This is a genomic window from Limosilactobacillus reuteri, from assembly GCF_034259105.1.
GTDB lineage: Bacteria > Bacillota > Bacilli > Lactobacillales > Lactobacillaceae > Limosilactobacillus > Limosilactobacillus reuteri_G.
In genome coordinates this window covers 1112501-1343186 of the sequence record NZ_CP139478.1, presented here as the reverse complement: position 1 = coordinate 1343186, position 230686 = coordinate 1112501, and the positions used below count along the sequence as shown (strand labels likewise).

The window sequence follows — 230686 nt, the reverse complement described above, 5'->3', positions numbered from 1 at the left end:
GCTCAATACAAGAATGGTGTTTTGACAATTACTCTTCCTAAGATGGATGAGACTGATGACGATGAAAATCATATTGATATTGAATAATTAAATTAAGTTAAATAAGGAGGCTGAGTTTTCCCAGCCTCCTTATTTTTATCTGTTTCTTGAACATATGTTTGATTGAAGATATAATAGTATTTACTAAAAGGATGGAGGTACATTACAATGGGGCGAACATATATGGCAATCGATTTAAAATCATTCTATGCCTCGGTCGAATGTACTGAGTATGGGCTTGATCCTTTAAATGCTAACCTCGTAGTTGCCGACGAATCGCGAACTAGTAAGACTATTTGTCTCGCCGTCTCACCAGCTTTGAAAAAATTTGGCGTTTCTGGTCGCCCGCGATTGTATGAGGTGGAACAACGAGTAGCATACTTGAATAATCGTCGTGCCAAAGAAATGTCTCACCAGCGATTATCACCAGTTGTTTCAATTTACCGGGATGAACTATTAAAATCACCGAAACTTAAAATTGGTTATAGGATTGCGCGCCCACGAATGAATTTTTATCTTGAAAAAAGTGCCGCCATCTATGAAATTTATTTACGCTATTTACCACCAGAAAAGATCCACGTTTATTCTATTGATGAGGTAATGATGGATATTACTGATTATCTTAATGAATATCAGGTTAGCGCCCGTTCTTTAGCTAAGGAAATCATCCAAACGATTAAAGCAGAGACACAAATTACTGCAACTGCAGGAATTGGGACCAATCTTTTCTTAGCAAAAGTAGCGATGGATATAGTAGCTAAACGGATTCCGGGAGATGAAGACGGGGTCCGGATTGCACAGATGAATGAACACACTTTTCGCCGTTACCTTTGGGCACACCAGCCACTAACAGACTTTTGGCGAATTGGTCCTGGGTATGCGCGCCGACTAAAAAAGCTGGGTCTTCATACCATGGGAGATATTGCTCGATGTTCATTGGGAAAATTATCTGATCCGATGAATGAGGAAGTATTATACCGCGAATTTGGAAAAAATGCGGAAATTATTATTGACCATGCATGGGGATACGAGTCCGCCTCCATTAAAGATATCAAAAATTATCATTCATCTGATCATGGGGTGTATTCTGGACAGGTGTTGCCTCGGCCTTATAACTTTACAGAAACCCGGTTAGTGATACAAGAGATGGTTAATTCATTGGCTCTCCAGTTAACCAAGCAAAACTTAGTAACTGATCAAGTAGCTTTAAGGGTCGCCTATGATGTTTCTAATATATCGGAGGATTACCAAGGACCATTAGTAACCGACTTCTATGGACGGCAGGTACCCAAGCCGATGCATGGAAAGGCTGATCTTTCCTTACCGACTTCATCTGGTACAGAATTAATGGAGGCATTTATGAAGCTATATGATTCTGGCCTTGACCGGCGATTGACAGTTCGCAAAATTACGGTAATAGCGAACCACCTTCTTTCACCAACGCTTGCTCGATTGGCGAATTATAATGAGCAGTTAGATTTATTTACTGACTCAACAAAAAAACATAAGAATCGTTCCAAAATTCAAAAAAAGGATCAAAAGTTACAAAGGCTTGTTCTTAATTTGCAAAATGAATATGGTAAAAATGCCATTATTCGAGCGGCTGATTTGAAAAAAGGCGCTACTCTTTTAGAAAGGAACAGTCAGATTGGAGGGCACCAAGCATAATGGGAAATGAGGATTTATTGAAAATAGAAAAAAGCTTGTTTAGTGATACCTCAATGTATCGTGATATCATCAACACTCCTCGGCATATTTCTCAAGCTCATACGCCAATGACCACCGAAGATCGTGCTGCGCAGTTTTCTCCTTTTGCAGCCTTGACCGGCTATCATCAATTATTAGCAAAGGTAGGGGAAAAGTATAGTCATAAAACTTATCCCACGGCTGAGATGAAGCATCGAATACGAGTCCAACTTGCCATGATTGAACGGAACCAATCCCATCCGCTAATAAAAGTTGAATTTTTTAATGGTAACACAGGATTTTATGAAGAATACACTGGTCGATTAAAACGAATTGATCACCATGCTCACTACCTAATATTTGATGATGGAACAAGGCTTATAATTCAAAATATTCGTAAAATTAAAAGAGATCAGCAAAACTGATCTCTTTTAATATAAGGTATACGTTAAAATGCTTGAATAAGTTTCATGATTCCGAAAACAATCAAGAATGTTGAAACTAACCATACCACTGTAATAGCGGAAAGTAATGGGCTAAATAAAAGAATAACTCCTAATACCAAGCTCAAAATTGCCAGAATTACAATGAACCAGTAGTATCCGCGATGGAATTCCTTGAAAAACTTAGCACTGAGCAATTCATTGATAGAGTCAAGAATAAACCAGATAGCGAAGATAATAGCAATGAAGAGTACCCCAAAGCTTGGTTGAAAAAGGAAAATAATCCCTAAAATAATATCTAAAATTGCAGAAAAAATTAACCAACCTGAGGATTCTCCTAAGATCTGACCAATTCGTTGACGGAACCATAATTCATAAATTCCGCGGAAAATAAAAGCAATTCCGGCAACAATGGCTAAGAAGTGAAGGGTTTTATCTGGCCGCATGAATGATGCAATTCCAGCAATAATAAATAAGATTCCAACAATTAAGCTAAACCAGTCAAAGCTCTTTTTAGTTTCTTCAAACATTGAAAAACCTCCCTAAAAATAAAATCATTAATATCATAGTTCAATTGGATTGATAAAACAAGAAGAAAGAGATTATCAATAAAGTAGTTATGATATATAGGATGAAATAGTAAAAGGGGGAATTCAGCCAGCTACCGCGCTACTGTATAAATTATCTTTAAAACAGTAAAGAGACTGAGTTAACTCCCAGCCTCTTTTATCGTAATTTCCCGGGAAATTAAAGGTGCTCTTTAATACCGTTGGGAAAATCCTTATCAATCTCCTTTAAGATTGGTAATAATGAATTGACATATTCATGATATGCTTCAATTGGCTTTAGATCTTTTGCTCGTGATTGTAGTAAGGTAAGAGCAATATCGTGCGCTCTTTGTTCATTTGTAATCATCTTTTACCACCTCAGTTATTCAGTTTATCAGATTTTCCACCCACTAGCATAAATTGTTTAATAACTTGATGAAAAATCGTTTGATCAAGTATGATCATTACCGCAAAACCAATTGTAGTTCCGATAGTATTGCTAATCAAATCATCCACATCGGCAACCCTTCCAATATGGAAAAGAAGGTCGCAAACAAATTGGTTACACTCGATAAATAAGCTGAAGAAAAAGCCATAGAGAATAGCACGACTGAAGGGCATTTGGTGATTAATTAAATAAAGATAAACTCCTAGTGGCAAAGTCATCACAATGTTTAAGAAAAATTCTTGGCTGAGTCCTTGGAGAGGGATGATATTAAATGGTACGCCGTGAAAGTAAAATAAAAGTTTATTAGTAGAACTAAAATTAAACATTGAAGGAGTTAAGCAGAGCCAGTCGATTGCAGTTAAGTAGATAAAAAAGGTTGCAATTGTAATGTGCTGGCCGAAGTTAGGGAATTTTTCCCAAAGGTGATTATGGGTGACAAGGACAGATCCTGCAAAGAAATAAATAAAAAATGGGATCCAGTGAACTAATGCGTGCAATGTGATTTCTCCTTCTACGAAAAATGGTATATAATAAGTTTTCAATGTTATATATCATAGTTGATTTTTTTAGTAATGACTAGTAAACCTAACTAGGATTAATAAAACTTCAATTATTGAGGAAGAGAGAGGATCATGGCAGAAAAACAAGAATTTACACGTAAACTTAAAAGTCGTCATATTCAATTAATGGCACTTGGTGGAACAATTGGGACGGGATTATTTCTCGGATCGGGGAAGGCAATTCACGCTGCTGGTCCAGCAATCCTTTTAGCATATTTAATTACTGGGATTATTTGTTTTGGAATTATGCGGGCCCTGGGAGAGTTGCTTCTTTCCGACTTACATTATCATTCGTTTATGGATGCGATTCGTGATTATCTTGGTAATCGCGTGAGTTTTGTAATGGGCTGGGCTTATTGGGTGTGTTGGCTAGCATTGGCGATGGCCGAAGTTACCGCCATTGGATTATATTTTCAACTATGGTTTCCTCAAGTTCCGCAATGGTTACCTGGATTAGTAACTCTGCTAATTTTACTGGGATTAAATCTAATGACTGTTAGTACGTTTGGTGAGCTCGAATTTTGGTTTGCCCTTATTAAAATTTTGGCAATTGTTATTTTAATTGCTGTTGGTGTCATTTTAGTTTTACTTAATTTTCATTCGGCAAGCGGCTATCTCGCTACTCCTGCTAATTTAGTTAATGATGGGGGCTTTTTTGCTACCGGGACAAAGGGCTTCATGCTTTCTTTTCAAATGGTTGTATTTGCCTTTGTTGGAATTGAAATGGTAGGAGTGACAGCGGCTGAGGCAGAGAATCCTAAAGTTGTTATCCCTAAGGCAATTAATGGCATTCCTGTTCGAATTATGCTTTTTTATATCGGTGCGTTGGCTGTCATTATGTGCATTTATCCGTGGAGTAAACTTTCACCAAGTAATAGTCCGTTTGTCCTTGTTTTCCGTGACATCGGTCTTCCGGGGGCTGCTAGTATCGTTAATTTTGTTGTAATTACTGCTGCGGCTTCTGCTTGTAATAGTTCTCTATATACAACTGGTCGAATGCTGGCTGAGCTAACCTCTACTGCTCACCGGCCTGTTATCCGTAAGATTAGTCGCTTATCTAAACGGTCGGTGCCTGCAACAGCGGTTATTATTTCTGCAATTGTTATTGGAATTGCCGCTATCTTAAACTTAGTAATGCCAGAAGGAGTTTTTACTTTTGTTTCCAGTATTGCTACCACGAGTTTTCTCTTTGTGTGGGCTGCTATCATCTTGGCACATTTAAAATATATTCGTAAACATCCGCAATTGAGGACTTTCAAGATGCCAGGCGCACCTTTTACTGACTATATTATTTTAGTTTTTCTTTTTATTGTGCTAATTGTTTTATGTATGGAGAAACAAACTTTAATTGCTCTTATACTAACTTTAGCTTGGTTTGCAATTCTTGCCGTTGCTTCATTAACACAAAAGAAAGCATAAAAAATTCCCCGAGTTTTCGGGGAATTTTTTACTAACGATTCAAATGTAATTTACGTTGACACTCGGGACAAATGCCATGGACTTCGATGTTATTTCCTGTAACTAGATAGCCAGTCTTTTCATGAGTCATAACCGTTAATTCTTTCGTGATTGCAGTAAAATGTTCATCAAAAACATCAGAAATCTTACCACAATTATCGCAGACGACATGATAATGCGGGTGGCCGAAATAATCAAAGTGGGTACTGCCGTCTCCATTTTTTAGCTCAATTACGAGATTATAATCAACGAAGAGTTTTAGAGTATTGTAAACAGTTGCCATACTGATATTGGCAACTGTGTCTTTAAGGTCATCATAAATCATTTCGACACTTGGATGAGTATGATGATTGATTAAGTAATTTAAGATAGTTTTCCGCTGGGGAGTAAGACGAACCTTGTTTTCACGGAGATGGTCAAGAGCTCGATCAAATTCTGCTTCTGCCATAATGTCGTCCCCTTTCTTAAAATAATTATAATCTATTGACATTATAACATTTACATTCACTAATTCAAAACATATAATAATTAACGGTCAGATAATAATTATTCTAAAGAAGGAGAGAATGATATGGATCAAAGTATCGCACGCAATGGAAAAAGTTATAGTCGCTTTTGGTTTATTTTTACTTTACTAGTTGGTACCTTTACGATGTCGATTAGTCAATCATCGTTGTCAACTGCCTATCCAACTTTAATGAACGCTTTTGGGATTTCAACATCAACCGTTCAATGGCTGACGACTGGTTTTATGCTCGTAATGTGTGTCAGCATGCCAATTAGCCCGTGGATGCTCAATAATATGAGTTTTAAGACAATGTTCATTGGAGCACTGGGACTATTTGATATTGGATCCTTGATGATTGTTTTAACCCCCGCGTCTTGGGGAATTAATGGCTTCTGGTTTATGATGATTGGACGAGCCATGGAAGCATTTGCTGTCGGAGTTTTATTCCCATCATATCAAACTGTTTTGCTTGAGATTACGCCTAAAGAAGAACGGGGATTAACAATGGGAATTGCTGGTTTGGTAATGGGATCCGCCCTTGCCTGTGGACCGATTGTTTCAGGAATTGTTCTAAAGTTTTTTAGCTGGAAGAGCCTTTTTATCCTCTTTATGCTTGTTATTTCGGCAATTATTTTAATGGCTGCTAGCGGACTGATCCAAGATGTAATGGAACGACATGAAACGAACCTTGATTGGCTATCAGTAATCTTACTAATTGGGTTAATTGGGATTATGTACGTTGTTGACCAAACTGGAAAAAAGAATCCTGCATGGGGAATAAATGCAGGGATCTTTATCATTAGTCTTATTGCGGTTACCTGGTTCTGCATTCGGCAGCTTCACCTCAAGCACCCGCTATTGGAATTACGGGTATTGAAGACTTTTAATTATGATTTAGCAATTCTTTTAACGTCGATTTCATATATTGCGTTAATTGTAACGACAATTATTTTCCCCCTTTATTATCAGGGAGTATTAAAAGTTAGTCCATTTGTTTCTGGAATGGCCCTAGTGCCTGGCGCTGCTTTTCTTAGTATCCTGAATCCTTTGTCAGGAAAGTTAGCTGATAAAATTGGGTTTAAACCGACAATGCTGGTAGGAATGTTTATGATTATCATTGGCTGGGTTGCTGGATTAATCGTCCTTAATCACCTCAGCTTGTTGGGAATGATCCTTTGTGCAATGGTGATTGAAGGTGGAAATGCCTTTGTAATGATGCCAGCTGTCACACTGGGAGCAAATGCCTTGCCTGATGAATTAGTCCCCCACGGAACAGCCGTAATAACAACTGTCCGGCAAGTTCTCGGTTCCGCGGGCGTTACTATTTCAACACTGATTTTAACGGTTGCTACTGCAAATGCACTTCAACGGGGAAGTTCAGCTCAAGTCGCTTCCCTTCACGGCTATCATTTAGTATTTATTGGCATGATCGTCACTGAATTGATTGGTCTTGTACTAGCATTTATGTTAAAAAATACTAATAAGGAAAAAAGTACAAAATAACCAAAAATTCGTATATAAATAGGGAGGAGAAAATTTCGGCTCTACAATATCTGGTGTTGATATAGAAATATCACTTTCTATACCAATACTAGATTTTTTGTTTTTAAACTAAAAAAGAGGCATGCCCTCTGATACAATGAAATCGCCAAATCACATAGTAAAGAAGGTAACCTCCATGGATAATGATACAAGGACTCTCCTCAATTTAACAGACCCTCATTTAAATTTTCCTCATCATTGGCTTAAATATAAATCAATTAAAAACGTTCGGGTGGCACAAATATCCTGTACCCTTTCTTATATCCCGCGTGCTTGTCCAAATTGTGGCGTTATTAATCGTGGACAAATCTTAAAATATGGTTTTTATCAAGCTAAATACAAATATGGACAATTTAGGGCTCAACCATTAATGTTGCTTGTTAATACTCAACGTTTTCAATGTCCTGACTGCCATACAACATTTAATGCGACTAGTTATCTTTTTGAAAAGCAACGAACAATTAGTCGTGATTTAAGGCGTGAAATTATTCTTCGGTTAACGCGAATTCAAACAATTAAAGATATTGCCCATGATTTGTTTATCAGTGAAGCTTCGGTCCAGCGGGTCCTTTTGGACCTCGCTGATCAATACAAGCCGAATTTAAACTATCTACCGGAAACACTATGTATTGATGAATTTAAATCAATGCGGAGCGCTAAAGGTAAGATGAGTTTCATCGCTGTTGATGGTGATCGGAGTTGCTTATTTGAACTCCTTGAAGATCGGCGATTACGTAGTTTATTTAAGCATTATCAACAGTTTACACGTGCTGCCCGTTGCCGGGTGAAATATCTGGTAATGGATATGAACGCTGCTTATGATCAACTAGTTAAAACCGTTTTTCCTTGTGCTCAAATCATCTATGATCGCTTTCATATTGCCAAACACCTTAATGATACGATGAATCATGTGCGAATTCATGTCTTCAATCGTTTGCGAAAAGGTGATTCTGCGGAGCAGAAACAAGCTCGGCGCCTTAAACGTTATTGGCGGCTATTTCTTCAAGATCGGGAAAATTTAAGTACAAAAGTTTATTACGAAGGACGTTATTTTAATCGCGTTGTTAATTCCATTATGATCTTAGACTTAATGTTAGCGTATGACCAAGAGTTAAGAGCTACCTATAATTTTATTCAATCCTTGAAGCGTGCTTACAATCAACGTGATTTTACAACTTTCTTTCAATTACTTAAACTCCGGCCAGACAGTGTCAGCCATTATACAATCCACCGTTGTCAAGTTTTAGCGCGCTATAAAGAGGGAATTAAGCGTGGCTTTGAGACGAAGTTCTCAAATGGTCGAACCGAAGGGATTAATAATCGAATTAAAACTATCAAACGAGTTGCCTGTGGTTATCGTTACTTTACGGCATTTAAAACGCGGATTTATTCCTAAATTTCAAGAATAAGTTAGCCACTGGACTCAAATAAATAATACTGACCAATTGATTATTGGTTGATGGAGCTGTGATATCTCTTGGTAGAAGGCCTTACGATAGATATCCATTGACGAATGTCCATTAAACATAGCTCGTGGATAGTGATTCATCCAATCATTAGTCGCTATGATCTGAGCACTACTATAGTTATTTATAGCTTCACCTTTGGTAATCTCCTTGCGGAGAAACCGGTTATTGATCTCATTGGATCCACGTTCCCAAGGGGAATACGGATCAGCATAGAAAACATGATCGTGAACTTGTGTTAACTCACTAAATTCTGAACCGTTGTCAGAGGTTATTGTCTTAAAGATGCGATAGTAAGCATCTGTGCCCATTTTCTGGCGTAAATTTATAAAGAACTGATTTACTGCATGCGCAGTTTTACCAGCAATTTTACTTGTGATATTAACTCGTGAAAGGCGATCAGTCATTACTAGTACAACACTGTCATTACCGTTTTTCTGTCCCTGAACTGTATCTAGTTCCCAATGGCCAATTTCGGACCGTTGGTCCGCAGTTTGAGGTCGTTGAGCAATATTAGGCCCTAAGCACCTTTTAGCTTGCGGATGAGTTCGATGATGCTTACGTTTAGGTTTTTCAAAGAGGTCTAAATTGGACGTACGAAGCACACCCTCATTAATCCATTGATATAAAGTTACAACCGACTTTGGGATCAGGGTGCCATCATTCATTAAATCTCGAGCCTTATAAATAACCGCTTGTGGGGAGTAATGGTGGTCGTCAAACTCACCAAGCATTAGCTGATCAGCTAATCGTAAAAATTGCTTTGAAGAATAATATAAGCGACGACGACCAGAATGGCGGTGATGTTCAAAATATGTGGCCTGACCAGCTTCATAACTATAGATGTAGTAAGAATATTCGTAAATCTTACCATTAGATTTTTGACGACGAAGTTGGCGGACCGTACCACGGTTGAGCTCGTTATTAATTGTTTGATGATTAACTCCTAATTGGCGACCAATTGCGCGATTGGAAAGTCCTTGCGACTTTAAAGTCGCAATCATCACACGTTCTTCTTTAGTAAGATGAGCATTCTTTTTATGAGTAGTCAATAAACTAGTAGACATGGTATCATTTAAGTGCGTCATTTGACGGACATCCTTTCATATAGGTTTGGTTCACTTAATATGATACCTGATGTCACGCCGAATGGCGTTTTTTATTTACCACCAACTGGGTGGCTAACTTCATTCTATAATCCACCATTGTAAAATTTAAGTTGAACATATTAGTGGACATAAAAACCCATAAAGGTCTTTAATGGTGTCACCACAACATTCCATTAGAAAGAAGGACCTTTATGGGCACCACTATTTTATCATTTGAAGACCGTGTTGTCATCGAAACTCTTCGTTATGAAAACCGCTCCCTTAAATACATCGCTGATTACCTTGGCTTCAGTAAAACCACGATCTTTAATGAGGTTCATCGTTTGACTGGTGAATATCACGCAGTTAAAGCTCAAGCTGATCATGAAGCTAAACTTAGTCATCGTGGGCGTAAAACCATCTTAACGACTAACCTCAAGCGATTAATTGAAGAAAAGATTAAGATCCAAAAATGGTCGATTGAACAAGTGGCTCATGTAGTTAGAATCGCCTACAAGACCATCTACAACTGGATTGATCAAGGAGTATTGGATATTGGCGTGGCTGATTTACCTGACCATGGAATTCGCCGCCGACGAGCCATAGAAACCCGTGGGACTTTTAGCCATGGACGTTCCATTGAAGATCGTCCCGCTGAAGTTATTGACCGTCATACCTCAGGTCACTTTGAAGCAGATACAGTTTTATCTGGAAAGCGTAAAGGTCAAGCAATAGCTACGTTTGTCGAGCGTAAGAGTCGTCTTACCATCGTTAAACGGCTTCAGGGACGAGATAGTACCTCAATGACCAAGGCCATTTTAGAATTAGCTAATCAGTTAGAAGATAATCTCAAGACCCTTACTGTTGACCATGGGAAAGAATTCGCTAACTACAAGCTAATTGAAGAGCAGGCCAGAATCCCCCTTTACTTTGCGCATGCTTATTCTCCACATGAACGGGGCAGTAATGAGAATCGCAACCGAGTACTACGACGCTTTATCCCCAAAGGTCAACCGATTGAGGAAATCACTGATGATGAGTTAATTCAAATTAACTGGTATTTGAACTCCAGGCCACTCAAATGTTTAAACTGGCGCACACCAATTGAGATCTTTTTGCGTAATCTGCGTCACTAACTTTGTTCAAGTTATTTCTTGCAATCTGCCAAAAACAAAAAAGAGGTATTGATAATGACACTTAAACGACCACAATGGGCAAATGCGACACCAGAAATGCAAGACTATTATGATCACTACTGGGGATTTCCAGTTCATGATGATCAGCAGTTATTTGCAATGTTATCTTTAGAATTATTTCAGGCTGGGTTAACTTGGCAGACAATCTGGCGGCGACGGGAAGCATTTAATCAGGCATTCAATAACTTTAAGATTGAAAAAGTGGCATCTTTTACCGATGAAGATATTAATCGATTATGTGAGGATGAAACTATTATTCGTAATCGTCTTAAAATATTAGCGGTAATTAATAATGCACAAGTGATTTTAAAATTACGGAAAACGGGAAAGACGTTTGACGATTATGTGTGGCACTTTGTTGATGATCAGCCGCAAGACTTGGGCTTAACTACCGATGTTGAATTAGCTCCTAAAACACCGGCTTCGGAAGAAATAGCCAAGCAAATGCGGAAGGATGGATTTAAATTTGTTGGTCCGACAATTATTTACTCTTTCATGACGGCAGTAGGGATGGTCAATGCCCGTTTGAAATAAGAATGTCTGGATTAACATTGATTGTTGGTTAACAATTATGCTAAGATTATTCTCGTTATAAAGCAATTCCCGATAGGATTCACGTCTGAACGTGAAGATGCCTTGTAACCGCAACTACAAACTATTTGAAAGTTTCAATAGAATATGGGGGAATTAGAAAATGGCAGAACGACATTTATTTACATCTGAATCAGTATCAGAAGGACATCCAGATAAGATTGCTGACCAAATCAGTGACGCGATCTTGGATGAATTGCTTAAGAAGGATCCTGATTCACGGGTTGCAGTTGAGACCTCAGTTACCACTGGACTAGTATTAGTCTTTGGTGAAGTTTCTACTAAGGCCTACGTTAATATCCAACAGATTGTGCGTGACACAATTCGTAAGATCGGTTATACAGATGGTAAGTACGGGTTCGATGCTGATAATTGTGCTGTTATCACTGCAATCGATGAACAATCACCAGACATTGCTCAAGGGGTTGATGATTCCTTAGAAACGCGTGAAGGTGAAGCTGATCCGCTTGATAAGATTGGTGCCGGTGACCAAGGATTGATGTTTGGTTACGCTACTGACGAAACACCTGAATATATGCCATTAACATTGGTTTTAAGCCATAAATTAATGCGTAAGATTGCTCAACTACGTAAGGATGGCGTTATCTCTTACCTTCGTCCAGATGCAAAGGCCGAAGTAACTGTAGAATACGATGAGAATGACAAGCCATTACGTGTTGATACCGTTGTTTTAAGTACCCAGCATGATCCAGAGGTTTCACTTGATCAAATTAAAAAGGATATTAAAGAACAAGTAATTGAAGCAGTCATTCCAGCTGAGTACCTTGATGACCAAACTAAGTACTTCATTAATCCAACAGGTCGCTTTGTAATCGGTGGGCCTCAAGGGGATGCCGGTTTAACAGGACGGAAGATTATTGTTGATACTTATGGTGGGGCTGCCCATCATGGTGGTGGAGCCTTTTCTGGAAAGGATGCTACTAAGGTTGACCGTTCTGCTAGTTATGCTGCTCGTTACATTGCTAAAAACATTGTTGCAGCGGGCTATGCTAAGAAGGCAGAAATTCAAGTTGCTTATGCCATTGGTGTAGCAGAACCAGTATCGATCATGATTAATACTTATGGTACCGGTACCCGTTCAGAAGAAGAATTAATTGCCGCTGTTCGAAAAGTATTTGATTTACGTCCAGCTGGAATTATTGAAATGCTCGACTTGAAGCGGCCAATTTACAAGCAAACTGCTGCTTATGGTCACTTTGGTCGAACTGATGTGGACTTACCATGGGAACACCTTGATAAAGTTGACGAATTAAAAGAAATTTTAGGCTAATAATTTAGTTACACGCTTGCAATCATTAACGGTGATTGTTATAATAGGCGTTAAATATTTGATCGTAATAGAAATAGTAGTTTTTGACGAGGTCAGCAGAGATCCTGTGGTGGTGTGAACAGGAGACTGGTCATTTACGAACTCATCTAGATGTGATTATTACTGAATTTTAGTAGGTAATGACGTTTACCGCGTTAAGGTTCTAAGCGCCATGGATTCCATGGAAAACGGGTGGTACCGCGGAGTTATTTCGTCTCGTAGATTAATTTCTACGGGACTTTTTTATTACGATTATTAAAATCAGAACAAGGAGTAGAAAATATGGCTTACGATCATAAGACGATTGAAAAAAAGTGGCAAAAGTTTTGGAAGAAGAATGAAACTTTTAAAGCAGACCTTAATAAGGACCAAAAGAAGTATTATGCATTAGACATGTTCCCGTATCCATCTGGTCAAGGACTCCACGTTGGTCACCCAGAAGGTTATACCGCTACGGATGTAATGTCACGGATGAAGCGGATGCAAGGCTTTAATGTTTTACATCCAATGGGGTGGGATGCATTCGGTTTGCCAGCTGAACAATATGCGTTAAAGACTGGTCATAACCCTAAGGACTTTACGAACAAAAATATTGATCATTTCCGTGACCAAATCCAATCACTCGGGTTCTCATATGACTGGGACCGTGAAGTAAATACGACTGATCCTAAGTTCTACAAGTGGACTCAATGGATTTTTGAACAGCTCTACAAGAAGGGGCTTGCTTACGAAAGTGAAATTATGGTTAACTGGGCCCCTGATTTTATGGGTGGAACAGTTGTTGCCAACGAAGAGGTTGAAGATGGCAAGACTAAACGTGGTGGCTATCCCGTTTACCGTAAGCCAATGCGTCAATGGGTTTTGAAAATTACTGCTTATGCGGACCGTTTGATTGACGATCTTGATCTTGTTGACTGGCCAGAAAGCGTTAAAGAAATGCAACGTAACTGGATTGGTCGTTCAGAAGGTGCTTCAGTATTTTTCCCAGTTGTGGGGAATGAAGATACTAAGATTGAAGTATTTACGACGCGGGCAGATACGCTTTTTGGTGCTTCTTATGTTGTTCTTGCTCCCGAACAAGAATTAGTTGACCAATTGACAACACCAGAACACAAGGCGGAAGTTGAAAAGTACAAGGAAGAAGCATCACGGCGGTCTGATCTTGAACGGACTGACTTAAACAAGGACAAGACTGGTGTATTTACTGGTTCTTACGTTATTAATCCAGTTAACGGTGAAAAACTACCAATTTGGATTAGTGATTACGTGCTTGCTTCATATGGAACTGGGGCAGTAATGGCTGTTCCTTCCGGAGATCAACGTGATTATGACTTTGCTACTAAGTTTGACTTGCCAATTAAGCCTGTTATTGAAGGAACAGATGTGTCAGAAGGTGCTTTTGATGGTGACGGTAAGCACATTAATTCTGGTTTCCTTGATGGCTTGAACATTGCTGATGCAAAGCAAAAGATGATCGATTGGCTTGAAGAACACGATGCTGGTCATAAGAAAGTTAACTACCGTCTTCGTGATTGGATCTTCAGTCGGCAACGTTACTGGGGTGAACCAATTCCAGTTATCCACTGGGATGATGGGACAACCTCATTAGTTCCAGAAGATGAACTTCCACTTGAATTACCAAAGACTGATAACATCGAACCATCAGGAACTGGTGAAAGTCCATTAGCAAATGTTGAAGATTGGGTTAACGTTTATGACGAAAATGGTCGTCATGGTCTTCGTGAGACTAACACCATGCCACAATGGGCCGGTTCATCATGGTACTGGCTCCGGTACACTGATCCTCATAATGACAAGGAATTTGCCTCAAAAGAAGCTCTTAATTACTGGTCACCAGTTGATCTCTATGTTGGTGGAGCTGAACACGCTGTTCTTCACTTGCTCTATGCTCGATTCTGGCATAAGGTTCTTTATGACCTCGGTCTCGTACCAACTAAAGAACCATTCATGAAGCTTGTTAACCAGGGGATGATTCTTGGTTCAAACCATGAAAAGATGTCGAAGTCCAAAGGTAATGTTGTTAACCCTGATGACATTGTTGACCAATATGGGGCTGATACTTTACGTCTTTACGAAATGTTCATGGGACCACTTGAAGAATCTGTACCTTGGGATGAAAAGGGACTTCATGGTGCTAATAAGTGGGTTCAACGTGTATGGCGGTTGTTGATGGATGATAATAACCACCTCCGTGACCGGGTATCCACTTTCAATGATGGTAAGCTTACCAAGGTTTACAATCAAACTGTTAAGAAAGTTACCGAAGACTACGAACGGATGCACTTCAACACGGCTATTTCTCAATTGATGGTCTTTGTAAACGAAGCTTACAAGGTTGATGATTTACCAGTTGAATACATGAAAGGCTTTGTAAAGATGATTGCACCAATCATGCCTCACATGGCTGAAGAACTCTGGAGTCAATTCGGTGAGAGTGATACAATTACTTACCAACCATGGCCAACTTACGATCCAAAAGCTTTAGTTGAAGATGAAGTTGAAATGATCGTCCAGGTTAACGGTAAGGTACGGGCTAAGATTAAGATGGCCAAGGATACTGACCGCGATGAAGCACAACAACTTGCTTTAGCAAACGAACATGTTAAGAAGTTTACTGACGGCAAGGATATTAAGAAAGTCATTGTTGTCCCTAACAAGATCGTTAACATTGTTGCAAAATAGTAAATTAATAAAGGGCAGGGAATCTATGTTTTCCTGCTTCTTTTTATTTGAGGAGATATAAATTATGGAAATAGTGAGTTATCCAGCAATTTTTACCCCGAAAGATAATGAAATTCAAGTTGATTTTCCAGATTTGCCGGAAGCATTTACCCAGGGGAAAACAATGGATGAGGCGATGGATTTTGCTAAATTGGGTCTAGCAATTACCCTTAATGATAAACTCGGCCACTTTGAGGAAGCCCCTTCTGTAAGCTCATTAGAGGTGTTAAAGCAACAACATCCAGATCAAATCATTAAAATGGTAACTGTCGATTTGGAACAATACTAGGTTAAAGAAATATTAAAAACGATAAATCGAATTGCACCAGCTTTTTATTCACGATAAAATGATTAGGATTGTGTAAACTCGATTAAAATAAAAAAGGTAGGATTGCAACAAATCATGGAAGAAAATAAAGTAAATGATTTGAGCAGCACCGCAGTAAAAAAAGATTCGCGAACAAAAATGATTACAGGTTCAGCTTGGATGACAGCTGGTAGTATTACTTCGCGGATCTTAGGGGCGCTGTACATTATTCCGTGGGTTACATGGTTAGGAGCTTACAGTAACGAAGCGAATGCCTTATATGCTCAGGGGTACAATATTTATAATATGTTTTTAGTGATTGCAACGGCGGGAATTCCTTCTGCAATTTCTAAAATGGTCGCGCATTATAACGGAATAAATCAGTATGGGGTTAGTCGCCGACTGTATCATTCTGGAATGTACGTTGCAATGGCAATGGGTGTAATTTGTACAACGGTGATGATGTTTGGGGCTCGTTTAATGGATAATGGAGATCCAAATATGATTCCGGTTATTCGCTCATTAGCTTGGGCTATTTTGATTATTCCAGGGATGTCGATTACCCGAGGATTTTTACAAGGGTATAACTGGATGGCACCATCAGCAATTTCACAATTTGTTGAACAGCTTTTCCGGGTTATTTATATGCTGGCGGCCACTTATTTCATTATGAAGATTCAAAATGGCAATTGGGTTAGTGCCGTTTCCCAATCAACATTTGCGGCCTTTATCGGAGCAATTGGTGCAGTGATCGTCTTAGGGATTGCCTGGATGCGTCACCGACGCGAAATGAATGACTTAGTGGCACAAGGTGAAGTAAATACTGAAGTTTCAACCCAAACATTAATTTTTAAGATTATTTATCAGTCAATTCCGTTCATCATTATTGAATCAGGGGTAACGATTTTCCAATTAATTGATCAATATACTTTTAAGCGGATGATGCCATTAGTCGGTCACTTTACTAAGTATCAGATGGATGTTACTTATGCATTGTTTGCGTTTAATGCTAATAAGCTTTACATGATTGTTATTTCATTGGCTTCTGCATTAGCCGCAACAGTTATTCCTTTGCTTGCGACAGCCCGGGCTCAGAACGATCAAGAGGATATGCGAAAACAGATTCAAAATGTTCTCTTGTTATTCTATTTCGTGATGATTCCGGCAGCTCTTGGATTATCCGCGGTTGCTCAGCAAATCTACACCGTCTTTTATCGTTATGATGCGGCAGGGGTTGTAGTACTGCAATTTGCGGCTTACATTTCGATTATGTTAGGCTTGTATACTGTAGCCGCAGCAATGATGCAGGGGATTTCTGAGAATAAGAAGATGATGATGTTTTTAGCAATCGGAATCGTAATTAAATTTATCCTCCAGTTCCCATGTATTTGGATCTTTGAAGGATTAGGACCACTGGTTTCAACCGGGATTTCAATGTTTGTAATTAACTATTTAATCTTGCATTCCTTTAATATGGAATTCCACCTACGTTTTGATAAGATGGCCCTGCCAACTAACCAGATTTTAGCTTACTCCTTAGTGATGTTTGCTGGGACAAAGATTGTAATGTTAATCATTGGCCTTTTTGTTAGTCCATATGGGCGCTACACTGCTTTCTTCTCCTTGATTCCGGGAGTAATAGTCGGAGCAGGAATTTATCTCTATCTCTGCTTAAAGTCACGATTAGCCGACCAATTATTGGGACCACGAGTAGCAAGATTACGAACGATTTTACACATTAAATAACAATGTACAAAAAAAGGTTCAGAGTGAGGATTTTGCTCTGAACCTTTTTAATATCCTTAAATTCTTAATTCAAAAATCCAATATGGTGGTCTTCATTCATCCCCTCCATCTTTTTCATGAAGACTGGGAGAGCACGACTAATTTGGTGAGGGAGAACGATATACTGGCTTTCGGCGATCTTTTCCGCAATCGCACTGTGCGCATAAACGGCAGCGAGGACGGCTTTATCTGCCTTCTCGTTAAACTCAGCAGTGAAACCTCCAACCATTCCAGCAAGAGTATCACCCATTCCACCAACTGCTTGGGCGGGGGTACCGATTGGCAATTGATATACTTGGTCATCAGTATAAATTTCTGTGTGGTGCTTCTTTAAGACAACGGTAGCACTAAGTTTTTCTTGGACTTCCTTGTTCTTATCTTCAGTTTGATCGCCAATTTTAATTCCAGAGAGTCGTTGCCATTCCATTTCATGTGGAGTGTAAATGATATTTCCTTGTGGCTGTTCAAGCTTTTCCATTGCCATAAGAGTAATTGCCGACCCGTCAATGATCACATTTTGTTTCTCGGTTGTATGAGCAAAAACATTCTTCAAAATTCGTAAACTTGTTTCATCATTTCCAAGACCCGGCCCAACGACCACACTGGTAGCAGCTTTAGTAAGGTCAGCAACTAGGGCATCATCAGTAAAATCAGCGAACATCGCTTCTGGTAACTGCGCATGGAGGGCACTAGCGTTGATTTCATCAGTTGCAGTTGTTACAAGCCCAGCTCCAGCACAAACAGCTGCGGTTGATGCCATGATAATTGCGCCACCAAAATTACGATTGCCGCCGATAAGGGTTACTTTACCGAAAGTTCCTTTAAAACTGTTTTCAGGACGGGGAGTAATAACATCCTTTAAGATTTGGTCAGTAAGTTTTTTCACAGTTAAGACTCCTTATTATTTTATTTAATAGACAATTTAATGGTATCATTAAAATTAGTCAAAGTAGAATATTTTGGAGGGATTAATCTTGACTGATTGGATGAAAGCCGCAGAGGCACAAAAAGAAAACTATTTAAATGATCTCGTAGCATTAATGAAGATCCCCAGTGTCCGTGATGATTCAGCGGCAACAGATGAATACCCGCTTGGTCCTCGTCCTGCTCAAGCGCTAAAAGCATTTTTAGAGATGGCAGAACAAGACGGTTTTAAAGTAAAGAACATCGATAACCTTGTTGGATATGCTGAATGGGGTGAAGGTGATGAGACACTTGCCATTTTAGCCCATCTTGATGTAATGCCTGCTGGTAAGGGTTGGGATACGGATCCATTTGACCCAGTTATCAAGGATGGCAACTTATATGGTCGTGGTGCTTCTGATGATAAGGGACCTGGAATGGCTGCTTACTATGCCTTGAAGTATTTGAAAGATCAAGGCGTAAAGTTTAACAAGAAAGTTCGTTTTATCGTTGGAACTGATGAAGAAAGTAACTGGACTGGAATGCACCGTTACTTTGAAGTCGAACCAGCCCCCACACTTGGTTTTTCACCAGATGCGGAATTTCCAGTAATTAATGGTGAAAAGGGTCAAGTATCACTCTTACTTGATGTCCCTGCTGGCAATTGGGATGCCTCAACACAACTAGTTAGTTTTGAATCTGGTTTGCGTTTCAACATGGTACCGCGGGAAGCAGTTGCCCTTATTCGGACAGATAATCCTCAAGAAGTTACGAATGATTTTGGTCACTTTATTGAAGAAAATCCGGTTGAAGGTAATATTGAATCAACAGATAAAGGTCTTAAGATTACTGTCATCGGAAAAGCTACCCATGGAATGGAACCAGAAAAGGGAATCAATGCAGCAACATACCTGGCAAAGTTCTTAAATCGATATGACTTTGGTGGGGGCGCAAAGAGTTTCATTGAATTCTTAGCTGACTATCTTCATTTAGATACGCGAATGGATGGTTTTAATGGTGCTTACACTGATCCAGTAATGGGTGAATTAACTATGAATGCCGGAATCTTAAACTTCAATGCGGACAAGGGTGGTCACATTGATATGAACTTCCGCTTCCCTAAAGGCATGACACCAGATAAGTTAGAGGATACTGTAAAGGCGATTGCCGATAAATTACAAATTAAAGTTACGCAAGGCCCATCTCAAGCTCCACATTATGTTGATCCAGATGATCCAATTGTTAAGACATTAATGCAAGCTTATATTGATCAAACTGGAGATACAGACGCAAAACCAGAAGTTGTTGGTGGAGGAACTTATGGTCGTTTGATGAAGCGGGGCGTTGCATTTGGTGCTTTAATGCCACATACGCCAAATACAATGCATCAGGCTAATGAATATCAACCTGTGAATGATTTAATTACATCGATGGCAATTTACATGGAAGCAATTAATAATCTCGTTACTGATTAATTTTGTGCTAAAATAAAGGCAGAAGATGGAGGTGTCAAGAATGAGTTATCAAAATATTCTTGTTGGTGTCGATGGTTCCAAGCAAGCTGATATGGCTTTTGAAAAAGCGGTTGACACTGCTAAGACCAATGATGCCAAGTTGTAGTTACTAAGTATTATCAATGGTGAACGTTATCCAAGTACTGGTCCTGGTGGGTACGGCTTTGTTAGTCATAGTATTTATGATTCAGCAATCGAAACGATGCAAAAGAAGTTAGCTGACTACAAGAAAAAAGCAGAAGCTGCTGGAATAAAAGATGTTAAAACTGATGTAAAGGTTGGTAACGCTAAGGTTGAACTTGCGGAACGTTATCCTAAAGAAAATGATATTGATTTAATCATTATTGGCGCAACCGGATTAAATGTTGTCGGACGGCTACTTGTCGGTTCAACTGCTGCTTATACTATTCGTGAAGCACCATGTGACGTTACCGTTGTTAAGACAAACTTAAAGAATCAAAAATTGGATATCAAGGAAACGACATATCCTGAAATGTAAAGCATCAAGACTAGGGGAATTTTCTTCTAGTCTTTTTTAGTTTTAAAAATGCAAATTCATAATTTTCGCGTATATATACTATAGGACATTATGAAGGAGTGTTTTATTGTGTTAAACCGCCGTGTTATTACTAGTGCATTAATTGTTTTAACAAGCCTTAGCGGGCAACCGATTAAAGCGGACGCTATCCAACAAGCACAATTTGATGCAAATGAAGACGTGAAGCGTGCAAAGCCAATTGATGAAGACGCCTTAGTTAATCATGATGAAGAATATATTGATGCTTATTTAACAGAATATGAAAATGCTGCTCAAGCGAAGGAAAATAATGCTTTGACAGGTGCCGAGGAAGAGCCTGAACATGAAACAATTCAATCTTCAACTGAAAATTCTGCTGAACAAAGACAGTTGCAAGAAGATAAAGAAGATGAGCAGGTTTATCAACCTCAACAACCATCTGCGGTTCAAGCAAAGTTTATTAATCGAATAGCTCCAGCTGCTCAACAAATTGGTCGGGAATATGATTTGTATCCCTCAATCATTATTGCGCAAGCGGCCTTAGAGAGCGACTGGGGATGCAGTACGTTGGGCAAGGCGCCTAATAATAATCTTTTTGGGGTTAAGGGGTATTTTGCCCGGCAAACAGTTGCTCAACCCACGACTGAATATGATAAGCAGGGCCATAAGTTTCAGGTTATTAGTAATTTTCGACAGTATGCAAGTGAATACGAAGCGTTAAGGGATTATGCGCAAACATTAGAAGACCCACTTTATCAAGGAGTTCACCGTCAAAATACCAAAAATTATCGTGAAGCTACACGGGCACTTCACGGACGATATGCAACAGATCCTGAGTATGATCGGAAGCTAAACCAGCTGATTGATACTTACCAACTTACTAAATATGATGATCAAGTTAACACCAGCAATGAACGGGCTAATCCTATTCCAATGACTGACAGGAAAGAGGAGAGTGAGGCGATGCCAATTGTTGCCAAACATCCCGTTCAAGCGAGAAAGAACGATGTTAATATCCCTCAATATGTTCCTTTGCTTGGTGGGGTAGGGACGGCAGGAATGATTGAAATGTTTCGTCGTTTATTGAAGAAAAGGAAAGAGCATGATTGTGAATAGCGGTGTGATTCGACAAGCATGCTTTAAAAATGGGCTAACTATTTAATGTTATTTAAGCAATGGTTTAAATAATGTTTGAATTTTTTAACCTCGTTGGTTGATAAACCAGCGGTAAGTTTTTTTCTATTGTTCTAATATCATTTTCAAATTCTTTTTGATGCTTTTGTGCTTCTTCTTTAGTAGTATCGCTTAAAATCAATTGTTTGGACCGGCGATCATTCGGATTAGGGATCAGCTTTACCGCTCCCTTAGCTATTAGGCGCTTAACAATCCCATTAATTGTTGGTCGACTAAGATTCATTACGTGTTCAAGATCTTTTTGATAGATGACCTTATCTTGATGTTCGAAAAGATAAGCAATTACTTGCACTTGAGCACTAGTAAATCCTGTTTTGTGGCTTTCTAGTTGCTTATCAAGTTGTTTTTCTATGGATGTATTAAGTTGTTTAATTAAGGCGCTTAGATGAATTTGATTGTTCATTGCTATCTCCTTATTTTATTTCTGCAGATGTTTTATTTTTAAGAGTAAATGTTGCCAATAGACAAATAAATGATACCACGGCAATAGTGATAAAAGACCAGCTATAGCCAATTTGTAATGCTGAGATTTTACTAATTTCCTTATTTTGTGCAGTAGTTGAAAAAAGAGCAGCAATAGTTACTAAAAGAGATGTTCCCAGTGAACTAACAATTTGGCGAATTGTTGCTGCTACTGTATTACCGTGCAAGGTATAACGTTCAGGGAGAGCGTTGACACCAGCTGTATTTAACTGCATTATTACAAGACCAATTCCGATCATTCTAACTGTATAAAGAAAAGTGATCCACCATAATGAAGTTGATTGGTCAAACCAGATCATTGGAATTGAGGCTAATGTTAAGATTGTGAATCCGGTTATTGATAATTTCCTAATTCCATAAGGGTCATAAAGGGTTCCAGAAATTGGTGAAACAATTATCATTATTAATGCTCCGGGTAATAGTAAAAGTCCTGATATTAGTGCGGACTCTCCACGAACATTTTGGATGTAAGGGGGAATGATTAATTCTGCACCCAGCATTACAATACTTGTAATCGCAGAAAGTATTGTAGTTTTAGTAAATGAAGGAGATTTGAATACCCGCATTTCAAGAAGGGGACTTTTTAATCTGAGCTGGCGTTTGACGAAAATAATAAGAAATATAATTCCAACTAATAAACCAATAGCTGAAATTAAGTCAATATTTGCTACCGTTCCAATTCGTGAAAATCCATATAGTAATAGTCCTAGTCCAATACTAGATTCTCCAACTGACCACCAATCTAAATCTACAGCAGATTGTTCAGTAACATTCTTCGTGTAAATTATTGAGAATATTAGAATAATGATAGTAAGCGGGATTAGGAATTGAAAAAGCATTCGCCAATTGTAGTGCTCAACAATCCAACCAGATAAAGTAGGACCAATTGCTAGATCAAGAATAATAACAACAGACGACATTCCCATTGCAAAACTACGCTTGTTGGGTGGAAATAAGAGAACCATTAGATTTTGAAACAGTGGCATGATGATTCCGACAGCGATTGCTTGGATTAATCGCCCTAAAAGTAAGATGGTGAAATTAGGGGCGATGGCATCCACAATTGTCCCTAGCAAAAAAATAGCAAGTGTTGTTAGAAATAATTGACGTAAGGAAAAACGTTTTAAAAAATAAAAAGAAGTTAGAAAATCCAACTTCTTTTTATCCATTATTTATCTTAATGACTTCAAGCGCTCATCAATCATTGCTAAGACTGCATCAACATTCTTAGGATCTTCAAGGTCATAACGCTCTAAATCAATTTTCATTTTTGGACTAGCATCGTAATCCTTGTACCATTGCTTGTAGGCACTCCACATCTTGTAATAGTAATCCTTTAACTCTGGATTAGTATCAATTTGCTCGTAATCCCGTCCGCGCTTTTTAATTCGGTATAAGATGGTTTCAAAATCAGTTTCAGAATAAACCATTAAATCTGGTGCGCGCTTAGGTAACTGTTGGAGGTCACTCATCATGTTGTCAAGAAGCTTTAAGTATACTTCTAATTCAGTATCAGTGATGTTTCCCTCGGCGTTATTTTCTCGCGTAAACAAGGCATCTTCGTAAATAGAACGGTCAAGCACATTGTTATCATCAGTAAGTGCTTGTTTAATCATTGAGAAACGCTTGTTTAAAAAATAAATTTGGAGTAAAAAGCCGTACTGTTTTGGATTTTTATAATACAGTGGTAAAACTGGATTTTCTCCGACTGGTTCAAAAAATGCTTTTGTATGTAAGTGTTCGGCAATCTTCCCAGTTAAAGTTGTTTTACCGACACCAATCATCCCTGCTGTAATAATCACCATAATGGCCCCTCTTTACTTTTTTGTCACAAAAAATATCTTACTACAAAATATTGTGGAATGACACACCTAATTTTACAATATTTGGTGGTTCCTAGATTTAACTTATCGTGGTAAAAGTTATCACATCTACATTGTTAGCGATTATAATAAGAATAGAGATGTGATTAAATTTTAAAAATCTAATCATGTGAAAAATTAATAGTAAGGAGGTAAAGATGAGAAAAGAAAGTGAACGTGAGAATCGCATTCAATTAACAATGGCTAAGCAACAGGGAACGTTGATTGAGGTTCATAACTTGCCAAATGATGATTATTTTAATGTCGGATTTGTGGTTGCTCTTGATCCGGTATTTTGCTTAATGATCAGTATTGACTGGGACGGCAAAATCAACGGACTAATTGCTATTCGGATTAAGAGCATTCTTTATACGGAACGTCACAGTGATTACTTAATGACGGTTTCTGAAAAGACTAAAGTTGCCCATGACCACAACTATTTTGATATTTGGCAAGTGCAAAAGTTTATTGATAACCATCCAGAAATTACCCAGGGAAACCTATTATCAAACCTCCTCAATGATTCTTATGAAAACCGCCTTCCAGTTGTGATTGGCACTGAAAAGTATAAGGGGAGTGATGATTTTACAGGAATAATTACTGATCTCACGCCCATTAAAGTAACAATTCATTACTATAATGATCGTGACCTATCTTCATTATGGGAATATGATATTTTGCGAGCTAAGATTGATTATCTCCGCGTTCGTGGGACTCAAATGGCAACCGGGAAACAGATTTTTAATGATATTTTTAATGAAATGTGATTGCAATATGCGTTGAGATAGTTTAAATTAATTAAATATTATTAACTAGATAAAACTGTTTACTAAAGAGGTTGAACAGCCATGAAAAAGAAAATAACAATTCGTGATTTAGCGAAAGAAGCAGGCGTTTCTGTAACCACTGTTTCGCAAATTTTGAATAATAAGGGTGATCGGTTCAGTAAAGCAACCCAGGAACGAGTTTTAGCATTACGGGACAAATATAAGTACGTTCCTGACTTCAATGCCCGAAATTTAATCTTAAAGAGTGCCAAGACAATTGGGATACTAGTTCCCAATATTGCTAACCCATTTTTTGGGACTTTTGTTGAAGGAGTACAGAGTGTTGCTCGTGAAGCAGAATTTATTCCGCTCGTCTTTAGTGCCAACCGTGACCCAAAGCTGGAAAAGTATTATCTTTCCCAGATGATCGAACGTTCTATTAGTGGATTGGTGATTGCTAGTGCAACGATGACTACCGAGACAATTAAAGAGGTTATATCCTTTAATGAGATTCCATATATTTTGTTTGATCAGAATCATACGCAACAGGGTGATCGAGTTCAAACGAATGATTACCTTGGTGGTCAAATTGCAGCTAAACACCTTATTGAGCTTGGGCACAAACATATTGCTGTTCTTACCTCTGACAATCCTACTGAAAACTTGAATCACCGAATGAATGGGTTCAAAAATATTATTAACGAAAATAATCTGAGCTTAGATCCTATTCACGATGTTATTCAGGCACCCTTGACAAAGGATGGTGGATATAAAGCGGCAAAAGATGTTTTAGCAACTGGCGCCTCTGCTGTTTTTGCGGCAAATGATGAAATGGCAATTGGATTGTTGCGGGGGTTACATGAATTAGACGTTAAAATTCCTGAAGATATTTCTGTGATCGGTTATGATAACATCTACTGGGATGATTATGTTTATCCCCGATTAACTACGGTACAACAGCCGATTTTTGATCTTGGTGCTGGAGCTACTAAAATGCTTATTGAACAGATTAGTCATAATAGTGCGGAGGCCCGTGTGCAAAACTTTCCAGTAAAATTAATTAAACGAGATAGTACAAGTTCCTATCGTCCAAAATAATATGGTATGATGATATTATCAATTAGATGCCAATTGTTTAAGGAGGAAATAAACAAATGACAAATCATGTAACAATTGTAGGCAGTTTAAATGTTGATACAACAATGAAAGTTAAGCGGATGCCATTACCTGGGGAAACAATTGCCGCTTTAAGCAAGACTAATGCTGCTGGGGGAAAGGGAGCAAACCAAGCCGTTGCTGCTGCTCGTTCAGGCACTGAAACAGCTTTTGTTGGTCAAGTTGGTGATGACGCTGGTGGTAAGATGATGATCAATGACCTCAAGAACAACAACGTCGACACAACAGGGATCCACGTTGACGATCAAGCAGGTACTGGATCTGCAGCCATCTTGCTTGATGAAAGTGGTCAAAACAGTATCTTAGTGTACGGAGGAGCTAACCAACAATTAAGCGTGAAAGAAGTAGAAGATGCTCGTGATCAAATTGCCGCTGCTGATTTCGTGATTGCTCAATTTGAAACTCCACAAGAAGCTACTCTACGGGCATTCCAAATTGCAAAGGAAAATGGTGTAAAGACAATCTTAAATCCTGCTCCTGCTCATGAAATTAACCCTGATTTATTGAAGTTAACAGACTTAATCATTCCAAATGAAACAGAGAGTGCTGCTTTAACAGGAATTATTGTTACAGACGAAACTTCAATGCTTATGTCAGCTGCAAAGTTTGCTCAAATGGGTGTCCGAAACTTAATTATTACTGTTGGTGCAAAGGGTGCCTTCTACTGTACTCAAGATGGCTACAACTTTATTCCTGCTTTTAAGGTTAATGCTGTTGATACCACTGCCGCTGGTGATACCTTCATCGGTGCGCTTTCATCCCAATTAAAGCCTGATATGAGTAACATTGAAAAGGCAATTGTCTACGCTCAACGTGCAAGTTCATTAGCTGTTCAAAAGCTTGGTGCATTACCATCAATTCCTACTTATGACGAAGTAGTTGCTGTATCAAAGAATAACTAGATTTACTTAAATACAAATTAACAATGGGGAGGCTGAGGAAAGCGAAAACTTTTCTCAGCCTTTCTATCTTTTTCAGTAACCTTGCGCTTAACGTACCAATTTAGTAAACTGTTGAACAAATAATAATGGAGGTTTTCTTTGTGAAAGCAGAATTTATTCTTAAGGTGGTTATTCCGCCATTTATCATCTTTGCAATCCTCGTATGGCTAACTGCCGAACACTATATCTCTGGGTGGGTGATGTACCTTCTTTGGGTAATTGGTTTTGTGGTTGCAAACATCATCGTGACAAAAATTTCTACCCGGTGGAGTATCCAACGAATGCGTGAGGAACGAGCAAAGGAAGAAAAAAATAATGATAAAAGTAATTAAACAGTGGCTATCGAGGGTGTTGTTAATTGCACTGATGCTAATTGCAATTGAGATTCCCCCGTTTGCAGTTAATTTCGCTCTACGTTATTCAAAGACCAACCAGCTTATCGTGGATGGTTTCATGGCCTTATTCATCTGTTTAATGCTAGCGATTATTTGGTGGGCACACCTGACATATGAAGCTTATAACCAATTAGGACAGCCGGCGGGAATAAGGGTTGGTTGGATTATCGGTGGTTACCTAGCAATTGTTTTGGGAATGGATGTCCTTAGCTACCTTAACAAACTTATCTATCATCAAACTGAGACAGCAAATAACGCGGCACTAGGAAGTATGCTTGGCCATAATGAAGTGATCACGATCGTATTTTGTTTCTCGGCAGTTGTTCTAAGTCCAATTGCTGAAGAATTTATTTTTCGTGGTACATTGACAAATATGTTCTTTAAGCGTGGCAACATCTGGCCGAAAGTTATCCTCTCGGGGGTAATCTTTTCTACAGGTCATATGAGTACTAACCCCATTAGCTTTTTGATGTATGCTTATATGGGGATGGTCTTGGCATATGTTTATTTACGAACGGACGACATTCGAAATTCAATTGCGATTCATATGATTAATAATGCGATTGCGATGTATGTTCTATTAGTTCAAGTTATCTAAAGTTAAATGTTGAAATCGCTTACAAGTGGTGGTACATTATAAGTGTGGAAAGATTAGAGTGGTAAGATCCCCTATATCAATCTAGCACCGAAGAAATTATTAGTAGGCTAGAAGCAACGTAAGTGTGACATGAAATCTTAGACTGAATATTTATGTAATAAGGTCACCAGGGTGCACTAGGTTGATGATACAAATGCGACTTTGCGGAAGTTAGAATCAAAATGAATTAATAATTAGTTCCCTAGCAAAGTAGCAAATTCTTTCCGCAATAAACAAAAGAGGCTGGAAATGTTCCGGCCTCTTTGTTATTTTTAAATGGCGCCGTTTGTAAAATTAAGTTAGAAAAATAGAAAAGCCATTTGTGGTAGACTTTTGAATACCCCTAAACAAAAGAAAGGAAACCACAAATGACTTACACCCATCTTACCACAAACGAGCTGACAATCATCGCCCATTCTTTCGTGCAAAAGCTTAAAGCGTACCGAGTGGCCCAAATGATCAAACGTTGCGCCGAAACCGTTTATCGCGTTTATCGTTACCTGGAAACCGGTGCTTCAATTGCTGATTATCAAGATCACTATATGCGCAATAAGCAACGTTGTGGCCGAAAACGTACTCAGTTGTCACTGGCTGAACTCACTTATATCAACGACAAAATTGCCCAGGGGTGGACGCCTGATACCATTATTGGGCGCGCTGAGCGCCCAATTAGTTGTAACCGGCGAACTCTTTACCGGATGTTTGAACGTGGCCAGTTCGGCTTCGATGTCCGTTCCTTGCCGATGCGAGGTAAGCGGCACCCGAATGGCTATGTCGAGCGCCGCGGGAAGGCTGGCCAATTGGGGCGAAGTATTCACGAGCGTGCCAAGGACTTTCCGCACTATGCCACTGAATTTGGGCCCCTTGAAGCTGATACCGTCCAAGGCAAAAAGCACCAAGGGGCGGTAATGACCCTGACCGAACGCCAATCGAAGGTCGAAATTGTACTCAATGTGCACGAAAAGACGGCTAATGCGATTAACCAACACTTAAGTCAGTGGCTTCGGAAATTCCCGCGGCACTTCTTCAAATCGATTACCTTTGACAACGGAAAAGAATTCGCCGGCTGGCGCGAGATTGCCAATCAATTTGACCTTCACACTTACTTTGCCGAGGTTGGTGCTCCCAATCAACGAGGGCTGAACGAAAACAACAACGGTCTTTTACACCGGGATGGCTTAACGAAACAGCTAGATTTCCGCAATCTTCCTGATGAATTGGTAACCCAACTGATGAGTAAGCGAAATAACCTGCCCCGTAAATCACTAGGCTATCGAACTCCATATGAAGTATTCATGTCTTACGTCACTGATGAGCAACTATTTTCTTTCTAACTTAAATTGACATTTCGGGTGGTAAAGAATTTAGGGAGGATAACAGATGTTTTTATCAACTGAGGGGTTTCCTCAAGCCCACCGCATTTTAGGGATTGTTAATGCCACCAGTCATTTGGCGATGCCTACCGAAGCAATTGATTCATTTGAGTCCATGGACCAATTATTTAGTGATGTTCAAGAAAAATTAAAGCGGCGGGCCAGTGAAAAAGGTGCAGATGGTGTTGTTGGGGTTCATTTTACTACGGATGTTGCCAATATGCAGGTTGCACCCAAATTCTTGGTCCTAACCGCATATGGAACAATGATTCAATTTGTTAAATAAGGGCAAATTGAGGATTGCCAATAAAAATACTTGTAATTTTTGATGAGTTCGGTATACTTAATAATGTTACAAAATAGTTAGTGCCTCAGTGGCGGAACTGGCAGACGCGCAACGTTCAGGTCGTTGTATGGTTATCCATGTACAGGTTCGAATCCTGCCTGAGGCATCATCATAGCTCGGTAAACATTGATTTGTCGGGCTTTTTTCTTTATATTGAAATAAAACTGCAAAGGAAGACCAAAATGAAAGTTTTATCAATTCATCCCGAATATGGAATGGAAATCTTAAATGGCACAAAAACAGAGGAATACCGGACATGGACAACTAAATATCGTGGTGACCTCCTAATTTGCAATAGTGCGAAGAAGACACATGGGGCGGTAGCTAGTCATGCGTTATGTGTTGCTAAGATTACTGGAATTGAGGAACGATATGACGGTGAACAAAAATATTATGCATGGGTGATTGCACCCTTTGAGGAAGGTGGTTCTTATTGGATTGAACCATTAAAAGTTAAGGGACAGTTAAAATTGTTTAACGTCGATGACCGCTTGATTAAACCTGCGCCGTTTACTAATCCTTTCTCAAAAGCTGGGGAACAATGGTACCAGGAAAAGATTGTGCCCTTAATCTATTAAGATATTTTCACCAACTAACTTATGCGTTATGATAGAAAATAAAAAATGAAGGGGCAATAGCTTATCGGAAAGATTAGAATTAACAACATGGCATTTAATACTTACAATGGTGTGTTTGCGGAAGAGAAAAAGCTTGGTCAAAAAATTGAAATTGACTGTGAAATGGACTACCCAATTGAAACGATGGTTAAAACCGATGAATTAGAGGAAACTGTCAGTTACGCTGATGTTTATGAAACAATCGCGGAGTTTGTTGCTCATCATAACTACAATTTGATTGAGAGTCTTGCTAATAACTTATTACATGAGCTTTTCAAAACATACCCGATGCTTGATGGAATTCGTCTTCGCATCCGAAAGTATAGTGTGCCGATCGCCGGAATTTTCGATAATGTTGAAATTGAAGTAGCAGGGAGCAAGTAATTATGACTGAAGCCTACCTAAGTATTGGCAGTAATATCGGTGACCGATTAGCGAACCTTCAAAAAGCGATTCAGCTGTTGAATGTGCCACCTAAGATTGATATTGCAGCAATCTCCTCAGTGTATGAAACAGAACCGGTGGGAGGCGTGAAACAAGATTCTTTTTTCAATATTGCTGTTAAGGTTGCGACTGGGTTAACGGCTCAGCAACTCCTCGACCACCTTCACAATATCGAACAGGAGTTACATCGACGCCGGCTTATTCATTGGGGACCACGGACAATTGACCTTGATATTATTGATTTTGGTCATCAACATATCAAAACACCAACGTTAACGATCCCTCATCCAGAAATGGCTAACCGACAGTTTGTTTTATTACCAATGCGCGAAATTACTAATCAAAATGATCCTTATTATCAACAATTGGATCATTTATTAAATAAGACTCCAGACCATAATTGGCTTAAAAAGATATATGGACGAGAGGTATTTTCATGGACCAACAAAAAATAGCAAAGGCTGTTAAAGATTTATTAATTGCAATCGGTGAAGATCCGGAACGAGAAGGATTGGCAGAGACACCCCAGCGCGTTGCCAAAATGTACCAAGAAGTTTTTTCTTCTCTTAACCATCAACCAGAAGAAGTGGCGAACTATAAGGTCTTTCATGTTGATGATGTGCCAGAAATGGTATTAGTGCAGCACATTCCTTTTTATTCAATGTGTGAACACCATTTGCTGCCATTCTTCGGATACGCGAATGTGGCTTATGTTCCTAAAGATAAGAAAGTTATTGGCCTAAGTAAGATCCCCCGGTTGTTAGATTTTGTAACGAAAAAACCGGGGATGCAAGAACGCGTTACAACAGATTTAGTAGCCGAGTTGCAACGAATCCTTGATCCAGCCGGGATTGCAGTAACCATTGCGGCCCGCCACCTTTGTATGGAAATGCGAGGTGTTAATAAGGCCGGTCAATTCACGTATACTGATAAGTTTACAGGTCAATTTAAGACTGACAGTGATTTGAAACAAGAATTTCTAAATCAAACGAGGAATTATCGTGCAGACCTATGAACAAATTAACGCGGGCTTTAACCGCCAAATGTTGGGAGGACAACAGGATCGGGTAAAATTTTTACGACGAATTCTTACTCGTTTAAAAAATCCTGACCAGCGATTTAAGATTATCCATATTGCGGGGACAAACGGAAAAGGCTCGACTGGGACAATGTTAGAACAGGGTTTGCAAAATGCTGGATATCGGGTCGGTTATTTTAGCAGTCCTGCTTTGGTAGATGATCGGGAGCAAATTAAGGTTAATGACCATTTGATTAGTAAAAAAGATTTTGCGATGACTTACCAAAAGATCACCGAACGCTTACCAATTGATCTTTTGCCTGATGATATTACCATTTTTGAGTGGTGGACCTTAATAATGCTGCAATATTTTGCGGATCAAAAAGTGGATTGGGCAGTCATTGAATGCGGTTTAGGCGGTCAAGATGATGCAACCAATATTATCAATGCGCCTTTTATTAGTGTGATAACACATGTTGCCCTTGACCATACGCGGATCTTAGGCCCAACGATTACCCAAATTGCCCAAGCTAAAGCAGGGATTATCAAGAATGGGACTAAGCAAGTGTTTTTAGCGCCGCACCAAGAAAAAGACACTCTCACAATTATTAAGGCAAAAGCTCATCAGCAAAGAGTGGGATTAACGCAAGCAGATGCCCAGTCAATTGTTGATGGAAAGGCAATCCTGAAAGTTAATCATAAAATTTATAAAGTTCCTTTTAATTTATTAGGGACATTTCAAAGTGAAAATTTGGGCACCGTTGTCAGTGTATTTAATTTTCTTTTTCAACGAAGACTTGTTACTTCTTGGCAGCCTTTACTATCAACGCTTGCGACAGTGAAGATTGCTGGTCGAATGCAGAAAATCGCTGATCATCCTTCTATTATTTTGGACGGGGCTCATAATCCAGATGCAGCCAAACAACTTACCGAAACTATCTCTAAGTTTCCCCGTAATAAAGTAATTATGGTTCTTGGTTTTCTTGCTGATAAAAATATTAGTCAGATGGTTAAAATTTATCAGCAAATGGCAGATAAGATAATAATTACTACTCCTGACCATCCAACTCGCGCCCTTGATGTAAGTGAGTTGAAATCAGCTCTGCCTCAAGCGATTATTGCCGATAATCCCCGAAAAGGGTTAGTGGTGGCAAAAAAGATTGCGGAGCCGAATGATTTAATTATTGTAACGGGTTCTTTTTATACGATTAAAGATATCGAGGCCAGTTTAGATGAAAAATAATTTTATTATTGCAACCCATAATATTCATAAAATTAAAGAAATTGAAACCATTCTAAATTTTTACCGCCAACATGGTGAGGGGTATCGAAAAAAGTTGCCGCAACAAGCTTTTCCTCCTGAATCAACAGTGAGCTATGAAGAAAATGCAAAGGCAAAGGCTCTCTTTATCAGTCAAAAGCTACTAGCAGCAAAAATAATCGCTGATGATTCTGGCTTAGAACTCCCGGCTTTTCCTGGAAGGTACGGGGTGGAGACAGCGCGAGAATTGGCGCAAGAAGTTCCTAATGGTGATTTGAATAATTACTTGATCCATTTGGTTGATGGTAAATCCCGACAATTTATAATGAAAACAACAATTGCCATGGCGGTAAATAATCAAGTGGTTAAAATTGGTCATGGTCAATTAGAGGGGACGATTGCTCATGCTGAACGGGGAGCCAATGCGACAGGTTTTGATCGGATCTTTATCCCAGCCGGGGAATCGCAAACACTTGCCGAAATGGATCAGCCAACCCGTATTTCTTATTTACATCGTGCACGGGCTGTTAAAAATTTATTAGATCAATTAGGAGAATGAAATGAAAGTTACTGAAAATTTAGTTACTAAAGACCATTCGAAGTTAGTGTCCGCGATTTTAGCCGACCAAGTTAATCGCCACCAGCAGCTTTTATTGACTTGGGAGTGTCCAGATGTGGAGACGGCTGGAATGGTGGAGCAATTTATCCGTCATTTTGATACCCCCGTCGCTTATGTTGAAAAGCGCGTAGAATTTTCTTTTCCGCTCCTTTCCCTAAAAGAACTAATAGCGCGGGTGAAAGAGTGGTGGGATAACGACGACGAATTAATTGCTTCTCTTGAGCAGGTCTACCGTCGTCACCAAATTATTTGGCGTGCAGGTCGGTTTACCTTTGACCTGACAGAGCAACCAGTGATTTATGGGATTTTAAATGTAACTCCTGACTCGTTTTATGATGGGGGCAAATTTCAATCCCACTCCGCTATCGTCAATCAAATTGCTAAGATGGTAGCAGCCGGTGCAAACGTAATTGAAGTCGGTGGGCAAACTACGAAACCGGGTGGCTTTAAAGAGGTTGATCCGGAAGAAGAAATTGCGCGAATTATGCCGGCTATTCAGCTTCTTCGTGAAAACTATCCCCAGATTGCGATCGCAGTTGATACGTATAAACTCCCGGTAATGGCAGCGGCAATTGAGGCCGGGGTAGATATTATCAATGATGTGCAGGCATTTAATTCAAAACAAAAACTAATTTTGATGGCTAAGGCAAATGTTGGAATGGTAACGATGCATAGTAGCCGAACCCATGACTATGATAACCTCACCGTAGCGATGCAGAAATTCTTTGAACACAATCTTGGGACAATAGCGGCTGCTGGCATTGATCTTGAACGAGTGATTTTAGACCAAGGAATTGGCTATGCAAAGGTTGCTGACGGTTACCAAGATTATGCGATGATGCGCAACATTGACCAGCTTAATTACCTCCATCGCCCAATTATGGTTGCGATCTCCCGAAAAGGTTTTGGTCAAAAATTATTTAATCTAGCAAAAGAAGACCGTCTCGGCGTAACATTGATTGCTGAGACAGCAATGTATTTGCGAGGCGGTCGTGTTTTACGAGTTCATGATGTTGAGGAAACTAGTCAGTTAGTGAAAATGATCGATACCATTGAAACTAGTTACTGGTTTAGATCCACCAACAGCCAATCCCCAAGGCAATAATAAGGGCAATAAAAAGTAAGGCTGTTAGATAGGGATTGCCAAATGTTTCCCGTTTAAGGCGGAAAGCAGTTTCCATTAAGATATAGATTAGAATTAAAAAGATGATCCATACTAGGTTGCTCAGAAGCTGAGTCTTGAAATGAAGAAAGGTATGGACAATCGAAGCGGTCAATAAAAGGAAGAAGAATAAACGGCTTAGTTCAAGCCAGTTAGTCACTTTCCGTTCAATTTTTGCATGCAGACCAGTGGTAGTGGTGAGAATCAAAATAATGATTAAGACCGCCACTATTATTTTTAACATATGGGTAAACTCCTTTCGGCTTTGATTTTAGCATTAATGAGAGAAACTGACTATATGCTTTTGACTTGAAAATATAATAAAAAAGGTGTATGGTACGTATATTGCTTGCGTAAAAATAAATAATATTTGAGGTGAAATCAAGTGGCAGATTTTGAAATTGGCGATATTGTAAAAGGAAAGAAATTCGGTCCCCTCGAACATGAATTTTCTGGTGTTGTTGAAAAGGTTTATACTAATTCAATTATGGTATCTATCCAAGATTTTGATCCGTCTGATAAAAGCGGGGTTAACGAATTAAATGGCCGCGTTGTTATTCGCCAAAAAGAAGCTAAGATGGTAAAGGCTGTTCCTCGTGAAGAAGAAAAGGATGACGAAGAAACAGCAGAAGATGCTAAATCTTCAAAAAAAATCTTAAAAAAAGATGACAAATAATTAGAAGAGGTATATACTAACTAAGTGTTGAACTTAGTTAGTTAATGCGGGTATAGTTTAGTGGTAAAACTCAACCTTCCCAAGGTTGCGTTGCGAGTTCGATTCTCGTTACCCGCTCTTATAAAAAAAACTGAGGCTAGAAGAAAAGTTTCTCCTAGCCTCAGCTTTTTTGGCTCTCAATCTTCGCTAAAACTTGATGCATTGCTTCAGCAGACTGTTGCATCTTTTTAACTTCATCTGATGTTAATGGATATTCAACGACCTGGCCGATTCCTTGACTATTAATGATGGCGGGTGTTCCTAAGTACAGATCATTAATTCCATACTGTCCATCAAGCGGAGCCGAAATTGGCAGGACAAGGTTCCGATTTTCGATGATTGCCCGTGTAATATACGAGAGGCATTTAGCAATCCCGTAGAAAGTAGCCCCTTTATTGGCAATTATTTGACTGCCAGCTTCGTGAACTGCTTTTTCAATTTCGCTTTTATCAGTATTTGAAAGGGCAGTAATTGTATTGAGGGCTTTCCCGCCGATTGTGATTTCATTAAATGCCGCAAAAGAAGTATCACCATGTTCGCCAAGCATTAGGGCATCGATGACATTGACAGATAGGTGTAATTTCTTACTTAAGAGAACTCGAAGCCGCATTGAATCAAGAGAAGTTCCGGTCCCGATAACCCGTTCTTTAGGAAAACCGCTGATTCGCTGCGCAATTGTTGTAAGGATATCAACGGGATTGCTCGAGATAACGAAAACGCCAGTGAATCCACTTTTGACAATTGGTTCAATAATTGACTTAAGAACCGTAGTGTTTTTATTAACTAGGTCTAAACGTGTTTCGCCAGGTTTACGGGGAATCCCCGCCGTGATAACAACTACGTCAGCATCAGCGGCATCTTCATAGGTTCCCGCATAAATCTTTACTGGGTTTGTCAGGGGTGTAATATCAGCAAGATCAGCCGCATCCCCAACTGCTTTTGACTTTGTTCGATCTACCAGTACCAATTCATCCACTTCATTTGTTGACTGCAATAATGAAAAGGCAAATGATGAACCGACAGCCCCATCACCTATTAATACAACTTTATGCCTATACGTATCAAGCATCAAAAATTCCTCCTAATGCAGCTCCTTTTGCGCATCCCAATGGTTGATTGGACCAAATTTATGACCAACCGTTAATGGATTTGCGATTGCTGCGTAAACGGCATCTTTAGCCTTTGTTACTGCTATTTTAACATTATTTCCCTTCGCAAGCTCGGCAGCAATGATCGCGGAGAAGCTATCCCCGGTTCCATTCAATCGATCAGTCTTAACAAAAGTTTTTTTGAGCCAGAAGCTATCACCGTCTTCAAGAAGAACAAAGTCATCAACAGTTGTTTGGCTATCATCATTATGCGCGCCCTTAATCACCACATTTTTTGCCCCTAAATCTTGAAGATAATGGGCTGCTTTAACCCGTTCTTCATCTGTACTCATTTCGATTCCTGTTAACTTTTGAGCTTCATAGAAATTAGGGGTAATAACAGTTGCAAGGGGAATAATTCGTTCACGAAATAGTTCATAGGCGGATTGTTCAAGCAACATTGCTCCGTGCTTAGTAATAATCACAGGGTCAACAACTAACGGGCCAAAATGTTCAGGCGAATAGTTATCAGCAACGACATTAATTACATCGTCATTAGCAAGCATTCCAGTTTTGGCTGCTTTGATGTCAAAATCTTCACTTAATACCTTAAACTGCTCGGCAATAAATTCTTGCGGCATTACTTGAGAAGAAGTGATCCCGTAAGAATTTCCGGAAACAGCAGCAGTTAAAATACCGTGACCATAGACGCCATCTGCAAAAAAAGCATGAAGGTCCGCGGGCATTCCAGCACTCCCGTCCGAATCATGCCCTGCAATTGTGACAGCTTGAATTGTAGGGTTTGTCATAAATAACTCATCAACCTTTCATTATTATTTAATGATAATAATTGTAACATATAATAAGTAAGAGAAAAGCAATAACTCGTTCCCCGTAGATAGGTCCTTGTTTTTAAATCTAAATTTGTTATAATAATTGAGTATGAAAATAGGATTTGAGGAGTAGTAGCATTTTGAAATCTACAGCGACCCTTTGTTGATGAGAGTTAGGGGCTTTTCGATTTGTGAAGGCGTGCCTCAGATATTTCAATTAAATCAATTAATGAGTGGAATTCTAATTCAATTAGAGTGGTACCGCGGGTAAATCTCGTCTCTAGTAAGCATAATGCTTATTAGGGGCGTTTTTTTATAAGTATAAGGAGGAATATATATGAGCGATAAGCAACAAGTTGCAGCTGCATTGGCACAAGCATTGCCAGAGATGGATGTTAAAGAAATTGAAGCTAAGATTGAACGGCCAAAAGATTCTAGTAATGGGGATTATGCCTTCCCAACATTCTTTTTAGCTAAGACCTTACATAAGGCACCGCAAATGATTGCAAGTGAATTAGTTGAAAAGGTTGACCAAGACGGTTTTGAAAAGGTAGTTGTTGCTGGTCCATATATCAACTTCTTCCTCGACAAAGCCCAAGTTGGTGCTAAGATTTTGCAAACTATCTTAGCGGATCCTGAACATTATGGTGAGATTGATCTTGGTCACCAATCAAATGTTACGATTGATTATTCATCACCAAACATTGCTAAGCCTATGGGAATGGGTCACCTTCGTTCAACCATGATTGGTGAAGCTGTTGCCCGGATTCTTGAAAAAGTTAACTACAACTTAATTCGGATTGATTACCTTGGTGATTGGGGTACTCAATTTGGTAAGTTAATGGCTGCTTATGAGATGTGGGGAGACGAAGCGGAAGTTAAGAAGGATCCAATTAATACTTTGCTTAAGTACTATGTGCGGATCAATAATGAAGCTGACGAACATCCAGAATACACTGAAGCAGGTCGTGACTGGTTTGCTAAGCTCGAACATGGTGACGAAGAAGCATGGCGGCTTTGGCACTGGTTCCGTGAAGTTTCTCTTGAACGGTTCCAACGTGTTTACAAGATGCTAGATGTTAACTTCGACTCATTTAATGGGGAAGCTTTCTCTGCTCAAAAGATGGAAGAACCTATCCAATTGTTACGGGATAAGAACTTATTGAAGCCTAGTCGAGGTGCAGAAATTGTTGACCTTGATGAATATAACTTACCACCATTACTCATCATCAAGAGTAATGGAACGACAACTTACATCACTCGTGATTTGGCAACTGCACTTTTCCGGAAGCGGATGTATGGTCATGCTAAGTCCCTTTACGTTGTCGGTGCCGAACAAGAAACTTACTTTAAGCAATTACGTGCGGCCTTAAAGGAAATGGGCTTCAACTGGTGGGATCAAATTGAACACATCTCCTTTGGTTTAATGAACTTAAACGGTAAGAAGATGTCTACGCGGAAGGGTAATGTTGTTTCCCTTGAAGACGTATTGAATGATTCTATTGATTTAGCACGGAAGCAAATTGCCGAAAAGAACCCTGACCTTGAAAACGCTGATGAAGTTGCTAAAGAAGTCGGTGTTGGTGCCGTTATCTTCCACGATTTAAAGAACTACCGTCGGAATGCCGTTAACTTCAAGCTTGATGATGTTGTTAAGTTTGAAGGGGAAACTGGTCCTTACGTTCAATATGCTCGTGCTCGTGCTGAGAGTATCTTACGTAAGGGTGGCATCCGGGACTTTAGCGATGTTGACTTGACAAAGGCCGGTGCTGAAGCTTGGAAATTAATCAGCTTCCTTGGCCAATACAGCGAAGCAATCAAGCGGGCTGCATTAAACTACGATCCATCAGTAATCGCTAAGTATGCCCTTGAATTGGCTAAGAAGTTTAACCAATACTATGCTCACACTCGGATTCTTGATAAGGATGAAGTTCAACCAGCACGGTTAGCTCTTACTCAAGCGGTTAGTGATGTGCTCAAGTCAGCCCTTGACTTACTTGATATCAAGGCACCAGATGAGATGTAATCGTTATAACTACTAAATATTATTGTGAAGAGACTTGAGAGAATAAGTTTTTCTCCAGTCTCTTCATTTTTAATTTCTGGTAAAGCTGGTGGAGAAAATAGCTTACCATTTGCCAAAATGTGATAAAATAATTGTCAGCTTTTTGAAATGAAAATGGAGATTTGTTAATGAATCGTGAACCACAATCTAATTCAGATTTGAAAGAGCGAATCATGAAGTGGTTAAAAAAGGCTTGGGCGTCATTCCGAGTTTGGTTTAAGCACTATTGGCAGCTCTTTGTTGCGATGCTGAAAAAGTTCTGGCATCGTTATCAATTAACGCGATGGATCATTGTTATTTTTCTAGGGATTTTCTTAATTACCAGTATCCATTTGACGTTTGTTGCTAAAACTGCAGATGTTAAAAATCTTAAGAACCGGTTGCAACGGCCAACAATGATTTATGATCGTAGCAATCAATCGGCCGGGAGCCTCTATGCTCAAAAGGGAACTTATGTGGAATTAAAAGATATTTCATCAAATGTTCCTAACGCGGTCCTTTCGACTGAAGACCGGAATTTCTATCATGAACACGGTTTTTCAGTCAAAGGGTTAGGCCGAGCTGGCTTCTTACTAGTGAAAAATAAACTTCTTCACCGTGACTATATCTCTGGTGGGGGTAGTACTTTAACACAACAACTGGTTAAGAATGCCTTTTTGACTCAACAACAGACCTTCTCCCGAAAGGCTCGGGAAATTTTTATTGCGGTTGAGGTAGAAAACCAATACAGCAAAAATGAGATTTTAACAATGTACCTCAATAATGCCTACTTTGGTCATGGGGTATGGGGAGTTCAAGATGCGGCAAAGCGTTACTTTAATGAAAACGTCAGTCAGCTAACAGTACCCCAAGCAGCCACCCTGGCCGGAATGCTGACGTCGCCAGGGATGTACGACCCAGTAGAACATCCAACAGCAACGAAGCAACGACGGAATATGGTTCTTCAGCTGATGGTTGAAAATCATAAGCTGAGTCAAAGTGCGGCGGATCAATATAAGCAAACACCGTTGAATATTACCAACGGCTACGTGCCAAATGACAGCTATAAGTACCCGTACTTCTTTGATGCGGTCATTGCCGAAGCAGAGAGTCGTTATCATATTTCGGAAAAAGATATCATGAATAATGGTTATCGGATTTATACGACGCTGGACCAAGATCAGCAGCGGTCAATGCAGCAAACTTATGACGATGACGATAACTTCCCACAGAACTCGGCTGATGGCACAATGGTTCAATCAGCCTCGATTGCGATGAATCCGAAAAATGGGGGAATTACCGCAGTCGTTGGTGGGCGTGGAAAACATGTCTTCCGTGGATTTAACCGTTCTACGCAGATGCGGCGGCAGCCCGGGTCAACGATTAAGCCGATTGTTGTATATACACCAGCCTTAGAGCATGGGTATTTCTATGATTCAACGCTTCAAGATAAGAAACAATCGTATGGAACTAATAATTACACGCCAAAGAACTATGATGATACCTATAGCGGGACGGTACCGATGTATAAGGCCCTTTATGAGAGTCTTAACGCTCCAGCAGTCTGGTTATTAAATAAGATCGGGGTCAATCGTGGTTATGATATGGCAAAGAAGTTTGGTTTGCCAGTTGAAAAGGGTGATAAGAACCTTGCCTTGGCCCTCGGTGGTATGACCCGCGGAGTATCACCGCAACAAATGGCTCGTGCCTATGCAGTCTTTGCCAATGATGGGTTGATGCCATCACCGCACTACATTACCAAGATTGAAGATGCCTCTGGAAAGGTGATCGCCAAAAATGATGGTAGCAAGAATAAGCGGATCATTTCTGGTAAGACAGCCAAAGAAATGACTAGTATGCTAATTGGCGTATTTGATCACGGAACTGGTGAAACGGCCAAACCAAGTGGCTATACGCTTGCCGGTAAAACGGGGACCACAAACTCAGGGGTAAAAGGCGATGATTCCAATGATCGTGATAAGTGGATCGTAGGTTATACGCCCGATGTAGTGGTTGCAACATGGGAAGGCTATGATGATACAAACCAAAGCCACACCCTAAACGATATTTCTGAACGGAGCATTAACTACCTTTACAAGAATGAAATGAGTGCGATTTTGCCAAATACTGCTGGAACCAAATTCACGGTTGAAGATGCTCAAACACGGGCAAAAGAAAAGACAAAGGGTTCCTCTAAAGGATGGGGATCATTCCTCAAAGATGGGGGCGACTTTGTAAATAACTTCAACCAATCAGTAAATAACTTTGGTAATAAGGCAAGTCAATGGTGGAGCAATGTTCGATCGCTTTTCTAGGATAATATGATACAATTAATCTAAGAACGAGATAAAGGAGACTTTTACATGGTTGTAAATATTTATGATACTGCAAATGAACTTAGTCGCCAATTGCGCGAAACTCAAGAATATCAAGGATTACAAAAGGCTTTTGAAGCATTAAAGGCTGACAGTGACACCTTTGACACTTTCAAGAAATTCCAACAAGCTCAAGCAGATGCTCAACACAAGCAAATGACTGGTCAACAACCAACTGATGATGAAATTAAAAACATCCATAACCTTGCCAAGGAAGTAAGTGGCAAGAAGGTTGTTCAAGACTTGATGAACCAAGAACGGCAAGTTGATAGCATGCTTCAACAATTGAATAAGACAATTACAAGTCCAATTCAAGATCTTTACAGTGAAGTAATGCCAAAGATGCCAGGACAAGAATAATTAATTTATTACGATCCAAGTAAGGGGCTGGGAGAAAGCAAAATTTTTCTCAGCTCCTTTATTGTTAAGAGGAAAAATTATGAGATTTATTCATACAGCCGATTTACACCTTGATAGTCCTTTTTTAGGGTTGACTTCGATGCCCAAGCCGTTATGGGAACGCGTCCACTCATCGACGTTTACTGCTTTTCAAAAGATTGTTGACGATGCGATTGCCTTAAAAGTTGATTTTGTTTTAATTAGCGGGGATATTTATGACCGTGATCAGCAAAGCATTGCCGCTACCGATTTTTTCATCAAGCAATGCGAACGACTTAAGCAGGCACGCATCCCCGTTTATCTACTTTATGGTAACCATGATTATCAAATTGTCCAAGACACGGGAGAACTGCCAGCAAACGTTCATGTTTTTGGCAATCGCGTAACGACTACCACCCTTACTTTGGCAAATCATGACAGTGTTGCTATCTCCGGCTTTAGTTATGATCAACGCTGGATTCAAGAAGATCAAGTGAAAAAATATCCACCAAAACGAAACGAAACCTGGCACATCGGGATGCTTCATGGAGCAGTTCGGCAAAATCAAGATAACCACTATGCTCCGTTTACGACCGATGAATTAATCGCTAAAAATTATGATTATTGGGCACTTGGTCATATTCACAAGCACCAAATCTTGAATGAGAAGCCGCCAATTATTTACAGCGGTAATCCACAGGGACGGCATAAAAATGAAGCCGGACAGCACGGCTATTATTTGGTGGAAAGTCAGGGCAATAAACTTGTGCCGCAATTTAAACCAGTTGCGGAAATTGAATGGACAAGTCTAACCGTTAATGCTTTACCAACTAGTAGTCTTGCTGAAGTAGAGCGATCCCTGTCGCAAGCAATTGATGACAAACTAAAAAATGCACCATTCCAACTGGTAGAGCTTACGATTGCTAACATTGAACAACTTTCACCAACGATTCGGCACCTGCTTGCAAATGGGGATGTCCTTGAACACCTGCAGGACCAAAATGCAGATAATGGTAAATGGTGGATCTATGACCTCTTGCTCCACCAGCAAAATTTGTTGCCATCAATGACTGATCTAGATGAACAGTATTGGCAACAAGCCGCCCAAGAAGTATTTACCCCTGCTAATATTGCAGAATTAACAAAAAGTTTAGCACGGGATGCTGATTTAGCCGCTAAGTTGACAAACCTTGATCTTCAGCAACTGAAGCAAGCGACGACTCAATTATTGCGGCGGGAGGATTAACATATGAAAATAAAGAAAGTTCATATCGATGGCTTTGGCAAATGGCATGATCAAGATTTTGACTTTACAACTAACCCCCAAATAATTTATGGCCCTAATGAAGCCGGAAAGACAACTCTAATGGCCTTTCTTGTTAGTGTTTTATTTGGCTTTGTGGATGGGCGGGGAAAGAATCGGTTTGCTCAGTATATTCCGAAAACTACTTCTAGTTATGGTGGAAGTTTATTAGTTGAGATCAACGGCCATGATTACGTGATTAAACGGCAACGCGGGCGGAATGGCGGTAAGGTTAGTGTGACTGATTCACAAGGACGTCAAGGTGGTGAGCAAGAATTAAAGCAACTGCTTGGCTCAATGGATCGGTCGCTCTATCAAGCCCTTTTTAGTTTTGGTCAACGAGACTTAACAGCTGTGGACGAGCTTAATCGGGATGAATGGCAACAACATCTGCAGCAACTAGGGGCTGTTGGCAGTGCACAGTGGGACCAGTTAATTGATCAGTACCAGAAACAAGCTGACCATCTCTATAAACCGCGCGGACGGAAATGGCCGCTCAATCAAGATCTTCATCAATATGCAAATTTGACAGATAAAATTAACCAAGCGCGTGGTAAATTTCACCGTTATCAGGACCTGCAGGCAGATTTGAAGACAAACAAAGAAAAATTGCGGCAAGCACAGGCAGAATTGCAAAAACAACAGCCACTTTTGCAAAAATTAGCACATTTACAGCAGTTGTGGCCGGTTTACCATGAATGGCAACATAGCCACCAAACTCGACCAATTGCTGACTATTTAACTGATCAGCAAGTTACGACGGCTCAAGAACTACAAGTTAGAGAAAAGGAACTTCGCCGCCAACAACAGGTTTATCAACAGCGCTTGGCAAGGATCGATCATCAGTCTCCACAAGCAACTAAGCATTCGCCACAAAGCATCCCGGAACTTCAACGCCTCAAGGAGCAAGCGGTTGAGTTACAAGCGGAGGAGGCTTTACAGCACCGTCAACAAACGCAAGCTAATCAGTGGCAGCAGGAATTAACTGCAATTAAAACACGCTACCACCAGCCTTTGCCGGCGCCCTTAACTCCTCAAGAAAAAGCAGAACTTGCCCGCCTTCTTAATGTCCAACCGCTTTCTCGGGCAAATACGAACCAGTCAAATGGCGATCCTTCTCGCGCCGCAATGATCGGAATCATCGGCGGCTTTGTCCTTTTTATCATTGGATTATTAGCGAATGCCACTTTTATTACCGCTATCGGAGCAATTGCGGCCTTTGCGACAGTTATGTATCTTTATTATCAACGCCAAGGAAGTCATTCTGCTCCAGTAACAACAGATTCCCAAGCAATCACGGCGTTTGGCCAAAAACATGGCTTACAGGATTTTCCGCCTGATCAATGGCTATTAATCCAGGGAGATTTACAACGAAATGCCGAATTAGCTGCCCAGCTCCAAACTGCCAAACAAGATCAGCAAAGATATGACCACCAACTTGCTATCTTTAACCAACAATTGCCACCAGCTTTGCAAAATCTAACTTTGGCGGCTGTTAGGACTAAATTGGATGATTTGCTGGAACAAGGGCAACAAGCGTGCCAGGATATCCAAGCGAATACCCGGGAAAAAGCAACGATTGCTAACAATTTAGCCCAGCTCAATCAAGACTACAGTAAAATTCATCAGCAAAAACTGGCGATTTATCAGCAAGCAGGGGTGCACGATGATAACCAGTTTACCCAGTACTTAGCAAATCGTTCTGCAGCACAATCACAAGCCTTGGCATCAGATGCCTATGGACAACAATTGACCGCAGAAGACCGCCAAGCCCTTGCTGCATACGCAAATAGAGATGAGCTAATGACGGCTTTAGCGAAGACTCGGTACCAGCTTGATCAGCTCAACCTAACAATCTCTCATACCCACGAAGAGATTCAAAAAGATAAAGTCGAAATTGATAGTTTAGTTAAAGATGGAACCCTCAGCAATCTGGAACAAGAACGGGCTAACCTAGCCGCTAAGATTTGGCATGAAGTACAGGAATGGTTAAGGTACCAATTGGCAATTCAGTGGATTAATAAGGCCCTGGTAGGAGCTTCAGCTGATCGTTACCCTGCAATCATTCGCCAGGCAGAACAATATTTTGCCTTGTTAACCGCTCATCGCTATTCCCGGATCCGTTTAACGGCCGATGGAGTCAAAGTGGTACGAAGGGATCAAGAAGTCTTTTTAGTGGAAGAATTGTCGCAGGGAACGGCTGAACAATTGTATATTGCGCTCCGGCTTGGCTTTGTCACCGTGATGAGTGATCAAGCTAACTTCCCGGTAATTATTGATGATGGGTTTGTTAATTTTGATAACGTTCGGCGGCAACGAATGCTGGCCTTGCTAGAAAAAATTGCTGAGAAGAATCAGGTTATCTATTTTACTGCTGATGATCGGATTAAGGACCTTGACGTTAAAATTCTTGACCTGCAAGCATTAAACCGTGAATAAATTATGAAGATGATATAAACATTTATTTAGGAGACTGGCACGAAAAAATAAGTGTGGTATATTGGATGAGTGAAGTTATCGAAAAAATATTTTGTTTAAGGATGTGTTTCTTACATGAAATCCAAAAAGTTAATTGCTATCATTGCAGGGGCCGCATTGATGATGCCGCTTGCTGCCTGTGGAAATAAAGCAGTCGCTACTACTAGCGGCGGTAAAATCACTGAGAGCGAATACTACAGCAGCATGAAGCAAACCAGTGCTGGTAAGCAAGTGCTTCAACAAATGATCTTAGATAAGGTTTTGGAGAAGCAATACGGTAAAGAAGTCAGTGATAAGCAAGTTAACGCGCAATATAATACCTACAAGAACGAGTACGGTTCAGACTTTAATGCTTATCTTCAAAGTCAAAACTTAACTGAAAAGTCATTGAAGCAACAAATTCGGTCAAACTTACTCTTGACTGCGGCTGCTCGTCATTACTCCCACATTACTAACAAGCAAATCAATAAGCAATGGACCAAGTACCAACCTAAAGTTCAAACTGCGACGATCCTTGTTGGTAGTAAGTCTGATGCTGAAGATATCATTAACCAATTAAATGACTCCAGCAACAAGTACAAGACTTTCAAGAAGCTTGCTAAGTCCAAGTCAACTGATAGTCAAACCAAGAACAACGGTGGTAAGCTTCCAGCCTTTGATAATACTGATAACCAACTTGACTCAGCTTACAAGAAGGCTGCCTTTAAGTTGAAGACGGGTGAATATACTACGACCCCAGTTAAGACTGATGACGGCTACCAAGTAATTTACATGATCGAACACCCAGCTAAGGGTAAGAAGAGTCAACACATCAATGACTTGAAGAACCAAATCGTTCAAGAAAACATGAACAACCAAAACTTCATGCGGAAGGTTGTTTCAAACGTCTTGAAGAAGGGTAACGTTTCAATCAAGGAAAACGATGTTAAGAATATCCTTGATAACTACCTTAACTCAAGCGCCACTACAAGCAGCTCCAGCAATAACAGCAGCAGTACTAGCTCAAATAAGTAAAATAGGGTATAAAAATAAGGCTACGGAAAATTTTCGTAACCTTATTTTTTATTACTTCTGCTGTTCCTTTTGATCAATCTTGAGCACATCCAGAATAATCTGAATGCGGTTCAGCCGGGGTTCAGTCTTGAATTTCCACTTCTTAACATCACGTTCAACATCGTTAATAAATTTTTGCACACCAGGGATGGCAGCTTGTAGTTCATCGATGCTGTTCTTCAACTGTGAAACTTCGTTGCTGAGCCGTTTGAATTCCTCTTGAATTTCTTTTAGCCGTTGCATAACTAGTCTTCTTTCATTTGATCGATGATTGATTGTTGGATTTCTTTGTACTTTTCATCGTTGTAGTTACCAGAATTGTCCTTAAAAATCATCTTAAAATCATCATCGCTAGTGTACCGTGGAATCAAGTGGAAGTGGGAATGGAAGACAGATTGATAAGCGACTTCACCGTTATTGTTAACCACGTTCATTCCCTTGATAGCTGGGTTAGAAGCCTTGACTGCCCGTGCAATCTTGGGGATACGGGAAAATACTTGGGCAGCGAGATCAGCATCGTAGGCAAATAAATTGGGAACGTGCTTCTTAGGAATGACGAGGGTGTGACCAGGAGTTCCTTGTGAAATATCAAGGAAGGCCTTTACAACGTCATCTTCATAGACTGTGTAGCTAGGAATCTCACCGTTAATGATTTTGCAGAAAATACAATTATTGTCCATATTAATCGCTCCTTTTGAAGATTAAACTTATCCTAAGTATACCGAAAAAATCGCGTTCGTGCATGATTTAGTAGAAGAAATAACCTATGATATAATAAAAAGATATGACTAAGCAATAATTAAGAAGGGATGAATAATGGCTTTAGAGATAAATAAACTTGTTGGTGGATATTCCCAGATTCCTGTGTTGAAGGATGTCAGCTTTGATGTCCAACCAGGTGAATTAGTTGGTTTGATTGGACTAAATGGTGCCGGAAAGTCAACAACGCTAAACCACGTTATTGGCTTGCTGCGACCATTTTCAGGATCGATTAAAATTAATGGTCTTACTATTCAGGCTAACCCGGAAGAATATAAAAAGGAGATCGCCTATGTTCCCGAAACGCCAATTCTTTATGATGAATTGACCCTCCGTGAGCATATTGATTTAACGATTATGGCGTACGAGTTGGACCACGATGAAGCATGGCAACGGGCGACAAAACTATTAAAACTTTTTCGGCTGGATAATAAGCTCGATTGGTTCCCCGCTAACTTCTCTAAGGGGATGAAGCAAAAGGTAATGATCTGCTGTGCCTTTATGACGAAGGCCAAGCTGCTGATTATCGATGAACCATTCTATGGGTTGGACCCTTTGGCAGTTCATGACTTGCTAGACCTGATTGAGCAAAAGAAGAAGGAGGGCGTTGCGGTTTTGATGTCGACCCACGTCCTTGATACGGCGCAACGGTATTGTGACCGCTTTGTCCTATTGGCAGATGGAAAAGTCCGGGCACATGGAACCCTCGATGAATTGCGAGCTGCTGGGAATCATGCCGGCGAATCCTTAGATGAGATATACTTGCATCTTGCAAAGGGTGATCGTGATGAATAAGTTATTTAGCAAGCGTCGCAGCCAACACTTTATGCTCCTACTGCGTTACTGGCGGTTAGTCTTCAATGACCACTTTGTTATCGCCTTATTTTTCCTGTTCGGAGCCTTGGCGTATGGCTACTCCCAATGGCTGCCAACCTTGGGACCGCATGAATGGTGGACCCGGTTGATCTTGATCGGCTGGTTTACGGTCATCGCCCAAATCGGTCGCCTTGCTACCCTAATCAAAAAGCCGGACCCAGTCTTTCTCTTGCCACAAGTTGAAGGAATTCATCGTTACCTTAACCAGGCGACCTGGTATAGTCTGATCTTAGCGGAAATAATGACGGTGGTTGGTGCCTTTATCGCCTTGCCGTTCGCGTTGACAACGGAAAAACTCAGCAGTGCCGAGATTATGACCATTTTTTTAGTCGCCATTGTTAATAAGGCCGATTGGATGCACGTAGCTCGTAAATCATTGAGTTTGCGCTGGGGTGATCAACAGTGGCGAACCCGGCTAGAATACTGGGTAAACCCGCTGCTCGCTTCAATCGCAATGTGGTTGGTTAATCCCTACGTCGGTCTTGTAGTAGCGGTGCTTTTGTACTTAGCAGTAATTGTTTACTATCGTGATCTCGCTGTTAATTGGCGGATTGCCGTTAAAGCGGAACAGGATCGGATGTACAGTGTCTACCGTTTCTTTAACCTCTTTACTGATGTGCCAAGTGTTCAAGGAAATACCAAACGGCGGAAGTGGGCAGATGACCTGATCCGCTGGCTGAGCAAGGATGGTCAACCCTGGTCTTACTTATACGCCCGCGCATTTGTCCGGAGTACCGAAGTGAGCGGGATTGTCAGTCGGTTGACCCTGCTAGGAATGGTGATTGTCTTCTTATTGCCAGCAGGTTGGCTGAGTACTCTGGTGGTCGTACTCTTTATTTACTTGATCGCGACCCAACTGATGCCACTCTACGACCAGTATGAATCAAATGTCTTTACTCACATCTATCCAATCCCTGCTAGTCAGCAACAGGCGGACTTTAAGCAGCTGTTGGCCAAGGTAACGGCGCTAGAGGCACTATTGATCGCCCTTGCTAGTATCGGTTGGCAGTTGAATGTCGGCCAGATGGTAATTAATCTTATTATTGCGGCAGTGGAAGTGGTCTTATTAAGCCGTTTCTACTTCAATGTCAGAGTCAAAAAACTAATGAAATGAGGATTTTAATTTATGCGTGTGAAACATAAAAAGTGGGCTGATCCATTAATTGCTGCCCATCCAGAACTAATGATTGATGATGCCACTCAATTTAAGGGTAAGTGGCAATCACGGTTTGCAAAAGAACAACCCCTCCACTTAGAAGTTGGGATGGGGAAAGGTCAATTTATCATTGGCATGGCGAAGGCTCATCCAGAAATCAACTTTATCGGATTAGAGATTCAGCGGACTGTTGCGGCAATTGCCCTCAAAAAAGCACTTGAGGAAGACTTGCCAAACTTGCAATTGATTTGTGGGGATGGAGAAGACTTGCAAGAATACTTTGAAGATGGGGAAGTTGCGAAGATGTACCTTAACTTCTCTGATCCATGGCCGAAGAAACGCCATGCTAAGCGGCGCCTGACCTACAAGACCTTCTTAGCAACCTATCAGCAGATCCTCCAAGATCAAGGGGTAATTGAACTGAAGACTGATAACATGGGTCTCTTTGAATTCTCCTTGGAAAGCATGAATAACTATGGGATGATCTTTGATGGCGTCTGGTTAGACCTGCACCACAGCGAAGAAAATGAACATAATGTTGAGACGGAATATGAACAAAAATTTGCGGCGAAAGGCCAACCAATCTATAAGCTAATTGCTAATTTTAAGTAAAATACTAGTCAGTAAGTAGACGAATGCTTGCTGACTAGTATTTTTTTTACTTTTTTGCTGGGGTGAGAAATCGATTTCTTTATAGCAACACCAAGTGAAAAAGTGTATTTAAAAGTAATCCCACCATTAATGAAATAATAATTTTGTATTTATGGTTCGATAAATATGTGCTAGAATATTTTCGAAATGGCAGATTGCAAGAAATAACTTGAACGAATTTAGTGACGTAGATTAATCAAGAAGATCTCGATTGGTGTGTGCCAGTTAAGACATTTAAGTGGTCGGGAATTCAGATACCAATTGATTTGAACCAGCTGGCGATCGCTCAGCTCTTCAATGGCTTGTCCCTTGGGAATAAACCGTCGCAAAACTCGATTACGGTTCTCATTACTACCGCGTTCGTGCGGTGAATAGGCATGGGCAAAGTAAACCTGAGTACCCGTTAGCTGTTCAATTGCCTGATAGTTAGCGAACTCTTTCCCATGATCCACGGTAAGCGTCTTGAGCTTGTCTTGAAGTTGACTAGCTAGTTCAAGTACGGCTTGAGTCATGGACTGACTGTCGCGACCATGGAGCCGTTTAACAATTGTCAGGCGACTCTTACGCTCCACAAAAGTCGCCACAGCTTGACCTTTACGTTTGCCAGAAAGTACGGTATCAGCTTCAAAGTGGCCGAATTCTTGGCGAGTTTCGACTTTATGAGGACGCTCCTCAATGGAGCGGCCGTGACTGAACGTACCACGCTTTTCTTTAGCACGATGACGACGAATTCCATGATCAGGCAAATCGGGTAACTGTACATCAAGCCATCCTTGATCAATCCAGTTATAGACCGTCTTGTAGGCAATCCCAACTACATGGGCAACTTGTTCAGGGGACCACTTCTGGACTTGAATCTTTTCCTCAATCAAGTGCTTAAGGCTTTTAGTGAGTGAAGACTTCCGCCCCCGTTGACTAACCTTGCGTTCAAAGTCAGTTTGCGCTAGTTCAGCTTGATACCCACTATTTAGCCGGTGAAGTTCGTTAAAGATGGTGGTCTTACTAAAGCCTAAGTAGTTAGCGATGTATCGCAAGGAACGTCCTTCATTATGAAGCGTTTCAATGACAACACGGTTCTGGAATGATAAAATAGTGGTGCTCATCAAGGTCCTTCTTTCTAATGGATTGTGTGGTAACACCATTAAAGACCTTGATGGGTTTTTCTGTCCACTTAAATGTTCAACTTAAATTTTACAATCTGCCAAATATAAATAACAAGTTATGACGTACAGATATATGGGGGGATATTGAATGTCGAAGAACAATGCACAAGAATATGTACGCAAAATGGAGCAACAACGGCAACGATTTGGGTTAAGAAAACTCAGTGTTGGTGTTGCGTCTGTGTTACTAGGAACTACTTTTATGGTCGGAGGTACAGTAGCACACGCTGATAGCACACCTACTATGGAAGAAGCAACAACAGCAAATACCGATATTACGCAGCTGGTTTCTACTTCTGTTGTACAAGCTGATAAACAAACTAATGAGGAACAAAACGCAGCCGAAAATACTAGTAGTAATTCACAAAAGGAACAACAATTAGTAAATAAAACAAGTGATGAGAGCACAGATCAACTGAATAATAAAAAGAATCAAGAACTGGTAAAGGATAACGAGTATGAATCGATTACTAATTTAAACAAAAATAACGTCAATACACAAAATACTCCAGTTGAAGAAAGTAAGGTTTCTCAATCTGCTACCGAACAGAATGCAAGAATTGATTTAACGTTTGTTGATGATGACGATAACGGAAAGATAGTAGATTATTCAGAATATTTGCCAAGCGAAGATAATGGTCATCATTATGCATACGGTAAAGTTGGCGATAAGGTTAGTCCGAAAGCATACAATAAATAACGGTACGATGAGTATTAAAAGGATGCTTGATATCTTAGATATTGGGTATTATGAACCAGCTGGTGCATATCAAGCTCCAAAAGAATTTACTAGCCCTGAAATGAGCTTTCAAATTCATTTAAAACACCAAACACAGCAAAAAAATATGCTCCAATTACTCTTATTCGAAATATTCATTATCGTCTCATGTCACCGGACGTGTCACATCAGTGGAAGTCTCAAGCAGTTGAAACAACGGAATCATTTGATAAATTACTTGATCTTGATCATTGGAATTCATTAGCCAATGGAAGTGCTTTTGATAATCAATCAGTAGTTTATACGGTAGACTATACAAAAATAAAAATTGGCGATTACGTTCCAAATAATCAAGTGTATTTTAATACAGCAGATGCCGAAGTATCAGCTGACGGGACGCACGAGACAGTATATCGTTACTTCTACTACGGGATGACCAATGAAAATGATGAAGGGATTAACACCGATCATGTAACTAAGCAGCATTATGGTGGCCGCCAAGCTCTTGAGTTTACGCGTACAAAGACTATCAATACTGATGGGCAAGTGACATATGGTAAATGGACTCCCGTCACAACAGATACTTTCCCTGAATATATTTATAAGGATAAGTATCAGTTTAAAGGATACGATGGACAGTATGCTCATGCACCAGCTGTAAAGTATGATCCCAATGATCCAATGCATAGTGGCGAAATACATGGTTTTGATCCATATGGTCCTTTATACAAAGTATCAATTATTGATGATGTAACTGGTAAGATATTAACTAGCACCACGGGTTAAATACTTATGAAAAGAATCCGGTACCAGAAGCCGGAGATGATTATCAATACACGCGTGATCGAGCTGAGAAGACTCGTCAAAGTATTTATGATCAAGTTGATGAATACAAGAGTAAAGGATACACGGTTGCAAGCGATGACTTTGGTAGTATTAGTATTAATAATGCTGATAATGCCAAGCATAGTGAAGGGACTGAAGATGACGCTAAGTATGTATATACAATTCACTTAACTACAAATAAGGCTATTGCACATACTGATACGAAGACAGCAACGCGGACAATTCACTATGTAGCAAATGATGAAAATGGTAAGCAGTTACAAGATGATACAACTCAAAATGTAACTTTGACTAGTAGTACTTACTATATTGACGCTGTTACGGGTCAAGGAGTTAATGCTAGACAAAATATAAATGGCGAATGGTTTGTTGATGCATTGAATAATGGTACGCTTCCTGCAATTGCTTGGACTGTAAATGCTGACAAGAGTACTGGCTTGACAACAGATGATAAGAATTTTGCTGCCGTTACAACTCCAGAAACTATAACTTTATCTACTGATGAAGCTGCAAAGCGTGGTACTGATGATGGTGAGTGGTACTTAGTCTCAACTGATAAGAACGGCGAAGTATCGTACGGCGATCCAACTAGCGACACTTGGCAGACTGATACTCCTAACAAGATTGCTGACGGTTACTTAATCTACAAACAAAAAGCCCAATACAACATTCACTACATTGATGTTAACGGCGTTGAAGATAAGACCACTTATGCTCCAACTGACGGTCATGAACTTACCGATTATTTAGTAACTGGGGTCGGTAGTGAAGACAAGACCTATGTTGGCGACACTCCAGATGCGACTAATAAGTTATGGAATCCAGCAGATTACGAAAAGGATGGTTATGTTTTAGTTGGTTTATCTGATAATGCCAAGGGTGATTTACTCGGTAAGCAAACTTTAACCAAGAATGTTCAAGATCAATATGTTTACTTGAAGCACGCAGTTAAGGACATTACACCAAATACTCCAGTCGATGACGTGCCCAAAGATCCAGATGGAAAACGTGCTGTTGATCCTAGCGATTTGCATAAGGAATTTACTCGAAACATTACCTTTGTTGCAAACAATGATGCCAATAGTCCTTTGAAGGATGCGGTTTCTCAAAAGGTTGAGTTTGATGTTCATATTTATGTAGATATGGTAACTGGTCAAACCACCGCTCCAGAAACTGTTAAGGATGCAAATGGTAAGACAACACAAGTTGCAACTACTAAAGCTGGTAATATCGAATGGAACCATGATACTCAAACTATGGATGAAGTAGTTCAGAAGTACATTACCTTAAATAAGGGCGACAAGTACGCAACTTCTGATGATATGGTTGGTACTTGGCATTGGATTAGTGGTACAGCTAACGAAATTACTTTGACACCAACTTCAGATAATCCTCAAGATCTTGTATTAGTTTACGAAAAGAACAAAGGTGAAAGTGGTCCAGAGTCAAGTTATAAATTACCACAGCTTGACTACGGTCAATAGGGTCCATCAACTGAGTATGACTTACCAAAGCTTGACTATGGTCAGTCTGGTCCTGAGTTGAACTACGACTTGCCGAAAGCAGAAATACCAAGTCAACCAACAGAGCAGCTGACAAGTCAACCGACTGCTCAACCAACAGAACAACCAGCAATTGAATCAAACACGCAATTACCTGGTGAACAAAAGAATGAAGAACCACAACCAATGACTACCCAGGTCACTGCCAAGAAAGGCGAAACTTCTATTGTTGAATCTACTAATTCTTCATCAACGCAACCAACTACTAAGCAAGGTACTCACCAATTGCCACAAACTGGTAATCAAAAGTCATCAAGCTTAATTGGTCTTGGTTTTGCTGGTCTTCTCTCAGCACTTGGTTTAACAAAAGTAAATAAGAAACGGAAAGATTAATTTCCTACTAAAAAGGAGTAACCCTCAGCTATTTTGGCTGTGAGGATTACTCCTTTTCTTTATTACTAATTAACTTTTGCCACTTTTTAGCGACATGATCGAAGCGGTATTTTTGTGCTGCTTTTTGTGCATGGTGGGCGTACTTCTTTGCGAGATCGGAATCTGCTAATAGTTTTCGCAGTTGTTGATACAGGACCTCTTGATCATTTGGCAGAATCAGTTTACCGCTCTGCTGGTCATCGATTATATCTGCTGGACCATAGTTGATGTCATAGCTAACAACTGGGCAACCATGACCCTGTGCTTCCAGAACTGCCATTGCAAAGCCTTCATAATAGCTTGTTAAGATTTCGGCTTGAGCATGTTCATAAGCAGCACTAAGGTCATCACAATAGCCGACAAAATTAATGTAGCTTTCAGCATTATTTTCCTTTACCAGTGACTTCAGAGCATTAGCAGTTTGGTTTTTATTCCAACTATCGCTATAACCATAAATATCGAGGGTAACTTGCGGAAAGTCTTGGTGAAGACGAACAATCGCATTGATAATATGATCAAGTTGTTTGATTTTGGAAAGCCGCGCAACCGCAATGAATTTTCCTGTCTGGCGTTGGCTAACGGGGATTTCTTTTGTGAGCTCTGCACTCGTCAAATAAGTCACGGGGATGCCATAGCTCTGGTTAGTTTGAAACCGTTTCGCAGCGTCTTGAGCTTCCCGTTGCGTGGCAGAGATCAGCCCGCTTAGCTGTCCTTTTGCGAGCATTGTTGCGATTGGCTGGTAGATTGCCGAAATTGGTCCATTGCTTTGGCCGTTGTCGGTAAAGGCCGAGTGAAATACTTGGTACCGTCTGGCTGGCTTTTTCATTAGCGTAAACGCCTTTAATGCGATATTAGAACGATCGCTGATAAGGATTGATTGGGGATCATCTCCAACAAGCTCATCTAAAAAGTGCGCCCGAAATTAGATTTCATTATCAAATTGCCATTCATGCCCTTGATCAACTAGCTGGATGAGGGTAAGAATGGGGACATTACCTTCACCACCGCGATAATGATAGATTATCTTTACTTGTCCATCATGATCGTAATACTGGCGGGCAATTAACCGTCCCTTATCTTCAAAATAATCAGTATAGGTCCGGCATCCTTGATCGTAAAAGTCTCGTCGATTGGTAAAGCCGTACTGATCAAGGTAGTCGATATAGTATAACCGTCCGTTGCGGAAGTTCACGCGGACCCGCACTTTGTCATTGCGTAGGGCACAATTGTCCTTAACTTGGCAGCCAGGGACAGTCAATACCTGCTTAATAATGGCTTGATCAACTGTGGGATCATCACGATAAGGAAGCTGTTGATAATACTGGTAGATGTTAAGGACCCGACCTTTAACTTTAAGCTTTTCTTCAACAGTTTGATGGTCGAAGTTATACAGCATCGTGACAATGATCGCAGGGACATTTAGATGATCGAAAATTCGTAGCCGTTTGACTTGGGCAAGTTTGATGGCCGAGGTGTGTAAATCTTGGCGACTAGTGATGAAATAATTCATGATAAATTCCTTTTTAAACGATTTGGTGGTTTTACCCCTTAGTCTGGATCTTTTAATGATTTACCACTCTTAATTTGTTTAAATTGATTGAATGCTTGTTCAATTGTTTGATATTCGTCAGTCGAAAGTTCAATTTTCATTGCTTTTGCATTAGAGAGTACTTGACGGGCATTTTTAGCTCCTGGAATCATCGCAGTAATGAGTGGATTTTGCAGGTACCATGCGAGGATTATTTGAGCAATCGTAGCATGATGGTTATCAGCAATTGGACGGACGAGATCAACAGCATGTAAGATTGTGCTGTAACGCGGTTCTTTAAAGTCTGCAATCTGACTGCGGATATCATCAGCAGGGAATGTTGCATCAGTGGTATACTTTCCAGTCAATAGTCCAGAAGCTAGCGGGAAGTAAGGGACAAAGCTGATCTTATTTTTATTCAGGTAGTCTAGCATTCCTTCCGTTAAATGATCTTGATGAAGAAGGCTGAATTCGTCTTCTACAATGTCAACATAACCATTCGCATTTGCCTCTTTAATTTGATCAAGACTGAAATTGGAAATTCCGATTGCCCGAATCTTTCCTTCTTCCCGTAATTTCTGCAGAGCACCGACTGCCTCTGCTTTCGGCGTATCATGATCAGGAAAGTGCAGATAGTAAATATCAATGTAGTCAGTTTGCAACCGTTTTAAACTGTCATTGACCTGCTTAGTAATAAAATCCGGATCATTATTAATAACTTCTTTACCCGTTGAAAAATCATGAGCGCCCTTTGTTGCAATGATGACTTTATGCCGATCGTAATCTTGAATGGCTTGTCCGATCAGTTCCTCTGAATGACCCAAGCCATAGACATAGGCAGTGTCTAATAAATTAATTCCATTATCTAAAGCAGTCTTAACAAGATCAATGCCGGCTTGATCATCTAAATCCGGGAAGAGATTATAACCGCCAACAGCGTTTGTTCCAAGACCGAGGGGATTTACTTTAACTTTTGAATGACCGATTGTTACTGGATACGTCATGATAAACTTCCTTGTTGGTGAAAGCGTATGCATCAATTACCTTAATTATACTAAAAGTATCCTTGGGATGTGCCTGAATATCTAATTAGAATAGTAAATTAAGGAAACTGAATTGAACGTTAAATTTAATTAAGTCGAGCCTGCTAAGGAAGGGAATATTTGCAACTAGTACCTAAAAATATCAAGCTTTAATTTTTTTCTGATGAGTTCAAGGAGTGCTAGCCCGGCAACACTATTACCAGCATGGTCGAGTGCCGGACTGAAAATTCCGATCCCATAATGATTGGGGGCAGCAGAAACTAAACCACCACAGACACCGCTCTTAGTGGGGACACCGATTTTAACGGAATAAGTTCCTGATTCATTGTAGAGGCCGGTCGTCATCATGACCGATTTTGTATATGTGGCGGCCTCACTTGAAATGATTCGTTCATTATTCCAAGGAGCGATCCCGTCATTGGCAAGGACGGCGCCGAGATTGGCTAAGCTTTGGCAAGTGACCATCATTGAACACTGCTTAAAATAGGTACCAAGGCTAAGAGTTACGTCATTGGTGAGGACTTCTTTGGCTTTGAGATAGTAAGCTAACGACCGATTCATATCCCCGGTTCGCAACTCTGATTGGTAAATCTCTTCATTGAGGGTGATATCGGGATCATTGCAGATTTTACGACTAAATTCAAGGATTTGGTCAAAGGGAGAAAGCCCATCTTGTTCTTCAATTAATGAACTGATGAGGATGGCACCACTATTAATAAAAGCATTGAGAGGATGTGCCTCTTTAGTGATTTCCATGTTAAGGATCGTATCGAACAGGAAGCCGGTTTGGCGTGTTCCCACTTGCTCTTCAACTGCTGACAAGCCTAAACGTTCAATGGCGTAGAGGAGGGTAATTACTTTCGAGACGCTTTCGATGGCAAACCGAACTTGCGATGCTCCTGCTTCTACTTTTTTATCATTTGTGACGTCGAAAAGGTAAACGCCAAGTTAATAAGGATCAACTTTTGCTAAAGCGGGAATATATGTCGCTACCTGTCCTTCGTCAATTTTGCTCCAACATTCTTGAATTGTGTCATTAAGATTCATGATAGTTCTCCTTTAATTAAAAAAGCTGGGAAAATTTGTCCCCAGCCTTTACTTTAGTTATTCTCAATTCGTTTTAATTCCAATAGACTACCAGTATACGCGTCAGCAATAAACTCGTAATCTACTTCTTCGCCATCTTCTAGACGAGAAACGCCGCCTTCATAAGCATGGGTTTTAACCGCAAATCGTTGGAAAGGTACTGCTTTATCATTGATCCAGCTACCGGTTAGAGAACCTTCACTTGCAAAATCGTTCTTGACTAATTTTAAGATCCGCTCAGCAGATATTTGGCGGTTACCAAAAAGTTTACCAGCGATAAAACCGGCGATTCCAGACGCACCTAATGTGACTGGAATCAGCCAGGGGTTGAGGGAGTTATTGTTTGCATTCATATGATTGCTTCCTTCACTATTTAAATTTAATCCGTTCTTAACTTCTCATTTATTCTATCATTTTTAATTATTAAAATCCAAATATCTAGTCCTTACAAGCAGATTACTTACAATAGATAAGAAGCATGGTATAATATTGCTAAAATGATATAAGGATGAGGATTATGGAAAGATTACCACAATTAAAAGAAGATCAATTAATTGAAACTATTGGCAATAGCAAGGTCGTCCTTTTCTTTACAGCTGGTTGGTGCCCAGATTGCCGTTTTATTAAGCCGGCAATGCCTGAGATCGAACAAGACTTCAGTGATTATACTTTCTATGAAGTTGATCGCGATGAAAACATCGACCTCGCTGCTGAATTAAATGTATTTGGAATTCCAAGTTTCATTGTATATGATAATGGTAAAGAAATTGGTCGATTTGTCAATAAAGATCGTAAAACTAAGCAACAAGTTGAAGATTTTTTAAACAATTTGAAGTAAAATAAGAAGGCTGTGAAAATAAAGGGACTGAATTATTCAGCCTTCTTTAGTTTTAAAGGCTCTTCGTCAAGAAGTACTGATGAGAAAATAAAATAATTTTACTAAGCAGCTTGTGCCTGGACTTTGGCATGAGCTGTTTGTTTATTTCTCCAGTTTATTGCAATGTAGGTATTTGGTAATGCAAGGAGGATTCTAATTCGGAAATTAAAGAAATTACGAAAGCCATAAGCAGTTCGTTTAATAACTTTAATTTTATTGTTAGTTCCTTCAACGGGACCATTTGTATAGGTATCATATTTAAAACTATTGTAAATTTCTTGTTTATGTCTGCGAAGAGTACGCTGAACTTTTTGCAGTGCTTGGGGAAGCTGCGTCCATTTAATCGCGAGTAAGTTTTTTAATTCTTTCTTACTACGATGAGCAATCACCAGAATTAAGTTTTGATAGTATTCATAAGCTCTTTTTAGTTCATTATCAAAGCTTAGAAGACGATGAATGACTTCAACATCAGTTAATTGAGCGTAACTAAAGTTACGCCTTGACCAATAATTATCATATTTAAGCTCATTAGCAGGCGTTAGGAGTAATTTCCAAAAGTGCTTAAGTGCACGCCATTTATGAGTGCCAGCACCGGCACGATTCATTACTTGGATCCTAATTTTGTTAAATGCACGATATGCTTGAGCAACAATATGAAAATGATCAGCGATAATTAAAGCGTGGGGGAAAAGCTCATGAATCAAATGGCGGTAAGGAGTGTACAAGTCAACCGTTACTGTTTGAACTGCTAAGCGTGCTGAACGGTCATATCGAAGAAAGTATTTTCGCAGATAGCTATTTTTACGTGACAAGATAATATCAAGCGTCCGCTTATTTTCAATATTCATTAGAATCATACTCATTCCGCTGGGGGCAAAGCGACCAGACTTAAAATCATCAAAGGCAATATGGCGAGGTAACCAATGATAGTTAGGCTTAAAAAACTGATCAAGATTTGTAATGACTCGTCTAATTGTCCAGTCAGAGACATTTAATTCTTTGGCTAAATCACTTTGTGATTCGTTTTTTGTTAGAAGCATCATTGCCCGTTGTTTTATCGCTAAAGAGATATGATTACGATAATGAATATCTTCAACGGCTGCTAATTTAGTAACTACTTCAGGACAAGAAGAAGAAGCTTTACAGATATATTTTTGCTTTTTAATCGACCAGATTGTTGGCTTAAAGTGAAGCTCTGGTCCCAAGCAATTAACTGTTTTATAGCCATTTTTACACATTAAGTGTCCACATTTTGGGCAATGCATGGGGTAAGTTTGAATAAGATGGACAATGATTTGATTAGGTTGATCTTCAATTGGGTTATCAAAATTCTTTTCATCTAGTTTGAGGTAAGGATCTTTAATTCCTAAGATAGTTTTGATAGAATTGTTCATGAAAGATGGTCCTTTCTTAGCGAAGACGGGGTCCAACCATCTTTCGCTTTTTTATTTTAAATTTTAAACAAATAAAGCCCTGATGTTAAATCCATCAGTACTTAAAATTGTAAAGCCGTTTTAAATTAGATTTTCATAGTCTTCTTTTTATGTAATAATATAAAATGGTAGATTATATTAGAGAGAGGAATATTTGATGTTAATTTCAAGTTACAATCCCAATGAATTAGGCGACATTTTAGTCGTTATTACCGCTCCAGATGCGGATAACCAAATTACTAAGATTGCTGATGATGTAGCTCAGATCACCGCTGAAAAAGATGGTGCATTACTTGGCTATAACTTTATGAACGCCAGCAAGGTCTTACCAGAATTAACAAGTGAAAACGGGCAAGTATTTTTGGATGCAGCCCAAGTTGAAAAATTAAATGCAAAGTTACAAGAAGCGGGCTTTGATAAGCTCTTAACGGCTGACGAAGATCCTAAATTTGTGGTCGGTTATGTTGAAAAGATCACTGACCATCCTAAGTCTGACCACTTAAAAGTAACGCAAACACGGATTGCTGATGATAAGACTGTCCAAATCGTATGTGGATCTCCTAATGTTGCAGAAGGTATTAAAGTCGTAGTTGCTCGGCCTGGTGCGATGATGCCAGACGGTAAGATCATTTGGCCTGGTCAATTGATGGGTGTTGATAGTGACGGAATGCTCTGTGGTTTCCGTGAACTACGGATTAAGAATGCTCCCGATGAAAAGGGCCTATTCATTATCCCTGATGACTGGCAAGAAGTCGGTGAACCGGTTGATTTTGCTAAGGCCGATACGTTTTACCCAGAAAACTAACAAAAAACAGCTGATTACTATTGCCAAAATTTTATAATGCTTTATTATTTAGTGAGGGATGGATCATAGTTACTGATCTACCCCTCGCATTTATTTTAAATTGAATTGTTGAAAGGAATTGGATTGATGGAACAAAATACATATTACTTTGTTGGTATTAAAGGGACCGGGATGGCCTCTTTAGCACGTATCCTTCATGACAAAGGACACCAAGTACTAGGTTCAGATATTGAAAAGGAAACATTTACACAAGCGCCATTATTAGCGGCGGGAATTAAAATTTTGCCATTTGATCCAGCCAATTTGAAACCAGGGATGATTGTTATCCAAGGAAACGCTTTTGATGATGATCACCCAGAGATTAAACGAGCACATGAATTAGGCCTTAAAATTTTAAGTTACCCTGAGGCTGTTGAAAATGAGGTTAAGAATCATACTAGTATTGGGATTGCCGGAGCACACGGTAAGACCAGTACGACTGCATTGTTATCACACGTATTAGCGGCAGTTGAACCAACTAGCTACTTGATCGGTGATGGAGTAGGTAAAGGAAATGCGGATGCACGCTTCTTTGTTTTTGAAGCCGATGAATACCGTGATCACTTCCTTGCCTACCATCCAGACTATGCAATTATGACAAACGTTGACTTTGATCACCCTGATTACTTCAATGATTTGGCAGATGTCCGTGATTCATTTGAAACATACGGTAAGCAAGTTCAACGGGCAATTTTTGCTTGGGGAGACGATCCTAGTCTTCGTGACTTAAATGTTGATGTTCCGGTTTACTACTATGGAACTAATCCAGATGATGATTTCCGGGCAGAAAGCATTCAACGGACACCAGAAGGCTCAACATATGATGCTTACTTCCGCGACCAAAAGCTTGGCACATTTACCATTCACTTATACGGTGAACACAGTGTTCTTAATAGCTTGGCGGTACTAGCGGTTGCATACATGGAGCACATGAACATGGATGAGATCCAACAGGAACTAGCCAACTTTAGTGGGGTAAAGCGTCGTTTCAGCGAAACTGACATTGCGGATACGACCATTATTGATGACTATGCTCACCATCCAAGCGAAATTAAAGCAACAATTGATGCGGCACGGCAAAAGTACCCAGATCGTGAAGTTATCGCTGTTTTCCAGCCTCACACATATTCACGATTGGCCGCTTACATTGATGGTTTTGCAGAATCGCTTAGCCGAGCAGATAAGACTTTTGTTACCCCAATCTTTGGCTCAATTCGTGAAAATGCTGGAAATGTTTCTAGTGCTGATTTGGAGCAACGGATTGAAGGTAGTGAAGGTATCGACATGGATACCATGGACAAACTTTTGCAATACCACAATGCGGTAGTTGTTTTCATGGGTGCCGGTGACGTTGAAAAGTACGAAGAAAAGTACAAAGAATTGTTAAAATAATTAAAGATTTACTTGAATGAAATGGTGGCCTCTGCTACCATTTTTATAATTAGTCAAATAAAGTCAAATTAAATAGAAAGAGGGAGTCTTGATGAATAACTTTTCTCAAGAGCCAGGGCGTCGGGTTGTTACTGACGCAGCTGGTTTGAATAGTTTCTTGACCCGAATGTATGGAAATATGACGCTGGCAGTTCTTGTTTCTGCATTTAGTGCTTACTTGACCATGGGGGTATTCCGGAGTGCGGTTTTCGGTTTCTTTAGTGCTCACCCTGGAATGGTTTGGGTTATCTTATTGCTACCGATTGCTTTGTCAATGGGGGTAAGCTTTAGTGCTACCCGGAACCCAGTTGGGGCATTTGTTATGCTGATGCTGACGGCAATAATCTATGGTGTCGAGTTTGCAATTATTGCTGGTGTTTATTCGGGAGCAAGCATTGCCTCAGCTTTCGTATCATCCGCGGCTGTTTTTGTCACGATGGCTTTGTATGGGACCATTACTAAGCGCGACTTAAGCAAGTTTGGTGCTCACGCGATGGCTGCCTTGATTGCTTTAATGATTGCTTACCTTATCAACATGTTCTTACAAAGTCCGGCCATTGCTTACATCTTCTCCTTTATCGCTGTTATTATCTTTACTGTTTTAACAGCTTGGGATGCACAAAAGATGAAGCAGATCTACATCAACTATGGTGGCGAAGTATCAACAAATGGTTTAGCTGTTCTAGGTGCCCTTCAATTGTACTTAGACTTTGTAAATCTCTTTATCTCACTTCTTCAAATTTTTGGAATGAGTGACCGAAATTAATTAAAAGTGAGTGTGAAACAACCTTCTCGACAAGGCGATGGGCTAAGCTAGGACGATGATTAGCACGGCACGGGCTGATTATCGTTCGTACTTAGACTCGAGCCTTGTGATTGTTTTGCACGTTATCTTGTTATTATATTGCAAAATAGTAAGAGGCTGTTGAAAACAAAAATTTTTCTCAGCCTCTTACTATTTTAAAAAACTACTTATTAACGTTTTTTCTTTTAGTTAAGTAATAAGAACTATCAGTTACGAGAATCAAAAAAGTGGCAATCCAGATAGTTTTCATTCGGAAAAAGGGAAGCAACTGCGCAGAAATGATCGCGCCGAGCGTAAAACAGATCACGATCATTAAATAACTAAAGGCAGCTGATCGTTGCGAGCGATCATGATGAAAATAATATTCGCTCCAGGCAACCGCAGCTTTTTTGACACTGCCGCTTGTAAAGACACTGTTATAGCCGAGCCCCTCGATTTTGCTAAAAGCGGCACTTTGCATTGCAAGCCCAAATGAAACAGCTGGTACCATCAAATAGTCAGGGAAGCTATCGGGGAGAAAACCGATAATTGCTCCTACTAATAAAATCGGCAATAGACAAACTACTCGCCAATAATCAGTTCTTAAATGGGCATGCAGGATGCTGACCATTGCTAATCCAAGAATAAATGCAATCAATGAGTCAAGCCGATCAACGACGCCGAGAAAATTATGGTTTGCTAAAGCGGCACTAAGAAAAATAATGTTGCCAGTTTAGGCTGCTGCCATTGTGCGCCCACATTTGATATATGTAAAAGCATCGATGAAGCCACCGCTAAAAGTGAGGAGCAGGGCAAAAAGACGTGCTTCTGCAGGCTTTTGATAGTTAATGAGTTTATCCATGAATTTCATCTCACATCTAATGTTTTTTCATTTTAATTATAGCTTAAATCTTTGGTCAAGAAACTAAACCATTACTATATTCTCTGGTACAATTACTATTAGCGATAGAAGGGCGGGAATTAAATGACAAAACAATTATTGTTAATTGACGGAAATAGTATTGTTTTCCGGGCATTTTTTGCTATGCATAATCAAATGGACAAATTTACAAATAAGGACGGCTTGCATACAGCTGCAATTTATGGCTTTAAGTTGATGCTTGACCATGTGTTGCAAAACTTTAAACCGGATGCGGCTTTAGTAGCCTTTGATGCAGGAAAAGTAACCTTCCGGACGAAGATGTATGATGACTATAAGGGTGGTCGAAACAAGACGCCTAATGAATTGACCGAGCAGATCCCTTATCTGTGCGAATTGATCAAAGACTCTGGATTACATAGTTATGAATTAGCTAACTATGAAGCTGATGATATTATCGGTACTTTGGCTAAGCAAGCGGATGATGCTGGCTACAAGACGTTGATCGTAACTGGAGATCGAGACCTTACCCAGTTAGCAAGTGAGAATACGACCGTTGCTGTTACCCACAAAGGAGTTACTGATACGGAGCACTACACGCCAGCGCATGTCGAAGAAAAATTAGGAATTACGCCGCGCCAAATAATTGATATGAAGGCACTGATGGGTGATTCTTCCGATAATTATCCTGGTGTAACTAAAATCGGGGAAAAGACTGCAATCAAGCTTGTAAAACAGTTTGGTTCAGTTGAAGAGCTTTATGACCATATCGATGACCTCAAAAAGAGTAAGATGAAAGAACATTTGATTGAGGATGAAGAGGTTGCTCGCCAATGTAAGACATTAGCAACAATTCTTCGGGATGCTCCGATCAAGATTGGTTTAGATGATCTGCAATATCAGGGCCCACAAACGGATGACTTGATTAAGTTTTACAAAGAGATGGGCTTTAAATCTTTCTTGAAAAAGATGGATATCGATGGGGCTGGAGAGGAAGACGAAGCTGAGATTGCTCCAATTGACTACACAGTTTTAACTAAAGATAACTTAGATGAACTAGGACAATTAACGGGTGAAGTAAGTTTTTACCTTGAAATGCCAGAAGAAAATTACCACACGTCACCATTCGCTGGTTTTGTGATCGGCAATGAAGGACACTGGTTTACGAGTCGAGATGTGGACCTGCTTAAAGAGGCGCCTCTCAAGGATTTACTCCAGAGTGATAGTGTTAAGAAGAATGTCTTTAATGCCAAGGCACAAATCGTTGGGCTTCATCGCCTCGGTATTCCGCTTGAAAACATTAATTTTGATCTACTTTTGGCATCTTACCTTCTAAATACTAATGATAATAGTAACGACCTGGGACAAGTAGCTCAGGAACACGGTTACGATGATGTCCGAACAGATGAGGAAGTTTATGGTAAAGGTGCTAAGCGCGCTGTGCCTGATGATGATAAGACCTTCTTTAGTCACCTGGCTACGAAGGCGCGGGCAATTGAACAGCTGCGCAAGGATTTTTTTGCCAAATTAGACGAAAATAAGCAAACGCCACTATATACTGATATTGAATTACCGCTAACCCGGGTTCTTGCAAAAATGGAAATTGCGGGTGTCCATGTAGATGCACAAACTTTGAAAGATATGGGTAGTAAATTAACTGAACGGCTATCAGAAATTGAAAGTCAGATCTATCAAGAAGCTGGCGAGGAATTTAACATTAACTCTACTAAGCAACTAGGCCATATTCTGTTTGAAAAATTGAAATTACCAGTGATCAAAAAGACCAAGACCGGCTATTCCACTGCAGTTGATGTGCTGGAGAAGTTAGCTGATAAGTCACCGATTGTTGAGCAAATTTTGGAATATCGTCAAATTGCTAAGCTTCAATCTACCTATATCACTGGTTTGCTGAAAGTTATCCATTCAAATGACCAGAAGATCCATACGCGCTACTTACAGACATTAACGCAAACTGGTCGCTTGTCTTCTGTTGATCCTAACCTGCAAAATATTCCAGTACGGTTGCCGGAAGGGCGCTTAATCAGAAAGGCATTTGTTCCTAGTCATGAAGGTTGGCAAATCTTCTCTTCAGATTATTCGCAAGTTGAATTACGGGTTCTTGCTCACATCACTGGTGACAAGAACCTTCAGGAAGACTTTAAGAATGGTGAAGATATTCATGCTAGTACAGCTCGCCGAATTTTCCATCTAGCCCCTGATGCCGAGATTGACCGTAATATGCGGCGTCGGGCAAAAGCAGTTAATTTTGGAATTGTTTACGGGATTAGTGATTACGGACTGGCACAACGGATTCATGTTAGTCGTGCAGAAGCTCATGAATTTATTCAAAATTATTTCCATGAATTCCCCGGTGTAAAGAAATACATCAATGACACAATTGCGTTTGCTAAAGAAAATGGTTATGTTGAGACGATTACTCACCGTCGTCGTTACTTACCAGATATTCATGCCAAAAGTTTTAGCAAGCGATCATTTGCAGAGCGGACTGCAATGAATACGCCAATTCAGGGGAGCGCTGCTGATATCATTAAGATTGCGATGATCCGGATGCAAGATGAACTTGAGAAACGCCATCTAAAGGCAAAAATGCTCTTGCAGATTCATGATGAATTAGTCTTTGAGGCTCCAAAGGAAGAAATCCCGGTTCTATCGGAATTGGTGCCAAAAGTAATGGATTCGGCCGTTAAGTTGGATGTGCCGCTTAAAGTAGATAGTAAGTATGGGGATACCTGGTATGACCTTAAAAAATAGATCGGAGGAATTAAATGCCTGAATTACCAGAAGTTGAAACTGTTCGCCGCGGTTTGCTGAAGATTGCCGCTAAGCGTAAAATTAACGCGATCGATGTTTATTATGGTAAAACGATTACCAATGACGTTGAAGATTTTCGGCAGGCGTTGATTGGACAGACGATTGAAAATGTTGATCGGCGAGGGAAATATCTTCTTTTTCGTTTTACTAATGATTTGACGATGATTTCACACCTTCGCATGGAAGGAAAATATTACAACCAACCGATTGGCGGACCAATTGATAAACATACCCATGTTGTCTTTGAATTTACGGACGGCACGGAATTATGTTATCAAGATACCCGTAAATTTGGGCGGATGACACTGGTAAAAACCGGTGATGAGATGAATGTCGGCGGATTGAAGACGATTGGCCCTGAACCGACAGAAGACGCCTTTACGTTGCCATACTTTACAGCTGAATTAAAAAAGAGTCGGGGAAAGATTAAGCCATTCTTGCTTAATCAGCGTCATGTCGCCGGTCTGGGTAACATTTACGTTGATGAGGTACTATGGATGACGGGGATAAATCCGGAGCAACCAGCCAATACTTTAACGGCTAGCCAGATTACTGAATTACGGAAAAATATTATCAAAGAATTGGCGACAGCGATTAAGTACAAGGGAACCACTGTGCATAGTTTTACGAATGCATTTGGTGATGCCGGCGCTTTCCAAGATTGCTTAAAAGCTTATGGTCATGCGGGGGATGAATGTCCGCGTTGTGGCACGAAAATGGTTAAAATTAAGGTTGCTGAACGTGGAACGACACTTTGTCCACACTGTCAAGTATTGAAGGAATAAGAAATGACAAAAATAGTTGGATTAACAGGTGGAATCGCAACCGGCAAGACAACGGTAAGCACTATTTTGCGCCAGGCTGGGATTCCGGTGATTAATGCTGACCAAGTAGCGCGGCAAGTCCAGACACCAGACTCGGTTGGGTTAACACGGATTGTCAAAGTATTTGGTCCGAAAGTACTTTTGCCAACTGGGGAGCTCAATCGGCAAGCCTTAGCAAAAATTGTCTTTAATGATAAAGAAGCGTTGAAAAAACTCAATGAGATTCTTCAGCCATTAATTTACGATGCTATCTTTGCGCAGGTTAATACTTTAAAAAAACAGGGTATTCCGCTCGTGGTGTTAGATGTACCATTATTATTCGAGCAACATTATGATGAAGATTGTGATTATGTGGTAGTTGTTTATACTGATCCACAAACGCAGCTTAAGCGGTTAATGGCTCGTGATCATTGTTCTAAAGAGGAAGTGCAAGCGCGAATTGCTGCCCAAATGCCATTATCAGATAAAGAAGCGCGGGCGGATTTTAAAATAAATAATAATGGTGACCAGGCTGCCCTGCAAAAACGAGTCGCATCCCTAATAAATCAGCTAAAAGCAGAGTAAAATGTGGTAAAATAAAGCACTTATACTATAAAGGAGGGGGACACATTGCGCTGTCCACATTGTCACAAAAATGGATCACGGGTTGTCGATAGTCGGCCAAGCGAAGACGGAAGCTTTATTCGTCGTCGTCGTGAGTGCATTCATTGTGGCTTTCGTTTTACAACCTTTGAACGGTACGAGGAAACGCCACTACTAGTAATTAAAAAAGATGGCACGCGCCAAGAATTCAGTCGCCAAAAGATCCTCAATGGGATTGTGCGCTCGGCAGAAAAACGACCGGTTAGTATGGAGCGATTGACCAAGATTGCAGATAAAGTGGAAAAACAAATCCGGAGTATTGGTGAAAGCGAAGTCTCCAGTCAAATTATTGGTAAATTTGTGATGAACGAATTAAAAGGCGTCGATGAGATTGCTTATATTCGGTTTGCAAGTGTTTACCGCCAATTTAAGGACGTTGATGCCTTTATGAGCGAACTTGAAACCATGATGAAGGCAGAACATAAAAAATAACTTAGGAGGGCTGTAAAATGACTGCAGCAGCTTTTGACCCGCAAGCCGGTTATGTTGTTACGGCCAGCACTGCATTTATTAGTTTTAATGACCAGACTTTTGCAACATTTTATCAGCCAATTTTAGGACCAGTTGCGTTTAGCTTTTTTTATGCGTTAAAAGCGCGCTTGCTGCCTAATCCTACGATTGCTAACCGGACCTTGCAAAGTGACCTGTTAGCCCAGGTAAATGCTGGGGGCCGACAAGTACTGGAGGCTCTTCATCGTTTAGAGGCAGTTGGCTTAGTGCAAACTTATTTCCAGCACGATGAGATCGGGGACGTATACGTTTATGAATTGCAGCCGACCCTTACTCCAGAAAAATTTTTAGCTGATAACTTGCTGAGTATTTTACTTTTAGAGGAAGTAGGAGAAGATGCGTTTGAACGTTTGACTAAGCAAAGTCGGCAATACAAGCTTGCTTCTTCTAACACTTCACTAACTAATGTGAGTCACAACTTTTTTGAAGAATTTCATATTAACTCGCAGTCAATTACTGAAACACCACAAGCGATTTTAACGGCGCGAAAACAGGCACCAGTAGAAAAGCAACCCCAGTTAACTGCGGGGATGAGCGATGACTTTGATTGGTCAACCCTCATTCACTTGCTGGCTAATCAGCCGATTGTCAGTGCAGACCTTGAAAATAATCGAGACCTAATATTATTAGAACATCAATTATATGGGATTGATGCGCCAACGATGAAGACATTGGTTTTGCGGTCGATTGATCTGCAAACCAATCATTTCAATCCGAAAAAATTTAAGCAAATTGTTGCGTCTGCCTATAATATTGTCTATTCTTCAACGACAAAAGTAGCGGAAAAAGAAGCGCCGGTGACAAATAGAAATAGTGAACTGACTAGTAAAGATCAGGAGTTATTGGCGACAGCTAAGGATTACTCCCCAGTCGAATTTCTTCAGGTTCTTAAAGGTCAAACGGGTGGCTACGTAACTTCAGGTGAACGTCATATTCTGACAGGTTTAGTAGCGCAAGAAAAACTTACCCAAGATGCCATTAATATCTTAACTTGGTATGTGATTAGTGACCGGGGGAATTCTACTTTGACAGCTAATTTTGTCGATGCAATTGCCAATAACTGGCTCCAACATGGCGTAATTAATGGGGAGCAAGCCATTGTCCAATTAAAGACTTTTAACAAGCAGTCGCAAGAAAAGAAAAAGGAAACAAAGACGCCAAAGAAAAATAAGTGGCGCAAAACGATTAAGGAACCGATGCCAGCATGGAGCAAGAAAGACACGAGTGAGTTGATGAAAAAGGCTTCCTCACAAGAAATTGCCAAACTGCGTGAACGGATCGCTAATCGTAAGAAGAAGTAGCAGCTAAAGGAGGTGGCAGCATGCAGTCACTAAACAAAACTTTACAAGAGTTAATGCGCGGTCAAAATATCGCAAACAATATCCAACAAACGATGAAGCAAGTTTATGCGGATAAAGATGTTCAAGCATTCTTAAACGAAAATCGTGACCGTCTTAGTAAAGAAGCAATTAAACGGGGACAATCAAAGCTTTATGAGTTTTTTCATGAAAAGCAATTAATTGAAAAAGGCGTGCCAACTGTTGCCCCTGGATATTCTCCGCAATTGGTTATCAGTGCAGGCCAAATTGACGTAACCTACGTTCCAACTAAACAGTTATTAGAACGCCAACGACAACGTTATATTCAACGACTAGTTAACTCGATTAATATGCCTAAGTTCATTAAAAATGCGTCATATGATGATTATTATTTAAATGAAGATACCCAAACTGATACACGCACAAAGGCAATTCAAGCAGCCATGGACTTTACAGATAATTACCAAAAAGATAATTTTCAACCAGGACTTTACCTATATGGAAAATTCGGAGTCGGAAAAACATACCTCCTTGGAGCAATCGCTAATGAACTCGCTAAGAGTAAGGGAGTTGCAACAACGATGGTTCATTTCCCTAGTTTTGCTGTTGAAATGCGGAATTCAATTAAGCAAAATAATACTGGCGAAAAATTGGATGCTATTAAACGGGCGCCGATTTTAATGCTTGATGATGTTGGGGCCGGTGCAATGACAACATGGGTAAGAGATGATATTTTAGGAGTAATTTTAGAATATCGGATGCAAGAAGAATTACCAACTTTCTTTAGTTCTAATTTTTCAATGGATGAGTTGCAAAATAACCACCTTGCTATCAATTCGCAAGGCGATAATGAGCCCCTCAAAGCGGCTCGCATTATGGAAAGAATCAAGTACTTATCACGTGAGATTGAAATGGAAGGAAAGAATTTGCGTGATAAGGGATAAAGTTCTTGACATTAAACTTTGAATTTAGTAAGCTAATAAACGTTGAAAGAAAAAGCAGAAGCACCCGCTTCTCGCCTAGGTGATATTGATCGCCGGGCTGACGAGATGAATGATAATCGACCACTATGATAAGGTCGTTGTTATGAAGCGGGGTACTTTTATACCTCGCTTTTTTGCTTGATCTTTCGCTAAAAAAATTGGAGGTGCGTTGCCATAGCACAAGATATGATTGTCAATAACGGTATTCGTGCACGGGAAGTGCGGTTAATCGGTCAAGATGGTGAACAATTGGGCATTAAGTCTAAGCGTGAAGCGCTACAATTAGCTGAAGAAGCTAACTTAGATCTAGTATTAGTTGCACCAAAGGCACGCCCAGCTGTTGCCCGCATTATGGATTACGGGAAGTACCGTTTCGAGATGCAAAAGAAAGAGCGTGAAGCTCGTAAGAAGCAAAAGACGATAACGGTTAAAGAAATTCGCCTTAGTCCATCAATTGATACTAATGACTTTAATGTTAAGTTAAAGCGTGTTCGTAAGTTCATTGAAAAGGGCGATAAGGTACGGATTTCATTACGGTTCCGTGGTCGTGCTATTACCCATAAGGATATCGGTCGTGACATGATTGAACGAATGGCTGAAGAAACTTCAGACATCGCTACTGTTGTTCAACGTCCGAAGATGGAAGGGCGGAGTATTTTCTTAACTCTTGCTCCGGCTGCTGATAAAGCAAAGAATTAATTTAAGAAGGTAGGAATTAGTTATGCCAAAGATGAAGAGTAACCGTGCTGCTGCCAAGCGTTTCAAGCGTACAGCTAATGGTGGATTCAAGAGTGGAAACTCATTCACTAGTCACCGTTTCCACGGTAAGACTAAGAAGCAACGTCGTCAATTACGTGGTTTGAGCATGATGGACAAGACCAACGTAAAGCGTTACAAGAAGTTATTACCATTTAAGTAAACTTCACAAAAATAACTATTTAATATACGTAGGAGGATTTCAACATGCGAGTTAAAGGTGGAACTGTTACGCGTGCACGTCGCAAGCGCATTATGAAGTTAGCAAAGGGTTACCGTGGTTCAAAGCACCGTCTTTTCAAGACTGCTAAAGACCAAGTAATGAAGAGTTACACTTACGCTTTCCGTGATCGTAAGGTCAACAAGCGTAAGTTCCGTGAACTTTGGATTGCTCGGATTAACGCTGCTGCACGTATGAACGACATTAGTTACAGCAAGTTAATGCACGGCTTAAAGGTTGCTAACATTGACATTAACCGTAAGATGTTAGCTGATTTAGCTGTTAACGATGCAGATGCATTTAAGGCACTCGTTGACGAAGCTAAGAAAGCTCTTAACTAAGCCTAAATAATCTTCGGTCGCTTATGATGCGTATGCATGATAAGCGGCTTTTTTTAGTGCGCCCGGCATGGGTATTAGCTAGGTGGTGAAAGTCCGCTATGGGCCGTAGTAGTCGGAACCATGAGCTGAGGACAAGGGTGTCCACCGTGAGGTGGAATCTGAAGGAAGTCTAAGGCAAAGTACTGCATCGATGAACAAGAAGTAGCTATAAGGCTGGAATTAACTGGATAAGGCTGCTAGACAAGTTGAAGTCCAATACTACTCGAAGTTGGTCTCAGTAAAGCTAACGATGACATGGTACGAAAGCTAATATTCTTACCCGGGGAGATCTGGCCTACACGTTTCCGACAAGAGGAATAAGTTTAATTTCCACAGAAACAAGCGGTGCAGTGATGCAGTGTTGAGTAAGCCAGAAGTCAGCCGAGGTCATAGTAGTTTGAATAATCAGATGAAGGACTGAACGACAATAACTTGTAACTTATATCGGAGGTGTAATCAGGTGCGACAATCGCAGAAAACAGAACAACAAGCTGACCGCTTGTCGAGGATAGGTTTGGAAAACCGAAAGTACACAAGGGCGCGTAGTACCGGTTATGGTGAAGGTAAAGGTATGAGTGTCACTATCCAAGACCTGGTCTTGGATCGCAATAACCTTAATCAGGCTTATTTGCGAGTTAAGAGAAATAAAGGAGCAGCAGGCGTTGACGATATGACAGTCAATGACCTTCTGCCATATCTCAGAGAAAATAAGACGGAACTGATCGCTAGTTTGCGTGAGGGCAAGTATAAACCAGCTCCAGTCAAACGGGTAGAAATTCCGAAGCCTAATGGTGGAGTAAGAAGACTTGGAATACCAACGGTGGTGGACCGAATGGTTCAACAAGCTGTAGCCCAAATTCTTACGCCTATCTTTGAGCGTATTTTCTCTGATAATAGCTTTGGCTTCCGTCCCCACCGTGGGGCCCATGACGCTATTTCAAAAGTAGTAGATCTTTATAATCAAGGTTATCGAAGAGTTGTCGACTTAGACCTAAAAGCCTATTTTGATAACGTTAATCATGATTTGATGATTAAGTATCTCCAACAATATATTGATGACCCATGGACACTAAGACTCATTCGTAAGTTTCTAACTAGCGGAGTCTTAGACCATGGGCTTTTCGCTAAGAGTGAAAAAGGAACCCCACAAGGAGGGCCATTGTCACCACTACTGGCGAACATCTATCTAAATGAGTTGGACGAAGAGTTGACTAGACGTGGTCACCACTTTGTGCGCTATGCGGATGATTGTAACATCTATGTTAAAAGTCAACGAGCCGGAGAACGAGTAATGCGAAGCATTACCCAGTTTCTAGAAAAGCGCTTGAAAGTTAAAGTGAACCCAGATAAAACCAAACAAAGTCGGTAGCCCGCTACGGTTGAAGTTTCTTGGCTTTTCGTTGGGTGTAGACCACAATGGGGCCTACGCCCGTCCAGCTAAACAATCGCAACAACGAGTAAAGAAAGCACTGAAGTTATTAACTAAACGTAATCGTGGAATATCTCTGACAAGAATGTTTGAAGAAATTCATCGAAAAATGCGTGGGTGGCTTCAGTACTACTCAATTGGGAAACTAACTAACTTTATTCAACGCCTTGACAAGTGGTTGAGGGTCCGAATAAGGCAGTATATTTGGAAGCAATGGAAAAAGTTTAAAACTAAGGTAACTAACTTACAGAAGTTGGGGATGTCCCAGCGTGATGCATATGTCTTCGCTAGTACCCGAAAGGGCTACTGGCGAACTGCACATAGTAAGACCTTGAGCTATTCTCTAACTAATAGAAAACTGGAACAACTCGGACTTATGAATATGTCCAAGACGCTCCAGTCAATTCAATGTGATTAAGTTGTCGAACCGCCGTATACGGAACCGTACGTACGGTGGTGTGAGAGGTCGATAATTGAACTAATCAATTATCTCCTACTCGATTTAGTTGCTTTCCGAGTAAAGCACACGATATAATTAAATACTAGAACATTTAATCGGGTTAACCGATTGGAATATTAAATTTGATGAGGTGCAACTTTGTTAGAGATATTTAAACCAACATGGATGGTTAATACAATATATTCTGTTTCTCCTGCCCAATTAAAAGAGCAGGGAGTGCGAGCTGTTTTTAGTGACCTGGATAATACCTTGATTGCTTGGAACAATCCAGATGGAACTCCAGAATTAAAGGAATGGATGGATTCTTTACGAGAAGCCCATATTCCGCTAATTGTTATTTCTAATAATAGTAAGGAACGAGTTGGGAAAGCTGTTAATAGTCTTGACCTTCCATTTGTTTCGCGATCATTGAAGCCCTTAAGTTTTGGGATTGATCGTGCACGGAAAAAACTTAATTTAGCAAAAGATGAAGTGGTTATGGTTGGTGACCAGTTATTGACTGATGTTGCTGCGGCTAACCAAGCGGGCATTCGAAGCATTTTAGTACGCCCACTATTAAATACAGATAAGTGGGATACCCGTATTAACCGCTTCTTTGAACGCCGTGTTTGGAAGAGCTTAAACAAAAAATATCCAGATTTAAAATGGCAGGAGGATTTGAATGACTGAACAAGAACAACAAACTGAAGAATTACGTTGTATAGGTTGTGGGAGTATTATCCAAACGGAAGATCCTAATGGCTTGGGTTACACGCCTAAGTCAGCCCTTGAGAAAGGAAAGGAGACAGGAGAATTATACTGTCAGCGTTGTTTCCGTTTGCGGCACTACAATGAAATTGCTCCGGTATCATTAACGGATGATGACTTTTTGCGCCTATTAAATCAGATTCGGGATGCCAATGCTTTAATTGTGTATGTTGTTGATGTTTTTGACTTTAATGGAAGTCTAATTCCGGGCTTACACCGTTTTGTTGGTGATAATCCAGTATTATTAGTTGGAAATAAGGAAGACTTATTGCCACGTTCTCTACGGCGGCCAAAGTTAACTGACTGGATTCGTCAACAGGCAAATATTGCCGGATTGCGTCCAATTGATACGGTTCTTGTTTCAGCTAAAAAGAACCATCAGATTGACCACTTGCTTGATGTGATTGAAAAATACCGGCACAATCGAGACGTTTATGTTGTAGGTGTTACCAATGTTGGAAAATCAACGTTAATAAACCAAATTATCAAGCAACGAACGGGAGTAAAAGAATTGATCACTACTTCACGCTTCCCAGGAACTACTCTTGATAAGATTGAAATTCCGCTTGATGATGGGCATGTTTTAGTTGATACTCCTGGAATTATCCATCAAGAACAAATGGCCCATGTCTTATCGCCAAAAGACTTGAAGATTGTGGCGCCTCAAAAAGAGATTAAACCAAAGACTTACCAATTAAATGATGGTCAAACATTATTTTTAGGCGGCGTTGCGCGATTTGATTATCTTCATGGTGAACGTGCGGGAATGGTTGCTTACTTTGATAATAATTTACCAATTCACCGTACAAAGCTAAGCAATGCTGATAATTTCTATGCTAAACACTTAGGAGATTTGCTTACCCCACCGACTAGCGATGAAAAGGATGGGTTCCCACCATTAGAACGTTATGAGTTCCACATTACCGAAAAGAGCGATATTGTCTTTGAAGGTCTAGGATGGATTACTGTTCCTGCAAAAACGACTGTTGCTGCATGGGTTCCGAAAGGTGTCGGGGCTCTGGTACGGCGCGCAATGATTTAATTAGTATTTGAAAGGAAAGACTTATGCAATTAAGAGGAAAACAAAAACGATTTTTACGAGCACAAGCAAACCATCTTCAACCACTATTTTCTGTGGGTAAAGATGGTCTGACGGACAATTGGCTTGCTCAATTAGACGGCGCACTTGACCGTCGAGAATTAATTAAGGTTAGCATTTTGCAAAACTCAGATGTTACAACTGATGAAGTTCGCGAATTAATTGAAGAAAAAACTTCTATTCAGGTAGTTCAAGTTATTGGTCGGGTATTAGTTTTATTTAAAGTTTCAGCAAATAAGGATGCCCGTGAATTATCATCACGAGTAGCTGAAATCTAAGTAAAAGTAGGAGTGACGGTTTTGCAAAGCTGTAGTGTAGTAGACAAGGTGCAAACCCAGGCACAACCGGAGACTAAAGTTAGTGGACACCGTAAGCGAATCGGCCTCTATGGGGGAACATTTAATCCTATTCACAATGCTCACCTATTTATGGCGGATCAGGTTGGTCGTGCCCTTTGTCTTGATCGAGTTGATTTTTTACCAGATGCTAAACCTCCCCATGTTGATCATAAAGATTCGCTTGATCCGCAATTGCGGTTACAGATGCTCGAATTAGCAGTTGCTGATAACCCCTTTTTAGGGATTGAGTATGCCGAGTTAGAGCGGGGAGGAGTCAGCTATACTTACGATACTATTAAGTATTTGTTAGATAAGCACCCTGATGTGGATTATTACTTTGTTATTGGTGGGGATATGGTCGATTACCTTGACAAGTGGTATCGAATCAATGATTTAATCCGCTTACCCCATTTCCATTTTGTTGGTGTTCACCGTCAAGGAGCGAAGAATGAGACACGATATCCAGTGATTTGGGTAGATGTCCCAACAGTTGATTTTAGTTCAACCGATATTCGACAACGGGTGCAACGTGGCCAATCAATCAAGTATATGGTTCCAGATACCGTAAGCAAGTTTATTGAGGAGCATCAATTATATCGTGAATGAAGAATTAGTTTATAATAAAAGTTATATCCCAATGACACGGTCTGAACTTATCGACCGTCTCAAAAAGGCGTTAAAGAATAAACGATTTCAGCATGTATTACGTGTTGAAAAAACAGCGATTGAGTTAGCTGCTCAATACGGTGTTGATATTGAAAAAGCAAGTATCGCTGGCCTGTGTCATGATTATGCTAAACAGCGTCCTGACGAAGATTTTATTGCCGAAATTAAGAAAAAAGGGCTTAATCCGCTGCTCTTAGATTATGGTAATGCAATTTGGCATGGAGTGGTTGGCGCAGAGCTAATTAAGGATGAATTAGGGATTTGGGATGAAGATATCCTAAATGCAGTTCGCCACCATACTACTGGAGCGCCAGTAATGACGAAGCTCGAGCAGGTTATTTACATGGCTGACTATATTGAGCCGGGTCGTGACTTTGCCGGTGTAAAAAAGGCACGAGTAATTACAGTAGCAAACCTTCAAGCAGGAGTTGCTTACCAAACAAAACATACGCTGGCTTATTTGATTGAAAATGGAAAGCCGGTATATCCAAAGACAATAGATACCTATAATGCATGGGTTCCACAATATGAAGGAGAGATAGATTAATGGATAGTAAACAATTATTAGAAATGGTTGTCAAGGCTGCCGATGGTCGGCGCGCAGAAGATATCGTCGCTCTTAAAGTTGATGAGATTAGTCCAATGGCTGATTATTTCGTTATTATGACGGGAGGCTCAGACCGTCAAGTACAGGCGATCACCAATGCCATTGTTGAAAAAGCGCATGAAGAAAATGTCAAGATAGGTAGCGTTGAAGGTAAAAATCATGCTCAATGGGTATTGGTTGACCTTGGTGACGTGGTTGTCCATGTTTTCCGTGAAGAAACTCGTCAATTCTATAACCTTGAAAAATTATGGGCCGACGCACCCCTTGTCAATATTAACGACTGGATTAATGATTAATGATTTATCAAAGTTTTGCCCAGTTATATGACCAGCTTTTTGATCCTGAAATGTACCAGAAGTGGGAAAAATTCACAATTAAAAACCTTCCTGCTAATACTAAGAGCATTTTAGATTTAGCTGGCGGTAGTGGACGGTTAGGAGTAATGCTGGCTGCTCGTGGATTTGATGTAACAGTTGCTGACTTTTCTGCTGAGATGCTCAGTATTGCCGATCAACATGCCACGGAAGCAGGAGTTAGTATGAATCTCTTGCAAGCTGATATGCGGGACCTCAGTGCTTTACCGCAGTATGATGCGATCACTTGTTATGCGGACTCTTTTTGTTATTTAGACGATGCAGCGGCCGTGCAAAAGACCTTCAATGAAATTGCTGATCATTTGAAAGATAATGGTGTCTTTTTATTTGATGTCATTTCTCCTTATCAAACTGATGTCATTTATCCGGGGTATATGTTCAACTATGAGGATGAGGATCATCAGCGAGCGTTCATGTGGCAGTCTTTCAAAGATGATGATGTTGAGCATGGCGTAATTCACGAATTAGCTTTTTTCACTCGAGATAATGATGGACGTTATGATCGTGTTGGAGAAACCCATTATGAACGTGCTTATGAATTGCCTTTATTAAAGCAGATGTTATCTCAAGCTGGTTTTAATTCTGTTGAAGTGGGATCAAATTTTTCGACTTCTATCAAAGAAGAAAAACCAACACGATGGTTCTTTAAGTGTCATAAATAAGGAGAGTTCACATGAAAGCAGTAGGGATGGTTGTTGAATATAATCCATTTCACAATGGGCATCGCTACCACCTTCAGCAAGCAAAAAAGATTTCCGGAGCAGATGTAACGGTAGCGGTAATGAGTGGTAATTTTACCCAGCGTGGTGAACCGACAATCGTTGATAAGTGGTCACGAGCCAGGACAGCAGTGATGAATGGCGTTGACCTTGTGATTGAACTACCGGTTTTTTACGCCGTCCAACCAGCACACCGGTTTGCAGGAGGAGCTCTGAGCCTCTTAAATGCTCTTGGGGTTGATTCGATTGTCTTTGGGAGCGAGCATCCAGAATGGGATTTCGCGCATTTAGTGAAGGCTGAAGAAGCCTTTAACCAGGAAAGTTTTAATAAGTATAATGCAACCTATGCCACCCAATTTAACCAACAATTGAAGGAACAAACTGGTGTCACCTTGATTGATCCCAATGATATTTTAGCTTTTGCTTATACCAAAGCTAAAATTAACCAGGGGTATCATTTTGAATTGCTGCCTATCAAGCGACAGGGGAGTAACTATCACGACCAGCAAATCAAAGGCAAAATTGCGAGTGCGAGTGCAATCCGTCAGGCAATCAGTGAAAAGGGCGATTACCGGCAAGCTGTCCCCCAGGTGATGGGAGATATATTGGCGACAATAAATAATATTCCTTCATGGACAGAACTTTATCCTTTATTACGTAATCAGCTTATTCAAGCACCTATTTCAACCCTTCAGTCAACTTACTTAATGGCAGAGGGACTAGAGTATCGAATGAAGGAAGCTGCCCAGCGGAGTCTTGACTTTAATTCATTTATGAAATTTACCAAGACAAAACGGTATACGTATGCCCACTTATTGCGGGTTTGTTTATACACTATCTTACAAATTACCCAAGAAGAAGTAGATGAACATAGTAAACATCCTTATCTTCATGTCTTGGCCTTTAATAAACAAGGACGTGAATACCTTCATCAGGTGAAAAAACAGCTTGATCTTCCGCTGATTACAAAAGTAGATCAGGAAATGCGTGATCAGTTGCTTAACCTTGATTATCGTGCCGGGAAGCTATATCAACTATTTACGCCAATTGAGCAGGATTTGAAGCACCCACCGATAATTATTAATTAACGTCTTTGATAAAGTTTGGTAAAATATTCTAAGTAGATTTGGTTCTCTAAAAGGTTGTCAAGGAAAAAACATTGACAACGTATAAGGGGACTAGTATAATTGCACATGTTGCATTAGGAGGTTAGTACGTTGAAATGGTCGTTAGCTGAATTACATCGTTACCAAGATGAACCACTTCATATTCAAAGTACTTTTGATCTGAACGCATCATTAACGAAGCTGTTTCCAGATATTATTTTAGCTGTTCAACCAGTTAAAGTTGATGGTTACGTTACTTATGACGATGGTGATGCAACGATTAGCGCTCACGTTACGACGATGTTAACCGTTCCATCTAGTCGCTCGTTAACACCCGTTCAATTACCACTCGATTTTACGTTCTCAGAGACGTATATCGATGATCGTTCACACTTTGCCCGCTATGAGGATGAAGATGAGGTTGTTTTCCTTATTAAAAAGGGTGATTCAATTGATTTTGATACTGCATTAGCGGAAAATATCGTTGAACAGGTACCACTACGGGTTCTTTCTGCCGAAGAAAAATCTGGCAAACCAATGCCAAATGGAAAAGGTTGGAGTGTTATCTCTGAAGATGACTACAAGGCCCAGCAGCAGAAAGATGACAAAGTTGATCCACGTCTCGCTAAGTTGCAAAACCTTTTTCCTGATCAGGATAACAAAAAATAGCGGACGGTTAAAAACCATTTGTGGATAATTCTAATTTCTTAGGAGGTGTCAAACATGGCTGTTCCAGCACGGAAGACTTCAAAGACTAAGAAGCGTATGCGTCGGGGTCACATCAAGTTAAATGTACCTGGCCTTACTCCTTGCCCAAACTGTGGTGAACTTCGCAAGTCCCACATGGTATGCCCAAGTTGTGGTTACTACGACGGCAAGCAAGTTGTTAACACTAACAACTAATTAATATAAAAGCTATCCTTTAGGCGCCGGACCTAGGATAGTTTTTTTATTTTAAAATTTTCTAAGAATCTATAAGTAAAAAATGATATAATCTAATTCCTTGATAAATCGAGATTTTTAGTATAGAGAATACTGGGGTTTATTAAAAAATTGTGATAAAATTATTGTGTTTTATTAATACGTATAACAAGTAAAAAAAGATTATTATAGTAGGTGAGTTATTAATGAGTCGAATTTTAATTATTGAGGATGAGGAAAATTTAGCAAACTTTGTAGAACTTGAATTAAAGCATGAAGGCTACGATACAGATGTTGAACTTGATGGTCGTGCCGGACTAGAAGCAGCTTTAAATCAAGACTTTGACGTGATTTTGCTAGACCTGATGCTCCCAGAGTTAAATGGGATTGAAGTGGCACGGCGGGTTCGTGAATTAAAAGATACACCGATTATTATTATGACTGCTCGTGATTCTGTTATTGACCGTGTCTCTGGATTAGATCACGGGGCAGATGATTATATTGTTAAGCCGTTTGCGATTGAAGAACTCCTTGCACGGGTCCGGGCGTTGTTGCGGCGAATCAGTATTGAAGATGGTAATAATAAGGAACATCAAACAACGGTCAATTACAAGGATCTTACCATTGAAAAAGAGAACCGGGTTGTTCGTCGCGGCGATGAAGTAATTAACCTTACCAAGCGGGAATACGAATTACTGTTGATCTTAATGGAAAATATCAATGTTGTTATGTCACGAAAAGACCTTTTGAGTAAGGTATGGGGCTATGATTCCAAGGTTGAAACCAATGTTGTTGATGTTTATATTCGGTACTTGCGGAATAAGATCGACCGTCCTGGTGAAAAGAGCTACATCCAAACGGTTCGTGGTACTGGATATGTGATTCGCTCCTAGGAATGATCAATTATGAAGCAAAAAGATGAAAGACGGTTTGTTTCACTAAAAATTAAGTGGGCAGCTGGAACGGCATTAGGGTCATTAATCATCTTTTGTATCGTTGCGATGGCATTGTTTAGCGCGTTTACGCAAAATTTATTTCATCAAGAAAGACAATTATTGAATCAAGGGATGACCAATATTAGTACACAATTAAGTACTGTTGATAAGCCCTTAACTAAAAAGAATGTTAGTCACCTTATTGATCCAGACAGAAACCGGTCGAATATTATTTCTGGAGAGGAATATAAACGACCGGTAATTAAAGAATTAAGTGATGGACACTTGGTTATTAACATTTATAATCCTGATGGAAAGAATATTTTGAGTACTGGTCGTTATATTAAAAAGCCACAGTTTACGACTAATCGCAATATTCATATTGCTGCTGGGCCTGACCATGATGTGTTGGTCGGGCAGATGCCAATTTATGGTCAGAATAATCGGCAGTTGATTGGGTACTTACAAGTTGAAAATAACCTTGACGCTTATATGCAAAGTTATCACCAGTTGGCATTAGTATGTATCTTGGCTCTCTGCCTGGTTGTGATTGCGAGTGGGATATTGGGATACTTTCTTTCCCTCTTTCTCCTTCGCCCATTGGATGGAATTCATGACACAGTTAAGGAGATTAGTGCAGATCCTACTAAAGATGTCCGGGTACCGACTACCAATCGTAACGATGAACTAGCAGAATTGATAACAATGTTTAATGAAATGCTTGATCGAATGCAGCGGTATATCGACCAGCAGTCACAATTTGTTAGTGATGTTAGTCATGAACTCCGAACCCCTGTTGCGATTATTCAAGGACACTTAGAGATGCTTCAACGATGGGGCAAGGATGATCCAAAAGTGCTGGATGACTCAATTGAAGCAACGTTAATTGAGACCCGCCGGATGAAAAACCTGGTTCAAGAAATGCTTGATTTGAGCCGCGCAGAGCAAGTGGAGATTAACTTCCGCAATCAGCATACGATTGTTAATGATGTGGTTCACCAGGTCTACAATAACTTTAAGATGTTGTATCCGGATTTTACTTTCCGTTTGGACGACGATCTGAAAGAGCCAATCATGGTTGATATTTATCGCGATCATCTTGAACAGGTGCTTGTAATTTTATGTGATAATGCCGTCAAATATTCCACCGATGACCATAAAGAGATCCATATTATTCTTTCACGAGGGATGAATACTGTTGAAATTGGTATTCAGGACTTTGGTGAAGGGATCTCACCGGAAAATGTAAAACGGGTCTTTGATCGCTTCTATCGAGTAGATAAGGCTCGTAGTCGTAAGAAAGGCGGTAATGGATTAGGTCTTTCAATTGCCAAACGACTAATTGAAGGTTATCATGGTTCAATTACCCTAGAAAGTTCAGTCGGTGCTGGATCATTATTTAGAATCATTTTACCGATTATTGAAGATCCAGAGACAAAAAAATAAATATTTAAGATGTGAGAATAGAAGCAGGGTGCGAAACTTTTGCTCCTATCCTCACTTTTTTTATTACAAAACATTTTTATTCAATTGTTTTCTCAATGGCCGACAAAATAAGCGATGTTTTCAACTAAGGGCGGTATAATGAAAACGGATACTAAAATATGAGGATTTTTATTGAGGAGTTGAATAGGAGTGGCTGCGAAAGAGCAGAAAAAATTAATCACAACGCCAACATTGGTGTTAATGATTATTTCGACAATATATGGGTTTGGTAATGTTTCAATAGCTTATGATCAAATGGCATATGCGGGGATGTTTTGGTACATCCTTGCTGGAGTTTGTTTCTTTTTCCCCTGTTGTTTGATGATGGTTGAATATGGTTCGGCATTTAAGGACGCCAAAGGGGGAATCTATTCCTGGTTAGCTGGTTCGATAGGGGAACGGCTGGCCTTTATCGGAACCTTTATTTGGTTAGCGAGTTGGGTTCTGTGGCTAGTATCAAGTGCTTCTCGACTTTGGATAACATTGTCGGCACTATTATTTGGCCATGATACTACCCAACAATGGCATTTTTGGATCTTTAATTCTAATCAGTTAATTGGTATCTTGGCAATTCTTTTTGTCTTACTTGTAACCTTACTGAGTTCCCAGGGAATTAATGGGATTACGAAAATCAGCTCGTTTGGTGGAGCGTTTATGATTGGAATGAATGCAATTTTTATTATTGCAAGTTTAGTAACGATTATTGCTAACAAGGGGGTTACTGCCCAGCCTATTCATGGTATTAGCAGTTTTATTGAGTCGCCTAATCCTGCTTTTAAGACGCCAATTGCGATTATTTCATTCGTTGTTTACGCAATCTTTGCATATGGTGGAATGGAAAATCTTGGTGGAGTTACTGATAGTATGAAGAATCCAGCGAAGACATTTCCAAGAGGCTTAGTTATTGGTTCGCTCTTAACGATTGGCAGTTATGTGCTAATGATTTTAATGACTGGCTTTAGTGTTAATTACAATCATGTTATTGCAAAATCAAGCGTTAACTTAGGGAATGTTACTTATGTTGTCTTTAATCAATTAGGATATCAACTAGGTGTGTCACTAGGGTTAAGTCATGCTACTAATATTTTTCTTGGTGTTCTCTTTACGCGAATGATTGCGTTAGCTGGCCTGATGGGGATGTTAGGAGCAATGTTCCTGTTAGTTTACTCCCCGATTAAGTCCTTTATCATGGGAGCTAATCCTGAGTTATGGCCTAAAAAAATTGTGACACTGAACAAACACGGGATGCCAGCATATGCAATGTGGATTCAGGCAATTTTTGTTTCGTGTATTATTTTCTTAGTTGCATTTGGGGGTTCAGCAGCTGCTAGTTTTTACCAAATCTTGACAGATACGGTTAATGTTTCAACCTGTGCCCCTTATATCTTCCTTGTTGGTGCATTCCCATTCTTTCAAAAGAAGGATATCCCACATGATTTTGTGGTATTTAAGAATCATTTTTGGACAAATGTATTAGTTGTCTTTGTTGAGATAATTGTTTGCCTAGGAATCATCTTTACATGCATCCAACCAATTATTGAGCATGATTTTCAAACTGCATTTTGGACGGCATTTGGGCCGGTCTTCTTTGGGATTGTTGCTTGGATTTTCTACAATCACGCATCAAAGAAGATTACAAAGTAGATAAAAGAGACTATTAAAAAATCAAAAATTTTTTTAATAGTCTCTTTATTCATGTGAACCTTAACGAGAAGATTTTCCACTTACCCTTTATTCAATTTTTTAAGTCGCTGGTAGATGATAATTCCACCGATGCAAGTAATAACAAATTCAGTAAAGGGAACTGCTGCCCAGACTCCGTTAATTCCGGCAACTTTTGCCAGAATAAAGATCGTGGGGAGAAGGATAATATAACCACGAAGAATCGATAAAGAGAATGATGCCCGCGCTGATCCAATTGCTGTTAAGAAAAGGATGAACAATAGATTTAACGCGCTGAAGAATACACTTGTAAAGTAAATCGGGAGGCCAACACTAGCATAGGCGAGGAGTTGATCAGAATGAGAAGTGTTAAAAACTTCAATAATTGGATGCTTAAAGGTAATTAGGATAATAAAGCTGATTGTTGCTAGAAAGAGGGTAATGATAATCCCATTTTTTAATGTCATCGATACATTCTTGTATTCGTGTTTACCAAATTCCCGACTAGCAAGCGGTTGAACACCGAGCGCTACTCCATTAGCAATTGCTAGCACAACGATGGCAATGTTGGAAATAACGCCATATGCGGCAACGGCATAGTTATTAGCTAGTTGCAATAAAACATGGTTAAAGAAATAGATACTAACACCAGTACTTAATTCGTTTAATGCTGAAGCAACCCCTAAACGTGCTGAGCGCCAAATGTTTCTTAGGTGAGGGACAACCCAGTGCCATTCTAATTGTCGGCCGGCAAACTTCCGATGAAAACTTAAAACCACCAAGCTAATTGCTGGCGAAAATAATACTGCCAATGCTGCTCCTTCTAATTTAAGACCCATTCCGAAAATAAAGAACCAGTCGATGAGGATAACAGATAATGTTTCGGTTAAGGTGGCCTTCATGGTTAACGTGGGATTGCCATCGTTACGAATGAAATTAATGGCAATGTAATTAACCATATAGAGAGGTCCGCTCCATGAAATTATTCGTAAATAAACGATTGCCATCTGACGAGTTGCATCATCTGCCCCAAGAAAATCAACTACTGGAGTCGCAAAAATGTTTAACAGGATTGCTAGGATAAACCCAAAAGTAAAAGCAAAAATCATCAGTTGACTAAATAATGATTTTATTCTCTCAGGATGCATAACCTTATTTAACGAAAAGATTGTGGCACCACCGACTCCCAGTAATAGCCCAGTTCCATTAAAAATGTTGAATAGGGGGAGCGCCAGGTTAAGCGTAGTTAAGCCTAAAGCCCCTGCCGCGATTGAAATAAAAAGGGTGTCAATAATAACATACATTGACATCCCGAGGGTGGCGACAACATTACGAATAACATAATGCCGTACTTCTTTGGTAATTGACATTGGTGAATCCATATTAAAACCTCCACAAAACTTGCTCCCATCCTCCCTGTTGGACGCCTGTTTGAGAAGCATAGATTAATTTGTTGCAGAACCCGGCGATTCTACTTTCCTTATTTCATTTATTGATATTTTAGCAAATATTCTCATTGCTTATATTATAATTCCATTACAATGGTCAATTTCATGTTGAACAATCTCAGCAGCAAAATCTCTAAGTTCTAATGTTTGCACTTGCCAGCTCTGATTGCGAAATTTAACGGTAATTTGCTTATACCGTTTAGTAGGACGCGTTCCGCTTAATGAAAGGCATCCTTCTGCAGTTTGATAAGGGTGACTTTTAGCGACGATTTGTGGATTGAACATTACGACATTAAAGGGCCCGATTCGTGCAATAATTGCATTCTTATTTACGCCAATCATATTGGCAGCCATTCCAACACATTCAGCTTGGTGAGCATTAAGCGTATCGCTAAGATCGGTTGCAAGGGGCAAATCAGCTTTAGTTGTGGGGGTTGCTTTTTTGGCGAGTAATTGTTGGTCTTTAATAATTGGTTTAATCATGTGTCTTCCTCCGAAAAAACAAAGCTGAGAAAAAACTTTTGCTTTCTCCCAGCTTCTTGATAATTATTTTTTATGATGTTGCTGTTTGCCAGCATTACGTTGACGATTATGGTTTGCTTGATCGCTTGGCTTGGCATCGCCTTTACGTAATTGGTCAATTGCATCAGTCGGTTTAGTTGAAGAACTAGGGGTGTTAATTACTGGTGCTTCTGGCATTTTAATTGGGTTCTTCTTGCTCTCTTCCTCAATTTGGCGACGAATCCGCGGACGGTAAGCATTGACCATCAAGGTTTGTAAGATGGCAAATAATCCACCAATGAAGAAGTAAAGACCTAATCCGGCAGAAGAAGTGATAGAAATGAAGAAGGTCATGAAAGGACTCATCCAAATAGCAGCCTTCATTTGCTTCTTCTGGGCTTCAGGAACACCGACAAGCCCAAGATAACTCTGGGCAGCATAGGCAATAAAAGATAAGACCGCTAAGATAATACTTGGCTTACCAAGTGGAATCCCAAAGAAAGTTGCATGGTAAAGGTCTGGCGAATAACGGATAGCAGCATATAAGGCGGCAAAAATTGGCAGCTGAATTAACAATGGGAGACAGCCAATACCGCCAGTTAAGCTAATGTTGTTATCCCGATAAAGAGCCATCATTTGTTGACTAACGGCAGCCTGTTCTTCAGGAGTCTTGGCTGCTTTTTGTTTTTCTGTTAGTTCTTTAATCAATGGTTGGACCTTGGACATCTTTTCTTGCATAATGGTTGATTTTTTCATTTGTGAGAACATCACTGGTAAAAGAATTGTTCGCACAACTACCACAATGACAATAATTGCCCAACCGTAGTTATTGCCCATGTGGCTGGCTAACCATTCCATCAAGTGCTGCATTGGTTTAGCCATATAGTCATAGACAAACCCGTATGGTCGACCGCTCTTAGTAGTCCGTACACATCCGCTAAGAAGCAGCAGGAGGGTAAAGAGACCCCCAGCGATCGTTATTCGTTTTCGTTTCATATTAATGAATCAAACTCCCTTATTTCTTTGTATATTAATTACGTTAATAGTACGTATTTTACTCTATTCAGGAATTGAATTCTACCGCTAATCGCGAACTAATGCGTGATTTGAAATGAATGATGGTAGTTTTGCAGGCTTCCTTCGATGATTTTAACCTTAGTAATTCGAGCATAAGGAGTGGGTCCAGCTTTAATTTTAGAGATTAATTGTTTAACAATCTCAATGGGACCCTGCAATTCACAATAAACGCTCCCATCATGCTTATTCATAACGATCCCTTCTATTTCTGCTTGTTGTGCCAACTGATAGACGCTCCAGCGGAATCCAACTCCTTGAACGCGTCCAGTAATGGTAAGATGATAATTAACCATAATTAAAACTCCTTAATGAAAACTTATTATTAGTTAATAACAATTGTACAACAGGAACATGGTATAATTTAATTAACAAGAAGGAGCATGCAAAATATATGGAACAATTAACATCAATTCATAATCAGCACGTTAAAGATTGGAAGAAGCTGCAAACCAAAAAAGCACGGCGTCAGACTGGTACTTACCTGTTAGACGGCTGGCACTTAGTTCAAGAGGCATCCAAAGCTGGAATCGAGCTCTTAGAAGTAGTCGGAACAGCTGAACAATTAGCTGCCCATCCAGAGCTTGAAGGAATGGCTAATGCAACCTATGAAGTTACTGAAGAGATCATGAAGCATATTACTGATACGGTAACGCCTCAAGGGATTGCCGCGGTTGTTGCTTTACCAGATTCTCATCGTTTACCAGCAGGGCCATTGCATGGGGCATGGCTTTTCCTCGACCGGGTTCAAGATCCAGGAAACGTGGGGACAATGGTGCGGACAGCAGATGCCGCTGGGTTTACTGGAGTAGTAGTTGGACAACGCTCAGCAGACTTATTTGGTCCCAAAGTTGTTCGCTCAATGCAAGGAAGTCAATTTCACCTTCAAATGTTTGAGGGTGACTTAAGAAAGTGGATTGATGATTTTAAATCAATCAATGCTCCGGTGTATGGAACGCAACTGAATCCCCAAGCCAAAAACTTCCGGACTGTTGATCCTGGTGATACTTTTGCCTTAATTATGGGCAATGAAGGGCAGGGGATGAGCGACGATCTTCTTTCACAAACAACTGATAATCTCTATATTCCAATGCATGGTGAAGCCGAATCGCTTAACGTCGCTATTTCTGCAGGAATTTTAATGTTTCAGCTTAATCAAAATCTAGATTAAATTAATTTATTTTCTCGTTAAAATCGTGTATGATAATTGCAATAATATAGAAAAGGGGTATTACATGAAATCAAAAAATGAATGGCGCACCGATAAAGAGTATGTTTCAATCGTTGCCGATCTTTTAGCCCAGCCAGCTGTCCAAAAGCTAGCGAACTATACTCAGCATCATCACTCTACCCGCCTGCAACATTCTATTGCGGTTTCGTATGATAGCTACAAAATTGCTAAAAAAATGCATCTTGATTATCGCAGTACTGCGCGGGCAGGTCTCTTGCATGATCTCTTTTATTATGATTGGCGGACGACTAAGTTTAATTTAGGAACCCATGCATTTATTCATCCCCGAGTTGCATTACGCAATGCTGAAAAGCTAACCCCGTTAAATAAAAAAGAAAAGGATATTATCCTTAAGCATATGTTTGGCGCAACGTTGGCAGTGCCACGCTATCCGGAGAGTTTAATTGTATCGCTAGTTGATGATTTCGAAGCAGAGCATGAATTCTTTGGCCCGCTACGTGCAAAGATGCGTCGAAAGATTAAGAAACGTCGAATGCAAACAACTTGGTAGAGGAGAAGGAGAGTTAAATTATGGAACAATTAGTAGCAGAAAAGGCACTTGATGAAGACTGTAAACTTTGTCCAAAATTTACACGTACGTTTATGATCTTGGGAAAGAAATGGAACGGATTAATCATTGAAGTACTACTTAAAAATGGCAACATGCGATTTAAGGATATTGCCAGTAGCATTGCAAAGTGCAGCGATCGAGTTTTATGTGAACGATTAAAAGAACTCGAAGACGAACAAATTGTTATTCGTAACACTTACGAAGGTTCTAGTCGGGTAGATTATTCTTTGACTGAACGTGGTCAAGAATTGCGCCCAGTCATGGAAGCTGTTCATGCATGGAGTGACAAGTGGATTTAAAATAACGCTTGACGCCTTACAGATGATTGTCTAGAATATGTAATTGAATTAAAAGCGATGATGAGAGCTAGTAGCTAGACGATCCTGTTAGAGAGTTGCAACCATGAGCTGAGAATTGCAATCAGTGATCTAAGGCGAATTTCACTTTCGGAGCTGATACGTAATGGTATTCCGGCCAATCACCGTTATTGATTATTTGAGTGTGTAGGATTTGTTCCTACAAACTAGGGTGGTACCGCGAAGCCTCGTCCCTATATTGGGATGAGGCTTTTTTGAATTAAGGAGTGAAAATATGGGACTAAGAGAGAAATTAGCCGAACTTCGTGAAGAAGGATTGCAAGATATTAAACAATCAGAGGATTTAAAGCGAATTAATGAAATCCGCGTCAAGATGCTGGGAAAGAAGGGACCGATTACTTCAGTTCTTCGGGGCATGCGTGATCTTAGTGCTGAAGAACGTCCTAAAGTAGGGCAATTTGCTAACAAGGTGCGGGATGAATTATCAGCTGCGATTGAAGAAAAGCGTGCTGAGCTAGAACAGGCCGCCATGAATGCTAAGTTAGCAGCCCAAACAATTGATGTTACTCTTCCTGGAACACCAGTAGCACAAGGGCAACCCCATGTTATTCAACAAATCATTGACCAAGTTGTGGACTTGTTTGTATCAATGGGGTATGAAGTAGCAGTTGGGGATGAAGTTGAACAAGAAGTTTATAACTTTGAAAAGTTAAACTTGCCAAAGGATCACCCAGCTCGTGACATGCAAGATACATTTTATGTTACGCCATCTGTTTTGATGCGGACCCAAACGTCACCAATGCAAGCACGGATGCTCGAAAAACATGATTTTAGTCAAGGCCCACTAAAGATGATTTCACCAGGTAAGGTTTACCGGCGTGATACTGATGATGCAACTCACAGTCACCAATTCCACCAAATTGAAGGGATGGTTGTTGGTAAAAATATTACCATGGCTGATTTGAAGGGAACTCTTGAGGCCGTTGCTCAAAAACTTTTCGGTGACAAGTTAAAGGTTCGCTTGCGACCAAGTTACTTCCCATTTACTGAACCATCAGTTGAGGCAGATATTACTTGTTTCAACTGCCTTGGCAAGGGTTGTGCAATTTGTAAACAAACTGGTTGGATTGAAGTTCTTGGTGCCGGAATGGTTCATCCAAATGTGCTTAAGATGTCAGGCGTTGATCCAGAAGAATACGGCGGTTTTGCCTTTGGACTTGGACCAGATCGTTTTGCCATGCTGAAGTACGGTGTTGATGATATCCGTAACTTCTACCAAAATGATGTCCGCTTCCTTAACCAATTTGACCAGAAAGGATAATGTGAAATGAAAGTATCATATCAATGGCTTCAAGAATACCTTGATTTAGACGTTGCCCCTCAAGATTTAGCTGAAAAGATTGCTCGTACCTCTGTGGACATTAATGACGTTTACTCACTGAGCGACGGATTAAAAAAGATTGTTGTTGGGGAAGTAGTAAAATGTGAAAATCACCCTGACTCAGACCACCTTCATGTTTGTCAAGTTGATGTTGGCGAAGAAGAACCGATTCAAATTGTTTGTGGTGCCCCGAACGTCCAAGAAGGTAAAAAGGTAATCGTAGCCCTTCACGGTGCGCGAATTGCTGATAACCAAAAGATTAAGCGTGGCAAGATTCGCGGTGTTGAGTCAAATGGAATGCTTTGTGCTCTTCAAGAAATTGGCTTTAGCGACAAGATTGCGCCTAAAGATTACGAAGATGGTATCTACTTCTTACCAGATGATGCTAAAAATGGTGATCCCGTATTTAAGTACTTAGGAATGGACGATACGATCATCGATACAGACGTAACTCCTAACCGTGGAGATATGCTTAGTATTTATGGAAATGTTAATGATATCGCTGCCTTTTACGGGTTAAAGCCACATTTTAAGGAAATTACGATTAAAGAAGAAGGTACTGAAAAGACCACGGATTTTCTTCAAGCAGAAATTAATGATACTAAGATTGCACCAACTTATAAATTACGGGTAATCAAAGGCGTTAAAATTGCCGAAAGTCCATTATGGCTTCAAATTCGCTTATGGAATAGTGGTATTCGTCCTGTAAATAATGTTGTGGATGTGACTAACTATGTCCTTCTTAAATATGGTCAACCACTCCACAGTTATGATTATGATCAATTATCTGGTAAAAACTTTGGGGTTCGCCACGCTAATGAAGGTGAAAAGTTTATTACATTAGACGGGGATGAACAAACCTTAAAAGCAAATGATATTGTTGTAACTGTCGATGATCATCCAGTTGCGCTTGCGGGAACGATGGGTGGAGAAGGAACTGCAGTAAGTGATGATACGACAACTGTTGCCATTGAAGCAGCCATTTTTGATCCAGTAATGGTCCGGAAGCAAGCCCGGCGCTTAGATCTTCATAGTGAATCCTCAATGCGGTTTGAACGTGGAATCAATCCAGCAACCGTTGAAACCGCATTGAATGAAGCAGCCGAAATGATTAAGGAGCTTGCTGGGGGAACGATTACTGCTGGAATTGTTACTGGTAGTGAAGCGCCAGCAGTTGATACCCCAATCAAACTATCCCTTGCGAAGATTAATCATGTTCTGGGAACTTCATTAACCATGGAACAAGTTACTGACATTTTTGATCGCTTGGCATTTGCTTACACTGTTGATGATGACGATCAATTAACAGTGATTGCTCCAGCACGGCGGTGGGATATTAGCCTGGCAGCTGATCTTTATGAAGAAATTGCGCGGATTTATGGTTATGATAACTTACCGTCTACTTTACCAACGATGACGCGTAACCGGGGAGGACTTACTCCACGTCAACGGTTTATTCGGGCAAGTCGTCATGATCTCGAAGGAATGGGCTTAACTCAAGCAATTAGTTATTCCTTAACAACTGTTGAGAAGGCTAAGCAGTTCCAAATTAAGCCACTTGCTGAACCAATGAAACTTGACTTCCCAATGAGTTCGGACCATGTAGCTACCCGGATGAATATTGTTAGCGGCTTGCTTAATGATATTGCTTACAACGTGGCGCGGAATGTTGATAACGTAGCACTATATGAAGAAGGCCGGGTATTCTTGCCGATGGGGGATGAACGTCCAGTAGAACAAGAACACCTTGCAGCAGCGGTCACTGGTCAAATGGTAGCTAATAGCTGGAATAAGAAGGATCAACCGGTTGATTTCTTCCAACTAAAGGGGATCGTTGAACGTTACCTTAAGAATATGGGAATTGCTGGTAAGGTTGCTTATGTTTCAACTAGTGATCGGCCAGAAATGCATCCAGGACGAACAGCCGATATTACGGTTGATGACCAATTAGTTGGCTTCATTGGTCAAGTTCACCCACAAACTGCTAAGGAATACAAGATTCCAGAAACATACGTATTTGAATTAAATCTAGAATCATTACTAGCTGCATCAAAGATTGAAAATGAATATACACCTATTAGTAAGTATCCTTCAATCACTCGCGATATTGCTCTCTTGGTTGATGATGATGTTGAAAATGCAACAATTGTAGAGGCAATTAAGCAAAAGGGTGGTGCTTACCTTAAGGACATTCACCTATTTGATGTTTATGCTGGTTCTCACCTTCCTGCTGGCAAGAAGTCATTAGCTTACACCTTAACTTATCAAGATGATAAAGGAACGTTAACTGAAGACCAAGTAAACACGGCCTTTGATAAGGTTACTGCTTATTTGCAAGATAAGGTTGATGCAGAAATTCGTTAAAAATTAAAAGGGCCGAAACTTTTCGGCCTTTTTTAGTGCAAATAATTATTTTTTACGTATTTATATTATAGGGCTAATCACTAAACTAATAATTAGTGGTTGAAGCGCTGAAAATTTTCTGCTATTTTATTAATAGTTTGATAATAAAATAATGATATTTAATATAAAGAGGGATAAACGAAATAATGAAATCAACAACAAAGAAAATTCTTGCATCGTCGTTAGGGGTAGCTGGCGCAATGGCAATGGGCACTGTAACTGCAAAGGCTGATACGACTATTACGGTCAATGCTGGCGATAGTTTGAATGGGATTGCTCAAAAGTATAATGTTAATGCGGATGATATTGCAACCGCTAATCACTTGCAAAATAAAGAGTTGATTTTTGTGGGACAAAAGTTGACAATTCCAACCAAAGATAAAAATGAAACACCTGCTAATAATGCTGAGAAAAAAGATCAAGCTAGCAAGAACAGTCAAAGTCTGCAAGATTCTGTTAACAAGGCAATGTCTTATTTAGGAACCCCTTATGTATGGGGTGGTAATAAGCCAGGCGGATTTGATTGTTCTGGGTTGGTTCAATATTGTTACGGTATTCCACAACGGACGACGTATGAACAACAAGCTTTAGGACCACATATTCACGATAATGTTTTAAACGCGCCATATGGAGCCCTTATTTTTTATGGTTCTGATGATGCGCCATATCACGTTGCCATTTCACTTGGGGATGGTCGGATTATTCAAGCGCCAAATGAAAATGAAACAGTTAAAATTACTGACCAACAATACTTCCCTGGAAATTACTATGTTGTGATGCATTAATATTCCCTTTCACCTCACCTTTAATAATTTAAATTAGTAATTATCTTGCGCATCACAAAAGAGTGCTATATACTATTTCAGATTAGAAAGTTTTATGAGGGAGACAAATTGATGAGTATTCAACAGAATAAGCGTCCAGTAGTTATTGGTGTTACAGGTGGTTCCGGTAGTGGAAAGACAACGGTAAGTAATAAAATCTATGACCAATTGCATGGGCAAGCGATCCAGATTATTAACCAAGATACTTACTATAATGATCAGTCAGATATGACAATGGATGAACGTAAAGCAGTAAATTATGATCATCCACTTGCATTTGATACCAATTTTTTAATTAAGCAACTAACGGATTTGCGAAGTAATAAGGCTATTGAGATGCCGGTATATGACTATGCACAATATACACGTTCAGACAAAACCGTTCATGTAGAACCAACCGATGTTATTATTTTGGAAGGAATCTTAATTCTTGATGATGAGCGTTTACGTGATTTAATGGATATTAAGGTTTACGTTGATACAGATGATGACATTCGGATTATTCGCCGGATTCAACGTGATATGGTAGAGCGTGGACGGTCTCTTGATTCAATTATTACGCAATATTTAGCTACGGTTAAGCCAATGTACCATCAATTTGTTGAACCAACTAAACGCTACGCTGACATTATTGTGCCAGAAGGTGGCGAAAACCAAGTTGCAATTGACCTATTGTCTACAAAGATCCGTGATATTTTGGTAAAACGTGGACATACGGAATTACAATAGGTATTTACAAGCTGAAGTAGAAATGGTAATGTTGCACTGGATAAATTATGAGGAGTGTTTATAATGGCTGAAGAAAAAACTTTTCCAATGACCCTTGAAGGGAAGAAAAAGCTTGAAGATGAACTTGAAGAATATCGCTTGAAGCGTCGACCAGAAGTTATTAAGCGGATAAAGATTGCTCGTAGTTATGGTGATTTATCTGAAAACTCAGAATATGAATCAGCAAAAGACGAACAAGCAATGGTTGAAAGCCGGATTGCTCAAATTGAAAACATGCTTCAATATGCTGAAATTATCGATAATGAAGATGTCGATAAGGATGAAGTATCCATGGGACGGACAATTACTATTCAAGAATTGCCAGATGAAGAACCAGAAGAATACCAAATTGTTGGTGAATCAGAATCTGATCCATTCAATGGTAAGATTTCTAATGAATCTCCAATGGCAAAGGGTCTCTTAGGACACAAAGTCGGTGAAGTTGTCGATGTTGACGTTCCAAATGGGACAATCAAGTTAAAGATTATCAAGGTTGATTAATTAAAATAATTTAAGCGAGATCGAGGAATGTAGTGAATTTCTCAATCTCGCTTTTCTTATTGGTATTATTTTTCTACTATGCTATAGTAAGGTGTATGAAAGCGATATCACTGAACGTTGGAGGGAATAAAAATGAAATTGATTATTACTGATGCTGCAAGTCAATGGTTTCGTGACGAAATGGGATTAGAATCGGGAAATGGAATAAAGTTTTACGGTAAAACTTATGGTCAAACTGAAGTCCATCATGGTTTTTCACAAGGATTCACTCGTGAAGATAAACCAGTTGATCCAATTTTAGAGGTTAAAAAGGATGGTATTAACTATCACATTGATTCGCTAGATGAGTGGTTCTTTAAGGATCTTATAACTACTGTTGACTATGATCCGCAAGCCGACGGACCGGTTTTTCATTTTCAACATGAAGATGGCGATACACCTGACGTAGCTGGATTTGTTAATGACGCTGATGACCATTCCGATAATAAGGCTGATGCCTCTACTGGAGCATCTCAGCATTAATTTTTTATATAGCGAAAAAGCTCTTTAGCATAAACTATTCTAATGATAGTATGCTAAAGAGCTTTATTGTTAATCAAACATTGTCCTTGTTTGATGTTCTTTCTTAACCCACCAACCAGTTAAACCGAGACTTATAACTGTAATTATAAGCCCGAGAATGAGAAACGGTGGCCGATAATAAAATTCAACCCGATGCTTTCCGGGACTCATTGGAATAGCCATAAACGTATTAAGCACGGTTTGTGGAGTAGTAGACTTACCATCTACTTTAACGTGCCAACCCTTGGCAGCAGGAATAGTAGTCATCAATACTCGCTGATTACGCTGGAGATTGACTGTACCAACGATCCGATTACTACGGTATGAACTAATCTTTAAGGGAGATTCTTGGAGAGTCTTTAAGCTGGCCATAAATGGTCGTTGCTTTAGTTGATAGATACTAACGTTTTGCATCCAAAGTGTAGCTTTCTTTAGTTGCAAATTGACAAGGACTTTTTGCCCTTTTTGATCATGAGCAACGTTGATTACTACCGTATTACGAAAGGTGTCATATTGGGTGAATTTTTTGTTATTCATCGTAATTGTGGCATTATCCTCAACGTTTGGTCCGAGTGTTAAGTAGTAAGAATCGTTGGTTGGCGGAATAAATTCTAGCTGAACTAATGCTGGTTTAAGCAGGTTTTGCTTTCTAAAGATCGTGCCAGTAATTTGCTTAGCACTTTGAACATTATTGAATTTAACGGAATTAAAGTTTTGAACGGCAAATAATGAATGAAGTGTTGGACGACCGGCAAGCGTTTGGAAAATCTGTGACTGATAGTTTAACGGATCCATTGTTGTCCGTTGAAGGTGAAGGATGGCGGCATTAGCTCCAAATGCGATCGGAAGAACATTTGGATTCTCACGGAGATTGACTGCCGAAGTTGATCCTACTAATGGGTAACTGTACCAATCAGGACGGAAACCTGATAGGGGTAATGCCTGTCCGGCTGACGTATTCCGAGCATTCATAGTGTATTTGTAACCAAGAAGCGCATCACTCACTTGAGTTCCATTAGTATACGTAACAAAACCATCCCCATCTGGCTGCCCAATTGCACCCATGAAGGCTGGAATTGGCGGTTCTAGAGTCGAACCAAAGTGGTCACCAGAATTAAAGTCTGCTTGAAAGGGATCATCTTTCGTGCGCATAAAAGTTTTGGCAACGCGGTAGAAACCTGGATCATGTTTCTTTAGTTTTTCTATACTTTTATCAAGAGCGATAGTGTAGTTGCCAAATTCAGGTTGTGAAACGTAAGAGATCTTATTAAGCGCCGTGTACCCACTCATAGAAATATCACAGACAGCAAGGAGAACAAGAAGCGCATCGTATAAGCGCGGTGAATTTGTTTGGGGAATACAAAGACAGCTAACAGCGATCAGCGCAAAGCATAAGCCGATATTCCGTTGATTGTTATTAATATACGATAAGTTAAGCGTACCAACATACCAGTAAATTGCGATAATAAGCAACGTCAGGATAAGTGCACTGCGCTTTTTTATTTTGAAATCAGGTTGAAGCACTTTAGCTGCAAGATAGATGCACCAGAAAGAGAAAAGGTAGGAAAAACGATAAGGGTACCAAACTGGAAACTGTCCGGCATGCCATAAAAGATCTAATGGTTCGTAACAGAATGAGAAAATAAAGAAAATAGAAATGGCTGCCCCAATTAAACGACGACGAAGGTCAAAGCGATTATTGAAGAAGTAGAGACAAGCGCCGAGCATTAATAGCATTCCGATATAAATGTTAGGCTGACCACTTGGCATTTGATTAAAATTAAATGATCCGGGGACAAGTTTCCCAAGCATTTTAGGAGCAAAGTACTCAAAACGGCTGTGAATCTTGGTCTCAGTATACGTCCCTTTACTCTGCATTAAGGCGTAGAAAGTGGGCAATAAAATGACTGCTGAAATACCTGCCGCCAGCAATGAGCTGCCGAGATAGCGGAGAAAAATTACTCCCCGTTGTCGCCATGAGGCTAACGCTGGTGTTTGCCAGAGGAAAAATAGAATAGTAAAGATGGCAATCATCCAGCCCATATAATAATTATCAACCAGCATTACGGCTAGCCAAGAGATATAAGTTCCAACTCGATTTTGGTAAATAAGTTTGAGAAGGCCCCAAATAATTAACGGCAAAAGTATTAAAGCATCTTGCCAAATCATATTTAATTGGTTGGCAATCATCCAGCCATTCATTGAGTAGACTGTACTGAATGCTAAAATTCGCCACCCCTGTTGTAGCTCAGTTTTTTGCATTAACCAGGCAAAACTCAATCCCGCTAGACCGTATCGAACGAGTGTAACGATGGTTATCCCAGTTGCAAGGTGTTGAGCAGGGAAGAATAACAAAATTAAGTTTAATGGACTTAGCAAGTAATACGCATTAGTTCCAAACATTTCGCCACCCAGCCCTTTGCTAAACGAATAAAAGAAACTGCTAGGATGGTGGAGAATAGTATTTCGAAGGTAACTGAAAAAATCGACATATTGTTGACCAAGATCAACGGTTAATAAACTGCTTTTGCCAAAGGGAGTCATTTGACGATATGCAAAATAGCAGGCCATCAAAATAACTGGTAGCAGGAAGCTTGCAATCAAAATTTTGCGTCGATATAAACGATGATGTTGATATAAAAACACAGCAAAATTCTCCTTCTCTCAATTAAATAGACACATCCACATTATCATATCCTTTTTTAAAATGATATTCATTACTATTGTTCATTAAATTTCATTAAATCATTGGAATAAATTCTTCATTTCTTATAAAATAAAGAGTATTATTTTCACGTTAGTAGTGGTAACTATCTGTTAAAGCAGGTAATTTTTGTTAAAATAGATTCACTACGATGAAGGAGAATTATAAAACTGTGAAATTCTTTGATCGAATAATGAACTTATTTGGTTCACGTACCAAAAAGCGTCAAAATGCGCAGTCAATTATTCCATTCCGGCTGAACATGCTATTATGGATTGTTGGTATTTTGTTATTAGCGTTAACTATTCGACTGTTTTATCTTCAAGTTCTGCAAGGAACATCATTTAAAGCGGAAGTAAAGCGATCAGATACAACAACGCAGACGAATAATGTACAACGGGGGATGATTTATGATTCACAAGGGAATGTTCTTGTTGGTAATCAAACTCATCAAGCCATTACCTATACTAAAGGGGCCAATGTAACTACTGATCAGCTCTATCAGATTGCTAATCGTTTAGGAAAATATGTGTCTGTTTCTAATAAAAATTCGCGCTTAACTGATCGAAATGAAGAGGATTATTACCTTGCTGATAAAGAGCGGCTTAAGAGTGTTTTGAAACATGTTAAGACTTCAGATGCCGATTCTGAAGATACTAAATATAATAAAGCTCTCGAATATTTGAGCAAGCATCCTGATTCATGGGAACTTACAGATCAGCAAAAGAATAATGCTCGAATTTATGCGGCAATGAGTGGAGCATATTCCCTTTCGACAACTTATATTAAAGAAACGGGTGTTAGTGCTAAAGAGCTTGCAGCAGTTGGAGAACACTTGAATGAAATGCCAGGGGTAAAGATTGGAACGTCTTGGACTCGTAATTACCCCCAAGGTACAGATATTCAATCGTTAACAGGAACTGTCTCAACTACTGGTTTACCAAGTGATGAAGTTAACTCATTGCTTGCTCAAGGATATTCTCGAAATGATAGCGTTGGACAAAGTTATCTGGAAAAACAGTTCCAATCAACTTTAGCTGGTTCGAAGTCACAAACTGAAGTTACTACTAACGGAAATGATGTAACTAAAGAAAAGACTAAGTACCCTGGTAAGAAGGGTGATAACCTTGTATTAACGATTAATTCAAAGTTCCAAAAGCAAGTTCAATCGATTTTGAAAAACAATTACTCAGCTGCCGGAAACCAGTATTCCACTGGGGTATATGCAGTAGTAATGAATCCAAATACCGGTGCAATTTATGCGATGGCAGGAATTGACCGTGACCCAGCAACAGGTAAAGAAACCCCTGATGAAATTGGTGCTATCAACCACCCAATTACGATGGGTTCAGTTGTAAAGCCGGCGATGGTCATGGGGGCATTAATGGATGGTGTAATTACGCCAACCAATAATACCTTAACTGATATGCCGATTAAGCTTGCCGGCACTTCATCTAAGGGATCATGGTTTAACCATGGTGGATCAGCAAATATGGCAATTAATGCAGCAACGGCCCTTGAAGTTTCTTCCAACTCCTACATGATGCAACTGCTCATGAAAGAAGCGGGGATGAAATATACACCAAACGCGCAAATTACGATGAAGCCAAGTATTTTTGCTAAAGCGCGGGGTTACTTCAACATGTTTGGACTAGGGGTTAAAACTGGAATCGACTTGCCTGGTGAAACAAGCGGTTATACAGGACCTGCTGACCAAAAGCATATCGGTTCAGCACTTGACTTGTCATATGGTAACTATGATGGTTATACTTTGATTCAACTTGCCCAATATATGTCTACTATTGCTAACGGTGGTAACCGGATGCGTCCATACATTGTTAAAGAAATCCGTGGTACGAAAGCCAATGGTCAACTTGGTGCCGTTGAATATACAACAAAGCCCCAAGTTCAATTAACCATTCCTGCTTCTAAAGCTGACTTTGATGTCGTTAAACAAGGGCTTTATCAAGTGGTTCATGGTTCTAACCGTTATGTTACTGGTAAAGCGTTGGCATCTGTTAAACCATCAGTATCTGGTAAGACAGGGACTGCCGAAACCTACTACAAGTCACACTCAACAACTACGCTAAGTTTTGCTGGATTTGCGCCATCTGATAATCCACAAGTTGTAGTCGCTTTGGCTATTCCAGGAGCTTCAAATTCCGATGGTGGTGCCAACCTGACAATGGCAAAACAAATTTTTGAAGCCTACTGGAAGACTGTTCAGAGTCCTAAGGGTTTTGGTGACTAACGAAACTGTCAAGGAAATTTCCTTAACAAACTTTGATAAATTACTAGCCAAATAGAAGAATAAATGATATAGTTGTACGAGTTAGGGTTACGATAAATAACCACGTTAAATAAAAGAAATAGTTTGGAGGTCAAAATAATGCGTGTCAACATTACACTTGAATGTACTTCATGCCACGAGCGGACTTACTTAACTAGCAAGAACCGTCGTCATAACCCAGATCGTCTTGAATTAAACAAGTACTGTCCACGGGAACAAAAGGTTACATTACATCGGGAAACTAAGTAATGACCATATAAAGGAGCTGGGAGACCGGCTCTTTTTATTTATTTTTATAAAAAAACGCTTGCATAAATTCACTCAAGCGGTGATAATAAAATCTGATACCGTTTGTTACTTCACTATAAAGGAGCGGTCATAACATAATGGCTTATTCAAAGAAAGAGTTACGACAAGCATATATTGCGCGCCTTCAACAATTAGATTTAAACACCCGTCTTTACGAAGAGCGAAAATTAGCATCTTTGCTATATGATCAACCTGAATGGACAGGGGCTAAGACAATTGCTGTTACTTTAAGTCAATCTTTTGAAATTGATACTGCACCTATTATCCTTCATGCGCGTCATAAGGGCCAACAGATTGTTGTTCCACGGACGCTGCCACATCGTCAAATGGAATTTGTTGAATTAAATGAAGATACCGATTTCGATGAGACGTCTTTTGGTATTTTAGAGCCACATGATGGCAAAGTTTATTCTCCAGATGAGATTGATTTGATGGTTGTTCCTGGAGTAGCCTTTACCGCATCTGGTAACAGGTTGGGCTTTGGTGGCGGTTATTATGATCGTTACCTAAAAAACTATAAGGGTCCTAAAGTTTCAATGGCATTGACAACGCAACTGGCTGAAGAAAACGAATGGGAACCAGAAGAATTCGATCAGCGGATAGATAAAGTGTTGTATTTACCGGAGATATAGAAGATGCGGACGCAGGGACTAAGATTAGCGCCCGTGACGCTTACCTTAATAATTTTTCAGATATTAGTTTATTGCTGGTTAGTTTATGCAGGTGGCTCAACTAATACAGTAACCCTCCTTAACATGGGTGCTCGTAGTACGCTCTTGATCAAGGGAGGTGAATGGTGGCGCTTAGTATCACCTGTGTTCCTTCATGTTGGTTTATCACACTTAGTAGTCAACAGCGTTACGCTTTTATATATCGGCCGTTATATTGAAGAATTTTTCGGTCATTGGCGAATGGTAGTCATCTACTTTGTCAGCGCGTTTTTTGGTAATCTTACTAGCGCGGTCTTCATGCCATCGACAGTTTCAGCTGGTGCTAGTACTGCTATTTTTGGATTATTTGGCGCATTTTTAATGTTGGGTGTTTGCTTTCACCATAATGTTATTGTTCGCGTCTTAAGTCGTACTTTTTTGTTATTTGTTATTATTAATATTGTGATGGATTTTTTCCTGTCAGGAGTTGACTTGGTAGGACACATTGGCGGCCTATTTGGTGGCTTTTTCATTGCATTTATTGTTGGTGCTCCCATGTTAGGAACTGTTGATTACCTAAAACGGTTGTTAAGTGGAGCTGTATTAACGGTAAGTTTGGTAATTTTGACTCTAGAATTGAAGTGATAATTTATGGCAATCGCCTCAAGAAACTACCGCACACTATACGATGTTCAGCAACTATTAAAAGAATTCAACGTGTTTGTATATGTGGGTAAACGACTGTATGATATTGAGTTAATGGCTATTGAGCTCGATAACCTCTATCAATCAGGAGTTGTAGATAACTCAACTTATACAAAAGCAAAGATTGTCTTGCGTAAAGAACATCGTGAAGAACAAACGAGAATTAAAAGGGGTAAACTGTATTAAACCTTACCCAGGAAAGGAATCATTATGGCTAAGAAATTAATTGGTGTTGACCTTGGTGGTACTACTATCAAGTTTGCAATTTTAACGGAGAACGGTGAGATTCAACAAAAGTGGTCTTTGCGGACTAACATTTTGGATGATGGTTCACACATTGTGCCAGACATCATTAACTCAATTAATCACCACCTTGATTTATACAAAATGTCTCGCGACCAATTTATTGGAATCGGAATGGGAACTCCCGGAACAATTGACCGTGAAAAGGGAACTGTTATTGGTGCCTACAACTTAAACTGGAAGACAACGCAAAACGTTAAAGAAGAGATTGAACAAGGCACTGGGATGCAATTTGCTCTTGATAACGATGCTAACGTTGCCGCACTTGGTGAACGTTGGAAGGGTGCTGGTAATGAAGGTGACGATGTTGCATTTATTACTTTAGGTACCGGTGTTGGTGGTGGACTTATCTCTAATGGTAAGCTTATCCACGGTGTTGTTGGTGCCGGTGGGGAAGTTGGTCACATGATTGTTAAGTCAGATGGATACCTTTGTACTTGTGGAAACCATGGATGTCTTGAACAATATGCATCTGCTACTGGAATTGTTCATATCGCTCAAGATAAGGCGGAAGAATATGAAGGTAACAGTCGTTTGAAGGCAATGATTGATAACGGTGATGAAATTACAGCCAAGATTGTCTTTGACCTTGCTAAGGAAAATGATTACCTTGCTAACACTGTTGTTGATGAAGTTTGCTTCTACCTTGGTTTGGCAACTGCCAACTTAAGTAACGCATTAAACCCTGAATACCTTGTTATCGGTGGTGGAGTTTCCGCAGCTGGTGAATTCCTTTTGAAGCGGGTAAAGCAAAACTTTGAAAAATTTGCCTTCCCAACAGTTCGGACTTCAACTCAATTGAAGTTAGCTGAATTAGGTAATGATGCTGGTGTTATCGGTGCTGCTTCATTAGCTCGTCAGTTTGTAAATGAAGATTAATTTGTAAGGGGAAATGATCGTGGTACTTGGAGTTAGCTCTGGCTTGATGATTCTTAATGCAGTCATTATAATCATCTTGTTAGTATGGATTTTTAGCTGGGCATTTCAGACTTACCGTCGAAAGAGATATGCAACTGTCCTTAGTCAAGATGACTTTAAGCAAGGAATGCGAAAAGCACAGGTTATCGACTTGCGACAAGAAAATGACTTTAAACAAGGACATATTCTTGGTGCACGTAACTTGCCTTATCCGTATCTTCGTCAACAATATGGCGAGTTGCGGAAGGACTTGCCAGTTTACTTATATGATGAAGGAATGACATTAAGTACCCAGGCCGCTGCATTTTTAGGTAAGCATGGGTATAACCACCTTTATATCTTAAAAGATGGTTATCGTGCATGGGACGGTAAGACTAAAAAGTCCAAGTATTAAGAAAAGTATCTTATATGCTTTTTGTCAGGATGGTTGATGATTCTAACCAATTATTTGCTAATGCTTAGAATCTAGCCTCTTGTGAATTTTAACCAATAAAAAAGAGGCTGGGAGAAAATTTTGTTTTCTCCCAGCCTCTCTGCTTTTTGAATCTTAAATGAAATTAAAGTTGGTGTGCTGAGCGGCCCTTACGGATAGCAGCTCGACGGTTTTGATCAAACTTCTCTTCTTCTTCTTCAGCTGGCTTAATGACAGTTTTATGGAAAGTAAGAACCCCGCTAGCAATGGCAGCAACTGTTGCTAAACTACCAACTAAAATACCTTTTGCTAATTGTTTCATAACATAAAACCTCCTCGAATTTATAGGCTACCTCCATTATGCAAGAATTAATGGCGTTTTACCAGTGAGAAGGACAAGTTTTAGCATAAAATTTATAAAAATTGGAGAGTTAAGATGAATAAAGTAATTGCAATTGTTGGCCCAACCGCTGTAGGAAAAACTGCGCTATCAATAAAATTGGCACATGAATTTGATGGGGAAGTAATTTCCGGTGATTCGATGCAAGTTTATCGCCACCTTGATATTGGGACGGCAAAAGTTACTCCCGAAGAAATGGGGGATGTGTCGCACCACCTCATTGATATCTGCAATATTGAGGAGCGCTTTTCTGCTGCCCGTTTTAAGAAACTTGCTGACCAAAAAATAGACGAAATAGCTCAACGTAATCATTTGCCGATCATTGCAGGCGGAACTGGATTTTATCTTCAAACATTAACGGATAACCTAGCATTGGGAAGTGATCAGTTTGATCAACAAACGCTCGAAATTCGTAACCATTGGAAAAAGGTTGCTGAAGAAAAGGGAGCCGAGTATGTTTGGGAACAATTAAACAAGTTAGATCCAGTGGCCAGCGCTCGGATTCCAAAGTCTAATACTCGTCGGGTTATCCGGGCTTTAGAGGTGATCAAGAAAACGGGTCAGTTATTTTCCAACCAGCCCCAGTTCAAAGCAACAAATGATTTTCTCTTAATTGGCCTGACTACTGAGCGCCCTGTTTTATATGACCGGATCAATAAACGAGTTGATTTAATGATTCAAAACGGCCTGTTAGAAGAAGCAAAATGGTTATTTGATCAAGGAGGAGAAGATCTGCCGGCAGGTAAGGGGATTGGTTACCATGAACTATTTCCTTATTTTCGTGGCGAGATTAGCCTTGACGAAGCAGTTGAGAAAATTAAGCAGGATTCTCGCCATTATGCCAAACGACAGTTAACGTGGTTTAGAAATAAGGCTGATACTCACTGGTTTGATATTTTGCGTCATCCTGATGATATTAATCAAATTAAGCAATTTATAAATGATTGGTTAAAAAAATAAAGTACGGGAGGAAAGATTTTTTTAATTAAAATAAAGCTCTTAAATAGAATTGACTTATGGCCTGTCTATTGTTATTCTAAGTCACAGTGTTAAGGAGAGAAGCAGATGTTAGATGGATTGGTATAGTCATCTATTTCTGTGGAGATTGTATGAAAGGGAATGAAATTTTATGGGTAAACACGTATTTACAAAAGATGAAGTTCGCCAAATGGTAAAGGATGAAGATATCCATTTCTTACGAGTTATGTTTACTGACCTATTAGGAACGATTAAGAGCGTTGACTTACCAGTTAGTCAGTTAGATAAATTGATGGATAACAAAATTATGTTTGATGGTTCTTCAATTGATGGATTTGTTCGGATTGAAGAAAGTGACATGTATCTTTACCCAGATATGTCCACTTGGCTTGCATTCCCTTGGGGTGCTGAACACGGAAAGGTTGCGCGGGTAATCTGCAGTGTTTACAAGACTGACGGCACGCCATTTGAAGGTGACCCACGTAACAACTTGAAGCGGGTGCTTGAAGATATGCGGAAGATGGGCTTCAAAGACTTTAACATTGGACCTGAACCAGAATTCTTCCTCTTCAAGACTGATGAAAAGGGTAACCCAACTACCAATCTTAACGATAAAGAAAATTACTTTGACATGGAACCGGCAGATCCTGGTGAAGATTGCCGCCGTGATATCGTTTTAGCTCTTGAAAAGATGGGCTTTGATGTTGAAGCAGCGCACCATGAAGTTGCTCCTGGTCAGCATGAAGTTGACTTCAAGTACTCAGATGCTTTAGAAGCCGCTGATAACATTCAAACATTTAAGTTCGTGGTTAAAACAATTGCTAAGAAGTATGGTTTCCATGCTACCTTTATGCCTAAGCCGCTTTCTGGTATTAACGGTTCAGGAATGCACCTCAATATGTCATTGTTTAGTCAAGATGGCACTAACGCCTTCTTTGATGAAAATGATAAAGATAAGCTTTCCGCAACTGCTTACCATTTCTTGGGCGGTTTGATGAAGCATGCACGGAGCTACACTGCAATTTGCAACCCAATCGTCAACTCCTATAAGCGATTGGTTCCAGGCTATGAAGCACCGGTTTATGTTGCATGGTCAACTTCTAACCGGTCACCACTTGTACGAATTCCAAGTGATCGTGGAATGGAAACACGGCTTGAGTTACGGTCAGCGGATCCATCAGCTAACCCTTACCTTGCAATCGCTGCTGTTCTTGAAGCTGGTTTAGATGGTTTACGCAACAACTTACCACCAATTCATAATGTTGATGAAAACATCTATACGATGACGAAGGCCGAACGAGCTGAAAAAGATATTCGCGATTTACCAGATACTTTACACAACGCATTAAAGTCTTTGGCTAACGATGAGGTTATCAAGAGTTCAATGGGTGAACACCTCTACAACAGCTTTATGGAAGCCAAGACTCGTGAATATGCCTCATATCGTCAACACGTTTCTGAATGGGAACGTCAACATTACATGGAACAATACTAAGCAATAACAATAAGTTAATAAACAACGAAAAAACACTTATGCAGGATTACTTGCTAAGTGTTTTTCATGCGAAATCGACTAGTTAATTGACAAATATGCTGTTTCATATACAATTATATTTGTTGCAATAAAAGCGTGTTATTATAATATGTGTAGTACGTTTTTAAGGACTGCTAGTTGATCTAGCAACCAATTTTAAATCGGAATTATATTTCGATTAGTTACTAAAGGAGAGTCTTAGATCATGGATCAAAAGGTCAGAGTTCGGTATGCACCTAGCCCAACAGGTTTCTTACATATCGGAAATGCTCAATCAGCATTATTTAATTATTTATTTGCACGTCACTTCGATGGAACGATGGTATTACGGATTGAAGATACCGATACCAAGCGGAACGTTGAAGATGGTGAAGCTAGCCAACGTGAAAATCTTCACTGGTTAGGAATTGACTGGGATGAAGGTCCAAATAAGCCAAATCCAAAGTATGCTCCTTACCGTCAAAGTGAACGGAATAAGGAAGGTATTTACCACAAATACATTCAAGAATTATTAGACAAGGGAATTGCGTACAAGGATTACTCAACAGAGGAAGAATTAGCTGAGATGCGCGAACGGCAAAAGGCTAACAATGAACCACCTCATTATGATGGTCGTTGGTATGGTAAGAGTGAAGAAGAACAAAAGGCGGCTGAAGCAAAGGGCTTAAAGCCAACTATTCGTTTCCACTTCCCTAAAGACCATGATTACGAATGGGACGATATTGCACGTGGTCATGTTTCATTTAACTCTGACAACCTTGGTGGTGACTTCATCATTGAAAAGAGTGATGGGATGCCAACGTATAACTTTGCCGTTGTAGTTGATGACCATACCATGGACATTACCCATGTTTTGCGTGGTGCTGATCACATCTCAAATACGCCAAAGCAAATTGCTATTTATGAAGCATTAGGATGGGATCACCCAACCTTCTGTCACATTCCATTGATCTTTAATCCAAAGACTCGTAAGAAGTTAAGTAAGCGTGATAAAGATACTCTTCAATTCATTAGTGAATACAAGAAGCACGGTTACCTTCATGAAGCAATCTTTAACTTTATTGCATTCCTAGGCTGGTCTCCAGTTGGCGAACGTGAAATCTACTCTAAAGAAGAGTTAATTAAGGTGTACGATCCAAAGCGGATGTCAAAGGCACCAGCATACTTCGATCAAAAGAAACTTGATTGGATGAATGCTCAATACATTAAGAGTATGTCGATTGATGAATTAACTGAGCGGACAATGGAACTAATTAAGGAAGGCGAAACTGAAGAAGCCAAGCGCCTTCAAAGTATCCCAGAAGATCAATTGACTGAATTACTTAAGAAGACAATTAAAGTTCACCAACGGGATGTTAATAAACTTCTTGAAGTTATTCAATATGCATGGTCATACTACACAGTTCTTGACCAATCATTCAATTATGATTTGCTTAAGGACAATGAAGACTTCGCTAATGAAGACGTTTTAGCTGTCCTCAAGGGCTTAAAGGCTAAACTTGAGAATGGCAGCGATGATCTTGATTATAGTCAAGCCATTAAGGAAGTAGGTAAGGACACTGGCATTAAGGGTCGTGGTTTATACTTCCCATTAAACCTTGCCTTTACTGGTTCAACTTCCGCACCACAAATCTATGAGATCATGGATATTTATTCTCGTGATACAGATATTGAATTGCTTGACCGGATGATCAAAGCATTTGAAAACTAACTTTATAAAACTGAGCATGAGGCTGAGAAAAAACGGCTCTACGTCAAGTAGTGTTGATACGCAAATATGAATTTTCGCCAATTAAATTGGTCTAGTTAGAATCGTCATTCGTGGCGGTTCTTTTTAGTTAGTTTGAATTTGGTGGCCAATAATTAAATAAATCCGCGTTTTAAATGCCGTAAAGTAACGATAACCACAGGCAACTCGTTTGATAGTTTTAATTCGATTATTAATCCCTTCGGTTCGACCATTTGAGAACTTCGTCTCAAAGCCACGCTTAATTCCCTCTTTATAGCGCGCTAAAACTTGACAACGGTGGATTGTATAATGGCTGACACTGTCTGGCCGGAGTTTAAGTAATTGAAAGAAAGTTGTAAAATCACGTTGATTGTAAGCACGCTTCAAGGATTGAATAAAATTATAGGTGGCTCTTAACTCTTGGTCATACGCTAACATTAAGTCTAAGATCATAATGGAATTAACAACGCGATTAAAATAACGTCCTTCGTAATAAACTTTTGTACTTAAATTTTCCCGATCTTGAAGAAATAGCCGCCAATAACGTTTAAGGCGCCGAGCTTGTTTCTGCTCCGCAGAATCACCTTTTCGCAAACGATTGAAGACATGAATTCGCACATGATTCATCGTATCATTAAGGTGTTTGGCAATATGAAAGCGATCATAGATGATTTGAGCACAAGGAAAAACGGTTTTAACTAGTTGATCATAAGCAGCGTTCATATCCATTACCAGATATTTCACCCGGCAACGGGCAGCACGTGTAAACTGTTGATAATGCTTAAATAAACTACGTAATCGCCGATCTTCAAGGAGTTCAAATAAGCAACTCCGATCACCATCAACAGCGATGAAACTCATCTTACCTTTAGCGCTCCGCATTGATTTAAATTCATCAATACATAGTGTTTCCGGTAGATAGTTTAAATTCGGCTTGTATTGATCAGCGAGGTCCAAAAGGACCCGCTGGACCGAAGCTTCACTGATAAACAAATCATGGGCAATATCTTTAATTGTTTGAATTCGCGTTAACCGAAGAATAATTTCACGCCTTAAATCACGACTAATTGTTCGTTGCTTTTCAAAAAGATAACTAGTCGCATTAAATGTTGTATGGCAGTCAGGACATTGAAAACGTTGAGTATTAACAAGCAACATTAATGGTTGAGCCCTAAATTGTCCATATTTGTATTTAGCTTGATAAAAACCATATTTTAAGATTTGTCCACGATTAATAACGCCACAATTTGGACAAGCACGCGGGATATAAGAAAGGGTACAGGATATTTGTGCCACCCGAACGTTTTTAATTGATTTATATTTAAGCCAATGATGAGGAAAATTTAAATGAGGGTCTGTTAAATTGAGGAGAGTCCTTGTATCATTATCCATGGAGGTTACCTTCTTTACTATGTGATTTGGCGATTTCATTGTATCAGAGGGCATGCCTCTTTTTTAGTTTAAAAACAAAAAATCTAGTATTGGTATAGAAAGTGATATTTCTATATCAACACCAGATATTGTAGAGCCGAAAAAACTTTTGTTTTTTTAACAGCCTCGTTTTTTATACGAGTATTGTTACGATATCGTGGAAATTAACTACGAGGCTCGAGGCTAAGTCCGAACGATAATCAGCTCGTGCCGTGCTAATCACCGTTCTATCCTTAGCCCACCGCCTTGTCTAGAAAGTTAATTCCCACTCACAATGCTTTTTCTTTTAAATTGTCATATAATTAAGGTATGTAGTTAGTAAAAAAGGGGATCTTAAGTAAAATGGTTGAAATGAGTGAACATATGCGGAAGATCTTAAATGATGTTCCAACGTTAAAAGTATTTGATTTTTCCCAATACGTTTCAAAAATTCCAGGAATTATTAAGTTTACAATTGGTGAACCTGATTTTGATACACCAGAATATATCAAAAAGGCCGGAATTGAGAGTATTGAAAACAATCGCACTCACTATGCTCCCCAACGTGGAACAATGGGATTGCGTCAAGCGATTGCCGATACGTTAGCTAATAAATATGGTCTTCAGTATGATCCTGCAACAGAGATTCTTGTTACAAATGGTGTAACGGAAGGAATTTTTGCTGCGATTACTGCAATTACTAATCCTGGAGATATAATTTTAGTTCCAACGCCTACCTTTTCAATCTACACGCCTGATGTAATGATTGCTGGAGGGACGCCAGTGGAAGTAGATACATCCAAGACTGGTTTTAAACTAACACCAGCTCTTCTTAAACAGTATCTTGATAAATATGGTGATCGAGTAAAAGGAGTTATTTTCGTCAATCCGTCTAATCCGACCGGCATTGCCTATACTCAAGCAGAAATGAATGAACTAGCTGCCTTAATTAAGGGCAAGCCAATCTTTGCAATCTGTGATGAAATTTATAGTGAATTAAACTATGATGGCGAATACTCAAGCATGGCGAAGGTTATTCCAGACCAGACAATTTTGGCTAATGGCTTTTCTAAGTCCTATGCAATGACTGGTTGGCGAATTGGCTACCTTTGCGCACCAGCTAAAGTGACCGATCTGCTGTTCAAGGTTCATGCATTTGCGGTAACGGATATTGCAACATTTGTCCAGGACGCTGCAGAAGCCGCTTTAAAGGCTGGAGACGAGGCAAAAAAGGAAATGGACGCCCAATATATCAAACGGCGTGACTATATGTATAAGCGGCTTACAGAAATGGGCTTTGAATGCAGTCAACCAATGGGTGCATTTTATATTTTTGCCAAGATTCCGTCATTCCTTGATCAGGATGACAATAAGCTAATTTACCAACTTGCCAATGAAGCCAAGGTTGCTGTAACAGCTGGATCAAACTTTGGCAAGGGTGGAGAAGGCTATCTCCGCTTCAGTTACGCAACTGAGATAGACCAAATTAAAGAGGGGATGGATCGCCTCGCGGAATTTTGTGAAAAAGAACAAAATAATGCTTAAAAGAAAAGAGACAGCAGTGTTAACACATCTCTGTCTCTTTAATATATAAGTGAATTGCTTCAAAAGAGTTATTCGCTCAGTTTCTTGGCGTCAGCATCAATCTTTGCAAAACCAGAACCATCTGGCTTCTTGCTGCCACGCTTTTCCATAGCTTTACGAGCCATTTCTTTACGTTCTTGCTTACTAAGTGCCATAATAACTTCGCCTCTTTTTCTGAAACGCTTCAACAATAACAGTTATTAACAAAAGTAAAATAACTGTTACTAATATTATAGTTCAGTCTATAAAAAATGCAATTATCATAGTTGTGTGCAAGAAAACTTCTAGAAATATGTTGACTTATGTAATATCTGTTGTTAGTATGATTAAAATTGAGTTAGAAAAGATGAGTAATTATTTTACGTCCAATACAGAGAGCCATAGGTGCTGAGAAATGGTAGGAAACGAAATAATGAAGATGGTCTTTGGTTAATTGAGAGGATGAACTTAGTTTAAAAGCAAATTCTCTACGGGGTAGCAGCCGTTATCTATGCTTCTAATTTCAAACTGAGATTAGAATTGAGGGTACTTTTGTACTGAAGACAGGGTGGTAACACGTTATTAACGTCCCTAGGAGCACGATTGAGTTGTTCTTAGGGACGTTTTTTCTTTTCTGGCAAAGGAGGAAGAAAATGAAACGAAAGAGAAGAACGGGATTAATTATTTTTAGTATTTTAGTAATTATTGTAGTTGTTGGGATTGGTGGAATTATTCACCAACGGTTTGAGAAAACATCAACTAAAACTGTTCGTTTAGGATTAGTAGGGACAGATTCGGAACCAGTCTGGGATAATGTTCGTAAAAGATTGAAGAAACAAGGAATCAATATTGAGTACGTGGTTTTTAATGATTATGTTCAACCAGACGTTGCGTTAAAGGAAGGTAAAATTGATATGCATTCATGCTTAACGCGTTATTATTTTGAATCATATAACAAAGAGCAAAATGCACATTTAACATCAATTGGAAATACTGTGATTTCACCATTAGGAGTTTATTCCCACAAGTATCAAAAAATTCAAGATCTTCCAGAAGGAGCAACAATCGCAATTCCTAATGAACCAACAACGCTTGGACGAGGGTTAAATGTCTTGCAGTCGGCTGGCTTGATTAAAGTAAAGAAAGGAAGTGGAATTAAGCCATCCTTAAAAGATATTGTAAGTAATCCTAAGCATTTACAATTTAAAGAAGTTGATCCTGCAACAACTGCGCGAGCATTAAATTCGGTTGATGCCTCAATTATAAATGGAAATTATGCAGTAGCAGCAAAGTTAAATCCGAAGAAGGATTCAATCTATCTTGAACCAGTTAATAAAGCTGCAAAACCATATGTTAATATTATTGCGGTTCAAGAAAAGAATAAGGATAATAAAGTATATAAGGAGATTGTAAAAGCATATCAGACAGAGCAAACTGAAAAAGCTATTAACAAGACATATAAGGGTGCACAAGAAGCAGCATGGCCAATCTATGGTCGTAATTAAGAAAGGACTGATATATATGAGTTTAGATACAGCGATATTTGCCGGCGGGTGCTTTTGGTGCATGGTCCAGCCGTTTGATACTTATCCGGGAATTGAGAAAGTTGAATCAGGTTACACTGGTGGCCATGTTGCCAATCCAACCTACGAGCAGGTATGTTCTGGAACAACAGGCCATACAGAAGCAGTAAAGATTACTTTTGACCCTGATAAAATTTCATACAAAGACTTAGTAGAGATTTATTGGTACCAAACTGATCCGACTGATGCAAGTGGCCAATTCCAAGATCGGGGAGACAATTATCGTCCTGTAATTTTCGTTAAAAATGATGAACAACGTAAAACTGCAGAAGAGTCAAAAAAGGCTTTACAGGAAAGCGGCCGTTTTGGTGATGCAAAGATTGTAACAACAATTGAGGATGCGCAGCCATTCTATCCCGCAGAAGACTATCATCAGGGCTTTTATAAGAAAGATCCGCAACGTTTTGCCTTAGAAGAAGCTGGTGGCCGGCAACAATTTATTGAGAAGTATTGGAAAAATAATTAATTATGAGAGACAAACAATCAATTAAGGACGATATTGTCCAACAATTAGCAACAGTTATTGATCCTGAACTTCATATTGATATTGTTAATTTGGGCCTCGTTTATACAATTGATCTCGATAACGATGGAATATGTTTAATTGAAATGACGCTAACGACAATGGGATGTCCGTTGACAAATGTGCTGGCTGACATGGTAGTTAAAGCGGTGAGAGAGGTTCCAGAGGTGAAAAACGTTGATGTGGAATTTGTCTGGGAACCTGCTTGGACGATTGATCGGATGAGCCGCTTTGCTAAATTATCGTTAGGGGTTCATTGATATTTGAATAATTGGATATTGGATAAGGGAATAAAATAAAGGCTTTTCATTACGGAAAGTCTTTTATTTTTACCTTCAAAAAACAGATCTATGCTAAAAATCCTAAATTTCAAGAATAAGTTAGCCACTGGACTCAAATAAATAATACTGACCAATTGATTATTGGTTGATGGAGCTGTGATATCTCTTGGTAGAAGGCCTTACGATAGATATCCATTGACGAATGTCCATTAAACATAGCTCGTGGATAGTGATTCATCCAATCATTAGTCGCTATGATCTGAGCACTACTATAGTTATTTATAGCTTCACCTTTGGTAATCTCCTTGCGGAGAAACCGGTTATTGATCTCATTGGATCCACGTTCCCAAGGGGAATACGGATCAGCATAGAAAACATGATCGTGAACTTGTGTTAACTCACTAAATTCTGAACCGTTGTCAGAGGTTATTGTCTTAAAGATGCGATAGTAAGCATCTGTGCCCATTTTCTGGCGTAAATTTATAAAGAACTGATTTACTGCATGCGCAGTTTTACCAGCAATTTTACTCGTGATATTAACTCGTGAAAGGCGATCAGTCATTACTAGTACAACACTGTCATTACCGTTTTTCTGTCCCTGAACTGTATCTAGTTCCCAATGGCCAATTTCGGACCGTTGGTCCGCAGTTTGAGGTCGTTGAGCAATATTAGGCCCTAAGCACCTTTTAGCTTGCGGATGAGTTCGATGATGCTTACGTTTAGGTTTTTCAAAGAGGTCTAAATTGGACGTACGAAGCACACCCTCATTAATCCATTGATATAAAGTTACAACCGACTTTGGGATCAGGGTGCCATCATTCATTAAATCTCGAGCCTTATAAATAACCGCTTGTGGGGAGTAATGGTGGTCGTCAAACTCACCAAGCATTAGCTGATCAGCTAATCGTAAAAATTGCTTTGAAGAATAATATAAGCGACGACGACCAGAATGGCGGTGATGTTCAAGATATGTGGCCTGACCAGCTTCATAACTATAGATGTAGTAAGAATATTCGTAAATCTTACCATTAGATTTTTGACGACGAAGTTGGCGGACCGTACCACGGTTGAGCTCGTTATTAATTGTTTGATGATTAACTCCTAATTGGCGACCAATTGCGCGATTGGAAAGTCCTTGCGACTTTAAAGTCGCAATCATCACACGTTCTTCTTTAGTAAGATGAGCATTCTTTTTATGAGTAGTCAATAAACTAGTAGACATGGTATCATTTAAGTGCGTCATTTGACGGACATCCTTTCATATAGGTTTGGTTCACTTAATATGATACCTGATGTCACGCCGAATGGCGTTTTTTATTTACCACCAACTGGGTGGCTAACTTCATTCTATAATCCACCCTATGCTAAAAATATAAAGTTTTTGAAAAAAATTTAAAAAGAGTGGAAAAAAGGTAGTAAAGTTATTTATTATAATAGGTAGTTATTTAGACAAGGAGCATGCTTATGGCGAGTGTAGAAACTAATAGTGATTCACTTGATGTTACTCAAGTCATCAATCAACAAATTATTACAAAGATAAAGTATTTGCGACGCTTTAATGATGCAATCTCAAACCATCGTGATCGGGAAATCTACCAATTACTAGATAACCAACGCTATGCTAAGGAGATTGAGCATCGGGAACAACAACCAAATGATAAGGGCGTAATGAACCTAGTCGATGATTTGGTTGATCAATTAAGTAATTACCTTAGTGAAAACTTAATTAAATATTTGGGTAAAACTTATCCCTTCTTTTATTATGAAGAATATCAAACTGGTCACTACCGGATTTATTTTGGTAACTGGTGGGATCGGCGTCGATTTGGTGAATTAGACGTTATGAATGTTCGTTTTTCTTTTGACCAAACAGAATATGATAAATTACGGACGGCTTTTGAATTAGCACGTGACAATAAACGTTACAATAGTGACCGGATTAGTAAAATTTCTAGTGAAAATGACCGTCTCCAAGATTTGATTGATCATCAACGAGAACGTGAGGAACGTAAAGAAGCTCTTCAAGAACAATTAAAAGAAATTAGTTCACGGTCTGGCATTTGGGAATCAAGTCGTAACAAAGAGAGTCGCCAGGAACTGGTTGAGCAGCTGCAAAAGTTAGAGGACCAAGAAGAAGAATCTCGTAATGCAGCCCAAACTATTAAGGATAATGAACGCGTTGTCCTATCCTTATCAAAAGAAAATACGATTTTAAGTTATGAACAAAAGAGCATTATCGATACTTTTGGCAGCTTTGAAGATTTCGAATTAGCTAATCGCAATTTATATGCTAATTATTTAGCCAGTTTAAATGGATCAGAAGGAAAGCAGGTGGACGACGATGAGCAATAATCAAATCGTGACTTCTCCTAGTGAACGGGTCCAAGCTCTTTCTAATTCATTTAAGGATGTTTTAAGCCTTGGACAAAGGTATGTTGACCTCTTAGACCAGTTAGCTCAGACCAAGGATGCTAAGAATTTATTATCAGCTACTAATAAACTAGCAAAAATGGACTTGGCGAATGCATTTATTGATTTTCCACCACATTATAAAGCGGCTGACTATTATCTGATTTTTATGGATCGCCTATTAAAAATGCATGGTGATACAGCTGTTAACGTTGCAGAAAATGAATTAAATCATGAATTTGAAGCGACTGTTGCGGCTATTGGTAGTGAAGCTGTTTTTAAATTTGAAGTTGATAGTCGAGGAGAAGCGGCTTTTACAGAGCAAAGTCAGCACGAACCACTTTTCTACCTGAGTTTAGAAGATAAATTAATGCAATTTAATAACCGCGCATTAGTAAATTATTTTATCGTTTATGCGCTTAAACAGCATACTGACCTTGAATTACGTGATGCGGTTAACCCTCTGATTGATTTTGCTAAATATTTGCAAAAGGATCTTGATTTCACGATTGATCTAGGCATTTTAGCAACTGCAAATGATCGCCGCTTTATGTTGAATAAGCCTGAACTTCCACTGACAGTAATTGATCGTTTATTTGTTGCGACTGCTGATGAAGATTATATGTTGATGAATTTGCCCCGGAACAACGGGGCTGAGTTACTATTAGACCAAGGTACAAAACTTGACATTGCTTTTGACCCGGACGATTATAGTCAAGAGTGGGCCTTCTTGGTTAAAGATTCTGATGAGCAAATTTCATTCTTTGATGTATTGCTTCATTACGACCTGGTTCGCGAGTGGTATTTAGCAAACCGCTCTGCCCTGGCCGTGAGAACAGATCATATGGAGATTGTTGATGAAGAACCACCGGCAACGACAGAGGTAGTAGAAGATGAATCTTCAGATGGACCATCTTTGGCTGAACCATCAGAAGATCCAGCTCACGATGAGGAAAAATAAGCAGCAGATTTTATTGTGGAGGCACTGAAATGTTAGATATTACTAAAATGCTTCACCAAATTATCGATTTAGAATTAAAAATTGATGATGAAAAGGAATTAATGATTGGGCTGGAAGCAAGAAAGCAAACAATTTTTGTTGACCTTGATATTTCTTTATCAAATATGGCTGAAGCAGCAGGGTGGTATAAGGTAGTTAATCCTAGAGAAGCAGACAAAGAAGCTTTGCTAAAATCCTATGTTCAATCGATAGCGCTACTTTTACTGTATAGTGCAAAGATGCAATGGACACACCTGGTTGTACTCGATGATCAAGCTTGGCAACGGATTACGAATGCAAAAAGCTCTACAAAGTTAGCGGACCTTAATAAATCGTATCTGGCAATTAAACACTTCTTGAGTGATGCCTATTTCAATCATCAACAAGAAAGTTTTCGACATGCTTGGCATCTTTTGCTAAAAATGGGAATTAGCGATTGGCAATTAACGCCTGACCAGATTTCTAGTGCTTATCAAACAATGATTAATCAATATTAGAAATCGAGTAGGAGATAATTGATTAGTTCAATTATCGACCTCTCACACCACCGTACGTACGGTTCCGTATACGGCGGTTCGACAACTTAATCACATTGAATTGACTGGAGCGTCTTGGACATATTCATAAGTCCGAGTTGTTCCAGTTTTCTATTAGTTAGAGAATAGCTCAAGGTCTTACTATGTGCAGTTCGCCAGTAGCCCTTTCGGGTACTAGCGAAGACATATGCATCATGCTGGGGCAGCCCCAACTTCTGTAAGTTAGTTACCTTAGTTTTAAACTTTTTCCATTGCTTCCAAATATACTGCCTTATTCGGACCCTCAACCACTTGTCAAGGCGTTGAATAAAGTTAGTTAGTTTCCCAATTGAGTAGTACTGAAGCCACCCACGCATTTTTCGATGAATTTCTTCAAACATTCTTGTCAGAGATATTCCACGATTACGTTTAGTTAATAACTTCAGTGCTTTCTTTACTCGTTGTTGCGATTGCTTAGCTGGACGGGCGTAGGCCCCATTGTGGTCTACACCTAACGAAAAGCCAAGAAACTTCAACCGTAGCGGGCTACCGACTTTGGTTTTATCTGGGTTCACTTTAACTTTCAAGCGCTTTTCTAGAAACTGGGTAATGCTTCGCATTACTCGTTCTCCGGCTCGTTGACTTTTAACATAGATGTTACAATCATCCGCATAGCGCACAAAGTGGTGACCACGTCTAGTCAACTCTTCGTCCAACTCATTTAGATAGATGTTCGCCAGTAGTGGTGACAATGGCCCTCCTTGTGGGGTTCCTTTTTCACTCTTAGCGAAAAGCCCATGGTCTAAGACTCCGCTAGTTAGAAACTTACGAATGAGTCTTAGTGTCCATGGGTCATCAATATATTGTTGGAGATACTTAATCATCAAGTCATGATTAACGTTATCAAAATAGGCTTTTAGGTCTAAGTCGACAACTCTTCGATAACCTTGATTATAAAGATCTACTACTTTTGAAATAGCGTCATGGGCCCCACGGTGGGGACGGAAGCCAAAGCTATTATCAGAGAAAATACGCTCAAAGATAGGCGTAAGAATTTGGGCTACAGCTTGTTGAACCATTCGGTCCACCACCGTTGGTATTCCAAGTCTTCTTACTCCACCATTAGGCTTCGGAATTTCTACCCGTTTGACTGGAGCTGGTTTATACTTGCCCTCACGCAAACTAGCGATCAGTTCCGTCTTATTTTCTCTGAGATATGGCAGAAGGTCATTGACTGTCATATCGTCAACGCCTGCTGCTCCTTTATTTCTCTTAACTCGCAAATAAGCCTGATTAAGGTTATTGCGATCCAAGACCAGGTCTTGGATAGTGACACTCATACCTTTACCTTCACCATAAGCGGTACTACGCGCCCTTGTGTACTTTCGGTTTTCCAAACCTATCCTCGACAAGCGGTCAGCTTGTTGTTCTGTTTTCTGCGATTGTCGCACCTGATTACACCTCCGATATAAGTTACAAGTTATTGTCGTTCAGTCCTTCATCTGATTATTCAAACTACTATGACCTCGGCTGACTTCTGGCTTACTCAACACTGCATCACTGCACCGCTTGTTTCTGTGGAAATTAAACTTATTCCTCTTGTCGGAAACGTGTAGGCCAGATCTCCCCGGGTAAGAATATTAGCTTTCGTACCATGTCATCGTTAGCTTTACTGAGACCAACTTCGAGTAGTATTGGACTTCAACTTGTCTAGCAGCCTTATTTAGTTAATTCCAGCCTTATAGCTACTTCTTGTTCATCGATGCAGTACTTTGCCTTAGACTTCCTTCAGATTCCACCTCACGGTGGACACCCTTGTCCTCAGCTCATGGTTCCGACTACTACGGCCCATAGCGGACTTTCACCACCTAGCTAATACCCATGCCGGGCGCACTAAAAAAGCGAGAGGCCGAGGAATTTTTCCCCGGCCTCTCGTGTTGAACGGAATATAAGATTAAGCTTTTCGATCTCGTAAGCGATTGGTAGTTGCACTATGTTTTCCAGTTTCTTGGTTGCTAAGACTGCCAAACATAAATTCACCAATTACCGACGCAACCAAAATTAAAACAATAATAAGAAATGGTAGCATAATAATCACCTCAAAAAGCAATCTCTATATTCATTATTATTAAAAATGTTTACTTTTGCAACAAAAGTGTAATATATGAGGACGTATTTAAGAAATACTTAAAAATAAAAGTGAAAAATTAGAAAATTATCCCTAAGTTTATATTGAAGCAACTAAAAAAAAGAGGATAAGGAAACAAAAATGTTTCTCTATCCTCTTTTTTAAATAGTGTTTACTATGGAGCGAGCGAGACTTGAACTCGCAACCCTCGGTTTAGAAGACCGATGCTCTATCCAGTTGAGCTACCGCTCCAAACAGATTTAAGTATATAATTTTCACTACAAAGTTGTCAATGGTAATAATCTAATATAATTATTTTATTAAGGTAAAGCCGGCACTTTCGTTGACAAAACGCTTTCATGATAACTATACTTTAAATATAGTAGAAGTACGAAAGTAGAAAGGACTTAAGCTGTATGATGGAAGGATGATGATTAAATGGCTGCTAATAAGACAGACCCGCGTGTAATTAAAACACGTAATAGTCTGCGCAAAGCTCTTGTATATCTGATGAGACGTGAAAAGCTTGAAGATATTAGCGTCCAAAAGATTACTGAAACTGCCAACATCACCCGAGGAACTTTCTATCTTCACTATAAGGATAAACAAGATTTTATTCAGTCAGCAATCCAAGAGATTATTGACGATTTCTTCAACCAAGTAATGATCGATAGTAATTTTTCGAAAGAACGGACGGTAAAGGTGTTTTCACTCCACAAAGCATTTCAGTATATCGAAAATAACGCCGATATTTTTGATGTTCTATTAAATAATGAAAAGAATAACTTCTTTTATGAACAACTCTACAATCGGTTAGCAAATGAGATGACACACTTTAATGAGCAAGTGAATAAGAACCAACAGTTGAAAGTCCCGCTTAATTTGCAGATTTCCTTTATTGACTCAGCATTTCTTGGCCTAGTAAGTCGATGGCTAGAAGATGGCATGATTTATACTCCACGTTACATGACACAAAGCGTGGCAAAAATGTTGGATCAGTTTAGTAGCGAGAATGTTTCTTTGGTTAATTTTTTTGATGGTGAATTAGAAGGAACTTTAGAAAAGATTTAATAGCTACTACAAAAGAGGCTTTGAAAAAAATTTTTCAAGGTCTTTTTTCGTTATATAAAGTGGAGATTATGGTTGACGAAGAGAATAATATTTGATATTATACAAACGTTGTATTTGTGAACCAACAACTACAACCGCACGTTATTAAGTCTAAAGCTTATTTAGCTGCTTAGTACGGCGAGTCTGAGATATTAAGGAGGTGCACAAAGTATGTACGCAATTATTGTTACTGGTGGTAAGCAATACAAGGTAGAAGAAGGTGCTTCTATCTACGTTGAAAAGCTTGATGCTAAGGAAGGTGACAAGGTAACTTTTGATCAAGTTATCTTTGTCGGTGGAGACGACACTAAGATCGGTACTCCTGTAGTTGACGGTGCTTCTGTTGAAGGTACTGTTGATAAGCAAGGTAAGGAAAAGAAGGTTGTTACCTTCAAGTACAAGCCTAAGAAGCACACTCACACTAAGCAAGGTCACCGTCAACCTTACACTAAGGTTACTATCAACAAGATCAACGCTTAATGTGGAGGTGAGGTCATGATTCGAGCACAGTTTACTTTAGATTCGAATCAGCGGATCACTTCTTTTAAAATGACTGGGCATGCTGACTCTGGTCCATATGGGCAGGATATTATTTGTGCCGCAGTTTCTGCATTATCTATTTCAACGGTGAACGGGCTTGAACAAGTTGTTCATACAAAGCCTCACCTTAAACAAGATAATGATAATGGTGGCTTTCTAGAAGTTACAGGATTAGATCTTGGTCGTGATAGTCAGATCCTTCTCAAAACTTTGTTAAATGGATTGTGTGATATCCAGGAAAGCTATCCACAAAACATTGAAGTAAAAATGTTTAATTAAAGTTCATTGCTGGAGGTGAACAACTATGATTATGGATTTGCAATTCTTCTCCCACCACAAGGGGGGTGGTTCCACTGCTAACGGTCGGAACTCAGCTGGTCGTCGTCTTGGTACTAAGGCTGCTGATGGTTCAATCGTAACTGCTGGATCTATCATCTACCGTCAACGTGGTACTCACATCAACCCAGGTGAAAACGTGGGTCGTGGTGGAGACGATACATTATACGCTAAGGTAGCCGGTGTTGTTAAATTTGAACGCATGGGTCGCAGTAAGCGTAAGGTATCAGTTTACCCAGTTGCCGAATAATTATAAAAAGACTACTTTTCTTCGTGAAATAGTAGTCTTTTTATTTTTAAAATAATTTTTCATTATATGTTAATCTATAATGTAAGAATATAATTAACCCACAATTGAAGGGAGCATAATGTTTAATGACGATTGTTGATAAAGCTAAAGAAGTCCAAGAAAAAATTATTGCTGCATGCAAGCGCAGCGGTCGAGATCCCCAAGATGTTCAACTGTTACCAGTTAGTAAAAATCATCCGGCAGCAGATATTGCAGAACTTTACAAAGCAGGATGGAACAATTTTGGTGAGAATTATGTTCAGGAATTAGCCAAAAAGCATGATGAATTACCAGCAGACATTAACTGGTATATGATTGGCCACCTTCAACGTAATAAGGTTAAATACATTGCTGATTACGTTACAATGATTCAATCGGTTGACTCCCTTAAGCTAATGAATACGATCGAAAAAGAAGGGAAAAAGCACGATCGAATAATTCCGATTCTAATTGAAGTTAATGTTGGAGAAGAAGAGAGTAAATTTGGGGTTAAGCCAACTTTGCAAGATTGCATGGAATTAGCTGAGGTAAGTCTTCGATTGTCACATGTAAAGTTGCGAGGATTAATGACTAGTGCTCCCTATTATGATGACCCAGAAAAAACACGGCCGATTTTTTGCCGACTACGTGAATTGCGCGATGAAATGAACAACCAAAATGATCAATTAAAATTAGATGTTCTTAGTATGGGGATGACCCATGATTATGAAATAGCGGTAGAAGAAGGGTCAACTTGTGTGCGGGTTGGGACAGCTATCTTTGGCCCTCGTGATTACTCTAACCGGCAGTATTAAAGGAAATGTACTATGTCTAGAATTAAACGTCTACAGAAAAAATTTGAAAAATTATATATCGATGCATTTTTGGTAACGGATGAAAAAAACATTTATTACCTTACTGGTTTTAACCTTATGGAAGGCGATGGATACCTCTTAGTAACAAAAGATAATGCGATTATTATTACTGATGACCGGTACCAACTTGCATTAGAAGAATTTGAAAATGATGAAGTTGTGGGAATGATTACCCGTGACTATTACGGTTCACTTAATAAGATATGTCAGGGGATGAAAGTGACGGTTCTTGGATATGAAGATACAGTTACTTACGCCTTATTCGATGTGCTTGATGAGCAGATGGCGGCAGATCTCGTTCCCTTCCACCAACAAATTGAACGAATGCGAATGATTAAAGATCGTGATGAAGTAAATGCTTTGCGTGCTTCTGCAGACTTACATTCAGCAGGATACCAGTACCTTTTAGAAAATGTTCACGCTGGGATGACAGAGCGCCATGTTGCGAACTTGCTTGATTTTTGGATGAAGGAGCATGGAGCAAGAGGGGCCTCTTTTCCGACAATTATCGCTAGTGGCAAAAATGCGGCCAAACCGCATGCAACGGCTTCAAAAAAGGTAATTGAAGACGGCGATATTGTTACTGTTGATTTCGGCTACTACTTCAATGGCTATACGGCAGACATGACCAGAACATTTGCCGTTGGTTCAATTGATCCAGAATTACGTGATGTTTATCAAATTGTCAATGAGGCGCGTGAAGCTGTAATTCAAGCTGCTCATGTTGGGCAACGAGGAGACCAACTTGACTTTGTGGGACGGCAATTAATCGAAATAGCGGGTTATGGGGATGAATTCAACCATGGAATGGGGCATGGAATAGGCTTATCGGTTCATGAATTGCCTGCTAGCTATGGACCTAGTGCTCAAAATCTTAAATTGCGGAACAATGAAGTTATCACTGTTGAACCTAATATCTATATTCCTGAAATTGGCGGGGTCCGGATAGAAGATGATATTCTGGTTACTCACGGTGGAGTTGAAGTGCTGACGAAGGCGCCAACTGACCTAATAATCGTAGGAAAATAGTATGCAACTTACTACTCTATATAATAATATTAATCAACAGGGAATGCTGGCAATTAGAAATCATCAAGAACAGCTAGATCGTAACTTACTAAATCCTGATAAAGATATGCGGTGAGTACGGCTTCACTGCCTGCGCATGTTAGCCGTAATATTATGTTTTGCCTGCAAAAATTGGCTGCAATTGAACCTAACCAATACTTCTATTCTCCTGCTGACCTGCATATTACGATTATTGATCTTATTGCAGCTAGCTCTGACTTTTCGCTCTCAACATTTGAAGAGGAAAAATATAAAAACGTAGTAGGGCAGATTATTTCACAAGTTGGGCCGATTCACTGGCGTTTAGCAGGAATAATCACTAGTTCAGGAGTGCTTCTTGTAAAAGGGTATTATTCAGCAGAGTTATCAACTTTACGGAATGCACTTAGGAAAGAACTACCGTTACATGACTTGTTGCTAAAAGAACGATATCCAACGATTTCAGGGCATGTGACGGTTGCGCAGTATACTAGTCCTATTCAACAGGCAGACTGTTTCTTGAAGACGTTGGAAAAATTTAAATCAATTAATTTCGGGCAATTTACCTCATCTAGTCTCGATTTAGTCGTTCGTGACTGGTATAATCATAATTTGCGGTTAATTTCTAAATTGTCGCTAGGTTCCTAATTGACCAAGTTGTTGCAATTTGTTCGAACATAGTGCAGAATAGAAATGATTACTATAATTAAGAGAAGAAATAAATTGGAGGGCTGACGATGGCTGAAGAATCAAAGATTGTTTTAAGTAGTGAAGACAAGTCACTCGGGACAATTCAAATTTCGCCACGAGTTTTAGAAATTATTGCGGGGATTGCCGCAAGTGAAATCGATGGTGTTTCAAAGATGTATGGTTCATTTGCAAATAGCGTAAGTGAACTTTTGGGACGCTCTGATCGCCGGCGTGGGGTAAAGCTTTCCAGCAATGATGAAAAATTATCACTTGATGTGGATGTTTATGTTGAATATGGTGTCTCTGTTCCTAAAGTAGCGGCAATGATTCAAGATAAGGTCAAACAACAAATCACATTAATGACTGACTTAAAAGTAAAAGAAGTTAATGTTCATATTAAGGGAATCGTAACATCTAAAGAAGACCAACAAGTAGACCCTAATGACTTGTTTGGCGAACATCTTAACGACGAGGCTGGTGAATAAAATGAGTTTGAACCGACACATGATTCGTGAGGAGGCTTTCCAAGTTCTCTTTGCTTTGCAATCAGATCCTGAAGCTGATATTCAAACTGTATACGAGGCGATTCCTCATCATGATGAAAAGCAAATTCCGCCTTATTTACTAACTTTGGTAAACGGGGTGCGGGAACATCAAGATCAGCTTGACGAACAAATCAATGATCTCTTGGCAAGCGGATGGACGATTAACCGTTTAGCAAAGCCAGATTTAGTGATTTTACGGCTTGCTCTATTTGAAATTCAATACGCTGAAAATGTTCCAACAGTAGTAGCGATTAATGAAGCATTGGAACTTACGAAAACATTCAGTAGCGATAAGTCGCGTAAATTTATCAATGGAGCCCTTGGTAAATTTGAAAAACAAGTCAACGAAAATAATTGATATTACTGTTAACAATAATTATGGGGTGGAAAAGCTGAAGTGATAAACTTCTGATTCCACTCCTTTTTTGCTTAAGCGCAATATTATTATGGTAGAATATAAAATGGAAATTTAACGAGGAGGAATCACTGTGACGACAATTATTGATGGCAAGGCCCTTGCTAAAAAGATCAACGCCCAGACGAAAGAACTAGTAGCACAGTTAAAAGAAAAACAAAATATAATCCCGGGAATTGCAGTCGTGATTGCTGGTGATGATGCAGCGAGCTTAATCTATACCCGAAACAAGCATAATAAGGCTATTAAGTTAGGGATCAATTCAGTTTTAAAAAAATTTCCTGCTGATGTTAGCCAAGATGAGCTGCTTGCCGAAATTGAAAAGCTGAATAATGATGACACAATTGATGCCATTCTCGTTCAACAACCTCTTCCTCCTCAATTGGATCCAGAAGTAATCACCAATGCTATATTGCCAGCTAAGGATGTTGATGGCCTTAATCCTCTAAACTTAGGGAAATTATTTGCTAATCAGCATGGTAATTATCCCGTGGCTTGTACACCTCGCGGAATTATGCGGATGTTAGCAGAATACAATATTGATTTACAAGGAAAAAATGCGGTTATTGTTGGCCGGAGTATTTTAGTTGGCAAGCCTCTTTTAGCTCTTTTAAATAACGCTAACGCAACTGTGACAATGGCTGGAAGAAGTACTAGTGACCTTTCTGCTTTAACGAAAACAGCAGATATCTTGATTGTAGCTACTGGTGTGCCTAACCTTATCAAGGCGACAGATGTGAAATCAGGAGCAGTAGTAATCGATGTGGGAATTAATCGTTTAAGCGATGGTAAATTGACGGGGGATGTTGACTTTGCAGCGGTAAAGGCAAAAGCTCAGGCAATCACTCCTGTTCCAGGTGGCGTAGGACCGATGACGATTGCAACTTTGATGGAACAAACAGTTGATTTAGCGCAGTGGAGGCACCATGGATAGAAGCCAGTATTTAACAGTTAGTGAACTAACTAAGTATTTGAAAATGAAGTTTGATCGGGATCCTTACTTACATACGGTTTATTTAACTGGCGAGCTTTCTAATTTTCGTTTACGGCAAAAGCATCAGTATTTTAGTTTAAAAGACGATAATGCCGTGATTGATGCTGTAATGTTTGAGCATCAATTTCGGAAAATTAAATTTACTCCTGAACAGGGGATGAAGGTTTGTGTAGTCGGTCATGTAAGCTTGTATGAAAAAAGTGGCCGTTACCAGATTTATATTGACCGGATGGAGCCAGATGGTCTGGGCTCTTTATACTTAGCGTTTGAGCAACTAAAAAAGAAGTTGAGTGCTGAAGGTCTATTTAATTTGCCTAAAAAACAGGTCCCAATGTTTCCGAAACGAATTGCAGTTGTTACTAGTATTGACGGGGCTGTTATCCGGGATATTAATACGACTGTTCGGCGACGCTATCCAATTGCCCAAGTTGTTTTATACCCCACTGTTGTTCAAGGAGATAAGGCAGCGGCTGATATTGCTAGGCAAATTAATCGTGCCAATGACCGTGGAGACTTTGATATCCTTATTATCGGTCGTGGTGGGGGATCAATGGAAGACTTATGGCCTTTTAATGAAGAAGTAGTTGCCCGTGCAATTGCCAATAGTAAAATTCCGGTAATTTCATCAGTTGGTCACGAGACAGATACAACAATTGCCGACCTCGTAGCTGATCAACGCGCAGCAACCCCAACTGCCGCCGCTGAATTAGCAACGCCGGTAAAATTAAACGATGTGTTATTGACGCTTAAAGATGATCAGAATCGTTTATTAAATACGATGCGAACCAAAATTAATTTTGACCGTCAACAATTGAATAAACAGCTGCAAAGCTATATTTTTCAGCAACCGGAAAGACTGTACGAAAATTATGCGCAAAAGGTTGACCAACTAACTCAACAGTTAGGTCAAGCAGCGCAAAATAAAATGCAAGACATGCGGATAAATGTGGAAAGATTAAGCGGGCGTTTAACGGCGGCTTCTCCACTGCACCGGGTTCAACAACAAGAACAGTTAGTTAATCAGCTGCAAAAACAATTAGTTACAGCCTCCCTTGCCAACCAAAATGAAAAGAAGCAACAAGTGACGACTCTTATTAAACAATTAGATTCACTGAGTCCCCTTAAAATTATGAGTCGGGGATATACGTATGTAACGAGTGATGAAAAGATTGTTAATCATGCCAGTCAATTAACGGTTGGGCAAAATGTTCACCTGCATTTTGATGACGGGGAGGTTCAAGCAGAAATAAAAAAGGTAAAGGAGCACTAAGATGGCAACAGCAAAACCAACATTTGAAGAACAATTAGCACAATTACAACAGATCGTTAATCACCTTGAACAGGGAAATGTGCCACTAGAAGAAGCCCTTCAACAGTTTCAAGAAGGAATCAAGCTTTCTAGGGAATTACAAACTAAACTAACAAATGCTGAAAAAACGCTTGGTCATTTAATTGACGATAATGGCGATGAAAAAGTCTACGAAAAACAAACCGATGACCCAAGCAACAATGGCGGTGGTAACCGTGGATTTGGTAGCTCTGATGAACAATAAGCAACGGAGCAGAAAAAGATGAGTACACCATTGCCGATTTTAAAAGAACAGATTGAAAACTATCTCAGCAAGTCACTGGCCGCAGATGTTGATCAGGCAACTTTAAGGGATGCCATGAATTATTCCCTAATGGCTGGGGGCAAACGGTTGCGTCCAGCATTGACGCTTGCAACGATTGAGATGCTGGGTGGCACGCTTAATGATGATCTGCTACGTGCGGCTTCTGCATTGGAATTGCTTCATACATATTCATTAATCCACGATGATCTTCCGGCGATGGATAATGATGATCTACGCCGCGGAAAACCAACTAATCACTGCAAATTTGGAGCGGGAATGGCAACTTTAGCAGGGGATGGATTATTGACGTTGGCCTTTCAGTGGGTTGCCGATAATCACCTTCCAGCTAATGTTCGGAGCCAATTAACCCTTGAACTTGCAAAAGCCGCGGGACCGTCTGGAATGGTTGCTGGTCAGGCGCGGGATATTGAAGGCGAACACCAACATTTAACTTTAAACCAATTGAGATACTTGCACCGTCAAAAAACGGGGGAATTGATTTGCTATGCTGTTTTGGCAGGTGGGATTATGATGGATCAATCTGCTGAAATTAAACAAGAGCTAGCAGCATTTGGTGAAAACTACGGGTTAGCATTTCAGATCTATGATGATTTAATGGATGTTCTCAGTACTACTGAAGCGATGGGAAAAGCCGTTCATAAAGATGCTGATGAACAAAAAAATACTTATCCAGGATTGCTCGGTGTAGATGGCGCAAAGGAACAGTTACAGATAGCTTTAACGGCTGCTAGCCAAAATCAAAAGAATCTTGAAAAGCTTACTGGTAAGTCATTTGCTGGTTATGATGACTTTTTAGCATATTTTAAATAAGGAAAGGGATTATGAAAAAAGAACGTGTAGATGTATTATTAGTCCAACAAGGGCTGTTTGACTCTCGCGAACAAGCAAAGCGGGCAGTGATGGCAGGAGAAATTCTTGGCAAAAATAATGAACGATTAGATAAACCAGGACAAAAAATTCCAATTACCACAACCCTTCACATGAAAGGTCATAAAATGCCATACGTTAGCCGGGGCGGCTTGAAGTTAGCGAAGGCATTAAAGGTTTTTGATATTTCAGTTAAGGATAAGACGGTTTTAGATATTGGTTCATCAACTGGTGGCTTTACTGATGTAATGTTACAAAATGGGGCAAAGTTAAGTTACGCTCTTGATGTCGGGACTAATCAGTTAGTTTGGCAATTACGGGAGGATCCCCGGGTAGTTGTTATGGAGCAGACTAATTTTCGTTACAGCAAGTTAGCAGATTTTACCAGTGGCCAACCAGAATTTGCTTCGATTGATGTTTCGTTTATTTCCCTTCGTTTGATCTTGCCACCCTTGGCACAGATACTGAAAATGGGTGGTGAAGTAGTAGCGCTGATTAAGCCGCAATTCGAAGCGGGCAAAGAGCATGTTGGCAAAAATGGGATCATTCATGATTATAAAGTTCACCGGGCCGTTTTGGAAGAAGTACTGACTTTTGCCCGTGAAGATCATTTCGACATCCTTGGATTAGACTATTCACCAATCAAAGGGGGACAAGGAAATATGGAATTTTTAGTTCATTTGCGCCTAAGTGAAAATCCTGGAATCGTTGCCGAAGAAGTAAATATCGATAAGGTTATTGCAGCCGCGGATGATGATTTGAATCATAAGGAATAAATAAAGGTGACTTAATCCATGAAAAAAGCAGAACGACAACAAAAAATTCGGGAAATCATTACTAATGAGAGCATTGAGCGACAAGAAGATCTTGTTGCGCGCCTGCGTGAAATGGGATTGACAGTTACTCAAGCGACTATTTCGCGCGACATTAAAGAAATGCAATTGATAAAGATTCCTGCTGATAACGGGGGCTATCGTTATGGCTTGCCAGCATATCATCACCAAGGACATGAAAACCAATTAGCACAAACACTTCAAGACAGTTTGGAACAATTAAAACGTAATGACTGTTTTTTAGCGTTAACGGTTCATCCCGGGAATGGCCCGGTAGTAGCTACCTTAATTCGCAAAATGGATTTTCCAACGGTTTTCACAACAATTGGTGATGATGGAAATGTCCTTGTAGTTTGTATGTCTCCAGAAGCAGCAATTAAATTAGAAGAAAAGCTTAATGCAATGCTCGACTAGGCGAGGTGAAAATTTTTGTTACAAGAATTGACGATTGATAATTTAGCAATTATTAAGCACTTAACCTTAACTTTTGCTGACCAAATGACTGTTCTAACGGGGGAAACTGGTGCCGGAAAGTCAATTATTATTGATGCAGTCGGGTTGTTGGCCGGTGGTCGTGGGTCGCAGGAATTTATTCGCCGTGGAGAAGAAAAATTAAGTCTTCAAGGACAATTTGCGATTCCTGATGATCCTGAATTTGATAATCTACTTGAATCGCTAGGAATTGACCATGAAGATGGGATTTTAATTGTCTCTCGGGAAATTCATCGTAATGGTCGTAATATTATCCGGATCAATGGGCAACTGATTAACACGGCGATGCTTCGTCAAATCGGGGCGGGATTAGTTGATATTCAAGGACAAAATGAGCACCAGCAATTAATGCAGCCTGAGACTCATTTAGGAATGCTCGACCAATTTGCGGCTAAAGAGGTTCAGCCATTGCTTCAAAACTATCAGGAAGAGTATCAAGCTTATTCTAAACTCAAAGCTGCCGTAAATAAAAAACAAGCAAATGAACAACAATGGGCGCAGCGATTGGATATGCTTCGGTACCAAGTTAATGAAATTGCAGAAGCTAATCTAAAAGAAAATGAAGAAGATGAATTAATTAGTGAACGTGACCGGTTAGAACACTTTCAACAAATTAATAATGCCCTTCAACTAGCTGTGACGACCTTTAATGAAGGTGATCAGGCGCCAGTTTTAGATCAGGTTGCCACGGTGATGGATTCGATTAATGCAATTGCTGAATTTGATGATGCTTATGATAATCTTAGTAAGGCGCTTAATGATGCTTATTACGCTCTTCAAGATGTGGCAAATGAGGCTAGTCAGCAATTAGACATGCTTGAATTTGATGATGAACGGTTAGCTCAGATCGAGCAACGGCTAACTACTATCGGCGATCTTGAACATAAATATGGTGATACGTTGACAGACGTTTTGAAGTATTATGATAAGATCAAAAAAGAGCTCGATTCGATGGAAGCCGCGGCTGATTCTAGCAGTGATCTAGAGCAACGGTTAGCAGAAGCTGAAGATAGGATTCGAGAGACCGGTCGTAAATTGAGCCAGGTAAGACAAAAAGCTGCTCATGAACTCGGTAAAAAAGTTCACCAGCAGCTTAAAGAGCTTTATATGGAAAAAGCAGAATTTGAAGTTCACTTTGCCAATCAAAGTCGGGAACAGTTTACACCGACGGGAATTGACCAGGTTGAATTTTATATTCGGACTAATCCAGGAGAATCGATGGGACCATTAGCAAAGATTGCTTCTGGTGGTGAATTATCACGGGTAATGTTGGCCTTGAAGACAATCTTTGCGCAAAAGGAAGGCGTTACTAGTATCATTTTTGATGAAGTTGATACTGGGGTGAGCGGACGAGTTGCCCAAGCGATTGCTGATAAGATTCGCTTGATTGCTCAACATTCGCAGGTACTATGTATCACGCATCTGCCACAAGTAGCAGCGGTTGCGCAACACCATTTTCTTATTAAGAAATCTGTCCATGATGACCGGACAACTACTCGAGTTACGCCATTGAAAGAAAACGATCGGGTTGAAGAACTTGCGCGAATGCTATCGGGTGAAAAGATTACCCAATTGACAAAAGAGCATGCGCAAGAATTGCTTAATATGGCAAAGTAAAGGAAGAGAAGTGAGAAAGAGCCTTGTAACGACGCGAAGCTAATTCCACGTTATCTTGCTATTATTCAATAAATGAGTAGAGGATGAGAAAAAATTATTTTTCCTCATCCTCTCTTTAAATCCAATATTATAAATTTGCAATGTATCTAATTTGATCAAAGTTAACAACGTAACTCACATTTTGATTTGTAATAAGGTATCGATTGCTATTTGCTAATTGGGCAATATTGCCAGTAACGTTTACAGGATAGCCATCATGGTTGATTGGCATTAGCTGAAACGTTGCTGTAATCTTATCTTTGATAGCTCGTTTTAAAAATAATTGTCGTTGTTTAGCAGGTTGGGGAGTAAGCAACCCTGCTTGCTGATCGTCAGCAGGTGTTGCTTCAAAAATATGGCGAAGCTTCTTACTAATAATTTGTGGCGTAAATTTAAAAATAGACTTTTGTTCAATTTGCATAATCGCGCCTCCGAACATTCGTTTGATTATAGTATACGAACATACATTCAGAAATGCAAGCAAAAAGCTCAATAATTTTTTGTTATTCAGGTGCTTGATTTCAGTTCTAATCTAGTGCATTATAGTATTAATACGATTAAATAAATAGGAGCGTTATAATGGCAAATCGTGGAATGTTAATTGTTCTTTCAGGTCCTTCCGGGGTTGGGAAGGGAACTGTTCGAAAAGCTATCTTTGATTCAAATGATAATGATTTTCAATATTCAATTTCGATGACAACTCGAAAACCACGTCCTGGAGAAGTTAATGGTGTTGATTATTTCTTTGTAAGCAAAGAAGAGTTTGAACACCAAATTCAAACTGGTGGGATGTTGGAATATGCTAAGTATGTTGACAATTATTACGGTACCCCATTAAAATATGTTAATGAGACCTTGGATTCAGGGAAAGATGTTTTCCTTGAGATTGAAGTTAACGGAGCAATGCAAGTACGGTCTAAGTGCCCAGATGGCGTGTTTATTTTCTTAACCCCTCCTGATTTGGATGAATTAAAACAACGATTGATTCACCGGGGAACTGATAGTATGGAAGTCATTAATAAACGGATTCATAAAGCATTTGGCGAAATTCAAATGATGCAAAACTATGATTATGCAGTAGTTAATGACGAAGTACCAAATGCAGTTGAGAAGATTAAAGACATTATTCGTACTGAACGGCTTCGTGTTACCCGTGTAATGCCACGTTATCTTGAAATGTTAGGAGATGCCGAAAAATGATCCTTTTTCCATCAGTTGATGAATTGTTAAAACATATTGATTCTCGTTATTCATTAGTTATGCTTGCTAGTAAGCGTGCCAACGAATTAGATGCAGGAGCTGCCCCATTGCTTGAACATTATGATTCAAGCAAGTCAGTTGGGAAGGCCCTTGAAGAGATTTTGGCTGAAAAAGTTACGATCGATCCTGATCATACTGAAGACTTACAGGATTAAAATAAGCTGGATAAACAAAAGTAAGGGACTAGGGCAGGATTGTCACTGGCCCCTTTTTTGCTTCTAAAAATGCTATAATCAATTAAGAAAAAATAAGTTGAGGTGACATAATGACACGAATTGCAGTGTATCTTACAGGCAGTATCGCTGCGTACAAAGGGATCGAAGTAGTGCGTGGCCTGCAAAAAATGGGACATGAGGTTCGCGTAGGAATGACTGACGCCGCTACTAAGTTAGTCACTCCTGCTACTCCTTTTGCCTTGACGAAAGCACCAGTTCTTACTGATCTATGGGATGAGCATTTAACACCTATTCCTCATATTGAGCTAGCTGATTGGTCAGAACTAGCAGTGGTGGTACCAGCATCAGCAAATATAATCGCTAAAATGGCAACGGGACTGGCTGATGATGCTGTTTCTACCACCTTATTAGCAACTAGTGCCCCTAGAATTGTAGTTCCAGCAATGAATAGCCATATGTGGTTGGCCCCTGCAACTCAACGAAACATTACTCAGCTTAAACAAGACGGGGTCAATATTATGCCGCCAGTTAGCGGAAGATTAGCTGAAGGATATGCTGGCTGCGGGCGTTTACCAGAGCCGGCAGCAATCTGCCAATATATAGAAGACTTTTTAACAAGCAGTCAAGCTTTAAAGGACAAGCACGTGATTGTTACTGCGGGCGGAACACGTGAAAATATTGACCCTGTTCGTTTTATTGGTAACCGGTCCTCTGGTAAAATGGGGATTGCACTTGCCAACGCCGCGGTTCAAGCAGGAGCTAAGGTAACCTTGATTGCCGGTCAAGTTACGGTCCCACTTCCACAAACACCAGCGATTGAAGTTGTGCGTGTAACCACAACTGAAGATTTATACATCAGTTTAAAAGAACGATTTTTGCAAGCAGACATTTTAATCATGGCGGCCGCGGTTGCTGATTATCGACCAGTTGAAACAGTTGGTCATAAGATTAAGAAAAAAGATGGTGACCCGCATCTTACCATTACGCTCACTGAAACGATTGATATTTTAAAGAATATTGCGAAGATGAAGCAAACCGGTCAATACGTTGTTGGGTTTGCAGCGGAGACAAATGATCTCTTGGAAAATGCTAACCGTAAACTTGCTCGCAAAAATGCAGATATGATTATTGCAAACAGCGTGGCAGGGGATGCAGGGGCATTTGGCAGTGACCAGAATCAAGTGACCATCTTACAAAAAAATCAAACGCCAATTAAATTAGCCCGGCAATCTAAAGCTAAAATTGCAAACGAGATTATTGAGCTAGTTAGTGCAAAATTAAAGTCAGGTGATTAAATGCCAGAGTTGGCACAGGTAGTTGTTGATGTTCCAACAATGCAAACAAATCAACCATATACTTATCAGATTCCGCCAAAGCTTGAAGAACAAATCCAAGTAGGGATGAGAGTGATTGTGCCTTTTGGAAAGGGAAAACGGACTGTTCAAGGATTCGTTGTTGCCCTTGACAATGCATCCCAATATGAGGGAGAACTTAAACCGATTCAGGCGATAATGGATCTTCAACCGGTAATTAATCCTGAATTAATGAATCTTAGCAAATGGTTGGCTGATACTACTTATTCTTTTTGGATTTCTTGCTTATATACGATGTTGCCTAACTTATTGAAGGCTAAGACCACCAGAATTATTCGAATTGTAGATGAAGTAGACGAACATGTTGCCTTTGATATTTTTCGTGGTCGAGATGAATTAGAGATGGCGGCGGTACAAGATAAACCGTCAATTTTAAGTGAATTGTTCAAACTGCAAAAGAAAGGAAAGATAACGATTGAATACCAAGTGGAAGATCGGGCCAAGGCTAAAACTGTGACTGGTATTCGCTCTTTACTTAACTTTGAACAACTGGAAGATGAGCGCGCATCCCTTCATGCCAATGCTCATGCTCAAAACCGCCTTCTTTCATATTTACAATCAATTGGCAGTCAAGTTGTTAAGCAAAAGGATGCTGAACATAAAACTGGTTTAAAAGCAGCCACCTTCAATCAGGGACAACAGAAGGGATGGCTAGAAAAAACACCAGTCGAAGTATATCGCCAACCTTTAGCTATGCAGGGCACTCCTGATGATGCTCATTTAGCAGCCCCTCTGCAGCTCAACGCCGATCAACAAAATGCCGTTAACCAGATTAATCAAGCAATCGACAATCATGACCCTAAAGTTTTTCTCTTACAAGGAGTTACGGGGAGTGGCAAGACAGAAGTATACTTGCAATCGATTGCTAATGCTCTTCAACAGGGAAAGACAGCATTAATGCTTGTCCCCGAGATTTCATTAACGCCTCAAATTGTTAACCGTGTGCGGCGACGATTTGGTTCCAAGGTTGCTGTTTTACATAGTAGTTTATCGAACGGGGAACGGTATGATGAATGGCGGCGGATTGAGCGTGGAGAAGCGCAAGTAGTTGTGGGCGCTCGTTCAGCAGTCTTTGCTCCGTTGACTAATTTAGGACTAATCATTCTTGATGAAGAGCATGAATCTAGTTATAAACAAGATGAATCACCCCGTTATCAAGCGCGTGAAGTAGCTAAATGGCGAGGAAAATATAATCAAGCGCCTGTAGTTCTCGGCTCGGCTACTCCTAGTCTGGAGAGTCGTGCACGAGCAGTAAAAAATGTTTATCACTTGTTGCGTCTTCCTCACCGGGTAAACAAACAGGAATTGCCGCCAATTGAAGTGGTTGATATGCGGGATGAAATTAAAAAGTACGGGGAGAGTAACTTCTCTCAGAAACTATTGAGTGAATTAAATGACCGCCTGCAAAAGAACGAACAAAGTATTTTAATGCTAAATCGACGGGGATTTTCGTCCTTTATGATGTGTCGTGATTGTGGAAATGTTTTAAAGTGTCCTAATTGTGATATTTCTTTGACGCTTCACATGGATACGCGGACAATGAAATGTCACTATTGTGGTCATGAAGAACCAATCCCCCGTGAATGTCCAAATTGCCATAGTCATCAGATTCGCTATTATGGGACCGGAACAGAGAAAGTTGAGCAAGAATTGCATCAATTATTACCCCAGGCCCGGATTATTCGCATGGATGTTGATACTACCCGGCGGAAGGGAATGCATGCAAAATTATTGCGCCAGTTCGGTCAACACCAAGCGGATATTTTATTAGGAACCCAGATGATTGCAAAGGGACTTGATTTCCCTAATGTCACCTTAGTAGGGGTTTTAAATGCTGATACTGGTCTAGGCTTACCAGATTTTCGTGCTAGTGAACAGACTTTTGATTTGTTAAGCCAAGTTAGCGGTCGAGCTGGTCGGGCAAATAAGCAGGGGAAAGTTATTATCCAGACATATAACCCTGATCATTACGCTATTCAAGATGCCAAAACACATGATTACGAAAAATTCTTTAAGCAGGAAATGATGCTGCGAAGACAAGCCAGTTATCCGCCATACTATTACACCGTTCGTTTGATGGCTAGTCATCCTGAAGAAGCCAAAGCAGCCCGGGCAATGGCAGATATCTATGGCCGCCTAAAGCAGGGGTTGTTATCTTCAACGGTTATTCTTGGCCCCACCCCGCGAGCAATTGCCCGAATGAAGCGTCGTTACTATTACCAAATTGTCATCAAATATAAGAAGGATCCTTACTTGCATCAGTTATTGTTTGATATTCTTCAAGATACGCAAAGTCGCGGCTTTAAGGATGTCCAAGTAAGTATCGATCCTGATCCACAGTATTTTATGTAAAAGAAAGGATGTTATTAATGTCAACATCAGTCGTTTTTATGGGAACACCGGAGTTTGCTGTTCCGATTTTGCAAAGTTTAATTGATAATCCAGAATACGATGTTCAAGCAGTTCTTACCCAGCCAGACCACCATATCGGCCGGAAACGTACTCTTCATCAATCGCCAGTTAAAGAGTTAGCTGGACAATATAATATCGAAGTCTTGCAGCCGGCTAAACTCAGCAAAAGTCCTGAAATGGAGAAAATTATTAATTTGCAGCCTGACTTAATGATTACTGCTGCTTATGGGCAATTCCTTCCAACAAAGTTATTGGCGGCTGCTAAAATTGCGGCAATCAATGTTCACGGTTCGTTACTGCCAAAATATCGTGGAGGGGCCCCAATTCAATATTCCATTATTAATGGTGATAAAGAAACCGGGGTCTCCATTATGTACATGGTTAAAAAGATGGATGCGGGAGATATTATTTCACAAAGGTCTATTCCAATTGAAGACACTGATGATAGTGGCACTATGTTTAAAAAGCTTAGTTTGCTAGGAAGAGACTTACTGCTAGAAACGCTGCCTAAACTTATTAACGGGGATGTTAAACCGGTCGCTCAGGATCCAGATAAAGTAGTCTTTTCTCCCAATATTACTAGTGAACAAGAACAAATTGATTTCCGACTTCCAGCACGGTTAATTGATGCGAAGGTGCGGGGATTACGGCCGGCTCCTCTTGGTAACATGGTTATTGATGGATTACGTACAAAAATTTACGATGTGACCCCATTAGAAGAAAAAACAGACCTTGAACCAGGAAAAGCAGTGCGGGTCACGAAACATCAATTAGTAATTGCTGCTGGAGATGGAACGACATACCAAATTAATAAGTTAAAGCCAGCAGGGAAAAAGGCGATGGATATTACATCCTACCTTAATGGACATAAAGATATTACAGAGGGAGGCCAAGTTGTAAGTGAAGACTAAATTTCAACCGCAAAATGCGCGTGAATTAGCTTTAGTGGCGCTTGAAGGGGTTGTCGAAAATGGTGCGTACTCAAACTTGCAGGTTGACCAGTTATTAAAAAAGTACCCGTTGGCAGATAAAGATCGCCGGTTGGCAACCAATATTATTTATGGTGTTTTGCAGCATAAACTTACCCTTGAATATTGGCTAAATGGGTTTGTCCAGGAAAAACGGCTTGATCCTTGGGTAAAGACGCTTCTCTTGTCTGCACTTTACCAGTACCATTATTTAGAACGAGTTCCAGAGTGGGCTGTAACTGACGAAAGTATTGAAATAGCTAAACGCCGAGGAAATCCAGGTATTCGAAAGTTTGTTACTGGTGTTTTACATGCCATTTTGCGGAAAGGATTACCTGACCTGCGACAAATTAATGAACGTGATTTGCGGTTAAGTATCGAAAATAGTGTGCCACGGTGGCTAGTCAATGAGCTGACTAGGGAATATGGCGAAGAAGATACTGAAAAAATACTTCAATCAATTAATGAGCCAGCTCATCAAGTAATTCGGGTTAACACCGCCAAAACGGACCTTCCGACCGTCAAACAAGCTTTGGATGCTGCTGGAATTGAATATCAAGAAAGCCAAGTTGCTCAAAATGCCTTAGTAATTACTAAAGGTGAAATTATCAATTCCGATCTCTTCAAAAATGGCGAAATCACTATTCAAGATGAAAGTGCCATGTTAGCCGTGGAAAGCATGCATATTGAGCCGAGTGATAAAGTCCTGGACGCTTGTGCAGCTCCTGGTGGGAAGACTGTTCAAATAGCAGAAACTCTCGCTGATGAAGACGGGCATATTGATGCGCTTGATATTCACCAACACAAGGTTAGATTGATTGAAAAGAATGCTCGTCGACTAGGAGTTGAAAAGCGAGTTACAGCTCATGCCCTTGATGCACGGGAAGTTGATCAACTTTTTGATGATGAAAGTTTTGACAAGATCTTAGTTGACGCACCTTGTAGTGGGATCGGACTTTTACGCCGGAAACCAGAAATTCGTTATACAAAGACGCTAAATGATAGTAAGCAATTACATAAGATTCAGTTAGCAATTTTAAATGCGGTTGCCGCAAAAGTTAAAAAAGGCGGTATAATCACATACAGCACGTGCACAATTTTACGACAAGAAAATGATGATACTGTCCAAGCATTTTTAGCTGAACATCCGGAGTTTGAGTTAGTAAAAACAACAACTGCACGAAAAGTTAAGGATAATCGTCACTCACCAACTTTAACTATATTACCGAGTGACTTTGATTCTGATGGCTTCTTCATCAGTAGCCTTAAGAAGGGAATATAATAAATTAATGAAAGCTGCTTATCAAACAGATATCGGCCATCAACGAAAGCAAAATCAAGACCGGGTTGCTATGTTTACTGACAAGCTAGGCAATCAATTAATGGTTATTGCTGATGGAATTGGTGGCAATCGTAGCGGAGATATCGCTGCAGAGCAAACAGTTGCGACTTTGGGGAGTCAGTTTAAAAAACGGCCCCCGCAGACTTCAATGGAGGGGATCCGCTGGTTTGCTCGTGAAACTCAATTAATCAATAATAAAATCTTAGCGCAATCCAAACGTAATCTTCGCTTGCAGGGGATGGGAACAACAATGGTCGCCGCTATTACATTTAAGGATGCGGTTGTGGTTGCTAATATTGGTGATAGTCGAGGATATATCCTTCATCAAAACCTATTAACGCAGATTACAGTAGATCATTCATTGGTTAATGAATTGGTAAAAACGGGAGATATATCAGAAGATGAAGCACTAAAGCTACCCCAGAGCAATATAATTACAAGGGCAATTGGAATCTCTCCTGATGCACAAGTTGATGTAAATCGCTTTGAATTAAACGAGGGTGATCAACTGTTAATGTGTTCTGATGGCTTGTTTAAGACTGTTTCTAAGGAGCGGATTATCAAGGTACTTGAATTGCCGATACCGCTTGAAGAGAAATGTGCGCAACTTATAAAAATGGCAAATGATGCCGGCGGACCAGATAATATTACCGTTTTAATTGGGATTAATAGTAACCAGGAGGGATAGGAAATGAATCCTGGATATGAAATTGGTCACCGATATCGGATAATTCGGTCACTTGGTGAAGGTGGAATGGCTAATGTCTACTTGGCACATGATATGGTTCTTGATCGGGACGTTTCGGTTAAACTATTGCGTCTTGACTTACGGGACGATCCAAGTACTAAACGGCGATTTCACCGGGAAGCAATGGCCGCGACGCAGTTAAATGATCCTCATATTGTTGGAATTTATGACGTTGGTGAGGATCATGGCTTGCAATACATGGTAATGCAATATGTAAAGGGGACAGACCTTAAAGCATATATAAAAAAGCACTATCCGATTCCACTTCCACAAGTTATTGATATTATGGAACAGGTGCTTTCAGCAGTTGCGACCGCCCATGCTCATGGGATTATCCACCGGGACTTAAAACCACAAAATATCTTAATTGATGAAAATAAAAACGTTAAAATTACTGATTTTGGAATTGCGGTTGCTGTATCGCAAGACTCATTAACGCAGACTAATACCTTGATGGGGTCAGTTCACTACCTATCCCCAGAACAAGCGCGAGGAAGCATTGCTACTAAACAATCAGATATCTATTCACTAGGAATTATCTTGTTTGAACTTCTAACTGGAAAGGTTCCATTTGAGGGAGAAACGGCTGTCTCAATTGCCTTGAAGCATTTCCGTGAAGAAATTCCTTCTGTTCGTGAACAGAACAAAGAAATTCCTCAGGCACTCGAAAACGTAATCATTAAAGCGACAGCAAAGGAACCTGCTGAGCGGTATAGTTCAGTTAATGAAATGGCAGCTGATTTGAAAACCGTCCTTGATCCGCAAAGAGCTAATGAGCCGCGGTTAAAGATCCAACAAGATGATAATGGAGAAACTAAGGTGTTAGATATTAAACACCTAAAAGCTGATGATTATCAACCAAAGAAGTCAACTGATTCACCAACCGTTGATCCATCAACTAAACCGCAAAAGTGGGAAAAATATGGGATGGTTAGTGGAACGCTTGGTATGATTGTGCTGATTGCAGTCTGTAGCTGGTGGTTCTTAATCCGTCAAGTAATCATCCCCGATGTAGAAGGGATGACGGTACAAAAGGCAGAGCAACGATTGCACCAGCAAAACTTGCGGATTGGTAAGATTACTCGAGTAAATAGTCAGGCGGTTGATAAAAACCGAATTGTTTCAGCCAATCCTGACGTCAGCCATAAGACCCGTGTTAGTACCCCAATTAATTTAACGGTTAGTACAGGAGTTAAGCAATTGCAAATGGCTGATTATGTTGGTGAAGACTATTCTTCAGTAGCCGCTAACCTTCGTCGCAAGGGATTTCAAGTTCATCAAGAACCAGTGTATTCGGATGATATCGATAAGGGACAGATTATCAGACAAAACCACAAAAAAGGTACGATTGTTAAGCCTGCTGCTAACACAATTATTTTTCGGGTAAGCGCAGGGAAAGAACCAATTAAGATTCCGAACTTTAAGAATCAGGATATTAGTGCTGTTCAACAGTTTGCAAATAAAAATAATTTACAATTGACAACTCAAGAGAAAAAATCAAAAACAATCGCGACTAACCATGTGATTAATCAGACACCACGAGCTGGGTCAACATTGAATCATGGTGATACGTTAACAGTTTCAATTGCTAATTCTGGTAACCAAACAAAGACAACGAATATTCAGATTAACATTCCGTTTGATGGGAATGGTGGGCAGCGTGAAAACCGTGTACAGGTATATATCAGAGATGCCAACCATAATTTAACAATGGAGTATCAAGATATTACAATTAATCAGGAAACAACAATTAATGTGCCATTTACCCTTAAACAAGGACAAACAGGCGCATACCGTGTTGTTCGCAATGGACGAACGATTATGAGTGCAACAAATATTACTGGATAATTGGAGGTGCAGTTTGAAAACAGGAATAATCCAACAGTCATTAAGTGGCTTTTATGATGTGATTGCAGATGAAAAGATCTATCGGACAAGGGCACGTGGAAACTTCCGTCAACGAAAGATTAAGCCAGTAGTTGGCGATCATGTTGAGTTCAGTGCTGAAAATCAACAGGAAGGGTATTTATTAAAAATCTTGCCCCGCCGCAATCAGTTGGTTCGGCCACCTGTTGCTAATGTTGATATGGCAGTTGTCGTAACCTCAGCTAAAGAACCAGCATTTTCCGCTAACCTTTTAGACCGGCAATTGATTGCTTTAGAAGCCCAAGATGTTACCCCTTTAATTTATTTTTCAAAGACTGACTTACTGACAGATGAGGAATACCAACAACTTTTGCCAACGATCGAGGGCTATCGTAAAATCGGCTACCAGGTTTATGCGGCCCGTGAGCCCTTTAACCCTAACCAATTAGCAAATTTAATGGAAGAATTAAAGGGAAATATTGTAACAATGATGGGGCAGACAGGAGCAGGAAAGTCAACGTTGCTTAATCATTTGGCTCCCCAGTTAAAATTAGCGACTGGCGAAATTTCTCAAGCGCTTCAACGGGGACGGCATACAACAAGAAAAGTAAGCTTACTAGATGTTAACGGGGCTCTAATAGCCGATACCCCAGGTTTTTCATCGTACGAAACATTTGATATGACGGTAAATGATTTGCCGCATTTATTCCCTGAAATGGCTAAAATTTCAGCTGATTGTAAGTTTCGGGGTTGCCTTCACATAAAAGAACCACAATGTGCTGTGAAGGAAGCGGTAAACAATGTTATAATCATGAAGAGTCGGTATGATGATTATCTTCAGTTCCATGAATTGATTGCTAATCAAAAACCAAATTATAAGAAATGAGGGAATCAGGATGATTAAAGTTGCACCATCAATTTTAAGTGCAGATTATGTAAATTTACAAAAGGACATTGAAAAGGTAGAAAAGGCCGGTGCACCATACTTACACATTGATGTTATGGATGGTACCTTTGTTCCAAGTATTTCTTACGGACCAGGCTTTGTTAAGGCCATTCGTCCAATTACAAACATGGTATTGGATGTGCACTTGATGGTTGAAAGTCCAGAACATATTTTACCAATGTTCATTGATGCTGGCGCTGATATTATTGGTGTTCAAGTAGAAGCTACTCAACACATTCACCGTGCTCTTCAAATTATCAAAAACGGTGGCGTAAAAGCCGAAGTTGTTATTAACCCAGGTACACCAGTAGCGATGATCGAACCGGTATTACACATGGTTGACCAAGTCTTGGTAATGACTGTTAACCCTGGATTTGGTGGTCAAAAGTTCTTACCGGAAACCGTTGACAAGATTGCCCAATTAAACGCAATTAAGGAAGAAAAGGGCTATAATTTCGATATTGAAGTAGACGGTGGAGTTAACGACAAGACAGTTGTAGATTGCTACAAAGCCGGTGCGACGGTAGCAGTTGCAGGTTCATATGTCTTTAACGCTGAAGATCCTGCTGAACGAATCAAGGCGCTTGAAGATGCTACTAAGTAATTAGTTACATTAAGTAAAAAACAAAAATGGATCTTCTAGTTCAGATTTGTCTGAATATTGAAGATCCATTTTTTTAGGAGTGAAAAATGAGAGTAAATGTACTAGTTGGCGGTCCGCTTGAAATAGTCCCAACCGAGTTGATTTTGCAACGTAAAGATGAAAAATGGATTGGGGTTGACCGGGGTGCTTTAAGGTTATTAAGATGGGGAATTAAGCCGGTTTTAGCAATTGGTGACTTTGATTCCGTTACCGGGGATGAATTGCAAGGTTTAGAAGGTAAAATTACTCGTATAAAAACTTATCCTCCTGAAAAAGATTATACCGATACGCAATTGGGCGTGAAATTTGCAATTCAGGAACAGGCTGATGAAATTGAAATTTTTGGTGCAACGGGAGGACGCTTAGACCATTTATTAGCTAACCTCTTTCTTCCGTTGCAGAGTGAATTTAAGCCATACTTAACCAAGATTAAGATTATTGACTGTCAAAATGTTGTCTCTTACTACTTGCCAGGGGATTACACTATTTCTCGCCTGCCGCATAAGAAGTACCTGGCCTTTGTCAATCTTACTCCTGTTCGAGGCCTTACGTTGAAAGACGAAAAATATCCACTGCAAAACTGGAGTAGTCAAATTCCATTCTCGTGGACAAGCAATGAATTTACAGCTGAAGAAAATCATTTTTCATTTGAAAGTGGAATTATTTCTGTAATTCAGTGTAGCGACCAATTAAAATAGGTTTTTGAGGGAAAAATACCCTGTCAAGGAAAATTACTTGAAAGAAAACTATTGCATTGTTACGATGCCTATGGTAGATTAATTAGGTGAGTTACATCGCAGTTTTGCGTAAACGAAAAAATTATGAAGCAAAGAGGAGGGTATCACCAATGGCTAAAGATTTTATCAACGGTAAACGGACGCAATTTGGTAACAAGCGTTCTCACGCCCTTAACTCAAGTCGGCGTAGCTGGAAGCCTAACTTGCAAAAGGTAACCATTTTAGTTAATGGTAAGCCTAAGAAGGTATACGTTTCAGCACGTACACTGAAGTCAGGTAAAGTGACTCGGGTTTAATTAAAATGATGCCGTCCAGTTTGGGCGGCTTATTTTTTACACTAATTGATTAACCCCATTGATTGATTGTAAAAATATCCATCAGTTACTTTTTTAGTGAAATATGCTATGGTATGATGGTATTGATTTAATTATGAATTTTAGTATCATTGGATTCTAAAATCAATTGGTAATTTTATAAGGAGGCCATGACGATGGCAGTAAAAATCAAAACTAAGTCAGGTACAATTGACATTGATAATGATGTGATTTCATCAGTTGTTGGTGGGGCTGCTACTGATAACTACGGTGTTGTTGGAATGGCAAGCCGAAACCCCCTCCGTGATGGGGTTAACCAAATTCTTCGTCGTGAAAATTTTGCGCGCGGCGTTGTTGTTCGGCAGCAAGATAATGGTGTAGCTGTTGACGTAAATATTATTGTAGGCTATGGCACAAAGATCTCAGAAGTATCAAAAAGTGTCCAAGCAAAGGTAAAGTATAATCTTGAAACAATGCTCGGTATTACGGCAAATTCAGTTAATGTATGTGTCCAAGGTGTACGGACACTAGAAGATTAAGCGAGCATTGGGGAGGAATTTCGAATTGGCTGTAACAAAAATTACAAACCTTGAATTCGGTAAAATGGTCCAGGCGGCCGCCGATAAACTTGGTAAGAACGCTGAATTTATTAATTCATTAAATGTTTTTCCAGTTCCAGATGGAGACACCGGGACAAACATGACTTCTTCAATGGCAAGCGGTGCCAAGTACGAACGCAACGAAACCAGTAAGAAGGTTGGCGACCTGAGTGCAGCGTTAGCAAAGGGCCTTTTGATGGGAGCACGAGGAAATTCTGGGGTTATTTTATCGCAGATCTTCCGTGGTTTTGCAAAGGCAACAGAAGGCATGGATGTTTTATCTACTGCTGACTTTGTTAATGCTTATGCTAATGGTGCAAAGACAGCTTATAAGGCTGTGATGAAGCCAACAGAAGGTACCATTTTAACGGTTGTTCGTGAATCAGCTCAAGCAGGCCTCAACAAGATTAAAGAGACTGATGATCTTGTTGAGATTATGCATACCATTTATGAAGCAAGTGAAGAAGCGCTTAAAAAGACGCCGGATTTATTGCCAGTCCTGAAAGAAGTTGGCGTGGTAGATTCTGGTGGGCAAGGACTCGTCTTTGTACTTCAAGCCTTTGACGAAGCCTTGAGTGGCCGCGTAGATAAAAGTGATGACTATAAACCTGACAATGCTGAAATTGACGAGATGGTTCACGCCATGGATCACCAAAGCGTTCAAGGAAAGCTTAATCCTGAAGATATCAAGTATACTTACTGTACTCAAATGTTGGTACGCCTTGGTAAGGGTAAACAAGTGACTCAAAAGTTTGACTATGATACGTTCTATAATTATCTAGCGGACTTAGGTGATAGTTTACTTGTTCTAAATGATGATCAAGTTGTGCGGGTTCATGTTCACACTGAACACCCTGGTAAAGTATTAACTTGGGGTCAGCAATTCGGTGATTTACAGACAATTGAAATTCATAACATGGTTTGGCAACAAGAAGAAATCATGGAAAAGGATGAAGAAGACACTGACAGTGAGTCGCCAATTGAGAAGGCAAAAGCAGCTGCAGAAGCTAAAAAGGACCTCCAGACAGCTGTTATTGCTGTAGCATCAGGAGAAGGAATTGCAAAATTATTAAAGAGTTTGGGTGTTACCCACATCATTACAGGTGGTCAAACAATGAACCCAAGTACTCAAGATATTCTCGATACCATTAATAATAGTGGTGCCAAGCAAGCTATTGTTCTGCCAAATAACGGCAACATCTTTATGACTGCTGATCAAGCTGCTGAAGTCGCTGATATTCCAACAAAGATTGTCCACAGTAAGACGATTGCCCAAGCAATGAGTGCGTTGCTTGAGTACAACCCAGAAGCATCTTTAGACGAAAATCAAGCGAATATGGAAGCCAATACAAATACGGTTGCCAGTGGAGCGGTTACTAATGCTGTTCGTGATACAACAATTGATGGTCGTGAAATTAAGAAAGATGACTACATGGGAATTGTTGATGGTAAAATCGTCACTACTGATTTGGATCTGAAAGAAGCCGCTATTAAGATGGTTAAAGCCATGCTTGACGAGGATAGTGAAATTGTAACGATCTTATATGGAGCTGGTGGTGATCAAAAAACTGCTGAAGAGATTAAAGCAGCAGTTGAAGAAGTAGATGATGAATTAGATATTCAGATTTACGATGGTGGTCAGCCAGTTTATCCATACCTGATTTCGGTTGAATAGCGGCACATTAAATTAATTCCTATAGGGGTGGGTTAATAAAGGACTACTTTTATTCCCACTCCTATTTTGGTTACTGGTTGTGTTAAAAAAGAGGTGAAAGATTTGCGGAGTTTAACGGATTCCGTCGCCAATTTAAAAGGAGTTGGTCCTAAGCGGGTAGCAGATCTAGCTACTCTGGGAATAGATACTATTGAAGATTTATTGACATATTATCCCACCCGTTATAACGATTTCACGCCTACAGATATTGAAAGTGCCAAGGATAAACAGAAAATTACTCTTCAAGGAGTAGTGGTGTCGGAACCACTCTTGGTCCGCTATGGCTATCGGCGAAACCGGCTTACTTTTCGAATGCAGGTAGGTAATGAGGTAGTAATCGCGACCTTTTTTAATCAGCCCTATATCAAAAAACAAATTGAATTAAATCAACAAGTAACTGTAATGGGCAAGTGGGATGCACCTCGCCGTCAAGTAACAGGAAACAAGCTTCTTAAGGAAAAAGCTGATGATCGAAATGAGTTTGGTGCAGTCTATACGGTGAATAAGCATATCCGGCAAAATGTCCTCCAAAGTTTTATTCGTCAAGCTTACGAGGAATATGCCAATATCATTCCAACGTATTTGCCAGAAACGATTCGTCAACGATACCGGTTAATGGATCGGCGACAAATGATTAGGGAAATTCACTTTCCACAAACTCAGGCAACTGCAAAAGCCGCGCGCCGAACAGCAGCTTACGAAGAGTTTTTCCTATTTCAGTTACGGCTGCAAGCAATTCGCCGTGCCCATCGTCAAGAAGATGGTGAGCGGATTTTATACCATAATGACGAGTTAAAAGAATTTATTGGCGGACTCCCATTTGAACTAACTAATGCTCAAAAACGGGTTGTTAATGAAATTTGCCGTGATATGCGTCAACCATACCAGATGAATCGATTGTTACAGGGAGATGTTGGTTCTGGAAAGACAATTGTTGCTGCTATTGCCATTTATGCAGCTATTACTGCCGGTTATCAAGCTGCTTTAATGGCGCCGACAGAAATTCTGGCAGGACAACATGCTGAGAAATTAGCGAAAATTTTTGAAGGAACCCATGTCCAGGTTGCTCTTCTGACTGGTTCATTGACTGCTAAGCAACATCGGGAACTACTGACGGCAATGAAGAGAGGGGATGTCAACCTCATTGTTGGAACCCATGCGCTAATTCAAGATGGAGTCGAATATGCTAATCTTGGTCTGGTAATTACTGATGAACAGCACCGTTTTGGGGTCAACCAGCGTCAGCAACTTCGTGAAAAAGGCGAACATCCTGATGTATTAGCCATGACAGCGACCCCTATCCCACGGACACTAGCGATTACTAATTATGGTGAAATGGATGTTTCGATAATTGACCAATTACCGGCTGGTCGAAAGCCAATTCAAACAAAGTGGCTGCAGTCTAACCAACATGCCGCAGCAATCCATTTTTTGCGTGAACAATTAAAGCAAGGAGCACAGGCGTATGTTGTAAGTCCTTTGATTGAGGAATCAGCGGCTCTAGATGTACAAAACGCGACTGATCTTTATAATCAGCTGTCGGCCGATCTTGAGCCAGCTTATAAAGTGGGCTTACTCCATGGACGAATGGGGACGGAAGAAAAAGATGAGGCGATGCGCCAGTTTAAATCTGGTGAGCTTCAAGTTTTAGTTGCAACCACGGTTATTGAAGTTGGTGTTGATAATCCTAATGCAACGGTAATGGTTATATATGATGCTGATCGTTTTGGCCTCGCACAGCTTCACCAATTACGTGGGCGTGTTGGTCGAGGCAGTCGACAAAGCTATTGTCTGTTGATTGCCGATCCGAAAACTGATGAGGGAAAAGCCCGGATGAAAACGATGGTTGCTACCGATGATGGATTTAAGATAGCTGAGCAAGACTTGAAACTGCGGGGATCTGGAGATGTTCTTGGGAAAAAGCAATCGGGGATGCCAGAATTTAAAGTGGGTGATCCGGTTGCTGATTTGAAAATGCTGCAAATTGCCCGTGCTGATGCTGGAAACCTATTAAGCATGCCCAATTGGGATCAGGTCGATGAAAATCAGCCACTTGTTTTATATTTAAAGCGTCATGAACTGGAGACGCACTTTGACTAATATGAGGAGGAAATTTTATGAAAATTGCTGTTGATGCAATGGGTGGAGATAATGCTCCCCAAGTAATCATTGAAGGGGTAGAAGAGGCCCGAGACCTTTACCCCGACCTAGAATTTGACCTTTATGGAAATCCAGACAAGGTTAAACCCTTAATAAAAAATAATGAGCGGCTTAATATTGTTGCTACCAGTGAAGAGATTTCAATGGGTGAAGAACCAGTCCGGGCGATTCGACGAAAAAAAGACTCGTCAATTGTTCGCGCAGCAACAGCAGTTAAAGAAGGAAAAGCTGATGCCTTCTTTTCTGCAGGAAACACAGGGGCAATTTTGGCGGCTGGCCTCTTCATTGTTGGCCGCATTAAAGGGATTGACCGTCCAGGACTCACTAGTATTTTGCCAATTGCCAAGCCAGGTGCTAGTCGGCACAATTTTGTCTACCTCGATACTGGTGCAAATGCGGAAAGTAAAGAGAAAAATTTGGAACAATATGCCTACCTTGGTAAATTCTATGCCGAAAATGTATTGGGAGTTGCGAACCCTCAAATTGCGCTATTAAACAATGGGGCAGAAGAAGATAAGGGTGACAAATTACATAAAGAAGTATGGAAAATCCTCGATAGCAAAGATGATTTGAATTTTATCGGCAATATTGAATCTGGTGACCTCCTGTTTGGCAAGGCAGATGTTGTTGTAAGTGATGGGTGGACGGCAAATGCGGCTTTGAAAGCGACTGAAGGAACCGCCAAGATGATGATGACGTTGATTAAAGATGGAATTTTACATGGTGGTCTTCGTGCTAAGCTAGGTTATCTCATGCTAAAGCCAGTTTTCCATCAAATCGGGCAAAAAATGAGTGCTTCAACTTATGGTGGGGCGGTCTTATTAGGACTTAAGGCACCAGTTGTTAAAACTCATGGATCTGCTGATGCTTTAGCAGTGAAAAATACAATTAGTCAAATCAGAACGATGATCAAAACGGGTGTGATTGAAAAAACAGTTGAATTTTTCGATAACACCGAAAATCTAGACAATTCTCAGAAAAACGAATAGAATAAGTAGCGAACTAGTAAAGAGAGGTTAATAATAATGGCTGATAATAAGAAAACAGAAATCTTTAATAAGGTTTCAGAGATTGTTGCTGACCATTTTGATGTTGATCGGGCTAAGATTACTGATGATTTGAACTTAAAGACAGATTTGGATGCTGATTCAATTGATTTTGTTGAATTTGTTCTCGAATTAGAGGATACGTTTGGTGAAGAAATTAATGATGAAGATGCTGAAAAGCTAAGTACAATCGGTGAAGTTGTTGATTACATTGCAGAACACACTGCCAACTAATCGAACTGTTTAATTATTAAGGTAGAAAAGTAAGGGGCTGAGAAAAGGCGAAAGTTTTTTCACAGCCTTTAATTTTTTTGAATATTATTAAAATTACCTGCGGAATAGCGGGTTGTTTAGTATAATAGGCCTTAGACATTTTTTATAATTTAAGTCAAAAACGAAAGGAATTTTTTATGATCGAAGAATTACAAGACTACCTGGCCAAGGAATTTAATATTCATTTTGATAATCCTGCTTTATTAGCAGAAGCTTTTACTCAAGCTTCGTATGTAAATGAACATCCTAACCAAGGATTAAAATATTACGAACGGATTGAATTTCTTGGCGATGCTGTGTTGGAACTGATCGTTTCAGAATATATTTATAAACGTTTCCCTGAATTACCGCAGGGGAAACTTACCCGCTTAAGAGCGGCAATGGTATGTGAGGATAGTTTTTCTAAATTTGCCAAGGAATGTCATTTTGATCAATACATTCGCTTAGGTCATGGTGAGGAAATGGCCAGCGCAAGAGAACGTCCAGGCTTGCTATGTGATATTTTTGAATCATTTATTGGCGCCCTCTATTTAGATCAAGGCCGGCCAGCAGTTGAAAAGTTTGTCCAACGAGTTATTTTTCCTAAACTTGATATGGGCTGGTTTGATCATGCTGTTGATGCCAAGACTAGTCTCCAAGAATTCCTCCAACGTGACGGTGATATTGCCATTGAATATCATTTGGTAGAGGAAAGCGGAACAGAAAACGACCCTGAATTTAAAGTAAACGTTACGGCTAATGGTGACGTTATCGGTGAGGGAAAGGGTTCATCAAAGAAGCATGCTGAAATGCAAGCAGCACAACAGGCACTTGATAATATGAGAAATAAAAATAAATAGTAAGTAGGAATAACTGATGCAATTATTGTCTTTAACTTTGGACGGCTTTAAGTCCTTTGCCCAAAAAACAACAATTAAATTTGAGCCCGGGATGACAGGGATTGTTGGCCCGAATGGTAGTGGAAAGAGTAATATTATCGAAGCTATCCAATGGGTAATGGGCGAACAGTCGGCTCATCATTTACGGGGAGATCGGATGGCTGATGTTATCTTTAATGGGTCATCAGATCGAAAACCTTTAAACCGGGCCCTAGTTTCGATTACGCTAGATAATAGCGATCATTACTTAGCTAGTGAATTTACTGAGCTTACCATTACTCGTAAAATATACCGCAATGGTGATAGTGAGTACTTAATTAACGACCAAAACGTTCGCTTAAAGGACATTACAGACTTGTTTATTGATTCTGGCTTAGGTCGAGAATCTTTTTCTATTATTTCCCAGGGACGGATTGAAGAGATCTTTAACGGTAAGCCAATTGATCGGCGGGGAATTATTGAAACCGTTGCTGGCGTTGCTAAGTATAAGAAGAACAAAGAAACAGCTGAAAAGCGACTTACTACGACGATGGAAAACCTTAACCGGGTAAATGACATTATTAGTGAGTTAGAAAAGCAGATTGAACCTTTAGAAGAACAAAGTGCAATTGCCCAAGATTACTTGGAACAAAAGAAGCAATTTGATGTGCTTGATCGGACACAAACAGTTCGTCATTATGATGAGTACTATGATAAGTTAACCAAATTAGGTGCCAAGCTCGAACAAGCAGAAGCGATGGTGAAGGACTATCAAGGACAAGCAGGCCATGATCGGCAGCAACTTGATAATTTGAAGCAAAAGCGCCAACAACTAAACGCAACTAAGGATCGACTTCAAGCGATCATCTTAAACCAAACGGAGGCAATTGCTAAGTACGAGAATCAGCAATCGGTTTCTAGTGTTCGTCGCGAGCAACGTGAAAATGAGCAGCGACGGTTAACTGCCCAACAGGCTGAACTCAATGCACGCTTAAAAGAGGTTAAGGCAAGCCAACAGGCAAATGACGAGCAATTAGCTGAACAAAAAGCACTGATTAATAGTCAGCAAGCTGAGTTCGAAGCAGCCAGAAAGATGAGTAGCAGTGAGCAGATTGCGACCCTAAAACAGCAAGTAGAGGATTTACGTAACCAACAAGTTAGCTTGATGCAGAAAAGAACAACGATTCACAATCAGCAATCTTTCTTGTCACGTAATCATGAACAAGCGATGAGTCTTCAACGACAAAATGTCGAGGAACTTGACGCTACTAAGAACCAGCTTGCAGAAATTAATCAAGAATATGACCGCTACCAACAAGAAGCAGCCATTACTAAGGGAAGCCTACAGACTGTCAGTGAAAAACTAAAAGCAGCTCAAGATCACCGTGAAAAACTTAATTACGGGTACCAAACAAAACAACGTGATTGGTATGCAGCATTAGGAGATGTGCGGTCGCTTAATTCGCGAATTAACGCTTATCAGTCAATGGCCGATGAATATAGCGGCTATTACCGGGGAGTTCAAGAAGTCCTTCGGCAACGGCAGAAATTTCCTGGATTGGCGGGAGCAGTCAGTGAATTATTTGATGTTCCTGCCATGTACACGCAAGCGGTTGAAACAGTATTAGGAAGCCAGCTTCAGCAATTGGTTGTTGACCGGCAAGCTACTGCCAAAGCAATTATTAACTTCTTGATTAAGACTCGCGCTGGCCGGGTAACTATTTTGCCGCTTGATACGCTTAGCCACCGGCGACCATTAAACATTTGGCCACAACTAACTGGTCTCCCTGGCTTTTTGGGTCGAGCAACAGAACTTATTAAGTTTGATCAAAAATTTCAGATTATTGCTGACCACTTACTAGGAACAACGGTTATTGCTGACAACCTTGATCATGCCACTGAGATTGCTCGTGCAGGTCGTCATATGGTACGGGTGGTAACTCTTGACGGTCAGTTGATCAATGCTAGTGGAGCGATGACTGGGGGAGCCACCCGTAGTCAACGAACAGGACTTTTAAGTCAAAAGCAAATGGCTAAGCAACTAGAAGAAGAGCTAAAAAAACAGGAACGGCTTGCAGCAAATTTAGAGCAGGAAATTACTAAACTACAACAAGCGCAAAAAGCGAACGAACAAGTAGTAGCTGATTATCAGCAACAAGTTCAGACTTTACAAGATAAGTTTCATGAGCAAGAAAGTAATTGCCAGTTGATCTCAAGTAAGCATGAGATGCTTACTAATCGGGTACAGATTTTAGAAACCCAAAATAAACAGCAAGACACTCAACATCAGGATTACGAATCACAAGTTCAACAAAATAATGAACAAGCTGATAAAGTAAACCAGAAATTGACGCAAGTTGTGGCAAAGATTAAGCAAATTCTTACCCGGATCGATGAATTACAGAATGATGAGTCAACTCAGGCACGACAATTAGCACAAATGCAACAAAAAATTGCAGTGACCGAAGAACGACTTCAACAATATCAACGCCAAAGTCAAGAGTATAACCGGCAACGGCGAGAAGTTGAGGAGAGTTTAGAAAAGGTCACGGTTGCAATCGCTGAGTTAACGACTCAATCAGCTAGTCAATCAACAAGTGAAAAATCGACACAGACAGCCTTAAAAGATGCTAAAGAAGAGCAGGCAAAAGCTAAGGTGCAACTGGAAGATAATTCAGTTGCTCTTGAAGAACTTGAGCAAAAGCTGTCACAAGCCGAAGCACATTATAATCGTCTGCAAGAACTTCAGCGGGCAGCCCTTGATGATCGTAATAACTTAAATGAAGAGCGCGTGAAGTATGAATCAATGGTTGAGCAAGCTCTTAATCGATTATCTGAGCAATATTCCATGACCATTGATGAAGCTCGCCAACAGATGAGTGACTTGGACGAAGAGACCTTAGCGACCCGGTTGAAGCTATTAAAGCGGGGATTGGATGATCTTGGTCAAGTTAATGTTGGAGCGATTGAAGAATATGAGCGTGTTCGTGAACGGTACGATTTCTTGAAGGGACAACAAGACGACTTGCTCGCCTCTCGAGCTCAGCTTAATCAGACGATGGGTGAGATGGATGCCCAAGTCAAGAAACGGTTTATTACAACCTTTAATCAGGTTTCACAAAAGTTTGATGAGACGTTCCAACAAATTTTCTCTGGTGGTCATGCTAAACTTGTCTTAACCGACCCCCATGACTTATTAACAACTGGGGTCGATATTATGGCCCAGCCACCAGGAAAGAAAAATCAACATCTTTCATTGTTATCAGGTGGGGAACGAGCATTAACAGCGATTACCTTACTATTCGCTATTTTAAAAGTCCGCCCAGTTCCATTTGCAATTCTTGATGAACCAGAGGCAGCCTTAGATGAGGTCAATGTACAACGGTTTGCGCACTACCTCAGCAAATTTGGTACTGAAGGTCCACAATTTATCGTCATTACCCACCGCAAGGGAACGATGATGGACGCCGATGTATTGTACGGGGTTACAATGCAAGAATCAGGAGTTTCAAAGATGGTATCAGTGGATGTTGTTGGTACTTTACAAGAGAGTGATAATTAACTAAATTTAGGAGGCTTCAAGTATGGGATTATTTGATATTTTCCGCCGTCATAAGAAAAAAGAAGAGGAAAAAACGCCTGATAGTTCAAGTGCAGTTGTTCAATCTGAAACCGCGCATGAAGATGAATCAGCAGATGCGATGAGTGCGGCGCCGGCTTCTGCCCCAACTCATCCGGAACCGGTAAATATTCCTCCTGCCGATAGCTATGAGGAAAAGATTAACCCGGATGGAACTCACGAAACGCTCCATAATGGGGTTAAAGAAGAAAAAGAAGAGGAGACTAGCGAGGAAAGTCACTCAGAAGAGGTGGCAGACTCAAGTATTTCTGAAGAAGAAGTACCATCATCTAGTACTCCGGATGAAACTGTTTCTGCAGAAGGACCATCTTCTTCCAATACAGCTGAAACTGAAACAGCCGTTGAATCACCTGAAGAACCGACCGAACCTGTTGCAGAAGAAAAAGCGGTTGAAGAACCAGTAATGCCAACCACAGAAGAAGCATCAGCTGCTGAAGAATCAAATGAGGATGACGATTCTGAAGAAAATGATGGTGATAAGGAACAGGAGCAACAACCTTCTTCTGAACCAGAAGAGGATCAAAAAGCTGAGACGGTTAAGAAATACGATCGTGGGCTTGAGAAGTCTCGGACAGGCTTTGGGGCACGGTTAAATAAGTTCTTGGCTAATTTCCGGCATGTCGATGAAGATTTCTTTGATGATCTTGAAGATATGCTGATTGAATCTGATGTCGGCTATGATATGGCAATGAAACTCAGTGATGAATTACGAGAAGAAGTAAAACTGCAAAATGCTAAGAGCAAGCAGGATGTTTCCAACGTCATTATTGAAAAAATGGTCGAACTTTATGATGAAGCTGGTCAAGATGAAAATCCTGACTTAGCCATGGCAAAGGAAGGCCCAACTGTTATTATGTTTGTTGGTGTTAACGGTGCTGGAAAGACAACAACGATTGGTAAAATGGCCGCCCTCTTTAAGAAGCAAGGTAAGAAAGTTCTTTTAGCGGCCGCTGATACGTTCCGGGCCGGGGCGACTGAACAACTAGATGTGTGGGCAAAACGTGACGGTGTTGACATCGTTACAGGGCCAGAAAACGGTGATCCAGCGGCCGTTGTTTTTGATGCAGTAAAACGGGCAAAAGATGAAAAATATGATATCTTATTCATTGATACTGCTGGCCGTCTCCAAAACAAGGTTAACTTGATGAATGAGTTAGCTAAGATGAAGCGCATCCTTACTCGTGAGATTCCAGATGCTCCTCATGAAGTACTGTTAGTCTTAGATGCAACAACTGGGCAAAACGCTCTTAACCAGGCTAAGCTATTCAAGGAAAGTACCGATGTAACGGGGATTGTTTTAACAAAACTAGACGGAACTGCTCGTGGGGGAATTGTCCTTGCTATCCGTAATGAACTCCACTTACCGGTTAAGTATGTGGGGCTTGGTGAAAAGGTAGACGACCTCCAGAAGTTTGATGCTGGCGACTTTGTTTATGGCCTGTTCAAAGGGTTAGTCGAAGTTGACTAGGCAGGTGTGACGATATGGAAATTGAAAAGAATTATCGGATAAATTCATTATTTGAGTTTTACCAACCCTTATTAACCAAAAAACAAAATGATTATTTAGAGCTTTATTATGGGGATGACTACTCATTGGGCGAAATTGCCGAGAATTTCCATGTTAGTCGTCAAGCCGTATATGATAATATAAAGCGCACAGAAAGCATATTAGAAGATTACGAGGCCAAATTGCATTTATATGCTGAATTTCAAGTTCGTAATCAACAGGCGGATCGAATTCAACGATACGTCCGAAAAAACTATCCAGATGATGCAACGCTCAATCACTTAGTAAATCATCTGGAAAGCTTGGAGGAAGAATAAAATGGCATTTGAAGGTTTAACAGATCGTCTGCAAAAGGCGATGGAAAAATTACGACGCAAACCCAAAGTTACAGAAGCTGATCTTCGGGAAACGATGCGTGAGATTCGGCTCGCCCTTTTAGAAGCCGATGTTAACTTTAAAGTTGTAAAAGACTTTGTAAAGACCGTTCGGGAAAAAGCAGCCGGGGCGGAAGTATTAAAAGGGTTAAATCCAGCTCAACAAATCGTTAAAATTGTTAATGATGAATTAACGAAGCTGATGGGTGAAGAAGCGGTTCCGCTTAACAAAGCACCGCACATTCCAACTGTTATCATGATGGTTGGTCTTCAAGGGGCAGGTAAGACGACCACTGCCGGTAAATTGGCTTTACGATTAAAGAATGAAAATCACGCGCGGCCAATGTTTATTGCGGCTGACGTTTACCGTCCCGCCGCTATTACTCAGTTACAACAAGTCGCCGATCAGATCGATGTTCCTGTTTTTGAAAAGGGGACAGACGTTGATCCAGTGGAAATTGTTCGCGAAGGGATGGAAGTAGCCAAGAAAAATCATAATGATTATGTCATTATTGATACTGCTGGTCGGCTCCAGATTGATGAACAATTAATGGATGAGCTTGCAAACATTAAAGAGCTAGTAAATCCAAATGAAATTTTGCTTGTTATTGATTCGATGACTGGTCAAAATGCAGTTAATACGGCTCAAGGATTTGATGATAAACTTGATATTACCGGGGTTATCTTAACCAAGTTAGATGGTGATACCCGTGGTGGGGCTGCCATGTCAATCCGGGCAGTCACAGGTAAGCCAATTAAGTTTGTCGGTGAAGGGGAAAAGATGGAGGACCTTGATGTCTTCCACCCTGACCGGATGGCTTCACGGATTTTGGGTATGGGGGACATGATGACCCTGATTGAAAAGGCCCAAAAGAATTTTGATGAAGAACAAGCCCAAGAAACAATGGATAAAATGCGTGAGAACACATTTGACTATAATGATTTCTTGGCACAAATGGATCAGGTTACCAAGATGGGACCGTTGGAAAACATTATTAAGATGATACCGGGGATGGCTAATAACCCTGCCTTAAAGAATCTTAATTTGGATCCTAAGCAATTTGCTCATATCCGGGCCATTGTTCTTTCAATGACGCCAGAAGAACGTGAAAATCCTGATATAATGAATCCTAGTCGTCGTCGTCGTTTAGCAGCTGGTGCGGGACGGCCAATTGTTGAAGTTAACCGAATGATTAAGCAATTTAATCAAATGCGTAAGATGATGAAGCAGGTTACAAACGGTAACTTCAATGGAATGCAAAATATGTTTGGCGGACAAATGCCAGGTGGCAAGATGGGACAAATGGCAATGAACCACATGGCGCGAAAAATGAAAAAAGACAAGCAAAAACGCATTAAAAAGCTTCGCAAATTACGGAAGAAAAAATAATTTTAAAAAATTTAAGCCTGTCAAGAAAAAATACTTTACATTCTATTTGAACACTGGTATATTATTATCTGTTAAAAGAAATCAGGGAGGTGCAAAGAATGTCTGTTAAAATTCGTTTAAAGCGCATGGGTTCAAAGAAGCGTCCATTCTACCGGATCGTTGTAGCTGACTCACGTGCCCCACGTGATGGTCGTTTTATTACTTCAGTAGGTACTTACAACCCATTGACTACTCCTAAGGAAGTCAAGTTTGATGAAGACGCTGTTATGGAATGGTTACAAAAGGGTGCTCAACCTTCAGATACTGTTCGTAACATGCTTCAAGCAGCTGGTGTTATGAAGAAGTACCACGAAGCAAAGTACGCTAAGAAGTAGTGATAATCAGTCATGGCTGAGACAGATATTGAGTCATTAATTCGTAGTTTAGTTATTCCGCTATTGAAGCAGCCACAGGCATTGTCAATTACCCAAAAAGATGATGGACGTTACCATCGTTATATAATTGATGTTGCTCCCAATGATGTTGGCCGTCTAATTGGTCGACAGGGACATGTTGCCGCAGCATTGCGAACAATAGTCGAGGGTACTCAATCTCGATGGGCTAACTCTAAGCGAGTCCGGTTATTAATTAATGACCATCGTCACTAAATTTAAAACTCCCACACTAATCTGTGGGAGTTTTTGTCTTTTCAGGAGGAATTTATGGAATATTATAATGTTGGTAAAATTGTAAATACTCATGGTGTTCGCGGAGAAGTGCGCGTATTAGCAACTACTGATTTTATTGATGAACGATTTGCCAAAGGAAATACCTTGTACTTACAACAATCAGGCGAGCCTTTACCATTGACAATTGAAAGTACGCGGCAACACAAGGGCTTTGTTCTTGTTAAGTTTGTCGGCTACGATAATATCAATGATGTTGAACAATTCCGTGATCATGAATTAATGGTCAGTGCTGATGATCAACAGCCCTTAGACGATGGTCAATATTATTATCACCAGATTATTGGATTAGACGTTGAAACAACAGATGGCCGTCACCTGGGGAAAATTAAGGAAATTCTATCTCCTGGTGCGAATGATGTGTGGGTTGTTGAACGCCCAGAAAAACGGGATTTGTTATTACCAGTGATTGATGATGTTGTTAAAAACGTTGATCTTGATAAGAATCTTGTAACAGTCGAATTAATGGAAGGACTTGAATAATGAGGATTGATATTTTAAGCTTGTTCCCCAATATGTTTCAAGCAACAATGGGGGAATCCATTATCGGTAAGGCACAAGATAATGGATTTATCGACATTAATGTGACCGATTTTCGTCAATATACTACCGATAAGCATAATCATGTTGACGATACTCCATTTGGTGGCGGAGCGGGGATGCTTCTTCAAGCGCAACCGATTTTTGACGCAATGGATGCAATTCATGAACAAACGAAAGATCAGTATTCAAAGGGACGGGTTATTTTAATGGATCCCGCTGGTCGAAAGTTTGATCAAACCTACGCCAAAGAGTTAGCCCAAGAAGATCACTTAACATTTATTTGTGGTCATTATGAAGGATATGATGAACGAATCCGTAATTTAGTCACCGATGAAGCATCTCTTGGTGACTATGTGTTAACAGGCGGGGAATTAGCAGCGATGGTGATGATTGATGCGACCGTCCGCTTTGTTCCTGGTGTCCTCGGCAACATGTCTTCACCAATGGGAGATTCATTTAGTAACGGTTTGCTAGAATATCCGCAATATACACGTCCGGCAGATTTTCGGGGAATGAAGGTACCGGAAGTTCTTACGAGTGGAAATCATCAAAAAATTAAAGAATGGCGGATGCGTGAATCGCTACGACGGACTCTTCACCGTCGACCAGACCTTTTAAAAACCGCTAAGCTCAGTCGGGAACAACAACTAATGTTAGAAGATATTAAGCTGGATGAAGATCCAACTGTTCCAGACTAAGGTGACGTGAATGAAAAAATTAATTAAACGATTATTTCTTAAGCAAAATCCGCGCGTTTATGAAGAAAAGGATGCGCAATTAACTCCTAGTTTACGAACAAGAGACTTAATTGGACTAGGAACTGGGATGGTAGTGGGCACGGCTATATTTACTTTGCCAGGGATTGTTGCCGCTGAGCATACCGGTCCTGCAGTTCCATTGGCCTTCATTGTAGCCGCAATTGGTGCAGGATTATCGGCATTAGCTTATGCGGAAACGTCTTCGGTACTGCCTTTTGCTGGTTCTGCTTTTTCCTGGATCAATGTTTTGTTTGGTGAATTCTTTGGCTGGATTGCTGGCTGGGCCCTTTTAGCTGAGTATTTTATTTCAGTCGCCTTTGTTGCGTCTGGGTGGTCAGCTTATATGCAAGGCTTTCTCGGCAGCTTTGGGATTAATTTGCCCCATGCTTTAACTGGTGGCTTTGATCCACATACAGGGTCTTATATTGATATTCTGGCCGCCTTTGCAATTCTAATCGTTGGAATCTTAATTTCCCGCGGTGTCCATCAGGTTAGCCGGATTGAAAATATTATTGTTAGTGTAAAGTTATTGGTTATTTTAATGTTTATCGTTGTGGGCGCAACTGCAATTCATCCCCAAAACTATGTCCCATTTCTCCCCGCTCATCAACCAGGTACCACTTTTGGAGGCTGGCAGGGGATATTAGCTGGGACTGCGCAAATCTTTATTGCCTATGTCGGCTTTGATGCGATTGCGGCTAATACAGCTGAAACGATTAACCCGGAAAAGACAATGCCACGAGGATTGATCGGGACACTCTTACTAGGAACAGGCTTCTTTATTGCAGTTTCGCTCGTATTAGTGGGGATGTTTAAATATAGCCGTTATGCAAATAATGCGGAACCAGCAGCCTGGGCTTTAAGGCAGTCTGGACACTATATTACGGCGAACTTGCTTTCTGTTGTTGCGATTGTTGGTATTTTCTCGGCATTAATCGCAATTCTCTTAGCTTCCTCTCGACTAATCTATGCTTTTGGACGGGATGGGTTATTACCAAAATCACTCGGACAAATCGATGATAAACACGTCCCTAATCATGCATTATGGATGATTACTTTCTTGGCTATGATCTTGGGTTCTGTTTTCCCATTTACGTTCTTGGCAACCCTTGTTTCTGCGGGAACCCTGGTCGCATTTATCTTTGTTTCTCTGGGAATCTATGCCTTGCGTCCGCGGGAAGGGGTAGATTTACCCGAAGCTCAGTTTAAGATGCCGTTATATCCAGTACTTCCAGCGATTTCGGCGATCTTTTCAGCTGTGATCTTCTGGGGCCTAAATACTGATGCGAAAATTTTAATGGTTGGTTGGTTTGTGATTGGTTTGTTAATTTACTTTATCTATGGGATTCGTCATTCAATCATTAATAAAGAAACCCACTAATTTACCCTTGAAAGACAGTCGAAAACAATGTATAGTAGTTATTGGCTGTTTAGCTGTGAATAACGGTATTCCGCTGCCCGTCATACAGGACATGAATGTCGGCGAAAGGAAAGAAATATATTATGCGTCAAAATAAGTTAATCGAAAAGATTACTGCTAGTCAATTACGGGATGATATTCCAGAATTCCGTGCCGGTGATACTGTTCGTGTTCACGCTCGGATCGTTGAAGGTTCACGTGAACGTATCCAAATGTTCGAAGGTGTTGTTATCAAGCGCCACGGTGCTGGTATCAGTGCTACTTACACTGTACGTAAGATCAGTAACGGTGTAGGTGTTGAACGTACTTTCCCAGTTCACTCACCACGTGTTGACAAGATTGATGTTCTTCGTTACGGTCGTGTACGTCGTGCTAAGCTTTACTACTTACGTGAACGTACTGGTAAGGCTACTCGTATCGCTGAACGTCGTCGCGACAACTAGTAGTGCAGAACCCTTGTGTATCAAGGGTTCTTTTTTGTTTTAAATTAAAAAACTCACCACAATCATGATTGCAGTGAGTAGTCAAAGTAAATTAATTTAAAAAAACATTTTTCATCAATTGGGAGGGGAGATTTTGATAGGTAGTGAGTTCGGTGATTGATTTAGTTCTTTAAATCGAAAAAGTCTACCATTTCTTTAAGGCTGCGATCTTCTTTTGAACGACCTTTATTAATAACGGCTGTTTGAATTTGGTGATAGAAAGTAAGCGCTTCTTCGTATGCTTCCTTGTAAACCCTTAATTTATCTTCAGTGGTAAGATCAGGTGAACTTTGCACACAAGCTAAAGCAAACTTAGCAGGGTCGATTCGATACTTGGTTAAGTCCATTTGTTTCACTTCCTTCCCTTAGCAATAATTATAACAGCGGTAATTGATAAATACTGTTAAGAAGGCTTGCGTGAAATTTTCTTATTGCGTAGCTAGTTTTTTTATCATATAGTTAAGACTAGAATTATCACTTGATGAGGTGACTGTGATGAATTACGAGGAGCTATTTCAAAAAATTGATAAGTGGGCGCATGAACGCGGGATTGACCACGCGGATCCACGTGTCGAATTTATGAAGATGGCAGAAGAGCTTGGCGAACTTTCGAGTGCGTATAATAAGGAAAATCAGACTAAGCTTATCGACAGCATCGGTGACTTACAGATTGCACTGCTAATCTTTTGTAAATTAGTGGGCGTTGACCATCAACAAGCGCTTACTGCTGCTTATCAAGAAATTGCAAAGCGAACGGGTAAGACAACTGCCGATGGGGTATTCATCAAAGAAAGCGACCTTAGATCAAGAAATAAAAAGTCATGTGGTAATAAGTCAAGATGAAATTATCACTGACGAACTTGTTTTGACCAGATTTTTGACGCACTTAAATAAGCCTTGATACCAAGGTGTTTTAAAAATTAAGCGTCGAGAATCAAGTTATCTTCCTATACCAATTACCTCTTCTCCTGATAGATTTGATGATTTTTGAGTAGGAAGAAAATCACCCTGATAAGTTTACGTGCGGTAAGAACGAGGGCGCGTTTTGATGGTGTATGCTTCACTTCTTTATATTTACGCTGATAATACTCGCCAAAAACTGGATCCTGAATTCTAACGCGGTTGGCAGCTTCAACCAGATAGTATCTAAGATAAGCATTGCCAGTTCTTTTGAGTGGAGTGTTGTCACTAGCGTAACCTCCGGACTGCTTTTCTCGCCAGGAAAGCCCAGCGTACTTAGCTAGCTTAGCTTCATTATCAAATCGGTTAATTTGACCAATTTCGGCTAAGATACCAGCAGCGTATACTGGTCCAATTCCGGGAATTGAACGCAGAACTTCTTCCTCCTTACCGATGACTTTCGTTACTTCTTCAATTGCCTTGTCGAGGTCTTTAATCATTTTCTGAAAAGCTTTAATTTCCTCGGCATAAACTGAGAGAACAGTATCAACCGAATTAGCAATTACCTTGTCTAAACGATAAGAAGCGCGAACTGCTTTTTGAATCGTTTTTGCCAAGGCTTCAGGGTTCGCGAAGCGACCCCGACCGTGTTCATTCAGGTAATCAGCTAAATCATTAATTGAAATGTTAAGTAAGTCATCAGTGGTCATATCTTCGGTTAACAGACTCATCATCGTCGAACCAAAGACGGAGGTATTAAGTTCATCAGAAATCACTAGTTTATTGAGCTTATAATATAAATTCTCAATAAAGTGTTGCTTGGCGCGAACTAAGCTTTGAACAAGCTCATACCGGGAACGCGTTAATCGTTGCAGGGCAATATAGTTTTCTTGGCGAACAATCCCTGTTGAATAACGTCCAACACGTAAGAAGTCCGCAATATAAAAAGCATCAATTTGGTCATTTTTATCTTCAGCGAAGACATCATGATACCGCTTAGTTTTCTTGGGATCGATGACTACTGATTGCGTATTAAGTTTTTTGAGGTCAGCGTCTTCTTGAAAAAACATTGCGGGGTGAAAACTGTAAATGGAAGTAGCTTCCATGCCAATCACAACTTGGTCGAGATGATTTGAATTCGCCGTGTTAATAATAATGGTTTTTAATTCGGTTGCGCCTTTCAAATCATTAACAAAGTTACCTTGAAAAACAACATCACATGTTTCTTCAGAAATCATTGAAGTGACTAAATCTTTTGAGCTAACGTCAATACCGACAAAAAGTTTCATTGGAATGGCCTCCTTTCATTAAAATTTACTGGTCTTAATCTGATCACTGCATGATAGCCCCTAATTACAATCACTAAAAACATCCTCGCAAGTATCAGTATTCATTGGTTAGAGAGTCAAAGCTGCACCTAATCCTACTCTGAATTAGCAAACTTTCTAATCGATACAGCATGTGAGTTCGAAAATCAGTTGATTGTCTGGGCGGCAGACTTTTTAAGTAGTTAAAACTACAGGAGAAAATAACCTATACCAGCTGACCAAAGCCAATGATAATTAGAGGTTATCATGCGGTGACCAGAAAACAAGTTGTAATGTAACAAAATCCGTAAGGATATATTTATAGAATACGAGGAGAAATAGCTGTGAAATTTATTTCGTGGAACATTGACTCAATTAATGCAGCACTAACTGGAACTTCCGTACGGGCAGGGGAAACGCGGGAAGTATTGAAAAAGATTGCAGCGATGAAGCCAGATGTCATCGCCATTCAAGAGACCAAGCTGTCAAAGAATGGGCCAACTAAAAAGCATTTGACGGTTTTACAAGAATTATTCCCCAATTATGAAGTGGCATGGCGAAGTTCCGTTGAGCCAGCACGGAAAGGGTATGCTGGGACCATGTATCTTTATTTAGCCCAATATAAGCCGAAAGTAACTTATCCTAAAATTAATGCGCCAGAACCAATGGATGATGAAGGAAGAATCATTACCCTTGAATTTCCAGACTTCTATGTTACGGAAGTATATACGCCAAATTCTGGCAACGGGCTTAAACGCTTAGATGAGCGGCAAACATGGGATGATTGTTACCGGGACTACTTGCATGAACTTGACCAGCAAAAACCGGTGATTGCTAGTGGTGATTTTAATGTTGCTCATGAGGAGATTGATTTGGCTCATCCAGCAACCAACCATCATTCAGCTGGCTTTACTGATGAAGAACGTACACATTTCTCAAAACTATTAGCTGCTGGCTTTACTGATAGTTTCCGTCACCTCCACCCTGACGAAAAGGGAGTTTATTCCTGGTGGGCACAACGAGTAATTACTAGTAAACAAAATAACTCTGGCTGGAGAATTGATTACTGGTTAGTCAGTGATCGTCTTGCTGATAAGATTATAGAAGCGGGGATGATCGATAGTGGAGAACGTCGCGATCATACGCCAATTATTCTAGAAATCGATCTTTAAATGAAAATAAGAGATTTGGAACACCAACTTTGTCCCAAATCTCTTATTTTGTTATTTATCCCAAATAATGTGGTGGTTAACATTCTTGGCAGTGTGGCCAATTACTTTTCCATTCAAGTAAACAGTAGTTGGACAACCCTTTTGAATGTCTTTTTCAGATAACTTCTTAAGGTCGTTGTCTGCTAATGTGCCATACACACCATTTTGCAAATCTTGAATCAAAAGTGAACGACGGGCTTTAGGCAATTGATAAATGTCATCATTAACGTTAATTTTAATCTTATTGTCCCGCGAATAGGTAATATCCTTGATTGAAGAAAAGCCTTTGAATGTTTTGTCATTCTGTTCATATTGTTGACAATTTCCTAAATAATCAGCGATATAACGATTAGCTAAATCATTCTTTTCCTTTGTCATCTCAGCAGCATAGGCAACACTGGTTGATTGGAAAAAGGTAGTGCTAAGTCCAGTACTAGTTCCAACAGTGATACCAGCAAGAGCGAGTACAAGGCCCTTAGAAACTTTATTCATAATATAAATCTCCTCATCAATAAATCTCGTCCTCTTAATTATGATCATTTTAAGGAAAATAAACAAGGGAAAATAATTAAGAATAAGATTAGTAGATTGAATTATCCTTCCTATCTTCAAACTAGTGTATAATATTTACTAAACCCATTACTAAAAGAGGTGAAAAATGATGGCGACAATTAAAGAAATTGCGGAAAAATCAGGATATTCACCAGCAACGGTATCGCGCCTTTTGAATAATGACCAAAATTTATCGATCAGTCCAAGCACCCGCAATAAGATCATGACGGTGGCTAATGAGCTTGGCTATTGGAACAACCACAAGAAAAACTCTCAGCAGCAACCAATCCGTCCTAATCTTGCTCTATTGTATCGGGTAAGCGGTAAAGAACAACTGCAAGATGAATATTTTGCGTTTTTGCGCAATGCAATTATTAAAGAAGTCGATGAGGTGGGAGCGCAGGTTGAAATCTTTAGTAATATCAAGGATTTGATTGCGGCGGCTGATTCGTTCCAAGGATTTATTGGCGTGGGTGCGGACCGGGTAACGCAGGACCAGCTTATCGAACTTCATCAATACTTACCACATGGGGTTTTTGTTGATATAAATCCGATGCCACAATTATTTGATTCCGTTCAGCCCAACCTTGAATTAACGATTCAGGATGCTCTCCATCGCCTCGCCGAAGCAGGTTATGAACGAATTGGTTTCATTGGTGGAAAAGGACTTAATCTCAATAACATCCAACAAGCTGATGCCCGTGAAATCGCCTTTCGTGAATTTACAGGGATGCAAGGGATAAAAGAAGCGCCATTATATGTGGACGGACCATTTAATGTTAAAAACGGTTATCAACTTGGTAAACGGGTTCTTGAACAAAGCGGTGGTAAATTACCGGAAGCCTTTATTATTGCCTCTGATACGTTAAGTGTTGGTGTTCTCCAGGCTTTTAATGAAGCAGGGGTAATTGTGCCACGTGATACTGTCGTGATTAGCATCAATAACAGTGAAGTTGCTAAGTATGTTTCACCGCCGTTAACGTCCTACAATATCAACCAAGAAACGCTTAGTCGGATGGCGATTAACCTTCTCCAAGATTTAATAACCCATCCCCAGCGTCCGCACGTTCATCTGACAGTAAATACCAATATTGTTTTTCGTAAAAGCTTTCCCAAAGAAAATAAGTAGCTAATCAGTATTCGTATCAGCGATTCACGGATTAGCTACTTTTTTATATCTTCGCTAGTAATGAATTTACTTTTTAAATAAATGTTTACTAAAATCAGCTAAAGAATTATAATATATTTGTAAGCGATTACAGAAAGCTGTAGTTTGGAGGTTATAAATATGACACATAGCCATAAGCTCACGGGGAAGCAGCTTATTTCTCGTGCTTCGTTTTGCTTTGGTAACTTAGGACACTCTGCATTTTATGGGGTAATGAGTACTTACTTTATTATCTTTGTAACAAGCGGAATGTTCGCGGGACTAAGCAAAACGGTTGCTAATAAACTAATTGGGTTGATTACTGGTTTGATTGTTTCTGTCCGGATTTTGGAATTATTAATTGATCCGCTGTTAGGAAATATTGTTGATAATACTAAAACTCGGTGGGGAAAATTCAAGCCGTGGATTTTAATGGGAAATATCGTTAGTGCGATTCCGCTATTAATCCTCTTTACCGGAATCTTTGGCTTAGCAAAATATAATTGGGTTCTTTTTGCCATTTTATTTGTTATTATTTTCATTACGTTTGATATTTTCTACTCATTTTCTGATGTTTCGTATTGGGGAATGGTGCCCGCTTTAAGTGAAGATTCTGAAGAGCGGGGCGTTTATACCGCTCTCGGTGCCTTTGCGGGAACACTTGGTTGGAATGGATTAACGATTATCGTGGTACCGATTGTAACGACCTTTACTTATTTAGCTACAGGCCATCATCGGCAGGGGCCTGCTGGTTGGTTTGCCTTTGCTGCCATTATTTCGGCATTAGCTGTTATCTGTGCCTTGGTTGTTTGTGTTGGGACGAAAGAAAATTACAATGTGATCCGTAAGTCTGCCCAGGATAAGACAACTATTCGGGAAGTTTTTTCAGCAATTTTTCACAATGACCAAATCTTATGGCCAAGTTTGGCATATTTACTTTATTCATGTGCCTATGTTGTAACTAATGGTGTCCTTTTCTACCTTTACAAGTTTGTTATTGGTAAACCTGGTGAATTCTGGATTGTTGGGGTCATCGCTACGATTATTGGTTTCTGTACTAGTCCTCTTTATCCTATTTTGAATAAATTTATTCCACGAAAATGGCTATTCATTGGTGGCCAAGTCTGCATGAGTTTAGCATATTTAATCTTTATTTTTGCCCGCTCTAATGTTTTAATGATGGACTTTGGATTGGTCTTGTTTAACATTAATTTTGCCCAATTGGTAACAGTTTTAACATTAACGGATGCAATTGAATATGGCCAATTAAATTCTGGTCAACGAAATGAAGCGGTTGTTCTTGCTATGCGACCAATGATTGATAAATTAACAGGGGCGATCTCAAATGGCCTTGTCGGTTATATCGCAATCGCAGCCGGAATGACGGGGAGCGTGACTGCTGCTGACATGACAGGTCATGATATTCGGACTTTCGATAGTATGGCATTCTATATCCCGCTGGCATTAGCTGTTTTGTCAATTTTTGTCTTTCTTTTTAAGGTGAAATTGAGTGAAGAAGTTCATGCGGAAGTAGTTGAAGAATTAAAGGATAAATTAGCACAAGGAGAATTGACAAGTGAAGTGTCGACATCATCGACTGGTCTTAAAGAAGAAACGATTTATGCCCCAACAGATGGCGAATTAGTTGCAATGAAAGAAGTCGTCGATCGTGATGGTCAACCGTTCCCCGGAAAGGGCTTTGCGATTAGGCCAACTAGCGATAAATTGTACGCCCCATTTGACGGGAAGATTAACTTTACGTTTGGCACCCGTCATGCGTTTGGTATTACTTCTGACAAGGGATTAGAAATGATTGTTCATATTGGTGTCGGGACTGTGAACATGCGTGGTGAAGGCTTCAATGCCCATTATAGTGACGGTCAAATCGTTAAAAAGGGTCAGCTACTCTTTGATTTTGATCGTGAATTGATTAAACAAAGCGGGTATGAAGACTGGGTAATTACTTTCTTTGCGCAACCGCATAATATTGAAGCAGCTAATGGCTTTACTCCCGGAAAGACCGTTAAACATGGTGATAAGGTAGTAACAGTAGAATTTAAATAAGGTGAGAAAATGATAAAGTGAGAATTACCTCATTTCTTATATGGTGGCGACTATAATCCAGAACAGTGGCCAGAAGAAACGTGGGCTGAAGATATTAAAGTATTTAAACAGGCAGATATAAATTCCGCCACGATCAATGTTTTTTCATGGGCCTTGCTTGAACCGCAGGAGGAAAAATACGATTTTACCAAGCTTGATAAGATTATCAAAGAATTAACGGCAGCTGATTTTGACATTGTTCTTGCTACCTCAACTGCAGCGATGCCTGCTTGGATGTTCAAAAAATATCCAGATGTTGCGCGGGTCGACTACCAAGGACGCCGCCATGTATTTGGTGCCCGGCATAACTTTTGCCCAAGTAGTAAAAATTACCGGCGCTTAGCGAAAAATCTTGTTGAACAGCTTGCTAAAAGGTATGGCGATAATCCGCATATTGTTGCTTGGCATGTTAACAATGAATATGGTGGCAATTGTTATTGTGAAGAATGCCAAACAGAATTTCAGCAATGGTTGAAGGCACGCTATCAAACCTTAGATAATCTTAATCATGCATGGAATATGAATGTGTGGAGTCATACAATTTATGACTGGGATGAGATTGTTGTGCCTAATGATCTTGGTGATGCATGGGGCCCAGAAGGATCGGAAACAATTGTCGCCGGACTTTCAGTTGATTATTTGTGGTTCCAATCGACCCAAATGCTTGATTTATTTAAGATGGAAAAGCAAATCATCGAAAAATATGATCCAACAACCTTAGTCACTACTAACTTTCATAGTCTGCCAAATAAAATGATTGATTATCAGCAGTGGGCGAGTGCGCAAGACATCATATCATATGATAGTTATCCGGCTTATGATGCACCGGTTTATCAGCCAGCATTCTTATATGATTTGATGCGTTCTTTAAAACACTAGCCGTTTATGCTGATGGAATCAACGCCATCACAAGTTAACTGGCAACCATATAGCCCGTTAAAACGTCCAGGACAGATGGCGGCCACTGAATTACAGGCAGTTGCGCATGGTGCGGATACCGTTCAATTTTTCCAGTTGAAGCAGGCACTGGGCGGATCAGAAAAGTTTCATGGTGCCGTGATTAGTCATGCTAATCGTACTGATACCCGGGCATTTAAGGAAGTGGCAAAATTAGGTCATGATTTAAGAAAAGTGGGCCCGGTTATTAAGAATTCTCAGACTAAAGCGCGGGTGGCTCTTATCTTTGACTGGAGTAATTTCTGGTCCTTTGAGTATGTCGATGGGATTACCCAGGCCCTAAAATATGTACCAATTATTCTTGATTATTACCGGCAATTTTATGAACTGAATATTCCAACTGATGTAATTTCGGTTGATGATGATTTTAGTCAGTATGATCTTATAGTCGCCCCCGTTCTTTACATGGTTAAGGATGGCTTAGGGCAAAAAATTACGGATTATGTTGCTAGCGGTGGTAATTTTATTACTAGTTTTATGTCCGGAATGGTAAATGGATCCGATAATATCTATCCGGGCGGTTATCCTGGCCCATTAAAAGAGGTAATGGGACTGTGGGTTGAAGAGAGCGATGCAATCCTCCCTAATAAAGATGTTAAATTAGCAATGACGACCGGGGATGAATTAACGGGACATTTAATAGCAGATTTAATTCGCCTTAAAGGCGCTCATGTCCTGGCTAAATACGCTAGTGAATTTTATGCTGGGACTCCCGCGGTAACCGAGAATACCTATTCAAAGGGGAAAACATGGTATGTCGGTAGTCGCCTTGACCATGCTAGTCTCCGTAAGATCATTATGCATATTGTTGATGATGTGCACCTTTCCGCGTTAGTTAAAGAGCCAACAGAACTGGAGATAACAAAACGCCTAAATTCAGCAGGTCAGGATATTTACTTTGTCCTTAATATGGGAAAGGGTAAACAACCATTACCAGTAGAATTTCAAAAGGGTTATCGAGACCTTTTGACTGGTGATTTTCCTGAAACGATGCTTGATTCGTGGGATGTTGAGATTTTGGTTTAAGAATAAAAAAACAGCTAAGGGAGCGAGACAGAAGTCACTTGTGACTTCGTTTTTCGACGCGAAGCTAGCCTCTGGGAGCCCCCGCAAGCAACAATAGGCCTCCAACGTTCGGTTTTACCGGGCGTTGGAGGCCATTGTTGTACTGCGCTATTTGTCTTTTATGAAAGTAACTTGACTTATGTCACAGTCCCTAACTATTTTAATTTACCCTCGTCAATAACTTATCTGCTACCAACTTTAACATCTTTCGGGTATGCTTATCTGCTAATTGATCAATTTCGGTTTGCGCTTTTTGTGTAAACTTAGTAGCAATTTCTTGCGCTTGCTTAACACCACCATGAGTAATAACAATCTTTTGGACTTTTTCCATATCTTCAATCGTCATTTGGCGTTTTTTGGTAAGTAACGGTTCTAATTCATGACGATGATTTTGCAAGCTTAAAAGAAGAGGGAGGGAGTAAACGCCAGTTGCTAAATCCTCCAAAACAGGTTTGTTAAGGCGTTCATCCCCTGAATAATCAAGGATGTCATCCAGTATCTGGAAGCTGATCCCGATGTTTTGTCCAATTCGTTTTGCTAAGTTGATGGTCCGACGATCACTATGACCAAAATAGGCTCCTTCTTCAGCAGCAAGACTAAAGATGGCGGCTGTTTTGCCGTTTACATTGCGATAATAATTGAGTAATGATTGACTGAGATCAAAGCGATTATCCATCTGTCCCAGTTCTCCAGTAAGAATTTTGCGCATCGTCCGAGCGTTTCGTGTCAGGTAGGGGGACCCGGTCATCGTTTCTACGAGGAGGTCGAAAAAAATAGTGAAAAGGAAGTCCCCCGTATAGACGGCTGTATCTTTACCAAAAGCGGCTTGGACACTGACGGCTCCGCGACGCTTAGGTGAATCATCAATAATATCGTCATGAATCAAAGTAGCCATGTGTAAAACCTCAAGTGAAGAGGCAATTTTAATTAGTTTTTCTTGCTCAGTTGCAGTTTGATGATTGATATTTGCAAATAAAAGGAAGAATGCTGGGCGAAGGTATTTACCACCATTTGAGACCATCTGTTGCAGGGCATCGTGTAGTTGGGAATTTTTAATTGTAATCCGGTCATTAATTGTTTGATTTACTTTACCTAGAGCGTTATTAATCGCCGGATAGGTATGGAAAAAATGTTGTTTCATTAATCGATAATTCCTTTGTTATGGTGTACCATCTATATTGTACCGAACAACTAAGGAATTATGAAAGGAAAATTTACTAAATGTCGTTAAATGTTTTTTTGGAATTAGTAGAAATTAAGGCCAAAACTGCTAGTATCTTACCGATGCTCCTCGGGATTTGCCTTAGTGTCTATTATTATCATTCCCTAAACCTGCTAAATTCAGTTCTGTTTTTCATCGCAATGCTATTATTCAATATGGCGGTTGATATGATGGATAATTATAATGATTATAACCATGCCATTGATACCGTTGATTATAAGAAAAATACAAATATTATTGGGCGGGAAAATATTTCACCGCGTTTAGTTCTCGGTCTCTTGCTTGCCTTTAGTATAGTAGCCGGCTTAATAGGAATCTATCTAGTTACTCGTGTTGGCCTTCCGTTACTATGGATGGGAATCTTTTGTTTTGCGATCGGCATTCTTTACTCTTCTGGTCCATTTCCTTTGTCAGGGTTGCCAGTTGGTGAATTTGCCTCGGGATTTACAATGGGGTTCATGATTACCCTTATTTCTGTCTTTATTAATGTTGGCCAGCAATTTACATGGTCCTGGGCAAATATCGGGGTCGTCTTTCTCGTTGCTTTACCGGATGAATTGTGGATTTCCAACCTATTATTAGCAAATAATATTTGTGATGCGGGTGAAGATGAAGACAATCGCCGTCATACAGTTATTCACTTTATTGGGCAGAAAAATGGTCTATATGCATTTGCTATTAAGAACGTTTTAGCATTTTTAGCTATTATTTTCGCCGCGGTTCTTCATTTCGTACCATGGACAGTCTTGTTAACCTTATTGATTATCCCATTTGTGGTTAAGCAAACAAGAATGTTATTTGCTAAGCAAGTTAAGAAAGAGACATTTCCATGTGCAGTTAAAATATTATTAATTGGCTCACTGGTTCAAGTCGTAACGTTTGCGATTGGGCTGATATAAAAAATCGGGTTCTGAATTTTTCAGACCCGATTTTTCTAGTGCGCCCGGCATGGGTATTAGCTAGGTGGTGAAAGTCCGCTATGGGCCGTAGTAGTCGGAACCATGAGCTGAGGACAAGGGTGTCCACCGTGAGGTGGAATCTGAAGGAAGTCTAAGGCAAAGTACTGCATCGATGAACAAGAAGTAGCTATAAGGCTGGAATTAACTGGATAAGGCTGCTAGACAAGTTGAAGTCCAATACTACTCGAAGTTGGTCTCAGTAAAGCTAACGATGACATGGTACGAAAGCTAATATTCTTACCCGGGGTGATCTGGCCTACACGTTTCCGACAAGAGGAATAAGTTTAATTTCCACAGAAACAAGCGGTGCAGTGATGCAGTGTTGAGTAAGCCAGAAGTCAGCCGAGGTCATAGTAGTTTGAATAATCAGATGAAGGACTGAACGACAATAACTTGTAACTTATATCGGAGGTGTAATCAGGTGCGACAATCGCAGAAAACAGAACAACAAGCTGACCGCTTGTCGAGGATAGGTTTGGAAAACCGAAAGTACACAAGGGCGCGTAGTACCGGTTATGGTGAAGGTAAAGGTATGAGTGTCACTATCCAAGACCTGGTCTTGGATCGCAATAACCTTAATCAGGCTTATTTGCGAGTTAAGAGAAATAAAGGAGCAGCAGGCGTTGACGATATGACAGTCAATGACCTTCTGCCATATCTCAGAGAAAATAAGACGGAACTGATCGCTAGTTTGCGTGAGGGCAAGTATAAACCAGCTCCAGTCAAACGGGTAGAAATTCCGAAGCCTAATGGTGGAGTAAGAAGACTTGGAATACCAACGGTGGTGGACCGAATGGTTCAACAAGCTGTAGCCCAAATTCTTACGCCTATCTTTGAGCGTATTTTCTCTGATAATAGCTTTGGCTTCCGTCCCCACCGTGGGGCCCATGACGCTATTTCAAAAGTAGTAGATCTTTATAATCAAGGTTATCGAAGAGTTGTCGACTTAGACCTAAAAGCCTATTTTGATAACGTTAATCATGACTTGATGATTAAGTATCTCCAACAATATATTGATGACCCATGGACACTAAGACTCATTCGTAAGTTTCTAACTAGCGGAGTCTTAGACCATGGGCTTTTCGCTAAGAGTGAAAAAGGAACCCCACAAGGAGGGCCATTGTCACCACTACTGGCGAACATCTATCTAAATGAGTTGGACGAAGAGTTGACTAGACGTGGTCACCACTTTGTGCGCTATGCGGATGATTGTAACATCTATGTTAAAAGTCAACGAGCCGGAGAACGAGTAATGCGAAGCATTACCCAGTTTCTAGAAAAGCGCTTGAAAGTTAAAGTGAACCCAGATAAAACCAAACAAAGTCGGTAGCCCGCTACGGTTGAAGTTTCTTGGCTTTTCGTTGGGTGTAGACCACAATGGGGCCTACGCCCGTCCAGCTAAACAATCGCAACAACGAGTAAAGAAAGCACTGAAGTTATTAACTAAACGTAATCGTGGAATATCTCTGACAAGAATGTTTGAAGAAATTCATCGAAAAATGCGTGGGTGGCTTCAGTACTACTCAATTGGGAAACTAACTAACTTTATTCAACGCCTTGACAAGTGGTTGAGGGTCCGAATAAGGCAGTATATTTGGAAGCAATGGAAAAAGTTTAAAACTAAGGTAACTAACTTACAGAAGTTGGGGATGTCCCAGCGTGATGCATATGTCTTCGCTAGTACCCGAAAGGGCTACTGGCGAACTGCACATAGTAAGACCTTGAGCTATTCTCTAACTAATAGAAAACTGGAACAACTCGGACTTATGAATATGTCCAAGACGCTCCAGTCAATTCAATGTGATTAAGTTGTCGAACCGCCGTATACGGAACCGTACGTACGGTGGTGTGAGAGGTCGATAATTGAACTAATCAATTATCTCCTACTCGATTTTATCGCCAAAATGTAATGCAGCTGCGCCAAAGTTCAGTGGTTGGTAATGGACCTCTTTAAATCCGACTGCCTTCATCATTCGCGCAAGTTGATGGGCGGAGACAAATTGTTGGCTGGTTTTCTTTAAATATTGATAATCGCGATAATGTCCACCAGCTAATGAAGCCATCAATGGAAAGGCCGTAAAGTAAGCTTTCCAGCCGACTTTAATAATTGGATTGGTCGGCTGCGACATTTCCAAGCTAACGAATTGCCCACCTGGCTTGAGGACCCGGTAAATCTCGCTGAGCGCCTTACCTGCATCTGGAACATTTCGTAAGCCAAAGCCGATGGTGACGATATCAAAGCTATTGTCATCAAACGGCAACGCCATGGCATCCCCTTGTACCAAGAAGAGGTTGCCAATCATCTTTGTCTTTTCTTTAGCGATTTCCAACATTTCTTTATTAAAATCAAGCCCGGTTACTCGTCCAGCAGAGATCCGCTTAGCCAGGGCAATTGCGAGGTCTCCCGTTCCACAGCAAACATCTAAGGCGTTATCGGTAGGCTTAATTTGAAGCTGGTTAAAAAGTTCGTGTCGCCATATTTTCTGCGTTCCTAGACTAATCACATTGTTTAATAAGTCATAGCGGGGGGCAACCCGGGAAAATAAGTTATTTACTTCGTGTTCATTTAATAATTTATTTGTTTGAACCATGATTTTCTCTTTTCTTTAAGTTATTCTGTAAGTTGCTTCTTTGGTCTAACCAACATCACCAAGATAAAGTTAAGCAGGAGAGTCAAACCAGTAATGACAAAGACCATTTCATAACTAGAAATTCCCGAAATGAATGACCCAAGAATTGACCCTAACACCGCACCCGCAGCCTGGAAAGATTGATTGTAACTAAAGATCCGGCCGAATGCTTCGGTTGGGACGTCAAGGGTTAAGACCGTTTGGGTAGCAGGCATTAACGCCGCGTTTGCTAACCCAAGCAAGAAGCGCCAAAATGCCAAGGCCCATGGAGACTTAGTAATGGTCATGGGGATAAAGAGGATAAAGGCCGTGAGAATCCCAATTTGTAATACTTTTTCTGGTCCAATCCGGTCCATCGTGTGACCAACCTTTGAAGCGGCAAGCAATGTTCCTAGTCCTGGAGTAGCAGCAACAATCCCAGCGACAAAGGCAATATTGCCGTGGCCGCCCATCAATTGCCGAACATACAAACTGATAATTGGGTCAATTGACATGGTAGAAGAAGTAACAATCATTGTGGTTAAGAACATAACGAAGATCAATGGTGGATTATCCAGATTATGAATTATCTCTTTCATTGGCTTCATCGCTTCTTTTTTAATCGGGGTAAAATGTTCTACCGTCAATAACCACGTACTGAGAAAGACACAAAACATTAGTGCTCCGGTGATGAAAAATGGGATTCGGTACCCAAACAATCCTGATAGGAAACCACCAAGCAAAGGACCAACCAAATTGCCGGCCACCCCCGCAGTAGTCATCGCTGACATTACCCAGCCTGATTTATTATGCGGTGTTTCGCCAGCCATTAAAGCAGTAGCGTTATTAATGTAGCCGGAAAAGACTCCTTGAAGGAACCGCATGCCAATAATCATCCAGACACTTTGGGCAAATCCAATTGCACAGATTGTACAAGCCATTACTCCCGATGCACGCATACACATCAGTTTTCGTCCTTTGCGATCAGCCAGACTGCCCCAGAACGGTGAAACAATGGCTTGACTAATGAAGGTCACCCCAAATGCTAGTCCGGAGTAAATGTTGAGCTGAAAACGCGTAAAGTTTCCTAATTCTGCAATAAAAAGTGAGATAAACGGCATCGTCATCGAGTAGCCCATCCCGGTGATGAACGCGCCGAGCCAGAGGGTGTAAAAAGTTCGGTGCCAACCGTGAGGAAATTTTCCTCTTGCGACTTCCGAATCCATTTTGATTATCATCTCCTAAAATGATTTGTTCATAAAAGTATATTGTAACAAAATAATTTGTAAGGTGGATTATAGAATGAAGTTAGCCACCCAGTTGGTGGTAAATAAAAAACGCCATTCGGCGTGACATCAGGTATCATATTAAGTGAACCAAACCTATATGAAAGGATGTCCGTCAAATGACGCACTTAAATGATACCATGTCTACTAGTTTATTGACTACTCATAAAAAGAATGCTCATCTTACTAAAGAAGAACGTGTGATGATTGCGACTTTAAAGTCGCAAGGACTTTCCAATCGCGCAATTGGTCGCCAATTAGGAGTTAATCATCAAACAATTAATAACGAGCTCAACCGTGGTACGGTCCGCCAACTTCGTCGTCAAAAATCTAATGGTAAGATTTACGAATATTCTTACTACATCTATAGTTATGAAGCTGGTCAGGCCACATATCTTGAACATCACCGCCATTCTGGTCGTCGTCGCTTATATTATTCTTCAAAGCAATTTTTACGATTAGCTGATCAGCTAATGCTTGGTGAGTTTGACGACCACCATTACTCCCCACAAGCGGTTATTTATAAGGCTCGAGATTTAATGAATGATGGCACCCTGATCCCAAAGTCGGTTGTAACTTTATATCAATGGATTAATGAGGGTGTGCTTCGTACGTCCAATTTAGACCTCTTTGAAAAACCTAAACGTAAGCATCATCGAACTCATCCGCAAGCTAAAAGGTGCTTAGGGCCTAATATTGCTCAACGACCTCAAACTGCGGACCAACGGTCCGAAATTGGCCATTGGGAACTAGATACAGTTCAGGGACAGAAAAACGGTAATGACAGTGTTGTACTAGTAATGACTGATCGCCTTTCACGAGTTAATATCACGAGTAAAATTGCTGGTAAAACTGCGCATGCAGTAAATCAGTTCTTTATAAATTTACGCCAGAAAATGGGCACAGATGCTTACTATCGCATCTTTAAGACAATAACCTCTGACAACGGTTCAGAATTTAGTGAGTTAACACAAGTTCACGATCATGTTTTCTATGCTGATCCGTATTCCCCTTGGGAACGTGGATCCAATGAGATCAATAACCGGTTTCTCCGCAAGGAGATTACCAAAGGTGAAGCTATAAATAACTATAGTAGTGCTCAGATCATAGCGACTAATGATTGGATGAATCACTATCCACGAGCTATGTTTAATGGACATTCGTCAATGGATATCTATCGTAAGGCCTTCTACCAAGAGATATCACAGCTCCATCAACCAATAATCAATTGGTCAGTATTATTTATTTGAGTCCAGTGGCTAACTTATTCTTGAAATTTAGGAAATAATTTGTAATGTGGGAAATCCTTCTGAAAATACAAATTAATTTAGCATTCCTTTTCGAAAATTTGCTAATATATTAATGAAGGTAAGAAAGGGGAAATCATCTGTGAAAAAGAGGATCGCAGTCTTTTCAGATACGCATGGAAATCTAACAGCGTTGCAAGCAATGTATCGCGATAGCATAGCGCAGCATGTTGATGAATATTGGTTTATTGGTGATTTACTGATGCCAGGCCCAAGTGTAAAACCAATTTGGGAGATTTTGCAAGGAATGAAGCCAGCAGTAATTGTACGAGGAAACTGGGATGACCTAGTTGTTCGTGGTGCTCGCGGGATGATGGATATGGAGCGTCCTTCCCACATTTACTTTGCGCGGTTAGCCCAGTACGTTGCGGAACATGCCCCTGACGGAATGGTTGATGAAATTGCAAGTCGGCCGATGCACGTTACGAAACGCGTGGGTCCCCTTAATTTTGGCATCTCCCATAATTTGCCGTGGCTTAATATGGGTCAAGACCTTTTTCCCACGCAAGTTAGTGAAAATTTTGATAAGCTGTTTAATGTCGCTGGCGAACCAGTTGATATTGCCATTTATGCCCATGTTCACCATGACCTTTTGCGGTATGGGAGTGATGAACGCATGGTTTTAAATCCCGGAGCAGTCGGCGAGCCATTCAACCACTGGCAACCTCTCCAGCGTGATTTGCGGGCCCACTATCTAATTTTGGAAGTAGACGATATTGGTTTAGCTGAAACTAGCTTCCGTCATATTGGATATAGTCGCGATCAGGAAAAACAAATTGCCGATAAGAGTGATTTGCCATACCGTGACCTTTACAAGAAGATGATGGTGACGGGACGGGCTTATACCCATGATGATGAACTTTTAACTGAATATAATAATCAATATAATTATGCTGACGAATACCGTAAATACGCGAAAAAATTAAATGGTTAAGAAAGGTCAAAAAGTAATGCAAAATCCTTGTATTTTTTGTAAGTATCAGCGATAATATTAAAATGAAAAGAGTTCGCAGATGTTTTAATTTTAAATAGTAATTGTATAGTAGATAAAGTTTTTAATATAAAAGGAGAACTACTTAATGGCAAAAAAGTCAAAGATTGCTAAATTACATCACCAAGAAGCTTTAGTAAAGAAATACGCTGAAAAGCGCAAAGAATTAAAGGCGAAGGGCGACTACATCGGTTTATCCAAACTTCCTCGTAACTCTAGTGCGGTTCGTCTTCACAACCGTGATCGTTACGATGGCCGACCACATGCTTACATGCGTAAGTTTGGAATGTCACGGATTAAGTTCCGTGAACTAGCACACAAGGGTCAAATCCCTGGTGTTCGTAAGGCCAGTTGGTAAGTTAAATCTTATTTATAAGGAGTTATCGAGAAATATTCTTCTCGATAGCTCCTTTTTGAATAATGGACGAAAATTAAGACTAATAATAGCTTAATTGCACTTTGCTCAAACCGGCGAGCGGGTAAATTTTTCGATAATCTTCTAAAAAAATTGACATTTTAGCTTAGTTCGCGATCAATAACTGCTATACTAAGAATAGTAGACGAGTAAAGTCGGGCGGTGGAAATCTAATGAACGAAAAAGTAGTTTTTGATCAACTAAGTAAAGATGTAGCTGATCAAGTACGTGTAAGGCAAACATATAAATACTTTAATGGGACTGATCGTTCTAAGGGCCTTTATGATGAAGCCATTAGAATGGGGGAGGATGTCCTTCAAGAGCATAAAGAGGGATATAATGAACCACAAGCAATGGTCGACCTTGTTGATCAAGCGATTTATAATTCGCGAAAAGCATTAAATGGTCAGCAAACGGATAAGCATTCGTTGAAGATGCAGTTATCACGAGCAGGTCAGTTCTTACGGAGCCAGGAGTTTACTAGTTTACCTATTAAGACACAACAATACTGGGAACGTGAGATTACGGCAGCCCATAATATTGAAGTGGCTTCAAATACTGATCAAGCCTTAGCCAATAAGACAGCTATTAAGGTGGCAACAATGTTTGATACAATGGAACAGATGCGGCCACAATTAATGAAAGAAGCTGCTCAGCAACGGGCAGCACGGGCTAAAAAGGCAATGGCAGCCCGAAAAGAGGCTGAAAAAGAGCGGCAAAAGCGGGAGGCAATTCTCGCCAAGCAAAAAGTACTTGCTGAAAAGGCTGCCAAAGAAGATCGAAAAGCAGAAAAGAAACCGAAGAAAAAATCTGGTGGTCATCGCGGCTTCTGGTCATTTCTTGGCTTTCATAAAAAGAAAAAGTAGTTATAATGAAGAGGTTGAGAAAAACATGATTTTTCTTTCAATCTCTATTTTATTTTTAAGGGAACAACAACATGAAAAATAACTATAAAAGTGTTTTTGATATTATTGGACCAGTAATGATTGGTCCTTCTAGTTCGCATACTGCAGGGGCGGTCAAGATTGGTCGAGTCGCAAATAAACTTTTTGGCACGGTTCCACCTAAAGTAACCGTTCACTATTATGGATCTTTTGCTCGGACGCATCGTGGTCATGGAACAGACTATGCAATTGCGGCGGGATTGCTAGGATTTGCGCCAGACGATTCACGAGTTCCATCGGCGCCAATGATTGCTCGCCAAGGAGGAATGGACCTTCGCTTTGTTGAAGAAGAGGGTGAAAGCCCGATTCACCATCCTAACACAGCCATCCTTCAAATGACTGGTGATAAGACGAGGGTAACGGTTGCTGGTTGTTCGATCGGTGGCGGGATAATTGAAATTAGGGCTATTAGCTTTGATGGTGTTGATATTTTACCAGCGGGTCCCTTACCAATTGTTATCTTTCGCGATTATAGTAAACAGATGGCCAATGCACTGGCGATCAATACTGATTTGGAAGAAAAAGCACCATTTACCCGGCGACAAGTATTACGGGCAGATGATTGTGATATTTATGTTTACGATATTAAAAACCCGATGCAGCCAGCGACGATTGCTTATTTTGAAAAGAAGTACCCGGCTGCAATTTGTCTTTAGGAGAAAGAGCGATGTATCAAAGTGTTAAAGATTTAGTGCGAACTGCAGAAATTCAGCAAAAAGCATTGTCCGAGCTAGTGATTGAGGCAGAATGTCATGAATCTGGTAGCAATCGAAAAGAAGTTTGGCAACGGATGCGATCAAACTTACTGACGATGCGAGCCGCAATTAAACAAGGTGAAAATGAGCTGGGAGTTCGGTCAAAAACTGGTTTAACTGGAGGCGAAGCGATTAAGCTGAAAAAATATCGTGCAAAAGGAAAGACCCTCTCTGGTGATGTTATGATGGCTGCCGTGGAAAATGCGATCGCAACTAACGAGGTTAACGCAGCAATGGGAGTCATCTGCGCAACCCCGACTGCCGGTTCATCCGGGACTCTTCCTGGCGCTCTTTTTATGTTAGAACAACGATTAGGCCTTAGTGAAGATCAGATGATTCGCTTCTTATTTACTGCTGGTGGGTTGGGCTTAATTATTGCCAATCATGCGGGAATTGCTGGCGCGACAGGCGGCTGCCAAGAAGAAGTTGGTTCAGCATCGGCAATGGCTGCCGCGGCGGCTGTTGAAGCAGCGGGTGGTAGTCCAGAACAAAGCAGTCAAGCATTGGCAATTGCTCTTAGTAACTTGTTAGGCTTGGTATGTGACCCGATTGCCGGTTTGGTAGAAATCCCTTGTGTTAAAAGAAATGCGATTGGAGCTGGAAACGCGTTAATTGCAGCTGATATGGCACTCGCTGGTTGTACGAGTATGATTCCGGCCGATGAATGTATTTCTGCTCTTGATAAGGTTGGCCGGTCAATGTCAGTTGATTTACGGGAAACAGGCCGCGGTGGACTGGCTGGAACCCCAACTGGACAGGCGATTAAGACGAAAATCTTCGGCAAGGAAATTTGATCTTTTTAGAATTATTCTAAAATTACTTGCAAATTAGCATAAAAAGATTATACTAAGAGTTGTAGTTAAGAATGATTCTAATTTAAGGAGAGGATATACATGAACTTTGTAGGACATGAAATTGAAGATTTTAAGGTAAATGCTTATCATGACGGTGAAACAACCGAAGTATCCAAGAAGGATGTTTTAGGTAAGTGGAGTATTTTCTTCTTCTACCCAGCTGACTTCTCATTTGTTTGTCCAACTGAATTGGAAGCTTTGCAAGATAAGTACGAAGACTTCAAGAAAGCAAACGCTGAGATTTACTCTGTTTCTGAGGATACCGAATTTGTCCACAAGGCATGGGCTCAGGCTTCTGACAAGATTGGCAAGATCAAATATCCAATGCTTGCTGATCCAGCTGGTAAGTTAGCCCGGATGTTCGATGTTCTTGACGAAGACGCTGGTCAAGCATACCGGGGAGTCTTCATTGTTGATCCTGATGGTATTATCCAATCCTACACAATTAATAATATGGGAATTGGTCGGAGTGCTGATGAGATCTTACGGACACTCCAAGCTGCTCAATTTGTTCGTGAACATGGTGACCGAGTCTGCCCAGCGAACTGGAAGCCAGGCCAAGATTCAATTAAGCCAAGTCTTAATCTAGTTGGTAAGCTTTAATTTGGTGAGCTAAATGGCAGAACAACATTTATATGATTTAATCATCGTTGGTGCTGGACCAGCGGGATTATCTGCTGGTTTATATGCTGGACGCGCAACCTTGGATACGTTGATTTTAGAAGGAGATACTGTCGGCGGTCAGGTAACAACGACCTCGGTGGTTTATAATTATCCAGCTGTCGAAAAAGTCGACGGTACCCAATTGATGAACCAGATGCAAAGCCAGGTCGCTAGCTTTGGGGTTGAAATTCAACATGATGCGGTTGAAAAGTTTGATCTTACTGGTGAAGTTAAGACATTGATTGGCAAGAGTGGTCAAAAATATACTGCCCGAAGCGTAATTATTGCGACTGGTGCTAACCCTAAAAAAGTTGGTTTTCCCGGTGAAAATGAATTCCGTGGACGGGGAATTGCTTATTGCTCAACTTGTGATGGCGAACTTTTTACCGGTCTTCAAGTCTTTGTCGTTGGTGGCGGATATGCGGCCGCTGAAGAAGCTGACTATTTGAGCCGCTTTGCCAAGCACGTTACTGTTTTAGTTCGTGGCGATCATTTTGCATGTCCTGTATTGACGGCTAAGCGTGCCTTGGATAATCCTAAAGTTAGTGTGGAATACAATACTGAGGTAAAGGAAGTTAGTGGGGATGATTACCTTACTACTGCTACCTTGGTTAATAATAAGACTGGCGAAGAGACGGTTTACCATGTCGATGATGGTGACCAGACATTTGGGATGTTCATTTATATTGGTACGCAACCAGCAACGAAAGCATTAGCTAATATCCTTGATTTGGATGATCGGGGCTATATCATGACGGATGAAAATGGTAAGACAAACATCGATGGCGTTTACGCTGCTGGGGATGTTATCCATAAAAATCTTCGCCAGATCGTGACAGCTGCATCTGATGGGGCGGTTGCATCTACTGCTGCAGAACGATACGTTATTTTGCAAAAGGAAAAGCAAGGTATCCCAATTCATGCAGAAACTAACAAAAAGCCTGCTAAGACCGTGGGACAGACGAGCGAACTTAGCCAACAAGAAAACACCACGCCACATGAAGGAAGCTGGCTGCCAGCTGAGATTGACCAACAGTTACAACCAATCTTTGCCCGTTTAACCAAGGATATTAAACTCCAAGTGTTAACCAATGAGACAGAGCTTAGCAATCAGTTAGTTAGCTTTGTTGAAGAATTCGCTTCACTTGATCAGCACCTGCAGATGGAGACTAAACCGGCACCAGCGGACGTAAAGTACTTACCACAATTGCGCTTGCTTGATGCAGATGGTAATGATACTGGCTTACATTATGCGGGGATTCCAACTGGTCACGAATTAAACTCCTTAGTTTTAGGTGTTTACAACGTTGCTGGTCCTGGACAAACAATTGCACCAGAATTGGTAGAACGAATTAAGAAACTTGCGCCTACTAAGATTCGGATTGGCGTTTCCTTAACTTGTCATTTCTGCCCTGATGTTGTTGCGGCTTGTCAACGGATGGCTTCTCTGAATGTGGGAATTACTGCCACGATGATTGACTTGCAGCATTTCCCAGAATTACGGAAAGAAAAGAAGATTATGAGTGTTCCAGCGACGATGATTGATGATGACCCAGTTATTTTTGGAAGTCAATCATTGGAAGAACTAGTTACGGCAGTTGAAAAACATCATCAAAATTAAGATAAACGAGGATTTGAAGAAGTAAAACTCTTTGATCCTCGTTTTTTATTTGCATAGAGAAGAGGACCTTCATATCAATTGATAAATACAAGCCAGCCAATGATTACTGGTAAATACTTAAACTTTCTATTAATGACAATCGAAATCAAAATTTAACATTTCTGAAACAATGGGATGGAAAACTTCATTTATCAGCATTAAGAGACAGCAAAATTCGCAAAAAGGCCTAAAAACGGCAAAAAACATCAACTTATGTATTGAAATTTATCTAAATCCTGTTATTCTATAAGTATGGATAAGTTATAAAATTTATCACATGGTAATTATTATAACAATGCGGAGAGCAAGGGTTTATTGCAATGACTTAACGCTTATGCAATGCTTGCTTAATTACTTACAGTAATACTCGATGCATTGTCTGGCTCTTCGTCAAGAAGTACTGATGAGAAAATAAAATAATTTTACTAAGCAGCTTGTGCCTGGACTTTGGCATGAGCTGTTTGTTTATTTCTCCAGTTTATTGCAATGTAGGTATTTGGTAATGCAAGGAGGATTCTAATTCGGAAATTAAAGAAATTACGAAAGCCATAAGCAGTTCGTTTAATAACTTTAATTTTATTGTTAGTTCCTTCAACGGGACCATTTGTATAGGTATCATATTTAAAACTATTGTAAATTTCTTGTTTATGTCTGCGAAGAGTACGCTGAACTTTTTGCAGTGCTTGGGGAAGCTGCGTCCATTTAATCGCGAGTAAGTTTTTTAATTCTTTCTTGCTACGATGAGCAATCACCAGAATTAAGTTTTGATAGTATTCATAAGCCCTTTTTAGTTCATTATCAAAGCTTAGAAGACGATGAATGACTTCCACATCGGTTAATTGAGCGTAACTAAAGTTACGCCTTGACCAATAATTATCATATTTAAGCTCATTAGCAGGCGTTAGGAGTAATTTCCAAAAGTGCTTAAGTGCACGCCATTTATGAGTGCCAGCACCGGCACGATTCATTACTTGGATCCTAATTTTGTTAAATGCACGATATGCTTGAGCAACAATATGAAAATGATCAGCGATAATTAAAGCGTGGGGGAAAAGCTCATGAATCAAATGGCGGTAAGGAGTGTACAAGTCAACCGTTACTGTTTGAACTGCTAAGCGTGCTGAACGGTCATATCGAAGAAAGTATTTTCGCAGATAGCTATTTTTACGTGACAAGATAATATCAAGCGTCCGCTTATTTTCAATATTCATTAGAATCATACTCATTCCGCTGGGGGCAAAGCGACCAGACTTAAAATCATCAAAGGCAATATGGCGAGGTAACCAATGATAGTTAGGCTTAAAAAACTGATCAAGATTTGTAATGACTCGTCTAATTGTCCAGTCAGAGACATTTAATTCTTTGGCTAAATCACTTTGTGATTCGTTTTTTGTTAGAAGCATCATTGCCCGTTGTTTTATCGCTAAAGAGATATGATTACGATAATGAATATCTTCAACGGCTGCTAATTTAGTAACTACTTCAGGACAAGAAGAAGAAGCTTTACAGATATATTTTTGCTTTTTAATCGACCAGATTGTTGGCTTAAAGTGAAGCTCTGGTCCCAAGCAATTAACTGTTTTATAGCCATTTTTACACATTAAGTGTCCACATTTTGGGCAATGCATGGGGTAAGTTTGAATAAGATGGACAATGATTTGATTAGGTTGATCTTCAATTGGGTTATCAAAATTCTTTTCATCTAGTTTGAGGTAAGGATCTTTAATTCCTAAGATAGTTTTGATAGAATTGTTCATGAAAGATGGTCCTTTCTTAGCGAAGACGGGGTCCAACCATCTTTCGCTTTTTTATTTTAAATTTTAAACAAATAAAGCCCTGATGTTAAATCCATCAGTACTTAAAATTGTAAAGCCTACAAAAAGCAGCCCCTAAGCTGGAACTTCCAACTTAGGAGCTGCTTCTTTTTTGTCTTACAGGTTCTCATCCGTATTAAAGTTTAATTCACAATAATCAGTCATCTTTGTAATTAGCTCAAGGCTTAATTTCTTATATGCGTTCAATGTATCGGTGGCATAACCGTCACTTTGCCGCGTTAAGAAGGTTGCACGTGCTTCTCCTTTGAGACTCGGGAGGCGATGATCAGTTTCGGCAATCATCTTAATGGCCGCGGCGTTTCGTTCCTTTTGTACGTCTCGTAATAATGGAAGGAAATCGTGTAGGTGGCTGTCAACTAGCACACTGGCATGCTTGAAAATCCAGTAAGCAGAGTTGAGCTGAGCCGGCAGCTTCCCACGCTTGTAAGGGGCTGGTGTATCAGTAATGCCGTTGAAGAATGGCACATAGGTACTTTCAACAGCGACCCCCATTGCTAACCAGTGAATATTAGCGCCCGGTCGGTTCGTCTGTAAAATATGTGACTCTTGGGTCTTAGCTAAACTAATTGGCCGGTACTTATGGGCGTGTTCACCGTGCCCAAGGGGATCGAATTCGGTTCCCTCATAGTGGTTACTGAGATAGTTCTGGGCATCAAAAATTGATAACTTATGATCCGGCTTCATGATAAATGGCAATTCAGTTGATTCCGGGGTCTCCTCTGTTGCTTGCCGGGGGCTAAACATTTGGTGACCAGCCCATACCCGCGGTTCAGAGTAAATCGCGTCTGACCGATCAGCTGTCCCAAAGATTTTGCGGAAATTGAAGGTGGATGGATCTGGGTTCAAGTCATGCTTCTCAACGAATTCTTGAATTCCCGGATGGAACATGAAATTATTCGGATCATTAAAGTCAATTTCTTGAATTGCCAGTTGGTTGGCAACCACCGCATATGAATCATCTGGAATCCGTTGCGCAACCCAGTAGTGACCTGCACCGGTTTCGAAGTACCAAGCTTCGTCATTATCAGCAAAAAGTACCCCGTTTGTTTCGCCGGTTCCGTACTTCGCAATCAAATTACCGAGGCGTTGGACCCCTTCACGTGCCGTCTTAACATATGGCAGAACCACAGTGATCATTGCTTCTTCATTTAGACCATTTTCAACCAGTGGATCATAGCCCAAAACGAGGGGATTAGAATAAGCACTTTCAGTCGCACTCATTGCCACATCATACTCATTAATCCCGTCTTCTTCAAACAGCCCGTCTTTATCTGTCCATTCCGGAGTTGCCGTATACTGAGCGCTTTCTTCTGGCAAGTCGAGCTCTAAACGGGTATCCTTAGAGATGAAGTGGCTGGGCATCTCCCCACGGCGGTGAACAACCATATGCTTGGGCCAGGCAGCTTTGGCATCTTCGTTTCGACCGATCATGATTGTGCCGTCGATGCTGGCCCCTTTACCAATTAAAATACTTGTACATGCGGTTAATTTATTCCCCATAGATAATACATTCTCCTTTTGCGTATTGTATTAATTGTACCGCGAACGGTGATTTAAGTCGATTTAGTTGGAATATTTTAATTTCAAGTTAAGAAGTATATAATATTGCTGTATAAAATAGGAAAGGAGAGGATAATATGCAACAATTATCACTGTTAATTGTTATGTTAGCGGCGTTAATTATTCCTATTATTATGGCACGGTTTAAGGTTTCCTCGATTCCGACGGCGATTGCGGAAATCTTAACCGGTATTATTCTCGGAAAAAGCTTTTTTAATATCGTTAACCCCAATTGGACATTGAATTTCTTGTCGTCATTGGGGGTTATTATGTTGATGTTTTTGTCGGGAATGGAGATTAATTTTGATCTTTTTCGTAAGACCCCCGGGAAAAAACGTGATAGTAAATCGCCAGTAATTATGGCTTCACAGGTATTTGGCCTCATTGTTGTTTCTTCATTTGTGATTGCTTTAATTATTAGCCGTTTGCACTTATTTAGCGATATTTTGTTAGCGACAATTATTTTTTCAACCGTCGCACTCGGTGTTGTTATCGCAACGTTAAAAGAAAAGGACATTTTACAAAAACCAGTGGGACAGACCCTCTTATTGACAGCAGTATTAGGGGAAGTGGTTCCGATGCTCGCATTGACCTTCTATGCATCGATCAATGGGGGCAATGCCAAGCGCCTGGGCTTAATTGTCTTTCTTTTCTTGGCAGCCTTTTTCCTCTTGTGGCGTTTTAAGCAACCGTTTATTTGGTTTAATAAAATTTCCAAATCAACCACTCAACTTGATATTCGGTTAGCTTTCTTCTTGATCTTCGCCTTAGTAACAATCGCCGAAACGGTGGGAGCGGAAAATATCCTGGGAGCCTTCCTCGCCGGGATGGTCATGAAACTGCTTGAACCAAGTGAAGCAACTGAAGACCGGTTAAACTCAATTGGTTATGGTTTTCTGATTCCATTCTTCTTTATCATGACGGGTGACCGCCTTGACTTGAAGAATTTATTTGCTAACCACCAAGCACTAGCCCTGATTCCGATTTTGGTCATCGGCTTTTTACTTGCTAAATCGCCAACCATGTTCATTTATCGGCGCCGTTTTAAGCCCCGCAATTCATTTGCCGGCAGCTTTTTAGTAGCGACAACGATTACCTTGGTATTACCAACCTTGCAAGTTGCACGGAATTTGCATGCAATTACTGGTGCGCAATCCGATGCCTTTACATTGGCCGCCGTAATTGTCTGTATCATTGCGCCAATCGTCTTCAATTCAATGTATAAGCTTGAAAAATCTGATTTGATCAAGCAAAAGGTTAATTTTATCGGAACCAACACCTTAACTGTTCCGATTTCCCAACAATTATATAAGAACTGGTATGACGTGCGGATGGTTACAGATAATGAAAATAACTTCAAGACCTATAATAGTCAGGTGAAGCATTTAGAGTATCTGCCTAAGCTTGACGCGGAGGCCCTTGAGCAGGGAGGATACTTTGATTGTGATATTGTTGTTGGGTTCTTAAATGATCATAAGTCAGCGCGTCTAGCTCAGATCGCTAAGGAACATGGGGTAAAACGGGTCATTGCCAGCCAAAACAATCCGCGGCTGGACCCGAAAGATATCAGTGCGCTTCGTGAAAAAGGGATTGAAATCTTTAATAGCTTCAATGTCCAAAGCAGTGTCTTACGGGCGTTGATTGAATCACCATTGATCTTGCAGATGCTGACTGATACCGAAGCTGGATTATATGAAGCAACTGTCCTTAATTCACGTTATACTGGGCGCGAACTGCATACATTGCCATTTGTTAATAACATTACGATTAGTCGGATCTTCCGGAAACGCAAGCCAATTGACCCGCATGGTGATACGATTATCGAGTATGGTGATCATATCCTCTTTACTGGGGACCGGAAAGCAGCCGAAGAGGTTCGTGAAGCCTTGCGCGGCGTTAATTAAAATATTTTTCGTTAATGTAATTGCCGTAAAAGCGCTCTTATGGTAAGATTTTAAATGAATTTAGAAGGAGGCACGGATTATGCCATTAGTTCATATTGACTTAATTGAAGGCCGGACCGATGAGCAGTTAAAGGCTCTCGTAAAGGATGTTACAGCAGCAATTTCAAAGAATGCCAACGTTCCTGCTGAACGGGTGCATATCGTGTTGAATGAGATGCGCAAAGACCACTATAGTGTAGCTGGTAAGATGGTCAGCGACAAGTAACAACAAGAGAGTCATCGGGGGAGGCAGTTCAGTCTTTGCACGGTGGCTTTTTTGTATGATCTAAAATCCATCAAGTTTCTTCCTATTATATAGGTAGAAACTGCTCGCAATTAGCAGCGAAAGGATGAATATAATTGAGTGAACAACAATATATCATGGCGATTGACCAAGGAACGACGAGCTCACGGGTGATTATTTTTGACCATGACGGAAATAAAGTTGCGATCAGTCAACAGGAATTTCCCCAATACTTCCCGCAACCAGGGTGGGTCGAACATGATCCGCTAGAGATTTGGGATAGCGTTCAGTCGGTGATTTCAAACGTAATGATTAAGTCCCAGATCAAACCCTATAAGATTGCGGCGATTGGGATTACTAACCAACGGGAAACGACGGTTATTTGGGATCGCCATACCGGTAAGCCGATTTATAACGCAATTGTCTGGCAATCAAAGCAAACGAGCGATATTGCTGAACAATTAATTAAAGATGGTTATAAGGATATGATCCACAAGAAGACCGGCTTAGTGATTGATTCATATTTTGCGGCCACCAAGATCAAGTGGATTCTTGACCATGTCCCTGGTGCCCGGGAAAAAGCGGCGAAGGGCGACTTGATGTTCGGGACCATCGATACCTGGCTACTATGGAATTTATCAGGACGGCGGGTCCACGCAACGGATGTGACTAACGCTAGTCGGACGATGCTTTTTAATATCCATACCCTCGAGTGGGATCAAGATATCCTTGACTTGCTTGAGATTCCGCAGTCGCTTCTGCCAGAAGTAAAGCCAAGTTCAGCCATTTACGGTTATACGGGTGATTACCACTTCTATGGTGTCCAGATTCCAATTGCTGGGATTGCGGGTGACCAACAAGCAGCCCTCTTTGGTCAAGCCGCCTATGATAAAGGTTCAATCAAGAACACTTATGGGACCGGAGCCTTCATTGTCATGAATACGGGACTAAAACCCACACTTTCGGATAACGGCTTGTTGACGACGATTGCGTACGGCCTGGACGGACAAACCCATTACGCGCTTGAAGGAAGTATCTTTGTGGCCGGTTCTGCCGTTCAATGGTTGCGAGATGGCCTCAAGATGTTTAAGAAGGCCAGCGAGTCCGAACAAATGGCTGTCGATGCCAAGACAACTGGCGGCGTTTATGTCGTTCCCGCCTTTACAGGGTTGGGCGCACCGTACTGGGATCAAGAAGTGCGGGGCGCAATGTTTGGCCTTACCCGTGGAACTGAACGGGGACATATCATCCGTGCAACCTTGGAAGCCATTGCCTACCAGACCAAAGATGTTGTCGATACGATGGTCAAGGACACCCAATTACCACTAACAGCACTAACGGTTAATGGGGGAGCATCACGGAACAGCTTCATGATGCAGTTCCAGGCCGATATCTTACAAACGCCAATCAAGCGGGCAGCGATGGAAGAAACAACCGCCCTGGGAGCAGCCTTCCTCGCTGGCTTGGCCGTTGATTTCTGGGAAGACCAGGATGAGTTACGGAAGCTATCGCGGATTGGCGACCAGTTTGATCCACAAATGGATCCGCAAGAGGCAGCTGACTTGTATCGGGGATGGCAACGTGCCATTGCAGCTGCGCAGTTTTATGGCAAAGATTAACTAAAAACACCGATCACCATTCAACAAACTAATGTAAAAGGAAAATGAGAGAAATGAAAATGAAAACACCGGTTCAGATGACTGATGATTTGGAGCACTTTATTAAGGAAACCCGGGAAGACACGGCTTTCCCTCATGAATCACTCTATGTTGATTTGTTAGAACAGTGGAAAGTTTTAAGCCGTTACCAGTTAGCATACGCTGATAAGGAAAGCAAACGCCTCTACAATGCGTACTGGAACTCCATGTCGCACTGGTATAAGATTTTTGACAAAGAGCGAGAGCATTTATTAGAACCAACTGCCTTGCCAAGTGAGGACTTAATGGACTTCTATGCTGGTTTGATTGAAGACCTCATGGATCACGTCCTTAGTCTGGTACCACCAGCGCCCCATTCGACGATTATTAAATTAACTGATTTCCGGGTCTTATTGAGTAACGAGTTACAAAAGATCGCCCAACTCGACCTCGGAATTCAAGGCCCCATCGACTTTGCAATGATTATGGATTATTGGAAGATGTTGGGTGAAAGTTTTGATCGCGAAAAGATCAAGTAAGTGAATAGAAAGGGAGCGAGACAGAAGTCACTTGTGACTTCGTTTTCGAGCCCCCGCAAGCAACAATAGGCCTCTAGCGTTCGGTTTTGCCGGACGTTAGAGGCCATTGTTGTACTGCGTATTTGCTTTTTATGAAAGTAACTTAACTTATGTCACAGTCCCTTTTCTATTCTATCCACTTTTGCAAGTAGTCAATCAATACTTTCGCGTCTTCTTTTGTCAGTGCAAAAGTATTATCATGGCTGATATTATCAAAATCAATATTTGACACCAGCATTTGCAGCTCCGGTTCGTCAGCGTTCTGATAAATGCTAAGCTCATTAACGCACTCATCATCACGATCTTCGCCATCATATTTAATATGAAGCCACTTAGCTTGATGGTCAATTTCATGTTTTTCCACATTCTCACCTCAAAACTCTCCCTTCATTTTAGCACGAAGCTGGTGGGCACGGGTAATCACTCCTCGCCGCCATTGCGAAACGGCTGCCCGACTAACCCGATACTCGTCTGCAATCTGCCGGTCACTCAAATGGTGATTGAGTTTGGCGATCAAATACCGTTGTTGAACGCGGGGACAGTGGTGGTAGAGGTAGTTAAGAAAGTCGCTATTTTCCAGGTGAGCAAATGGCGCGGTCGCTGAATGGTCAACCATTGTCTCGTCGTAGTCATGATCATCGTCTTCGTTGTCAAGGGTGTAGTTAAAAAGGAGGGCTTCAAGTTGTTGCCACCGCAGTCGATCCAGTAAACGCCAGCGCATCCGTTGGTAAGCAAAGCACATCAAATCCCGTTCATTTTCGACCTCATCTGTCTCCTGTAAGAAATCAGCGTAGGCCTGGGCAAAGATAATCGAAGCATCTTGGACAAAATCATCATAGTCGTCCCGGCGCGGTGAGATCCCGAGACTCTTTAATACTCCATGGACAATCGTAATCCGCTTATCACTCATCAGAAAAGTTAAACCGTCAGAAATTTTTTTATAATTCATTATTGAGAACATCCTTTGAAAATATTCTCAAGAGCTCTTGAGTACCGTTAACTTACCAAAAAATCTACCGTCTTAGCGAACGATAAAACAGGGTGAAAGTGTTTTAAAAAGACGTTGACAGGGCAGATTTATCCCAGTATCTTAATATTCATGTTAAAAGTGAAACGTTTTATAGCGAATTTGCACTTTTTTATGATTTGCTTGGAGGGTGGATTATAGAATGAAGTTAGCCACCCAGTTGGTGGTAAATAAAAAACGCCATTCGGCGTGACATCAGGTATCATATTAAGTGAACCAAACCTATATGAAAGGATGTCCGTCAAATGACGCACTTAAATGATACCATGTCTACTAGTTTATTGACTACTCATAAAAAGAATGCTCATCTTACTAAAGAAGAACGTGTGATGATTGCGACTTTAAAGTCGCAAGGACTTTCCAATCGCGCAATTGGTCGCCAATTAGGAGTTAATCATCAAACAATTAATAACGAGCTCAACCGTGGTACGGTCCGCCAACTTCGTCGTCAAAAATCTAATGGTAAGATTTACGAATATTCTTACTACATCTATAGTTATGAAGCTGGTCAGGCCACATATCTTGAACATCACCGCCATTCTGGTCGTCGTCGCTTATATTATTCTTCAAAGCAATTTTTACGATTAGCTGATCAGCTAATGCTTGGTGAGTTTGACGACCACCATTACTCCCCACAAGCGGTTATTTATAAGGCTCGAGATTTAATGAATGATGGCACCCTGATCCCAAAGTCGGTTGTAACTTTATATCAATGGATTAATGAGGGTGTGCTTCGTACGTCCAATTTAGACCTCTTTGAAAAACCTAAACGTAAGCATCATCGAACTCATCCGCAAGCTAAAAGGTGCTTAGGGCCTAATATTGCTCAACGACCTCAAACTGCGGACCAACGGTCCGAAATTGGCCATTGGGAACTAGATACAGTTCAGGGACAGAAAAACGGTAATGACAGTGTTGTACTAGTAATGACTGATCGCCTTTCACGAGTTAATATCACGAGTAAAATTGCTGGTAAAACTGCGCATGCAGTAAATCAGTTCTTTATAAATTTACGCCAGAAAATGGGCACAGATGCTTACTATCGCATCTTTAAGACAATAACCTCTGACAACGGTTCAGAATTTAGTGAGTTAACACAAGTTCACGATCATGTTTTCTATGCTGATCCGTATTCCCCTTGGGAACGTGGATCCAATGAGATCAATAACCGGTTTCTCCGCAAGGAGATTACCAAAGGTGAAGCTATAAATAACTATAGTAGTGCTCAGATCATAGCGACTAATGATTGGATGAATCACTATCCACGAGCTATGTTTAATGGACATTCGTCAATGGATATCTATCGTAAGGCCTTCTACCAAGAGATATCACAGCTCCATCAACCAATAATCAATTGGTCAGTATTATTTATTTGAGTCCAGTGGCTAACTTATTCTTGAAATTTAGGATATTTGCTGTAGTTAGGAATTCCTCAGATTTAACAAAATATATTATTATTTTAGGTTTATCCTCTTTAATAGGAAATTTAACTCTTTGGCCTCATATGAGGAAGATTTTGACTAATAGATTGAAGTTCAAAATAAATATATTAAAGCATCTTTATCCAACTTTTGCTCTTTTTTTACCTCAAATTGCAACAACAATATATCTTCAAATTAATAGGACCATGCTTGGAGTATTTTCAGGTGAAACATCATCTGGATACTACCAATATTCAGATAATTTAATACATATGGTGATTGGAATTATAACTGCAACAGGTACTGTAATGTTACCGCATGTTGCAAATGCTTATTCAAGCGGTAATATGAAAAAAGTAAATAATTTATTATATACTTCTTTTAATTTTGTTACTGCGATTTCAATGCCTATGATGTTCGGTTTAGCTTCTATAGCTAAACTTCTAGTGCCTATTTACTATGGACCAGGATATTTTCCAGTTATAAATGCAATGATGATTGAGTCAATAATCATTGTAATGATTGGTTGGAGTAACGCTATTGGGACACAGTATTTATTGCCTATTAATAAAGTTAAAGAATTCAATATTTCAGTTTTTTTAGGTGCAATTATAAACATAGTACTAAATATACCATTAATTAATTTATGGGGATTAAATGGGGCCATTTTATCTACTGTTATTTCGAAAACTAGTGTTACTTTTTATCAAATAATAGTTGTAAAAAAATTATTAAATTATAAGAAACTATTTTCTGGGACAATTAAATATACGGTTTCTGGAATCATAATATTTATTTGGGGTGTATTCTTAAATAACGAGTTAAAACTAAATGCAATTTTTGTATTAATTATTGACATTGTATCTGCAACAATCATATACATTATTTTGTTAATAGTTTTAAGAACTCCAATAATTAAGCTGGCATTTAATATTATAAAAAATAAGGAGAGATCATGAGGTATCGTTTTATATGTGCGCCTGTTTCAGGAAATGGTGGAACAGAAACTGTAGTGGTTGCTGTAGTTAATCACTTAGCAGAATTAAATAAAAATGTTGATCTATTTTTGACTTTGGAGCCTGAAAATAGATCATGGTTAACAAAAATAAATTCTAACGTAAACATTGTTCATTTTACAGGTCATACAAAGATTGAAAAATTGTTTTATTTAAATAGAATTTTTTATTCAACTTCAAATGATGATAGGTTAATTATATTAGGCGCGAATATAATTAAGTTAGCTTATTTTTACAGAAAGATTTTGAAAAAAAAGTGGAAAATATATTCATGGATACATTATTCATTATATAATCAAAATTTATTTAATCCTAAGAATATATTATATGCTGATATTCATCTAGCAATTAGTACTTCAATAAAGAAACAATTAATTGAATTGGGAGAGCCTGAAAAAAAGATAAGATTGATTTTTAATCCTATTTCAAAATATAAAGGAGAGAAGAATATTCCTGATAATACTTCAGTGTTAAGAGTAGTGTATGTTGGAAAGATTATGCTTACCGGTCAGAAAAATTTAATTGAACTTTTTAATGCTGTGAAAAATTATAAAGGGAAAATACATATTGATCTTTTTGGAGCGGATACTACAAATGGAGAAATTTTCAACTTCTTAAAAAATGAAGATCTGATTAAGTTTTGTACTTTTCATAAATGGACTGATGATCCTTGGAAAGAAATTATAACTAAAGTTCATCCAAATTGTTTAGTATTGTCCTCTAAATATGAAGGACTACCTATGGTAATGCTAGAAGCATTATCTCGGGGAATTCCTTGTATAGTTGCAGATTTTTATGGCAGTAGTGATATTATTAATAGTCAAAATGGAGTTATTTACAAAAGTAGGAATATTAATGACTTTGTAAATAAATTAGAATATGTAAATAGTAAATACTATAATTCTGAAAGTATAACTCGAAGTATTAATAAATTTTATGAAAAAGAATATTTTGAGCGTTTGGATAAAATTTTAGGAATATAGCTGTAGATATCTATAAGGATAATTAAGTATAAGAGGTTATTGATTAAGTATGAAATATGATTATTTAGTAGTAGGTACAGGCCTTTTTGGTGCAACCTTTGCCTATGAAGCTGCTAAACGTGGTAAGCGTGTAAAACTAATTGAAAAACGAGATCACATTGCTGGTAATATCTACACTAAGAAAATAGATGGTATTCAAGTTCATCAATATGGAGCTCATATTTTCCATACGTCTAATAAGGAAGTGTGGGATTATGTAAACCAGTTTGCAGAATTCAATCGATATACAAATAGTCCAGTAGCTAACTACAAAGGACAAATGTATAACCTGCCATTTAATATGAATACTTTTAGTCAAATGTGGGGTGTGCGGACACCAGCAGAAGCAATGGCAAAGATCAATGAGCAACGCCAAGAGATGGCTGGTAAAGAACCACAGAATTTGGAAGAGCAAGCCATTTCCTTAATCGGTCGCGATATCTATGAAAAGCTCATCAAAGGTTATACTGAAAAACAGTGGGGACAAAAGGCAAATGAATTGCCAGCCTTTATCATTCGGCGTCTGCCAGTGCGATTAGTTTACGATAACAACTACTTTAACGACACCTATCAAGGAATTCCGGTTGGTGGTTACACCCAGATTGTTGAAAAAATGTTAGATAGTGATTTGATTGATGTTGAAACTGGAGTAGACTTCTTTGATAAGAAGGATGAATACCTTAAAGATTATCCAAAGATTGTCTTTACCGGAATGATTGACCAATTCTTTGATTATCAGTTAGGCGAATTACAATATCGTAGTTTGCGCTTTGAAACTGAAGAAAAGAACGTTGGTAACTACCAAGGTAACGCTGTAATTAATTATACTGATGCCGAAACACCATATACCCGGATTATTGAACATAAACACTTTGAATTCGGTAAAGGTGATAAGGATAAGACAGTGATCACCCGTGAATACCCAGCTGATTGGCATCGCGGTGATGAACCATATTACCCAATTAATAATCAACGTAATAACGACCTTTACAAGCAATACGCAAAGTTAGCAAGTGAAAAAGCTAATAATGTGATCTTTGGTGGTCGTTTAGGTCAATATCGTTACTATAATATGGATCAAGTATTACATGCAGCATTGACAGCTGTTAACAAGGAGTTTGATTAGAGAGTCATGAATGATGATTCTATTGAGAATTATTGTTAGGGAGGTTCAAAAATTTGAATATACTCTTCGTTAGTACAGTCGATTTAGATAAAAACGGAATTTCAACATTTATTATAAGTCATGCAATGTCTCTAGCAAAAAAAAACGAAGTTTCAATTGTGGCACCTAATAAGGTTCAATACATTATTAAGAGAAATTTAAGTAAGCATAATATATTGCTTTATGAATTTCCTAATAGAAAGAAGCATCCACTGAAATATTTTTTTAATTTAATTAGTATTATAAAAAATCATCATCCTAAATTTCAAGAATAAGTTAGCCACTGGACTCAAATAAATAATACTGACCAATTGATTATTGGTTGATGGAGCTGTGATATCTCTTGGTAGAAGGCCTTACGATAGATATCCATTGACGAATGTCCATTAAACATAGCTCGTGGATAGTGATTCATCCAATCATTAGTCGCTATGATCTGAGCACTACTATAGTTATTTATAGCTTCACCTTTGGTAATCTCCTTGCGGAGAAACCGGTTATTGATCTCATTGGATCCACGTTCCCAAGGGGAATACGGATCAGCATAGAAAACATGATCGTGAACTTGTGTTAACTCACTAAATTCTGAACCGTTGTCAGAGGTTATTGTCTTAAAGATGCGATAGTAAGCATCTGTGCCCATTTTCTGGCGTAAATTTATAAAGAACTGATTTACTGCATGCGCAGTTTTACCAGCAATTTTACTCGTGATATTAACTCGTGAAAGGCGATCAGTCATTACTAGTACAACACTGTCATTACCGTTTTTCTGTCCCTGAACTGTATCTAGTTCCCAATGGCCAATTTCGGACCGTTGGTCCGCAGTTTGAGGTCGTTGAGCAATATTAGGCCCTAAGCACCTTTTAGCTTGCGGATGAGTTCGATGATGCTTACGTTTAGGTTTTTCAAAGAGGTCTAAATTGGACGTACGAAGCACACCCTCATTAATCCATTGATATAAAGTTACAACCGACTTTGGGATCAGGGTGCCATCATTCATTAAATCTCGAGCCTTATAAATAACCGCTTGTGGGGAGTAATGGTGGTCGTCAAACTCACCAAGCATTAGCTGATCAGCTAATCGTAAAAATTGCTTTGAAGAATAATATAAGCGACGACGACCAGAATGGCGGTGATGTTCAAGATATGTGGCCTGACCAGCTTCATAACTATAGATGTAGTAAGAATATTCGTAAATCTTACCATTAGATTTTTGACGACGAAGTTGGCGGACCGTACCACGGTTGAGCTCGTTATTAATTGTTTGATGATTAACTCCTAATTGGCGACCAATTGCGCGATTGGAAAGTCCTTGCGACTTTAAAGTCGCAATCATCACACGTTCTTCTTTAGTAAGATGAGCATTCTTTTTATGAGTAGTCAATAAACTAGTAGACATGGTATCATTTAAGTGCGTCATTTGACGGACATCCTTTCATATAGGTTTGGTTCACTTAATATGATACCTGATGTCACGCCGAATGGCGTTTTTTATTTACCACCAACTGGGTGGCTAACTTCATTCTATAATCCACCAAAAAATCATCATTATGATGTACTTCATGTAAATGGAAATAGTAGCACAATGGCTTTAGAATTGATTGCTGGGAAAATCGCAGGTTGTAAAAATAGAATTGTACACAGTCATAATACGACAACAGAACACCCCATTATAAATAAAATACTATACCCTATTTTTAATTTTGGGCTTACTGAGAGAATGGCTTGTAGTGATGAAGCTGGAAAATGGTTATTTAAAGATAAAAAATTTATTATAATTCAGAATGGTGTGGACTTAAGACTTTATAAACCGGATATTCGTAAACGAAATAAAATTAGAAATCAGTTTAATTTAAATGATAATGATATAGTATTAGGAAATATAGGAGTTTTTAATTATCCTGAAATGTCAATTTAAATTTTTATGTTGAATTACTGAAGTTAAATTAATAAAAAAATTAATTTTTTAACGAAAGGAGAATTCTTTTGAAAAATCCACACGGTATAACTATTCAGAAAAAAGCTGGAACTAGATATGTACCAATCATAAATTTATTGAAGGGATTTTCAATATTTACGATTGTTTTAATGCATTTGGTTCAAATGACACCTAAGATGCCTCATATAATTTCATCATTAGCTAGTATCGGTGGAACAGGAGTACATATCTTTTTCTTATGTTCTGGTATTGGTTTATATATGAGTCATTTAAATAAACCACTAACATTTATCGGATTTATTAAAAAAAGGTTTCTTAAAATCTATATTCCTTATGCAATTATAGTGTTAATTTCAGCGTGTCTTCCATGGATGTATACGGGAAAAGATAGAATTTTGGCTGTTTTTAGTCACCTCTTCTTATTTAAAATGTTTTTTTCTCAGTACGAAAATAGTTTTGGCATACAATTCTGGTTTATCTCTACGATTATTCAACTTTATTTTTTTATTTATCCCAATAACTTAGGTGGATTATAGAATGAAGTTAGCCACCCAGTTGGTGGTAAATAAAAAACGCCATTCGGCGTGACATCAGGTATCATATTAAGTGAACCAAACCTATATGAAAGGATGTCCGTCAAATGACGCACTTAAATGATACCATGTCTACTAGTTTATTGACTACTCATAAAAAGAATGCTCATCTTACTAAAGAAGAACGTGTGATGATTGCGACTTTAAAGTCGCAAGGACTTTCCAATCGCGCAATTGGTCGCCAATTAGGAGTTAATCATCAAACAATTAATAACGAGCTCAACCGTGGTACGGTCCGCCAACTTCGTCGTCAAAAATCTAATGGTAAGATTTACGAATATTCTTACTACATCTATAGTTATGAAGCTGGTCAGGCCACATATCTTGAACATCACCGCCATTCTGGTCGTCGTCGCTTATATTATTCTTCAAAGCAATTTTTACGATTAGCTGATCAGCTAATGCTTGGTGAGTTTGACGACCACCATTACTCCCCACAAGCGGTTATTTATAAGGCTCGAGATTTAATGAATGATGGCACCCTGATCCCAAAGTCGGTTGTAACTTTATATCAATGGATTAATGAGGGTGTGCTTCGTACGTCCAATTTAGACCTCTTTGAAAAACCTAAACGTAAGCATCATCGAACTCATCCGCAAGCTAAAAGGTGCTTAGGGCCTAATATTGCTCAACGACCTCAAACTGCGGACCAACGGTCCGAAATTGGCCATTGGGAACTAGATACAGTTCAGGGACAGAAAAACGGTAATGACAGTGTTGTACTAGTAATGACTGATCGCCTTTCACGAGTTAATATCACGAGTAAAATTGCTGGTAAAACTGCGCATGCAGTAAATCAGTTCTTTATAAATTTACGCCAGAAAATGGGCACAGATGCTTACTATCACATCTTTAAGACAATAACCTCTGACAACGGTTCAGAATTTAGTGAGTTAACACAAGTTCACGATCATGTTTTCTATGCTGATCCGTATTCCCCTTGGGAACGTGGATCCAATGAGATCAATAACCGGTTTCTCCGCAAGGAGATTACCAAAGGTGAAGCTATAAATAACTATAGTAGTGCTCAGATCATAGCGACTAATGATTGGATGAATCACTATCCACGAGCTATGTTTAATGGACATTCGTCAATGGATATCTATCGTAAGGCCTTCTACCAAGAGATATCACAGCTCCATCAACCAATAATCAATTGGTCAGTATTATTTATTTGAGTCCAGTGGCTAACTTATTCTTGAAATTTAGGGAAAGAGCAATTATCATCCCTTGAGCAAACAAAAGAAAATGCTCAACAAGTTTTAACTAACGCTCATGACGAATATTATGAACTATTGAAGCAACCAGTTAATATTTCATACACGGCATCTTCTGGTGGGGGATTGAATGTTTACGAAAGATCAATGCTTGATTATATTGCTTATGACAACCAAGAAAATCTAATTTCTAAGAATCAAGCGTATGAAAATTTTCTTGCGAATAACTATCAAGGAAACATTGATTTCTTGAAAAAGATTATTGCAGAAAACGAGAAAACCATTAATTATCTGAAAATGGGTAGACCATTCGAAGATAATATCAAGAATCTTGAACAAGCAAAAGTAACAATAAAAGAAGAACTAGAGGAATTGTATAAGGTTGCAGCAGCGCAAAGAGAGGGAAAATATTATAAGCCTAAAGATGATATCGGCTGGATAAGTACCGATTCATATGGATTATCGTATTCTTATAGTTCCGCTAATTATAATGAATGGGATGATGTTGACAAAATTGATCATACAAATAAATTAATTGAAAATCACGAGGAAGCCCTAAACAAGGTTCAACAAAGATTAGTCGAATTACATAATAAAATGCAGTCGGCTGTAGAAAAGGCAGAAAAAACATCTATTGCTGCCCAAAAATTGCTTCAAAAGTTAGAGCAGATTTCCCAACCGCTTATTACTGCTACTCAACAAATTAAAGATGCCGAAAGTGCCATGTCACAAGCTAAACAAAATCTTGCGCTTCAAGAAGAACTACTTACTCAGGCCAAAGATAAGCGCAATATGATGCAATCCCAAGCAATCAATGCGCAAACCAAGCTATTGCAAGCCTTACTCAATAAGACAAATTCACAAGAAAAGTTAGCGTCAGCAAAAGAAAAACTTTCTATACAAACTGATGCCTTAAAGTATAGCTCGCTAATCAACCTTGAACCACTAACAGTTGAGCCAGGAGTAACTCCTGCTCCTAAAGTTACGACGGCGATTGCGGTTGAAAATGATGATCATCAGAATAAAGCTGTTATTACTTTACCCGGCGATGAGCAAGAAAATAAGCTGCCTCAGGGAACAAAGGTAGTGTGGAAAGATGATGCTAAAGTTGCAGCCGACCTTCAACGTCCCGGAAAGCATACTGAAGATGTCTTAATTGTTTTTCCTGATGGATCGGTGATTTTAACTAACGAGCAGGTTACTGTCATCGCAACAGAAAAACAGGCAGACGCTAATAAAGAGATTTCGCCTGTACAAGAAACGGTTGATCCTGCCCAAGAAAATAATATGCGTGCGAATGATCTTTCTGCCCAGGTAGTGGAAGTTAATAATGATAATCTAGTGCCAGAAATATTGGTGACTCCGCAAACCAAGCAAAATACCGTCCAACCAAACGTAGTAATAAAAGGTCAAGCAGCTCGGAATAACAGTGCTCGGCCTTCATTAGCTAAGTCTTATAAGGCCAAGACAACGAATAATGTTTTGCCACGAACCGGGGATGAATCTTCACTTCCGATTATTGCCCTCGGCGCTGTTATTGGGCTAGTAGGAATTGGTGCAACACTTAAACGGTACGAATAAATTTGTTTTTCGTCATGCTAGTCTATATAATCAATGAAAATACAATATTTGAAAGGATCGACACATGAGTAACTGGCGTAATCTATTTGCACAACGAATTTATGAACGGGGTAGGGATTACTACTATCGCGATAAAGTTAAAAACTTAATAATCGATGAAGACGATAATTTTTCTGCAATCGTTAAGGGAAATCGGGCTTATAAAGTAACTGGTAGATACCATAATGGAAAGTTTTCTCAACTTCATTGTGATTGTCCCTATGCGCAGGATAACCATCGTTGTAAACATATGGCCGCGGCTTTAGAGGCGATTGATGATGATTCGGCAAATATTGAACCGCAAAAATCATTAGGGGAGGTTTTTCAATCAGCTTTTCCGCCAAACCGTTTACCAGTTGATCCGCAAAGTTTTCTAAGTAAAGAAGTCTTTCCGCTACGGCTGATTGAACATGTCTTTACTAATCTTGACGATGTTCAAATCATTTCTGAGATCCTAATTAAAGCTGCAGATGCTTATTTCACAATTCCTGGAGCTAAGTGGAATTATTCAGTGGCTGGGCGTTTTAAACAATATTACTTTTCAGTGCTAGTTGCTTTTAATCGAGAAATGATTGTGGACGTCCAGGTAGACTTTATAAAGACAAGAGAAGGACAACAGATTGCTGAAATGGTTGCCCTTTATTACTTGTTAAAGTACCTTGATCAACATAATATTGAAGAGAATACTAATGAAGCGGCCCGGCAAATGCTAGCTAATTTTCTTGATCGCGATCCTGATAGTCAGGCGATCATTACTGCTAATATCGGTGAATACTACGATGGTGGTCAATACCTTTACTTCCGGGCAGGTGTACCAGACCATATGTATAAGTTTCCAAACTTGACAACCTTAACAAATGGGATTGCCCGTGGTGAGCGGCTTCATTTAGGAAAGTTCTTTGATCAGCAAATTATCCCCGAAAACCTTGATAAAGATAGTAAACAATGGTTAGACTTGATCATCAAGCTATCCTCGACCGCTGATTTAACGCGCGATGGGTATTATGAAGCATCCGTAAAAAATGAGCTGCCCCTGGCTAGCGTGATTATGGATGAAGTTGACCAAATATTAAAGACCGGTAATACGCTTTATAATCGGTGGAAAGTGCCTATTAAGCGGGAAGAACGTGCATTAAAAGCAGCAGTTTCAATTAAAGCAAATGGTGCTGATGACGATCCAAGTCGTTACCTTGATGTTAGTGTTGACCTTCCGGCTGACCTTATTCGTGGACAGGCAGCCTATTACCACCTTGATGACCATACCTGGACTGCTTTTACAGGAATAGCCCCTGATAAGTTAGACCCTGTTTTTCCAGTAACCAGTGATCTTGTTTTTGGTGTTGATACTATGGCTGAGTTTTACCGCTATGTGTTACCCAAGATTCAGTCGATGTTTTCAGTCGAGATGCCCCAAGATCGCGATTTATCAAAGTTTTTACCTCCATTACCAACAGTAGTTTTCTTATTGGATTATCATGACGAACAAATTTATTGTGACTTGGCAACTGAAATTGATGGAAAAACACAAAAAATTAAGAAAATTGATGACCTTCCGCAATTTTTGATGCAAAGAGTTGAACAGGTACTAGCTAAATATTTCACCAAGTTTAATCAAACCGGGACTAGAGCAGTTCTGTTAGTTGATGAGGCAACAAATTTGCTAGCAACTGGCGTCAATGAATTGCAAGAAATAGGAATTACTAAGGCTACTCCTGCATTTAATGGGTTATACAAACAGCCGTTTACTAAGGTAAGTGTCGGTATCTCCGTTGATTCTGGCCTTTTAAAGCTTGATTTTGGTGATGATCAACTAACCGCTAAAGAAATCAAGCAAATTCTAAGAGATTTCCGGCCGCATAAACAGTACTATCAATTGGGCAAGAAAACCTTGAAGATGGATGAACCTTCGCTAACTGAATTAGTTGAGACATTGCGCAAAATGGGAATCTCATCACGTGATTTTACTGCGGAAGAACTTAAATTGCCGGTGTATCGTGCTCTTTATCTTGATGATCTTTTATCCCACCAAGAAGCATTGAATTATCGTACTACTTCAGAATTGCACCAGCTAGTTACTGATGTTAAAACTCCGCAGAAAGATTTTAAGGTGCCGGCAAATCTTCATGCAACATTGCGTCCCTACCAATATGATGGTGTCCAGTGGCTAATAACCTTAATGAAGTATCATTTTGGTGGACTGCTGGCGGATGAGATGGGACTAGGCAAGACCCTGCAGATTATTACTGTTCTATTAAGTGAACAGGGAAACGGACAGAATTTAATTGTTGCCCCAGCGGCAGTTATCTATAATTGGCAAGATGAGATTAACAAGTTTGCCTCAGACCTTAAAGTAACTGTTCTTGATGGTAGTAAAGCTGAACGACGGAAACAGTTTGCGCAAAGTACAGAAAGGGATATCATTATTACTTCCTACGATGCCGCTAAACGAGATATTGATTTTTATGAAGGGCATGTCTTTAATATTGAAGTTATTGATGAGGCCCAATACATTAAAAATCCCCAAACTGCTGCCGCTAAAACAGTCAAAGCGATCAATGCTAAGCAGCGTTTTGCTTTAACCGGAACCCCAATTGAGAACCGGTTAAGCGAACTTTGGAGTATTTTTGACTACTTGATGCCTGGCTTTCTCGGTTCTTATCAGCAGTTCCGCAAACAGTATGAAGGACCGATTATTAAAAATCAGGATGAGCAAGCTCAGGACGACTTAAAACGTTTGGTACAACCATTCATGCTCCGTCGTGTGAAGAAAGATGTCCTTAATGATTTACCGATGAAAAATGAACAGGTATTTTTAACGCCCATGGTTGGTAAACAAGAAAGTTTATATCAGGCACGGGCTCAAAGATTGATAAGACAGATTCAAAAACAGAATGATGAAGAGTTTCAGCAGAATAAATTAGCAGTCTTGGCAGAAATTACTCGTCTTCGTGAACTATGTTGCAGTCCTCAATTGTTAGATAGGGGGTACAGTGGTCCTTCGGGAAAAATTAAGGCAACTATGAATTTAATTAAAGATGAAATGGCAGATAATCATAAAATTTTACTCTTCTCGCAGTTCACATCGGCATTAGCAATCTTAAAAGAAAAACTTGCTAATGCAGGAATTAAGTACTTTGTGATTGAAGGAAAGACAAAGAAAGCAGATCGTTTACAATTTGTTGATGAATTTAATTCCTATGATCAGCCAGCTGTCTTTTTAATTTCTCTGAAAGCAGGAGGAACGGGGTTAAATCTTACGAGTGCTGATGTTGTCATTCATTTTGACCCGTGGTGGAATATTGCGGCTGAAAATCAGGCGACTGACCGTGCTCATCGTATTGGTCAAAAGAATAACGTAACGATTTACAAAATGATTGCACAAAACACAATTGAAGAGAAGATCATTGAAATGCAACAGAAGAAAGCAGCTCTTGCCAATTCTATTCTTTCAGGAAACGAGCTAGCAAATGCCGTCATCAACAAGGAGACCCTTCTCAACATTCTCAAATAATATGGATTTTGTGAAGCTTTGTCCTAAGTCCCTATAAAATCCCGCTATAACTTGCTATACTTAAAATATTAATATGTGAAAAAAGGGATGAGAAGAATGGTAATGGTTGATTTGCATTGTCACCTTCTGCCGGGGATTGATGATGGTTCAAAAAGTATGGAGATTTCATTGCGACTTGCAAAAGAAGCAACAGAAAACGGGGTTACCCATGCACTTTTGACTCCTCACCATATGAACGGGCACTATGTAAACCATAAACAAGACGTTTTAGCGCGAACAAAAGACTTTCAAGAAGAACTAGAGAAAAATAATATTCCACTAACTGTCTTTCCTGGACAAGAAGTGCGAATTAATGGTCAGCTAATTGAAGCCCTTGATAATGATGATATTTTATTCGCTGATGAGAGTGGGAAGTATATGATGCTGGAATTTCCAGACAATGATGTACCTCATTACACTAACCAGATGATTTTTAACCTTCAACAACGGGGGATTACGCCAGTGATTGTTCACCCTGAACGGAATACTAAGATCATGGCTGAACCGGACTTGCTTTATCAAATGCTGAAAAAAGGATGCCTGTCACAAATCACCGCTAGTTCCTATGTTGGTACATTTGGAAAAAAAGTCGAAAAATTCAGTAAAAACCTGATTGCGACTGGTCAAGGATATATCTTTGCTTCTGATGCTCATGACCTTCCGGGACGAAAATATGAAATGCGACAAGCCTTTGAAAAGTTATCGCGTGAATTTGGCGCTGACGTTGCTCAAGAATACCAAGATAACGCGCGAGCTATCATTAACGGGGATGAAATTAGTCGTCATCAGATTAAAAAGATTCAGCAACGTAAGAAATTGTTTGGATTATTTTAAAAAGCTAAGATTAGTTCAGAGACTGTGACATAAATCAAGTTACTTTTATAAAAGACAAATAGCGCAGTACAACAATGGTCTCCAACGCCCGGTTTAAACCGAACATTGGAGGCCTATTGTTGCTTGCGGGGACTCAAAAGAGGAATAAATTAATGGCATTATATTTTATAGACGTTTTTTCAGGAAGTGCCGACTGGATCGTGACTGACCCTCATGCACAAGGCACGATTGTTAAAGTATCACAAGGGACTGGCTATCTAAATCCAAAGTACCAATATTCGTTGGCAAAGAATGCTGGTCGGCTTTTAGGACTCTACCATTATGCTGGTGGTGGCAACCCGATCGCGGAAGCAAATTATTTCTTATCGCATATTCAAGATAAGCTCGGCCAGGCAATTTTAGCCGTTGATTGGGAACAATATCAAAATGCTGCCTGGGGTGATACGACTTGGGTACGGCAATTTGTTGATGAAATTCACCGCCAAACGGGGATATGGCCATTGATCTATGTTCAAGAATCAGCAATTTGGCAAGTCGCAAATTGTGTCAGTGATTGTGGCCTTTGGGTAGCCAAGTATGCTTCGATGGATTGGCATTCGTGGACAGATTCCTTGGGCGATGAGTGGCACCGTGAAAAGGGACGTTTTATCACGGATCGCGTTCTTGATTTACGCTGGGGTGTACTGCCGACATCTTCTGTAAAATGTAAGATTTTAAGTGAATTTAACGATTTTTTGCGTATATATAATATTAGAGACACTATTTTCAGGAGGAACCTATGCGTTTTTTACATACAGCTGATTGGCATATTGGCAAGACCTTAAACGATTTTAGCTTGCTTGATGATCAGCTAGCAACCTTTAAGCAGATTGAAGCAATTGCCAAAGACCACCAAGTTGATGCGATAGTGATTGCCGGAGATTTATATGATCGATCCGTACCCAATGAAGCAGCGGTTAAGCTCTTAAACCAGCTGTTGCAAGACTTAAATTTGACAGATCATTTTCCTTTACTAGCAATCAGTGGGAACCATGATTCAGCAGCCCGTTTAAGTACTGGGACTGATTGGTTTGCTTACCAATCCTTTTTCTTAAATACTAATATTAATGATGCTTTTACCTCAGTCACAATCAAAGATACCCAATTTTTCTTGTTACCATTCTTTGGGATTCAAAAAGTTCGCAATTACTTTAATGATGACAAGATTAAAAATGTCAATGATGCGATGGCGCGGATTACAACTGAGATGGAAAAGCATTTTGATCCTGATAAAAGGCATGTCCTCATCGCCCATTTCTTTGCGGCTGGAAGTAAGCGAACGGCTGATTCTGAAACTTTGATTGAGGTTGGCGGATTGAGTGCGGTCACGACAGATGTTTTAGCTCCCTTTGATTACGTTGCTCTTGGTCACCTTCATAATCGCAATGCTTTAAATGATGAAAAAGTTAAGTACAGTGGCTCTCCAATGAAATTTTCAGTATCGGAAGCCAAGCAAGAAAAGGGAGTTTGGATTGTTGATACAGCACCTTTTAAGGCCGAGTGGGTTCCATTATCACCAGTTCATGATATTCACCTTTTGAAAGGGAGTTTTGCTGAACTGGCTACAAAACCTGAAGAAGCATTACGGGAAGATTTTTATGACATTGAATTGACCGACCAAGAACGAATCCCCGATGTGCTAAACAAGTTACGCGAATACTATCCCAAGATTGTCAGCCTTCATCGGACACATCAGGCCAAGCAGGTTCAACTCAACCTTAGTAAGAAACGTGCTCAGGAATCGCCCCTTGATTTGCTTGCGGATTTTTATTCCCAAACGATGGGAAATGATTTAACTGACCGCCAAAAGAAGTGGGCAGAAAAGGCCTTGACTCAAATTATGAAAGGGGAGGAATAGGAGATGCGTCCATTAACGATTGAACTACATTACTTTGGGCCGTATGAGCATCAAGTGATTGACTTTACGCAGTTCACAGAGCGTTCCTTATTTCTGGTAGCAGGGAATACTGGTGCAGGGAAAACCACGATTTTTGATGCAATGTGTTATGCGCTTTTTGGTCAAACAACCAATGATCGTGATCGGTCGGCTGCTGCTTTACGTTCTGATTTCGCACCAGCTGATCAAGAAACAATGGTGAAGTTTACCTTTGAACACCAAGACCTTAAATATCAAATTATGCGTCGTCCTAAACAGGTTTTAAAGGGACGCCGCGGTAATTTAGTTGAACATAATCAAGCCGTTGATCTTATTTACCCGCTTGAAAGCGATCATCCCCATGAAATTACTAAAATCAAGGAAGCAGACACGTTTATTACTGACCTGCTCAACCTGACCCGCGATCAATTTAAGCAGATTGTTCTTCTCCCTCAAGGAAAGTTTCGGCAGTTTCTTGATTCAGATAGCAATACGAAGGAAGCTCTTCTACGGGACCTCTTTAATACGTCCCGTTATGAGCAGTGGGCAGCGCAGCTAAAAAATGATTTGCGTGAACAGAAGAAGTCATTGACGACCCAAGAAACAAAACTTCAATCATTAAAGGAAACAGTAACCGAGATTAATGCGCAATTAACAACTAAAGAATGGTTAGCGGAAGCAAAAAATTACTTATCCCGACTAAAGGCTAATCTTGAACGTTTGGGCGATGATGAGCAGCAACAGCAAAAGAAAGTTGATCAGCTTGATGCTCAACTTCATACTGAGCAAGAGTTGAAGAAGAATATTGAGGAGTTGGCTGAACTTATCAAGGCTGGAGAAACACTGCAAGCTCAAGCGGAAAAGATCCGCGAAACAAAGCAGCAAGTAAAAATCCTTGAATGGTACCAAGAACACCAGACAGAATATCAACGGTGGAAAGATGGCGAAAAGCGTCTCCAAAAATTAACAGCAGACAGTAATATTCTCCATGAGGACCTGCGTAATCTTCAAAAGCAACAGCAAACAATTGAAACTGAACTACAACAAACGAGCAAGCAGCAAGAAGAGATTGATCAGCTTCAAACAGAGGTCGCCGACTTGACGAATAAACTCCCATTATTCGATGATCGAGATAAGCTAAAATCAACTGTCGATGAACTACAAACAAACTTAAAGCAGCAGGAAAAACAGCAAGCTGCTTCCCAGAAGAAGTTGCAAGACGCTCAACAGCAATTGACGGTTATTGCTAATAATTTAAAAGAGCATGAAAACTTAGGTGAAGTCCAAGTTCAACTAGCAAAGAAGGAAGGGCTTCAGGAAAAATTAACGACTGCTAGAAAAGATTTAAAGCAATTAGAAACAAAACTTTTATCTGAAAAGGAAAATTGCGCGAAATTGGAGCAAAAGCAGGGGGATGCTGAAAAACTCGTTCAAAAATCGCAAGGTGAGTTGGATGACTTAAATGATCGCTTTGCCCGTCACCAAATTGCCATCCTTGCCCAAAAATTAAAGCCAGCCACCCCTTGTCCAATTTGTGGATCGCTTGACCATCCCCATCCAGCAAGCTTAGCAGATGATGAATTGGTAACGGAAACACAAGTTAAAGCGGCAACCGTTAAAGTTCAACAAAACCGTAGTACGCTTGACCACTTAAAAGAGCAAGTTCGCCAAAGCGTTGCCCAAATTGCTAACTTAACGACAGAGGTAGAAACCAAGCAGGCAAATTTAGCTGAACTGTTAGGGGATAATGAATTACCGAGTGATTGGGAAGGACAAATCGAAAATCACGCTCAAAAACTAGCAGAAATGAAGACTGACCTCGATAGAATAGAACAACAGGTTAAAGAATGGCGCCAAGAAGAGGAAGAATTGCAACAAGAATCCAAGTTCTCTCAAGAAGAATTAGATAAAATAGACGAAAGTGTGAACCGCTGCAAACAGGATTTAATCGCCAAGCAGACTATTCTGAAAGAAAAAGCAGCTTCTTTACCAGCAAAATTTCCTACTAAAGAAGCTGCTGACAAGCAAATTCAAACTGATCAACTAAAGATCAAAGCCTTTAATAACCAGCTTGAATTATTGAAACAGCAACGACAAGAAAATGCTGAAAAATTAGCAGGGACAAATAGTCGGATCGCTCAGACTAAAGAAGAACTTGCCACCCAAACGACGCAACAGGATAACTTACACCAATATCTTGTGAACCTTTTAGCACAATATGATGTCCAGCTTAAATGGGATTTCTGGCAAGAAGCTAGTGAACAAGTGGCAACATTGTCATCTTTACGTGAACAGGTAACGACCTTTGAGAATCAAGTCCAGGATAATCAGTCCCAACAAGAGCGGTTGACTAAGGCCATCAATAATCATTCGATGCCAGATATTGCGTCAACGCAGACAAAGCTTAATGCTGAGCGTGGACAACTTCGGCAATGTCAGCAAGAAATTGGTCAGTTAACTGCTCAGTATAAGCAATTAGAAGAAACGGATCAAAAGATTATTAAGGCAGTCGAAAAAACTGGAAAACTTGATCAAGAAATTAATGAATTACAAACATTAACAGATGTTGTGACTGGGAATACTGAAAACCATGTTAGCTTAGAACGGTATGTATTACAGGCATATTTTCAAGATGTCTTAGTAGCAGCCAATGTTCAGTTAGACCGGTTAACTAATGGTCGCTACCAGTTTGAATTAGCAACGGAAAGTCATGGGGCTGGTGCCAAGTGGAGTGGGCTTGAAGTTAATGTATATGATGATAATGCTGGTAGAACGCGAAGTGCCCGGACGCTTTCTGGTGGTGAAAGTTTTATGGCTTCACTTGCTCTTGCTTTAGCTCTTTGTCAGATTGTCCAAGAGCAAAGTGGGGGAATTAAGATTGATGCGCTCTTTATCGATGAAGGATTTGGTTCTCTTGATCAGCAAGCTCTTGAAGATGCTCTTCATTCCCTTCAAGAACTCGAAGGCCACCGGATGATTGGAATTATCAGTCATATCACTGAACTTGAGGAGCAAATTCCAGATCAGTTAATTGTTCGATCAAGAAATGGCCGTAGTTATGTCGCATATCAGCATGAAATATAAGTTCAAAACAGTATTTAAATTTGCGATGATGAAATTAGATAAAAAATTAAAAATAAAAAGTGCAAAAATTAGTTTTTTGCGTATATATATTTATAGGGGAGGCGATTTGCGAGATGAGGACTTGTTCGTTCATAGACTCCTTTCCCCATTAGTTGCTGTCTTCGTCTGCAATCACTTCCCTAATGGGAGCTGTGATATGAGTCAAGTTGGTTTCATAATGAGGTGACAGCGCGGTACAACAATGGTCTATCATCGCTTGGCAAAGCTGTTGGTGACTATTGATGTTTGCGTGGCCTCCAAAGGCTAGGTTTGCGTCAAAAAACGAAGTAACAGGTGATTCCTGTCTCGCTCTCTTTCTTCTCCCACAAATCTTAATGTAAAGATCTCTTATCTACTCTTTTACGTATCACCAGATAGGAGATCTTTATTTTTTAAAATAAAAAGTGCAAATGTTATCTTTTTACGTATATATTTAAGTGAAGGCCTAAAAAATGCATTTAATGCTCTTTAACTCCATATTATCTTCCACAATCAAATAGGCCTTCATTTTAAAAGCTAGGAAATTCTTCTTAGCTTTTTCTTATAATATAAAAAAGCCATTATTGTACAGGAGGGCAATAATGACTTTGAAATTATTTATCTTAATGATTTGCGGTATCCAGCGGCTTGCACTTCTGCTTCTGAGTTGAAATAGACCGCATTTGCTGAGTTCATATGATAGCCTTGCTGATCAGGCGTATGGTAGATTTTTGAACGAGCATTACCAACGATCATACCGGTCTGATCGGTTCGCATATCACCGTTATTCGATGGTGCAGTTGAACTGGTACTTGTATTAACTGCTGAACTTTCCTCGCTACTGCTGCTAGATGATATTTCTGAAGATGATTCGCTTTCAACAACTGGTTTTACGTAAGTAGTATTAGTAACAGTAAAACTTGTTTTGGCGCTTTTATCATCATCACTGTTAGTGGCAGTAATATCGAAACGACACTTCTTGGTACTAGTAGCAAGTTTTAGATTCTTACTAAAATTACCATTATCATCGGTTTCAACAGTATAGTGACCGTTGTTTCCGCCATGCTTCACAATTTTAATGGTTGCATTGGCTTCAGTCTTTCTTGAAAAAGTGATAGATCCATCTGCTTCAGTATCAATCTTAATACCTTTGCTTGTCGCTTGCGCATTCTTACCGTCTGGGATATTAACGGTGAGTGGTAAATCACTGGCAAGTACTGAATGTTGGTTAATTGGGATAATAAATAAACATATTCCAGCAAAAAAGCTAGTAAAGATTGTTGCTAGTTTTCTCACAGTATACTTCCCCCATTTTCTTTAATAGGTGTTTTTCCCCTCTAAGATCATATCATATAAAAGTCAATTTAAAAAGTTAATCTAGTCTTGTTGTATGCCTTTACATAAGCGTCGGAATTACTATAAAAATTAACTTTTAGTCATGATAAAATTAAAACAACTTTTAAGCTATTGTCCATTGTATATTTATAGAGGAGTTTTTTATGCTGGTAACCTTGATGCGGCAGAGGAAAGTTTTAAGAACGCTAATCCGACAGGAACCTCAATTCGGGTAGAAGCCGGAGATATGGTTGGGGCTTCTCCAGCAAATTCTGCTCTTCTCCAAGACGAATCAACCATGCATGCTTTAGACGCAATGCATTTTGAAATAGGAACTTTGGGAAACCATGAGTTCGATGAAGGTTTAGCTGAGTATATGCGGATTGTTAATGGTGGTGAACCTACTAAACAATATAATGAAGCTGAGATGGCCTATCCTCATGTGAAAACAGGGATTAATATCATTACTGCCAATGTTGTAAATAAATCTGATGGTCAAATCCCATTTGGAATGCAACCATACTTGATTAAAGAAATTCATACTAGCGATGGTAAAGTTGCTCGGATTGGCTTTATTGGGATTGAAACTACTTCCCTACCAATTTTAACCTTATACGATAATTACAAAGATTATGATGTTTTAGACGAGGCTGAAACAATTGCAAAATATGATCAAATTTTACGTAAAAAGGGTGTTAATGCAATTGTAGTTCTTGCCCATACAGGGGTTTCAACGGATAAAAATGGCAGCACTAAAGGTAATGCTGTTGATATCATTAAGAAGCTTTACCAAATTGACCCTGATAATTCTGTCGACCTTTATGTTGCTGGTCACTCCCACCAATATGCTAATGCTACTGTTGGTAGTGTAAAATTAGTGCAAGCCATTTACACAGGTAAGGCTTACGATGATATTATCGGTTACATCGATCCAACAACTAATGATTTCGCACCGAATAGTCTCGTTTCGCATGTCTTTCCTGTATTATCAGAAAAGGATGCGCCTAATATCAAAACAGATGCAAATGTTACAGCAATTGTTGAAGATGCTAACAATCTAGTAGCACCAATTATTAATAAGAAAATAGGGGAAGCTGCTACCACAGGCGATATTCTTGGACGACTACATAATACCCCTACTCGTGAAAATGCCGTTGGTGAATTAGTTGTCGATGGTCAATTATATGCCGCTCATAAGGTGGGCTTACCAGCTGATTTTGCGATGACTAATACAGGCGGCGTTCGTGCAGACCTGCATGTTAATCCTGATCGTTCCATTACATGGGGAAGTGCCCAAGCGGTTCAACCATTTGGTAATATTTTACGGGTAGTTGAAATGACAGGGGCACAAATCGTTGAAGCCTTGAATCAACAATATGACGAAGATCAAGCTTATTACTTACAGATTTCCGGGCTTCATTATACTTATACTGATCAAAATGATCCTAACCAACCATATAAGGTCGTTCAAGTTTATGACCAACATAATCAACCGCTTGATATGAATAAGACTTATAATGTTGTTATTAATGACTTTTTAGCAGGTGGCGGAGATGGCTTTTCTGCATTTAAGGGCACCAAAGTTATCAGGATTGTTGGTCAAGATACAGACGCGTTTATTGACTATATTACTGATATGACTAATGATGGTAAACCAATTACCGCACCAACAATGAACCGTAAGATTTACTTGACTGCTGAACAATTAGCGAAGTCAGACGCAGACACACAGTCACAAACAGGAACTAATCAGCACACTCAAAATGATGCTAATTCCCAGACTGAAGGAAATCAGCTTCAAGAGGTTCCAAGCCAATCAGTATCTCCAACAATAACCTTGCCAACAACAGCTGGTCAACCAGCCGAAACTGTTACATTGCATGCTCAACCTAAGCAACAAACCGTAGCTGCTAATAATCAATTAATTAATTTGACACCTACATCAATTAATGGCCAAAAACAAAAAGCAGCTGACCAGCAAGCAGCTTTACCACAAACTGGTAACGATGAAGATCTTGCATTACTTCTTCTCGGAAGTTCATTAATGGCAGCAACCGGATTGACAATTATTGATCGCAAGCGTAAACATGCTTAATTGCTTAAAATAGACTGTTACCTTCATTATGTGGGAGTTAGCAGTCTATTTTTCATTATTTTGTTTTCTCGCTATAATGGAAACGATAAAGTAAAAATGGAGTAAGAACATGGCAGAAAACATCATCAATATTTTAAAAACCAATAATATGACAGTCGCATTTGTTGCTCAAGAAAGCGGCCTTGACGTTGCGCAGGTTAACGAAACACTTAAACGCCCAGTTGCAACCTGGTCAATTCAGATTCTTAATGCACTTGCAGATGCTTTAGGAGAGCGTCCAGGAGAATTATTAGATCGGATTCAAGACTTTGATTTTCACCTCCATACTGACGATGATCAATTAACGATTCAGCACGTGCAGTTCCAAACACCTTCTTCTTATCAACAAGTTCGGTTTGCTGTTGAAAGTAATGTTTTGGAGGGATGGGAGCCTACAGCAACAGATGTAAGGCAACTAAAAGAGAGCGCTGAAAATCCAGATGATGAAATTTTAATGGAAATTGAGCAATTATTTGGTGATGAAGATGACTGATGAAGAACTTCAAGCAAAATTTTTATATGATAATGGAACACTCCGCAATAAATTTGCAATTAAAAATGCGGATGAATTAAGTTTAATTGAGTATCGCGGCGTAGCAGAAAGGGAAGTGGCCCTCCTTCAACAACAACCGAAAATTAAGAGTTTTGAAGATTTACAGACGATTAATAAATTCCTTTTTGGTTGGCTTTATGACTGGGCGGGTGAGTTACGTAACTACTATATTTCTAAAGCAGGTTTTGATTTTTTAGAATATGGTCGCTTTGATAATGCAATTAAATATATTAATGACGAAATTGTGCGATTGAATAAGGCAGATTGTAAAATTTAAGTTGAACATTTAAGTGGACAGAAAAACCCATCAAGGTCTTTAATGGTGTTACCACACAATCCATTAGAAAGAAGGACCTTGATGAGCACCACTATTTTATCATTCCAGAACCGTGTTGTCATTGAAACGCTTCATAATGAAGGACGTTCCTTGCGATACATCGCTAACTACTTAGGCTTTAGTAAGACCACCATCTTTAACGAACTTCACCGGCTAAATAGTGGGTATCAAGCTGAACTAGCGCAAACTGACTTTGAACGCAAGGTTAGTCAACGGGGGCGGAAGTCTTCACTCACTAAAAGCCTTAAGCACTTGATTGAGGAAAAGATTCAAGTCCAGAAGTGGTCCCCTGAACAAGTTGCCCATGTAGTTGGGATTGCCTACAAGACGGTCTATAACTGGATTGATCAAGGATGGCTTGATGTACAGTTACCCGATTTGCCTGATCATGGAATTCGTCGTCATCGTGCTAAAGAAAAGCGTGGTACGTTCAGTCACGGCCGCTCCATTGAGGAGCGTCCTCATAAAGTCGAAACTCGCCAAGAATTCGGCCACTTTGAAGCTGATACCGTACTTTCTGGCAAACGTAAAGGTCAAGCTGTGGCGACTTTTGTGGAGCGTAAGAGTCGCCTGACAATTGTTAAACGGCTCCATGGTCGCGACAGTCAGTCCATGACTCAAGCCGTACTTGAACTAGCTAGTCAACTTCAAGACAAGCTCAAGACGCTTACCGTGGATCATGGGAAAGAGTTCGCTAACTATCAGGCAATTGAACAGCTAACGGGTACTCAGGTTTACTTTGCCCATGCCTATTCACCGCACGAACGCGGTAGTAATGAGAACCGTAATCGAGTTTTGCGACGGTTTATTCCCAAGGGACAAGCCATTGAAGAGCTGAGCGATCGCCAGCTGGTTCAAATCAATTGGTATCTGAATTCCCGACCACTTAAATGTCTTAACTGGCACACACCAATCGAGATCTTCTTGATTAATCTACGTCACTAAATTCGTTCAAGTTATTTCTTGCAATCTGCCATAAGAAAAAGCAGCCTACCATTGAGGATTATGCTGCTCTCTTAAATGATTTGAACTATATTCATCCGTTTCGTGAAGGGAATGGGCGGTCAACTAAATTATTCATCCAGTTAATTGCCCTCCATCATGGTCAGGTAATTGATTATCCAGCAGACAACGCGGAAATGATTGCCGGGTTAAACCAATCAGATGTTGGTATTATCGCCAAGACCATGGCATTACAGAAAAGTGCTGGTTAAGCTAGGTTGCTTGCTGCTTGTTTATCAAGAATCACTGTTACGTTTGGATGCTGTTGGAGGGCTGATGCCGGAACAGCGGTCGTGATTTTACCGTTGACCATTTTGTTGATTGCGTCTGCTTTTTGCTCACCAAATGCGAGTAAGATGATATGTTTTGCTTGCAAGATTGAACCGATTCCCATTGTATAGGCTTCCGTTGGTACGTCCTTGCTTGAAGTAAAGAAGCGTGCGTTGGCATTAATAGTAGCAGGGGTTAACTTTACTTTATGGGTTTGGCTATCAAAAGGGGTTCCGGGCTCATTAAAACCGATATGACCATTATTGCCGATTCCTAAAATTTGCGTATCAATAGGATAAGTAGCCAAAATCTGATTATAGTGATTAATTACTTCAGCAGTATTCAGGTTACTGCCATTTGGAATAAAACTTTTGGCAAATGGTTTTTGCGTGAAAAGATGATGCTCCATAAAGTAATGATAACTTTGCGGATCAGTTGGTTTAAGACCGACATATTCATCAAGGTTAATCGAAATAAGGTTGGAATAATCAACTGAACTACTAGTCATCTCTTGATAAAGACCTAGGGGAGAACTACCTGTTGCGAGGCCAAGCACCTGGGCACCATTAATAATATCTGTTTGGAGAAGTTCAAAGGCGTTTTGGCTTGCTACTTCTTTATTTTTCGTTACAAGAATTTTCATCCTTATCACCTCACGACTATTGTAATTCTTTTAAGGAAAAAGAAAAGAGCAATTGCAAATGCTTATTCTTGAGATTTGACAAAAACGTTATTGAATGCGCTTACAAAAATGTGTAAAATAAGGGAAAGAAAATAGCAGCAAATAAGTAAAATGAATTATCTTTCAGCAACACATATGTTTTTTGCAATTATCGAATTATTATTTGGGGACTCTCTGATCAGCAAGGAGCCCCTTTTTGCTTTTTTAGAAGGGAGATAGTGCCAATGGAGAACTTAACGGTTAAGCTGTTTAATGAAATTGCTGAAAAGCAGTTTCCGGGTTTAGCATTATTTGAAAATCGAACTGGCTCTAGGAAAACAACGGGTGCCCTGCAGTGGGTAACGGACATGCTAATGAAAAGTAAGGAATCTGATGTCATTATCTACATAACTCCCAACCGACAGAATCGGGATGAAGCATGGCGGGGATTGGTTAGACAATTAGAAAACCATGGTAAAGATAAGCATTTTGTTAGGCGAAATGTCATCTTACTTAAATCTGAAGTGGATGAAGTTAGTGATTATTTAAATAAAGCGATCTTTAAGGGAATTGAGCCGACCGATACCGATAGTATTTCTTCTAGAGTCACGAATTTTTTATCACCGTTTAAACACCGTTATCCATTATTTGCGGAAACGTTGAAGAGCGCAATAAATAGGTATCAATTTTATTTCTTTCTGCATAAATTTTCTTTTTCTCAAAATAAACATGTAGATGATGAAGATTTCAGTAAAATAGTTCCGCTTTTGAAAAAGAATTTAGTCAGAGATATTAAGAAGAAGTCCCATTCTAAGAAGATTAGTAACAATGATATCTTAGAGGAAATAGCTGCAAACATTCCATGGGTACTCAAGATGTTTCCTGAACTCAAATTAAAAGAGAAACGGGTTGTCTTTATGACGAGTAGAAAATTTCTCGCCCTTATTAAAACTCCTAAAGCCAGTACAATGCATATCTGGGCTGCCTTTTCTCAGAAAAAGGTTCACTTAATTATGGACGAGGTCGATGAGATCAAAGAAGATTGGAATAATTTCATCATCGACCAGATTACTGACAAAAGTGATTTGGCATTTAGGGACCGTCTTGATTTGTTTCATATTTACCGGAGAATAATCATAAAAGTAAACGACTGTATGACAACCTTACCACAACAGATTATTGATGCACCGGGGATAAATGGCAATAACGATAATAAAGAGATTCTAAAAGTTATGCAGCAAAAAATATGTGATACTTATAAAAAGTTAAACTTATTATATCGGGTTAAGCTTGATGATTCGCTAAAGGATGAGAACCAGCGCTTTATCTTTAATATTGGGATGCAAAACCAACTGTTAGGCAAAACAGAAGCTGAAAGGTATTTAGTCATTCAATCGGATCCTCAACAACAGTTAAATTTGATTAAGTCTGATAAAGCATTATATCAACATGGTGAACTGAGGCTTTCGCAAGTTTTAAAGCATTTGCAAAAGTTAATTCGGTTTTTCGTCAAAAACGCGCAGAAAATCGGTCAAAATGTAACCAGAGCTGAAAGAAAAGACTGGACGGCAAATGAGGCAACCGCCTATATCATCCGGAGTATTTTAGATGAAAGCAATGAAGAAGATAAAACCACATATATATTAAGTCGTCTTGAAGATGGGATAACAGGAAGATTTGATTTGACGACTGAGAGATTGTTTGGTGATAACCAAAGTATTTACGCAAATGGCTATGAATACTTACAAATAATGAGCAATGACGATAAAGCATTTGGTGATCACGTTTATTGGTATCATTCCAACTTTAGTGCTGAAAGGCTCCTGGCATTTTTAGCAAATAAATGGCACGTATATGGTTTGTCGGCGATCGCTAAAAGCCCAACAATGTTAAATAATTTTGATTATCAGTGGGTTGAAGCGCATGTGAAGAATAATTATCAATTGTCGACGCAATTGGAGAAAGAGCTAGATAAAGAAAATAAAGATTATTTGGCAGCAGAAAGAAGAGCCGGAATTAATGTCTCAATTACGAATGTTGACTTACCGATTAAAGGGCAAGACACTATTTTTGCAAAAGACCTTTTACAAAGGGTGCTTAAGGTTAACCGTATTCCTGTTGAACTCTTTACTGCATATCCAGAAGAAGAAGGGTTAAGGCCTAATGACGTAATTTCATTAGCAGGGGATGGTCAAGTTAGTTTTACTCTTTTGCGGAACCTAAAAACGTTGCAAGCACTTATTTCGTTTGTAAAATCTTACAATAAGCGCCCTCTCAATCCAGCATATGTATTATTCAAAAACAAGAAAGTTAGCGAAGAGTTATTGTATTGGTATAAGTTATGTTTAAAGGCGATAGGGATGGGGAAGGTTTCCTTAACGGTTGTCGATGCTCAGAATATTCAGCAAAAGATTCCCCTAATAAAAGAGGATTGGACAAACGGCAAGCTTAACATTATGGTAACTACTTATGCTGCTTTGGGAAGAGGGATTAATCTTCATTACTCAGTTGATACGGAAACATTAACAGAACTAGTCAAAAGTAAAAATGGAGTAATAATCGGCAAACAAATGCAGAACTTATCTAAAGATATTGATGGCGAATACCTTGAAGCTCCCACTCATATTGCGACTTGGATTGGCAGAGACGATGAACAGTTTTCAATAAAGAAAATGCTGCACATAATTGGCGAACAAGATGCCTTATATGGAAACGGTCATATTACGAGGGCAACTTATCGGAAAAATTTGTATGCTTATATAAACGGGGGCCCAGTAAATAACTATCGACAAAATGATTTGCAACCAGTAAAAGTCGCGGGAGGTGTTTATATTGAGCAAGCTTTAGGAAGAATGGCACGGACCAATATCAAGAGTAGCCGTCCCATGATCTTAATAGACAATGCCGCAAAAAAGAACCTTGTAAGCAACTATTTGAATAATAAACGAACTACCTTAGAAATGGCTGCAGTATTAGCAGATATTACCGGAAGAGAAGCGGAACTTGAAAAAGAAAAAGCAACGTTGCTTCATGAAAAACTCAATATGGCTAATGAAATCCAACATCGTTTTACAGTTCGGTTGCCATCTCAACTGCGACAAGACCGGAAAGGGACAAAAGAGCTTTGGCAAAGAGCACGTGAATTAATACTAAAGCATCCATTTGGTGATGATGCACCTGTAAACATTCAGCGCCTCCATTGGCAGTTCGAAAAAGCGGTTAATAAATATTACTTTGCTATCGAAGGAGACTATAGTCGGTTACTTGCTATTGACGCTGTTCCAATTCAAAACTATAACCAGCATCAATTTGATTTTGCCCATTATGGAAAGACTTTAAATAAAATATATGAAGCAAATTCGTGGCTCAAAGAAGATTTTGACCTATTAGGTTACTATCATGATTTTGAAAAGCTGCACCATTATCAATTATTACCAGGAATCTTTAATAATTTTTATCGTCCAGCGTTAAGCGAGGAAGTCTTTAAGGTTATTTGTAAATACTTAGGGATTAAGGTCTATCCAATGGCAGATAATGAATTTGAATTATTTGATTGCTACCTGCAAACAAAAGATAAGAAGAAAGTTTTTGTTGATATCAAAGATTATAATGAGATCACTAATGCTACCGAACAAACGGAAGTATTTAAGAAGGCGCGCCTAAAACTGGCTAATTGTACAGAGAATAATCCAGTATACTTTATTAATTTTCGCCAACTTCAACCTAATAGTAAATATAAACAAAAACTATTTAGCCCACAATCATATCGACAATTCTTTACATGTTCCAGTATGTTTTTAGCTGACGGGAAACTTAACAGTCAATTAGCAAAAAATTTATTGGATTATTTTGAATAAAAGGAGACAGAAATGATAACAACTAATCGTCTTGCTAAATTTGATATTGATACTCGCAAAATTCTGACTAGCTATGATATATATTCAGTTGACCAAAATTTAGAAGAGCAACGTTTTATTCCAAGAAGAATTTTTAGTATTAATATCGATGTAGAAAATAGCCTCGGTATTAATGCGCTAACGGGAAAGAAAATCCAAAAAAATGTTTATCGTTTATATTTAATCACTAAAAAGGCAGCAGTAAATGCTCAAGAGATAAGGGCAACAGTTGAGAAGTATAGTCAGCATACTTTTAGGGTGTCAAAGTTAGACGAGGAAGCAGCATCTTCTTTAGATAAAGCAATCATATTACGACTATTTTTTAATATGTTACCCTTCTATGGAATTAAGGGGACGGGGATGCTCGGCAATCTTTTTCTCACACCTTCGAAGCCGCGTCTTACACAAAAGATTTACCTTGATTTAACAAAGTTAGTGGTTGGCGATGATTGTAGCTTGTTTTTATCAACTTCCCGGTTTACTAAAGTTAAAAGTTTTATGGAACATGGAATTAGTTTGTTTAATAATATGGCGAGAAAAAGTCTTAATAATGCTCCATTGTTTGATGTTGATTTGAAAAAATGGCAAATAAAGCAGGTAAATAAATATAATAAGAACTTAAACATCGAAAATTGCTTTATTAATGCCCCTTTATACCCTAAAGATAAGCCACGCCAAATGCTATTTGGGTCAGATGGCAAGTTAAATCAAATACAGTCAACAAAATTTTATCACTTGTATAACTTAATCAGTGTTTTTAACTTAGTTTTTAGTGAGTATTTTTCTGAATTAAAATTTGAAAAAGTAGATACAGCAAAGCAACTTTTAGGACAACTTTCACAAACTGAATGGGGGGAATCAGTTAGACAAGCATATCAAAGAATTCTTTGCGACGAATCGGTTAAACTTAATCGACAATCGGATCGCAAGGGATGAACGGATAGAAGATATCAAGGCCGCGTTGGTTCAGCTTTTGCCAACAGTTAAAATCAATATTAGACCGACCGTTGAAGATAAATTTGGATATAATCTAGTTGTGATTAATAATAGGCGGTATTTCCAAACTCATGAAGATGTTAAAGATAATTATGCGAGAGACTATCAGCAGGCAATAGTGCAACATTTGACAATTGATACCTTTAGGAAGGGTGCTTTAAGAAGTACGTTAATTAATTCATTGAAAGAGTTAATAATAAAGAAAGATTTGAAAGAAAGAAGCTTAAGTCTGTATCATTCACCAGATTCAATGGAGGGATGGGAGTTTTATCAAGTTGCAAAGGAAGCTTATGGTACCCAAGCAGTCTATCTATTTAAAATGATTAATAGTGATGAATTCGAGGTGAGACGGTTAGATTTACAAGAAAGCTCAAAAATTATTAATTCCGATGATGCAGATCTTCGGTACCTAATTAAAACTCCTGCTAATACTTTCTACAATTTAAATAGGAAAAATATCTTTACCTTACCTAATGCTGAGCTTTTTGGCGATATCAACGAGATGATTAGTCATCAAAATTGTTCATCAGTAACAAAAGCGGAACTTAAACGGGCTTTGAATGATTTAAGTAAAAGTTACCCTAATTACAGAACTAAATACCAAAATCTTATTTCTATCATTAATAAAAGAGAGCTAGATTCATTTAACAATAAAAGAGAGCTAGATTCATTTAACATCAATGACTTAAAAGATGAATTTAATTTTATGAAGAAGAATAAAATACTAAGTCCAATTGCAATTAATTTGTTATTGGATGAATTATATGAACAATATGGACTAGTTTTGAAAGTGAAACCAAAAATAAAATCCCATGTTCAAAAGTATCTTTCTGGGTTAACCGATATTAATTATTTCGTTGATAACGACGATCAGGATGTTATTTACTATAATGTTGGAACCATTAGTAAAAATATGAATATGTCAATTTCAAAGGCATCCCACATCTGGCAACTTCAGCCTAACATTAAATTAAATGCGCGTGGTTTCGCTACGATTGAGACCGAAAACATTTTGAAGTTTCTTCAACTGATGATGGTGAATTTTGTACGATTTCATCAATTGACAGTAATTCCTTTTCCATTTAAATACCTTCGAGAATTTATTCAACTTGAAGAAAAGAAAAGATCAGCTAAAAAAGATGTGACAGATTTACTGAAATGATGAGATAATACTAGGAGGGATGGGGTGATGATGGTGAAAAGTACTAAAAAGAAACGATCCCATATTGGGTTAATTACATTTACCATATTACTGGTAATCTTGTTAGGAATTTTAGGGATAAATTATAAACAGTTTGCTAGTAAGCAACTTAATCCAGTTTATGACAATAAAGTAGCAAAAAAAGATTCGCCTAAAATAACAAAGACTGCAAAGATTGTTGGATCGTATCGAGATGATCAAGACGGTGCAGCTATTGTCTTAAATGAAAACGGAACAGGTCAGTATGTTTATGCAGATAAGAATAATCCGGATACAGATGATAGCTTAACATGGCGTAAAGAAGGAGAACACTACCTTATAAATTTGGAAGATCGTGACGTAACTAATCCCCTTACCGCAACGCTTGATAATAATAAATTAGTTGTTACAGGTAGTAATGGCTGGAATACCGAAACGTTCCAAAAAGTTAATGAAGAGTTAAACCTTCAACAATTTTTGAATGATATGCATAAAAAATAAAATAAATGCTTGCAAAGGATTTAGAGATAGGATATAATGAAATTCCTGTCAGCGATGGGAGATAGATAATCGCTTGTAACTTCTTAGATTTATTTAACTTAGTTGCAAAGTCTCAACAATAATTTAAAAAATATTGTTGACATCCCATTGACGACATGATATATTAATAAAGTTGCTGATTGAGTTATCGATCAAAAGAAATTTAAAAATAATTAAAAATTCTTCTTGACAAGTTGATCTGATACATGTTATAATAAACAAGTTGATTGGCTGCTTGATTAGCCAACAGGTAGACCTTTGAAAACTGAACAAAGTTTCGACGAATCAAATGTGTAGGGTCTTCAATCACGATGTGATTTGAAGCAAAACATTTGCGAAGTCAATTCGCTTAATAACAAAGATAATTGAGAGCTATTCAAGTTCTTATATATTTTATATGAGAGTTTGATCCTGGCTCAGGATGAACGCCGGCGGTGTGCCTAATACATGCAAGTCGTACGCACTGGCCCAACTGATTGATGGTGCTTGCACCTGATTGACGATGGATCACCAGTGAGTGGCGGACGGGTGAGTAACACGTAGGTAACCTGCCCTGGAGCGGGGGATAACATTTGGAAACAGATGCTAATACCGCATAACAACAAAAGCCACATGGCTTTTGTTTGAAAGATGGCTTTGGCTATCACTCTAGGATGGACCTGCGGTGCATTAGCTAGTTGGTAAGGTAACGGCTTACCAAGGCGATGATGCATAGCCGAGTTGAGAGACTGATCGGCCACAATGGAACTGAGACACGGTCCATACTCCTACGGGAGGCAGCAGTAGGGAATCTTCCACAATGGGCGCAAGCCTGATGGAGCAACACCGCGTGAGTGAAGAAGGGTTTCGGCTCGTAAAGCTCTGTTGTTGGAGAAGAATGTGCGTGAGAGTAACTGTTCACGCAGTGACGGTATCCAACCAGAAAGTCACGGCTAACTACGTGCCAGCAGCCGCGGTAATACGTAGGTGGCAAGCGTTATCCGGATTTATTGGGCGTAAAGCGAGCGCAGGCGGTTGCTTAGGTCTGATGTGAAAGCCTTCGGCTTAACCGAAGAAGTGCATCGGAAACCGGGCGACTTGAGTGCAGAAGAGGACAGTGGAACTCCATGTGTAGCGGTGGAATGCGTAGATATATGGAAGAACACCAGTGGCGAAGGCGGCTGTCTGGTCTGCAACTGACGCTGAGGCTCGAAAGCATGGGTAGCGAACAGGATTAGATACCCTGGTAGTCCATGCCGTAAACGATGAGTGCTAGGTGTTGGAGGGTTTCCGCCCTTCAGTGCCGGAGCTAACGCATTAAGCACTCCGCCTGGGGAGTACGACCGCAAGGTTGAAACTCAAAGGAATTGACGGGGGCCCGCACAAGCGGTGGAGCATGTGGTTTAATTCGAAGCTACGCGAAGAACCTTACCAGGTCTTGACATCTTGCGCTAACCTTAGAGATAAGGCGTTCCCTTCGGGGACGCAATGACAGGTGGTGCATGGTCGTCGTCAGCTCGTGTCGTGAGATGTTGGGTTAAGTCCCGCAACGAGCGCAACCCTTGTTACTAGTTGCCAGCATTAAGTTGGGCACTCTAGTGAGACTGCCGGTGACAAACCGGAGGAAGGTGGGGACGACGTCAGATCATCATGCCCCTTATGACCTGGGCTACACACGTGCTACAATGGACGGTACAACGAGTCGCAAGCTCGCGAGAGTAAGCTAATCTCTTAAAGCCGTTCTCAGTTCGGACTGTAGGCTGCAACTCGCCTACACGAAGTCGGAATCGCTAGTAATCGCGGATCAGCATGCCGCGGTGAATACGTTCCCGGGCCTTGTACACACCGCCCGTCACACCATGGGAGTTTGTAACGCCCAAAGTCGGTGGCCTAACCTTTATGGAGGGAGCCGCCTAAGGCGGG

At 39.8% G+C, this 230686-nt stretch carries 217 protein-coding genes, 3 tRNA genes, 1 rRNA gene, 9 pseudogenes, 1 riboswitch and 3 other annotated features (2 of these 234 cut by a window edge); of the genes and pseudogenes, 183 read left to right on the top strand and 47 right to left on the bottom strand.

Going from position 1 to position 230686, the window contains the following annotated elements; all coding sequences use genetic code 11:
* From SH603_RS07535 to SH603_RS07525, 3 genes are all read left to right on the top strand, one after another.
* Positions 1-87 carry the final stretch of an Hsp20/alpha crystallin family protein gene (locus SH603_RS07535; RefSeq protein ID WP_134907614.1) on the top strand. The gene continues 345 nt to the left of window position 1, outside the view, so the window shows 87 of its 432 coding nt (coding positions 346-432); its start codon lies off the left edge, out of view; its stop codon occupies positions 85-87.
* A 120-nt stretch (positions 88-207) separates the two neighbouring features.
* Positions 208-1707: a LytTR family transcriptional regulator gene (locus tag SH603_RS07530; protein ID WP_225437735.1), complete on the top strand. Its 1500-nt coding sequence runs from the start codon at positions 208-210 to the stop codon at positions 1705-1707.
* Complete coding sequence (locus SH603_RS07525) at positions 1707-2150, top strand: hypothetical protein (RefSeq protein ID WP_169473148.1); 444 nt, start codon at positions 1707-1709, stop codon at positions 2148-2150. Before SH603_RS07530 ends, SH603_RS07525 begins: the two co-directional genes overlap by 1 nt.
* Positions 2151-2173: 23 nt before the next feature.
* Here the strand turns inward: SH603_RS07525 and SH603_RS07520 are convergent, their stop codons facing one another.
* The 3 genes from SH603_RS07520 to SH603_RS07510 form a co-directional block, all read right to left on the bottom strand.
* Positions 2174-2698, bottom strand: a complete 525-nt coding sequence (locus SH603_RS07520; RefSeq protein WP_169473146.1) for an HdeD family acid-resistance protein — start codon at positions 2696-2698, stop codon at positions 2174-2176.
* Between the two features lie 217 nt (positions 2699-2915).
* Complete coding sequence (locus SH603_RS07515; RefSeq protein WP_003664220.1) at positions 2916-3083, bottom strand: hypothetical protein; 168 nt, start codon at positions 3081-3083, stop codon at positions 2916-2918.
* Between the two features lie 11 nt (positions 3084-3094).
* Positions 3095-3706 (bottom strand): VanZ family protein, encoded by a 612-nt coding sequence (locus SH603_RS07510; RefSeq protein WP_169473678.1) that lies wholly within the window; start codon positions 3704-3706, stop codon positions 3095-3097.
* 90 nt (positions 3707-3796) lie between these two features.
* Here SH603_RS07510 and SH603_RS07505 point away from each other — a divergent pair, with 90 nt between their 5' ends.
* Positions 3797-5143 carry an amino acid permease gene (locus tag SH603_RS07505; RefSeq protein WP_169477611.1) on the top strand — a complete coding sequence of 449 codons (1347 nt, stop codon included), beginning with the start codon at positions 3797-3799 and terminating at the stop codon, positions 5141-5143.
* A 31-nt stretch (positions 5144-5174) separates the two neighbouring features.
* Here the strand turns inward: SH603_RS07505 and SH603_RS07500 are convergent, their stop codons facing one another.
* The gene (locus tag SH603_RS07500; protein ID WP_003664217.1) at positions 5175-5630 is read right to left on the bottom strand and encodes a Fur family transcriptional regulator; all 456 of its coding nucleotides are present in this window, start codon (positions 5628-5630) and stop codon (positions 5175-5177) included.
* Positions 5631-5753: 123 nt separating this feature from the next.
* On the opposite strand from SH603_RS07500, the gene SH603_RS07495 reads away from it, so the two are divergent.
* The gene (locus tag SH603_RS07495) at positions 5754-7193 is read left to right on the top strand and encodes an MFS transporter (RefSeq protein ID WP_321533740.1); all 1440 of its coding nucleotides are present in this window, start codon (positions 5754-5756) and stop codon (positions 7191-7193) included.
* 175 nt (positions 7194-7368) lie between these two features.
* Positions 7369-8628, top strand: a complete 1260-nt coding sequence (locus SH603_RS07490) for an ISL3 family transposase (RefSeq protein WP_321533739.1) — start codon at positions 7369-7371, stop codon at positions 8626-8628.
* A gap of 27 nt (positions 8629-8655) precedes the next feature.
* Here the strand turns inward: SH603_RS07490 and SH603_RS07485 are convergent, their stop codons facing one another.
* On the bottom strand, positions 8656-9786 hold the full coding sequence (locus SH603_RS07485) for an IS30 family transposase (protein WP_321533738.1): 1131 nt from the start codon (positions 9784-9786) through the stop codon (positions 8656-8658).
* Between the two features lie 212 nt (positions 9787-9998).
* On the opposite strand from SH603_RS07485, the gene SH603_RS07480 reads away from it, so the two are divergent.
* The 6 genes from SH603_RS07480 to SH603_RS07455 all read left to right on the top strand — a co-directional run bounded on the left by SH603_RS07480 (position 9999) and on the right by SH603_RS07455 (position 17698).
* Positions 9999-10922 (top strand): IS30 family transposase, encoded by a 924-nt coding sequence (locus SH603_RS07480; protein WP_321533737.1) that lies wholly within the window; start codon positions 9999-10001, stop codon positions 10920-10922.
* A 54-nt stretch (positions 10923-10976) separates the two neighbouring features.
* Entirely contained in the window at positions 10977-11516 is a 540-nt protein-coding gene (locus SH603_RS07475) for a DNA-3-methyladenine glycosylase I (protein ID WP_113897440.1), read from the top strand.
* Positions 11517-11566: 50 nt separating this feature from the next.
* Positions 11567-11679: riboswitch (SMK box riboswitch) on the top strand.
* Positions 11677-12864 (top strand): methionine adenosyltransferase, encoded by a 1188-nt coding sequence (metK, locus tag SH603_RS07470; RefSeq protein ID WP_003664212.1) that lies wholly within the window; start codon positions 11677-11679, stop codon positions 12862-12864. It overlaps the preceding riboswitch by 3 nt.
* A gap of 52 nt (positions 12865-12916) precedes the next feature.
* Positions 12917-13125: a binding site (T-box leader), on the top strand.
* Positions 13126-13185: 60 nt separating this feature from the next.
* Positions 13186-15606 carry a leucine--tRNA ligase gene (gene leuS / locus SH603_RS07465; RefSeq protein WP_169471726.1) on the top strand — a complete coding sequence of 807 codons (2421 nt, stop codon included), beginning with the start codon at positions 13186-13188 and terminating at the stop codon, positions 15604-15606.
* A 64-nt stretch (positions 15607-15670) separates the two neighbouring features.
* On the top strand, positions 15671-15934 hold the full coding sequence (locus SH603_RS07460) for a type II toxin-antitoxin system HicB family antitoxin (protein ID WP_003664210.1): 264 nt from the start codon (positions 15671-15673) through the stop codon (positions 15932-15934).
* 114 nt (positions 15935-16048) lie between these two features.
* Positions 16049-17698 carry a putative polysaccharide biosynthesis protein gene (locus tag SH603_RS07455; protein WP_169473035.1) on the top strand — a complete coding sequence of 550 codons (1650 nt, stop codon included), beginning with the start codon at positions 16049-16051 and terminating at the stop codon, positions 17696-17698.
* A gap of 64 nt (positions 17699-17762) precedes the next feature.
* Here SH603_RS07455 and SH603_RS07450 read toward each other — a convergent pair whose 3' ends face one another.
* Positions 17763-18623, bottom strand: coding sequence for an NAD(P)H-hydrate dehydratase (locus tag SH603_RS07450; protein WP_169473036.1), 861 nt, complete (start codon positions 18621-18623; stop codon positions 17763-17765).
* An 88-nt stretch (positions 18624-18711) separates the two neighbouring features.
* Between SH603_RS07450 and pepV the strand changes: the two genes are divergently transcribed.
* From pepV to SH603_RS07435, 3 genes and pseudogenes are all read left to right on the top strand, one after another.
* Positions 18712-20115, top strand: a complete 1404-nt coding sequence (gene pepV, locus SH603_RS07445) for a dipeptidase PepV (RefSeq protein ID WP_169473037.1) — start codon at positions 18712-18714, stop codon at positions 20113-20115.
* A 25-nt stretch (positions 20116-20140) separates the two neighbouring features.
* Positions 20141-20653, top strand: a pseudogene (locus SH603_RS07440) (universal stress protein).
* A 90-nt stretch (positions 20654-20743) separates the two neighbouring features.
* On the top strand, positions 20744-21787 hold the full coding sequence (locus tag SH603_RS07435; protein WP_169471721.1) for a glycoside hydrolase family 73 protein: 1044 nt from the start codon (positions 20744-20746) through the stop codon (positions 21785-21787).
* Positions 21788-21851: 64 nt separating this feature from the next.
* On the opposite strand, the gene SH603_RS07430 is transcribed toward SH603_RS07435, so the two are convergent.
* Genes SH603_RS07430 through SH603_RS07420 form a run of 3 tightly spaced genes read right to left on the bottom strand, consistent with a single transcriptional unit; the run spans position 21852 to position 24153 of the window.
* Positions 21852-22268 (bottom strand): MarR family winged helix-turn-helix transcriptional regulator, encoded by a 417-nt coding sequence (locus SH603_RS07430; protein WP_169471720.1) that lies wholly within the window; start codon positions 22266-22268, stop codon positions 21852-21854.
* Positions 22269-22278: 10 nt separating this feature from the next.
* Positions 22279-23517, bottom strand: coding sequence for a DHA2 family efflux MFS transporter permease subunit (locus SH603_RS07425; RefSeq protein WP_169477715.1), 1239 nt, complete (start codon positions 23515-23517; stop codon positions 22279-22281).
* Between the two features lie 3 nt (positions 23518-23520).
* Positions 23521-24153, bottom strand: coding sequence for a deoxynucleoside kinase (locus SH603_RS07420; protein WP_003664204.1), 633 nt, complete (start codon positions 24151-24153; stop codon positions 23521-23523).
* A gap of 215 nt (positions 24154-24368) precedes the next feature.
* Between SH603_RS07420 and SH603_RS07415 the strand changes: the two genes are divergently transcribed.
* The 15 genes from SH603_RS07415 (at position 24369) to folP (ending at position 34909) form a co-directional block, all read left to right on the top strand.
* Positions 24369-24977, top strand: a complete 609-nt coding sequence (locus SH603_RS07415; protein ID WP_169471718.1) for a hypothetical protein — start codon at positions 24369-24371, stop codon at positions 24975-24977.
* Between the two features lie 81 nt (positions 24978-25058).
* Positions 25059-26075 (top strand): ribose utilization transcriptional repressor RbsR, encoded by a 1017-nt coding sequence (gene rbsR / locus SH603_RS07410; protein ID WP_169473041.1) that lies wholly within the window; start codon positions 25059-25061, stop codon positions 26073-26075.
* Between the two features lie 56 nt (positions 26076-26131).
* Positions 26132-27055, top strand: a complete 924-nt coding sequence (gene rbsK / locus SH603_RS07405) for a ribokinase (RefSeq protein WP_321533736.1) — start codon at positions 26132-26134, stop codon at positions 27053-27055.
* A 125-nt stretch (positions 27056-27180) separates the two neighbouring features.
* On the top strand, positions 27181-27426 hold the full coding sequence (locus SH603_RS07400; protein ID WP_321533735.1) for a hypothetical protein: 246 nt from the start codon (positions 27181-27183) through the stop codon (positions 27424-27426).
* Positions 27410-28087 carry a type II CAAX endopeptidase family protein gene (locus SH603_RS07395; protein ID WP_321533734.1) on the top strand — a complete coding sequence of 226 codons (678 nt, stop codon included), beginning with the start codon at positions 27410-27412 and terminating at the stop codon, positions 28085-28087. Before SH603_RS07400 ends, SH603_RS07395 begins: the two co-directional genes overlap by 17 nt.
* A gap of 407 nt (positions 28088-28494) precedes the next feature.
* Positions 28495-29460, top strand: a complete 966-nt coding sequence (locus SH603_RS07390; RefSeq protein ID WP_321533733.1) for an IS30 family transposase — start codon at positions 28495-28497, stop codon at positions 29458-29460.
* A gap of 46 nt (positions 29461-29506) precedes the next feature.
* Positions 29507-29785, top strand: coding sequence for a heavy metal-binding domain-containing protein (locus tag SH603_RS07385; protein WP_153701190.1), 279 nt, complete (start codon positions 29507-29509; stop codon positions 29783-29785).
* Between the two features lie 82 nt (positions 29786-29867).
* Positions 29868-29951 (top strand) — tRNA-Leu (locus SH603_RS07380).
* A 76-nt stretch (positions 29952-30027) separates the two neighbouring features.
* Positions 30028-30423, top strand: coding sequence for an ASCH domain-containing protein (locus tag SH603_RS07375; RefSeq protein WP_169471425.1), 396 nt, complete (start codon positions 30028-30030; stop codon positions 30421-30423).
* A gap of 63 nt (positions 30424-30486) precedes the next feature.
* Positions 30487-30846 carry a dihydroneopterin aldolase gene (gene folB, locus SH603_RS07370; RefSeq protein WP_080550942.1) on the top strand — a complete coding sequence of 120 codons (360 nt, stop codon included), beginning with the start codon at positions 30487-30489 and terminating at the stop codon, positions 30844-30846.
* A 2-nt stretch (positions 30847-30848) separates the two neighbouring features.
* Complete coding sequence (gene folK / locus SH603_RS07365; protein WP_321533732.1) at positions 30849-31361, top strand: 2-amino-4-hydroxy-6-hydroxymethyldihydropteridine diphosphokinase; 513 nt, start codon at positions 30849-30851, stop codon at positions 31359-31361.
* Positions 31343-31921, top strand: coding sequence for a GTP cyclohydrolase I FolE (gene folE, locus SH603_RS07360; RefSeq protein ID WP_003670815.1), 579 nt, complete (start codon positions 31343-31345; stop codon positions 31919-31921). Before folK ends, folE begins: the two co-directional genes overlap by 19 nt.
* Complete coding sequence (locus SH603_RS07355) at positions 31908-33167, top strand: bifunctional folylpolyglutamate synthase/dihydrofolate synthase (RefSeq protein ID WP_321533731.1); 1260 nt, start codon at positions 31908-31910, stop codon at positions 33165-33167. The genes folE and SH603_RS07355 overlap by 14 nt, the downstream gene beginning before the upstream one ends.
* Positions 33157-33744 (top strand): non-canonical purine NTP pyrophosphatase, encoded by a 588-nt coding sequence (locus tag SH603_RS07350; RefSeq protein WP_169473588.1) that lies wholly within the window; start codon positions 33157-33159, stop codon positions 33742-33744. The genes SH603_RS07355 and SH603_RS07350 overlap by 11 nt, the downstream gene beginning before the upstream one ends.
* A gap of 1 nt (position 33745) precedes the next feature.
* The gene (folP, locus tag SH603_RS07345; RefSeq protein WP_169477674.1) at positions 33746-34909 is read left to right on the top strand and encodes a dihydropteroate synthase; all 1164 of its coding nucleotides are present in this window, start codon (positions 33746-33748) and stop codon (positions 34907-34909) included.
* On the opposite strand, the gene SH603_RS07340 is transcribed toward folP, so the two are convergent.
* Positions 34875-35210 (bottom strand): hypothetical protein, encoded by a 336-nt coding sequence (locus SH603_RS07340; protein WP_003670821.1) that lies wholly within the window; start codon positions 35208-35210, stop codon positions 34875-34877. The genes folP and SH603_RS07340 overlap by 35 nt on opposite strands.
* Before the next feature lie 141 nt (positions 35211-35351).
* On the opposite strand from SH603_RS07340, the gene SH603_RS07335 reads away from it, so the two are divergent.
* Together SH603_RS07335 and SH603_RS07330 are read left to right on the top strand one after the other, a co-directional pair.
* Entirely contained in the window at positions 35352-35642 is a 291-nt protein-coding gene (locus tag SH603_RS07335; RefSeq protein ID WP_169473856.1) for a hypothetical protein, read from the top strand.
* A gap of 46 nt (positions 35643-35688) precedes the next feature.
* Positions 35689-35759: transfer RNA gene (locus SH603_RS07330), tRNA-Gly, on the top strand.
* A gap of 43 nt (positions 35760-35802) precedes the next feature.
* On the opposite strand, the gene SH603_RS07325 is transcribed toward SH603_RS07330, so the two are convergent.
* Together SH603_RS07325 and thiD are read right to left on the bottom strand one after the other, a co-directional pair.
* Complete coding sequence (locus tag SH603_RS07325; RefSeq protein ID WP_321533730.1) at positions 35803-36750, bottom strand: L-lactate dehydrogenase; 948 nt, start codon at positions 36748-36750, stop codon at positions 35803-35805.
* 12 nt (positions 36751-36762) lie between these two features.
* The gene (thiD, locus tag SH603_RS07320; RefSeq protein ID WP_169471714.1) at positions 36763-37578 is read right to left on the bottom strand and encodes a bifunctional hydroxymethylpyrimidine kinase/phosphomethylpyrimidine kinase; all 816 of its coding nucleotides are present in this window, start codon (positions 37576-37578) and stop codon (positions 36763-36765) included.
* Positions 37579-37939: 361 nt separating this feature from the next.
* Here thiD and argS point away from each other — a divergent pair, with 361 nt between their 5' ends.
* From argS to SH603_RS07290, 6 genes are all read left to right on the top strand, one after another.
* Positions 37940-39628: an arginine--tRNA ligase gene (argS, locus tag SH603_RS07315; protein ID WP_321533729.1), complete on the top strand. Its 1689-nt coding sequence runs from the start codon at positions 37940-37942 to the stop codon at positions 39626-39628.
* Between the two features lie 167 nt (positions 39629-39795).
* Positions 39796-41961 carry a PBP1A family penicillin-binding protein gene (locus SH603_RS07310; RefSeq protein ID WP_169473029.1) on the top strand — a complete coding sequence of 722 codons (2166 nt, stop codon included), beginning with the start codon at positions 39796-39798 and terminating at the stop codon, positions 41959-41961.
* Positions 41962-42009: 48 nt separating this feature from the next.
* Positions 42010-42381 carry a YlbF family regulator gene (locus SH603_RS07305; RefSeq protein WP_321533728.1) on the top strand — a complete coding sequence of 124 codons (372 nt, stop codon included), beginning with the start codon at positions 42010-42012 and terminating at the stop codon, positions 42379-42381.
* Between the two features lie 79 nt (positions 42382-42460).
* Positions 42461-43645, top strand: a complete 1185-nt coding sequence (locus SH603_RS07300) for a metallophosphoesterase family protein (RefSeq protein ID WP_321533727.1) — start codon at positions 42461-42463, stop codon at positions 43643-43645.
* A 3-nt stretch (positions 43646-43648) separates the two neighbouring features.
* Positions 43649-46141: an ATP-binding protein gene (locus SH603_RS07295; RefSeq protein ID WP_169471709.1), complete on the top strand. Its 2493-nt coding sequence runs from the start codon at positions 43649-43651 to the stop codon at positions 46139-46141.
* Between the two features lie 114 nt (positions 46142-46255).
* Positions 46256-47194: a peptidylprolyl isomerase gene (locus SH603_RS07290; RefSeq protein WP_321533726.1), complete on the top strand. Its 939-nt coding sequence runs from the start codon at positions 46256-46258 to the stop codon at positions 47192-47194.
* Positions 47195-47245: 51 nt separating this feature from the next.
* Here the strand turns inward: SH603_RS07290 and SH603_RS07285 are convergent, their stop codons facing one another.
* Both SH603_RS07285 and SH603_RS07280 read right to left on the bottom strand, forming a co-directional pair.
* Positions 47246-47476 carry a hypothetical protein gene (locus SH603_RS07285; protein ID WP_169471708.1) on the bottom strand — a complete coding sequence of 77 codons (231 nt, stop codon included), beginning with the start codon at positions 47474-47476 and terminating at the stop codon, positions 47246-47248.
* 2 nt (positions 47477-47478) lie between these two features.
* Entirely contained in the window at positions 47479-47913 is a 435-nt protein-coding gene (locus SH603_RS07280) for an HIT family protein (RefSeq protein ID WP_169471707.1), read from the bottom strand.
* Between the two features lie 136 nt (positions 47914-48049).
* Between SH603_RS07280 and SH603_RS07275 the strand changes: the two genes are divergently transcribed.
* From SH603_RS07275 to trmB, 3 genes are read left to right on the top strand one after another with little or no spacing between them, the layout of a single operon-like run.
* A complete protein-coding gene (locus tag SH603_RS07275; protein WP_085649782.1) occupies positions 48050-48787 on the top strand; it encodes an ABC transporter ATP-binding protein in 738 nt (245 codons plus the stop codon).
* Positions 48780-49982: an ABC transporter permease gene (locus SH603_RS07270; RefSeq protein WP_169473033.1), complete on the top strand. Its 1203-nt coding sequence runs from the start codon at positions 48780-48782 to the stop codon at positions 49980-49982. The genes SH603_RS07275 and SH603_RS07270 overlap by 8 nt, the downstream gene beginning before the upstream one ends.
* Before the next feature lie 12 nt (positions 49983-49994).
* Positions 49995-50636 carry a tRNA (guanosine(46)-N7)-methyltransferase TrmB gene (trmB, locus tag SH603_RS07265; protein ID WP_078009439.1) on the top strand — a complete coding sequence of 214 codons (642 nt, stop codon included), beginning with the start codon at positions 49995-49997 and terminating at the stop codon, positions 50634-50636.
* 218 nt (positions 50637-50854) lie between these two features.
* Here the strand turns inward: trmB and SH603_RS07260 are convergent, their stop codons facing one another.
* On the bottom strand, positions 50855-51778 hold the full coding sequence (locus SH603_RS07260; protein WP_321533676.1) for an IS30 family transposase: 924 nt from the start codon (positions 51776-51778) through the stop codon (positions 50855-50857).
* Between the two features lie 148 nt (positions 51779-51926).
* Between SH603_RS07260 and SH603_RS07255 the strand changes: the two genes are divergently transcribed.
* The 3 genes and pseudogenes from SH603_RS07255 to SH603_RS11350 all read left to right on the top strand — a co-directional run.
* A complete protein-coding gene (locus tag SH603_RS07255) occupies positions 51927-52538 on the top strand; it encodes a YSIRK-type signal peptide-containing protein (RefSeq protein WP_152698187.1) in 612 nt (203 codons plus the stop codon).
* A gap of 198 nt (positions 52539-52736) precedes the next feature.
* Positions 52737-53342, top strand: a complete 606-nt coding sequence (locus SH603_RS07250; protein ID WP_169478254.1) for a hypothetical protein — start codon at positions 52737-52739, stop codon at positions 53340-53342.
* A 689-nt stretch (positions 53343-54031) separates the two neighbouring features.
* Positions 54032-55297: pseudogene (locus SH603_RS11350) on the top strand (LPXTG cell wall anchor domain-containing protein); the annotation flags it as partial.
* Positions 55298-55343: 46 nt separating this feature from the next.
* On the opposite strand, the pseudogene SH603_RS11345 reads toward SH603_RS11350, so the two are convergent.
* From SH603_RS11345 to SH603_RS07215, 4 genes and pseudogenes are all read right to left on the bottom strand, one after another.
* Positions 55344-56846: pseudogene (locus tag SH603_RS11345) on the bottom strand (glycosyltransferase).
* Positions 56847-56884: 38 nt separating this feature from the next.
* On the bottom strand, positions 56885-57868 hold the full coding sequence (locus SH603_RS07225; protein ID WP_169473672.1) for an aldo/keto reductase: 984 nt from the start codon (positions 57866-57868) through the stop codon (positions 56885-56887).
* Between the two features lie 165 nt (positions 57869-58033).
* A pseudogene (gene glsA, locus SH603_RS07220) lies at positions 58034-58954 on the bottom strand (glutaminase A).
* A 53-nt stretch (positions 58955-59007) separates the two neighbouring features.
* Entirely contained in the window at positions 59008-59346 is a 339-nt protein-coding gene (locus SH603_RS07215; RefSeq protein ID WP_065533125.1) for a PepSY domain-containing protein, read from the bottom strand.
* Positions 59347-59510: 164 nt separating this feature from the next.
* Between SH603_RS07215 and SH603_RS07210 the strand changes: the two genes are divergently transcribed.
* A complete protein-coding gene (locus SH603_RS07210; RefSeq protein WP_078009436.1) occupies positions 59511-59831 on the top strand; it encodes a thioredoxin family protein in 321 nt (106 codons plus the stop codon).
* 101 nt (positions 59832-59932) lie between these two features.
* Here SH603_RS07210 and SH603_RS07205 read toward each other — a convergent pair whose 3' ends face one another.
* Complete coding sequence (locus SH603_RS07205; protein WP_094128766.1) at positions 59933-61264, bottom strand: ISL3 family transposase; 1332 nt, start codon at positions 61262-61264, stop codon at positions 59933-59935.
* A gap of 196 nt (positions 61265-61460) precedes the next feature.
* On the opposite strand from SH603_RS07205, the gene ytpR reads away from it, so the two are divergent.
* From ytpR to SH603_RS07190, 3 genes are all read left to right on the top strand, one after another.
* Positions 61461-62108 carry a YtpR family tRNA-binding protein gene (gene ytpR / locus SH603_RS07200; protein ID WP_085678885.1) on the top strand — a complete coding sequence of 216 codons (648 nt, stop codon included), beginning with the start codon at positions 61461-61463 and terminating at the stop codon, positions 62106-62108.
* A gap of 126 nt (positions 62109-62234) precedes the next feature.
* Positions 62235-63539, top strand: a complete 1305-nt coding sequence (gene murC / locus SH603_RS07195; RefSeq protein WP_168240549.1) for a UDP-N-acetylmuramate--L-alanine ligase — start codon at positions 62235-62237, stop codon at positions 63537-63539.
* Between the two features lie 91 nt (positions 63540-63630).
* Positions 63631-64344, top strand: coding sequence for a Bax inhibitor-1 family protein (locus tag SH603_RS07190; RefSeq protein ID WP_003668494.1), 714 nt, complete (start codon positions 63631-63633; stop codon positions 64342-64344).
* Between the two features lie 202 nt (positions 64345-64546).
* Here SH603_RS07190 and SH603_RS07185 read toward each other — a convergent pair.
* A pseudogene (locus SH603_RS07185) lies at positions 64547-65224 on the bottom strand (YoaK family protein).
* Positions 65225-65347: 123 nt separating this feature from the next.
* Here SH603_RS07185 and polA point away from each other — a divergent pair.
* The 23 genes and pseudogenes from polA to yjeM all read left to right on the top strand — a co-directional run bounded on the left by polA (position 65348) and on the right by yjeM (position 86238).
* Complete coding sequence (gene polA, locus SH603_RS07180; RefSeq protein WP_169473113.1) at positions 65348-68014, top strand: DNA polymerase I; 2667 nt, start codon at positions 65348-65350, stop codon at positions 68012-68014.
* 14 nt (positions 68015-68028) lie between these two features.
* On the top strand, positions 68029-68859 hold the full coding sequence (mutM, locus tag SH603_RS07175; protein ID WP_169473114.1) for a bifunctional DNA-formamidopyrimidine glycosylase/DNA-(apurinic or apyrimidinic site) lyase: 831 nt from the start codon (positions 68029-68031) through the stop codon (positions 68857-68859).
* A 3-nt stretch (positions 68860-68862) separates the two neighbouring features.
* Positions 68863-69462, top strand: a complete 600-nt coding sequence (gene coaE, locus SH603_RS07170; protein WP_321533724.1) for a dephospho-CoA kinase — start codon at positions 68863-68865, stop codon at positions 69460-69462.
* 45 nt (positions 69463-69507) lie between these two features.
* Positions 69508-69972 (top strand): transcriptional regulator NrdR, encoded by a 465-nt coding sequence (gene nrdR, locus SH603_RS07165; RefSeq protein ID WP_003668489.1) that lies wholly within the window; start codon positions 69508-69510, stop codon positions 69970-69972.
* A gap of 17 nt (positions 69973-69989) precedes the next feature.
* Positions 69990-71351: a replication initiation and membrane attachment family protein gene (locus SH603_RS07160; protein WP_169473115.1), complete on the top strand. Its 1362-nt coding sequence runs from the start codon at positions 69990-69992 to the stop codon at positions 71349-71351.
* A gap of 20 nt (positions 71352-71371) precedes the next feature.
* Complete coding sequence (dnaI, locus tag SH603_RS07155) at positions 71372-72313, top strand: primosomal protein DnaI (RefSeq protein ID WP_169470872.1); 942 nt, start codon at positions 71372-71374, stop codon at positions 72311-72313.
* Between the two features lie 46 nt (positions 72314-72359).
* Positions 72360-72497: a sequence feature (ribosomal protein L20 leader region), on the top strand.
* Positions 72498-72538: 41 nt separating this feature from the next.
* Complete coding sequence (gene infC, locus SH603_RS07150; RefSeq protein WP_003664107.1) at positions 72539-73051, top strand: translation initiation factor IF-3; 513 nt, start codon at positions 72539-72541, stop codon at positions 73049-73051.
* 22 nt (positions 73052-73073) lie between these two features.
* Complete coding sequence (rpmI, locus tag SH603_RS07145) at positions 73074-73271, top strand: 50S ribosomal protein L35 (RefSeq protein WP_003664106.1); 198 nt, start codon at positions 73074-73076, stop codon at positions 73269-73271.
* A gap of 44 nt (positions 73272-73315) precedes the next feature.
* Positions 73316-73669 (top strand): 50S ribosomal protein L20, encoded by a 354-nt coding sequence (gene rplT / locus SH603_RS07140; RefSeq protein WP_003664105.1) that lies wholly within the window; start codon positions 73316-73318, stop codon positions 73667-73669.
* A gap of 499 nt (positions 73670-74168) precedes the next feature.
* Positions 74169-75555: pseudogene (gene ltrA, locus SH603_RS07135) on the top strand (group II intron reverse transcriptase/maturase).
* Positions 75556-75735: 180 nt separating this feature from the next.
* Positions 75736-76266: a YqeG family HAD IIIA-type phosphatase gene (locus SH603_RS07130; protein WP_065533117.1), complete on the top strand. Its 531-nt coding sequence runs from the start codon at positions 75736-75738 to the stop codon at positions 76264-76266.
* Entirely contained in the window at positions 76259-77386 is a 1128-nt protein-coding gene (yqeH, locus tag SH603_RS07125) for a ribosome biogenesis GTPase YqeH (RefSeq protein ID WP_019253098.1), read from the top strand. The genes SH603_RS07130 and yqeH overlap by 8 nt, the downstream gene beginning before the upstream one ends.
* 23 nt (positions 77387-77409) lie before the next feature.
* The gene (gene yhbY, locus SH603_RS07120; RefSeq protein WP_003664099.1) at positions 77410-77721 is read left to right on the top strand and encodes a ribosome assembly RNA-binding protein YhbY; all 312 of its coding nucleotides are present in this window, start codon (positions 77410-77412) and stop codon (positions 77719-77721) included.
* A 12-nt stretch (positions 77722-77733) separates the two neighbouring features.
* On the top strand, positions 77734-78387 hold the full coding sequence (locus SH603_RS07115; protein WP_405083608.1) for a nicotinate-nucleotide adenylyltransferase: 654 nt from the start codon (positions 77734-77736) through the stop codon (positions 78385-78387).
* Complete coding sequence (gene yqeK, locus SH603_RS07110) at positions 78380-78994, top strand: bis(5'-nucleosyl)-tetraphosphatase (symmetrical) YqeK (RefSeq protein WP_321533723.1); 615 nt, start codon at positions 78380-78382, stop codon at positions 78992-78994. The genes SH603_RS07115 and yqeK overlap by 8 nt, the downstream gene beginning before the upstream one ends.
* The gene (rsfS, locus tag SH603_RS07105; protein ID WP_003670865.1) at positions 78994-79350 is read left to right on the top strand and encodes a ribosome silencing factor; all 357 of its coding nucleotides are present in this window, start codon (positions 78994-78996) and stop codon (positions 79348-79350) included. Before yqeK ends, rsfS begins: the two co-directional genes overlap by 1 nt.
* Positions 79350-80090, top strand: a complete 741-nt coding sequence (locus SH603_RS07100) for a class I SAM-dependent DNA methyltransferase (RefSeq protein ID WP_169473606.1) — start codon at positions 79350-79352, stop codon at positions 80088-80090. Before rsfS ends, SH603_RS07100 begins: the two co-directional genes overlap by 1 nt.
* A gap of 11 nt (positions 80091-80101) precedes the next feature.
* Complete coding sequence (locus SH603_RS07095) at positions 80102-81235, top strand: nucleotidyltransferase (RefSeq protein ID WP_152744352.1); 1134 nt, start codon at positions 80102-80104, stop codon at positions 81233-81235.
* A gap of 129 nt (positions 81236-81364) precedes the next feature.
* Positions 81365-81922, top strand: coding sequence for a DUF177 domain-containing protein (locus SH603_RS07090; protein WP_321533722.1), 558 nt, complete (start codon positions 81365-81367; stop codon positions 81920-81922).
* Between the two features lie 54 nt (positions 81923-81976).
* Positions 81977-82156: a 50S ribosomal protein L32 gene (rpmF, locus tag SH603_RS07085; RefSeq protein ID WP_003664092.1), complete on the top strand. Its 180-nt coding sequence runs from the start codon at positions 81977-81979 to the stop codon at positions 82154-82156.
* 224 nt (positions 82157-82380) lie between these two features.
* Positions 82381-83067: a response regulator transcription factor gene (locus tag SH603_RS07080; RefSeq protein WP_003664091.1), complete on the top strand. Its 687-nt coding sequence runs from the start codon at positions 82381-82383 to the stop codon at positions 83065-83067.
* Positions 83068-83079: 12 nt separating this feature from the next.
* Complete coding sequence (locus SH603_RS07075) at positions 83080-84555, top strand: HAMP domain-containing histidine kinase (RefSeq protein ID WP_321533721.1); 1476 nt, start codon at positions 83080-83082, stop codon at positions 84553-84555.
* A 189-nt stretch (positions 84556-84744) separates the two neighbouring features.
* The gene (gene yjeM / locus SH603_RS07070; protein WP_321533720.1) at positions 84745-86238 is read left to right on the top strand and encodes a glutamate/gamma-aminobutyrate family transporter YjeM; all 1494 of its coding nucleotides are present in this window, start codon (positions 84745-84747) and stop codon (positions 86236-86238) included.
* A gap of 80 nt (positions 86239-86318) precedes the next feature.
* On the opposite strand, the gene SH603_RS07065 is transcribed toward yjeM, so the two are convergent.
* The 4 genes from SH603_RS07065 to SH603_RS07050 form a co-directional block, all read right to left on the bottom strand.
* Positions 86319-87698, bottom strand: a complete 1380-nt coding sequence (locus tag SH603_RS07065) for an MATE family efflux transporter (RefSeq protein ID WP_169473184.1) — start codon at positions 87696-87698, stop codon at positions 86319-86321.
* Positions 87699-87776: 78 nt separating this feature from the next.
* Positions 87777-88187 carry a peptide deformylase gene (locus SH603_RS07060; protein WP_169473180.1) on the bottom strand — a complete coding sequence of 137 codons (411 nt, stop codon included), beginning with the start codon at positions 88185-88187 and terminating at the stop codon, positions 87777-87779.
* A gap of 63 nt (positions 88188-88250) precedes the next feature.
* Positions 88251-89201, bottom strand: a complete 951-nt coding sequence (gene yidC / locus SH603_RS07055) for a membrane protein insertase YidC (RefSeq protein WP_169473178.1) — start codon at positions 89199-89201, stop codon at positions 88251-88253.
* A gap of 98 nt (positions 89202-89299) precedes the next feature.
* On the bottom strand, positions 89300-89575 hold the full coding sequence (locus tag SH603_RS07050; RefSeq protein ID WP_078009292.1) for an acylphosphatase: 276 nt from the start codon (positions 89573-89575) through the stop codon (positions 89300-89302).
* A gap of 98 nt (positions 89576-89673) precedes the next feature.
* Between SH603_RS07050 and SH603_RS07045 the strand changes: the two genes are divergently transcribed.
* The 9 genes from SH603_RS07045 (at position 89674) to SH603_RS07005 (ending at position 97797) form a co-directional block, all read left to right on the top strand.
* The gene (locus SH603_RS07045) at positions 89674-90450 is read left to right on the top strand and encodes a TrmH family RNA methyltransferase (RefSeq protein WP_169471860.1); all 777 of its coding nucleotides are present in this window, start codon (positions 89674-89676) and stop codon (positions 90448-90450) included.
* A 64-nt stretch (positions 90451-90514) separates the two neighbouring features.
* Positions 90515-91021: an HD domain-containing protein gene (locus tag SH603_RS07040; protein ID WP_078009294.1), complete on the top strand. Its 507-nt coding sequence runs from the start codon at positions 90515-90517 to the stop codon at positions 91019-91021.
* Between the two features lie 20 nt (positions 91022-91041).
* Complete coding sequence (locus SH603_RS07035) at positions 91042-91380, top strand: winged helix-turn-helix transcriptional regulator (protein ID WP_003664081.1); 339 nt, start codon at positions 91042-91044, stop codon at positions 91378-91380.
* Between the two features lie 292 nt (positions 91381-91672).
* The gene (gene pheS / locus SH603_RS07030; RefSeq protein WP_169473176.1) at positions 91673-92719 is read left to right on the top strand and encodes a phenylalanine--tRNA ligase subunit alpha; all 1047 of its coding nucleotides are present in this window, start codon (positions 91673-91675) and stop codon (positions 92717-92719) included.
* Positions 92720-92725: 6 nt separating this feature from the next.
* Positions 92726-95143, top strand: coding sequence for a phenylalanine--tRNA ligase subunit beta (gene pheT / locus SH603_RS07025; RefSeq protein WP_321533719.1), 2418 nt, complete (start codon positions 92726-92728; stop codon positions 95141-95143).
* 185 nt (positions 95144-95328) lie between these two features.
* Complete coding sequence (locus SH603_RS07020; RefSeq protein WP_169473043.1) at positions 95329-95967, top strand: C40 family peptidase; 639 nt, start codon at positions 95329-95331, stop codon at positions 95965-95967.
* A gap of 111 nt (positions 95968-96078) precedes the next feature.
* Positions 96079-96735, top strand: coding sequence for a uridine kinase (gene udk / locus SH603_RS07015; protein ID WP_169471856.1), 657 nt, complete (start codon positions 96079-96081; stop codon positions 96733-96735).
* A gap of 63 nt (positions 96736-96798) precedes the next feature.
* A complete protein-coding gene (gene greA, locus SH603_RS07010) occupies positions 96799-97275 on the top strand; it encodes a transcription elongation factor GreA (RefSeq protein WP_085678820.1) in 477 nt (158 codons plus the stop codon).
* Between the two features lie 132 nt (positions 97276-97407).
* On the top strand, positions 97408-97797 hold the full coding sequence (locus SH603_RS07005) for a HesB/YadR/YfhF family protein (RefSeq protein ID WP_085678817.1): 390 nt from the start codon (positions 97408-97410) through the stop codon (positions 97795-97797).
* 69 nt (positions 97798-97866) lie between these two features.
* Here the strand turns inward: SH603_RS07005 and SH603_RS07000 are convergent, their stop codons facing one another.
* The gene (locus tag SH603_RS07000) at positions 97867-100482 is read right to left on the bottom strand and encodes a YfhO family protein (RefSeq protein ID WP_321533718.1); all 2616 of its coding nucleotides are present in this window, start codon (positions 100480-100482) and stop codon (positions 97867-97869) included.
* Between the two features lie 209 nt (positions 100483-100691).
* Between SH603_RS07000 and SH603_RS06995 the strand changes: the two genes are divergently transcribed.
* The 7 genes from SH603_RS06995 to SH603_RS06965 all read left to right on the top strand — a co-directional run bounded on the left by SH603_RS06995 (position 100692) and on the right by SH603_RS06965 (position 106109).
* On the top strand, positions 100692-102791 hold the full coding sequence (locus SH603_RS06995; RefSeq protein WP_169478263.1) for a peptidoglycan D,D-transpeptidase FtsI family protein: 2100 nt from the start codon (positions 100692-100694) through the stop codon (positions 102789-102791).
* Positions 102792-102929: 138 nt separating this feature from the next.
* Positions 102930-103079, top strand: a complete 150-nt coding sequence (gene rpmG / locus SH603_RS06990; protein ID WP_003664049.1) for a 50S ribosomal protein L33 — start codon at positions 102930-102932, stop codon at positions 103077-103079.
* Between the two features lie 137 nt (positions 103080-103216).
* On the top strand, positions 103217-103771 hold the full coding sequence (locus SH603_RS06985; protein WP_035156916.1) for a 5-formyltetrahydrofolate cyclo-ligase: 555 nt from the start codon (positions 103217-103219) through the stop codon (positions 103769-103771).
* 3 nt (positions 103772-103774) lie between these two features.
* Positions 103775-104434, top strand: a complete 660-nt coding sequence (locus SH603_RS06980) for a rhomboid family intramembrane serine protease (RefSeq protein WP_169473046.1) — start codon at positions 103775-103777, stop codon at positions 104432-104434.
* 6 nt (positions 104435-104440) lie between these two features.
* On the top strand, positions 104441-104680 hold the full coding sequence (locus tag SH603_RS06975; RefSeq protein ID WP_003668441.1) for a YqgQ family protein: 240 nt from the start codon (positions 104441-104443) through the stop codon (positions 104678-104680).
* A 24-nt stretch (positions 104681-104704) separates the two neighbouring features.
* On the top strand, positions 104705-105676 hold the full coding sequence (locus SH603_RS06970; RefSeq protein WP_321533717.1) for an ROK family glucokinase: 972 nt from the start codon (positions 104705-104707) through the stop codon (positions 105674-105676).
* A gap of 13 nt (positions 105677-105689) precedes the next feature.
* Positions 105690-106109, top strand: coding sequence for a rhodanese-like domain-containing protein (locus tag SH603_RS06965; RefSeq protein ID WP_003672480.1), 420 nt, complete (start codon positions 105690-105692; stop codon positions 106107-106109).
* Positions 106110-106272: 163 nt separating this feature from the next.
* Here SH603_RS06965 and SH603_RS06960 read toward each other — a convergent pair whose 3' ends face one another.
* Complete coding sequence (locus tag SH603_RS06960) at positions 106273-106449, bottom strand: DUF3042 family protein (protein WP_003664039.1); 177 nt, start codon at positions 106447-106449, stop codon at positions 106273-106275.
* A 114-nt stretch (positions 106450-106563) separates the two neighbouring features.
* On the opposite strand from SH603_RS06960, the gene miaA reads away from it, so the two are divergent.
* From miaA to gltX, 3 genes are all read left to right on the top strand, one after another.
* Positions 106564-107487, top strand: a complete 924-nt coding sequence (miaA, locus tag SH603_RS06955; RefSeq protein ID WP_035156911.1) for a tRNA (adenosine(37)-N6)-dimethylallyltransferase MiaA — start codon at positions 106564-106566, stop codon at positions 107485-107487.
* 169 nt (positions 107488-107656) lie between these two features.
* The gene (gene glnA, locus SH603_RS06950; protein ID WP_169473049.1) at positions 107657-109000 is read left to right on the top strand and encodes a type I glutamate--ammonia ligase; all 1344 of its coding nucleotides are present in this window, start codon (positions 107657-107659) and stop codon (positions 108998-109000) included.
* 244 nt (positions 109001-109244) lie between these two features.
* The gene (gene gltX / locus SH603_RS06945; protein ID WP_169478267.1) at positions 109245-110750 is read left to right on the top strand and encodes a glutamate--tRNA ligase; all 1506 of its coding nucleotides are present in this window, start codon (positions 109245-109247) and stop codon (positions 110748-110750) included.
* A gap of 123 nt (positions 110751-110873) precedes the next feature.
* On the opposite strand, the gene SH603_RS06940 is transcribed toward gltX, so the two are convergent.
* Positions 110874-112160: an ISL3 family transposase gene (locus SH603_RS06940; RefSeq protein WP_321533655.1), complete on the bottom strand. Its 1287-nt coding sequence runs from the start codon at positions 112158-112160 to the stop codon at positions 110874-110876.
* Between the two features lie 381 nt (positions 112161-112541).
* Here SH603_RS06940 and SH603_RS06935 point away from each other — a divergent pair, with 381 nt between their 5' ends.
* The gene (locus SH603_RS06935; RefSeq protein WP_321533715.1) at positions 112542-113723 is read left to right on the top strand and encodes an aminotransferase class I/II-fold pyridoxal phosphate-dependent enzyme; all 1182 of its coding nucleotides are present in this window, start codon (positions 112542-112544) and stop codon (positions 113721-113723) included.
* A 68-nt stretch (positions 113724-113791) separates the two neighbouring features.
* Here SH603_RS06935 and SH603_RS06930 read toward each other — a convergent pair whose 3' ends face one another.
* Positions 113792-113917 carry a hypothetical protein gene (locus tag SH603_RS06930; RefSeq protein ID WP_003664033.1) on the bottom strand — a complete coding sequence of 42 codons (126 nt, stop codon included), beginning with the start codon at positions 113915-113917 and terminating at the stop codon, positions 113792-113794.
* Positions 113918-114394: 477 nt separating this feature from the next.
* Between SH603_RS06930 and SH603_RS06925 the strand changes: the two genes are divergently transcribed.
* From SH603_RS06925 to SH603_RS06915, 3 genes are read left to right on the top strand one after another with little or no spacing between them, the layout of a single operon-like run.
* Positions 114395-115246 (top strand): MetQ/NlpA family ABC transporter substrate-binding protein, encoded by an 852-nt coding sequence (locus SH603_RS06925; protein WP_085649667.1) that lies wholly within the window; start codon positions 114395-114397, stop codon positions 115244-115246.
* A gap of 16 nt (positions 115247-115262) precedes the next feature.
* Positions 115263-115790, top strand: coding sequence for a peptide-methionine (S)-S-oxide reductase MsrA (msrA, locus tag SH603_RS06920; protein ID WP_321533713.1), 528 nt, complete (start codon positions 115263-115265; stop codon positions 115788-115790).
* A gap of 2 nt (positions 115791-115792) precedes the next feature.
* Positions 115793-116107 carry a metal-sulfur cluster assembly factor gene (locus SH603_RS06915; protein WP_042746122.1) on the top strand — a complete coding sequence of 105 codons (315 nt, stop codon included), beginning with the start codon at positions 115793-115795 and terminating at the stop codon, positions 116105-116107.
* A gap of 133 nt (positions 116108-116240) precedes the next feature.
* Here the strand turns inward: SH603_RS06915 and SH603_RS06910 are convergent, their stop codons facing one another.
* Complete coding sequence (locus SH603_RS06910; RefSeq protein ID WP_013923736.1) at positions 116241-117371, bottom strand: IS30 family transposase; 1131 nt, start codon at positions 117369-117371, stop codon at positions 116241-116243.
* A gap of 221 nt (positions 117372-117592) precedes the next feature.
* On the opposite strand from SH603_RS06910, the gene SH603_RS06905 reads away from it, so the two are divergent.
* Genes SH603_RS06905 through SH603_RS06895 form a run of 3 tightly spaced genes read left to right on the top strand, consistent with a single transcriptional unit; the run spans position 117593 to position 120034 of the window.
* The gene (locus SH603_RS06905) at positions 117593-118480 is read left to right on the top strand and encodes an exonuclease SbcC (protein WP_321533711.1); all 888 of its coding nucleotides are present in this window, start codon (positions 117593-117595) and stop codon (positions 118478-118480) included.
* On the top strand, positions 118470-119498 hold the full coding sequence (locus SH603_RS06900; protein ID WP_321533710.1) for a hypothetical protein: 1029 nt from the start codon (positions 118470-118472) through the stop codon (positions 119496-119498). Before SH603_RS06905 ends, SH603_RS06900 begins: the two co-directional genes overlap by 11 nt.
* 29 nt (positions 119499-119527) lie before the next feature.
* Entirely contained in the window at positions 119528-120034 is a 507-nt protein-coding gene (locus SH603_RS06895) for a hypothetical protein (RefSeq protein WP_321533709.1), read from the top strand.
* A gap of 86 nt (positions 120035-120120) precedes the next feature.
* Here the strand turns inward: SH603_RS06895 and ltrA (SH603_RS06890) are convergent, their stop codons facing one another.
* The 3 genes from ltrA (SH603_RS06890) to SH603_RS06880 form a co-directional block, all read right to left on the bottom strand.
* Entirely contained in the window at positions 120121-121503 is a 1383-nt protein-coding gene (gene ltrA, locus SH603_RS06890) for a group II intron reverse transcriptase/maturase (protein WP_321533708.1), read from the bottom strand.
* A 503-nt stretch (positions 121504-122006) separates the two neighbouring features.
* Positions 122007-122141 carry a hypothetical protein gene (locus SH603_RS06885; RefSeq protein WP_003664012.1) on the bottom strand — a complete coding sequence of 45 codons (135 nt, stop codon included), beginning with the start codon at positions 122139-122141 and terminating at the stop codon, positions 122007-122009.
* A gap of 217 nt (positions 122142-122358) precedes the next feature.
* Positions 122359-122432, bottom strand: a tRNA-Arg gene (locus SH603_RS06880).
* Positions 122433-122618: 186 nt separating this feature from the next.
* Here SH603_RS06880 and SH603_RS06875 point away from each other — a divergent pair.
* From SH603_RS06875 to recN, 16 genes are all read left to right on the top strand, one after another.
* Positions 122619-123251 carry a TetR-like C-terminal domain-containing protein gene (locus SH603_RS06875; RefSeq protein WP_321533707.1) on the top strand — a complete coding sequence of 211 codons (633 nt, stop codon included), beginning with the start codon at positions 122619-122621 and terminating at the stop codon, positions 123249-123251.
* Between the two features lie 122 nt (positions 123252-123373).
* Positions 123374-123446 (top strand) — a sequence feature (ribosomal protein L21 leader region).
* 15 nt (positions 123447-123461) lie between these two features.
* Positions 123462-123770: a 50S ribosomal protein L21 gene (rplU, locus tag SH603_RS06870; protein WP_003664009.1), complete on the top strand. Its 309-nt coding sequence runs from the start codon at positions 123462-123464 to the stop codon at positions 123768-123770.
* Positions 123771-123785: 15 nt separating this feature from the next.
* Positions 123786-124109 carry a ribosomal-processing cysteine protease Prp gene (locus SH603_RS06865; protein WP_169472668.1) on the top strand — a complete coding sequence of 108 codons (324 nt, stop codon included), beginning with the start codon at positions 123786-123788 and terminating at the stop codon, positions 124107-124109.
* 25 nt (positions 124110-124134) lie between these two features.
* Positions 124135-124416, top strand: coding sequence for a 50S ribosomal protein L27 (gene rpmA / locus SH603_RS06860; RefSeq protein WP_003664006.1), 282 nt, complete (start codon positions 124135-124137; stop codon positions 124414-124416).
* Positions 124417-124541: 125 nt separating this feature from the next.
* The gene (locus SH603_RS06855; RefSeq protein WP_169472667.1) at positions 124542-125249 is read left to right on the top strand and encodes a YggS family pyridoxal phosphate-dependent enzyme; all 708 of its coding nucleotides are present in this window, start codon (positions 124542-124544) and stop codon (positions 125247-125249) included.
* Positions 125250-125261: 12 nt separating this feature from the next.
* Positions 125262-126338: a Xaa-Pro peptidase family protein gene (locus tag SH603_RS06850; RefSeq protein ID WP_321533706.1), complete on the top strand. Its 1077-nt coding sequence runs from the start codon at positions 125262-125264 to the stop codon at positions 126336-126338.
* Between the two features lie 111 nt (positions 126339-126449).
* Positions 126450-127004, top strand: coding sequence for a 2'-5' RNA ligase family protein (locus SH603_RS06845; protein ID WP_419182113.1), 555 nt, complete (start codon positions 126450-126452; stop codon positions 127002-127004).
* A gap of 89 nt (positions 127005-127093) precedes the next feature.
* On the top strand, positions 127094-127531 hold the full coding sequence (locus SH603_RS06840; RefSeq protein ID WP_003663867.1) for an Asp23/Gls24 family envelope stress response protein: 438 nt from the start codon (positions 127094-127096) through the stop codon (positions 127529-127531).
* A gap of 1 nt (position 127532) precedes the next feature.
* The gene (nusB, locus tag SH603_RS06835; protein ID WP_003663865.1) at positions 127533-127949 is read left to right on the top strand and encodes a transcription antitermination factor NusB; all 417 of its coding nucleotides are present in this window, start codon (positions 127533-127535) and stop codon (positions 127947-127949) included.
* Between the two features lie 130 nt (positions 127950-128079).
* The gene (locus tag SH603_RS06830; protein WP_035153159.1) at positions 128080-128940 is read left to right on the top strand and encodes a bifunctional 5,10-methylenetetrahydrofolate dehydrogenase/5,10-methenyltetrahydrofolate cyclohydrolase; all 861 of its coding nucleotides are present in this window, start codon (positions 128080-128082) and stop codon (positions 128938-128940) included.
* A complete protein-coding gene (gene xseA, locus SH603_RS06825) occupies positions 128933-130270 on the top strand; it encodes an exodeoxyribonuclease VII large subunit (RefSeq protein ID WP_113896325.1) in 1338 nt (445 codons plus the stop codon). The genes SH603_RS06830 and xseA overlap by 8 nt, the downstream gene beginning before the upstream one ends.
* A 1-nt stretch (position 130271) precedes the next feature.
* Positions 130272-130553 carry an exodeoxyribonuclease VII small subunit gene (locus SH603_RS06820; RefSeq protein WP_113896326.1) on the top strand — a complete coding sequence of 94 codons (282 nt, stop codon included), beginning with the start codon at positions 130272-130274 and terminating at the stop codon, positions 130551-130553.
* 18 nt (positions 130554-130571) lie between these two features.
* Positions 130572-131444 carry a polyprenyl synthetase family protein gene (locus SH603_RS06815; RefSeq protein WP_169478334.1) on the top strand — a complete coding sequence of 291 codons (873 nt, stop codon included), beginning with the start codon at positions 130572-130574 and terminating at the stop codon, positions 131442-131444.
* Between the two features lie 11 nt (positions 131445-131455).
* Positions 131456-132277 carry a TlyA family RNA methyltransferase gene (locus tag SH603_RS06810; RefSeq protein WP_169472663.1) on the top strand — a complete coding sequence of 274 codons (822 nt, stop codon included), beginning with the start codon at positions 131456-131458 and terminating at the stop codon, positions 132275-132277.
* 18 nt (positions 132278-132295) lie between these two features.
* A complete protein-coding gene (locus SH603_RS06805; RefSeq protein ID WP_099979660.1) occupies positions 132296-132748 on the top strand; it encodes an arginine repressor in 453 nt (150 codons plus the stop codon).
* A 15-nt stretch (positions 132749-132763) separates the two neighbouring features.
* Positions 132764-134443 (top strand): DNA repair protein RecN, encoded by a 1680-nt coding sequence (recN, locus tag SH603_RS06800; RefSeq protein ID WP_321533705.1) that lies wholly within the window; start codon positions 132764-132766, stop codon positions 134441-134443.
* Between the two features lie 127 nt (positions 134444-134570).
* Here recN and SH603_RS06795 read toward each other — a convergent pair whose 3' ends face one another.
* Positions 134571-134921, bottom strand: coding sequence for a hypothetical protein (locus SH603_RS06795; RefSeq protein WP_169472661.1), 351 nt, complete (start codon positions 134919-134921; stop codon positions 134571-134573).
* Positions 134922-135061: 140 nt separating this feature from the next.
* On the opposite strand from SH603_RS06795, the gene gmk reads away from it, so the two are divergent.
* From gmk to rplS, 28 genes are all read left to right on the top strand, one after another.
* The gene (gene gmk / locus SH603_RS06790) at positions 135062-135682 is read left to right on the top strand and encodes a guanylate kinase (RefSeq protein WP_003663856.1); all 621 of its coding nucleotides are present in this window, start codon (positions 135062-135064) and stop codon (positions 135680-135682) included.
* Positions 135679-135897, top strand: coding sequence for a DNA-directed RNA polymerase subunit omega (gene rpoZ / locus SH603_RS06785; RefSeq protein WP_321533704.1), 219 nt, complete (start codon positions 135679-135681; stop codon positions 135895-135897). The genes gmk and rpoZ overlap by 4 nt, the downstream gene beginning before the upstream one ends.
* 110 nt (positions 135898-136007) lie before the next feature.
* Entirely contained in the window at positions 136008-137213 is a 1206-nt protein-coding gene (gene coaBC / locus SH603_RS06780) for a bifunctional phosphopantothenoylcysteine decarboxylase/phosphopantothenate--cysteine ligase CoaBC (protein ID WP_169472660.1), read from the top strand.
* Positions 137214-139643 (top strand): primosomal protein N', encoded by a 2430-nt coding sequence (gene priA / locus SH603_RS06775; protein ID WP_321533703.1) that lies wholly within the window; start codon positions 137214-137216, stop codon positions 139641-139643.
* A gap of 17 nt (positions 139644-139660) precedes the next feature.
* Complete coding sequence (fmt, locus tag SH603_RS06770) at positions 139661-140614, top strand: methionyl-tRNA formyltransferase (protein WP_169471009.1); 954 nt, start codon at positions 139661-139663, stop codon at positions 140612-140614.
* Positions 140604-141953, top strand: coding sequence for a 16S rRNA (cytosine(967)-C(5))-methyltransferase RsmB (gene rsmB / locus SH603_RS06765; protein WP_169472658.1), 1350 nt, complete (start codon positions 140604-140606; stop codon positions 141951-141953). The genes fmt and rsmB overlap by 11 nt, the downstream gene beginning before the upstream one ends.
* A 7-nt stretch (positions 141954-141960) precedes the next feature.
* The gene (locus tag SH603_RS06760) at positions 141961-142701 is read left to right on the top strand and encodes a Stp1/IreP family PP2C-type Ser/Thr phosphatase (protein ID WP_169471011.1); all 741 of its coding nucleotides are present in this window, start codon (positions 141961-141963) and stop codon (positions 142699-142701) included.
* Positions 142702-142704: 3 nt separating this feature from the next.
* Positions 142705-144609 carry a Stk1 family PASTA domain-containing Ser/Thr kinase gene (gene pknB / locus SH603_RS06755; RefSeq protein ID WP_169472657.1) on the top strand — a complete coding sequence of 635 codons (1905 nt, stop codon included), beginning with the start codon at positions 142705-142707 and terminating at the stop codon, positions 144607-144609.
* 13 nt (positions 144610-144622) lie between these two features.
* Positions 144623-145513 (top strand): ribosome small subunit-dependent GTPase A, encoded by an 891-nt coding sequence (gene rsgA / locus SH603_RS06750; RefSeq protein ID WP_169472656.1) that lies wholly within the window; start codon positions 144623-144625, stop codon positions 145511-145513.
* 10 nt (positions 145514-145523) lie between these two features.
* Positions 145524-146177 (top strand): ribulose-phosphate 3-epimerase, encoded by a 654-nt coding sequence (rpe, locus tag SH603_RS06745; RefSeq protein WP_035153182.1) that lies wholly within the window; start codon positions 145524-145526, stop codon positions 146175-146177.
* 86 nt (positions 146178-146263) lie between these two features.
* Positions 146264-146914: a thiamine diphosphokinase gene (locus tag SH603_RS06740; RefSeq protein ID WP_153700791.1), complete on the top strand. Its 651-nt coding sequence runs from the start codon at positions 146264-146266 to the stop codon at positions 146912-146914.
* A 149-nt stretch (positions 146915-147063) separates the two neighbouring features.
* Complete coding sequence (gene rpmB, locus SH603_RS06735; RefSeq protein ID WP_003663833.1) at positions 147064-147249, top strand: 50S ribosomal protein L28; 186 nt, start codon at positions 147064-147066, stop codon at positions 147247-147249.
* 194 nt (positions 147250-147443) lie between these two features.
* Positions 147444-147806 carry an Asp23/Gls24 family envelope stress response protein gene (locus SH603_RS06730; protein WP_003663831.1) on the top strand — a complete coding sequence of 121 codons (363 nt, stop codon included), beginning with the start codon at positions 147444-147446 and terminating at the stop codon, positions 147804-147806.
* A gap of 25 nt (positions 147807-147831) precedes the next feature.
* Entirely contained in the window at positions 147832-149541 is a 1710-nt protein-coding gene (locus tag SH603_RS06725) for a DAK2 domain-containing protein (protein WP_169478324.1), read from the top strand.
* Positions 149542-149607: 66 nt separating this feature from the next.
* The gene (gene recG / locus SH603_RS06720; protein ID WP_321533702.1) at positions 149608-151680 is read left to right on the top strand and encodes an ATP-dependent DNA helicase RecG; all 2073 of its coding nucleotides are present in this window, start codon (positions 149608-149610) and stop codon (positions 151678-151680) included.
* 17 nt (positions 151681-151697) lie between these two features.
* Positions 151698-152729, top strand: a complete 1032-nt coding sequence (gene plsX / locus SH603_RS06715; protein WP_169472653.1) for a phosphate acyltransferase PlsX — start codon at positions 151698-151700, stop codon at positions 152727-152729.
* A gap of 36 nt (positions 152730-152765) precedes the next feature.
* Entirely contained in the window at positions 152766-153020 is a 255-nt protein-coding gene (acpP, locus tag SH603_RS06710; protein ID WP_003663823.1) for an acyl carrier protein, read from the top strand.
* Between the two features lie 176 nt (positions 153021-153196).
* Complete coding sequence (gene rnc, locus SH603_RS06705; RefSeq protein ID WP_169472652.1) at positions 153197-153898, top strand: ribonuclease III; 702 nt, start codon at positions 153197-153199, stop codon at positions 153896-153898.
* A gap of 16 nt (positions 153899-153914) precedes the next feature.
* Positions 153915-157478 (top strand): chromosome segregation protein SMC, encoded by a 3564-nt coding sequence (gene smc / locus SH603_RS06700; protein ID WP_321533701.1) that lies wholly within the window; start codon positions 153915-153917, stop codon positions 157476-157478.
* 22 nt (positions 157479-157500) lie between these two features.
* Positions 157501-159024 carry a signal recognition particle-docking protein FtsY gene (gene ftsY / locus SH603_RS06695; protein WP_321533700.1) on the top strand — a complete coding sequence of 508 codons (1524 nt, stop codon included), beginning with the start codon at positions 157501-157503 and terminating at the stop codon, positions 159022-159024.
* A gap of 14 nt (positions 159025-159038) precedes the next feature.
* Entirely contained in the window at positions 159039-159380 is a 342-nt protein-coding gene (locus SH603_RS06690) for a putative DNA-binding protein (protein WP_035153201.1), read from the top strand.
* Between the two features lies 1 nt (position 159381).
* Positions 159382-160827, top strand: a complete 1446-nt coding sequence (gene ffh / locus SH603_RS06685) for a signal recognition particle protein (RefSeq protein ID WP_169472649.1) — start codon at positions 159382-159384, stop codon at positions 160825-160827.
* Positions 160828-160925: 98 nt separating this feature from the next.
* A complete protein-coding gene (gene rpsP, locus SH603_RS06680; RefSeq protein ID WP_003663816.1) occupies positions 160926-161201 on the top strand; it encodes a 30S ribosomal protein S16 in 276 nt (91 codons plus the stop codon).
* 12 nt (positions 161202-161213) lie between these two features.
* A complete protein-coding gene (locus tag SH603_RS06675) occupies positions 161214-161474 on the top strand; it encodes a KH domain-containing protein (protein WP_321533699.1) in 261 nt (86 codons plus the stop codon).
* Between the two features lie 54 nt (positions 161475-161528).
* Positions 161529-162035, top strand: coding sequence for a ribosome maturation factor RimM (gene rimM / locus SH603_RS06670; protein ID WP_003663814.1), 507 nt, complete (start codon positions 161529-161531; stop codon positions 162033-162035).
* Positions 162035-162793 carry a tRNA (guanosine(37)-N1)-methyltransferase TrmD gene (gene trmD, locus SH603_RS06665; RefSeq protein WP_321533698.1) on the top strand — a complete coding sequence of 253 codons (759 nt, stop codon included), beginning with the start codon at positions 162035-162037 and terminating at the stop codon, positions 162791-162793. Before rimM ends, trmD begins: the two co-directional genes overlap by 1 nt.
* 10 nt (positions 162794-162803) lie before the next feature.
* Positions 162804-164234, top strand: coding sequence for an APC family permease (locus SH603_RS06660; RefSeq protein WP_169471775.1), 1431 nt, complete (start codon positions 162804-162806; stop codon positions 164232-164234).
* 122 nt (positions 164235-164356) lie between these two features.
* On the top strand, positions 164357-164716 hold the full coding sequence (gene rplS / locus SH603_RS06655) for a 50S ribosomal protein L19 (RefSeq protein ID WP_003675625.1): 360 nt from the start codon (positions 164357-164359) through the stop codon (positions 164714-164716).
* A gap of 161 nt (positions 164717-164877) precedes the next feature.
* On the opposite strand, the gene SH603_RS06650 is transcribed toward rplS, so the two are convergent.
* A complete protein-coding gene (locus tag SH603_RS06650; protein WP_169472647.1) occupies positions 164878-165102 on the bottom strand; it encodes a hypothetical protein in 225 nt (74 codons plus the stop codon).
* 148 nt (positions 165103-165250) lie between these two features.
* On the opposite strand from SH603_RS06650, the gene SH603_RS06645 reads away from it, so the two are divergent.
* Positions 165251-165598: a MazG-like family protein gene (locus tag SH603_RS06645; RefSeq protein ID WP_169471261.1), complete on the top strand. Its 348-nt coding sequence runs from the start codon at positions 165251-165253 to the stop codon at positions 165596-165598.
* Positions 165599-165711: 113 nt separating this feature from the next.
* On the opposite strand, the gene SH603_RS06640 is transcribed toward SH603_RS06645, so the two are convergent.
* Positions 165712-166944 carry an IS110 family transposase gene (locus SH603_RS06640; RefSeq protein WP_169495554.1) on the bottom strand — a complete coding sequence of 411 codons (1233 nt, stop codon included), beginning with the start codon at positions 166942-166944 and terminating at the stop codon, positions 165712-165714.
* 362 nt (positions 166945-167306) lie between these two features.
* Between SH603_RS06640 and SH603_RS06635 the strand changes: the two genes are divergently transcribed.
* A complete protein-coding gene (locus SH603_RS06635; RefSeq protein ID WP_169473384.1) occupies positions 167307-168134 on the top strand; it encodes an exodeoxyribonuclease III in 828 nt (275 codons plus the stop codon).
* A gap of 51 nt (positions 168135-168185) precedes the next feature.
* Here the strand turns inward: SH603_RS06635 and SH603_RS06630 are convergent, their stop codons facing one another.
* Positions 168186-168665 (bottom strand): hypothetical protein, encoded by a 480-nt coding sequence (locus SH603_RS06630; RefSeq protein WP_321533697.1) that lies wholly within the window; start codon positions 168663-168665, stop codon positions 168186-168188.
* Between the two features lie 169 nt (positions 168666-168834).
* Here SH603_RS06630 and SH603_RS06625 point away from each other — a divergent pair, with 169 nt between their 5' ends.
* The 3 genes and pseudogenes from SH603_RS06625 to SH603_RS06615 all read left to right on the top strand — a co-directional run.
* A complete protein-coding gene (locus tag SH603_RS06625) occupies positions 168835-169854 on the top strand; it encodes a LacI family DNA-binding transcriptional regulator (RefSeq protein WP_169473380.1) in 1020 nt (339 codons plus the stop codon).
* A 159-nt stretch (positions 169855-170013) separates the two neighbouring features.
* Positions 170014-171936 carry a glycoside-pentoside-hexuronide (GPH):cation symporter gene (locus tag SH603_RS06620; RefSeq protein ID WP_321533696.1) on the top strand — a complete coding sequence of 641 codons (1923 nt, stop codon included), beginning with the start codon at positions 170014-170016 and terminating at the stop codon, positions 171934-171936.
* Positions 171937-171957: 21 nt separating this feature from the next.
* Positions 171958-173958: pseudogene (locus SH603_RS06615) on the top strand (beta-galactosidase); the annotation flags it as partial.
* Positions 173959-174157: 199 nt separating this feature from the next.
* On the opposite strand, the gene SH603_RS06610 reads toward SH603_RS06615, so the two are convergent.
* Positions 174158-175138, bottom strand: a complete 981-nt coding sequence (locus SH603_RS06610; protein ID WP_321533695.1) for a polyprenyl synthetase family protein — start codon at positions 175136-175138, stop codon at positions 174158-174160.
* 80 nt (positions 175139-175218) lie between these two features.
* On the opposite strand from SH603_RS06610, the gene SH603_RS06605 reads away from it, so the two are divergent.
* Positions 175219-176118 (top strand): prenyltransferase, encoded by a 900-nt coding sequence (locus SH603_RS06605; protein WP_169473374.1) that lies wholly within the window; start codon positions 175219-175221, stop codon positions 176116-176118.
* Positions 176119-176599: 481 nt separating this feature from the next.
* Positions 176600-177986, top strand: a pseudogene (gene ltrA, locus SH603_RS06600) (group II intron reverse transcriptase/maturase).
* A gap of 75 nt (positions 177987-178061) precedes the next feature.
* Here the strand turns inward: ltrA (SH603_RS06600) and ubiE are convergent.
* Together ubiE and SH603_RS06590 are read right to left on the bottom strand one after the other, a co-directional pair.
* Positions 178062-178769: a bifunctional demethylmenaquinone methyltransferase/2-methoxy-6-polyprenyl-1,4-benzoquinol methylase UbiE gene (gene ubiE / locus SH603_RS06595; protein ID WP_169471331.1), complete on the bottom strand. Its 708-nt coding sequence runs from the start codon at positions 178767-178769 to the stop codon at positions 178062-178064.
* A gap of 20 nt (positions 178770-178789) precedes the next feature.
* Complete coding sequence (locus SH603_RS06590; RefSeq protein WP_080549747.1) at positions 178790-180025, bottom strand: MFS transporter; 1236 nt, start codon at positions 180023-180025, stop codon at positions 178790-178792.
* A gap of 167 nt (positions 180026-180192) precedes the next feature.
* Between SH603_RS06590 and SH603_RS06585 the strand changes: the two genes are divergently transcribed.
* The 8 genes from SH603_RS06585 (at position 180193) to SH603_RS06550 (ending at position 187623) form a co-directional block, all read left to right on the top strand.
* Positions 180193-181323, top strand: coding sequence for an IS30 family transposase (locus SH603_RS06585; RefSeq protein ID WP_013923736.1), 1131 nt, complete (start codon positions 180193-180195; stop codon positions 181321-181323).
* Positions 181324-181435: 112 nt separating this feature from the next.
* On the top strand, positions 181436-182314 hold the full coding sequence (locus tag SH603_RS06580) for a metallophosphoesterase family protein (protein WP_169473393.1): 879 nt from the start codon (positions 181436-181438) through the stop codon (positions 182312-182314).
* A gap of 145 nt (positions 182315-182459) precedes the next feature.
* Complete coding sequence (gene rpsN, locus SH603_RS06575; protein WP_003667006.1) at positions 182460-182729, top strand: 30S ribosomal protein S14; 270 nt, start codon at positions 182460-182462, stop codon at positions 182727-182729.
* A gap of 230 nt (positions 182730-182959) precedes the next feature.
* Positions 182960-183652 carry a hypothetical protein gene (locus SH603_RS06570; RefSeq protein ID WP_321533694.1) on the top strand — a complete coding sequence of 231 codons (693 nt, stop codon included), beginning with the start codon at positions 182960-182962 and terminating at the stop codon, positions 183650-183652.
* A 71-nt stretch (positions 183653-183723) separates the two neighbouring features.
* Complete coding sequence (locus SH603_RS06565; protein WP_169473390.1) at positions 183724-184386, top strand: serine dehydratase beta chain; 663 nt, start codon at positions 183724-183726, stop codon at positions 184384-184386.
* Positions 184387-184397: 11 nt separating this feature from the next.
* Entirely contained in the window at positions 184398-185279 is an 882-nt protein-coding gene (gene sdaAA, locus SH603_RS06560) for an L-serine ammonia-lyase, iron-sulfur-dependent, subunit alpha (protein ID WP_321533693.1), read from the top strand.
* Between the two features lie 99 nt (positions 185280-185378).
* On the top strand, positions 185379-185942 hold the full coding sequence (ahpC, locus tag SH603_RS06555) for an alkyl hydroperoxide reductase subunit C (RefSeq protein ID WP_321533692.1): 564 nt from the start codon (positions 185379-185381) through the stop codon (positions 185940-185942).
* Positions 185943-185955: 13 nt separating this feature from the next.
* Positions 185956-187623 carry an FAD-dependent oxidoreductase gene (locus SH603_RS06550; protein WP_321533691.1) on the top strand — a complete coding sequence of 556 codons (1668 nt, stop codon included), beginning with the start codon at positions 185956-185958 and terminating at the stop codon, positions 187621-187623.
* Positions 187624-188087: 464 nt separating this feature from the next.
* Here the strand turns inward: SH603_RS06550 and SH603_RS06545 are convergent, their stop codons facing one another.
* Together SH603_RS06545 and SH603_RS06540 are read right to left on the bottom strand one after the other, a co-directional pair.
* The gene (locus SH603_RS06545; RefSeq protein WP_094128766.1) at positions 188088-189419 is read right to left on the bottom strand and encodes an ISL3 family transposase; all 1332 of its coding nucleotides are present in this window, start codon (positions 189417-189419) and stop codon (positions 188088-188090) included.
* A gap of 174 nt (positions 189420-189593) precedes the next feature.
* On the bottom strand, positions 189594-190997 hold the full coding sequence (locus SH603_RS06540; protein ID WP_169472961.1) for a C69 family dipeptidase: 1404 nt from the start codon (positions 190995-190997) through the stop codon (positions 189594-189596).
* Positions 190998-191134: 137 nt separating this feature from the next.
* On the opposite strand from SH603_RS06540, the gene SH603_RS06535 reads away from it, so the two are divergent.
* From SH603_RS06535 to SH603_RS06520, 4 genes are all read left to right on the top strand, one after another.
* Positions 191135-192961: a cation:proton antiporter gene (locus SH603_RS06535; RefSeq protein ID WP_321533690.1), complete on the top strand. Its 1827-nt coding sequence runs from the start codon at positions 191135-191137 to the stop codon at positions 192959-192961.
* Positions 192962-193040: 79 nt separating this feature from the next.
* Positions 193041-193226, top strand: a complete 186-nt coding sequence (locus SH603_RS06530) for a 2-hydroxymuconate tautomerase (RefSeq protein ID WP_169472963.1) — start codon at positions 193041-193043, stop codon at positions 193224-193226.
* 134 nt (positions 193227-193360) lie between these two features.
* Positions 193361-194863, top strand: coding sequence for a glycerol kinase GlpK (gene glpK, locus SH603_RS06525; RefSeq protein WP_321533689.1), 1503 nt, complete (start codon positions 193361-193363; stop codon positions 194861-194863).
* A gap of 44 nt (positions 194864-194907) precedes the next feature.
* Positions 194908-195420, top strand: a complete 513-nt coding sequence (locus SH603_RS06520; RefSeq protein ID WP_169472965.1) for a hypothetical protein — start codon at positions 194908-194910, stop codon at positions 195418-195420.
* 166 nt (positions 195421-195586) lie between these two features.
* On the opposite strand, the gene SH603_RS06515 is transcribed toward SH603_RS06520, so the two are convergent.
* Entirely contained in the window at positions 195587-195823 is a 237-nt protein-coding gene (locus SH603_RS06515; protein ID WP_169471158.1) for a hypothetical protein, read from the bottom strand.
* Positions 195824-195832: 9 nt separating this feature from the next.
* On the bottom strand, positions 195833-196408 hold the full coding sequence (locus SH603_RS06510) for a helix-turn-helix domain-containing protein (RefSeq protein ID WP_169472966.1): 576 nt from the start codon (positions 196406-196408) through the stop codon (positions 195833-195835).
* A 323-nt stretch (positions 196409-196731) separates the two neighbouring features.
* Here SH603_RS06510 and SH603_RS06505 point away from each other — a divergent pair, with 323 nt between their 5' ends.
* The 4 genes from SH603_RS06505 to glf are packed head-to-tail and all read left to right on the top strand — an operon-like array spanning position 196732 to position 201071.
* Positions 196732-197862, top strand: coding sequence for an IS30 family transposase (locus SH603_RS06505; RefSeq protein ID WP_013923736.1), 1131 nt, complete (start codon positions 196732-196734; stop codon positions 197860-197862).
* A 5-nt stretch (positions 197863-197867) separates the two neighbouring features.
* Complete coding sequence (locus tag SH603_RS06500) at positions 197868-198866, top strand: polysaccharide biosynthesis C-terminal domain-containing protein (RefSeq protein WP_321533688.1); 999 nt, start codon at positions 197868-197870, stop codon at positions 198864-198866.
* Complete coding sequence (locus SH603_RS06495) at positions 198863-199906, top strand: glycosyltransferase (protein WP_169473652.1); 1044 nt, start codon at positions 198863-198865, stop codon at positions 199904-199906. The genes SH603_RS06500 and SH603_RS06495 overlap by 4 nt, the downstream gene beginning before the upstream one ends.
* A gap of 49 nt (positions 199907-199955) precedes the next feature.
* Positions 199956-201071 carry a UDP-galactopyranose mutase gene (gene glf, locus SH603_RS06490; protein ID WP_169473654.1) on the top strand — a complete coding sequence of 372 codons (1116 nt, stop codon included), beginning with the start codon at positions 199956-199958 and terminating at the stop codon, positions 201069-201071.
* 328 nt (positions 201072-201399) lie between these two features.
* Here glf and SH603_RS06485 read toward each other — a convergent pair whose 3' ends face one another.
* Entirely contained in the window at positions 201400-202530 is a 1131-nt protein-coding gene (locus SH603_RS06485; RefSeq protein ID WP_013923736.1) for an IS30 family transposase, read from the bottom strand.
* A 39-nt stretch (positions 202531-202569) separates the two neighbouring features.
* Here SH603_RS06485 and SH603_RS06480 point away from each other — a divergent pair, with 39 nt between their 5' ends.
* The 9 genes from SH603_RS06480 to SH603_RS06440 all read left to right on the top strand — a co-directional run bounded on the left by SH603_RS06480 (position 202570) and on the right by SH603_RS06440 (position 215862).
* Entirely contained in the window at positions 202570-203028 is a 459-nt protein-coding gene (locus SH603_RS06480; RefSeq protein ID WP_321533687.1) for a hypothetical protein, read from the top strand.
* Between the two features lie 68 nt (positions 203029-203096).
* Positions 203097-203585: an acyltransferase family protein gene (locus SH603_RS06475; RefSeq protein WP_321533686.1), complete on the top strand. Its 489-nt coding sequence runs from the start codon at positions 203097-203099 to the stop codon at positions 203583-203585.
* A gap of 104 nt (positions 203586-203689) precedes the next feature.
* On the top strand, positions 203690-204820 hold the full coding sequence (locus SH603_RS06470; protein WP_321533685.1) for an IS30 family transposase: 1131 nt from the start codon (positions 203690-203692) through the stop codon (positions 204818-204820).
* Positions 204821-204937: 117 nt separating this feature from the next.
* Complete coding sequence (locus tag SH603_RS06465; RefSeq protein WP_321533684.1) at positions 204938-206440, top strand: LPXTG cell wall anchor domain-containing protein; 1503 nt, start codon at positions 204938-204940, stop codon at positions 206438-206440.
* Between the two features lie 64 nt (positions 206441-206504).
* A complete protein-coding gene (locus SH603_RS06460; RefSeq protein WP_321533683.1) occupies positions 206505-209990 on the top strand; it encodes a DEAD/DEAH box helicase in 3486 nt (1161 codons plus the stop codon).
* A 96-nt stretch (positions 209991-210086) separates the two neighbouring features.
* Positions 210087-210863: a tyrosine-protein phosphatase gene (locus SH603_RS06455; protein WP_321533682.1), complete on the top strand. Its 777-nt coding sequence runs from the start codon at positions 210087-210089 to the stop codon at positions 210861-210863.
* Between the two features lie 152 nt (positions 210864-211015).
* Entirely contained in the window at positions 211016-211687 is a 672-nt protein-coding gene (locus SH603_RS06450) for a GH25 family lysozyme (RefSeq protein ID WP_321533681.1), read from the top strand.
* Complete coding sequence (locus tag SH603_RS06445) at positions 211642-212760, top strand: exonuclease SbcCD subunit D (RefSeq protein WP_169472819.1); 1119 nt, start codon at positions 211642-211644, stop codon at positions 212758-212760. The genes SH603_RS06450 and SH603_RS06445 overlap by 46 nt, the downstream gene beginning before the upstream one ends.
* A gap of 3 nt (positions 212761-212763) precedes the next feature.
* Positions 212764-215862, top strand: a complete 3099-nt coding sequence (locus SH603_RS06440) for an SMC family ATPase (RefSeq protein WP_321533680.1) — start codon at positions 212764-212766, stop codon at positions 215860-215862.
* A 636-nt stretch (positions 215863-216498) separates the two neighbouring features.
* Here the strand turns inward: SH603_RS06440 and SH603_RS06435 are convergent.
* Positions 216499-217176 carry a hypothetical protein gene (locus SH603_RS06435; RefSeq protein ID WP_321533679.1) on the bottom strand — a complete coding sequence of 226 codons (678 nt, stop codon included), beginning with the start codon at positions 217174-217176 and terminating at the stop codon, positions 216499-216501.
* Positions 217177-217354: 178 nt separating this feature from the next.
* Between SH603_RS06435 and SH603_RS06430 the strand changes: the two genes are divergently transcribed.
* The 5 genes and pseudogenes from SH603_RS06430 to SH603_RS06410 all read left to right on the top strand — a co-directional run.
* A complete protein-coding gene (locus SH603_RS06430) occupies positions 217355-219310 on the top strand; it encodes a bifunctional metallophosphatase/5'-nucleotidase (protein ID WP_321533678.1) in 1956 nt (651 codons plus the stop codon).
* A gap of 109 nt (positions 219311-219419) precedes the next feature.
* A complete protein-coding gene (locus tag SH603_RS06425) occupies positions 219420-219842 on the top strand; it encodes a helix-turn-helix domain-containing protein (RefSeq protein ID WP_085681060.1) in 423 nt (140 codons plus the stop codon).
* Positions 219835-220179 (top strand): hypothetical protein, encoded by a 345-nt coding sequence (locus SH603_RS06420; protein WP_321533677.1) that lies wholly within the window; start codon positions 219835-219837, stop codon positions 220177-220179. The genes SH603_RS06425 and SH603_RS06420 overlap by 8 nt, the downstream gene beginning before the upstream one ends.
* Before the next feature lie 81 nt (positions 220180-220260).
* Positions 220261-221184, top strand: coding sequence for an IS30 family transposase (locus SH603_RS06415; RefSeq protein ID WP_321533676.1), 924 nt, complete (start codon positions 220261-220263; stop codon positions 221182-221184).
* A gap of 29 nt (positions 221185-221213) precedes the next feature.
* Positions 221214-221453 (top strand): annotated as a pseudogene (locus SH603_RS06410) (Fic family protein); the annotation flags it as partial.
* Here SH603_RS06410 and SH603_RS06405 read toward each other — a convergent pair.
* Complete coding sequence (locus SH603_RS06405; RefSeq protein ID WP_169472816.1) at positions 221450-222154, bottom strand: glucosamine-6-phosphate deaminase; 705 nt, start codon at positions 222152-222154, stop codon at positions 221450-221452. The pseudogene SH603_RS06410 and the gene SH603_RS06405 sit on opposite strands and share 4 nt — an antisense overlap.
* Before the next feature lie 263 nt (positions 222155-222417).
* On the opposite strand from SH603_RS06405, the gene SH603_RS06400 reads away from it, so the two are divergent.
* The 5 genes from SH603_RS06400 to SH603_RS06380 all read left to right on the top strand — a co-directional run.
* The gene (locus tag SH603_RS06400; protein ID WP_321533675.1) at positions 222418-226029 is read left to right on the top strand and encodes a hypothetical protein; all 3612 of its coding nucleotides are present in this window, start codon (positions 222418-222420) and stop codon (positions 226027-226029) included.
* A gap of 12 nt (positions 226030-226041) precedes the next feature.
* The gene (locus SH603_RS06395) at positions 226042-227004 is read left to right on the top strand and encodes a hypothetical protein (protein WP_321533674.1); all 963 of its coding nucleotides are present in this window, start codon (positions 226042-226044) and stop codon (positions 227002-227004) included.
* A 25-nt stretch (positions 227005-227029) separates the two neighbouring features.
* Positions 227030-228226: a hypothetical protein gene (locus SH603_RS06390; protein ID WP_321533673.1), complete on the top strand. Its 1197-nt coding sequence runs from the start codon at positions 227030-227032 to the stop codon at positions 228224-228226.
* Positions 228227-228253: 27 nt separating this feature from the next.
* The gene (locus SH603_RS06385) at positions 228254-228745 is read left to right on the top strand and encodes a lipocalin/fatty acid-binding family protein (RefSeq protein WP_321533672.1); all 492 of its coding nucleotides are present in this window, start codon (positions 228254-228256) and stop codon (positions 228743-228745) included.
* Between the two features lie 432 nt (positions 228746-229177).
* A 16S ribosomal RNA gene (locus tag SH603_RS06380) occupies positions 229178-230686 on the top strand; it runs 67 nt beyond the window's last position.

What these genes read in the sequence shown, in the direction of transcription:
- SH603_RS07530 (WP_225437735.1), top strand. Translation starts at nt 208, where the DNA reads ATGGGGCGAACATATATGGCAATCGATTTAAAATCATTCTATGCCTCG.
- SH603_RS07525 (WP_169473148.1), top strand. Translation starts at nt 1,707, where the DNA reads ATGGGAAATGAGGATTTATTGAAAATAGAAAAAAGCTTGTTTAGTGAT.
- SH603_RS07520 (WP_169473146.1), bottom strand. Translation starts at nt 2,698, where the DNA reads ATGTTTGAAGAAACTAAAAAGAGCTTTGACTGGTTTAGCTTAATTGTT.
- SH603_RS07515 (WP_003664220.1), bottom strand. Translation starts at nt 3,083, where the DNA reads ATGATTACAAATGAACAAAGAGCGCACGATATTGCTCTTACCTTACTA.
- SH603_RS07505 (WP_169477611.1), top strand. Translation starts at nt 3,797, where the DNA reads ATGGCAGAAAAACAAGAATTTACACGTAAACTTAAAAGTCGTCATATT.
- SH603_RS07500 (WP_003664217.1), bottom strand. Translation starts at nt 5,630, where the DNA reads ATGGCAGAAGCAGAATTTGATCGAGCTCTTGACCATCTCCGTGAAAAC.
- SH603_RS07495 (WP_321533740.1), top strand. Translation starts at nt 5,754, where the DNA reads ATGGATCAAAGTATCGCACGCAATGGAAAAAGTTATAGTCGCTTTTGG.
- SH603_RS07490 (WP_321533739.1), top strand. Translation starts at nt 7,369, where the DNA reads ATGGATAATGATACAAGGACTCTCCTCAATTTAACAGACCCTCATTTA.
- SH603_RS07485 (WP_321533738.1), bottom strand. Translation starts at nt 9,786, where the DNA reads ATGACGCACTTAAATGATACCATGTCTACTAGTTTATTGACTACTCAT.
- SH603_RS07480 (WP_321533737.1), top strand. Translation starts at nt 9,999, where the DNA reads ATGGGCACCACTATTTTATCATTTGAAGACCGTGTTGTCATCGAAACT.
- SH603_RS07475 (WP_113897440.1), top strand. Translation starts at nt 10,977, where the DNA reads ATGACACTTAAACGACCACAATGGGCAAATGCGACACCAGAAATGCAA.
- metK (WP_003664212.1), top strand. Translation starts at nt 11,677, where the DNA reads ATGGCAGAACGACATTTATTTACATCTGAATCAGTATCAGAAGGACAT.
- leuS (WP_169471726.1), top strand. Translation starts at nt 13,186, where the DNA reads ATGGCTTACGATCATAAGACGATTGAAAAAAAGTGGCAAAAGTTTTGG.
- SH603_RS07460 (WP_003664210.1), top strand. Translation starts at nt 15,671, where the DNA reads ATGGAAATAGTGAGTTATCCAGCAATTTTTACCCCGAAAGATAATGAA.
- SH603_RS07455 (WP_169473035.1), top strand. Translation starts at nt 16,049, where the DNA reads ATGGAAGAAAATAAAGTAAATGATTTGAGCAGCACCGCAGTAAAAAAA.
- SH603_RS07435 (WP_169471721.1), top strand. Translation starts at nt 20,744, where the DNA reads ATGAAGGAGTGTTTTATTGTGTTAAACCGCCGTGTTATTACTAGTGCA.
- SH603_RS07430 (WP_169471720.1), bottom strand. Translation starts at nt 22,268, where the DNA reads ATGAACAATCAAATTCATCTAAGCGCCTTAATTAAACAACTTAATACA.
- SH603_RS07425 (WP_169477715.1), bottom strand. Translation starts at nt 23,517, where the DNA reads ATGGATAAAAAGAAGTTGGATTTTCTAACTTCTTTTTATTTTTTAAAA.
- SH603_RS07420 (WP_003664204.1), bottom strand. Translation starts at nt 24,153, where the DNA reads ATGGTGATTATTACAGCAGGGATGATTGGTGTCGGTAAAACAACTTTA.
- SH603_RS07415 (WP_169471718.1), top strand. Translation starts at nt 24,369, where the DNA reads ATGAGAAAAGAAAGTGAACGTGAGAATCGCATTCAATTAACAATGGCT.
- rbsR (WP_169473041.1), top strand. Translation starts at nt 25,059, where the DNA reads ATGAAAAAGAAAATAACAATTCGTGATTTAGCGAAAGAAGCAGGCGTT.
- rbsK (WP_321533736.1), top strand. Translation starts at nt 26,132, where the DNA reads ATGACAAATCATGTAACAATTGTAGGCAGTTTAAATGTTGATACAACA.
- SH603_RS07400 (WP_321533735.1), top strand. Translation starts at nt 27,181, where the DNA reads ATGGAGGTTTTCTTTGTGAAAGCAGAATTTATTCTTAAGGTGGTTATT.
- SH603_RS07395 (WP_321533734.1), top strand. Translation starts at nt 27,410, where the DNA reads ATGATAAAAGTAATTAAACAGTGGCTATCGAGGGTGTTGTTAATTGCA.
- SH603_RS07390 (WP_321533733.1), top strand. Translation starts at nt 28,495, where the DNA reads ATGACTTACACCCATCTTACCACAAACGAGCTGACAATCATCGCCCAT.
- SH603_RS07385 (WP_153701190.1), top strand. Translation starts at nt 29,507, where the DNA reads ATGTTTTTATCAACTGAGGGGTTTCCTCAAGCCCACCGCATTTTAGGG.
- SH603_RS07375 (WP_169471425.1), top strand. Translation starts at nt 30,028, where the DNA reads ATGAAAGTTTTATCAATTCATCCCGAATATGGAATGGAAATCTTAAAT.
- folK (WP_321533732.1), top strand. Translation starts at nt 30,849, where the DNA reads ATGACTGAAGCCTACCTAAGTATTGGCAGTAATATCGGTGACCGATTA.
- folE (WP_003670815.1), top strand. Translation starts at nt 31,343, where the DNA reads ATGGACCAACAAAAAATAGCAAAGGCTGTTAAAGATTTATTAATTGCA.
- SH603_RS07350 (WP_169473588.1), top strand. Translation starts at nt 33,157, where the DNA reads ATGAAAAATAATTTTATTATTGCAACCCATAATATTCATAAAATTAAA.
- folP (WP_169477674.1), top strand. Translation starts at nt 33,746, where the DNA reads ATGAAAGTTACTGAAAATTTAGTTACTAAAGACCATTCGAAGTTAGTG.
- SH603_RS07340 (WP_003670821.1), bottom strand. Translation starts at nt 35,210, where the DNA reads ATGTTAAAAATAATAGTGGCGGTCTTAATCATTATTTTGATTCTCACC.
- SH603_RS07325 (WP_321533730.1), bottom strand. Translation starts at nt 36,750, where the DNA reads ATGCTTGATACGTATAGGCATAAAGTTGTATTAATAGGTGATGGGGCT.
- thiD (WP_169471714.1), bottom strand. Translation starts at nt 37,578, where the DNA reads ATGACAAACCCTACAATTCAAGCTGTCACAATTGCAGGGCATGATTCG.
- argS (WP_321533729.1), top strand. Translation starts at nt 37,940, where the DNA reads ATGAGCGATAAGCAACAAGTTGCAGCTGCATTGGCACAAGCATTGCCA.
- SH603_RS07310 (WP_169473029.1), top strand. Translation starts at nt 39,796, where the DNA reads ATGAATCGTGAACCACAATCTAATTCAGATTTGAAAGAGCGAATCATG.
- SH603_RS07305 (WP_321533728.1), top strand. Translation starts at nt 42,010, where the DNA reads ATGGTTGTAAATATTTATGATACTGCAAATGAACTTAGTCGCCAATTG.
- SH603_RS07300 (WP_321533727.1), top strand. Translation starts at nt 42,461, where the DNA reads ATGAGATTTATTCATACAGCCGATTTACACCTTGATAGTCCTTTTTTA.
- SH603_RS07295 (WP_169471709.1), top strand. Translation starts at nt 43,649, where the DNA reads ATGAAAATAAAGAAAGTTCATATCGATGGCTTTGGCAAATGGCATGAT.
- SH603_RS07290 (WP_321533726.1), top strand. Translation starts at nt 46,256, where the DNA reads ATGAAATCCAAAAAGTTAATTGCTATCATTGCAGGGGCCGCATTGATG.
- SH603_RS07285 (WP_169471708.1), bottom strand. Translation starts at nt 47,476, where the DNA reads ATGCAACGGCTAAAAGAAATTCAAGAGGAATTCAAACGGCTCAGCAAC.
- SH603_RS07280 (WP_169471707.1), bottom strand. Translation starts at nt 47,913, where the DNA reads ATGGACAATAATTGTATTTTCTGCAAAATCATTAACGGTGAGATTCCT.
- SH603_RS07275 (WP_085649782.1), top strand. Translation starts at nt 48,050, where the DNA reads ATGGCTTTAGAGATAAATAAACTTGTTGGTGGATATTCCCAGATTCCT.
- SH603_RS07270 (WP_169473033.1), top strand. Translation starts at nt 48,780, where the DNA reads ATGAATAAGTTATTTAGCAAGCGTCGCAGCCAACACTTTATGCTCCTA.
- trmB (WP_078009439.1), top strand. Translation starts at nt 49,995, where the DNA reads ATGCGTGTGAAACATAAAAAGTGGGCTGATCCATTAATTGCTGCCCAT.
- SH603_RS07260 (WP_321533676.1), bottom strand. Translation starts at nt 51,778, where the DNA reads ATGAGCACCACTATTTTATCATTCCAGAACCGTGTTGTCATTGAAACG.
- SH603_RS07255 (WP_152698187.1), top strand. Translation starts at nt 51,927, where the DNA reads ATGTCGAAGAACAATGCACAAGAATATGTACGCAAAATGGAGCAACAA.
- SH603_RS07225 (WP_169473672.1), bottom strand. Translation starts at nt 57,868, where the DNA reads ATGACGTATCCAGTAACAATCGGTCATTCAAAAGTTAAAGTAAATCCC.
- SH603_RS07215 (WP_065533125.1), bottom strand. Translation starts at nt 59,346, where the DNA reads ATGAATGCAAACAATAACTCCCTCAACCCCTGGCTGATTCCAGTCACA.
- SH603_RS07210 (WP_078009436.1), top strand. Translation starts at nt 59,511, where the DNA reads ATGGAAAGATTACCACAATTAAAAGAAGATCAATTAATTGAAACTATT.
- SH603_RS07205 (WP_094128766.1), bottom strand. Translation starts at nt 61,264, where the DNA reads ATGAACAATTCTATCAAAACTATCTTAGGAATTAAAGATCCTTACCTC.
- ytpR (WP_085678885.1), top strand. Translation starts at nt 61,461, where the DNA reads ATGTTAATTTCAAGTTACAATCCCAATGAATTAGGCGACATTTTAGTC.
- murC (WP_168240549.1), top strand. Translation starts at nt 62,235, where the DNA reads ATGGAACAAAATACATATTACTTTGTTGGTATTAAAGGGACCGGGATG.
- SH603_RS07190 (WP_003668494.1), top strand. Translation starts at nt 63,631, where the DNA reads ATGAATAACTTTTCTCAAGAGCCAGGGCGTCGGGTTGTTACTGACGCA.
- polA (WP_169473113.1), top strand. Translation starts at nt 65,348, where the DNA reads ATGACAAAACAATTATTGTTAATTGACGGAAATAGTATTGTTTTCCGG.
- mutM (WP_169473114.1), top strand. Translation starts at nt 68,029, where the DNA reads ATGCCTGAATTACCAGAAGTTGAAACTGTTCGCCGCGGTTTGCTGAAG.
- coaE (WP_321533724.1), top strand. Translation starts at nt 68,863, where the DNA reads ATGACAAAAATAGTTGGATTAACAGGTGGAATCGCAACCGGCAAGACA.
- SH603_RS07160 (WP_169473115.1), top strand. Translation starts at nt 69,990, where the DNA reads ATGACTGCAGCAGCTTTTGACCCGCAAGCCGGTTATGTTGTTACGGCC.
- dnaI (WP_169470872.1), top strand. Translation starts at nt 71,372, where the DNA reads ATGCAGTCACTAAACAAAACTTTACAAGAGTTAATGCGCGGTCAAAAT.
- infC (WP_003664107.1), top strand. Translation starts at nt 72,539, where the DNA reads ATGATTGTCAATAACGGTATTCGTGCACGGGAAGTGCGGTTAATCGGT.
- rpmI (WP_003664106.1), top strand. Translation starts at nt 73,074, where the DNA reads ATGCCAAAGATGAAGAGTAACCGTGCTGCTGCCAAGCGTTTCAAGCGT.
- rplT (WP_003664105.1), top strand. Translation starts at nt 73,316, where the DNA reads ATGCGAGTTAAAGGTGGAACTGTTACGCGTGCACGTCGCAAGCGCATT.
- yqeH (WP_019253098.1), top strand. Translation starts at nt 76,259, where the DNA reads ATGACTGAACAAGAACAACAAACTGAAGAATTACGTTGTATAGGTTGT.
- yhbY (WP_003664099.1), top strand. Translation starts at nt 77,410, where the DNA reads ATGCAATTAAGAGGAAAACAAAAACGATTTTTACGAGCACAAGCAAAC.
- rsfS (WP_003670865.1), top strand. Translation starts at nt 78,994, where the DNA reads ATGGATAGTAAACAATTATTAGAAATGGTTGTCAAGGCTGCCGATGGT.
- SH603_RS07100 (WP_169473606.1), top strand. Translation starts at nt 79,350, where the DNA reads ATGATTTATCAAAGTTTTGCCCAGTTATATGACCAGCTTTTTGATCCT.
- SH603_RS07095 (WP_152744352.1), top strand. Translation starts at nt 80,102, where the DNA reads ATGAAAGCAGTAGGGATGGTTGTTGAATATAATCCATTTCACAATGGG.
- rpmF (WP_003664092.1), top strand. Translation starts at nt 81,977, where the DNA reads ATGGCTGTTCCAGCACGGAAGACTTCAAAGACTAAGAAGCGTATGCGT.
- SH603_RS07080 (WP_003664091.1), top strand. Translation starts at nt 82,381, where the DNA reads ATGAGTCGAATTTTAATTATTGAGGATGAGGAAAATTTAGCAAACTTT.
- SH603_RS07075 (WP_321533721.1), top strand. Translation starts at nt 83,080, where the DNA reads ATGAAGCAAAAAGATGAAAGACGGTTTGTTTCACTAAAAATTAAGTGG.
- SH603_RS07065 (WP_169473184.1), bottom strand. Translation starts at nt 87,698, where the DNA reads ATGCTTCTCAAACAGGCGTCCAACAGGGAGGATGGGAGCAAGTTTTGT.
- SH603_RS07060 (WP_169473180.1), bottom strand. Translation starts at nt 88,187, where the DNA reads ATGATTAAACCAATTATTAAAGACCAACAATTACTCGCCAAAAAAGCA.
- yidC (WP_169473178.1), bottom strand. Translation starts at nt 89,201, where the DNA reads ATGAAACGAAAACGAATAACGATCGCTGGGGGTCTCTTTACCCTCCTG.
- SH603_RS07050 (WP_078009292.1), bottom strand. Translation starts at nt 89,575, where the DNA reads ATGGTTAATTATCATCTTACCATTACTGGACGCGTTCAAGGAGTTGGA.
- SH603_RS07045 (WP_169471860.1), top strand. Translation starts at nt 89,674, where the DNA reads ATGGAACAATTAACATCAATTCATAATCAGCACGTTAAAGATTGGAAG.
- SH603_RS07040 (WP_078009294.1), top strand. Translation starts at nt 90,515, where the DNA reads ATGAAATCAAAAAATGAATGGCGCACCGATAAAGAGTATGTTTCAATC.
- SH603_RS07035 (WP_003664081.1), top strand. Translation starts at nt 91,042, where the DNA reads ATGGAACAATTAGTAGCAGAAAAGGCACTTGATGAAGACTGTAAACTT.
- pheS (WP_169473176.1), top strand. Translation starts at nt 91,673, where the DNA reads ATGGGACTAAGAGAGAAATTAGCCGAACTTCGTGAAGAAGGATTGCAA.
- pheT (WP_321533719.1), top strand. Translation starts at nt 92,726, where the DNA reads ATGAAAGTATCATATCAATGGCTTCAAGAATACCTTGATTTAGACGTT.
- SH603_RS07020 (WP_169473043.1), top strand. Translation starts at nt 95,329, where the DNA reads ATGAAATCAACAACAAAGAAAATTCTTGCATCGTCGTTAGGGGTAGCT.
- udk (WP_169471856.1), top strand. Translation starts at nt 96,079, where the DNA reads ATGAGTATTCAACAGAATAAGCGTCCAGTAGTTATTGGTGTTACAGGT.
- greA (WP_085678820.1), top strand. Translation starts at nt 96,799, where the DNA reads ATGGCTGAAGAAAAAACTTTTCCAATGACCCTTGAAGGGAAGAAAAAG.
- SH603_RS07005 (WP_085678817.1), top strand. Translation starts at nt 97,408, where the DNA reads ATGAAATTGATTATTACTGATGCTGCAAGTCAATGGTTTCGTGACGAA.
- SH603_RS06995 (WP_169478263.1), top strand. Translation starts at nt 100,692, where the DNA reads ATGAAGGAGAATTATAAAACTGTGAAATTCTTTGATCGAATAATGAAC.
- rpmG (WP_003664049.1), top strand. Translation starts at nt 102,930, where the DNA reads ATGCGTGTCAACATTACACTTGAATGTACTTCATGCCACGAGCGGACT.
- SH603_RS06985 (WP_035156916.1), top strand. Translation starts at nt 103,217, where the DNA reads ATGGCTTATTCAAAGAAAGAGTTACGACAAGCATATATTGCGCGCCTT.
- SH603_RS06980 (WP_169473046.1), top strand. Translation starts at nt 103,775, where the DNA reads ATGCGGACGCAGGGACTAAGATTAGCGCCCGTGACGCTTACCTTAATA.
- SH603_RS06975 (WP_003668441.1), top strand. Translation starts at nt 104,441, where the DNA reads ATGGCAATCGCCTCAAGAAACTACCGCACACTATACGATGTTCAGCAA.
- SH603_RS06970 (WP_321533717.1), top strand. Translation starts at nt 104,705, where the DNA reads ATGGCTAAGAAATTAATTGGTGTTGACCTTGGTGGTACTACTATCAAG.
- SH603_RS06965 (WP_003672480.1), top strand. Translation starts at nt 105,690, where the DNA reads ATGATCGTGGTACTTGGAGTTAGCTCTGGCTTGATGATTCTTAATGCA.
- SH603_RS06960 (WP_003664039.1), bottom strand. Translation starts at nt 106,449, where the DNA reads ATGAAACAATTAGCAAAAGGTATTTTAGTTGGTAGTTTAGCAACAGTT.
- miaA (WP_035156911.1), top strand. Translation starts at nt 106,564, where the DNA reads ATGAATAAAGTAATTGCAATTGTTGGCCCAACCGCTGTAGGAAAAACT.
- glnA (WP_169473049.1), top strand. Translation starts at nt 107,657, where the DNA reads ATGGGTAAACACGTATTTACAAAAGATGAAGTTCGCCAAATGGTAAAG.
- gltX (WP_169478267.1), top strand. Translation starts at nt 109,245, where the DNA reads ATGGATCAAAAGGTCAGAGTTCGGTATGCACCTAGCCCAACAGGTTTC.
- SH603_RS06940 (WP_321533655.1), bottom strand. Translation starts at nt 112,160, where the DNA reads ATGGATAATGATACAAGGACTCTCCTCAATTTAACAGACCCTCATTTA.
- SH603_RS06935 (WP_321533715.1), top strand. Translation starts at nt 112,542, where the DNA reads ATGGTTGAAATGAGTGAACATATGCGGAAGATCTTAAATGATGTTCCA.
- SH603_RS06930 (WP_003664033.1), bottom strand. Translation starts at nt 113,917, where the DNA reads ATGGCACTTAGTAAGCAAGAACGTAAAGAAATGGCTCGTAAAGCTATG.
- SH603_RS06925 (WP_085649667.1), top strand. Translation starts at nt 114,395, where the DNA reads ATGAAACGAAAGAGAAGAACGGGATTAATTATTTTTAGTATTTTAGTA.
- msrA (WP_321533713.1), top strand. Translation starts at nt 115,263, where the DNA reads ATGAGTTTAGATACAGCGATATTTGCCGGCGGGTGCTTTTGGTGCATG.
- SH603_RS06915 (WP_042746122.1), top strand. Translation starts at nt 115,793, where the DNA reads ATGAGAGACAAACAATCAATTAAGGACGATATTGTCCAACAATTAGCA.
- SH603_RS06910 (WP_013923736.1), bottom strand. Translation starts at nt 117,371, where the DNA reads ATGACGCACTTAAATGATACCATGTCTACTAGTTTATTGACTACTCAT.
- SH603_RS06905 (WP_321533711.1), top strand. Translation starts at nt 117,593, where the DNA reads ATGGCGAGTGTAGAAACTAATAGTGATTCACTTGATGTTACTCAAGTC.
- SH603_RS06900 (WP_321533710.1), top strand. Translation starts at nt 118,470, where the DNA reads ATGAGCAATAATCAAATCGTGACTTCTCCTAGTGAACGGGTCCAAGCT.
- SH603_RS06895 (WP_321533709.1), top strand. Translation starts at nt 119,528, where the DNA reads ATGTTAGATATTACTAAAATGCTTCACCAAATTATCGATTTAGAATTA.
- SH603_RS06885 (WP_003664012.1), bottom strand. Translation starts at nt 122,141, where the DNA reads ATGCTACCATTTCTTATTATTGTTTTAATTTTGGTTGCGTCGGTAATT.
- SH603_RS06875 (WP_321533707.1), top strand. Translation starts at nt 122,619, where the DNA reads ATGGCTGCTAATAAGACAGACCCGCGTGTAATTAAAACACGTAATAGT.
- rplU (WP_003664009.1), top strand. Translation starts at nt 123,462, where the DNA reads ATGTACGCAATTATTGTTACTGGTGGTAAGCAATACAAGGTAGAAGAA.
- SH603_RS06865 (WP_169472668.1), top strand. Translation starts at nt 123,786, where the DNA reads ATGATTCGAGCACAGTTTACTTTAGATTCGAATCAGCGGATCACTTCT.
- rpmA (WP_003664006.1), top strand. Translation starts at nt 124,135, where the DNA reads ATGATTATGGATTTGCAATTCTTCTCCCACCACAAGGGGGGTGGTTCC.
- SH603_RS06855 (WP_169472667.1), top strand. Translation starts at nt 124,542, where the DNA reads ATGACGATTGTTGATAAAGCTAAAGAAGTCCAAGAAAAAATTATTGCT.
- SH603_RS06850 (WP_321533706.1), top strand. Translation starts at nt 125,262, where the DNA reads ATGTCTAGAATTAAACGTCTACAGAAAAAATTTGAAAAATTATATATC.
- SH603_RS06840 (WP_003663867.1), top strand. Translation starts at nt 127,094, where the DNA reads ATGGCTGAAGAATCAAAGATTGTTTTAAGTAGTGAAGACAAGTCACTC.
- nusB (WP_003663865.1), top strand. Translation starts at nt 127,533, where the DNA reads ATGAGTTTGAACCGACACATGATTCGTGAGGAGGCTTTCCAAGTTCTC.
- xseA (WP_113896325.1), top strand. Translation starts at nt 128,933, where the DNA reads ATGGATAGAAGCCAGTATTTAACAGTTAGTGAACTAACTAAGTATTTG.
- SH603_RS06820 (WP_113896326.1), top strand. Translation starts at nt 130,272, where the DNA reads ATGGCAACAGCAAAACCAACATTTGAAGAACAATTAGCACAATTACAA.
- SH603_RS06815 (WP_169478334.1), top strand. Translation starts at nt 130,572, where the DNA reads ATGAGTACACCATTGCCGATTTTAAAAGAACAGATTGAAAACTATCTC.
- SH603_RS06810 (WP_169472663.1), top strand. Translation starts at nt 131,456, where the DNA reads ATGAAAAAAGAACGTGTAGATGTATTATTAGTCCAACAAGGGCTGTTT.
- SH603_RS06805 (WP_099979660.1), top strand. Translation starts at nt 132,296, where the DNA reads ATGAAAAAAGCAGAACGACAACAAAAAATTCGGGAAATCATTACTAAT.
- SH603_RS06795 (WP_169472661.1), bottom strand. Translation starts at nt 134,921, where the DNA reads ATGTTCGGAGGCGCGATTATGCAAATTGAACAAAAGTCTATTTTTAAA.
- gmk (WP_003663856.1), top strand. Translation starts at nt 135,062, where the DNA reads ATGGCAAATCGTGGAATGTTAATTGTTCTTTCAGGTCCTTCCGGGGTT.
- rpoZ (WP_321533704.1), top strand. Translation starts at nt 135,679, where the DNA reads ATGATCCTTTTTCCATCAGTTGATGAATTGTTAAAACATATTGATTCT.
- coaBC (WP_169472660.1), top strand. Translation starts at nt 136,008, where the DNA reads ATGACACGAATTGCAGTGTATCTTACAGGCAGTATCGCTGCGTACAAA.
- priA (WP_321533703.1), top strand. Translation starts at nt 137,214, where the DNA reads ATGCCAGAGTTGGCACAGGTAGTTGTTGATGTTCCAACAATGCAAACA.
- fmt (WP_169471009.1), top strand. Translation starts at nt 139,661, where the DNA reads ATGTCAACATCAGTCGTTTTTATGGGAACACCGGAGTTTGCTGTTCCG.
- SH603_RS06760 (WP_169471011.1), top strand. Translation starts at nt 141,961, where the DNA reads ATGAAAGCTGCTTATCAAACAGATATCGGCCATCAACGAAAGCAAAAT.
- pknB (WP_169472657.1), top strand. Translation starts at nt 142,705, where the DNA reads ATGAATCCTGGATATGAAATTGGTCACCGATATCGGATAATTCGGTCA.
- rpe (WP_035153182.1), top strand. Translation starts at nt 145,524, where the DNA reads ATGATTAAAGTTGCACCATCAATTTTAAGTGCAGATTATGTAAATTTA.
- SH603_RS06740 (WP_153700791.1), top strand. Translation starts at nt 146,264, where the DNA reads ATGAGAGTAAATGTACTAGTTGGCGGTCCGCTTGAAATAGTCCCAACC.
- rpmB (WP_003663833.1), top strand. Translation starts at nt 147,064, where the DNA reads ATGGCTAAAGATTTTATCAACGGTAAACGGACGCAATTTGGTAACAAG.
- SH603_RS06730 (WP_003663831.1), top strand. Translation starts at nt 147,444, where the DNA reads ATGGCAGTAAAAATCAAAACTAAGTCAGGTACAATTGACATTGATAAT.
- plsX (WP_169472653.1), top strand. Translation starts at nt 151,698, where the DNA reads ATGAAAATTGCTGTTGATGCAATGGGTGGAGATAATGCTCCCCAAGTA.
- acpP (WP_003663823.1), top strand. Translation starts at nt 152,766, where the DNA reads ATGGCTGATAATAAGAAAACAGAAATCTTTAATAAGGTTTCAGAGATT.
- rnc (WP_169472652.1), top strand. Translation starts at nt 153,197, where the DNA reads ATGATCGAAGAATTACAAGACTACCTGGCCAAGGAATTTAATATTCAT.
- smc (WP_321533701.1), top strand. Translation starts at nt 153,915, where the DNA reads ATGCAATTATTGTCTTTAACTTTGGACGGCTTTAAGTCCTTTGCCCAA.
- ftsY (WP_321533700.1), top strand. Translation starts at nt 157,501, where the DNA reads ATGGGATTATTTGATATTTTCCGCCGTCATAAGAAAAAAGAAGAGGAA.
- SH603_RS06690 (WP_035153201.1), top strand. Translation starts at nt 159,039, where the DNA reads ATGGAAATTGAAAAGAATTATCGGATAAATTCATTATTTGAGTTTTAC.
- ffh (WP_169472649.1), top strand. Translation starts at nt 159,382, where the DNA reads ATGGCATTTGAAGGTTTAACAGATCGTCTGCAAAAGGCGATGGAAAAA.
- rpsP (WP_003663816.1), top strand. Translation starts at nt 160,926, where the DNA reads ATGTCTGTTAAAATTCGTTTAAAGCGCATGGGTTCAAAGAAGCGTCCA.
- SH603_RS06675 (WP_321533699.1), top strand. Translation starts at nt 161,214, where the DNA reads ATGGCTGAGACAGATATTGAGTCATTAATTCGTAGTTTAGTTATTCCG.
- rimM (WP_003663814.1), top strand. Translation starts at nt 161,529, where the DNA reads ATGGAATATTATAATGTTGGTAAAATTGTAAATACTCATGGTGTTCGC.
- trmD (WP_321533698.1), top strand. Translation starts at nt 162,035, where the DNA reads ATGAGGATTGATATTTTAAGCTTGTTCCCCAATATGTTTCAAGCAACA.
- SH603_RS06660 (WP_169471775.1), top strand. Translation starts at nt 162,804, where the DNA reads ATGAAAAAATTAATTAAACGATTATTTCTTAAGCAAAATCCGCGCGTT.
- rplS (WP_003675625.1), top strand. Translation starts at nt 164,357, where the DNA reads ATGCGTCAAAATAAGTTAATCGAAAAGATTACTGCTAGTCAATTACGG.
- SH603_RS06650 (WP_169472647.1), bottom strand. Translation starts at nt 165,102, where the DNA reads ATGGACTTAACCAAGTATCGAATCGACCCTGCTAAGTTTGCTTTAGCT.
- SH603_RS06645 (WP_169471261.1), top strand. Translation starts at nt 165,251, where the DNA reads ATGAATTACGAGGAGCTATTTCAAAAAATTGATAAGTGGGCGCATGAA.
- SH603_RS06640 (WP_169495554.1), bottom strand. Translation starts at nt 166,944, where the DNA reads ATGAAACTTTTTGTCGGTATTGACGTTAGCTCAAAAGATTTAGTCACT.
- SH603_RS06630 (WP_321533697.1), bottom strand. Translation starts at nt 168,665, where the DNA reads ATGAATAAAGTTTCTAAGGGCCTTGTACTCGCTCTTGCTGGTATCACT.
- SH603_RS06625 (WP_169473380.1), top strand. Translation starts at nt 168,835, where the DNA reads ATGGCGACAATTAAAGAAATTGCGGAAAAATCAGGATATTCACCAGCA.
- SH603_RS06620 (WP_321533696.1), top strand. Translation starts at nt 170,014, where the DNA reads ATGACACATAGCCATAAGCTCACGGGGAAGCAGCTTATTTCTCGTGCT.
- SH603_RS06610 (WP_321533695.1), bottom strand. Translation starts at nt 175,138, where the DNA reads ATGAAACAACATTTTTTCCATACCTATCCGGCGATTAATAACGCTCTA.
- SH603_RS06605 (WP_169473374.1), top strand. Translation starts at nt 175,219, where the DNA reads ATGTCGTTAAATGTTTTTTTGGAATTAGTAGAAATTAAGGCCAAAACT.
- ubiE (WP_169471331.1), bottom strand. Translation starts at nt 178,769, where the DNA reads ATGGTTCAAACAAATAAATTATTAAATGAACACGAAGTAAATAACTTA.
- SH603_RS06590 (WP_080549747.1), bottom strand. Translation starts at nt 180,025, where the DNA reads ATGATAATCAAAATGGATTCGGAAGTCGCAAGAGGAAAATTTCCTCAC.
- SH603_RS06585 (WP_013923736.1), top strand. Translation starts at nt 180,193, where the DNA reads ATGACGCACTTAAATGATACCATGTCTACTAGTTTATTGACTACTCAT.
- SH603_RS06580 (WP_169473393.1), top strand. Translation starts at nt 181,436, where the DNA reads ATGAAGGTAAGAAAGGGGAAATCATCTGTGAAAAAGAGGATCGCAGTC.
- rpsN (WP_003667006.1), top strand. Translation starts at nt 182,460, where the DNA reads ATGGCAAAAAAGTCAAAGATTGCTAAATTACATCACCAAGAAGCTTTA.
- SH603_RS06570 (WP_321533694.1), top strand. Translation starts at nt 182,960, where the DNA reads ATGAACGAAAAAGTAGTTTTTGATCAACTAAGTAAAGATGTAGCTGAT.
- SH603_RS06565 (WP_169473390.1), top strand. Translation starts at nt 183,724, where the DNA reads ATGAAAAATAACTATAAAAGTGTTTTTGATATTATTGGACCAGTAATG.
- sdaAA (WP_321533693.1), top strand. Translation starts at nt 184,398, where the DNA reads ATGTATCAAAGTGTTAAAGATTTAGTGCGAACTGCAGAAATTCAGCAA.
- ahpC (WP_321533692.1), top strand. Translation starts at nt 185,379, where the DNA reads ATGAACTTTGTAGGACATGAAATTGAAGATTTTAAGGTAAATGCTTAT.
- SH603_RS06550 (WP_321533691.1), top strand. Translation starts at nt 185,956, where the DNA reads ATGGCAGAACAACATTTATATGATTTAATCATCGTTGGTGCTGGACCA.
- SH603_RS06545 (WP_094128766.1), bottom strand. Translation starts at nt 189,419, where the DNA reads ATGAACAATTCTATCAAAACTATCTTAGGAATTAAAGATCCTTACCTC.
- SH603_RS06540 (WP_169472961.1), bottom strand. Translation starts at nt 190,997, where the DNA reads ATGGGGAATAAATTAACCGCATGTACAAGTATTTTAATTGGTAAAGGG.
- SH603_RS06535 (WP_321533690.1), top strand. Translation starts at nt 191,135, where the DNA reads ATGCAACAATTATCACTGTTAATTGTTATGTTAGCGGCGTTAATTATT.
- SH603_RS06530 (WP_169472963.1), top strand. Translation starts at nt 193,041, where the DNA reads ATGCCATTAGTTCATATTGACTTAATTGAAGGCCGGACCGATGAGCAG.
- SH603_RS06520 (WP_169472965.1), top strand. Translation starts at nt 194,908, where the DNA reads ATGAGAGAAATGAAAATGAAAACACCGGTTCAGATGACTGATGATTTG.
- SH603_RS06510 (WP_169472966.1), bottom strand. Translation starts at nt 196,408, where the DNA reads ATGAATTATAAAAAAATTTCTGACGGTTTAACTTTTCTGATGAGTGAT.
- SH603_RS06505 (WP_013923736.1), top strand. Translation starts at nt 196,732, where the DNA reads ATGACGCACTTAAATGATACCATGTCTACTAGTTTATTGACTACTCAT.
- SH603_RS06495 (WP_169473652.1), top strand. Translation starts at nt 198,863, where the DNA reads ATGAGGTATCGTTTTATATGTGCGCCTGTTTCAGGAAATGGTGGAACA.
- glf (WP_169473654.1), top strand. Translation starts at nt 199,956, where the DNA reads ATGAAATATGATTATTTAGTAGTAGGTACAGGCCTTTTTGGTGCAACC.
- SH603_RS06485 (WP_013923736.1), bottom strand. Translation starts at nt 202,530, where the DNA reads ATGACGCACTTAAATGATACCATGTCTACTAGTTTATTGACTACTCAT.
- SH603_RS06480 (WP_321533687.1), top strand. Translation starts at nt 202,570, where the DNA reads ATGATACCTGATGTCACGCCGAATGGCGTTTTTTATTTACCACCAACT.
- SH603_RS06470 (WP_321533685.1), top strand. Translation starts at nt 203,690, where the DNA reads ATGACGCACTTAAATGATACCATGTCTACTAGTTTATTGACTACTCAT.
- SH603_RS06460 (WP_321533683.1), top strand. Translation starts at nt 206,505, where the DNA reads ATGAGTAACTGGCGTAATCTATTTGCACAACGAATTTATGAACGGGGT.
- SH603_RS06455 (WP_321533682.1), top strand. Translation starts at nt 210,087, where the DNA reads ATGGTAATGGTTGATTTGCATTGTCACCTTCTGCCGGGGATTGATGAT.
- SH603_RS06450 (WP_321533681.1), top strand. Translation starts at nt 211,016, where the DNA reads ATGGCATTATATTTTATAGACGTTTTTTCAGGAAGTGCCGACTGGATC.
- SH603_RS06445 (WP_169472819.1), top strand. Translation starts at nt 211,642, where the DNA reads ATGCGTTTTTTACATACAGCTGATTGGCATATTGGCAAGACCTTAAAC.
- SH603_RS06440 (WP_321533680.1), top strand. Translation starts at nt 212,764, where the DNA reads ATGCGTCCATTAACGATTGAACTACATTACTTTGGGCCGTATGAGCAT.
- SH603_RS06425 (WP_085681060.1), top strand. Translation starts at nt 219,420, where the DNA reads ATGGCAGAAAACATCATCAATATTTTAAAAACCAATAATATGACAGTC.
- SH603_RS06420 (WP_321533677.1), top strand. Translation starts at nt 219,835, where the DNA reads ATGACTGATGAAGAACTTCAAGCAAAATTTTTATATGATAATGGAACA.
- SH603_RS06415 (WP_321533676.1), top strand. Translation starts at nt 220,261, where the DNA reads ATGAGCACCACTATTTTATCATTCCAGAACCGTGTTGTCATTGAAACG.
- SH603_RS06405 (WP_169472816.1), bottom strand. Translation starts at nt 222,154, where the DNA reads ATGAAAATTCTTGTAACGAAAAATAAAGAAGTAGCAAGCCAAAACGCC.
- SH603_RS06400 (WP_321533675.1), top strand. Translation starts at nt 222,418, where the DNA reads ATGGAGAACTTAACGGTTAAGCTGTTTAATGAAATTGCTGAAAAGCAG.
- SH603_RS06395 (WP_321533674.1), top strand. Translation starts at nt 226,042, where the DNA reads ATGATAACAACTAATCGTCTTGCTAAATTTGATATTGATACTCGCAAA.
- SH603_RS06385 (WP_321533672.1), top strand. Translation starts at nt 228,254, where the DNA reads ATGATGGTGAAAAGTACTAAAAAGAAACGATCCCATATTGGGTTAATT.